General features: G+C 58.2%; 211 protein-coding genes (1 of these 211 cut by a window edge). 116 read left to right on the top strand and 95 right to left on the bottom strand.

Annotated features, from left to right (window positions below):
- From CPH57_RS03615 to CPH57_RS03630, 4 genes are all read right to left on the bottom strand, one after another.
- Positions 1-671, bottom strand: partial view of a MetQ/NlpA family ABC transporter substrate-binding protein gene (locus tag CPH57_RS03615; protein WP_096242044.1) — the 5' portion only. It extends 148 nt beyond the left edge of the window; 671 of the gene's 819 nt are visible here — the first part of the coding sequence; the start codon lies at positions 669-671; the stop codon falls past the left edge of the window.
- A 19-nt stretch (positions 672-690) separates the two neighbouring features.
- Entirely contained in the window at positions 691-1,359 is a 669-nt protein-coding gene (locus tag CPH57_RS03620) for a methionine ABC transporter permease (RefSeq protein ID WP_033637581.1), read from the bottom strand.
- Complete coding sequence (locus CPH57_RS03625) at positions 1,352-2,377, bottom strand: methionine ABC transporter ATP-binding protein (RefSeq protein WP_096242045.1); 1,026 nt, start codon at positions 2,375-2,377, stop codon at positions 1,352-1,354. Before CPH57_RS03625 ends, CPH57_RS03620 begins: the two co-directional genes overlap by 8 nt.
- Positions 2,378-2,643: 266 nt before the next feature.
- A complete protein-coding gene (locus CPH57_RS03630; protein WP_033642318.1) occupies positions 2,644-3,087 on the bottom strand; it encodes an acetyltransferase in 444 nt (147 codons plus the stop codon).
- 242 nt (positions 3,088-3,329) lie between these two features.
- Here CPH57_RS03630 and CPH57_RS03635 point away from each other — a divergent pair, with 242 nt between their 5' ends.
- From CPH57_RS03635 to CPH57_RS03645, 3 genes are all read left to right on the top strand, one after another.
- A complete protein-coding gene (locus tag CPH57_RS03635) occupies positions 3,330-4,202 on the top strand; it encodes an oxygenase MpaB family protein (protein ID WP_033642319.1) in 873 nt (290 codons plus the stop codon).
- Positions 4,203-4,365: 163 nt separating this feature from the next.
- On the top strand, positions 4,366-5,469 hold the full coding sequence (locus CPH57_RS03640) for a suppressor of fused domain protein (protein WP_096242046.1): 1,104 nt from the start codon (positions 4,366-4,368) through the stop codon (positions 5,467-5,469).
- 34 nt (positions 5,470-5,503) lie between these two features.
- Complete coding sequence (locus tag CPH57_RS03645; protein WP_033642321.1) at positions 5,504-6,031, top strand: cysteine hydrolase family protein; 528 nt, start codon at positions 5,504-5,506, stop codon at positions 6,029-6,031.
- Between the two features lie 32 nt (positions 6,032-6,063).
- On the opposite strand, the gene CPH57_RS03650 is transcribed toward CPH57_RS03645, so the two are convergent.
- Positions 6,064-6,966, bottom strand: a complete 903-nt coding sequence (locus tag CPH57_RS03650; RefSeq protein ID WP_096242047.1) for an NAD(P)-dependent oxidoreductase — start codon at positions 6,964-6,966, stop codon at positions 6,064-6,066.
- A gap of 290 nt (positions 6,967-7,256) precedes the next feature.
- Between CPH57_RS03650 and trpS the strand changes: the two genes are divergently transcribed.
- From trpS to urtE, 15 genes are all read left to right on the top strand, one after another.
- Positions 7,257-8,264: a tryptophan--tRNA ligase gene (gene trpS / locus CPH57_RS03655; protein WP_047572225.1), complete on the top strand. Its 1,008-nt coding sequence runs from the start codon at positions 7,257-7,259 to the stop codon at positions 8,262-8,264.
- Positions 8,265-8,381: 117 nt separating this feature from the next.
- Positions 8,382-9,215: a phosphonate ABC transporter ATP-binding protein gene (phnC, locus tag CPH57_RS03660; RefSeq protein WP_019454697.1), complete on the top strand. Its 834-nt coding sequence runs from the start codon at positions 8,382-8,384 to the stop codon at positions 9,213-9,215.
- Between the two features lie 41 nt (positions 9,216-9,256).
- Positions 9,257-10,189 carry a phosphonate ABC transporter substrate-binding protein gene (gene phnD, locus CPH57_RS03665; protein ID WP_004939482.1) on the top strand — a complete coding sequence of 311 codons (933 nt, stop codon included), beginning with the start codon at positions 9,257-9,259 and terminating at the stop codon, positions 10,187-10,189.
- Positions 10,190-10,267: 78 nt separating this feature from the next.
- Positions 10,268-11,131 (top strand): phosphonate ABC transporter, permease protein PhnE, encoded by an 864-nt coding sequence (gene phnE, locus CPH57_RS03670; RefSeq protein ID WP_096242048.1) that lies wholly within the window; start codon positions 10,268-10,270, stop codon positions 11,129-11,131.
- Positions 11,128-12,027 carry a phosphonate ABC transporter, permease protein PhnE gene (gene phnE, locus CPH57_RS03675; protein WP_033642327.1) on the top strand — a complete coding sequence of 300 codons (900 nt, stop codon included), beginning with the start codon at positions 11,128-11,130 and terminating at the stop codon, positions 12,025-12,027. Before phnE (CPH57_RS03670) ends, phnE (CPH57_RS03675) begins: the two co-directional genes overlap by 4 nt.
- Before the next feature lie 231 nt (positions 12,028-12,258).
- Positions 12,259-12,723, top strand: coding sequence for a DUF1456 family protein (locus CPH57_RS03680; protein ID WP_089196763.1), 465 nt, complete (start codon positions 12,259-12,261; stop codon positions 12,721-12,723).
- A gap of 192 nt (positions 12,724-12,915) precedes the next feature.
- The gene (locus CPH57_RS03685) at positions 12,916-16,059 is read left to right on the top strand and encodes a right-handed parallel beta-helix repeat-containing protein (protein ID WP_096242049.1); all 3,144 of its coding nucleotides are present in this window, start codon (positions 12,916-12,918) and stop codon (positions 16,057-16,059) included.
- A 253-nt stretch (positions 16,060-16,312) separates the two neighbouring features.
- The gene (gene atzF, locus CPH57_RS03690) at positions 16,313-18,142 is read left to right on the top strand and encodes an allophanate hydrolase (RefSeq protein ID WP_033642329.1); all 1,830 of its coding nucleotides are present in this window, start codon (positions 16,313-16,315) and stop codon (positions 18,140-18,142) included.
- Positions 18,143-18,144: 2 nt separating this feature from the next.
- A complete protein-coding gene (uca, locus tag CPH57_RS03695; RefSeq protein WP_060660843.1) occupies positions 18,145-21,765 on the top strand; it encodes an urea carboxylase in 3,621 nt (1,206 codons plus the stop codon).
- A gap of 14 nt (positions 21,766-21,779) precedes the next feature.
- Entirely contained in the window at positions 21,780-22,490 is a 711-nt protein-coding gene (locus CPH57_RS03700) for a GntR family transcriptional regulator (protein WP_033644224.1), read from the top strand.
- A gap of 35 nt (positions 22,491-22,525) precedes the next feature.
- Positions 22,526-23,794 carry an urea ABC transporter substrate-binding protein gene (gene urtA / locus CPH57_RS03705; RefSeq protein WP_096242050.1) on the top strand — a complete coding sequence of 423 codons (1,269 nt, stop codon included), beginning with the start codon at positions 22,526-22,528 and terminating at the stop codon, positions 23,792-23,794.
- 56 nt (positions 23,795-23,850) lie between these two features.
- The gene (gene urtB / locus CPH57_RS03710; RefSeq protein ID WP_046686645.1) at positions 23,851-25,431 is read left to right on the top strand and encodes an urea ABC transporter permease subunit UrtB; all 1,581 of its coding nucleotides are present in this window, start codon (positions 23,851-23,853) and stop codon (positions 25,429-25,431) included.
- A complete protein-coding gene (urtC, locus tag CPH57_RS03715) occupies positions 25,431-26,507 on the top strand; it encodes an urea ABC transporter permease subunit UrtC (RefSeq protein ID WP_033642333.1) in 1,077 nt (358 codons plus the stop codon). The genes urtB and urtC overlap by 1 nt, the downstream gene beginning before the upstream one ends.
- On the top strand, positions 26,504-27,310 hold the full coding sequence (gene urtD, locus CPH57_RS03720) for an urea ABC transporter ATP-binding protein UrtD (protein ID WP_015377102.1): 807 nt from the start codon (positions 26,504-26,506) through the stop codon (positions 27,308-27,310). Before urtC ends, urtD begins: the two co-directional genes overlap by 4 nt.
- A gap of 12 nt (positions 27,311-27,322) precedes the next feature.
- The gene (gene urtE / locus CPH57_RS03725; RefSeq protein WP_033642334.1) at positions 27,323-28,021 is read left to right on the top strand and encodes an urea ABC transporter ATP-binding subunit UrtE; all 699 of its coding nucleotides are present in this window, start codon (positions 27,323-27,325) and stop codon (positions 28,019-28,021) included.
- 7 nt (positions 28,022-28,028) lie between these two features.
- Here urtE and CPH57_RS03730 read toward each other — a convergent pair whose 3' ends face one another.
- Together CPH57_RS03730 and CPH57_RS03735 are read right to left on the bottom strand one after the other, a co-directional pair.
- Positions 28,029-28,286 (bottom strand): type II toxin-antitoxin system RelE/ParE family toxin, encoded by a 258-nt coding sequence (locus tag CPH57_RS03730; protein ID WP_231922819.1) that lies wholly within the window; start codon positions 28,284-28,286, stop codon positions 28,029-28,031.
- A gap of 26 nt (positions 28,287-28,312) precedes the next feature.
- Positions 28,313-28,576 carry a type II toxin-antitoxin system ParD family antitoxin gene (locus CPH57_RS03735; RefSeq protein WP_004939442.1) on the bottom strand — a complete coding sequence of 88 codons (264 nt, stop codon included), beginning with the start codon at positions 28,574-28,576 and terminating at the stop codon, positions 28,313-28,315.
- 134 nt (positions 28,577-28,710) lie between these two features.
- On the opposite strand from CPH57_RS03735, the gene CPH57_RS03740 reads away from it, so the two are divergent.
- Positions 28,711-29,223, top strand: coding sequence for a DUF2165 family protein (locus CPH57_RS03740; protein WP_033642336.1), 513 nt, complete (start codon positions 28,711-28,713; stop codon positions 29,221-29,223).
- A 22-nt stretch (positions 29,224-29,245) separates the two neighbouring features.
- Here the strand turns inward: CPH57_RS03740 and CPH57_RS03745 are convergent, their stop codons facing one another.
- The 5 genes from CPH57_RS03745 to CPH57_RS24650 all read right to left on the bottom strand — a co-directional run bounded on the left by CPH57_RS03745 (position 29,246) and on the right by CPH57_RS24650 (position 31,827).
- On the bottom strand, positions 29,246-29,758 hold the full coding sequence (locus CPH57_RS03745; protein ID WP_033642337.1) for a GNAT family N-acetyltransferase: 513 nt from the start codon (positions 29,756-29,758) through the stop codon (positions 29,246-29,248).
- A 24-nt stretch (positions 29,759-29,782) separates the two neighbouring features.
- Complete coding sequence (locus tag CPH57_RS03750; RefSeq protein WP_080273376.1) at positions 29,783-30,130, bottom strand: type II toxin-antitoxin system RelE/ParE family toxin; 348 nt, start codon at positions 30,128-30,130, stop codon at positions 29,783-29,785.
- On the bottom strand, positions 30,090-30,350 hold the full coding sequence (locus CPH57_RS03755; protein WP_016928576.1) for a type II toxin-antitoxin system Phd/YefM family antitoxin: 261 nt from the start codon (positions 30,348-30,350) through the stop codon (positions 30,090-30,092). Before CPH57_RS03755 ends, CPH57_RS03750 begins: the two co-directional genes overlap by 41 nt.
- 68 nt (positions 30,351-30,418) lie before the next feature.
- Positions 30,419-31,654: an FAD-dependent oxidoreductase gene (locus CPH57_RS03760; protein ID WP_096242051.1), complete on the bottom strand. Its 1,236-nt coding sequence runs from the start codon at positions 31,652-31,654 to the stop codon at positions 30,419-30,421.
- A 50-nt stretch (positions 31,655-31,704) separates the two neighbouring features.
- The gene (locus tag CPH57_RS24650; protein ID WP_221627851.1) at positions 31,705-31,827 is read right to left on the bottom strand and encodes a DUF4865 family protein; all 123 of its coding nucleotides are present in this window, start codon (positions 31,825-31,827) and stop codon (positions 31,705-31,707) included.
- 105 nt (positions 31,828-31,932) lie between these two features.
- Between CPH57_RS24650 and CPH57_RS03765 the strand changes: the two genes are divergently transcribed.
- Entirely contained in the window at positions 31,933-32,802 is an 870-nt protein-coding gene (locus tag CPH57_RS03765; RefSeq protein ID WP_025302028.1) for a LysR substrate-binding domain-containing protein, read from the top strand.
- On the opposite strand, the gene sseA is transcribed toward CPH57_RS03765, so the two are convergent.
- Positions 32,799-33,644 (bottom strand): 3-mercaptopyruvate sulfurtransferase, encoded by an 846-nt coding sequence (gene sseA / locus CPH57_RS03770; protein ID WP_096242052.1) that lies wholly within the window; start codon positions 33,642-33,644, stop codon positions 32,799-32,801. The genes CPH57_RS03765 and sseA overlap by 4 nt on opposite strands.
- A 106-nt stretch (positions 33,645-33,750) precedes the next feature.
- Here sseA and CPH57_RS03775 point away from each other — a divergent pair, with 106 nt between their 5' ends.
- Positions 33,751-34,173, top strand: coding sequence for an NUDIX hydrolase (locus tag CPH57_RS03775; RefSeq protein WP_096242053.1), 423 nt, complete (start codon positions 33,751-33,753; stop codon positions 34,171-34,173).
- A 10-nt stretch (positions 34,174-34,183) separates the two neighbouring features.
- On the opposite strand, the gene CPH57_RS03780 is transcribed toward CPH57_RS03775, so the two are convergent.
- The 3 genes from CPH57_RS03780 to CPH57_RS03790 all read right to left on the bottom strand — a co-directional run bounded on the left by CPH57_RS03780 (position 34,184) and on the right by CPH57_RS03790 (position 37,389).
- A complete protein-coding gene (locus tag CPH57_RS03780; RefSeq protein WP_046686650.1) occupies positions 34,184-34,849 on the bottom strand; it encodes an epimerase in 666 nt (221 codons plus the stop codon).
- On the bottom strand, positions 34,846-35,871 hold the full coding sequence (locus CPH57_RS03785) for an AraC family transcriptional regulator (protein WP_033642344.1): 1,026 nt from the start codon (positions 35,869-35,871) through the stop codon (positions 34,846-34,848). Before CPH57_RS03785 ends, CPH57_RS03780 begins: the two co-directional genes overlap by 4 nt.
- Positions 35,872-35,952: 81 nt before the next feature.
- Positions 35,953-37,389 (bottom strand): PLP-dependent aminotransferase family protein, encoded by a 1,437-nt coding sequence (locus tag CPH57_RS03790; RefSeq protein ID WP_033642345.1) that lies wholly within the window; start codon positions 37,387-37,389, stop codon positions 35,953-35,955.
- Between the two features lie 180 nt (positions 37,390-37,569).
- Here CPH57_RS03790 and CPH57_RS03795 point away from each other — a divergent pair, with 180 nt between their 5' ends.
- The 3 genes from CPH57_RS03795 to CPH57_RS03805 all read left to right on the top strand — a co-directional run bounded on the left by CPH57_RS03795 (position 37,570) and on the right by CPH57_RS03805 (position 39,744).
- Positions 37,570-37,752 carry a DUF1127 domain-containing protein gene (locus CPH57_RS03795; RefSeq protein ID WP_071845081.1) on the top strand — a complete coding sequence of 61 codons (183 nt, stop codon included), beginning with the start codon at positions 37,570-37,572 and terminating at the stop codon, positions 37,750-37,752.
- A 9-nt stretch (positions 37,753-37,761) separates the two neighbouring features.
- The gene (locus CPH57_RS03800) at positions 37,762-38,385 is read left to right on the top strand and encodes a glutathione S-transferase family protein (protein WP_047572213.1); all 624 of its coding nucleotides are present in this window, start codon (positions 37,762-37,764) and stop codon (positions 38,383-38,385) included.
- A gap of 228 nt (positions 38,386-38,613) precedes the next feature.
- Positions 38,614-39,744, top strand: coding sequence for a Gfo/Idh/MocA family protein (locus CPH57_RS03805; protein ID WP_042783948.1), 1,131 nt, complete (start codon positions 38,614-38,616; stop codon positions 39,742-39,744).
- 101 nt (positions 39,745-39,845) lie between these two features.
- Here the strand turns inward: CPH57_RS03805 and CPH57_RS03810 are convergent, their stop codons facing one another.
- The 3 genes from CPH57_RS03810 to CPH57_RS03820 are packed head-to-tail and all read right to left on the bottom strand — an operon-like array spanning position 39,846 to position 42,977.
- Positions 39,846-41,717 (bottom strand): amidohydrolase, encoded by a 1,872-nt coding sequence (locus CPH57_RS03810; protein ID WP_033652684.1) that lies wholly within the window; start codon positions 41,715-41,717, stop codon positions 39,846-39,848.
- Positions 41,718-41,738: 21 nt separating this feature from the next.
- Positions 41,739-42,284 (bottom strand): antibiotic biosynthesis monooxygenase, encoded by a 546-nt coding sequence (locus tag CPH57_RS03815; RefSeq protein WP_033652685.1) that lies wholly within the window; start codon positions 42,282-42,284, stop codon positions 41,739-41,741.
- A 48-nt stretch (positions 42,285-42,332) separates the two neighbouring features.
- Positions 42,333-42,977: a hydrolase gene (locus tag CPH57_RS03820; protein WP_046686653.1), complete on the bottom strand. Its 645-nt coding sequence runs from the start codon at positions 42,975-42,977 to the stop codon at positions 42,333-42,335.
- A 140-nt stretch (positions 42,978-43,117) separates the two neighbouring features.
- Between CPH57_RS03820 and CPH57_RS03825 the strand changes: the two genes are divergently transcribed.
- The 8 genes from CPH57_RS03825 to CPH57_RS03860 all read left to right on the top strand — a co-directional run bounded on the left by CPH57_RS03825 (position 43,118) and on the right by CPH57_RS03860 (position 51,102).
- The gene (locus CPH57_RS03825) at positions 43,118-44,029 is read left to right on the top strand and encodes a LysR substrate-binding domain-containing protein (RefSeq protein WP_033642350.1); all 912 of its coding nucleotides are present in this window, start codon (positions 43,118-43,120) and stop codon (positions 44,027-44,029) included.
- Between the two features lie 44 nt (positions 44,030-44,073).
- On the top strand, positions 44,074-44,448 hold the full coding sequence (locus tag CPH57_RS03830) for a cell envelope integrity protein TolA (RefSeq protein WP_096242054.1): 375 nt from the start codon (positions 44,074-44,076) through the stop codon (positions 44,446-44,448).
- Between the two features lie 938 nt (positions 44,449-45,386).
- Complete coding sequence (locus tag CPH57_RS03835; protein WP_096242055.1) at positions 45,387-46,445, top strand: fatty acid desaturase; 1,059 nt, start codon at positions 45,387-45,389, stop codon at positions 46,443-46,445.
- A gap of 13 nt (positions 46,446-46,458) precedes the next feature.
- The gene (locus CPH57_RS03840; RefSeq protein ID WP_060659776.1) at positions 46,459-47,388 is read left to right on the top strand and encodes an ABC transporter substrate-binding protein; all 930 of its coding nucleotides are present in this window, start codon (positions 46,459-46,461) and stop codon (positions 47,386-47,388) included.
- A 61-nt stretch (positions 47,389-47,449) separates the two neighbouring features.
- Positions 47,450-48,610 carry an ABC transporter permease gene (locus CPH57_RS03845; RefSeq protein WP_089196770.1) on the top strand — a complete coding sequence of 387 codons (1,161 nt, stop codon included), beginning with the start codon at positions 47,450-47,452 and terminating at the stop codon, positions 48,608-48,610.
- On the top strand, positions 48,607-49,542 hold the full coding sequence (locus tag CPH57_RS03850) for an ABC transporter ATP-binding protein (protein WP_096242056.1): 936 nt from the start codon (positions 48,607-48,609) through the stop codon (positions 49,540-49,542). Before CPH57_RS03845 ends, CPH57_RS03850 begins: the two co-directional genes overlap by 4 nt.
- Positions 49,539-50,312 carry an ABC transporter permease gene (locus CPH57_RS03855; protein ID WP_046896907.1) on the top strand — a complete coding sequence of 258 codons (774 nt, stop codon included), beginning with the start codon at positions 49,539-49,541 and terminating at the stop codon, positions 50,310-50,312. The genes CPH57_RS03850 and CPH57_RS03855 overlap by 4 nt, the downstream gene beginning before the upstream one ends.
- Before the next feature lie 28 nt (positions 50,313-50,340).
- Positions 50,341-51,102 carry a phosphate/phosphite/phosphonate ABC transporter substrate-binding protein gene (locus tag CPH57_RS03860; protein ID WP_080273377.1) on the top strand — a complete coding sequence of 254 codons (762 nt, stop codon included), beginning with the start codon at positions 50,341-50,343 and terminating at the stop codon, positions 51,100-51,102.
- A gap of 6 nt (positions 51,103-51,108) precedes the next feature.
- Here the strand turns inward: CPH57_RS03860 and CPH57_RS03865 are convergent, their stop codons facing one another.
- The 3 genes from CPH57_RS03865 to CPH57_RS03875 form a co-directional block, all read right to left on the bottom strand.
- Positions 51,109-51,828: an SDR family oxidoreductase gene (locus CPH57_RS03865; RefSeq protein WP_033650527.1), complete on the bottom strand. Its 720-nt coding sequence runs from the start codon at positions 51,826-51,828 to the stop codon at positions 51,109-51,111.
- Between the two features lie 106 nt (positions 51,829-51,934).
- Positions 51,935-52,312 (bottom strand): MarR family transcriptional regulator, encoded by a 378-nt coding sequence (locus CPH57_RS03870; RefSeq protein WP_033638702.1) that lies wholly within the window; start codon positions 52,310-52,312, stop codon positions 51,935-51,937.
- 37 nt (positions 52,313-52,349) lie between these two features.
- Positions 52,350-52,679: a DUF6516 family protein gene (locus tag CPH57_RS03875; RefSeq protein ID WP_046686656.1), complete on the bottom strand. Its 330-nt coding sequence runs from the start codon at positions 52,677-52,679 to the stop codon at positions 52,350-52,352.
- Positions 52,680-52,777: 98 nt separating this feature from the next.
- Between CPH57_RS03875 and CPH57_RS03880 the strand changes: the two genes are divergently transcribed.
- A complete protein-coding gene (locus tag CPH57_RS03880) occupies positions 52,778-53,689 on the top strand; it encodes a LysR family transcriptional regulator (protein WP_046686657.1) in 912 nt (303 codons plus the stop codon).
- Here the strand turns inward: CPH57_RS03880 and CPH57_RS24540 are convergent.
- The 4 genes from CPH57_RS24540 to CPH57_RS03895 all read right to left on the bottom strand — a co-directional run bounded on the left by CPH57_RS24540 (position 53,677) and on the right by CPH57_RS03895 (position 56,314).
- Positions 53,677-53,853: a hypothetical protein gene (locus CPH57_RS24540; protein ID WP_162997235.1), complete on the bottom strand. Its 177-nt coding sequence runs from the start codon at positions 53,851-53,853 to the stop codon at positions 53,677-53,679. The two genes, CPH57_RS03880 and CPH57_RS24540, sit on opposite strands and share 13 nt — an antisense overlap.
- Before the next feature lie 103 nt (positions 53,854-53,956).
- Positions 53,957-54,880 (bottom strand): drug/metabolite exporter YedA, encoded by a 924-nt coding sequence (yedA, locus tag CPH57_RS03885; protein ID WP_096242057.1) that lies wholly within the window; start codon positions 54,878-54,880, stop codon positions 53,957-53,959.
- 108 nt (positions 54,881-54,988) lie between these two features.
- Positions 54,989-55,483, bottom strand: coding sequence for a DUF2878 domain-containing protein (locus CPH57_RS03890; RefSeq protein ID WP_089194436.1), 495 nt, complete (start codon positions 55,481-55,483; stop codon positions 54,989-54,991).
- Between the two features lie 177 nt (positions 55,484-55,660).
- Positions 55,661-56,314, bottom strand: a complete 654-nt coding sequence (locus tag CPH57_RS03895; RefSeq protein ID WP_033642364.1) for a metalloregulator ArsR/SmtB family transcription factor — start codon at positions 56,312-56,314, stop codon at positions 55,661-55,663.
- A 103-nt stretch (positions 56,315-56,417) separates the two neighbouring features.
- Here CPH57_RS03895 and CPH57_RS03900 point away from each other — a divergent pair, with 103 nt between their 5' ends.
- The 3 genes from CPH57_RS03900 to CPH57_RS03910 all read left to right on the top strand — a co-directional run bounded on the left by CPH57_RS03900 (position 56,418) and on the right by CPH57_RS03910 (position 59,097).
- Entirely contained in the window at positions 56,418-57,872 is a 1,455-nt protein-coding gene (locus CPH57_RS03900; protein WP_096242058.1) for an MFS transporter, read from the top strand.
- Positions 57,873-58,006: 134 nt separating this feature from the next.
- Entirely contained in the window at positions 58,007-58,576 is a 570-nt protein-coding gene (locus CPH57_RS03905) for a helix-turn-helix domain-containing protein (protein WP_096242059.1), read from the top strand.
- Between the two features lie 2 nt (positions 58,577-58,578).
- A complete protein-coding gene (locus CPH57_RS03910) occupies positions 58,579-59,097 on the top strand; it encodes a GNAT family N-acetyltransferase (protein WP_033642367.1) in 519 nt (172 codons plus the stop codon).
- Between the two features lie 3 nt (positions 59,098-59,100).
- On the opposite strand, the gene CPH57_RS03915 is transcribed toward CPH57_RS03910, so the two are convergent.
- From CPH57_RS03915 to ompC, 3 genes are all read right to left on the bottom strand, one after another.
- Complete coding sequence (locus CPH57_RS03915) at positions 59,101-59,931, bottom strand: 5'-nucleotidase, lipoprotein e(P4) family (protein ID WP_096242060.1); 831 nt, start codon at positions 59,929-59,931, stop codon at positions 59,101-59,103.
- Between the two features lie 15 nt (positions 59,932-59,946).
- Positions 59,947-60,795, bottom strand: a complete 849-nt coding sequence (locus CPH57_RS03920; RefSeq protein WP_096242061.1) for a GNAT family N-acetyltransferase — start codon at positions 60,793-60,795, stop codon at positions 59,947-59,949.
- A gap of 179 nt (positions 60,796-60,974) precedes the next feature.
- On the bottom strand, positions 60,975-62,072 hold the full coding sequence (gene ompC / locus CPH57_RS03925; RefSeq protein ID WP_033650535.1) for a porin OmpC: 1,098 nt from the start codon (positions 62,070-62,072) through the stop codon (positions 60,975-60,977).
- Between the two features lie 240 nt (positions 62,073-62,312).
- Between ompC and CPH57_RS03930 the strand changes: the two genes are divergently transcribed.
- The 4 genes from CPH57_RS03930 (at position 62,313) to dinG (ending at position 66,072) form a co-directional block, all read left to right on the top strand.
- Positions 62,313-62,969: a glutathione S-transferase family protein gene (locus tag CPH57_RS03930; RefSeq protein ID WP_042783963.1), complete on the top strand. Its 657-nt coding sequence runs from the start codon at positions 62,313-62,315 to the stop codon at positions 62,967-62,969.
- 123 nt (positions 62,970-63,092) lie between these two features.
- Positions 63,093-63,425, top strand: coding sequence for a carboxymuconolactone decarboxylase family protein (locus CPH57_RS03935; protein ID WP_089194442.1), 333 nt, complete (start codon positions 63,093-63,095; stop codon positions 63,423-63,425).
- Complete coding sequence (locus tag CPH57_RS03940; protein WP_096242062.1) at positions 63,415-63,807, top strand: tautomerase family protein; 393 nt, start codon at positions 63,415-63,417, stop codon at positions 63,805-63,807. The genes CPH57_RS03935 and CPH57_RS03940 overlap by 11 nt, the downstream gene beginning before the upstream one ends.
- 66 nt (positions 63,808-63,873) lie before the next feature.
- On the top strand, positions 63,874-66,072 hold the full coding sequence (dinG, locus tag CPH57_RS03945; RefSeq protein WP_033642371.1) for an ATP-dependent DNA helicase DinG: 2,199 nt from the start codon (positions 63,874-63,876) through the stop codon (positions 66,070-66,072).
- Here the strand turns inward: dinG and CPH57_RS03950 are convergent, their stop codons facing one another.
- Positions 66,073-66,507 (bottom strand): Lrp/AsnC family transcriptional regulator, encoded by a 435-nt coding sequence (locus tag CPH57_RS03950; RefSeq protein WP_042783967.1) that lies wholly within the window; start codon positions 66,505-66,507, stop codon positions 66,073-66,075.
- Positions 66,508-66,643: 136 nt separating this feature from the next.
- On the opposite strand from CPH57_RS03950, the gene CPH57_RS03955 reads away from it, so the two are divergent.
- Positions 66,644-67,552 (top strand): DMT family transporter, encoded by a 909-nt coding sequence (locus CPH57_RS03955; RefSeq protein WP_089194443.1) that lies wholly within the window; start codon positions 66,644-66,646, stop codon positions 67,550-67,552.
- A gap of 3 nt (positions 67,553-67,555) precedes the next feature.
- On the opposite strand, the gene prpR is transcribed toward CPH57_RS03955, so the two are convergent.
- Positions 67,556-69,157, bottom strand: coding sequence for a propionate catabolism operon regulatory protein PrpR (gene prpR / locus CPH57_RS03960; RefSeq protein WP_096242063.1), 1,602 nt, complete (start codon positions 69,155-69,157; stop codon positions 67,556-67,558).
- 244 nt (positions 69,158-69,401) lie between these two features.
- On the opposite strand from prpR, the gene prpB reads away from it, so the two are divergent.
- The 4 genes from prpB (at position 69,402) to CPH57_RS03980 (ending at position 73,700) form a co-directional block, all read left to right on the top strand.
- Positions 69,402-70,292: a methylisocitrate lyase gene (prpB, locus tag CPH57_RS03965; RefSeq protein ID WP_043137053.1), complete on the top strand. Its 891-nt coding sequence runs from the start codon at positions 69,402-69,404 to the stop codon at positions 70,290-70,292.
- A 33-nt stretch (positions 70,293-70,325) separates the two neighbouring features.
- Positions 70,326-71,489 carry a 2-methylcitrate synthase gene (gene prpC, locus CPH57_RS03970; RefSeq protein WP_096242064.1) on the top strand — a complete coding sequence of 388 codons (1,164 nt, stop codon included), beginning with the start codon at positions 70,326-70,328 and terminating at the stop codon, positions 71,487-71,489.
- Between the two features lie 50 nt (positions 71,490-71,539).
- Positions 71,540-72,991: a bifunctional 2-methylcitrate dehydratase/aconitate hydratase gene (locus CPH57_RS03975; protein WP_096242821.1), complete on the top strand. Its 1,452-nt coding sequence runs from the start codon at positions 71,540-71,542 to the stop codon at positions 72,989-72,991.
- A 79-nt stretch (positions 72,992-73,070) separates the two neighbouring features.
- Positions 73,071-73,700 (top strand): LysE family translocator, encoded by a 630-nt coding sequence (locus CPH57_RS03980; RefSeq protein ID WP_047572190.1) that lies wholly within the window; start codon positions 73,071-73,073, stop codon positions 73,698-73,700.
- On the opposite strand, the gene CPH57_RS03985 is transcribed toward CPH57_RS03980, so the two are convergent.
- Positions 73,697-74,536 (bottom strand): helix-turn-helix transcriptional regulator, encoded by an 840-nt coding sequence (locus CPH57_RS03985; RefSeq protein ID WP_033650544.1) that lies wholly within the window; start codon positions 74,534-74,536, stop codon positions 73,697-73,699. The two genes, CPH57_RS03980 and CPH57_RS03985, sit on opposite strands and share 4 nt — an antisense overlap.
- Positions 74,537-74,635: 99 nt before the next feature.
- On the opposite strand from CPH57_RS03985, the gene CPH57_RS03990 reads away from it, so the two are divergent.
- The 4 genes from CPH57_RS03990 to CPH57_RS04005 are packed head-to-tail and all read left to right on the top strand — an operon-like array spanning position 74,636 to position 79,648.
- Positions 74,636-76,060 carry an MFS transporter gene (locus CPH57_RS03990; protein ID WP_096242065.1) on the top strand — a complete coding sequence of 475 codons (1,425 nt, stop codon included), beginning with the start codon at positions 74,636-74,638 and terminating at the stop codon, positions 76,058-76,060.
- A 57-nt stretch (positions 76,061-76,117) separates the two neighbouring features.
- Entirely contained in the window at positions 76,118-76,747 is a 630-nt protein-coding gene (locus CPH57_RS03995) for an FMN-binding negative transcriptional regulator (RefSeq protein WP_096242066.1), read from the top strand.
- 38 nt (positions 76,748-76,785) lie between these two features.
- Positions 76,786-77,745, top strand: a complete 960-nt coding sequence (gene ybiB / locus CPH57_RS04000) for a DNA-binding protein YbiB (protein WP_047572182.1) — start codon at positions 76,786-76,788, stop codon at positions 77,743-77,745.
- 46 nt (positions 77,746-77,791) lie between these two features.
- Entirely contained in the window at positions 77,792-79,648 is a 1,857-nt protein-coding gene (locus CPH57_RS04005) for a M3 family metallopeptidase (RefSeq protein ID WP_096242067.1), read from the top strand.
- 62 nt (positions 79,649-79,710) lie between these two features.
- Here the strand turns inward: CPH57_RS04005 and CPH57_RS04010 are convergent, their stop codons facing one another.
- From CPH57_RS04010 to CPH57_RS04020, 3 genes are all read right to left on the bottom strand, one after another.
- On the bottom strand, positions 79,711-80,346 hold the full coding sequence (locus CPH57_RS04010; RefSeq protein WP_004939270.1) for a carbonic anhydrase: 636 nt from the start codon (positions 80,344-80,346) through the stop codon (positions 79,711-79,713).
- Positions 80,347-80,622: 276 nt separating this feature from the next.
- Positions 80,623-80,883, bottom strand: coding sequence for a YdgH/BhsA/McbA-like domain containing protein (locus CPH57_RS04015; RefSeq protein ID WP_015377148.1), 261 nt, complete (start codon positions 80,881-80,883; stop codon positions 80,623-80,625).
- A 167-nt stretch (positions 80,884-81,050) separates the two neighbouring features.
- Positions 81,051-81,680 (bottom strand): flavin reductase family protein, encoded by a 630-nt coding sequence (locus CPH57_RS04020; protein ID WP_046686671.1) that lies wholly within the window; start codon positions 81,678-81,680, stop codon positions 81,051-81,053.
- 118 nt (positions 81,681-81,798) lie between these two features.
- On the opposite strand from CPH57_RS04020, the gene rlmF reads away from it, so the two are divergent.
- The 5 genes from rlmF (at position 81,799) to CPH57_RS04045 (ending at position 86,764) form a co-directional block, all read left to right on the top strand.
- The gene (gene rlmF / locus CPH57_RS04025; RefSeq protein ID WP_167325058.1) at positions 81,799-82,764 is read left to right on the top strand and encodes a 23S rRNA (adenine(1618)-N(6))-methyltransferase RlmF; all 966 of its coding nucleotides are present in this window, start codon (positions 81,799-81,801) and stop codon (positions 82,762-82,764) included.
- Positions 82,765-83,059: 295 nt separating this feature from the next.
- Positions 83,060-84,364 carry a PAS domain-containing methyl-accepting chemotaxis protein gene (locus tag CPH57_RS04030; protein ID WP_046686672.1) on the top strand — a complete coding sequence of 435 codons (1,305 nt, stop codon included), beginning with the start codon at positions 83,060-83,062 and terminating at the stop codon, positions 84,362-84,364.
- A 182-nt stretch (positions 84,365-84,546) separates the two neighbouring features.
- The gene (locus CPH57_RS04035) at positions 84,547-85,116 is read left to right on the top strand and encodes a TetR/AcrR family transcriptional regulator (protein WP_033642384.1); all 570 of its coding nucleotides are present in this window, start codon (positions 84,547-84,549) and stop codon (positions 85,114-85,116) included.
- Positions 85,117-85,127: 11 nt separating this feature from the next.
- A complete protein-coding gene (locus tag CPH57_RS04040) occupies positions 85,128-85,766 on the top strand; it encodes a GNAT family N-acetyltransferase (protein WP_089194449.1) in 639 nt (212 codons plus the stop codon).
- Entirely contained in the window at positions 85,754-86,764 is a 1,011-nt protein-coding gene (locus CPH57_RS04045) for a S9 family peptidase (protein WP_096242068.1), read from the top strand. The genes CPH57_RS04040 and CPH57_RS04045 overlap by 13 nt, the downstream gene beginning before the upstream one ends.
- 2 nt (positions 86,765-86,766) lie before the next feature.
- Here the strand turns inward: CPH57_RS04045 and ybiO are convergent, their stop codons facing one another.
- The 6 genes from ybiO to dps all read right to left on the bottom strand — a co-directional run bounded on the left by ybiO (position 86,767) and on the right by dps (position 92,618).
- Positions 86,767-88,986: a mechanosensitive channel protein gene (gene ybiO, locus CPH57_RS04050; RefSeq protein ID WP_096242069.1), complete on the bottom strand. Its 2,220-nt coding sequence runs from the start codon at positions 88,984-88,986 to the stop codon at positions 86,767-86,769.
- A 154-nt stretch (positions 88,987-89,140) separates the two neighbouring features.
- Positions 89,141-89,863, bottom strand: coding sequence for a glutamine ABC transporter ATP-binding protein GlnQ (gene glnQ / locus CPH57_RS04055; protein ID WP_004939230.1), 723 nt, complete (start codon positions 89,861-89,863; stop codon positions 89,141-89,143).
- Complete coding sequence (gene glnP / locus CPH57_RS04060; RefSeq protein ID WP_004939229.1) at positions 89,860-90,519, bottom strand: glutamine ABC transporter permease GlnP; 660 nt, start codon at positions 90,517-90,519, stop codon at positions 89,860-89,862. The genes glnQ and glnP overlap by 4 nt, the downstream gene beginning before the upstream one ends.
- Positions 90,520-90,622: 103 nt before the next feature.
- Positions 90,623-91,366 (bottom strand): glutamine ABC transporter substrate-binding protein GlnH, encoded by a 744-nt coding sequence (gene glnH / locus CPH57_RS04065; RefSeq protein WP_016928516.1) that lies wholly within the window; start codon positions 91,364-91,366, stop codon positions 90,623-90,625.
- 339 nt (positions 91,367-91,705) lie between these two features.
- A complete protein-coding gene (locus tag CPH57_RS04070) occupies positions 91,706-91,972 on the bottom strand; it encodes a DksA/TraR family C4-type zinc finger protein (RefSeq protein WP_033650555.1) in 267 nt (88 codons plus the stop codon).
- Positions 91,973-92,114: 142 nt separating this feature from the next.
- A complete protein-coding gene (gene dps / locus CPH57_RS04075) occupies positions 92,115-92,618 on the bottom strand; it encodes a DNA starvation/stationary phase protection protein Dps (RefSeq protein ID WP_016928514.1) in 504 nt (167 codons plus the stop codon).
- Between the two features lie 357 nt (positions 92,619-92,975).
- Here dps and CPH57_RS04080 point away from each other — a divergent pair, with 357 nt between their 5' ends.
- Positions 92,976-93,527, top strand: coding sequence for a shikimate kinase (locus tag CPH57_RS04080; protein WP_033642390.1), 552 nt, complete (start codon positions 92,976-92,978; stop codon positions 93,525-93,527).
- On the opposite strand, the gene nanQ is transcribed toward CPH57_RS04080, so the two are convergent.
- Positions 93,509-93,976 carry an N-acetylneuraminate anomerase gene (gene nanQ, locus CPH57_RS04085; protein WP_033642391.1) on the bottom strand — a complete coding sequence of 156 codons (468 nt, stop codon included), beginning with the start codon at positions 93,974-93,976 and terminating at the stop codon, positions 93,509-93,511. The genes CPH57_RS04080 and nanQ overlap by 19 nt on opposite strands.
- A gap of 132 nt (positions 93,977-94,108) precedes the next feature.
- On the bottom strand, positions 94,109-94,996 hold the full coding sequence (gene rhtA / locus CPH57_RS04090) for a threonine/homoserine exporter RhtA (RefSeq protein ID WP_033650558.1): 888 nt from the start codon (positions 94,994-94,996) through the stop codon (positions 94,109-94,111).
- Between the two features lie 400 nt (positions 94,997-95,396).
- On the opposite strand from rhtA, the gene ompX reads away from it, so the two are divergent.
- On the top strand, positions 95,397-95,915 hold the full coding sequence (ompX, locus tag CPH57_RS04095) for an outer membrane protein OmpX (RefSeq protein WP_019454480.1): 519 nt from the start codon (positions 95,397-95,399) through the stop codon (positions 95,913-95,915).
- 86 nt (positions 95,916-96,001) lie between these two features.
- On the opposite strand, the gene CPH57_RS04100 is transcribed toward ompX, so the two are convergent.
- Entirely contained in the window at positions 96,002-96,985 is a 984-nt protein-coding gene (locus CPH57_RS04100) for a nitrilase family protein (protein ID WP_033642393.1), read from the bottom strand.
- A gap of 91 nt (positions 96,986-97,076) precedes the next feature.
- Here CPH57_RS04100 and CPH57_RS04105 point away from each other — a divergent pair, with 91 nt between their 5' ends.
- Complete coding sequence (locus tag CPH57_RS04105; protein WP_047572167.1) at positions 97,077-97,949, top strand: LysR family transcriptional regulator; 873 nt, start codon at positions 97,077-97,079, stop codon at positions 97,947-97,949.
- A gap of 4 nt (positions 97,950-97,953) precedes the next feature.
- Here CPH57_RS04105 and CPH57_RS04110 read toward each other — a convergent pair whose 3' ends face one another.
- From CPH57_RS04110 to ltnD, 6 genes are all read right to left on the bottom strand, one after another.
- The gene (locus tag CPH57_RS04110) at positions 97,954-98,484 is read right to left on the bottom strand and encodes a GNAT family N-acetyltransferase (RefSeq protein ID WP_033642395.1); all 531 of its coding nucleotides are present in this window, start codon (positions 98,482-98,484) and stop codon (positions 97,954-97,956) included.
- Between the two features lie 63 nt (positions 98,485-98,547).
- Complete coding sequence (locus tag CPH57_RS04115) at positions 98,548-99,918, bottom strand: GntP family transporter (protein ID WP_033642396.1); 1,371 nt, start codon at positions 99,916-99,918, stop codon at positions 98,548-98,550.
- Between the two features lie 106 nt (positions 99,919-100,024).
- Positions 100,025-100,801, bottom strand: coding sequence for a 2-oxo-tetronate isomerase (otnI, locus tag CPH57_RS04120; RefSeq protein ID WP_069101075.1), 777 nt, complete (start codon positions 100,799-100,801; stop codon positions 100,025-100,027).
- 3 nt (positions 100,802-100,804) lie between these two features.
- On the bottom strand, positions 100,805-101,437 hold the full coding sequence (locus CPH57_RS04125) for an aldolase (RefSeq protein ID WP_089191378.1): 633 nt from the start codon (positions 101,435-101,437) through the stop codon (positions 100,805-100,807).
- A complete protein-coding gene (gene otnK / locus CPH57_RS04130) occupies positions 101,434-102,693 on the bottom strand; it encodes a 3-oxo-tetronate kinase (RefSeq protein ID WP_080273378.1) in 1,260 nt (419 codons plus the stop codon). Before otnK ends, CPH57_RS04125 begins: the two co-directional genes overlap by 4 nt.
- Entirely contained in the window at positions 102,693-103,607 is a 915-nt protein-coding gene (gene ltnD, locus CPH57_RS04135; protein ID WP_033642399.1) for an L-threonate dehydrogenase, read from the bottom strand. The genes otnK and ltnD overlap by 1 nt, the downstream gene beginning before the upstream one ends.
- A 283-nt stretch (positions 103,608-103,890) precedes the next feature.
- On the opposite strand from ltnD, the gene ygbI reads away from it, so the two are divergent.
- Complete coding sequence (ygbI, locus tag CPH57_RS04140; RefSeq protein ID WP_096242070.1) at positions 103,891-104,667, top strand: DNA-binding transcriptional repressor YgbI; 777 nt, start codon at positions 103,891-103,893, stop codon at positions 104,665-104,667.
- A gap of 13 nt (positions 104,668-104,680) precedes the next feature.
- Here the strand turns inward: ygbI and CPH57_RS24545 are convergent, their stop codons facing one another.
- From CPH57_RS24545 to CPH57_RS04160, 4 genes are all read right to left on the bottom strand, one after another.
- Entirely contained in the window at positions 104,681-104,875 is a 195-nt protein-coding gene (locus CPH57_RS24545) for a hypothetical protein (protein ID WP_154219752.1), read from the bottom strand.
- Between the two features lie 179 nt (positions 104,876-105,054).
- Positions 105,055-105,822, bottom strand: a complete 768-nt coding sequence (locus CPH57_RS04150) for a molybdopterin-dependent oxidoreductase (protein WP_033650565.1) — start codon at positions 105,820-105,822, stop codon at positions 105,055-105,057.
- Entirely contained in the window at positions 105,815-106,420 is a 606-nt protein-coding gene (locus CPH57_RS04155; protein WP_096242071.1) for a cytochrome b/b6 domain-containing protein, read from the bottom strand. Before CPH57_RS04155 ends, CPH57_RS04150 begins: the two co-directional genes overlap by 8 nt.
- Before the next feature lie 13 nt (positions 106,421-106,433).
- Complete coding sequence (locus CPH57_RS04160) at positions 106,434-107,060, bottom strand: hypothetical protein (RefSeq protein ID WP_046686683.1); 627 nt, start codon at positions 107,058-107,060, stop codon at positions 106,434-106,436.
- 140 nt (positions 107,061-107,200) lie between these two features.
- Here CPH57_RS04160 and CPH57_RS04165 point away from each other — a divergent pair, with 140 nt between their 5' ends.
- Both CPH57_RS04165 and CPH57_RS04170 read left to right on the top strand, forming a co-directional pair.
- Positions 107,201-107,872, top strand: coding sequence for a heavy metal response regulator transcription factor (locus tag CPH57_RS04165; RefSeq protein WP_047025026.1), 672 nt, complete (start codon positions 107,201-107,203; stop codon positions 107,870-107,872).
- A complete protein-coding gene (locus CPH57_RS04170) occupies positions 107,869-109,287 on the top strand; it encodes a heavy metal sensor histidine kinase (protein ID WP_096242072.1) in 1,419 nt (472 codons plus the stop codon). Before CPH57_RS04165 ends, CPH57_RS04170 begins: the two co-directional genes overlap by 4 nt.
- A 13-nt stretch (positions 109,288-109,300) precedes the next feature.
- On the opposite strand, the gene CPH57_RS04175 is transcribed toward CPH57_RS04170, so the two are convergent.
- Positions 109,301-110,767, bottom strand: a complete 1,467-nt coding sequence (locus CPH57_RS04175; protein WP_033650570.1) for an ATP-binding protein — start codon at positions 110,765-110,767, stop codon at positions 109,301-109,303.
- 3 nt (positions 110,768-110,770) lie between these two features.
- Positions 110,771-111,484: a response regulator transcription factor gene (locus CPH57_RS04180; RefSeq protein ID WP_016928494.1), complete on the bottom strand. Its 714-nt coding sequence runs from the start codon at positions 111,482-111,484 to the stop codon at positions 110,771-110,773.
- Between the two features lie 151 nt (positions 111,485-111,635).
- On the opposite strand from CPH57_RS04180, the gene CPH57_RS04185 reads away from it, so the two are divergent.
- From CPH57_RS04185 to CPH57_RS04200, 4 genes are all read left to right on the top strand, one after another.
- Positions 111,636-112,247, top strand: coding sequence for a cytochrome b/b6 domain-containing protein (locus CPH57_RS04185; protein WP_033650571.1), 612 nt, complete (start codon positions 111,636-111,638; stop codon positions 112,245-112,247).
- 10 nt (positions 112,248-112,257) lie between these two features.
- Entirely contained in the window at positions 112,258-113,034 is a 777-nt protein-coding gene (locus CPH57_RS04190; protein WP_046686687.1) for a molybdopterin-dependent oxidoreductase, read from the top strand.
- 59 nt (positions 113,035-113,093) lie between these two features.
- Positions 113,094-113,384 carry a pentapeptide MXKDX repeat protein gene (locus CPH57_RS04195; RefSeq protein ID WP_015377176.1) on the top strand — a complete coding sequence of 97 codons (291 nt, stop codon included), beginning with the start codon at positions 113,094-113,096 and terminating at the stop codon, positions 113,382-113,384.
- Between the two features lie 64 nt (positions 113,385-113,448).
- Complete coding sequence (locus CPH57_RS04200) at positions 113,449-113,919, top strand: YkgB family protein (RefSeq protein WP_004939115.1); 471 nt, start codon at positions 113,449-113,451, stop codon at positions 113,917-113,919.
- A gap of 44 nt (positions 113,920-113,963) precedes the next feature.
- Here the strand turns inward: CPH57_RS04200 and CPH57_RS04205 are convergent, their stop codons facing one another.
- Positions 113,964-116,003 carry a choline transporter gene (locus tag CPH57_RS04205; protein ID WP_004939112.1) on the bottom strand — a complete coding sequence of 680 codons (2,040 nt, stop codon included), beginning with the start codon at positions 116,001-116,003 and terminating at the stop codon, positions 113,964-113,966.
- 400 nt (positions 116,004-116,403) lie between these two features.
- On the opposite strand from CPH57_RS04205, the gene betI reads away from it, so the two are divergent.
- The 3 genes from betI to betA all read left to right on the top strand — a co-directional run bounded on the left by betI (position 116,404) and on the right by betA (position 120,299).
- On the top strand, positions 116,404-117,006 hold the full coding sequence (gene betI / locus CPH57_RS04210; protein ID WP_004939107.1) for a transcriptional regulator BetI: 603 nt from the start codon (positions 116,404-116,406) through the stop codon (positions 117,004-117,006).
- A 14-nt stretch (positions 117,007-117,020) separates the two neighbouring features.
- Entirely contained in the window at positions 117,021-118,493 is a 1,473-nt protein-coding gene (betB, locus tag CPH57_RS04215) for a betaine-aldehyde dehydrogenase (RefSeq protein WP_016928486.1), read from the top strand.
- Between the two features lie 138 nt (positions 118,494-118,631).
- Complete coding sequence (betA, locus tag CPH57_RS04220) at positions 118,632-120,299, top strand: choline dehydrogenase (RefSeq protein ID WP_096242073.1); 1,668 nt, start codon at positions 118,632-118,634, stop codon at positions 120,297-120,299.
- A gap of 109 nt (positions 120,300-120,408) precedes the next feature.
- Here the strand turns inward: betA and CPH57_RS04225 are convergent, their stop codons facing one another.
- The 3 genes from CPH57_RS04225 to CPH57_RS04235 form a co-directional block, all read right to left on the bottom strand.
- Positions 120,409-122,034, bottom strand: coding sequence for an FMN-binding glutamate synthase family protein (locus CPH57_RS04225; RefSeq protein ID WP_004939096.1), 1,626 nt, complete (start codon positions 122,032-122,034; stop codon positions 120,409-120,411).
- Positions 122,035-122,218: 184 nt separating this feature from the next.
- On the bottom strand, positions 122,219-122,809 hold the full coding sequence (locus CPH57_RS04230; protein ID WP_004939094.1) for a LuxR family transcriptional regulator: 591 nt from the start codon (positions 122,807-122,809) through the stop codon (positions 122,219-122,221).
- 21 nt (positions 122,810-122,830) lie between these two features.
- On the bottom strand, positions 122,831-123,547 hold the full coding sequence (locus CPH57_RS04235; RefSeq protein WP_016928483.1) for an EAL domain-containing protein: 717 nt from the start codon (positions 123,545-123,547) through the stop codon (positions 122,831-122,833).
- Between the two features lie 514 nt (positions 123,548-124,061).
- Between CPH57_RS04235 and CPH57_RS04240 the strand changes: the two genes are divergently transcribed.
- The 4 genes from CPH57_RS04240 (at position 124,062) to CPH57_RS04255 (ending at position 129,034) form a co-directional block, all read left to right on the top strand.
- Positions 124,062-124,589, top strand: coding sequence for a fimbrial protein (locus CPH57_RS04240; RefSeq protein WP_004939088.1), 528 nt, complete (start codon positions 124,062-124,064; stop codon positions 124,587-124,589).
- 66 nt (positions 124,590-124,655) lie between these two features.
- The gene (locus tag CPH57_RS04245; RefSeq protein WP_033642410.1) at positions 124,656-125,339 is read left to right on the top strand and encodes a molecular chaperone; all 684 of its coding nucleotides are present in this window, start codon (positions 124,656-124,658) and stop codon (positions 125,337-125,339) included.
- A 27-nt stretch (positions 125,340-125,366) separates the two neighbouring features.
- Entirely contained in the window at positions 125,367-127,982 is a 2,616-nt protein-coding gene (locus CPH57_RS04250; RefSeq protein ID WP_033642411.1) for a fimbria/pilus outer membrane usher protein, read from the top strand.
- Positions 127,983-127,993: 11 nt separating this feature from the next.
- A complete protein-coding gene (locus CPH57_RS04255) occupies positions 127,994-129,034 on the top strand; it encodes a fimbrial protein (protein ID WP_033642412.1) in 1,041 nt (346 codons plus the stop codon).
- A gap of 74 nt (positions 129,035-129,108) precedes the next feature.
- On the opposite strand, the gene CPH57_RS04260 is transcribed toward CPH57_RS04255, so the two are convergent.
- The 5 genes from CPH57_RS04260 to CPH57_RS04280 form a co-directional block, all read right to left on the bottom strand.
- A complete protein-coding gene (locus CPH57_RS04260) occupies positions 129,109-129,567 on the bottom strand; it encodes a helix-turn-helix domain-containing protein (RefSeq protein WP_033642413.1) in 459 nt (152 codons plus the stop codon).
- A 205-nt stretch (positions 129,568-129,772) separates the two neighbouring features.
- Positions 129,773-131,353, bottom strand: coding sequence for a malate:quinone oxidoreductase (locus CPH57_RS04265; protein WP_096242074.1), 1,581 nt, complete (start codon positions 131,351-131,353; stop codon positions 129,773-129,775).
- Positions 131,354-131,813: 460 nt separating this feature from the next.
- Positions 131,814-133,241 carry an alkaline phosphatase gene (phoA, locus tag CPH57_RS04270; protein WP_046686693.1) on the bottom strand — a complete coding sequence of 476 codons (1,428 nt, stop codon included), beginning with the start codon at positions 133,239-133,241 and terminating at the stop codon, positions 131,814-131,816.
- Positions 133,242-133,372: 131 nt separating this feature from the next.
- Positions 133,373-134,080, bottom strand: coding sequence for a glutathione S-transferase N-terminal domain-containing protein (locus tag CPH57_RS04275; protein WP_033642416.1), 708 nt, complete (start codon positions 134,078-134,080; stop codon positions 133,373-133,375).
- Positions 134,081-134,154: 74 nt separating this feature from the next.
- Positions 134,155-134,838 (bottom strand): helix-turn-helix transcriptional regulator, encoded by a 684-nt coding sequence (locus CPH57_RS04280; protein WP_096242075.1) that lies wholly within the window; start codon positions 134,836-134,838, stop codon positions 134,155-134,157.
- Positions 134,839-135,013: 175 nt separating this feature from the next.
- Here CPH57_RS04280 and CPH57_RS04285 point away from each other — a divergent pair, with 175 nt between their 5' ends.
- Positions 135,014-135,361: an antibiotic biosynthesis monooxygenase gene (locus tag CPH57_RS04285; protein ID WP_046686695.1), complete on the top strand. Its 348-nt coding sequence runs from the start codon at positions 135,014-135,016 to the stop codon at positions 135,359-135,361.
- A 33-nt stretch (positions 135,362-135,394) separates the two neighbouring features.
- On the opposite strand, the gene CPH57_RS04290 is transcribed toward CPH57_RS04285, so the two are convergent.
- A complete protein-coding gene (locus CPH57_RS04290; RefSeq protein WP_089194456.1) occupies positions 135,395-136,126 on the bottom strand; it encodes an isochorismatase family protein in 732 nt (243 codons plus the stop codon).
- 132 nt (positions 136,127-136,258) lie between these two features.
- Between CPH57_RS04290 and CPH57_RS04295 the strand changes: the two genes are divergently transcribed.
- Positions 136,259-137,155, top strand: coding sequence for a LysR family transcriptional regulator (locus CPH57_RS04295; protein WP_096242076.1), 897 nt, complete (start codon positions 136,259-136,261; stop codon positions 137,153-137,155).
- A gap of 169 nt (positions 137,156-137,324) precedes the next feature.
- The gene (locus CPH57_RS04300; protein WP_033650581.1) at positions 137,325-137,822 is read left to right on the top strand and encodes an ATP-binding protein; all 498 of its coding nucleotides are present in this window, start codon (positions 137,325-137,327) and stop codon (positions 137,820-137,822) included.
- 32 nt (positions 137,823-137,854) lie between these two features.
- On the opposite strand, the gene CPH57_RS04305 is transcribed toward CPH57_RS04300, so the two are convergent.
- From CPH57_RS04305 to CPH57_RS04320, 4 genes are all read right to left on the bottom strand, one after another.
- On the bottom strand, positions 137,855-138,361 hold the full coding sequence (locus CPH57_RS04305) for a GNAT family N-acetyltransferase (protein WP_089196790.1): 507 nt from the start codon (positions 138,359-138,361) through the stop codon (positions 137,855-137,857).
- Positions 138,362-138,423: 62 nt separating this feature from the next.
- Positions 138,424-138,681 carry a YjhX family toxin gene (locus CPH57_RS04310; RefSeq protein ID WP_004939031.1) on the bottom strand — a complete coding sequence of 86 codons (258 nt, stop codon included), beginning with the start codon at positions 138,679-138,681 and terminating at the stop codon, positions 138,424-138,426.
- A 233-nt stretch (positions 138,682-138,914) separates the two neighbouring features.
- The gene (gene cynS, locus CPH57_RS04315) at positions 138,915-139,385 is read right to left on the bottom strand and encodes a cyanase (RefSeq protein ID WP_033642424.1); all 471 of its coding nucleotides are present in this window, start codon (positions 139,383-139,385) and stop codon (positions 138,915-138,917) included.
- Positions 139,386-139,404: 19 nt separating this feature from the next.
- A complete protein-coding gene (locus CPH57_RS04320; protein WP_033642426.1) occupies positions 139,405-140,058 on the bottom strand; it encodes a carbonic anhydrase in 654 nt (217 codons plus the stop codon).
- Between the two features lie 111 nt (positions 140,059-140,169).
- On the opposite strand from CPH57_RS04320, the gene cynR reads away from it, so the two are divergent.
- Positions 140,170-141,120, top strand: coding sequence for a transcriptional regulator CynR (gene cynR, locus CPH57_RS04325; RefSeq protein WP_089196792.1), 951 nt, complete (start codon positions 140,170-140,172; stop codon positions 141,118-141,120).
- Here cynR and CPH57_RS04330 read toward each other — a convergent pair.
- On the bottom strand, positions 141,044-141,475 hold the full coding sequence (locus CPH57_RS04330) for a hypothetical protein (protein ID WP_019454439.1): 432 nt from the start codon (positions 141,473-141,475) through the stop codon (positions 141,044-141,046). The two genes, cynR and CPH57_RS04330, sit on opposite strands and share 77 nt — an antisense overlap.
- Positions 141,476-141,533: 58 nt before the next feature.
- Complete coding sequence (locus CPH57_RS04335) at positions 141,534-142,001, bottom strand: helix-turn-helix domain-containing protein (protein WP_033642428.1); 468 nt, start codon at positions 141,999-142,001, stop codon at positions 141,534-141,536.
- Positions 142,002-142,064: 63 nt separating this feature from the next.
- On the opposite strand from CPH57_RS04335, the gene CPH57_RS04340 reads away from it, so the two are divergent.
- Entirely contained in the window at positions 142,065-142,292 is a 228-nt protein-coding gene (locus tag CPH57_RS04340; protein ID WP_033650586.1) for a tautomerase family protein, read from the top strand.
- Positions 142,293-142,428: 136 nt separating this feature from the next.
- On the top strand, positions 142,429-144,021 hold the full coding sequence (locus CPH57_RS04345; RefSeq protein WP_033642430.1) for an ABC-F family ATPase: 1,593 nt from the start codon (positions 142,429-142,431) through the stop codon (positions 144,019-144,021).
- 51 nt (positions 144,022-144,072) lie between these two features.
- Here the strand turns inward: CPH57_RS04345 and moeB are convergent, their stop codons facing one another.
- Positions 144,073-144,828, bottom strand: coding sequence for a molybdopterin-synthase adenylyltransferase MoeB (moeB, locus tag CPH57_RS04350; RefSeq protein ID WP_096242077.1), 756 nt, complete (start codon positions 144,826-144,828; stop codon positions 144,073-144,075).
- Positions 144,829-144,830: 2 nt separating this feature from the next.
- Positions 144,831-146,069 carry a molybdopterin molybdotransferase MoeA gene (moeA, locus tag CPH57_RS04355; protein ID WP_096242078.1) on the bottom strand — a complete coding sequence of 413 codons (1,239 nt, stop codon included), beginning with the start codon at positions 146,067-146,069 and terminating at the stop codon, positions 144,831-144,833.
- 157 nt (positions 146,070-146,226) lie between these two features.
- On the opposite strand from moeA, the gene CPH57_RS04360 reads away from it, so the two are divergent.
- The 6 genes from CPH57_RS04360 (at position 146,227) to gsiD (ending at position 153,422) form a co-directional block, all read left to right on the top strand.
- Complete coding sequence (locus CPH57_RS04360) at positions 146,227-146,763, top strand: DUF924 family protein (RefSeq protein WP_033650589.1); 537 nt, start codon at positions 146,227-146,229, stop codon at positions 146,761-146,763.
- Between the two features lie 358 nt (positions 146,764-147,121).
- Entirely contained in the window at positions 147,122-148,078 is a 957-nt protein-coding gene (locus CPH57_RS04365) for an isoaspartyl peptidase/L-asparaginase family protein (protein WP_089196794.1), read from the top strand.
- 19 nt (positions 148,079-148,097) lie between these two features.
- Entirely contained in the window at positions 148,098-149,972 is a 1,875-nt protein-coding gene (locus CPH57_RS04370; RefSeq protein WP_096242079.1) for a dipeptide ABC transporter ATP-binding protein, read from the top strand.
- A 23-nt stretch (positions 149,973-149,995) separates the two neighbouring features.
- Positions 149,996-151,531 (top strand): glutathione ABC transporter substrate-binding protein GsiB, encoded by a 1,536-nt coding sequence (gene gsiB, locus CPH57_RS04375; RefSeq protein ID WP_096242080.1) that lies wholly within the window; start codon positions 149,996-149,998, stop codon positions 151,529-151,531.
- 52 nt (positions 151,532-151,583) lie between these two features.
- Positions 151,584-152,504 (top strand): glutathione ABC transporter permease GsiC, encoded by a 921-nt coding sequence (gsiC, locus tag CPH57_RS04380; RefSeq protein WP_019454429.1) that lies wholly within the window; start codon positions 151,584-151,586, stop codon positions 152,502-152,504.
- A 9-nt stretch (positions 152,505-152,513) separates the two neighbouring features.
- On the top strand, positions 152,514-153,422 hold the full coding sequence (gene gsiD, locus CPH57_RS04385; RefSeq protein ID WP_172428001.1) for a glutathione ABC transporter permease GsiD: 909 nt from the start codon (positions 152,514-152,516) through the stop codon (positions 153,420-153,422).
- Between the two features lie 142 nt (positions 153,423-153,564).
- Here gsiD and fghA read toward each other — a convergent pair whose 3' ends face one another.
- From fghA to CPH57_RS04400, 3 genes are read right to left on the bottom strand one after another with little or no spacing between them, the layout of a single operon-like run.
- Positions 153,565-154,407, bottom strand: coding sequence for an S-formylglutathione hydrolase (gene fghA / locus CPH57_RS04390; RefSeq protein WP_015377214.1), 843 nt, complete (start codon positions 154,405-154,407; stop codon positions 153,565-153,567).
- A 14-nt stretch (positions 154,408-154,421) separates the two neighbouring features.
- Complete coding sequence (locus CPH57_RS04395) at positions 154,422-155,546, bottom strand: S-(hydroxymethyl)glutathione dehydrogenase/class III alcohol dehydrogenase (RefSeq protein WP_160880177.1); 1,125 nt, start codon at positions 155,544-155,546, stop codon at positions 154,422-154,424.
- A 30-nt stretch (positions 155,547-155,576) separates the two neighbouring features.
- On the bottom strand, positions 155,577-156,497 hold the full coding sequence (locus tag CPH57_RS04400; protein WP_033654969.1) for a LysR family transcriptional regulator: 921 nt from the start codon (positions 156,495-156,497) through the stop codon (positions 155,577-155,579).
- A gap of 105 nt (positions 156,498-156,602) precedes the next feature.
- On the opposite strand from CPH57_RS04400, the gene CPH57_RS04405 reads away from it, so the two are divergent.
- The 7 genes from CPH57_RS04405 (at position 156,603) to mglC (ending at position 164,975) form a co-directional block, all read left to right on the top strand.
- Positions 156,603-157,760 (top strand): YbfB/YjiJ family MFS transporter, encoded by a 1,158-nt coding sequence (locus CPH57_RS04405; RefSeq protein ID WP_033650593.1) that lies wholly within the window; start codon positions 156,603-156,605, stop codon positions 157,758-157,760.
- Between the two features lie 244 nt (positions 157,761-158,004).
- Positions 158,005-158,670, top strand: coding sequence for a GTP cyclohydrolase I FolE (gene folE / locus CPH57_RS04410; protein ID WP_004938969.1), 666 nt, complete (start codon positions 158,005-158,007; stop codon positions 158,668-158,670).
- 79 nt (positions 158,671-158,749) lie between these two features.
- Positions 158,750-159,922, top strand: a complete 1,173-nt coding sequence (gene yeiB, locus CPH57_RS04415; RefSeq protein WP_096242081.1) for a DUF418 domain-containing protein YeiB — start codon at positions 158,750-158,752, stop codon at positions 159,920-159,922.
- Between the two features lie 127 nt (positions 159,923-160,049).
- A complete protein-coding gene (gene galS / locus CPH57_RS04420; protein WP_096242082.1) occupies positions 160,050-161,087 on the top strand; it encodes an HTH-type transcriptional regulator GalS in 1,038 nt (345 codons plus the stop codon).
- Between the two features lie 265 nt (positions 161,088-161,352).
- Positions 161,353-162,345: a galactose/glucose ABC transporter substrate-binding protein MglB gene (gene mglB, locus CPH57_RS04425; RefSeq protein ID WP_033650594.1), complete on the top strand. Its 993-nt coding sequence runs from the start codon at positions 161,353-161,355 to the stop codon at positions 162,343-162,345.
- Between the two features lie 99 nt (positions 162,346-162,444).
- Positions 162,445-163,953 carry a galactose/methyl galactoside ABC transporter ATP-binding protein MglA gene (gene mglA, locus CPH57_RS04430; protein WP_004938959.1) on the top strand — a complete coding sequence of 503 codons (1,509 nt, stop codon included), beginning with the start codon at positions 162,445-162,447 and terminating at the stop codon, positions 163,951-163,953.
- A gap of 11 nt (positions 163,954-163,964) precedes the next feature.
- Positions 163,965-164,975, top strand: coding sequence for a galactose/methyl galactoside ABC transporter permease MglC (gene mglC, locus CPH57_RS04435; RefSeq protein WP_033642445.1), 1,011 nt, complete (start codon positions 163,965-163,967; stop codon positions 164,973-164,975).
- Between the two features lie 919 nt (positions 164,976-165,894).
- Here mglC and sanA read toward each other — a convergent pair.
- The 8 genes from sanA to metG form a co-directional block, all read right to left on the bottom strand.
- A complete protein-coding gene (gene sanA, locus CPH57_RS04440; RefSeq protein WP_004938948.1) occupies positions 165,895-166,638 on the bottom strand; it encodes an outer membrane permeability protein SanA in 744 nt (247 codons plus the stop codon).
- A 169-nt stretch (positions 166,639-166,807) separates the two neighbouring features.
- Positions 166,808-168,505, bottom strand: a complete 1,698-nt coding sequence (locus tag CPH57_RS04445; protein WP_004938945.1) for an NAD-dependent malic enzyme — start codon at positions 168,503-168,505, stop codon at positions 166,808-166,810.
- 221 nt (positions 168,506-168,726) lie between these two features.
- The gene (gene cdd, locus CPH57_RS04450; protein ID WP_033642446.1) at positions 168,727-169,611 is read right to left on the bottom strand and encodes a cytidine deaminase; all 885 of its coding nucleotides are present in this window, start codon (positions 169,609-169,611) and stop codon (positions 168,727-168,729) included.
- Between the two features lie 137 nt (positions 169,612-169,748).
- Entirely contained in the window at positions 169,749-170,444 is a 696-nt protein-coding gene (locus CPH57_RS04455) for a CidB/LrgB family autolysis modulator (protein ID WP_033642447.1), read from the bottom strand.
- Positions 170,441-170,848 carry a CidA/LrgA family protein gene (locus CPH57_RS04460; RefSeq protein WP_033642448.1) on the bottom strand — a complete coding sequence of 136 codons (408 nt, stop codon included), beginning with the start codon at positions 170,846-170,848 and terminating at the stop codon, positions 170,441-170,443. The genes CPH57_RS04455 and CPH57_RS04460 overlap by 4 nt, the downstream gene beginning before the upstream one ends.
- 138 nt (positions 170,849-170,986) lie before the next feature.
- The gene (locus tag CPH57_RS04465) at positions 170,987-172,201 is read right to left on the bottom strand and encodes an MFS transporter (RefSeq protein WP_033642449.1); all 1,215 of its coding nucleotides are present in this window, start codon (positions 172,199-172,201) and stop codon (positions 170,987-170,989) included.
- Between the two features lie 131 nt (positions 172,202-172,332).
- The gene (locus tag CPH57_RS04470) at positions 172,333-173,400 is read right to left on the bottom strand and encodes a sugar ABC transporter substrate-binding protein (protein ID WP_096242083.1); all 1,068 of its coding nucleotides are present in this window, start codon (positions 173,398-173,400) and stop codon (positions 172,333-172,335) included.
- A gap of 224 nt (positions 173,401-173,624) precedes the next feature.
- Complete coding sequence (gene metG, locus CPH57_RS04475; protein ID WP_072628014.1) at positions 173,625-175,652, bottom strand: methionine--tRNA ligase; 2,028 nt, start codon at positions 175,650-175,652, stop codon at positions 173,625-173,627.
- Between the two features lie 159 nt (positions 175,653-175,811).
- Between metG and apbC the strand changes: the two genes are divergently transcribed.
- On the top strand, positions 175,812-176,924 hold the full coding sequence (gene apbC / locus CPH57_RS04480; RefSeq protein ID WP_069100909.1) for an iron-sulfur cluster carrier protein ApbC: 1,113 nt from the start codon (positions 175,812-175,814) through the stop codon (positions 176,922-176,924).
- 44 nt (positions 176,925-176,968) lie between these two features.
- On the opposite strand, the gene CPH57_RS04485 is transcribed toward apbC, so the two are convergent.
- The gene (locus CPH57_RS04485; RefSeq protein WP_033642453.1) at positions 176,969-177,598 is read right to left on the bottom strand and encodes a phosphatase PAP2 family protein; all 630 of its coding nucleotides are present in this window, start codon (positions 177,596-177,598) and stop codon (positions 176,969-176,971) included.
- 232 nt (positions 177,599-177,830) lie between these two features.
- Between CPH57_RS04485 and udk the strand changes: the two genes are divergently transcribed.
- From udk to asmA, 3 genes are all read left to right on the top strand, one after another.
- Positions 177,831-178,472 carry a uridine kinase gene (udk, locus tag CPH57_RS04490; protein WP_033642454.1) on the top strand — a complete coding sequence of 214 codons (642 nt, stop codon included), beginning with the start codon at positions 177,831-177,833 and terminating at the stop codon, positions 178,470-178,472.
- A gap of 125 nt (positions 178,473-178,597) precedes the next feature.
- Positions 178,598-179,179 (top strand): dCTP deaminase, encoded by a 582-nt coding sequence (gene dcd / locus CPH57_RS04495; RefSeq protein WP_019454407.1) that lies wholly within the window; start codon positions 178,598-178,600, stop codon positions 179,177-179,179.
- A gap of 44 nt (positions 179,180-179,223) precedes the next feature.
- Positions 179,224-181,056, top strand: a complete 1,833-nt coding sequence (gene asmA, locus CPH57_RS04500) for an outer membrane assembly protein AsmA (protein WP_046686709.1) — start codon at positions 179,224-179,226, stop codon at positions 181,054-181,056.
- 45 nt (positions 181,057-181,101) lie between these two features.
- Here the strand turns inward: asmA and CPH57_RS04505 are convergent, their stop codons facing one another.
- Positions 181,102-182,895, bottom strand: coding sequence for a hypothetical protein (locus CPH57_RS04505; RefSeq protein WP_071845079.1), 1,794 nt, complete (start codon positions 182,893-182,895; stop codon positions 181,102-181,104).
- A gap of 267 nt (positions 182,896-183,162) precedes the next feature.
- Between CPH57_RS04505 and dcuC the strand changes: the two genes are divergently transcribed.
- Positions 183,163-184,515, top strand: coding sequence for an anaerobic C4-dicarboxylate transporter DcuC (gene dcuC, locus CPH57_RS04510; protein WP_046686710.1), 1,353 nt, complete (start codon positions 183,163-183,165; stop codon positions 184,513-184,515).
- 31 nt (positions 184,516-184,546) lie between these two features.
- Here dcuC and CPH57_RS04515 read toward each other — a convergent pair whose 3' ends face one another.
- A complete protein-coding gene (locus CPH57_RS04515; RefSeq protein WP_046686711.1) occupies positions 184,547-186,130 on the bottom strand; it encodes a TerC family protein in 1,584 nt (527 codons plus the stop codon).
- 641 nt (positions 186,131-186,771) lie between these two features.
- Between CPH57_RS04515 and galU the strand changes: the two genes are divergently transcribed.
- The 21 genes from galU to rfbD all read left to right on the top strand — a co-directional run bounded on the left by galU (position 186,772) and on the right by rfbD (position 217,863).
- A complete protein-coding gene (gene galU / locus CPH57_RS04520) occupies positions 186,772-187,671 on the top strand; it encodes a UTP--glucose-1-phosphate uridylyltransferase GalU (RefSeq protein WP_046686712.1) in 900 nt (299 codons plus the stop codon).
- A 41-nt stretch (positions 187,672-187,712) separates the two neighbouring features.
- The gene (locus tag CPH57_RS04525) at positions 187,713-188,624 is read left to right on the top strand and encodes a sugar phosphate nucleotidyltransferase (RefSeq protein ID WP_046686713.1); all 912 of its coding nucleotides are present in this window, start codon (positions 187,713-187,715) and stop codon (positions 188,622-188,624) included.
- A gap of 267 nt (positions 188,625-188,891) precedes the next feature.
- Complete coding sequence (locus tag CPH57_RS04530) at positions 188,892-190,418, top strand: membrane protein (protein WP_046686714.1); 1,527 nt, start codon at positions 188,892-188,894, stop codon at positions 190,416-190,418.
- Between the two features lie 17 nt (positions 190,419-190,435).
- Positions 190,436-191,419 carry a polysaccharide pyruvyl transferase family protein gene (locus tag CPH57_RS04535; protein ID WP_046686715.1) on the top strand — a complete coding sequence of 328 codons (984 nt, stop codon included), beginning with the start codon at positions 190,436-190,438 and terminating at the stop codon, positions 191,417-191,419.
- 295 nt (positions 191,420-191,714) lie between these two features.
- Entirely contained in the window at positions 191,715-192,806 is a 1,092-nt protein-coding gene (locus tag CPH57_RS04540; protein WP_046686716.1) for a glycosyltransferase family 4 protein, read from the top strand.
- Positions 192,807-192,835: 29 nt separating this feature from the next.
- Positions 192,836-193,972, top strand: coding sequence for a polysaccharide export protein (locus tag CPH57_RS04545; protein ID WP_071845078.1), 1,137 nt, complete (start codon positions 192,836-192,838; stop codon positions 193,970-193,972).
- A 10-nt stretch (positions 193,973-193,982) separates the two neighbouring features.
- Positions 193,983-194,414, top strand: a complete 432-nt coding sequence (locus CPH57_RS04550; RefSeq protein WP_096242084.1) for a protein tyrosine phosphatase — start codon at positions 193,983-193,985, stop codon at positions 194,412-194,414.
- Positions 194,415-194,429: 15 nt separating this feature from the next.
- Positions 194,430-196,583, top strand: coding sequence for a tyrosine-protein kinase Wzc (gene wzc, locus CPH57_RS04555; RefSeq protein WP_046688446.1), 2,154 nt, complete (start codon positions 194,430-194,432; stop codon positions 196,581-196,583).
- A gap of 101 nt (positions 196,584-196,684) precedes the next feature.
- Positions 196,685-197,749, top strand: a complete 1,065-nt coding sequence (locus tag CPH57_RS04560; RefSeq protein WP_071845077.1) for a glycosyltransferase family 1 protein — start codon at positions 196,685-196,687, stop codon at positions 197,747-197,749.
- Between the two features lie 65 nt (positions 197,750-197,814).
- Positions 197,815-198,972, top strand: coding sequence for a glycosyltransferase family 4 protein (locus CPH57_RS04565; protein ID WP_046686719.1), 1,158 nt, complete (start codon positions 197,815-197,817; stop codon positions 198,970-198,972).
- Between the two features lie 111 nt (positions 198,973-199,083).
- Positions 199,084-200,517 (top strand): undecaprenyl-phosphate galactose phosphotransferase WbaP, encoded by a 1,434-nt coding sequence (gene wbaP, locus CPH57_RS04570; RefSeq protein ID WP_046686720.1) that lies wholly within the window; start codon positions 199,084-199,086, stop codon positions 200,515-200,517.
- A gap of 94 nt (positions 200,518-200,611) precedes the next feature.
- A complete protein-coding gene (locus tag CPH57_RS04575) occupies positions 200,612-201,778 on the top strand; it encodes a hypothetical protein (protein WP_046686721.1) in 1,167 nt (388 codons plus the stop codon).
- A gap of 1,793 nt (positions 201,779-203,571) precedes the next feature.
- A complete protein-coding gene (locus CPH57_RS04585; protein ID WP_096242086.1) occupies positions 203,572-206,586 on the top strand; it encodes a DUF4214 domain-containing protein in 3,015 nt (1,004 codons plus the stop codon).
- A gap of 380 nt (positions 206,587-206,966) precedes the next feature.
- Complete coding sequence (locus CPH57_RS04590; RefSeq protein WP_033642470.1) at positions 206,967-208,733, top strand: type I secretion system permease/ATPase; 1,767 nt, start codon at positions 206,967-206,969, stop codon at positions 208,731-208,733.
- A gap of 54 nt (positions 208,734-208,787) precedes the next feature.
- Positions 208,788-210,119, top strand: a complete 1,332-nt coding sequence (locus CPH57_RS04595) for an HlyD family type I secretion periplasmic adaptor subunit (RefSeq protein ID WP_033642471.1) — start codon at positions 208,788-208,790, stop codon at positions 210,117-210,119.
- A gap of 2 nt (positions 210,120-210,121) precedes the next feature.
- Positions 210,122-211,498, top strand: coding sequence for a TolC family outer membrane protein (locus tag CPH57_RS04600; RefSeq protein ID WP_046686724.1), 1,377 nt, complete (start codon positions 210,122-210,124; stop codon positions 211,496-211,498).
- Between the two features lie 274 nt (positions 211,499-211,772).
- Complete coding sequence (locus CPH57_RS04605) at positions 211,773-213,197, top strand: mannose-1-phosphate guanylyltransferase/mannose-6-phosphate isomerase (RefSeq protein ID WP_046686725.1); 1,425 nt, start codon at positions 211,773-211,775, stop codon at positions 213,195-213,197.
- A 14-nt stretch (positions 213,198-213,211) separates the two neighbouring features.
- Positions 213,212-214,585 carry a phosphomannomutase CpsG gene (gene cpsG, locus CPH57_RS04610; protein ID WP_046686726.1) on the top strand — a complete coding sequence of 458 codons (1,374 nt, stop codon included), beginning with the start codon at positions 213,212-213,214 and terminating at the stop codon, positions 214,583-214,585.
- A gap of 190 nt (positions 214,586-214,775) precedes the next feature.
- Positions 214,776-215,789, top strand: coding sequence for a UDP-glucose 4-epimerase GalE (galE, locus tag CPH57_RS04615; protein WP_033642475.1), 1,014 nt, complete (start codon positions 214,776-214,778; stop codon positions 215,787-215,789).
- A gap of 662 nt (positions 215,790-216,451) precedes the next feature.
- A complete protein-coding gene (gene rfbC, locus CPH57_RS04620; protein ID WP_033642476.1) occupies positions 216,452-216,985 on the top strand; it encodes a dTDP-4-dehydrorhamnose 3,5-epimerase in 534 nt (177 codons plus the stop codon).
- Entirely contained in the window at positions 216,985-217,863 is an 879-nt protein-coding gene (gene rfbD, locus CPH57_RS04625; protein WP_033642477.1) for a dTDP-4-dehydrorhamnose reductase, read from the top strand. Before rfbC ends, rfbD begins: the two co-directional genes overlap by 1 nt.
- Before the next feature lie 88 nt (positions 217,864-217,951).
- Here the strand turns inward: rfbD and CPH57_RS04630 are convergent, their stop codons facing one another.
- The 7 genes from CPH57_RS04630 to CPH57_RS04660 all read right to left on the bottom strand — a co-directional run bounded on the left by CPH57_RS04630 (position 217,952) and on the right by CPH57_RS04660 (position 226,972).
- On the bottom strand, positions 217,952-218,776 hold the full coding sequence (locus tag CPH57_RS04630) for a glycosyltransferase (RefSeq protein ID WP_046686728.1): 825 nt from the start codon (positions 218,774-218,776) through the stop codon (positions 217,952-217,954).
- The gene (locus tag CPH57_RS04635) at positions 218,757-219,842 is read right to left on the bottom strand and encodes a glycosyltransferase (RefSeq protein WP_096242087.1); all 1,086 of its coding nucleotides are present in this window, start codon (positions 219,840-219,842) and stop codon (positions 218,757-218,759) included. The genes CPH57_RS04630 and CPH57_RS04635 overlap by 20 nt, the downstream gene beginning before the upstream one ends.
- Positions 219,839-220,951: a non-hydrolyzing UDP-N-acetylglucosamine 2-epimerase gene (gene wecB, locus CPH57_RS04640; protein WP_046686730.1), complete on the bottom strand. Its 1,113-nt coding sequence runs from the start codon at positions 220,949-220,951 to the stop codon at positions 219,839-219,841. Before wecB ends, CPH57_RS04635 begins: the two co-directional genes overlap by 4 nt.
- A gap of 69 nt (positions 220,952-221,020) precedes the next feature.
- Positions 221,021-222,073 (bottom strand): glycosyltransferase family 4 protein, encoded by a 1,053-nt coding sequence (locus CPH57_RS04645; protein ID WP_033642480.1) that lies wholly within the window; start codon positions 222,071-222,073, stop codon positions 221,021-221,023.
- A complete protein-coding gene (locus tag CPH57_RS04650; protein WP_096242088.1) occupies positions 222,063-224,828 on the bottom strand; it encodes a glycosyltransferase in 2,766 nt (921 codons plus the stop codon). Before CPH57_RS04650 ends, CPH57_RS04645 begins: the two co-directional genes overlap by 11 nt.
- Complete coding sequence (locus CPH57_RS04655; protein ID WP_033642481.1) at positions 224,821-226,155, bottom strand: ABC transporter ATP-binding protein; 1,335 nt, start codon at positions 226,153-226,155, stop codon at positions 224,821-224,823. Before CPH57_RS04655 ends, CPH57_RS04650 begins: the two co-directional genes overlap by 8 nt.
- Entirely contained in the window at positions 226,145-226,972 is an 828-nt protein-coding gene (locus tag CPH57_RS04660) for an ABC transporter permease (protein WP_033642482.1), read from the bottom strand. Before CPH57_RS04660 ends, CPH57_RS04655 begins: the two co-directional genes overlap by 11 nt.
- Positions 226,973-227,699: the final 727 nt, after the last annotated feature.

Below are 227,699 nucleotides of genomic sequence, written 5' to 3' on the forward strand. Positions count from 1 at the left end.
TTTTCGCCGCTTTCGACCGCGATCGGATCTTTGGTCGGATTCAGCCCGGCGTCGATGGCGTAGTTGGCGTTGATCACCACGGCGTCACCTTCGTTGTTGTTGTACATTTGCGGCAGCAGCGCGCCCTCAACGTTGGCCTGGAACTTCAGGTGTTTCGGGTTTTCCACCACGTCGCTGATGCGCGCGTCCACCTTGCTCACCCCCGGCTTCAGCTTGATCACGCCTTCCCGTTCAAAGATTGACAGGATGCGGCCTTCTTCCGCCACCGCGTCGCGCATGATGATTTTGCCGTTTTCCGGCAGATCTTTCAGGCTCTTGTACTTCTTCGAGTAGATGCCGATAGGCTCAATATGGATCGCGCCGGCGCTGACGAAGTCGTAGCTCTTGTCGTCGGCGTGGTCTTTCAGCACCGAGTTCAGGTAAGGCACGTGCTGGAAGTAGTTGGCGTCGATGTCGTGGCTGGCCAGCGCGGTGTTCGGCAGGATGTAGTCCTGGAAGCGCTTGATCTGCAGATCGATGCCTTCCTTCGCCAGTATCGGTTTGGCCTGTTCGAGGATCTCGGCGTGCGGCACGTTGGAGGCGCCGACCACCAGCTTGGTCGCTGCCGTGGCGCCAAAAGAGGCGAGGGTGGCGACGGAGGCGAAAGCCAACATCAGTAGGTGCTTTTTCATCATCGTTTTCCTTGGTTAATTAACGTTTATCGAGCGTTCTTGTCAGGGTGTCGCCGATGAACTGAATGACGAAAACGATCAGCAGAATCGTCAGCGTCGCCACCAGCGTCACGTCACTGTGGTTGCGTTGGAACCCTTCCAGATAGGCCAGGTTGCCCAGGCCACCGGCGCCGATCACCCCGGCCATCGCGGTGTAGCTCACCAGCGCGATCAGGGTGACGGTGATGCCGGAAACCAGCGCCGGCGAGCTCTCCGGCAGCAATACGCGGAAAATCAGGGTGCGGTTTTTGGCGCCCATCGAGCGCGCCGCCTCGATCACCCCTTTGTCGACCTCGCGTAGCGCGATCTCCACCAGCCGGGCGTAGAACGGCGCCGCGCCGACGATCAGCGCCGGCAGGGCCGCGTCCGCGCCGAGAATGGTGCCGATCAGCGATTTGGTGAACGGGATCAGCAGCACGATCAGAATGATGAACGGAATGGAGCGGAAGACGTTGACCAACACGGAGATCAGCGAGTAGACCGCCCGGTTCTGCCACAGCTGGCCCTTCGAAGTTAAAAACAGCAGCACGCCGAGCACGATGCCCAGCACCAACGTGGCCAAACCGGCGATGCCGGTCATGTACAGCGTTTCCCAGGTGGCGTCCCACAGTTGATCCAGACGCAGGTGGGGGAACAGGGATTCAATCATGTTGGATAACCTCGACGGCGATGTCTCTTTCGTGCAGCAGGCTGAGCATGTCGGCGACTTGTTGTTCGTTGCCTTCGGCGTGGATGTACAGTTCGCCGAACGAACCGTTGAGGGTGTGGCTGATCTTGCCGTGCAGAATGTTGATGGTCAGGGCGTAGCGCCGGATCACTTCGGCGATCACCGCCTGATGGGTTTGCACGCCCACGAAGGTCAGCTTGAAAATCGCCCCCGGCAGATGGGCGGTGAGCAGCGGGTTGAAGCTCTCTTCGGTATCCGCATACTGCGACACCTGTTTGACGAACTGCCGGGTGATCGGCTGCTGTGGTCGAGTGAACACGTCGAGCACCGGGCCTTCTTCGACGATGCGGCCGTTTTCCATCACCGCCACGCGGTGGCAGATTTTGCGCACCACGTGCATCTCGTGGGTGATCAGCACGATGGTCAATTTCAGCTGGCGGTTGATGTCCAGCAGCAGGTCGAGAATGGCGTCGGTGGTTTGCGGATCGAGCGCCGAGGTGGCCTCGTCGCACAGCAGCACGCTCGGGTTATTGGCCAGCGCGCGGGCGATGCCGACGCGCTGTTTCTGGCCGCCGCTGAGTTGCGACGGATAGGCGTTTTCGCGCCCCTGCAGGCCGACCAGCGCGATCAGTTCCGCCACGCGCGGCGCAATCTGTGCCTTGGGCACGCCGGCAATCTGCATGGAAAAAGCGATGTTTTGGCTGACGGTGCGCGACCACAGCAGGTTGAAGTGCTGAAACACCATGCTGATTTTCAGGCGCGCCTGGCGCAGATGGCTGCCTTTGGCGCGGGCGATATCGAAGCCGCCTACGTCAATGCGGCCGCTGGTGGGCGTTTCCAGGCCGTTAAGCAGGCGGATGAGCGTGCTTTTGCCGGCGCCGCTGTAGCCGATGATGCCGTAAATTTGCCCGGCTTCTATCGCCAGGCTGACGTCGTCAACCGCCACGACGCGGCCCTGTGCGCTGTCAAAAGTTTTGCAAACGTTCGAAAGAACGATCATAGCGAAGCGGATCCTTATTGATACATCACAGCATTCCGTCCGGGGCGCGTCGCGCCGGACAAGGATCGTTCGGCTTTTCGGCGGGGCACAACCCGGCGGGAAGTGACGGACGGAACCTCTGTTGCGGGTGAATACCGGGCAATCCTACCGAGGGTTGATAGTGACAGGAAGAATGTAAAATCTATTACTTATTCTGATTTGATATATTAGGCGGCGGGCGAGAGAAGGGGGAGAAAACCGGCCGCAGGGCGGCCGGCGGGGGCGGACTAGCGTTTTTCCAGCTTCATGTGCAGCAGCGGGAACGGGTTGCCCTGGCCGTCGAGCGGTGAGCGGCCGGTGATGACAAAACCGTAGTGGCGGTAGAAGCCGCTGGCCTGCGGATTTTGCTCGTTCACGTCCAGCTGCAGCTCATCGTGCAGCGTTTCCGCGTGGGTCAGCAGCGCTTTGCCCACGCCTTTGCCGCGCTGATCGGCATCGATAAACAGCATCTCCACCTTGTTGCCGTTCAGACCGATAAAGCCGCAGGGATGCCCCGGCTGCTCTTCGGCCACCCAAACGTTGACCGCCGGCAGGTAGTCGTTCAGCACCAGCGGGAACAGTTGTGCGATGTTGTCTTCGGTTAAAAAGTGGTGAGTGGCGCGCACCGAACGCAGCCAGATATCTGCCAATTGCGCGTTGTCTTCCGCCGCGCGTGCTCTGATGGTAATCATCGAACTCTCTGCTATCTAAGTTGAAGGAAAAGAAACTAGATAGAGGTTTTGTGGGGTTAGTGCCGAATTAACGTGGGTTAACGCCCTGCAAAGCGCCTCTGCAGTGGATCGAATAGGCCCGCCTGGTTGCAAGCGGTATAACAACTGTAATTCAGTAAGTTAAAGCTTTCAACCGCCGCAGGGCGCAATGAGGCGCTCGCCGCGTGATACACTGGCCGCTGAATGAGCAAGAGGGCGGCAGGATGGAAGCGGTACGCGCAGCGATAGAAAAACAGGTGCTCAGCCTGACCGGGTTGGCGCTCGGCGGCGTCGATTTTGAGAATCCGCCCGGCGATCCGGGGCTGTTCGGCCCGCAGTCTGTCATCTGGCAGGTACACCGCGATTTCACCCCGATGCTGTGCGGCGGCGTCAGCGCCTTGCTGTTGCAAATGCTGCACCCGTTGGCGCTGGCCGGCGTATGGGAGCACTCCAACTTCCGCGACGATATGATTGGCCGCCTGCGCCGCACCAGCCAGTTCGTGTCGGTCACCACCTTCGGCCCGACCGCCGAGGCGGAGCGGCTGATCGCCAAAGTCAAAGCCATCCACCTGCGGGTGACCGGCGTCGGCAGCGACGGCACGCCCTATGCCGCCAGCGATCCGGCGCTGCTGACCTGGGTGCACGTGGCGGAGAGCAGCCGTTTTCTGGCCAGCCACCTGCGCTACCGCAACCCGCATCTTTCCCGCGATTTGCAGGATCAATACTATCGCGAAGCGGCGCGCGTGGCCGCCGCGCTGGGGGCGACCGCTATCCCTCAGTCCTGCGCGGAAGTAGACGACTATCTGCAGGCGATGCGGCCGCAGCTGGTCTGTGACGAACGCACCCAAGAGGTGGCGCGCATTCTGCTGAAGGCGCCGGCGCCGAGCGCGTTGGCGCGCCCGCTCGGCGGGGTGGTGATGCAGGCGGGCATCGATCTGTTGCCCGATTGGGCGCAGCGGCAGTTCGGCTTTCATCCGGGCGCGTTGCGGCGGCGGCTGGTGCGAACGGGGGCTGCAGGCCTCGGCAAAGTGCTGGGCGCGTCGATGCGCAACGGTTCCTATCAGCGCGCGGTGCGGCGCATCACTCAGGCGTCATGAGCCGCAGCCGCTATAATTAACCTTTGTTTATCTTCGTTTACGGCCGTTTTTGAGACTTTTACGGGTGATCCGGCCAGTAATGCGTTTTACACTTGAGGGCAAAGCCACATTCCATTTTTTGCGCGCAGCCGATTCTGCCGCGCCCTGACCCTATTGAGGTGATATGAACGAGTCATACGTACTTGCTGAAGTCAGCAATGAGAACCAGACGCTGGTCGCGGTGGTTCAGCAAGATCACCGGGCAGCCTATTTTTACATCTATCCCGCCGAAGCCTACAGCGATCGCTATCAGGTGCGCGCCTGCTGGCTGCGCAATCTGGCCGCCGCGCCGTTGCAGGAAGATCGCGCCGCGCTGGAGCAGGGGCAACCGCCGATGCTGGCGGCGGAATTTTGCCGCAACCTGGAAGGGGAAGCGCCGCTGAACCCGGAAGGGCTGATGGTGGTGTGGAGCGAAAGCGACGACGGCGCGGCCCTGTGGTATTACGGCCAACTGCTGGCGGTGATCCCCGGCTGGAGCCTGTATATCGACCATTCGGTGTGCTATTCGGCCAGCTGCATCAAGGAGAGCCCGTTGGCCTATCCGCTCGGTTCGGCCTCGACCAACACGCAATATGCGCAGGCGGAAAGCACCCGCCAGTTTTGGCGCAGCTGGCAGCGTGAAGAGGGCAATCCGTGGCCGAAGATGCAGCGCGATTTTCAGGCGCGCTATGAGCAGCATTTCGGCCCTTCGGTAAAATACTACGCCATCGATCAGGGCAAGTGGCCGCCGATGGCCATCACTCAGCACGAGCGCGACGGCATCTATTACTTCCTCACCATGGGCGTCAGCATTCGGCCGATGCCGTGGGTGGAGATCCTGTTCAACGATGAGGCTTCGCGCTATCGCCGCATGGAGATGGCGATCGCCATCGACAGCCAATACATGACCGAAGACAACGCGGTGCAGATGGCCAGCGCGCTGGCCGGTTTCGCTCACGCCCCTTGGGCGCGGCTGACCTGGATCGGCGAAGGGCATACGCTGGAGTCCGACGTGGCGCCGTTGGGCTATGAAGGCTATATTTTATCGTTGTCCTTCTACCCGCATCACGCGCACCTGACGTTGCCTCAGCAGTATGGCGACCCGGTGAACCTGTTCTGGGCCAGCCCGGTGTTTACCGCCGAGCGCCAGCTGGCGCACGCCACGCCGAACGGCGGGCACGATCTGGTGCACAGGCTGCGCGAGCAGGGCGTCGACCATATTTTCCGCCCGCGCCAGCCGGTGTGCTGACGCGACTTGTCTTGTCTTCTCTTCGGGAGCCGCCATGACCAGCGCGCTGTTGATTATCGATGTGCAGGAAGGGTTGTTTACGCCGCCGCCGGCGGATGCCGCGGGCACCGTTGCGCGCATCAACCAACTGAGCGAGCGCGCCCGCCAGGCGGGTGTGCCGGTGATCGTGATTCAGCACCATACGCCGGACGACGAACTGCCGCACGGCAGCGCCGCCTGGCAAGTGCTCGCGGCGCTGAAGGTGGCGCCGGGCGACCATCGGGTGGATAAAACCACGCCGGACTCGTTCCTGCGCACTTCGCTCGGCGCGTTACTGATCGCCAACGGCGTATCGCAGTTGGTGGTTTGCGGCTACTCCACGCCGTTTTGCATCGATACCACGGTGCGCAGCGCGGCGGCGCACGGTTATCCGGTGACGTTGGCGGCGGATGCGCATACCTGCCACGACAAATCCTATGCCGATGGTTTGCTGATCCGTACCCACCATAACGAGACGTTGTCGAATATCGACAGCTTCGGCGTGCCGATCCGCGCCGTGCCCGCGGCGGACATCGTGTTCTGAGTACGGAAAACGGGGGCCAACGCCCCCGTTCGTTATTTCAGGCCCGCTCGTCGCGCCGCTACCTTGGCCAGCGCCGCCCAGTCCAGATCCGCATCCCCCTGCGCCATCGCGTCGAGGAAATTGTCTTTCAGCACCCCGGCGAACGGCATCGGCGTATGGCTGTCGGCGCCGGCGGCCAGCGCCAGCCCGACGTCCTTCAGCCCCAGCGCCAAGCGGAATCCGGCGGGTGAATACTTCTCGGCGGCGATCAGCGCGCCATAGCCCTGATAGGCCGGGGCGGCGAAGACGGTACCGCTCAGCATCTGCAGGTAGTCGGCGCCGGAAACGCCGTAGTTGCGCACCAGCGCGCTGCCTTCCGCCATCGCTTCAATGGCGCTGCCTTCCGCCATCGCTTCAATGGCGCTGGCCAGGGTAAAGTTGGTGGCGATTTTGACCACGTTGGCCTGCGCCGGATCGGCGCCGAAGTGCCAGGTTTTCTGGCCGAGGGCATCGAACAGCGGCTGCGCTTGCTTCAGTAGCTCGCTATCGCCGGCCGCCAGAATATTCAGCTTGCCGGCGGCGGCCACGTCGACCCGTCCCAGCACCGGCGCGGCGAGATAGCCGATGCCGTGTTCCGCATGCAGTGCCGTCAAACGCTGGGCGAGTTCGACCGAGATGGTTGCCATGTTGATATGCAACGCGCCCGGTTTCATCCGTTGCAGCAACCCGCTGTCAACCACCACCTGTTGCGTGGCGGCATCGTCGGCCAGCATGGTGATCAGCACGTCGGCATCGGCCAGCTGCTCCGGCCGTTCGGCCTGCTGCGCGCCGGCACTCACCAGCGGCTGCGCCGCCTGCGGCGAACGGTTCCATACCGTCAACGCAAATCCCGCCTTCACCAGGTTAGCCGCCATGGCGCTGCCCATCCCACCCAGTCCGGCAAATCCGATCTTCATCATGCGCTCCTTTTTCAGGTTGAAGGTTTTACCCTAGCGCGCCAGGCCAGGAACGCAAATGCCGGAGTGTAACGCCGTCTTACGCGCCGGCGGCGGGCTATTGACGCGCTGCCGCTGCGGGTATACCTTGATGGCATGAATATATCGATGCACTCCACCCACAATCAGTCATGGTGGCGCCTCTTCTGAGGCGGCACGAGTATTCACATCTCTTTTTAATGCCGCCGGTTTGGCGGCATTATTTTTTGTGGCGTTGATCCGGCGGTCTACAGACCTTCAGGAGCACTGTCATGAGCTACACCATTCTTACCGGCGATCGCGCCACCGGCCCACTGCATTTAGGCCACTTCGTCGGCTCGCTGCGCCAGCGCGTCGAACTGCAGCACCAGCATAACCAAACGGTGATGGTGGCGGATCTGCAGGGCCTGACCGACAACGGCAACAACCCGCAAAAAATCAGCGCCAACGTGCTCAACGTCGTGGCCGACTATCTGGCGGTGGGCATCGATCCGCATAAGACCACGATCTGCCTGCAGTCGGCGCTGCCGGCGTTGGCCGAGCTGACGATGTACTACCTCAACCTGGTCAGCGTGGCGCGGCTGGAGCGCAACCCGACGGTGAAAAACGAAATCGCCGAGAAGGATTTCGCCCGCAGCCTGCCGGCCGGTTTTTTGATTTATCCGGTCAGCCAGGCGGCGGACATCACCGCCTTTGGCGCCACCCACGTGCCGGTCGGCGAGGATCAGCTGCCGATGCTGGAGCAAACCAATGAGATCGTGCGGCGTTTCAACCACATCGTCGGCCAACCGATATTAACGGAGTGCCAGCCGCTGTTGAGCAACGTCGGGCGTCTGCCGGGGCTGGACGGGCAGGGCAAGATGTCGAAATCGCGCGGCAACGCCATCCAGCTTGGCGCCGGCGCCGACGAGGTGCATAAGGCGGTGATGAGTATGTTCACCGACCCCGGCCATCTCAACGTCAGCGATCCCGGCCGGGTGGAGGGCAACATGGTGTTCACCTACCTGGACGCCTTCTGCGAAGACGCCGCGCTGGTGGCGGATCTGAAGGCGCACTATCGGCGCGGCGGGTTGGGGGACGTGAAAATCAAACGGCTGCTGGAGGATTGCCTGCAGAGCCTGCTTGAGCCGATCCGCACCCGCCGCGCCGAGTTCATCGCCGATAAAGGCGAGCTGACGCGCATCCTGCAGCACGGCACCCGCCGCGCGCATCAGGTCAGCCAGCAGACGCTGCAGCAGGTCAAGGCGGCGCTGGGGCTGGACTTCTTTAGCCTGGAATGATGCGTACGCCGGGGCGGCACGCGTCACGCCCCGGCCATAAAACCATCATCCCACTGTCATAAACTTATCCGTTAATAGGTGCCCATAATGATTAGCCACTGAAACCAGAGAAATCATATGGCTCAGGCACTGTTAAAATTGGCGCAGCACGACTTTCCAGGGCAGCACGCCGCCGCATCCCGCAAAGTGTTATCGGTCAAGGGGCTCGGCAAAGCTTACAAAGCGCAGCAGCGCGTGCTGGATGACATCAATTTCGATCTGCACGCCGGTGAATTCGTGGCGGTGATCGGCCGCTCCGGCGCAGGCAAGTCCACGCTGCTGCATACCCTCAACGGCACCATTCCTTCCAGCTGCGGCGAGATGCTGCACTTCGAAGACGATGGCGTGGCGCAGGATATCGCCCAGCTTGCCGGCCGCCAGATGCGCCAATGGCGCGCGCGCTGCGGCATGATCTTCCAGGACTTCTGCCTGGTGCCGCGGCTGGACGTGATGACCAACGTACTGCTGGGGCGCCTGAGCCACACCTCCACCCTGAAATCCTTCTTCAAACTGTTCGATGACGCCGACCGCGCTCGCGCCATCGAGCTGTTGCAGTGGCTCAACATGCTGCCGCACGCGCTGCAGCGCGCCGAGCACCTCTCCGGCGGCCAGATGCAGCGCGTCGCCATCTGCCGCGCGCTGATGCAAAACCCGCAAATCCTGCTGGCTGATGAGCCGGTGGCGTCGCTCGATCCGAAAAACACCCGCCGCATCATGGACGCGCTGCAGAAAATCAGCGAAGACGGCATCGCGGTGATGGTGAACCTGCACTCGGTCGAACTGGTGAAAGAGTATTGCTCGCGGGTGATCGGCATCGCCCACGGGAAGATCGTGTTTGACGGGCATCCTTCGCAACTGAACGAACGGATCCTGCACCAGCTGTATGGCGAGGAAGCCAATCAGATCCATTGAAGCACTTTTGACCTTTACCCTTTACACACAAGGCACACCTAATGAAAAAAGTATTGAGTCTGACCACCCTGATGGCCGGCGCGATGATGGTATTTAATGCTGCCGCAGCGGATGCGCCGAAAGAGCTGAACCTGGGCATTCTCGGCGGCCAGAACGCCACCCAGCAGATCGGCGATAACCAGTGCGTGAAGCAGTTCCTGGATAAAGAGTTGAACGTCGATACCAAGCTGCGCAACTCGTCCGACTATTCCGGCGTGATCCAGGGCCTGCTGGGCGGCAAGATTGACCTGGTGCTCAGCATGTCGCCGTCGTCGTTCGCTTCGGTTTACATCAAGGATCCGAAAGCGGTGGACATCGTCGGCATCGCGGTTGACGACGTCGACCAGTCGCGCGGCTACCACTCGGTGGTGGTGGTGAAGGCCGGCAGCCCGTACCAGAAACTGGAAGACCTGAAGGGCAAGGCCATCGGCTTCGCCGATCCGGATTCCACCTCCGGCTTCCTGATCCCGAACCAGGCGTTTAAAAAGCTGTTCGGCGGCACGGTCGACAACAAATACAACAACACCTTCTCCAGCGTCACCTTCTCCGGCGGCCACGAGCAGGACATCCTCGGCGTGCTGAACGGCCAGTTCGAAGGCGCGGTGACCTGGGCGTCGATGATCGGCGACTACAACACCGGCTACACCAGCGGCGCGTTCACCCGCATGATCCGCATGGATCATCCGGACCTGATGAAACAGATCCGCATCATCTGGCAGTCGCCGCTGATCCCGAACGGCCCGATCCTGGTGAGCAACTCGCTGCCGGCCGACTTCAAGGCCAAAGTGGTCACCGCCATCAAGAAGCTGGATAAAGACGATCACGCGTGCTTTATCAAAGCGATGGGCGGCAAACAGCACATCGGCGACACCACCCTGGCGGAATACCAGACCATCATCGATATGAAGCGCGAGCTGACCAAAGGCGACCGTTGATTCCCGGCTGCCTCGGCCGCCCGAATGAAGGGGTTCAGCATGCTGAACCCCTTGTTCCATAACGATGGAAGACCTGTTTTGAATACCGATTTCGCACACTATTACCAACGGATCCGCAGCAAGCAAAAGCGCGAAGCGCTGCTGTGGTCGCTCGGGCTGGTGGTGCTGTACCTGGGCGCCGGCAACCTCGCCGAGTTCAACCTGCACACCGTCTGGGTGTCTATTCCGCACTTCTTCGACTACCTGGCCGAAACCGTGCCGACGCTGCACTGGCACCTGCTGTTCGCCGATGGGCGTACCGAAGGCTCGCTGGCCTACTGGGGCTATCGCCTGAACATTCAGCTGCCGCTGATCTGGGAGACCCTGCAGCTGGCGCTGGCGGCGACCATTTTCTCGGTGCTGGTGGCGACCGTGCTGGCGTTTCTGGCGGCCAGCAACACCTATACCCCGGTCTCGGTGCGGCTGGCGATCCGCACGCTGGTGGCGTTTTTGCGCACCATGCCGGAGCTGGCGTGGGCGGTGATGTTCGTGATGGCGTTCGGCATCGGCGCCATTCCCGGCTTCCTGGCGCTGGCGCTGCACACCATCGGCAGCCTGACCAAGCTGTTCTACGAATCGATCGAAACCGCCTCCAACAAACCGGTGCGCGGGCTGGCGGCCTGCGGCGCCACGCCGCTGCAGCGCATGCGCTTCGGCCTGTGGCCGCAGGTGAAGCCGGTGTTTCTCTCCTACAGCTTCATGCGGCTGGAGATCAACTTCCGTCAGTCGACCATTTTGGGGCTGGTGGGGGCGGGCGGCATCGGCCAGGAGCTGATGACCAACATTAAACTCGACCGTTACGATCAGGTCAGCATGACGCTGCTGCTGATCATCGTGGTGGTTTCCGTGCTCGACTACGTGTCGGGCGAGCTGCGCAAGCGCGTGGTGGAGGGGGCAAAATGACAGCGGGCACTCCGGCATCGGCGGAAACGCTGCGCCAGTTGAAACAGCAGCATCCGGCGATCTTCGCGCAGCAGGGGCGCTACCTGCGCACCGTCGGCCTGATCGCCTTGGCGATCGTGCTGTACTACGTGTTCTTCTTCCTGGTCTTCGGCATTAGCTGGCCGCAGTTTATCAACGGCTGCCAGCAGCTGGGGCGCTATTTCCTGCGCATGTTCGTCTGGCATGACTTCGCCAACTGGCCGTTCATGTACTACTTCCAGCAGATCGGCATCACCATCGCCATCGTGTTCGCCGGCACCATCACCGCGTCGCTGATCGCGCTGCCGCTGTCGTTCTTCGCCGCGCGCAACGTGATGTCGACGCCGCTGCTGCGGCCAATTTCGGTGCTGGTGCGCCGCTTACTGGACGTGCTGCGCGGCATCGACATGGCGATCTGGGGGCTGATCTTCGTGCGCGCCGTCGGCATGGGGCCGCTCGCCGGGGTGTTGGCTATCGTGATGCAGGACGTCGGGCTGCTGGGTAAACTGTACGCCGAAGGCCATGAGGCGGTGGACAAGTCCCCCAGCCGCGGCCTGACGGCGGTGGGCGCCAACGGGTTGCAGAAGCACCGTTACGGCATTTTCACCCAGTCGTTCCCCACCTTCCTGGCGCTCAGCCTGTACCAGATCGAGTCCAACACCCGCTCAGCGGCGGTGCTGGGCTTCGTCGGCGCCGGCGGCATCGGCCTGGTGTATGCGGAGAATATGCGGCTGTGGAACTGGGACGTAGTGATGTTCATCACCCTGATCCTGGTGGTGGTGGTGATGATCATGGACAAGGTCTCGTCGATGCTGCGCAACAAGTACATCATCGGCGAAGATATCCCGCTGTATCAGCAAAAAAGCCAAATCGATTGAGAAACCCCTTGCCGATCCCTATACTGCCGCACATTCAAGGTGTGCGGCCATACCCGTCATACTTGGAGCTGCCTCTTTGTTGGCTGCATTTGCGCGCCCCGGTCACATAGTTAACTATGCTCCGGGGGCTTACAAATTTGCCGCCGCGATGCAACTCCAACTATTTTGGGTATGGGGCATTTTTTTACAATGCGCACGTCCCCGTTAGACAAGTAAAGGCAATGCAATCCCATGATGAACAACGACGTGCTGCGCAGCGTGCGCTATATGCTGAGCATTAACAACGCCAAAATGGTCGAGATTATCAAACTGGACGATTTCGAGATGGCGGTGTCGGCGATGGACGCTTACGTGATCAAAGAAGGCGAGCCGGGCTACGAGAAGTGCCCGGACGAAGTGATGGCGCACTTCCTCAACGGCCTGGTGTTCTTCAAGCGCGGCAAGGACGACAAGTTCCCGGCGCCGGCGGTTGAGCTGCCGATCACCAATAACCTGGTGCTGAAAAAGCTGCGCGTGGCGTTCGAGCTGAAAGACACCGACATGCACCAGATTTTCACCGCGGTGGACTTCCGCATCTCCAAGCCGGAGCTGAGCGCGCTGTTCCGCAAAGAGGGCACCAAGAACTACCGCCCGTGCGGCGATCAGATGCTGCGCTACTTCCTCAAAGGGTTGGCGCAGCGCGTTCGCGGCGAGTAACGCGCAGCGTTCACCGAACATCAGGCGCAATCGCAAGGTTGCGCCTTTTTTATTGTCTCCTCCCTCCTACCTTTGTTGTACTGGCCCTCAGCCACCCGCCATCGATGGAGGGCGTGCCGCCCATCCGGTTACTTTTTTAGGGGTCGTTCAATTCAATGTCGATTGAAACGTAAAATCCAGAGGAGTAATTCAATGGCTCAAATGTCAAAAGAAGATCCGCAGTTCAACGCAAAAAATGTCGCTGCTCAGGTCAATGACGGCGGCGAATTCGCTGAATATACCCCTGAGCAGTTCGGCGCCGTAGGCGATGGCCTGGCTGACGATCGAGATGCCGTTAGCGCCATGTTCGCTAAAGTGGCGATTGACGCCGCTAACTCGATGAAAAAACGCCAGGTCAGAATGGCGAATGTCTATCGGTTGACGTTGGGTTCGGCTTGGCAGTCTCTACAGATACCCAGCAACTGCCATATTTATGGCGGTGGTGAAATTCACCTGGATGACGATACGCCTCAAATCAACATTTTTAATACCGTGGAACAGTCGAATTTCATCGTGGAAGATCTGAGGATCACGAGAAAGGTGACTCAGAAAGATGCAGATCCTATTTGGTGGTATGCCACTCGCGCGTGTACCGGCATGGCTTTCACCCGTTGTGAAAACTTCACCGTGAGAAATTGCGTCATCAGCATGCATACCGATGCTTTGGGCCTTTCTGACTGTACGTCAGTTACCCTTGAGAACAATTTACTTAAAGATCTGGGTGAAGAACCTATCGCCGTTCGTGGCGGACGCCATATTACAATCCAGAATAACGAACTGACGAATCACCAAGGTGACGGGATCTTGCTGAAAACGGGCGTGAACCGAAATGCTTATGACATCTTGATTGTGAACAATCATATTCATGATGGACATAAACCCGCTAAACCTGCTGGGGCCGGGCATACGCAAAGAGGGGGCGGGGTGACATTGAATAATGAAGTGACCGGTACGCCTCATTCATTCACTAACCTGACCGTTGCCAATAACCATATTGTTAATACCAGCTATGGCATCTCGCTGGGTGGAATCAGTGACATTAATATCTCTAATAACTACATCAAAACGATCGAAAGGTTCGGCATTCAGATCGACTATTCCTTAGTGAATAACCCCACCAAAATCCCTACGAATAGTTCACGAATTATCGGGAATCACGTTGAAGATACCGTTGAGAATGGCATCGACTATCACGGCAATAACGATATTTCTGTCGCTGAGTCCGTTATCGCAGATAATTTTTTAAATTTCTGCGGCACCTCCAATTCCTCGGCCTTCAATGGCATTGCCGCAACGGAGGCGACCCTCTCAGGCAATATTATCAATAATTGCAAGGTTGCCCTGTTCACCAATAGCTGCGTGATGACCGGCAACAAGATAACCAACTCCGGATGGACCAGCAGCCAGGTATGGATCAAGCTGTACGGCGACCGTACGGTGTTTTCCGGCAATCGGGTCACGGACTCTGGGTTTGGTTATATCCGTTTCTTGAATGGGAAAAACGCCATTATTGAAGGGAATGTGATTAAACTTGCTTCTCCCGCTCGGGCGCTGGAGTTAGGCGGGGCATTTGACGAAACGACTCTCATTGGCAAGAACGTCTGGGATTGCGCTTTTAAACCGATTCTCTCTACGCTTGCAGGGGTAACGGGCAATCAACTCATTCAGTATTCCTTCCCGAATGAAGGCGTGCCCCACATTACCCCTCAGATGTTCGGCGCGAAGGGCGATTGGAATGATACAGCTGGCGTTGGTACGGATGATACGCAGGCGTTTAAACAGGCTATCGCTTATGCGATTAGCCAAGGCTGCAAGAAGCTCTATGTTCCTGCCGGCAACTATTACATTACAGATACCTTAAATTTAGGGGGAGAAAACTACACCGGAGATAAAGGCATTGCGATAGAGGGTGAAAATTGGATTAGTACGAAATTCTTCTTTAAGCCGACGTCTAATGATCATGCGTGTTTTGAGTCGAAAGGCGGTTCCGGGATCCATACCAACAGATATATCAGCGATGTGACGATTACGCCGGCCAAGGGCGCGTTATATACGGGCACCGGCTATCGGATCAATGGTTCCTGTTTCATGCGGCATGAAAGATTGCTGATTATGAAGTTTTTTGTGAACTTACATCTGTTGAACGGCTATGCCGGTGCGTTTACCGAGTTCGTCAGTTTTCACTCTTGCCGGTTCCACCGTGGCTTGTCGAACATCTTGATGGAAAGCAATGGCGGGGATAGCTCCTTCCACGGCGTGGGGTTCCATGAAATTCAATGTCAGATCAAGGTCTCCGGCAATCCGGGCGATGGTGGCACAAATACGGATGCCGGCGTGGGGCTGGAGTTGAGAGGAAACGCCAACAGCGTAACGTGGTACAACGGTTTCTGCTATATCCACCTGTTCGGCGGCGTCGGCGCTACGGCGATCAAACTCACCCGAACCAACACCGATAACATCCTGGGGCAGTTTACTTGCGAAGGTGAAACTATTCTTCAGAGTGATGGAAGCACCTTTGAATGTCGGGGCGGTTTCTATAACGTGGGTAATACCACTTACAATGTGGCTGCAGAACCGGTAAACGGCATCGCGGCGGCATTTGTGTTTGATAACATGCTGAGCAATACGACAAGATTCGCCAACGCGGCAATCGCCGATATGGCTCCTAGGCAACTTCCGTGGTCCTTGGCGGACAGGGCCAGCCATGGCGCTTATCCGGCCATTTTCCATGGTATCAAGGACGGCTCCGATAACCTGTTCTATGCCGCCAAAGGAGGGAGTACCAGCTACCATTACTTTGGCGGCATTTCTCCAGGCAATAACCTTCAGGGGTTTGAACCGGGCGTCAGGTTGGCTCAGGACGGGGCTTCTTTAATTAGTTTTTCACCTAAGTTTACGCTTGGCGCTAATAACAATACGACCAGCAGCGGCGTATCCATCTCCCCGGCGGATTTTTCGCCGCAGAAGGATATCGCGACCGCCTTAGGACAACCCTCATTTAAATGGAGCGGGTTGTACACCAAGCAGTTAACGGTTGCGGATAATGGCATCTATCCGGCCGGTAACGGCGCTTATCCTATTGGTGGGCCGAATAACCAATTCTCCTCCGGCCACATAAAAGTGTTGAATATTTATGATTCAGCGAACGTGAACGGAGATCCTGTAGGTGTCAGAGTTGCTGTCCCCGCTTCGGCCGTTGCGCCCGGTAAAATAGGCCAATGGTCGGCAGACTCCACGTTCTTTTATGTTTGCACGGCGGCCAATACCTGGAGAAGGGTAGCGCTCACCACATGGTAGGTACTGAGCTTGCGGCTGACGGCTGACCTATCCCCATCGGCCTGCGGGGCGGCGAGTGTCGTCGCCCCGGTTTTTCCTCTGCGTCATCCCGCCATTGCACTCTTTTTGTTCTCCCGCTGCGCGCCGCTGGTGCAGCCTGTTTGCCGCTGCTGTCATAAGTTTTAATTATAATTTATTGAAATCATGAGATTAAAAATTGGCACGCCGGTTGCTCTGTTGAATCCCATCTTGTGTACCAGATGGAATTCAGTCGATGAGCGAACCTGTTGTAGCGTGCGGTTTTACCCTCAGTGAATGGCAACACCATTACCAAACCCGCCCGGCGGGCGAACGCCTTGCCTGCGTCAGTGCGACGATCGAAACGCTGGTCGCCGGGCTGAACCCAGACGATAACGCCTGGCTGTATCTCGCCACGCCGGCGCAGCGCGAGCAGCAGTACCGGCAGCTGGCACAGAGGCTCGAGGCGGTCGCCGGCGATCTCAGCCGCCTGCCGCTGTTCGGCGTGCCCTTCGCCATCAAAGACAATATCGACGTTGGCGGCTGGCCGACCAGCGCCGCCTGCCCGGCGTTCACCTATCAGGCCGCGGCGGACGCCACCGTGGTCGCCCACCTGCGCGCCGCCGGGGCGATTGCCCTTGGTAAAACCAACCTCGACCAGTTCGCTACCGGGTTGGTAGGCACTCGCTCACCGTATGGCGCAGTGGTCAACAGCTTCGACAGCCGCTACGTCAGCGGCGGTTCCAGCTCCGGCTCCGCCTCGGTGGTGGCGCGCGGCCTAGTGCCGTTCGCGCTCGGCACCGACACCGCCGGTTCGGGGCGCGTGCCCGCCGGGTTCAACAACATCGTCGGGCTGAAGCCGACCAAGGGGCGGTTGTCCAACCGCGGCGTGGTGCCGGCCTGCCGGTTGAACGATACGGTGTCGGTCTTCGCGCTGACGGTGGCCGATGCCGCGCTGGTGGCGGAACTGGCGAGCGGCTTTGACGCGGCAGACCCGTATTCCCGCCCCGATCCGCATACCGCGCCGGCGGATATCCCCGCCGCGCCGCGTTTCGCCGTTCCCGCCCAGCTGGAGTTTTTCGGCGATGTTCAGGCCGAGCGGGCGTTTCACCGAGCGCTGGCGCAGCTGCAGGCGGGCGGCGCCACGCTGGAACCCCTCGATTTCGCGCCGTTTCGCACTCTGGCGGAACAGCTGTATTACGGCCCCTGGGTGGCGGAGCGCACGGTGGCCATTGAGCAGGTGCTGGAAGCGAGCCCGCAGGCCATCGATCCGGTGGTGCGCGGCATCGTCGGCAACGGCCTCGGCTACAGCGCCTGCGACGCCTACAAGGCGGAATACCTGCGCGCCGAGCTGGCGCGGCAAATCGCCCAGCGGCTGGCGCCGTTCGACGCGCTGGTGGTGCCGACCGCGCCCACTATCCGCACCCTGGCGGAGATGGCGCAGGAGCCGGTGCTGTTCAATTCGCAATTCGGCACTTACACCAATTTCACCAACCTGGCCGATCTGAGCGCGCTGGCGCTGCCGGGGCCGCTGCGCGAAGACGGTCTGCCGGCGGGCATCACCCTGATTGCGCCCGCCTGGCATGACCGGGCGCTGGCGGCGTTTGGCGTGCGCTGGCAACGGCAAAGCGCCTTGCCGCTCGGCGCTATCGGTCGGGCATTGCCGCCGCAGCCCACGCCGGCCCCGTCTTTGGGACACGTGCGTCTGGCGGTAGTGGGCGCTCACCTCAGTGGCATGCCGCTCAACGTCCAGCTGACGCAGCGCGACGCGGTGCAGGTGGAGCAAACCGCTACCGCCCCCTGCTATCGCCTGTATGCGCTGGCCGATACCGAGCCGCCGAAGCCGGGGCTGGCGCGCGCGGCGCAGGGGGCGGCGATCCGCGTTGAGCTGTGGGACATTCCGCTGGCCCGTTTCGGCGAGTTTGTGGCGGAAATCCCGGCGCCATTGGGCATCGGCACGCTGCTGCTGGCGGACGGCCGGCGGGTGAAGGGGTTTATCTGCGAAGCCTGGGCGCTGGAAGACGCGACGGATATCACTGAGTTTGGCGGCTGGCGCGACTATCTCGCCAGCGTTAAGGGGGCATGAACATGTTTACTACCGTACTGATCGCTAACCGCGGCGAAATCGCCTGCCGCGCCATTCGCACCCTGAAACGCCTGGGCGTAACCAGCGTGGCGGTCTATTCCGACGCCGACCGCAATGCGCCGCACGTCGCCGAGGCCGACAGGGCGGTGGCGCTCGGCGGCGACAAGGCCGCCGACAGCTACCTGCGCATCGACAAGATCCTCGCGGCGGCAGCGGCCACCGGCGCGCAGGCGATCTACCCCGGCTACGGCTTTTTGTCCGAGAGCGCCGAGTTTGCCGACGCCTGCGAAGCGGCGGGCATCGCCTTTATCGGCCCGACGGCGGCGCAGATGCGCGAGTTCGGCCTCAAGCACCGGGCGCGCGAGCTGGCGGCGTTGGCCGGGGTGCCGATGACGCCGGGCACCGGCTTGCTGGAGAGCGTTGAGCAGGCGGTCGCCGCCGCCGCGCGCATCGGCTACCCGGTGATGCTGAAAAGCACCGCCGGCGGCGGCGGCATCGGCCTGACGCGCTGTGACGACGAGGCGGCGCTGCGCGACGCGTACGACAGCGTCAAACGGCTGGGAGAGCAGTTCTTCCGCGACGCCGGCGCCTTTATCGAACGCTTCGTCGATCGGGCGCGCCACGTCGAGGTGCAGATTTTCGGCGACGGCCAGGGGCGGGTGGCGGCGCTCGGCGAACGCGACTGCTCGCTGCAGCGGCGCAACCAAAAGGTGGTGGAGGAAACCCCGGCGCCGCACCTGCCGGCGGCGACCCGCCAGGCGCTGCATCGGGCGGCGGTGGCGCTGGGCGAGTCGGTGAATTACCGCAGCGCCGGCACCGTGGAATTCATTTATGACGCCGCGCGCGACGAGTTTTACTTCCTGGAAGTGAACACCCGCTTACAGGTCGAGCACCCGATCACCGAGATGGTCACCGGCCTGGATCTGATCGCATGCATGCTGCAGGTGGCGGCGGGCGACGCGCTGGATTGGGCGGCGTTGCAGCGCGCGCCGCAGGGCGCGGCGATCGAAGTGCGCCTCTACGCCGAAGATCCGCTGAAAAACTTCCAGCCCAGCCCCGGCGTGCTGACCGAGGTGCATTTCCCTGACGACGTGCGGCTCGACGGGTGGGTGGCGACCGGCAGCGAAGTCTCGGCGTTTTACGACCCGATGATCGCCAAGCTGATCGTGCACGGCGCGGATCGGGCGCAGGCGCTGGAAAAATTGCGCGTGGCGCTGGCGGCGACCCGCTTGCACGGCATCGCCACCAACCTCGATTATCTGCGGCAGGTGATCGCCACGCCGCAATTTCAGCGCGGCGACGTTTGGACGCGTCTGCTGGACGATGTGCGTTTCCAGCCGCACTGCCTCGAAGTGCTGCAACCCGGTACCTACAGCAGCGTGCAGGATTATCCCGGCCGCCTCGGCTATTGGGACATCGGCGTGCCGCCGTCCGGCCCGATGGACGACTTCGCGTTCCGGCTGGCCAACCGCATCGTCGGCAACCACCCGGCGGCCGCCGGGCTCGAGTTTACCCTGCAGGGGCCGACGTTGCGCTTTCACTGCGACGCCACCATCGCGCTGACGGGTGCCAGCTGCCCGGCCGATTTGGACGGCGAAGCGGTCGCTTACTGGCGGCCGATCGCGGTGCGGGCCGGGCAGGTGCTGACGCTGGGGCGCGCCACGCACGGCTGCCGCACCTATCTGGCGGTACGCAACGGCTTTGACGTGCCGGTGTATCTCGGCAGCCGTTCCACCTTTGCGCTGGGCCAGTTCGGCGGGCATGCCGGGCGCACCCTGCGCGTGGCGGACATGCTGGCGATCGCTCAACCGGCGCTGACTGCTTGCACCACGCTGGCGCCGATCGCCGCGCCGCAGGCGATGGACGACAGCCTGATCCCGTACTACGGCGACCAGTGGCACATCGGCGTGCTGTACGGTCCGCACGGCGCGCCGGACTTTTTCACTGCCGAATCAATAGAGGCCTTCTTCGCCACCGACTGGCAGGTGCATTACAACTCCAACCGCCTCGGCGTGCGCCTGGCGGGGCCGAAGCCCGAATGGGCGCGGGAGGACGGCGGCGAAGCCGGTTTGCATCCTTCCAACGTGCACGACTGCGAGTACGCCGTCGGCGCCATCAACTTCACCGGCGACTTCCCGGTGATCCTGACCCGCGACGGGCCCAGCCTCGGCGGCTTCGTCTGCCCGGTGACCATCGCCAAGGCCGAACTGTGGAAAGTGGGGCAGGTGAAGCCGGGCGACCGCATCCGTTTCCATCCGATCGGCTTCCGGCAGGCGCAGTCGCTGGAGCAGGCGCAGCTCGGCAGCATCGAAGCGCTGGCGGCGGTGAAGGCCATCACCCTGCCGCCGCCGGATCTGGCCCCGGCGGAGACCGTTTCCGCCGCGGTGCTGGCGGCGCTGCCGGCGGCGGAAGGGCGCCCGGCGGTGGCGTATCGCCAGGCGGGGGACGGCTACATCCTGATGGAGTACGGCGACAATGTGCTCGATCTGGCGCTGCGGCTGCGCATTCATCTGCTGATGCAGTCGCTGCGTGAGGGGGCGATACCGGGCGTGGCGGAGCTGGCGCCGGGCGTGCGTTCGCTGCAGATCCGCTACGACAGCCGGCAGATTAGCCAGGCCGACCTGCTGCAGCGCCTGCTGGCGCGCGAACGGGCGCTGGGGGACGTCAGCCACCTGAAGGTGCCGACGCGCACCGTGTGGCTGCCGATGGCGTTTGAGGATTCGGCCACGCTGGGGGCGGTGGATCGCTATCAACAGACGGTGCGCGCCTCGGCGCCCTGGCTGCCGAACAACGTCGATTTCATTCAGCGCATCAATGGCCTGAGCCGACGCGAGCAGGTGCGCGACATTCTGTTCGACGCCAGCTACCTGATCCTCGGGCTGGGCGACGTCTACCTCGGCGCGCCCTGCGCGGTGCCGCTCGATCCGCGCCATCGCCTGCTGAGCTCCAAATACAACCCGGCGCGCACCCACACCGCCGAAGGGACGGTCGGCATCGGCGGCATGTACATGTGCATCTACGGCATGGACTCGCCGGGCGGTTACCAGCTGGTGGGGCGCACGCTGCCGATCTGGAACAAGTTTCTCAAAAACCCGCAGTTCACCGCCGGTGAGCCCTGGCTGCTGCGCTTCTTCGATCAGGTGCGCTTCTACCCGGTCAGCGAGCGAGAGCTGGACGAGCAGCGCGAAGCGTTCCGTGAAGGGCGCATGCAGGTGCGCATCGAAGAGAGCGAGTTCGACTTCGCCGCCTACACCCGTTTCCTGGCCGACAACGCCGAGGCGATCGCCGACTTCCAGCATCGCCAGCAGCAGGCGTTCAGCGCCGAAGTGGCGCGCTGGCGCAGCGATGACGACGAGGCCGAGGCGCAGCTGTTGCCGCCGGAGGAAGAAGACGCCATCGACGGCGATCTGGTCAGCGCCGATCTGAACGGCAGCGTGTGGAAGATCCTGGTGGAACCGGGGCAGGTGGTGGCGGCCGGGCAGCCGCTGATCGTGGTCGAGGCGATGAAAATGGAGCTGGCGGTCACCGCGCCGCGCGCCGGGATCGTTAAACGCATCAGCTGCCGGCAGGGGCGGCCGGTCGGGCCGGGCGACGCCCTGCTGTGGCTGGAAAAGGCGGTCTGAACGGAGGAGCGATGATGCAAATCACCAACGGAGAGCACAAGGCGCGCCCGGAAGGGTTGGCGGAGCGCATTTATCTGCAGCTCAAGGCCGACATCTTCGAGTTTCGCCTGCTGCCGGGCGATCGCTTCAGCGAAAGCGACGTGGCGCAGCGCATGGCGGCCAGCCGCACGCCGGTGCGTCAGGCGCTGTTTCGGCTGGAGCGCGAAGGCTATGTCGAGGTGTTGTTTCGCAGCGGTTGGCAGGTGCGGCCGTTCGACTTCGCCTACTTCGAAGAGCTGTACGACCTGCGCATCGTGCTGGAGCAAGAGGCGGTGAAACGGCTGTGCGAACGCCCGGCCGGGGAAACGCCGGACGCGCTGGCGGCGCTGAGCCGTTTTTGGACCGAAGCGCCGCGCCTGGCGGACGGCAAGGCGGTGTCGCAGCACGATGAGCAGTTTCATCAGGCGTTGGTGGCCGCGGCGGGCAACGGCGAAATGGCGCGCATTCACCGCGAACTGACCGAAAAGATCCGCATCATTCGCCGGCTGGATTTCACCCAGCAGGCGCGGGTGGACGCCACCTACCGCGAGCACGCCGCCATTTTGCAGGCGATCCTGCAGCGGCAAAGCGGGGCGGCGCAAACGCTGCTCGGCGAGCACATCGCCGTCAGCAAGGCAGAAGTGCGAAAAATAACGCTGCACATGTTGCACCAGGCGCGGGCTCAGCAGCCTGCGCGCTCGGCGTAACGATTTTGATTTCATACACATCAGGAGTTTGAACTATGCAACGTCGTCGTTTTATCAAAGCTTTTGCGCTGTCCGCCGCCGCTGTCGGCCTGGGCCTGGCCTGGAGCGCGCAGGCCGCCGACACCATCAAGGTCGGCATTCTGAGTTCGCTCTCCGGCACCATGGCGATTTCCGAGACGCCGCTGAAGGATGTGGCGCTGATGACCATCGACGAGATCAACGCCAAAGGTGGGGTGCTCGGCAAAAAGCTGGAGCCGGTGGTGGTGGATCCGGCCTCCAACTGGCCGCTGTTCGCCGAAAAGGCGCGCCAGCTGCTGAGCCAGGACAAGGTGGCGGCGGTGTTTGGCTGCTGGACTTCGGTGTCGCGCAAGTCGGTGCTGCCGGTGTTTGAGGAGCTGAACGGCCTGCTGTTCTATCCGGTGCAATACGAAGGCGAAGAGATGTCGCCGAACGTGTTCTACACCGGCGCGGCGCCGAACCAGCAGGCGATCCCGGCGGTGGAATACCTGCTGAGCGAGGACGGCGGCGGCGCCAAGCGCTTCTTCCTGTTGGGCACCGATTACGTCTATCCGCGCACCACCAACAAGATCCTGCGCGCCTTCCTGCACAGCAAAGGCGTGCAGGACAAGGATATCGAAGAGGTCTATACGCCGTTCGGCTACAGCGATTACCAGACCATCGTCGCCAACATCAAGAAGTTCGCCGCCGGCGGCAACACCGCGGTGATCTCCACCATCAACGGCGATTCCAACGTGCCGTTCTACAAAGAACTCGCCAACCAGGGCGTCAAGGCCACCGACGTGCCGGTGATCGCCTTCTCGGTCGGCGAGGAAGAGCTGCGCGGCATCGACACCAAGCCGCTGGTGGGCAACCTGGCGGCCTGGAACTACTTCGAATCGCTGGATAACCCGACCAACAAACAGTTTGTCAGCCAGTGGAAAGCCTACGCCAAGGCGCACAATCTGCCGAATTACGCCACTGCGGTCACCAACGATCCGATGGAGGCCACCTACGTCGGCCTCCACATGTGGGCGCAGGCAGTGGAAAAGGCCGGCACCACCGACGTCGATAAGGTGCGCGCGGCGATGGCCGGGCAAACCTTCGCCGTGCCGTCGGGCTTCACGCTGACTATGGACAAGACCAATCACCACCTGCACAAGCCGGTGATGATCGGCGAGATCGAGGGCAACGGCCAGTTCAACGTGGTGTGGCAGACCGAAGCGCCGGTGCGCGCGCAGCCGTGGAGTCCCTATATCGCCGGCAACGACAAAAAACCGGATTACCCGGTGAAAGGCGGCAAGTAACGTCACTCAGCGCCGGCGCGGCTCGACGCGCGCCGGCCCAACAGAAGAGGCAGCTGATGCAATCTCCGTTTTTATCCTCTCTGCGCGCCGGGCTGTGGCTGTTGTGCGCCTGGCCCCTGCTGGCGCAGGCCGGGCCGGCCGATGAGTTCGCGGCGGCCACTCGCGCGCAGCAGGCTAAACTGCTGCAGGCGTGGGCGGCCGAGCCGGACGCCGCGCGCCTGCCGTTGCTGCAGGGGCTGCAGCAGGAAACCGTGGTGATCGACGGGGCGAAACGCGCCTTTATCCGCCAGGGCGACCGCTATCTGCCGCTTGAAGGTGAGGCGGCCCCGGTTGGCGAGCCGAAGAAAGTGTGGCTGAACAACCGGCTGCGCATTCTGATCGCCAACGCGTTGTCGACGCAGCGGTTGGTCAGCGCGGACGCGGCGGTGCGGCTGCAGGCGGCGACCGCGCTGCAGCGCGAGGCGCAGGGCGAGCAGTTGCCGCTGTTGACCCGGCGGCTGGCGCAGGAGAAAGACCCGCAGGTACGCGACGCGCTGAGCATTGCGCTGGCGAACCTGCAATTGGCCGACGCCAGCCCGCAGGTGCGCTTCAATGCGGTGCGGCTGCTGGGGGAATCGGGCGAGCCGGAAACCCGCGCGCGGCTGCAAGCCTTGACCGATGCGGCCAATGAGCCGGACGCCGCGGTGCGCGCCGAGGCGCAGCGCAGCCTGCAGCGCGTGCAGCACCGCCTGATGATCGGCGATCTGCTCGGCCAGGCGTTCAGCGGCCTGTCGCTCGGTTCGATCCTGCTGCTGGCGGCGCTCGGCCTGGCGATCACCTACGGCCTGCTCGGCGTCATCAATATGGCGCACGGCGAAATGCTGATGCTCGGCGCCTATTCCGCCTATCTGGTGCAGGGGCTGTTTCAGCAGTTGGCGCCGCAGTGGCTGGCGCTCTACCCGCTGGCGGCGCTGCCGGTGGCGTTCGCCATCACCGCCGGGATCGGTATGCTGCTGGAGCGCACGGTGATCCGCCACCTGTACGGCCGGCCGCTGGAAACCCTGCTGGCCACCTGGGGCATCAGCCTGGTGCTGATCCAACTGGTGCGGGTGCTGTTCGGCGCGCAGAACGTCGAGGTCGCCAACCCGGCGTGGCTGTCGGGCGGCGTGCAGCTGTTGCCGAACCTGGTGTTGCCGTGGAACCGCATCGCGGTGATCGCGTTCGTGCTGCTGGTGCTGGCGTTGACCTGGCTGCTGCTGAACAAAACCCGGCTCGGCATGAACGTGCGCGCGGTGACGCAAAACCGCGCGATGGCGGCCTGCTGCGGCGTGCCCACCGGGCGGGTGGACATGCTGGCCTTCGGGTTGGGATCCGGCATCGCCGGGCTCGGCGGGGTGGCGCTGTCGCAGTTGGGCAACGTCGGGCCGGAGCTGGGGCAAGGTTACATCATCGATTCGTTCCTGGTGGTGGTGCTCGGCGGCGTCGGCCAACTGGCGGGGACGGTGGCGGCGGCCTTCGGCCTCGGCATCGTCAACAAGATCCTCGAGCCGCAGATCGGCGCCGTGTTGGGCAAGATCCTGATCCTGGTGCTGATCGTTCTGTTTATTCAAAAGCGTCCGCAGGGGCTGTTCGCCCTTAAGGGCAGGGTGATTGACTGATGAGCCAACCATTGACCGTAACCGGCGTGCAGAAAGCGCCCCGGCTGGCGTTGAGCATCGGCGGGCTGGCGTTGCTGGCGCTGCTGGTCATGCCGTTCATGACGTTGTTGCCGGCGGGTCATCCGCTGGCGGTGTCCACCTATACCCTGACGCTGGCGGGCAAGATCCTGTGCTACGCGGTGGTGGCGGTGGCGCTCGATCTGGTGTGGGGCTATGCCGGGCTGCTGTCGCTCGGCCACGGGCTGTTCTTCGCGCTCGGCGGCTACGCCATGGGCATGTACCTGATGCGGCAGGCGGCGGGCGACGGGCTGCCGGCGTTTATGGCGTTCCTCTCCTGGAACGAGCTGCCGTGGTTCTGGAGCGGCACCCAGCATTTCGCCTGGGCGCTGTGCCTGATCGTGCTGGTGCCGGGCCTGTTGGCTTTCCTGTTCGGCTACTTCGCCTTTCGCTCGAAAATCAAAGGGGTGTACTTCTCGATCATGACCCAGGCGCTGACCTATGCCGGCATGCTGCTGTTCTTTCGCAACGAGACCGGTTTCGGCGGCAATAACGGCTTTACCGGTTTCACCACGCTGCTCGGCTTTCCCATCACCGCCGCCGGCACGCGGGTGGCGCTGTTCCTGGCGACGGTGCTGCTGCTGGCCGCCAGCCTGGCCATCGGCTTTGCGCTGGCGCGCAGCAAGTTCGGCCGGGTACTGACCGCGGTGCGCGATGCGGAAAACCGCCTGACCTTCTGCGGCTACGATCCGAAGGGCTTCAAGCTGTTCGTCTGGACGCTGTCGGCGGTGCTGTGCGGGCTGGCCGGCGCGCTCTATGTGCCGCAGGTCGGCATCATCAACCCCGGCGAAATGTCGCCGACCAACTCGATCGAGGCCGCCATTTGGGTCGCCCTCGGCGGGCGCGGCACCCTGGTGGGGCCGCTGCTCGGCGCCGGCATCGTCAACGGCGCCAAGAGCTGGTTCACCATGGCCATTCCCGAATACTGGCAGTTTTTCCTCGGCCTGATGTTTATCGTCGTCACGTTGTTTCTGCCCAAAGGGGTGATTGGCCTGCTGCGTCGGAGGAAATCCTCATGAAGGCGATGCAAGTGACCGACGAACTGTTTACCCATCCGCTGCCGGCGGACAAATACCGGCAGCAAACCGATCCGGTGCTGCAGCTCGATAACGTCAACGTCAGCTTCGACGGTTTTCGCGCGCTGACCGATCTGTCGCTGCGCATTGGCGTCGGCGAACTGCGCTGCGTGATCGGCCCCAACGGCGCCGGCAAGACCACGCTGATGGATGTGATCACCGGCAAAACCCGGCCGGACAGCGGCAGGGTGTTTTACGACCAGACCGTCGATCTGACCCGGCTGGCGCCGATGCAGATCGCCCATGCCGGCATCGGCCGCAAGTTTCAAAAACCGACGGTGTTCGAGGCGCTGACGGTGTTCGAAAATCTGGAGATCGCCCAGAAAACCCGCAAGTCGGTATGGGCCTGCCTGCGCGCCCGTTTAAGCAGCGAACAGCGAGACCGCATCGACGAGATGCTGAAGACCCTGCGGCTGGGGCACGAGCGCCACCGGCCCGCCGGGCTGCTGTCCCACGGGCAGAAACAGTTTCTCGAGATCGGCATGCTGCTGGTGCAGGAACCGCACCTGCTGTTGCTCGACGAGCCGGCGGCCGGCATGACCGACGCTGAAACCGACTACACCGCCGAACTGTTCCGCGAGCTGGCGGGCAAGCATTCGCTGATGGTGGTGGAGCACGACATGGGGTTTGTGGAAACCATTGCCGATCGCGTGACGGTGCTGCATCAGGGACAGGTGCTGGCGGAAGGATCGCTGGCGCAGGTGCAGGCCGATGAACGGGTGATTGAGGTATATCTGGGGCGCTGAGGAGGCGTAATCATGCTGCAGGTAGAGGAATTGAATCAGTATTACGGCGGCAGCCACATTCTGCGCGGCCTGTCGTTCGAGGCGCGCATCGGCGAGGTGACCTGCCTGCTGGGGCGCAATGGCGTGGGCAAGACCACGCTGCTGAAATGCCTGATGGGGCTGATCCCGGCGCGCAGCGGCAGCGTCCGTTGGCGGGGCGAAACCATCACCGGTAAAAAGCCGCATCAGCGGGTGCAGGCGGGCATCGCCTATGTGCCGCAGGGGCGGGAGATTTTTCCGCGCCTGACGGTGGAGGAAAATCTGCTGATGGGGCTGGCGCGTTTTTCCGGCGCCGACGCGCGCGCGGTGCCGGATCCGATCTATGAACTGTTTCCGGTGCTGCGGCAAATGAAGGATCGGCGCGGCGGCGATCTTTCCGGCGGGCAGCAACAGCAGCTGGCGATCGGCCGGGCGCTGGCCTGCCGGCCGCAGCTGTTGATCCTCGACGAACCGACGGAAGGGATCCAACCTTCGGTGATCAAGGAGATCGGCGCGGTGATCAAACAGCTGGCGGCGCGGGGCGATATGGCGATCCTGCTGGTGGAGCAGTTCTATGACTTCGCCGCCGACCTGGCGGACAGCTATCTGGTGATGTCGCGCGGCAGCATCGTGCAGCGCGGCGCCGGCAGCGCTATGGAACAGGACGGCGTACGCGGGCTGGTGGCGATTTAACGTTGGGTCAGCTGAAAAAGGATTGGCTGAGCGGATCGCGGGAATGATGCAGCACTCTGATGATATTCACCTCCCGCCTGTGCTGTCGAGAATAAATCAGGTGGTTGGCGACGGGCAATACCCATAGGCCGGGGCCGATTGCATCGATGTTTTTGCCGAGTTGGTGGTGGCTAAGGTTATCGAAAGCCTGATGCAGGCGGCGCAGATAATCTTCGGCCACCTGCAAGCCAAAGTGCGCCAACCCGTAAAAATAGATCTCTTCCATATCGTCCAACGCTTTTGGACGAACGGTTACTCTCCTGCGCATCCTTTTGCTTTGCTCCGTATTCTTTCCATGAACACATCACGATCCCATTCGACGGCTTCGCCGCTGTTCTCTCCTTCGGCGATCAAGCGCCTAAGCTCTTCCAGTTTTGAGGCGGCGGTACGTTCGCGCAAAGTGCGCACGGATTCGCGGATGACTTCGCTGGGCGTTCGGTAATCGCCGCTGGCCACCAGGTCTTCGACGAAGCTACGCAGTTCGTCACCCAGATCTACCGTTAGTGTTCTGCCCATTGTTCCTCCTCACTTTCGGCTATGCTGCGTCATTGTAAGATTAGTTCTTACATTGTGCACGTCAAACTATCAGGATCTCAATAGCGGTCCCGTCATGAGGACGGGAGCCACCCGTTTATTCATTAAGGATAACCATGAACGAAATCACTGTGTCACGCCTCGGTTGCATCGTCCTGTCCCTGTTTCCGGCCCTGTGGGGGCTGTTCAGTCTGTTGAACAATACGGCGGATTTCGCCGGCACCGCGCGCAATGCGGTGGGGCCACTGCTCGCCATGCAGGATACTTATCAAACGCCGGGGCTGATGTGGCGCGCGATCAGCGCCGACTGGGCCTGCATGTTGGGGTTGGCGGTCATCACCGCGCTGGAAACGCTGGCCGGCCTATTCGCGGCGGCGGGCGTGGCGCTGATGATCGGGCGATTGAAAGGCCCTTACGCCGCCTTCGCCAAGGGCAAAGCCTGGGCGATGCTGGGGGCGCTTTGCGCGATAACGGTGTGGGGCGTCGGCTTTATGGTGGTCGCCGGCGACTGGTTTATGGCCTGGCAGGCCAAGAAGGATCCGCTGGCGGTGCAGCTGGGGGCGCTGATCTACCTGGCGCCCAATGCGTTTGCCTTGCTGTTCCTGATGCTGCAGCGGGAGCCGCGCTAAACGACGGCGGAGCGGGGCGCGGTTACAGCGCCTTGCTCATATACCAAATGCCTATCGAGCCCTGGGCGCTGGTGTAGCAGGTCTCGCCACAAATGCTCAATCCTTGACGCTGATAAAAACGTTGGGCGCGGGTGTTGCGTTGCAGCACTTCCAGCCACAGCGTTTTTTGCCGACGGTCGATAGCCCGCTGCTGCACCTGTTCGTACAGGCGCTGGCCATAGCCGTTGCCGGCATGGCCCGGCAGAAAATAGATTTTCTGCAGCTCTGCGCCGATGTGCTCGGTTGGTGCCAGCAGGCTGTCGAAGTTCACCCGCGCATAGCCGACGAGGGCGTCATCCTCATGGGCCAACAGCCAGCACACGTCGGGATCGCGCAGCGTCCGTTCCAGCGCGGAGACGGAAAAATCCTCCGCCAGAAAGGCCTCCAGCTCGTGCGGGTAGCGCCACAGCTCACCGAAGTGGGCGCGGTAGGTGCGGATGCCGATATCGCGCACTTGCGTTAAATCTTCCAGCAATGCCTGACGAACGGTGAACATCAGTGCCCCTTTGAGTAAGAAAAATTACAGCCGTTGTTCCAGATGGCGGTGAGGCACCATCGCCTGATGCAGAATGGCGAGAACGGTGATGCCGGCAGGGCGGTTGCGGTAGTAGATCCTATGGCTGGCGTAAGGAAAACTGCGTATCTCTTCGCCCAGATCGTGGAAGTGAGCTTTACCCGCTTCCGGCATATCTGCCAAATGATGCATGACCTCTCTCAACTGCTCAAGATAGCGGCGAGATTGCGCTTGGCCCCAGTGCTCGATGGTGAAATGACGAATAGCCAGCAGATCTTGTTGGGCCTGCGGGGTGAGGCGAAACGCGGGTATCTCAGTCTGTTTCATCGGTGAGCAGACGGTTGAAGAAGGCATCGCCGTCTACCGCCTTACCGGCGTCTTCCTCGGCGGTAGCCTGCGCGATTTTTTGCTGCAGTGCGCTTAATTTGAGATCTTCCAGCGCCTGGTAATCTTCTACAGACATGACGACGGCGACCGGTTTGCCGTTGCGATTGATTTGCACCGGTTCACGCTGCGCCTTGAGCAGCAAATCGCCGAATTGGGTTTTGGCCTCGTTCGCGGTGAGTGCGTACATTTAATCGCTCCAGTTAATTAAATCGTTCGATTTAACCATTATACGGCGCGATGAAAAAATCACCAATGCTATTCCGGCGGGCAGGTTTCGTTGGACAGATGCCGCGGTGTTTCACGGCGAAAACCCAGGCCGATGATGCGGCCGAACAGGCGCGGCAGCCAGCGGCTGTTGCCGACGCGGGCGATCAGGCGCGAGCCGCCCGCCGCGCGGCGTTCGCCCGGCTTGCGCTGGCTCATTTTGATCTGCAAAAACTGGATGGCGCGAGTGGGGAATTCGCGCCGGCGCTGCACGCTCAGCAGATGCTTCAGCTGCAGCCGATGCTGGCGCAGCGGCGGGATCAGGGCGTTGGCGGCGGCCACCGCGTCCTGAATCGCCAGGTTGACGCCCACGCCGCCGATCGGCGACATGGCGTGCGCGGCGTCGCCGATGCACAGCACTCCCGGTTTGGCCCAGCGATCCAGACGATCGATGCGAATGCTCAGCAGCTTCACCTGATCCCACTCGACGATCTCCTGCAGACGATCGTCCTGGAATGGCGCCACCTCGGCGAGGTGCAGCAAAAATTTCTCCAGGCCGCTACCGCGGATCGCGTCGAAGCTGCCTTTATCGATCGAGTAGCCGCACTGCCAGTAGTCGCCGCGATCGATCATGATGAAGTTCTGCTTCGGCCCGGTGTGGCCCATCGACCAGGCCGGATCGCCCGGCTGCTTGCTGAGCTTCATCCACACAACGTCGCGCGGCGCGCCGAAGGAACGGCTGCTGAGCGCCGCCTGCTCGCGCACCACCGAGTTGCGGCCGTCGGTGCCGATCACCAGCTGGCTGCGCACGCGGATCGGGCCTTCCGGCGTGTCGGCCAGCACGCCGCATACCTGGCCGCGGTCGTACAGCAGCTCATGAACCTGCGCCGAGGTCAGCAGCCTGAAGTTGGGGAAGGCGGCGGCCTGCTGGGCCAAAAAGTTGAGGAACTCCCACTGCGGCATAAAGGCGATAAATTTGCAGCGCGTCGGCAGGCGGGTGAAATCCGCCAGCTTGATGTCGCGCCCGGCGACTTCGGCGTGCAGGGACTCCGCACGCTGGTGCGGCAACGTCAGCAGTTCGTCGAGCAGGCCCAGTTGGTGCATGACTTCCAGCGTCGACGGGTGAATGGTGTCACCGCGAAAATCGCGCAGGAAGTCGGCGTGCTTCTCCAGCACCGTCACGTCGATCCCCGCCCGCGCCAGCAGATAGCCGAGCATCAGCCCGGCGGGGCCGCCCCCCACGATGCAGCAGGTGGTGGCGTAAGGTGTGATCGGTGATGACGGCATGGCGGTTGACCCCGGAGAGCGGCCGCATCCCGCGAGCCGCAAGTGAATGTTCAATATTGATAATGATTATCAATATCAAGTTTGGCTGTCAACCCGCAGCGCAGTGTGGTCAAAGGGGCGGACAGAGGATCGAAACCGACGGGCAGGGTGAAACGGTATTGCATCGCGAGCATAAGGATTCTCCGTAAAGACATTGACCCGGAGAGCGTGACACGCCATCTTTATCAGTAAAATCGGTATTATTTTGATTGATGGTTCAGAAAATCAGGATGGTCAGCATGGGACGAATAACGTTCGATCTCGAAGATTTGCGCAGCTTTGTCACCGGCGTCGAACTGGGCAGTTTCGCCAAGGCGGCTGAACGGCTGGGGCGTTCGACGTCGGCGGTCAGCGCCCACCTGAAAAAGCTGGAACAGCAGGTCGGCGCGCCGATCCTGCGCAAGGCCGGGCGCGGCATGGTGATGACCGAGGCGGGGGAAACCCTGCTTGGCTACGCGCGCCGTCTGCTGGAGCTCAATGATGAAGCCGCCGCCGCGGTGCGCGGGTTGGATCTGCAGGGCACGGTGCGGCTGGGGTTGCAGGAGGATTTTGGCGAGACGTTTCTGCCGCAGGTATTGGGCAGCTTCGCGCGCGCCAATCCGAAGGTGCGCATCGAGGCGCGCATCGCCCGCAATGCCGAGCTGATCGACTGGGTGCTGAAAGGCCAGCTGGATCTGTCGCTGGCGTGGGATGGCGGTCTGAGCACGCCGTTTCATCAGGCGCTGGGGCAGCGGCAGCTGCACTGGATAGCCTCGCCCGGCTTCGCGTTGGCGCCGTGGCGAGAAGGGGACGAGCCGTTGCCGTTGGTGATGTTCGACGCGCCCTGTCTGATGCGCAGCGCGGCGACGCAGGCGCTGGATCGCGCCGGCATTCCCTGGCGCATCGCCTTTACCAGCCGCAGCCTGAATGGCGTGTGGGCGGCGGTGAGCGCCGGGTTGGGCGTCACGGTGCGCACGGCGGCGGGGTTGCCGCCCGGCCTGTCACCGCTGGCCCCCGATCTGCTGCCCGCTCTCGGCCAACTCGGCGTAGTGCTGCACCGCGCCGAGGATCAGCCCTCGGCGGCCGTGCAGCGGCTGGCGCAGATTGTGGTCGAGCGGATCGAAACTTAATCTTGGGCGATCGGCTGCTTGCCGCTCAGCTGGCCCCATTCGCTCCAGGCGCCGTCATACAGTTTGACCTGCGGTGCGCCGAGCGACAGCAGGCCAAACGCCAGCACCGCCGCCGTCACGCCGGAGCCACAGCTGGTGATGATCGGGCCGTTAATGTCCACGCCCTTGTCGCTGAAGGTTTGGCGCAGCGCGTCCAGCGATTTGAAGCGGCCGTTTTCCAGCAGCTCGCCGTACGGAATGTTGATGCTGCCGGGAATATGACCGCGGTGCAGGCCGGGGCGCGGCTCCGGTGCTTCGGCATAAAAGCGCGGTGCGGCGCGCGCGTCGAGAATTTGCACCGGCGTGCCTAATGCTTGCTCCACTTGCCGCATATCCACCACCGCGTCGGCGTTGAACCGGGCGTTGAACGTCTGCGGTTCAGGCTGCGCCGGGCCGGTTGCCAGCGCTTGCCCCAGCGCGGTCCAGCCGTTCAGCCCTTCGTCCAGCACGTAAACGCGCTCGGCGCCGAAATTGCGGAAGGTCCACCAGCCGCGCGGTGCGGAGAACTGGTTGCCCTCATCGTAAATCACCAGGGTATCGCGCTCGCTGATGCCCAGCTTGCCCACCGCCGCGCCAAACTCCGCCGCCGTCGGCAGCATGTGCGGCAGCGCGGTGTTTTTGTCCGCCACCTCGTCGATATCGAAATAGACCGCGCCGGGGATATGGCCGCGTTCGAACTCGGCAAGCATGTCCTTTTTCGGCGTCAGCCCCACCGGCGACATCCGAACGTCGATCACCACCAGATTTTCATCGTTGATATGTTGCGCAAGCCATTGAGGGGTCACCAGAAACGGAGAGTTCATCGTTATTGTTCGCCTGTTGTGAAAACGGATTTTCACTATACACCAGGCCGCGCGGGGATGAAGTATGATGTTCAGTCAAAGGGGATGGGCGGGGAGCGGAGAAAACATGACGGACCAGGCGTTTGGCGGAGCCAAGATAGCGTTGCTGTGCGACGATCGCTTACTGGTTTACCTACGGGACGACAAACCGGGCATTCCGTGGCCCGGCCTGTGGGATCTGCCCGGCGGCGGGCGGGAAAACGGCGAAACGCCGCTGCAGTGCGTGCAGCGGGAAACGCAGGAAGAGTTTGGCGTGACGATCGCCGCACGTCAGGTTGTCTGGCGGCGGCGCTACGACGGCGTTCTGCCCGGCTCCCCGCCGACCTGGTTTATGGCCGGCGAGATAACGCCGGCGCAGATCGCCGCCATCCGCTTTGGCAATGAGGGCCAGCGTTGGCTGATGATGCCGGTAGCGCAGTTCATTGATCATCCGCAGGGCATCGAACATCTGCGCCGCCGGGTGGCGGAGTATTGGCGGCGGCGCGGTTGATGACGGTATTTCAGCGCGTCGCCAGTTGATTGATCTGCGGCGGCTCCAGGATGCGCAAGGCCGTTTCCCGGCGCGCCACCGCCAGCATCGCCAGCCCGATTCGTTCGGTGCTGCTCACCTGCGCGGGAAACAGTCGCAATGCGCCGAGCCACAGCGGCTTGAACAGCCGATAAATCAGATCGTATGTGCGGACTTTGGAGCGAATGCCGTGCAGCGGCACAATGGCGCCGGGGCGGAACATCACCGCGTGGAACGGCAGCGCCAGCAGCGCGTTTTCGGTGGCGCCCTTGACCCTGGCCCACATGCTGCGGCCGCGTTCGCTGCTGTCGGTGCCGACGCCGGAAACGTAGAGGAAGACCATCGTCGGATTCAGCCTCGCCAGCGGGCGGGCGGCGGCCAGCGTCAGATCGTAAGTCACCGCGCGATATTCGGCTTCGCTCAGGCCGGCGGACGAAATCCCCAGGCAGAAGAAACAGGCGTCATAGCCGGCGAGCTGCGGCTCCAGCGCCGACAGATCACGCAGATCGGGCAGGGAGAGCTGGCGCAGCTTGGCGTGGCTCTGCGCCACCGGACGACGGCCGATGCTGAGCACCTCGCTGACGCGCGGATCGCGCAGGCATTCCCGCAACGCGCCCTGGCCCACCATGCCGCTGGCGCCGAAGATAATCACTTTCATGCTCTGTTCTCCCACTGGCCGGCGGTGCGCTGCATGCGCCAGCGGCTGGGCGTCAGCGCTTCCCACTGAATAAAGGCGCGGCTGAACGAATTCAGCTCTTCGAATCCCAGCACAAAGGCGATTTCCCCTGGCTCAAGATCGGTCTCCGCCAACAAGCGGCAGGCGGTGCGGTGGCGGGTTTTGTCCAACAACTGCTGGTAGCTGTAGCCGTGCCGTTGCAGACGGCGCTGCAGCGTGCGTGGGCTGAGATAGAGCTCCGCGGCCACGCTGTTGACGCTGGGGCGCTGGCCGCGCATGCTGCGGCCGAGGATCGTCATCACCTGTGTGGGCAAGTCTTGCTCGGCGCGCGCTTCGGCCAACTCGGCCTCCAGCTCCGGCAGCAGCAGCGCCAGCATGTCCTGGTCGTGGGTGATAAGCGGCTGCTGCATCAGCGCACGGTCAAATACCAGCACGTCCAGCGGCGCGTCGAATCGCACCGGGCAGCCGAAGTGGCGCAGCAGCGGTGAGTGGGGATCGCGACGGCGGGTCACCTCAAGCGCCTTGGGCTGCAGCGGTAAACCGGTGCCACGGCGGCACAGGGTGGTGATAGAGGCGAACATGGTGTCTATCAGCAATTCCGGCGTATGGTCCTCGATCATCGTCCAACGCGTATGCAGCCGAACGCTGTCGCCATCTTCCTCCAGCATCAGTTCTTCCGGGCACACCAACCGTTTGTAGCGCGCGACTTTACGCAGGGCCTCGCCCATCGTGGCGGAGTGCAGTGCGGCGACCGACGCGATATCGTAATGCTCCGGCGCGACGTCGCCGCCCAGCCGCAGACCAAAGGCGGGATCGTCGCTCAGTTGGGCGAGGGCGCGCCAGACGGCGAAGAACTGGTGGGTGGTCAACCGCACTTTTACGCGCCGCTCGCTGAGCAGCCCGGCGGGCAAGCCGGCTAACTGACCGACCCGTTCGAGATCGACGCCTTGCGCCGCGAGGCGCACCGCCAACGCGTTGGAAACCGGAATTTGATCGCTGCTCATGGTTGTTGCCTGCCAGTGGTAAGAGAAGGCATTACTCTAAAACAGCCTGTCCGTGCGCCGATAATCCGATCGCGTCAAGATTTAATCCGATTGCGCCAAACTGTCGGTCGGCATCAGCGCCTGGATGGTGGCGCCGACCCGTTGTACCGCCTGTTCGATCTCCGTCGTCAGCGTCGGCGCATAGTTGATGCGCAGACAGTTGCGATACTTGCCGGCGGCGGAAAAAATGCTGCCGACGGCGATTTGCACGCCTTGCTGTTCAAGATGGCGGTTCAGCCGCAGGGTGTCGAACGCCTCGTCCAGTTCGATCCACAGCATAAAACCGCCGCGCGGCCGGCTGACGCGGGTGCCGGCCGGGAAGTATTTCAGGATCAGATCGGTCATGCGGTCGCGGTTTTGCTGGTAGCGGGCGCGCATGCGCCGCAGGTGCTTCAGATAGTGCCCGCCGCGGATGAAGTCGGCGATCGCCAGCTGCGGCTGCGTGGCGGTGGCGCCGGAGCCGATGAACTTCATGTGCAGCACCCGCTCCAGATAACGGCCGGGCGCGATCCAGCCCACGCGCAGCCCCGGCGCCAACGTTTTGGAAAACGAGCTGCACAGCAGCACGCGGCCATCTTCGTCGAACGATTTGATGGTGCGCGGCCGCGGGTAGTGATAGGCGATGTCGCCGTAAACGTCATCCTCGATGATCGCCGCGTCGTGGCGCTGCGCCAGCGTCAGCAGCCGCTGTTTATGGGCGTCGGGCATGATGTAGCCCAGTGGGTTGTTGCAGTTGGGCGTCAGCAGGACGGCCTTGACCGGCCACTGTTCCAGCGCCATCTCCAGTGCCGCCAGGCTCACGCCGGTCAGCGGATCGGTGGGGATTTCCAGCGCTTTGATGCCCAATCCCTTCAGCGTTTGCATGGTGCCGTGGAAACAGGGGGAATCGACCGCCACGATGTCGCCGGGTTGGCAAACGGCGCGCAGCCCGGCGGAGATCGCTTCCTGACAGCCGGTGGTGATCAGCAACTGATCGGCGCCGATTTGGCAGCCGGAATCCAGCAGCAGGCGAGCGACCTGTTCGCGCAGCGCGGTCACGCCCTGGATGCTGTCGTAATACAGGCTGCGCAAGTCGCCGTGACGGGCGGCGTTGCGCAGGGCGACGATCAGCGGTTTCATCGTCGGCTCGGCGATGTCCGGCATGCCGCGCCCCAGTTGGATCAGGCCCTCGCGCGGCCGGGTGCGCACCAGTTCCAGCACCTGTTCCCATTGCGAAATGTCCACCGGCCGCTGCGTCGGCGCCGTCATGGCGGGCAGCTCGGCCTGCGTGCGCTGCGCATGCACGAAGTAGCCCGATTTCGGTCGCGCTTCCACCAGGCGCCGTTCTTCCAGCAGGCGGTAGGCTTGTTGCACCGTGCTGATGCTGACGCCGTGTTCCAGGCTCAGCGCGCGCACCGAAGGCAAGCGGTGGCCGACCGGATACAGCCCTTGCTGAATGCGTTGGCTGAGAATGGCGGCCAGCGTGGCGTAGCGTGTCATACAGATATCCCTCATCAGGAAAAGCAACCGAAAAACCGGTACAGATGCCTCAAAAGTAAACCATTCAGCGCATTTTGGTATGCAGCTGTATGAAAAAAATAACGCTAACGTGCATCTGTATTGTTTTTTGCCCGGCGCGCATCATCACAACAAGGCGAAAACATCAGGGGGAATAATAAGATGGCTCTGTTTGATGGCATGACGACGTGGCGACGGGGAGGCTGGTCACGCTGGCGTTGGTATTTGTTGCGTCGCAGAACGCGCAGAGAGTTACTGCTGCTGAACGACAGGCAACTGGCGGATATCGGCCTGACGCGGGCGGATGCCTGGCGGGAAGGGTATAAACCGTTCTGGAGAGAATAAGGAAAGCGGATGCTGAAATTATTGGGCAAAGCCTCATCGATCAACGTGCGCAAGGTGCTGTGGACCAGCCATGAGCTGGGGCTGACGTTGGAACGGGAAGACTGGGGCAGCGGCTTTCGCTCCACGCAGGAACCCGAGTTTTTGGCGCTCAATCCCAACGGCCTGGTGCCGGTGCTGATCGACGGCGCACGGGTGCTGTGGGAATCGAACACCATTTGCCGCTATCTGGCGGGGCGGGAAGGGCGCCGCGATCTGCTGCCGCAGGAACCCGGCGCGCGCGCGGCGGTGGAGATGTGGATGGACTGGCAGGCCACCGATCTGAACGGCGCCTGGCGCTATGTGTTCATGTCGCGCGTGCGCGGGCATGCGGATTACCAGGATGCCGCCAGCCTGGCCGCCGCCGAGCGCGAGTGGAATCGGCTGATGGGCTTGCTGGATGCGCATTTGGCGCAGCACGGCCCTTACGCCGCCGGCGCTGCCTTCACGCTGGCGGACGTAGTGCTGGGGCTGTCGCTCAACCGCTGGCTGATGACGCCGTTCGAGCGGCCGGAGTATGCGGGGCTGGCGGCCTATCAGCAGCGCCTGCTGCAACGCCCTGGCTACGTTCAGCACGGTGCCAACGGTTTACCGTAATATGAAATAAATGGTTCATTTTACCTTATCCGGATACGGCAACGCCGCGTTCGGATTTTCCTTTTTGCATCATCCTATCAACGTTTCATGAACGACATCACGAATCCGAACTTTCTTTTTCCGTGCGCTTGTTATTGAAATTTATATTCCATATAAAACCGTTATCAGCTGGCGCGTTTCACTCAGGGCGCCGGGTTTCAGGCAAGATTTCGGTCACGGGAGAGGATGATGAAACAGGTACGCGTTGGATTAATCGGCACCGGCTATATCGGGCGTTGTCACGCTATCGCTTATGCGCAGGCCCCCACGGTCTTTCCCCTTAAAGGGGATCTGGTGCTGGAGATGTTGGCGGAGGTGACGCCCGAGCTGGCGGCGCAACGCGCGGCCGAGTTCGGCTTTGCGCGTTCGACCGGCGACTGGCGGCAGCTGGTGGCCGATCCGGCGATCGACGTGGTGGACATCTGCGCCCCCAACTTCTTGCACAAAGAGATGGCGCTGGCGGCGATCCGCCACGGCAAGCACGTGTATTCGGAAAAACCGCTGGCGCTGGATGCCGCCGACGCGGCGGAGATGGTGCAGGCCGCCCGCGCCAAGGGGGTGAAAACGCTGGTCGGTTTCAACTACATGAAAAACCCCACCAGCCAGCTGGCGCGCGAGATCATCGCCAACGGCGAAATCGGCGAGGTGGTGCATTTTTACGGCACCCACAATGAGGATTACCTGGCCGACCCGCGCACGCCGATCGACTGGCACTGCCGCCGCGCCAGCGCCGGGCTGGGCGCGTTGGGGGATCTGGCGGCGCACATCGTCAATATGGCGCACTACCTGGTGGGCGATATCGTGGCGGTCTCTGGCGATATGCAGACCGTGATCAAACAGCGGCCGGATCCGCAAGACCCGTCGCGTATGCATCCGGTGGAAAACGAAGATCAGGCCGGCGCGCTGCTGCGTTTCGCCGGCGGGGCGATGGGCACTATCGAAACGTCGCGCATCGCCTGCGGGCGCAAGATGGGGCTGACCTATGTGGTTACCGGCACCAAAGGCACGCTGAGTTATACCCAGGAACGGATGGCCGAACTGAAGCTGTATCGACACGATGAACCGGCGGAGCGGCAGGGGTTCAAGACGTTGCTGGTGGGGCCGAAGCACCCGGACTATGCGGCGTTTTGCATCAGCGCCGGGCACGGCATTGGTTTTAACGATCAGAAGACGGTAGAGATCCGCGATCTGGTCAACGGCATCGCCGCGGGCGATCGCATGTGGCCGGACTTTGAAGAGGGCTGGAAGGTGTCGTGCGTGCTGGACGCGATAGCCGCCTCCGCCGAGCAGCGGCGCTGGCTGGAGATCAACCGCGATTGAAAAGGAAATGGCGCTCTCCGCGGACAGCGCCATTAATTTATTATTTTGCCAGCTTAATAGCTTATTAAATTAATTTTATAATAAGTTATTGGCTTGATAACTTAGAACGAGAAACACGAACAGCCGAACGCGCCCCAGAAGGCATTCTCGTCCGACACCGGGATGCTGGAGCGGCGCGCGATGTCATGCTGGTGCGCGTGCACGCCGCACGGGCCGCAGCATTGGTGCGCCTGGCTCACTACCCCGACGCGGGCCGCCGCCGACGGCGGCGCGGAGCGGTAATGGCCCGGCACCTGGGTGACCGGCGACCACTCCGGCAGCACCGGCAGCGGCGGCGGCGCCAGCGGCGAGAAGCTGCCGGCGGCGTAGACCACCTTGCCGTCCACCACCGTCATTACCGACTCGATGCCTTTGATCTGCTCTTCCGGCACGCTGAAGTAGTCCTGCGACAGCACCGCCAAATCCGCCAGTTGGCCGACCTTGATCTGGCCTTTCTTGCCCTGTTCGGTGGAGAACCAGGCGCTGCCCTGGGTCCACAGCATCAGCGCCGTTTCGCGATCCAGCCGGGCGCTGTCGTCGTACATCGCCATGCCGCCGACGGTGCGGCCGGAGACCAGCCAGTACAGCGCCGTCCACGGGTTGTAGCTGGCGACGCGGGTGGCGTCGGTGCCCAGCCCGACCGGCAGCTCGGCCGCCAACATTTTCGCTACCGGCGGCGTATGTTTGGTGGCTTCGATGCCGTAGCGGTCGGCGAAATATTCCCCCTGGAACGCCATGCGGTGCTGGACCGCAATGCCGCCGCCCAGCGCCTTGACGCGCTCGATATTGCGTTCGGTAATGGTTTCGGCGTGGTCGAACAGCCAGTGCAGGCCGTTGAACGGAATATCGCGGTTCACCTTCTCGAACACGTCCAGCATGCGGCTGATGGATTCGTCATAGGTGGCGTGCAGGCGGAACGGCCAGCGGTGCTCGACCAGATGGCGCACCACCCGCTCCAGCTCGTCTTCGGTGCCCGGCGGCAGATCCGGGCGCGGCTGCAGGAAGTCTTCGAAGTCGGCGGCGGAAAACACCAGCATCTCGCCGGCGCCGTTGTGGCGATAGAAGTCGGTGCCCTGGCCCGGTTTGAGCATGTCGGTCCACAGCTCGAAGTCTTCCAGTTCCTGCTTCGGCCGCTGGGTGAACAGGTTATAGGCGATGCGGATGGTCAGCTGCTTTTTCTCGTGCAGCTCGGCGATCACCTGATAATCCTCCGGGTAGTTCTGGAAACCGCCGCCGGCGTCGATGGCGCTGGTGAGGCCGAGGCGGTTCAGCTCACGCATAAACTGGCGGGTGGAGTTGACCTGCTGTTCCAGCGGCAGCTTCGGCCCTTTCGCCAGCGTGGCGTACAGGATCATGGCGTTGGGTTTGGCGATCAGCATGCCGGTCGGGTTGCCGTTGGCGTCGCGCTGGATCTCGCCGCCCGGCGGGTTCGGCGTGTCTTTGGTGTAGCCGACTACCTTCAGCGCCGCGCGGTTGAGCAGCGCGCGATCGTATAAATGCAGAATAAATACCGGCGTGTCCGGCGCCGCCTGGTTGATTTCGTCCAGCGTCGGCATGCGGCGTTCGGCAAACTGGAACTCGGTCCAGCCGCCGACCACCCGCACCCATTGCGGGCTCGGCGTGCGCAGCGCCTGCTCTTTCAACATGCGCAGCGCGTCGGCCAGCGAAGGCACGCCTTCCCAGCGCAGCTCCAGGTTGTAGTTCAGGCCGCCGCGGATCAGGTGCAGGTGCGAGTCGTTCAGGCCCGGAATGGCGGTGTGGCCGTGCAGATCGATCACCTGGGTTTCCGGCCCGGCGTGTTGCATGACTTCGGCTTCGCTGCCGACCGCCAGAAACTTGCCGTCGCGAATGGCGACCGCCTGCGCAGTGAGGTTTTGGCGGTCAACGGTGTGAAATTTGCCGTTGGTGAGGATCAATGAAGCGTGGTGGTTCATAACATTCTCCCGGCGAACCGCCTAGCGGCGGATCAGCCATTGATGAAAAACGCGAGTCACGATGGGCATCCACAGGTACACCACCAGGGCGACCACGGTGGCGTCATTGAGAAAATGGCCGAGCAGCGTGCCGTTCAACTGCGGCAGCGCCAGCCCCCAAAACCAGGGCACCAGATTGGTGGAAGGGAAGATCACCAGCAGGGTGATGATGAACTGCTTCCACTGGGGCGGTTGGCGCACGCCGGGGTTGGGCGGGGTAAACCAGAACTCCGCGCCGGGGCGGATCTCGATATGGTCATTCTCCAGCAACAGCGGAGTGACTTCTTCGATGTATTGCTTGCGCAGCGGCGAGTTGAGCCAGCGGTAGAGATTATCGACATTGTCGAAGCGGACCAGCACCGTATAGGCCTGTTCGCTGTCGGATGGGCGGATGACGTTGACGCCCAGATGGCCGGTGAAGCCCGCGGCGTCCGGCATGATGCGGTTCAGCCAGGCCTCATAGGCCTGCTCGTTCCCCGGCGCCAAACGGTGGGTGATCACCAGCGTGACATGCTGCGGATGGGCCATAAAACCGACTCCTGAAAATACCCCGGCGCGGGGCCGGGGCAGGGGGAATTATTTCACCGTGCGGGCCGGTGCGTGGTGCACCATGGTGTAAGCGTAGTCGACGCCCATGCCGTACGCGCCGCTGTGTTCGCGCACCAGCGCCATCACCGCGTCGTAGGTGTCTTTGCGCGCCCAGTCGCGTTGGTACTCCAGCAGCACCTGCTGCCAGGTCACCGGTACGGCGCCGGCCTGCACCATGCGTTCGATCGAGCGCTCGTGCGCATCGACGGAGGTACCGCCGGAGGTGTCGGTCACCACATACACTTCATAGCCGGCCTCCAGCGCCATCAGCGCCGGGAAGGTCAGGCACACTTCGGTCCACAGCGCGGAGATCACCAGCTTTTTGCGGCCGGTGGCTTCCACGGCTTTGACGAAGGCCGCGTCTTCCCAGGAGTTCATCGAGGTGCGTTCAATCGGGGTGATTTCAGGGTGTACCGCCAGCAGTTCCGGCCAGATATAGCCGCTGAAGCTTTCGGTTTCGACCGAGGTGAAAAGGGTAGGGACGTTGAAAATCTTGCCTGCCTTCGCCAAACCAACAACGTTGTTTTTCAGTTGCTGACGATCAATATTAGCCACGCCGAAGGCCATTTGTGGTTGATGATCGATAAAAATCAGTGCGGAGTTGTCTTTATCAAGTAGTTGAAACTTGGACATAATTTACCTTCCCAGTGATATTTCGGTTGAACATCTGATGAGTGTAACGCCGATAAAACCCATGGTAGGCAGAGGGCGATTTCAAAGATACCGCAGAATTTTTGCCGACTTGTTGAGTTTTTTTATACACGGGAGAAAACATGAGATTAAACCTGGAAGCGCTGCTGATTTTGGATGCGCTGGACCGGCACGGATCTTTCGCCGCCGCGGCCGCCGCACTGTTTAAAACCCCTTCGGCACTGAGCTATATGGTGCAAAAGCTCGAGAACGATCTCGACATCACCCTGCTCGATCGCTCCGGCCATCGGGCGAAGTTCACCGATACCGGCAAGCTGATGCTGGAAAAAGGGCGGGTGCTGCTGCGCGCGGCGCAGGATCTGGAACAGCAGGCGCGCTATGTCGAAAACGGCTGGGAAAGCGAGATCACGCTCGGGATCGACGCTTCCTTCCCGTTTGCCCGTTTGTTGCCGCTGATAGAAGAGTTCTACCGGCAGCATCACCATACCCGGCTGCGCTTCAGTCACGAGGTGCTGGCCGGCTCCTGGGAGTCGCTGGTTTACGGCTGCGCCGACATTATCATCGGCGCCATCTGCGAGCCGCCGTCGCGGGTGGGCTATGCGTTCAGCCGCCTGGGGCAGCTGGATTACGTGTTCGCCGTCGCGCCGCAGCATCCGCTGGCCGCGCTGCCGGAACCGTTGCCGAAGGATGAGATCCGTCAGCACCGGGCGGTGGTGGTGCGCGATACCTCGCGCGTCAACGCGCCGCAGAGCCTGAACCTGCTGGAAGAGCAAGACACGCTGACGGTCTTCGGCTTCGACGCCAAGCTGCAGGCGCAGTTGGCCGGGCTGGGCTGCGGCTATCTGCCGCGCGCCTTGGCGGAACCTTACCTGAACAGCGGCGAACTGGTGGCGAAACGCGTCGAATCGGAACGTTGCAACGACATCGCCTACTTCGGCTGGCGGGAAAGCGCCAGCGGCCTGGCGGCCAAGTGGTGGCGCGAGCGGCTGCAGCGTTACGCGGATGACGGTGAGGCTTACCCAGCGGCGCAGTGAGGGCCGCGCGATAAGGATAAATCCCCCCAATAAGGACATCGGGAATGAAAAAGACATTAGGCCTGTTGGCGCTGTTGTTGTTGAGCGGCTGCGGCGCAGGGGCCGGTCATCAGACTGGCACCCCGTTGCCGGGGCCGCAGGCCGAGACGCAGACGGCGACGCCGCTCAGTTATCCGGCGCGGGTGCATAACGCGGTGAGCCGCGAGCTGCGTTTGCCGGAACGCGCGCGCGGCCAACGTTGCACCATCAGCATCCGTTTGCGGCCGAACGGCAAGCTGGCGAGCAGCAAGATCGTAAGAGGCGACGCGCCGCTGTGCGCAGCGGCGAACGCGGCGGTGCAGCGCACGCAGTTTCCGCCGATGGCCAACGCCACCGAGTACGCGCTGTTCAACGCCGTGGTGCTCGATTTCGTTCCCTGAAGGGAGGTGACCGACGGGCCGCCTGCGCGGCTAATGCTTGTCAGTTAGCGTTTTTTGAAGTACTTGTGACGTTTTCGGTCGATAAATGAGAGGTGCATCATGAGGCTCCTGCGCCTCGACCGAGCCAGGGGCCGAAGGCGCGGCCCCTGGCAACCCGCGCCTTTGCCCTGTCAGACGGTTGGCTTTGCCAACGTTACTCAGCCCATCCCTGGGCCTCGCCCCTTCGGGGCCGCTGCAAGCAGCGTTCAAATCTGCTCCAGGCAGATTTGTCCTCTCTCCGCCATAGCGCATTGAGGCCGGTTGCGACAGGCGTCCCTGCCTGTCTCACCTGGAACCGCCGTCCATGGCGGTTTCTCCTAATGCGCTATGCCTGCGTTCGGCGTCTTCAAGGGCGTCCAATACCGTGCTCATCTCCGATTTCTCTTCTCTGTCATAACCTCATAAGGGACAGGTTGCCCGGTAGCTGCCAGCTCGGGTGTTGACCTTAGGCGCGCATCACCGGCTGCCGAGCAAGACGGCATAGTCAGGGGCAACCGGCCAGGGAAGGCCGGTTGAGGCGAGACTAACAGGGACGTTTGTCGCAGCCGACCCGCCCGACAATGCAGACGCGGCGAGGGCATCCGCACAGCGGACAGACGGTGTTAAGCAAGGGCGCGGGTGGAGGGGCCGCGCCTTCGGCCCCTCCAATTGCCGTTCATATTGGCCACAAATAAATGCGGAACATTGACGGCAATTCAGGCTACACAAAACACACAAAGATGGGATAAAAAATGCCAGTCAGGTTTAACTGACTGATATCACCGCCTGCGCGGCCCGTTTTTTCGCTTTGACGCGTACGCAACCCGCTGAATTTTCACTTAGCTTTGCCATTTTCGTTATTTTGAACGTCACTGCGGCTCACGGATACTGGGGGAAAATCCCCAACCGCGAGCCGCAGCATGTCCCACGCCCACTATTTGCACCCCGAACAGCGCGAACGAATCAGGCAGCTTTATCGGCGCCGGCACTGGCGGCTGGAGCTGCCCACCTGGGGGATCATGGTGGCGGTGTACGGCGGCTGGTTCGGCGTGGCGCTGGGATGGCAAACGCTGGGCCCGTGGCTTGGCGCGCCGCTGTTGATCCTCCTGACCACCTGGTACCTGTCGTTGCAACACGAGCTGATCCACGGCCATCCGACGCGCTGGCCGCGCGTCAATCAGCTGTTCGGCCTGTTGCCGCTGGCGGTGTGGTATCCCTACGGGCTGTATCGCGATTCGCATCTGCGCCACCATCGCAATGAACACCTGACCGATCCGCACGAAGATCCCGAAAGCTACTACTTCAGCGCCGCGCAGTGGCGGCGTTATCCCCGCCTGTTGCCGCTGCTGGCCGCCGTGCGCAATACGCTGATCGGCCGGGTGCTCCTCGGCCCGGCGCTGGATATCGCCGCGACCCTGGCCGGGGCGATGAAAGCGCTCGCCGGAGGGGAGTGGCGCGCCTGGGCGAGGTGGTTGGTGCACCTGTCGCTGTTGGCGGTGCTGCTGCACTGGCTGCAGATGCAGGGTATCGGTACGGCGTTTTATCTGTTGGCCATCAGCTACCCGGCGCTGGCGCTGACCAAGGTAAGATCGTTTTTTGAGCATCGCGCCGTGGACGCACCGCAGGCACGTTCTATTATTAATGAGGCGGGCTGGCCGTGGCGGCTGTTGTTTCTCAATCTGAACTACCATTTAGTGCATCACGATCTGCCCGGCCTGCCCTGGTATGGTTTGCGCGAAGTCTATCTGGCGGAACGCGAAGCGTATCAGCGCCGCAGCCAGGGATTTGTCGCGCAAGGCTACGGCGAGTGGCTGCGCGATTACGCGCTGACGCCGATCGACGTCTGCGTGCATCCGCTGAGCGCCGGCGAACGGCGGGAGGAACGCGGTGCCCGGCCGAAGAAAAACTTTATTGCGCGCTGGAAGCGCGTTTCTCAGGATTTTCCAACCGAACTGGCCCATGAGCCGGAAAACATATAACCAGAGGAAAAGTATGGCAATCACCTTATCACGCGGACGTTCCTTTGCCATCGCGCTGGCTCTGCTGGCCACCGGCGGCCTGGCGCAGGCGGCCGACTCGGTACGCGTCGGCTCCAAGATCGATACCGAAGGTTCGCTGCTCGGCAACCTCATCGTGCAGGTGCTGGAAGCCAACGGCATCAAAACCACCAACAAACTGCAGCTCGGCACTACCAAGGTACTGCGCGGCGCCATTACCTCCGGTGAGATCGACATTTACCCGGAGTACACCGGCAACGGCGCGTTTTTCTTCTCCGATGAGAAAGATCCGGCATGGAAGAACGCCCAGGCTGGCTTCGAGAAGGTGAAGCAGCTCGACTACGACAAAAACAAAATCGTCTGGTTGGACGCGGCGCCAGCCAACAATACCTGGACTATCGCCATTCGGCAGGACGTGGCGGACGCCAACCATCTCAAAACGCTGGCGGATCTCGGCAAGTGGATCAACGGCGGGGGCAAGTTCAAGCTGGCGGCCTCGGCGGAGTTTATCGAGCGGCCGGATGCGCTGCCGGCGTTCCAGAACGCCTACGGTTTCAAGCTGAATCAGGATCAGCTGCTGTCATTGGCCGGCGGCGACACGGCGGTGACCATCAAGGCGGCGGCGGAGCAGACCTCCGGCGTCAACGCGGCGATGGCCTACGGCACCGATGGCCCGGTGGCGGCGCTGGGGTTGCAAACGCTGGCGGACCCGAAAGGCGTACAACCCATCTACGCGCCGGCGCCGATCGTGCGCGAAGCGGCGCTGAAAGCGCACGCCAATCTGCCTGAACTGCTGAAACCGGTGTTCGCCTCGCTGGACGGGCCGACGCTGCAAAAGCTCAACGCGCAGATCGCAGTGGAAGGCCAGGACGCCAAACAGGTGGCGGCCGCTTACCTGAAAGAGAAAGGATTTGTTAAGGGATAACGCCGAGGTGCCCCCTCTTGCTACGGGAGAGGGGGAAAACCGATGGCGCCGGAGAGTTTCTTTGACTATTGCCGTAAAACATCGCGTGTTGTTAACGCTGTTCGTGCTGTTGCTGCTGGCCGCCTTCGGCCTGCCGTTCCTCAGTTATGCCCCCAATCGTCTGCTGTCGGGTAAAAGCCTGTCCTTATTCTCCCTGCTGCACGGCCCGGCGCTGTGGCTATTGTTGCCGCTGGCGGCATTGGCGATCCTCAGCCTGTTGCCGCCGACGCGGGGGCGGGCGCTGCTGGCGGCGCTGGCCGCCTGCGGGGTGCTGACGCTGGCCTTCTGGATCAGCGGGCAGGCCGCCGGGCGCCTGGCGCAGGAGGGATCGCGCCTGGCGCGCACCTCCTGGGGCAGCGGATGTTGGCTGACGATGGCGCTGAGCCTGCTGATCGCGGCCGACGCCATGGCGCGCATCACCGCGTCGCACCTGTGGCGCATGCTGGGCAACGCGCTGGTGCTGGTGCCGCCGGCGCTGCTGCTGTTCGGGCATCAGCTCGATCAGCTGTCTCTGCTGAAGGAGTACCACAATCGCCAGGAGGTGTTTGACGCCGCACTGCTGCAGCACCTGACCATTCTGCTGGCGACGATGGCGCCGGCGCTGGCGATCGGCGTGCCGCTCGGGGTGCTGTGTTTTCGCTCCGAGCGCTGGCAGCGGCCGATCTTCTCCGCGCTGAACATTATCCAGACCGTGCCTTCCATCGCGCTGTTCGGCCTGCTGATCGCGCCGCTGGCGGGGCTGGCGGCGGCGGTGCCCTGGCTGGCGGAACACGGCGTCAGCGGCATCGGCATGGCGCCGGCGATCGTGGCGCTGGTGCTGTACGCGCTGTTGCCGCTGGTGCGCAGCGTGGTGGCGGGGCTGCAGAGCGTGCCGGCCGGGGTGATTGAATCCGCAACTGGCATGGGGCTGACGCGCGGGCAGATCTTCCTGCGCGTGCAACTGCCGTTGGCGTTGCCGCTGTTCCTGACCGGCGTGCGCATCCTGGCGGTGCAAACCGTCGGCATGGCGGTGGTGGCGGCGCTGATCGGCGCCGGCGGCTTTGGCGCCATCGTGTTTCAGGGGCTGCTCAGCAGCGCGCTGGATCTGGTTCTGCTGGGGGTGATCCCGGTGGTCATGATGGCGGTCATCGTCGATTCGCTGTTTAAATTTTGGGTTTCAATCCTGGACGTATCGCGCCGATGATTCACTTTGAGCAAGTCAGCAAAATTTTTCAGGGCAAGCCGGCGGTGGACGATCTCACGCTGCACATCGCCGAGGGCGAATTCACCGTGTTGATCGGCACCTCGGGTTCCGGCAAGTCCACGACGTTAAAAATGATCAACCGCCTGATCGAACACGATCGGGGCAAGATTCTCTTTGCCGGCGAAGAGATCCAGTCGTTTAAACCGCAGGATCTGCGGCGGCGCATGGGTTATGCGATCCAATCGATCGGCCTGTTTCCACATTGGACGGTGGAGGAGAACATCGCCACCGTGCCGCAGCTGCTGAAATGGCCGCGCGCGCGCATTCGCGATCGGGTTACCGAGTTGCTGGAGCTGCTGCACCTGGAACCGGAGCTGTTTCGTCGCCGCTACCCGCACCAGCTTTCCGGCGGGCAGCAGCAGCGGGTCGGAGTGGCGCGCGCGCTCGCCGCCGATCCCGAGGTGTTGTTGATGGACGAACCGTTCGGCGCGTTGGATCCGGTCACCCGCGCGGCGCTGCAGGCGGAGATCGCCCGCATTCATCAGATCTCGGGCCGCACCATTGTGCTGGTGACGCACGACATCGACGAGGCGTTGAGCCTGGCGGATCGCCTGGTGCTGCTCGATCAGGGGCGGGTGGTACAACAGGGCACCCCGCTGACGCTGTTGACCGCCCCGGCCAACGACTTCGTACGTGACTTCTTCGGGCGCAGCGATCGCGGCATCAAGCTGCTGTCGCTGGGGACGGTGGCGGAGCGGGTGCGGCCCGGTGTCGCCGGGGGCGAACCGATCGCCGCCGCCATGAGCCTGCGCGAGGCGCTGTCGGTGTTTGTGGCGCGCGGCAGCGACTGCCTGCCGGTGGTGGATGAACGGGGCGAAGCGTTGGGGGTTCTGCACTTCCACGATCTGATCACCGGGCAGGCGCTGTCATGAGCGGGCGTCTCTGGCGCCTGCTGCGCGATCCGCTGCCCTGGACGCTGGCGCTGCTGTTGGCGCTGGTGTTTGGCATGGATCATCTGCGCGGTCTGTTTGCCGCCTGGTTCCCCGATCTGGACCGGCCCATTTATCAGCAGGACAGCTTTATCGCGCTGGTGGGGGCGCACCTGTCGCTGGTGGCGATCTCCAGCCTGATTGCGGTGGCTCTCGGCGTGGCGGCGGGCGTCGCCGTGACCCGACGCGGCGGCCGGGAGTTTCGTTCGCTGCTGGAAACGGTGGTGGCGGTGGGGCAGACCTTCCCGCCGGTGGCGGTGTTGGCGGTGGCGGTGCCGGTGATGGGCTTCAGCGAGCAGCCGGCGATCATCGCGCTGGTGCTGTACGGCTTGCTACCGATCCTGCAGGGCACGCTGGCGGGCATCGAATCGGTGCCGCCCGCCACGCGCGAGATCGCCCGCGGCGTGGGGATGAGCGCCTGGCAAATACTGTGGCGGGTTGAACTGCCGCTGGCGGCGCCGGTGATTGTCGCCGGGATCCGCACGTCGGTGATCATCAACATCGGCACGGCGGCCATCGCTTCCACCGTCGGTACCAAAACGCTCGGTTCGCCGATCATCATCGGCCTAACCGGGTTTAACACCGCCTATGTGATCCAGGGCGCGGCGGTTGTGGCGTTGTTGGCTATTATCACCGATATGCTGTTCGAACGTTGGGTGCGTTATCTCACCGCCTGGCGTCAGCAGACGCTGGCGGCCACTCCGGCGGGGTAAGGGGGAAATGATGCAGGTGTCTCTACCGATGTACGGCGTTGGCCGGGAGCAGGCCGACGCTTTCTGGCAGGTCTTGCGCGGCAAGCTGCTGCGGCTGGGGCTGCCGGCGGCGCCGGAACGGCTCAGTTGGCCGGACGATTTGGCGCAGCATTGGCGGCGCGAGGATCTCTTGCTCAGCCAAACCTGTGGTTATCCGTTGGTCAGCAGCCTGCCGCAGGTGCAGCTGATCGGAACCTATCATTATCGGGTGGAAGGGTGCGACGGGCCTAATTACCGCAGCTGGCTGGTGGTGCGCGCGGGCGACTCCGGCGAACGGCTGGCGGATTTTCGCGGCCGGACGGTGGCGTATAACAGCACCGATTCCCAGTCCGGCTACAACGGCTTGCGCGCGCTAATCGCGCCGCTGGCGCAGGACGGGAAATTCTTCGGTGCGGCTATCGCCTCCGGGGCGCATTATCAGTCGCTGAAACTGATCCGCAGCGGGCAGGCGGATATCGCCGCCATCGATTCCATCAGCATGGAACTGCTGCGCCGCGCGCAGCCGCAGGCGCTGGAGGGGCTGAAAATCATTGGCCGCACGGCGGCGGTGCCGGGTTTGCCGCTGATCACCGCAGCCGGCACGCCGCCGGAACAGGTGGACATCCTGCGCGCCGGCGCCCGAGCGATGCTGGATGAGGCGGTCAGCGACCGCCTGCTGATCGGCGATTTCAGCCTGGTGCCGCGCTCGGCTTACCAGATTATCACCGTGCTGGAGCAGCAGGCAGCCGCACAGGGCGTAACGGCGCTCTAGCCGTCGTTACAGCAGGCCGCCGCCGTCGATATCGATCACGCTGCCGGTGACGAAACCGTTCTCCATCGCCAGCAGGTAACCCGCCGCGACGTCGGCCGCCTGGCCGATCCGGCCGACAGGCAGACTGACGCTCACGCGCTCGAACAGCGCCTGACGCTGCGCGGCGCCCATGCCGCCGTAGGCTTCGGTGGCGGTGATGCCGGGGCTGACCACGTTCACCCGCCGCGGCGCCAGTTCCTTCGCCAGCTGTTTACCGACCGCTTCCAGCGCGGCGTTGATGCCGGTTTTGATCAACTGACCGCCGAGGTATTTGCGCGACAGCTGGCCGGAGGTCAGGGTGATGGAGCCCTGCGGCGCCAGCGTCGGTAGCGCGGCCTGCACCGCGCGCAAGCTGCCCCAGAATTTGACGTTGAAGTCGGCCTGCGCCTGCTCAAAAGCAGTCTCCGCCAGCGGTTTCGCCTGCACCAGCGGCCCGGCGGTGATCACCAGATGGTCGAAAGCGCCGACGGCGGCAAACAGCGCATGCAGCGACGCTTCATCGGTCAGATCGGCCTGCATCAGATGCAGCGCGTCGTTTTTCTCCCCGGCGTGGGGAAGGCGGCGCGAAGCCAGCACCACTTCAGCGCCGCGCGCCGCCGCCGCGTAGGCCACCGCGGCGCCAATGCCGCTGGTGCCGCCCAGGATCACCAGTTTTTGTCGTTTCAGGGGGGAGTCAGGAATCGTCATGTTAAGGCCTCTTTTTAGGTAAGTTTCAACGGGATCTATCTTTCCTGATTGAAAATCACCTAACAATCGGCCTTGCTGACAAACTCTTATTAATATTTTTTAAAGATCATGCGGCGCTAAAGCGGGCGTTTAGCTTCTGATCCACGATGATTTCGAAATCGGTAAACAGCGCTCGGGGTTTCACTGAACGCCCCTGTTTTTCCAGTGCCACCAGGCCGTGCCCGCTCAGCGTTTTCAGCGTGGTGGACAGATTGCTGACCTGGCGTCCCGACAGTTCGGCCAACTGGCTGATGGTCTCGGGGCGGGCAGTGTCGATCAGACGCAGCAGGGCAATATTCTCGTTGCTGAGCACCTGGGCCAGCGCAATCATTGACGTAAACCACACTTTGGGCTCACGTTCCTGTGGCTGATATTCCCCTTTTGCGATCGCCAGTGTGCGCTTGCGAATCAGTTCTTCAGGCATCACGCCAATCAGTGCTTTCATCATCAACCTCGGTTTTCTCTCTTGCGTATGACTTCGTCTATCCGGGTAAAAAATCTTCCACCAACTGATAGGCGGAATGAAACTCGTAGGGTGAGCCTTTGTCCGTCGGGGAGTCATGTTGGTGATCGTAAACGACGCGGCCCGAAAATTTACCTTTGCGGGGTGTTTTAATGGTATGCGCGTTGTCTATGCCAAAAACCCGGGTATTGTGGTTATCATGCAAGGTCAAATTGTAACGGATGCCGTGAGGGATAAAGGCCGTTTGGGTCACCGTCCAAGCCTCGATTTTCCACCAATAGCCATCCTCACGATTGACCCGCGTGCCATGCAGGCTAAGGATGTAGTCCAGTCCGTTGTGTTCATCCATTGATCAAAGCTCCATTTATTATGATCTAATCATAACAATTGGGCGTTTTATCGTCAATCCGATACGCCGTGAATCCGGCTCTCTAAGAAGGGAAATACATGACCTCATTTGTCGATCTCGAGGTGTTTGTCCGCACGGTGGACGGCGGTAGTTTTTCCGCCGCGGCGCGCGCGCTGGATATGACGCCGGCGGCGGCCAGCATTGCGGTGAAAAGGCTGGAGCAGCAGTTGGGCGCGCGGCTGCTGGTGCGCTCCACCCGCAGCCTGAGGTTAACGGAGGAGGGGGCTCGCTATCTCGACAGCGCGCGCCTGGCGCTGGGCGCGTTAGCCGAAGGAGAGCAGGCGATCCGCGAGAAGCATCAGGGGCTGTCCGGGGTGCTGCAGATTTCCGCGCCGTCGGATTTTGGCCGCAATTTGCTGCTCGGCTGGCTGGATGAGTTCCGCCTGCAGCATCCGCATATCCAGCTGCAGCTTCTGATCAACGATCGGCAGGCCGACCTGTTCCGCGAACCGGTGGACGTGGCATTGCGCTTCGGGCCGCTGGCCGACTCTTCGCTGGTGGCGCTGCCGATCTTGCCGCAGCATCGGCGGTTGATCTGCGCCAGCCCGGATTACCTGCGGCGTCACGGCGCGCCGCAAACGCCGGCCGATCTGGTTCGGCACAGCATTCTGGTGTATCAGCCCAGCGGCAAACGGCAGGTGGAATGGCGGCTGTGGCGCGGTGAGGAGGGGGTCGAAGTGCCGCTGAACGGCAGCTATTTTACCGATGACGGCGAGGTGGCGCGGCGCTGGGCGCTGGCGGGGCACGGCGTGGTGCGCAAGTCGGCGATCGACGTGGCGGCCGACATTCACGCCGGGCGGCTGGTGCAACTGTTGCCGGAATGGCGCAGCGACGCGGTGCCGATCAATCTGGTCTGCCCGCATCGTTCGCAGGTGTCGGAACGCGTCAGGCAGCTGCAGCGCTTTTTACAGCAGCGCTGCCAGCGTTGGATGGACGATCACTTGGCCTGAAGGGTTTCGGTTTGCGCCGGCGTGGCGGCGGTATCCCCGGAAGGCGCGCTTTCTTCGTGCGGGGTGGTGGAACGGGTGTAGATGTTCAGCCCGGCGAGGAATACGCCGCCCAGAGAACCGAAGGCGCACAGGGCGATGACGATGACGAACGCTTTTTTCAGCATAGGAATAATTTCGCAGGTTGCTTGGAACAGCGGGAATTATAGCCCCTTCGCCGGGTGAAACAAGAATCGTTTTTAACGGCGGCCCGCAGACCGCCCTTTGTGATCACCGCCGTTCGCAGTCGATGGCCTGTACGTTGGCCGGGCGGGCGAACAGGTATTTTCCCAGCGTCACCAGCACCACCGCCGCCACGATGATCACCAGCGCCAGCCACTCGCGCGGCGCCAGCGATTCGCCGGCAAAACCGATGCCGAGCAGCACCGCCACCACCGGGTTGACGTAGGCGTAGCTGGTGGCGACCGCCGGGCGCACGTTCTTCAACAAGAACATATAGGCGCTGATCGCCAGCATCGAACCAAAGACGATCAGATAGCCCAGCGTCAGAAAGCCGCCGGTGCTCGGCATCTGAACGAGGCGCTCGCCGCTCAGCTGGCTGGCTGCCAATAACACCACGCCGGCGACCAGCATCTCCGCCGCGCCGGCCATCGGCCCGGCCGGCAGCGAGATGCGCGATCCCAACACCGATCCGAAGGCCCAGCTGGCCGACGCCAGCAAAATCAGCAGCGCGCCGGTCGGATTGCCCACCAGGTTGTTGCCGGTATTAAGCAGCACGATGCCCACCAACCCGAGCGCGATGCCGGCCCATTCCAGCTTGGTGTTGCGCATGCCCCACAGCAGGCTGAAGCAGAGGGTGAACAGCGGCACCGTCGCTACCATCACCGCCGCGATGCCGGACGGCACGTGTTGGTGTTCCGCCACCGTCACCAGGCCGTTGCCCACCGCCAGCAGCAGAATGCCGATGGCGCCGGCGGCCAGCCATTGCTTCGGCGTCGGCAGCGCGTGGCCGCGCCAGGCCAGGAAACTGAACAGTACGATGCCGGCTATCAGAAAGCGAATCCCGGCCATCATCAGCGGCGGCCACTGTTCGACGCCCAGACGAATGACGAAATAGGTGGAACCCCAAACGATATATAACGTGAACAACGCCCCGATCAACGGCAGGACGCTACGGCTTTGTTGGCTAAGCATAGGATTGTATTTTGCGGGAATGATTATTATTAGAACGCTCAGTAAACCCGATCGGGCAACCGATAAGCAATGGCCTGCGGCATTATTTTTCCGGCGGCCGAAAGCCGTTCAATGGCCTTGCTGTTTCCACTGCCGCCAACTGACGGCCGGCAGATAAATCGACCAGCCGATGGCCAGCAGCAGCAGCATGAACTCCGGCGGCACGCCGGGCAGCAGGGCGTCCAGTTTCCAGGACACGGCGTAGGCGAAGGGGCCGAGGGCGGCGCCCAATACCGCCAGCGGCCAGGGCGCCGCTCTGACCACGTCCAACAGCCAATACCACCAGCAGCCGAAGCCGATCCATAGCGCGATGGTCCAGAGCGGCAGGCCGTGTTGCCCGCTGTAATGCAGCACGCCGCTGTAGCTCCACAGACCATCCATGCCGATGCCGCCCAAGGCGGCCAGGGCGGCGCCCTTGCGGCGGGCGGCGGGGGTAAAGATCAGCGCCAGCGCCGCACCGGCCAGCAGTATGCCGTTGAGCCGATCGCGAGTCAGCAGCGCCAGCAGCCAGCAGACGCCCAGCCCCAGCGTCGCCAGCCAGAATCCGGCATGCGGCTTCTTCATCGTTCAACTCCCGTGGGGTTACTCTGCCGCCGTGCGCAGCGCGCCGACGGAGGTGTCAGAACGGGCGCGGGGCCCGTTGTTTGCCTGAATATTCGATAATTCAACCTTAGAAGGGAAGGTGCGGGGTGCACAAGCAGAATAATCTGTACCGGTTGAAAACGCGGGCAAAAACCGGTGTTACAAGAGAGAAATCCGGTAGGCGCAGCGGCGAGAGCCGGCCAGAATGTGTTCGGCGCGCTCCACCTGCGCCTGCAGCACTTCGGTGAAGATGCTCAGCTCAGCGCGGCAGAAGCCCTGGCAGACGGTGGCGGCGGCGCAGATCGGGCAGTGGTTTTCCACCAGCAGATAGGCGCCGTCTTCCTCCTGACGCCATTCGGCCATATACCCTTCGCGGCAGCGGATCTCGGTGAGACGCGCCACGCGTTCGCGCAGATCGGTGGCGCCGATCATCGCCTGCTTGTAGTTGATGCGGTTTTCCTGCTCACGGGTCTCGATCAGCAGGTCGATCGCCTGTTCACCCAGCTTGTCACGCACGGTGCGCAGCAGCTGCACCGTCAGATCCGCATGGGTGTCCGGAAAGCGTGCGTTACCGGCGGCAGTCAAATGCCACAGCTGCACCGGGCGGCCCACGCCGCGCGTTTCCGCGATCGCTTCGACCAGCCCCTCTTTCGCCAGCTTGACGAACTGCTGGCGGGCCGCTTCACCGGTGGTGCCGAGCACTTTTCCTGCGTCTGAGGCTTGCTGCGGGCCGCGGGTCTTCAATAGCGTCAGCAAACGGTCACTGACCGATTGTGCGGTGCTGCCGCCATTTTCCAAGTTTATTCTTGACATATTTCTCCGCCTCGCCCTAACTTATTCCAAGATAACTCTTGTTAAATTTAACGCAATCTCATGACCAACTCAATGCCATTCCTCTGAAAACAGGACAACAACCGTGATAACCCATGACGATAGCCGCTGGAGCGACCTTTTCTCCGGCAAAAATGCGGCCAGTGCGATCGCGCTCTCGCTTGGCGTGGCGCTGCATGCCATCAATATTCTGGTCGCCACCACCATTCTGCCCTCGGTGGTGCAGGATATCGGCGGTCTGGATCTCTATGCCTGGAACACCACGCTGTTCGTGGTGGCGTCGATCCTCGGCTCCGCGCTGTCGGCCCGCTTGCTCAGCGGCTACGGCGCGCGCAACGCCTATCTGGTCGCTTCGCTGTTTTTCATCGCCGGAGCGGGGCTGTGCGCGCTGGCGCCGAGCATGCCGGTGATGCTGATCGGCCGCACGGTGCAGGGATTCGGCGGCGGGCTGATCTTTGCGCTCTCCTACGCGATGATCAATCTGGTGTTCGAGCAGCGATTGTGGCCGCGCGCCATGGCGCTTATCTCGGCGATGTGGGGCATCGCCACGCTGGTCGGCCCGGCGGTAGGCGGCATTTTCGCCGAGTTGCACGCCTGGCGTTGGGCCTTCGGCATTCTGCTGCCGATCATGGCGCTGTACGCCGCGTTTACCTTCCTGATCCTGCCCAAGGGCCAGGCGCAGCAGGCGGCCGCGCCGCTGCCGACCGCGCAGCTGCTGTTGCTGACCGTGGCGGTGCTGGTGGTGTCCGCCGGCAGCCTGGCGCACAGCGTCTGGATCAACCTGGCGGGCATCGCGCTTTCGCTGGCGCTGATGGCCTGGCTGATGAAGCGCGAGGCGCGCTCGCGCGCGCGCCTGTTGCCGCACGGTGCGCTGCGGCGCGGCTCATCGTTGGCGGCGCTCTATATTACGGTGTCGTTGCTGGTGATCGGCATGACCAGCGAAATCTTCGTGCCCTATTTCCTGCAGTTGCTGCACGGCCAGTCGCCGCTGATCTCCGGCTATATCGCCGCGACCATGGCCGCCGGCTGGACGTTGTCCGAAATCCTCAGCTCCGGCTGGCGCGGGGCGGGCATTCGCCGGGCGATCGTCAGCGGGCCGCTGTTCGTGCTGGTGGGCCTGCTGGCGCTGGCGATCCTGATGCCGACGCCCTCCGACGGTCACTGGCAGGCGCTGACCCCGATCGTCATCGCGTTGTCGCTGGTGGGATTCGGCATCGGCTTCGGCTGGCCGCATCTGCTGACGCGCATTTTGCAGGTGGCGCCTGAAGCGGACAAAGACATCGCCGGCGCCTCGATCACCACGGTGCAGCTGTTCGCCACCGCATTCGGCGCGGCGCTGGCGGGGATGATCGCCAACCTGGCGGGGCTGAACGATCCGGGCGGCGCGGCGGGCGCGGCATCGGCGGCGCGTTGGCTGTTCCTGGCGTTCGCGCTGGCGCCGCTGCTGGCGGTATTCAGCGCCTGGCGCTGCGCCGCGATCGCGCCGCCGGCCGCCGAGACGGGCAATTTTGTACCCAACCCGTCCTCGCGCGAGTGCTAGAACGCTTCTCCTCATTCGGCGATGTTTGCGGTGATCCTGGCGTTATTCCTGCGCGACATTGTTAAAATTCGCTTGCTATATCTCTAATTTGAGATTATTTCTCTTATATGGGATTTTCAAACGGAGTGTGAACGATGGATAACGGTCTGGACAATGCCGACCTGAGGTTGGCGCAGCGGCTTGCGGATTTGCGCCAGCAACGGGCGTGGTCGCTGGAGGAGCTGGCGCAGCGCACTGGCCTTAGCCGGGCGACGCTCTCGCGGGTGGAGCGCGCCGAGACCAGCCCGACGGCGTCGTTGCTGAACCGGCTGTGCGCCGCCTATGGGTTGACCATGTCGCGCCTGCTGAGCGAGATCGAAGACGAGCCGCCGGAGCTGTTGCGGCCGCAGCAGCAACCGGTGTGGGTCGATCGCGCCAGCGGTTTTCACCGTCGCTCCGTTTCTCCCCCCGCTGCGTTGTATAAGGCTGAATTTATCGAAGCCCGGCTTGATGCCGGCGCGCAGATCGATTACGACCTGCCGTCGATTCCGGCGCTGGAGCACCATCTCTGGCTGCTGTCCGGGCAGCTGGAGTTGACGCTGGAAGGGCGCGTTTTCCGGTTATCATCCGGCGACTGCCTGCGCTACCGCCTGTTCGGCGCCTCCCGTTTCCATGTCCCCGGCGATGAGCCGGCCCATTACACCCTCTTTATTTGCAGGCCATAGCCATGATTGAATTGCAACAGTGGGACGCCGGCGCGGCGCAAAGCGCCATTGCCGAATTGGCCGAAATGCTGCACGCCAGCGTGGCGCACGGCGCCAGCATCGGTTTTGTCATGCCCTTTACGCTGACGCAGGCGCAGGCGTTTTGGCAGGGGTTGCTGCCGGCCATCGCGCGGGGAGAGCGTGCGATGCTGGTGGCGCTCGCGAACGGCCGGCCGGTCGGCACCGTGCAGCTGCTGTTGGCGATGCCGGACAACGGCCGCCACCGGGCGGAAGTGGTCAAGCTGATGGTGCACCCGCAGGCGCGGCGGCAGGGCGTCGCCCGGCTGTTGATGCAGGAAGTGCAGGCGCTGGCGGCGCGTCATCGCCGCAGCCTGTTGGTGCTGGATACCCTGAGCGGCAGCGCGGCGCAGGGGCTGTACCGTCAATTGGGGTTCGAGGCGGCGGGCGACATCCCGCAATACGCCCGCGCCAGCGACGGCGGGGCGTTGGAGGCCACCTGCTATATGTACAAACTGCTGTGAGGGTTAGCGCCCGCGCCAGGCTTTGATCGCCTGCTGGCGCACCTGCAGCTTCTGTTGCGGCGTCAGCTTGTTGTAGTCGCGAGCCAGGCCGCTTTCCCAGTCGCCGTACAGCGGGTTGGGCAGCACGATGAATTCGGTGCCGAACTTGCCCTGATTCTCGCTGACGAACGCCCGGCGCTGCGCATTGTCCTGGTGGTAAGTCGCGGCGCCGAAGTCGTTCAGGTTGTCGCCTGCGTACACCACGATGTCATAGCCGGCTTGTTTGATGGCGTCGAAGCGCGCCTGCTTATTGGAGGTATCGGTGCTGAGCAGCACGGTTTTTTCCGACATGCCGGTGAAACCGAGCTTCTGCATGTTGGCCACCGTGGCGGCGTAGTCGCTCTGTTTACGGTTCGACACGTAGAACATGGTCCCCTGATGGGCGTTAACATAGCGGGCGAACGCCACTGCGCCCGGCACCGCGGCGGCCTGTTCGGCCTGCGTCCATTTGGCCCAGGTGGCGCCGTCGTACGGTCGGCCCTGCTGCGCCTGCCAGCCGGAGTAGGCGCTGTTATCCAGCATGGTTTCATCCAGATCGACCACCACCGCCTTTTTACGGCCTGGCGCGGCCCTGGCCTGATCGAAGGCGCGTTGCGCGCTGTTGAACGCCTGATGTGCCAGCGCCTGGTATTCGCCGGACTGTTGGAACCAGTTGACCGCCAGCACCGATTGATCCGCCAACCGCTGCTGGGCCTGCGCGTCGGCGTGCGGCGGCTGCGCGCAACCGGTCAAGGCCAGCAGCGCGACGCCCATCGCCGCGCCGAGGGTGAGTGTGCGTACCTGTTTTCCTGCCATTGTTATCTCTCTTTTTTATTGTGGACTGTCCAGCAGCATATCCATCTCGAACTGACGCAGGGGATCCTGCCGCCAGCCAAGATGCGTAAAGAAGGGGGCGGCCACCTCGGGCACAAAAACGTTGGCGGTCAGCGGCAAAGGGGCGAACTGCGCTTGCAGAGCGGCCAGCAAGGCGCGGGCATGCCCCTGGCCGCGATGCTGCGGCGGCACGTAGATCAGGCGCAGCCAGCAGTGCTCGGTACCGGGCATCACCACGGCGTAGGCCTGACGATTGAGCGTATAGGCTCGCGGTGTGCCCGGCAGTTTGAACAACGACTCGGGGGCGATCAGCCAGGGCAGGTCGGTGGCGCCTTCCGCCGTCAGGCGATGGCTGACGGTCAGCGGATCGACCGCCTGCAGCACCGCCTTGCCTGGCGGCACGGCCGCCGGCGCCTGATGGCCGGTCAGGGTGCGCACGATGCGCAGCCCGGCGCGGTGGTACAGCGCCAGCGCGGCGTCGTTGCCTTCGATCACTTCCAGCGACAGCCGATGATCGCCGCGCTGACGGGCATCCGCTACTACCCGCTGCATCAGCGCCTTACCCAGCCCCTGGCCGCGCATCTCGGGGCGTACGGAAAAGGCCGCGATCCGGCTGTGCCGGCCGCGGCGGGCGATCAGCGCCACCGCCACCGGTTCATTGCGATGGGTGACGATCAGGCTGTCGTTCAGGCTGAGATCTTCGGCGCCGAAGCGGGCGGCGAAGGTCGGCCCGTCGAGGACGAAACGCACGATGTAGTTTTCAAAACAGTGGTTGAGGATGTTCGCCAGTTCGTCGCTGCTGTAGCGCACGGCGTTGTGATAGTTAAACCGACCGTCGTTATGCATGGCTGATTCCGCTCGGGGGAAAGCTATACATGTAGACCCGTTTGTTTGGCAAGGCAAGCGGGGGCATTCGCCGGCGGGGAAAATAAAAACAAAAAAGCCGGACGCAGCCGCCCGGCGAAATAAAACTCTGGGTATCAAGTGACGCTAAAGTTTGCAGTGGTGGTTATTCATTCATCACATCAGAACTGGTAGGTCAGGGCGACGGCAATCACGTTGTCGTCTTTCAGACCCAGCTTATTATTGCTGTCTAGCTGGTTGATTTTATAATCCACATAGGTCGACATGTTCTTGTTGAAATAGTAATACGCGCCGACGTCGATATATTTCACCAGGTCGGCATCGCCGATGCCTTCAATATCTTTGCCCTTCTGCTGAACGTAGCCCAGCGATGGACGCAGACCGAAGTCGAACTGATATTGCGCAACCAGTTCCAGGCCTTCGGCTTTATTGGCGAAGCCGCTGACGGAAGTGGAGCGGTTATTGATGGTGGCGGTGCCGGAAATTGGCGCGATGTTGCGGCTTTCCGAGTAGGTCGCGGCCAGGTAGACATCGTTGTTGTCATACTTCAGACCGGCGGCCCAGATATCGGCCTTGTCGCCTTTACCGAAGGTGCCCGCTTTCTGACTGGCGGTGCGGTTGGAAGAGGCATAGGCGGCGCCCACGCTCAGGCCATCGATGATTTCATAGCTGGAGGAAAGACCCCAGCCGTCGCCGTTAGCCTTGCTGGCGGAGCGGCCGTCGTTTTCGTTCTTGCCCTGATACTGGACGGCGAATTTCAGGCCGTCGACCAGACCGAAGAAGTTGTTATTGCGGTAGGTGGCGACGCCGTTGGTGCGGCCGTTCATGAAGTTGTCGGTTTTGACGTACGCGTCGTCGCCGAATTCAGGCAGCATATCCGTCCAGGCGCCGACGTCGTAAATAATGCCGTAGTTGCGACCGTAGTCGAAAGAACCAAGGTCTTTATATTTCAGACCGGCGAAGCCCAGACGCGTTTTAGTGTCTTTGGTGCCGTCGGATTCAGAATGGTTAGCGGCGATCTGATATTCCCACTGGCCGTAACCGGTCAGCATGTCATTAATCTGGGTGGCGCCTTTAAAGCCGATACGGACGTAGGTTTTATCGCCATCGTTGCCGGCATCATCGGAGAAATAATGCAGGGCTTTCACACGACCGTAAAAATCGAGTTTGTTGCCGTCTTTATTGTAGATTTCTGCTGCCTGTGCCGCTTGCGCAAGTAAAAGTGCCGGAATAATAACGGCCAGAAGATTACGTTTCATGGGTTACCCTGCTTTATTCGATTAAAAGACGCTATCATCAGTTGCATTGCTGCTTTACTGTGCCGTCCGGTTGTTGGCGGCGGAGAATTTTTACCGTAGTAATGTGATCTATTTATGACAAAAAATTCATTTTCATGTCGAACGATTAAAAAAGTCGCGCAAAGGGTGAATTTTTTCTGCAACCGACGGTCGGCGGCTGGTCTACAGTTACCGATAGCCTGATCGGTTTCCGGAGGAATCATGCACGATACTTATACATTGTTCGGTACGCAGGGGTGTGGCTCGACCATCGTGGCCGCCGCGTTGGTGCTGACCGCGTTCCCCTGGGGCTACGAGGAAGTGGATTACACCCAGGAGGGCCCGGAGCGGGATCGCCTGTTGGCGTTGAACCCGCTCGGTCAGGTCCCCACTCTGGTGCTGCCTGATGACGAAGTGATGACGGAGAGCGCGGCGATTATCCTGCTGCTGCACGATCGCGCACCGCATGCCGAATTGGCGCCGCCCGGCGGCTCGCCGCTGTTGCCGCGCTTTTTGCGCTGGCTGTTGTTCATCAACGCGGAGATTTATCCCACTTTCACCTATGCCGATCATCCGCAGCGCTGGCAGCCGAAAACGGAAGGGGCGGAACAGCTGAAAAACGCAGTGATGAGCTATCGCGAGCGTTTATTGCGGCAGTTGAACGCCGCCGCCGGCGCCGCCGGACCGTGGTTTCTCGGCAAGAGCTTCAGCGCGCTGGATCTGTACGTGGCGGTGATGTGCAACTGGCGGCCGGGGCGCGCGTGGTTCCGGCAACACTGCCCGCGGCTTTACGCCATCGCCGAACGGGTGGAGCAGCGGCCGGAGCTGAATGCGCTGCTGAGCGCCCATTTCGACGGCGTTGCGCCGCTGGAATCGTAATATCTCCCCGCCGTCGGCGGGGAACCCTCCCGTTTTTCTGAACCGAGACTGCCGAAAATCCCGATTTTCACTCGCCTCGCTGGCGGGTAGCGTAAGGCTATCCGCAACTGACAGGAGAGTGTGATGCAATCAGAATCCCGGGCCGGACAACAGGCGTTCGGCGATATCGCCCCCAAGCTGGCGCAGCTCAGCGACAGCGTCTTGTTTGACGATGTCTGGCAGCGGCCAGAGCTGAGCCCGCGCGAGCGCAGCTTGATCACCGTCGCCGCGCTGGTGGCGCTCAACCGCCTGGAGCAACTGCCGTTTCATCTGCAGCTGGCGCAGCGCAACGGCGTCGATCGCCCGCAATTGGCGGAGCTCATCACCCACCTGGCGTTTTACGCCGGCTGGCCCGCGGCGGCGTCGGCCGTGGCGCGCTTGCGCGAGCTGGAACCGGAGGCGCCCCATGCCGTTTAGCCGCATCGCCCTGCACCAGGGCAAATCCGCCGACTACCTGCAAACCTTGTCCGACAGCCTGCATCAGGCGCTGGTGGAGGCCTTCGAGGTGCCGCCGACGGACAGGTTTCAGGCGATCGATCAATACCGCCCCGGCGAGCTTATCTACGATCGCGACTATCTCGGCGGGCCGCGCAGCGCGGATTTCGTGCTGTTTTACATCACCGCCGGGCGGCCGCGCGACAGCGACACCAAGCGGCGTTTCTACCGACGGCTGGCGGCGCTGCTGGCGGAAAAGCTGCGGCTGAACCCCGAGGATGTGATGGTGGTGATCGCCACCACCCAGTTGGACGAGTGGTCGTTCGGCGGCGGGCGCGCCTCAATGATCGATCCGCAGGCGTAACTCGGGCTGACGTCGCCGGCGGTCTGTGGGACAATAGCGCCATCATTTCGTTTAGATAAGAGTTGAATGGCGCTCTCCTCCGCAGTTAAAGATCAGATTGGCCAGTGGTACAAAGCCCTGCAGCAGCAAATACCGGATTTTATTTCCCGCGCGCCCCAGCGCCAGATGATCGCCGAAGTGGCGAAGACGCTGGCCGGCGACTACCCGCGCCATCTGGCGATCGAGGCGCCGACCGGCGTCGGCAAAACGCTGTCTTACCTGATCCCGGGCATCGCCGTCGGGCGGGCGGAGAGCAAGCCGCTGGTGGTGAGCACCGCCAACGTGGCGCTGCAGGACCAGATCTACAGCAAAGATTTGCCGCTGCTGAAGAAGATTATCCCCGATCTGAAATTTACCGGCGCCTTTGGCCGCGGGCGTTACGTCTGCCCGCGCAATCTGGCGGCGATGAGCACCGACGTTAGCCAACAGGGCGATCTGACGCTGTTTCTCGACGACGAGCTGGCGCCGTCCAGCGGTGAAGAGCAGGCGCTGTGTCAGAAGCTGACCAAGGCGCTGGCCCGCTTTGAGTGGGACGGGCTGCGCGATCACTATCAGCAGAGCATCGACGATCCGCTGTGGGCCAAGCTGAGCACCGACAAGGCCAACTGCCTGGGGCGCAACTGTCACTACATTCGCGAATGCCCGTTCTATATCGCCCGCAAAGAGATCGAGAGCGCCGACGTGGTGGTGGCCAACCACGCGCTGGTGATGGCGGCGCTGGAGACGGAATCGGTGCTGCCGAACCCGAAAGAGCTGCTGCTGGTGCTGGACGAAGGCCACCATTTGCCGGAGGTGGCGCGCGACGCGCTGGAGATCGACGGGGAAATCACCGCGCTGTCGACCAACCTGCAGTTGGACATGATCGTGCGCCAGGTCGAACAGTGCATGACGCAGTACCGGCCGAAGAATCCGCCGGGGCTGGCCAACAGCGAACGGCTGAAAAACCATTGCGAGGAGCTGCGCGAGCTGGTGCAGATCTTCGAGCATCAGGTCAGCGCCTATCTGCCCGGCGACAGCGTGGCGGCCGAGCACCGTTTTGAAATGGGCGAGCTGCCCGCGGAGATGGTGGAGAGCTGCGCGCGGCTGTTCAAACTGACCGATGCGCTGCGCGGGCTGGCGGAGTTCGTGCTTAACGATCTTACCGAACAGACCGGCAAGCACGACATCATGCGTCTGCACCGCTCGATCATTCAGATGAGCCGCACGCTGGGCTATCTGGAGGCGATGAGCAAGCTGTGGCGGCTGGCGGCGCTCGACAAGTCGTCCAACGCGCCGATCTCCAAATGGGTCACGCGCGAACTGCGCGATAACGTCACCCATCTGTATTTGCACTGCGTCGGCATTCGCGTCAGCGATCAGCTGGAAAAGCTGCTGTGGCGCAAGGTGCCGCACGTGGTGGTCACCTCGGCCACGCTGCGTTCACTGAACAGCTTCGCGCGTTTGCAAGAGATGAGCGGGTTGAGCGAGAAGGCCGGCGATCGCTTCGAAACGCTCTCATCGCCGTTCAATCATGTCGAACAGGGCAAGATTGTCATTCCGCAGATGCGCTACGAACCGGCGCTCGCCAATGAGGCGGAGCACCTTGAGGAAATGGCGCGGTTTTTCCGCGCCGAGCAGGCGAGCGGCAAGCACAAAGGCATGCTGATCCTGTTCAGCAGCCACCGGGCGATGCAGACTTTCCTCAGCTACGTGACCGATCTGCGGCTGATGCTGCTGGTGCAGGGCGACCAGCCGCGCTACCGGCTGGTGGAAGAGCACCGCAAGCGGGTGGAGAAGGGCGTCGCCAGCGTGCTGGTGGGGCTGCAATCGTTCGCCGAAGGGCTGGATCTGAAAGGCGAACTGCTGACCCAGGTGCATATTCACAAAATCGCGTTCCCGCCGATCGACAGCCCGGTGATCATCACCGAAGGCGAGTGGCTGAAATCGCTGAAGCGTTATCCGTTCGAAGTGCAGAGCCTGCCGAGCGCCTCGTTCAACCTGATCCAGCAGGTCGGCCGCCTGATCCGCAGCAACCAATGTTACGGCGAGATCGTGATCTACGATCGCCGGTTGCTGACCAAAAATTACGGTTCGCGGCTGTTGGCGTCGTTGCCGGTGTTCCCGATTGAGCAGCGCGCGGTGCCGGAGGCCGACAAGGCGCATCTGGCGGCGCTGAAATCCGCCGCCGACGCGGCTAAAAAAGAGAAGAAGCGCGGCAACCCGTTCGCCCGCAAACGGCGGCGTTGATCAGAGCAGCGGCGGCAGGCGGCGCTTGACCGGCGTGGTTTTCACGATCGAGGTGTTGCTCTGCGCATGCTCGGCCAGCCGATCGAGGGTGTGGTCGAGCTGTTCCATCGAGTGCGCCACCAGCCGCACGATAAAGCAGTCTTCGCCGGTCACCTTATCGCATTCGACCACTTCCGGGATCGCCTGAATCAGCTGTTCGACCTTCTTCAGCATGCCCGGCAGCGGCTTGATGCGCACCAGCGACTGAAAGGCGTAACCCACCGCCTGCAGATTGACGTTCAGGGTATAGCCCTGGATCACGCCGCTTTCCTCCAGCCGCCGCAATCTTTCCGACGTGCTCGGCGACGACAGGCCCACCTGCGCGCTCAGCGTCTTCAACGATGCGCGCGCATCTTCCGCCAGAATGGTCAGGATTTGGCGATCGATATCATCCATAACGCCTCCGTTAGGTGTTTCCTTGATTGTAGCTGCGAGAAAAAGGCAGTTAAGCACATCTGCCTTTTTTATGCTATGGAAAGCCGCCCTGCGAAGCCGCAAGCTATGTCTCTGGGCAAGCTTTGAGGAACGCAGAATGAATGCAGAGATAAAACGCGGCTCGCTGGAGATGGCGGCGGCGATGCTGATTTCCGGCTCCATCGGCTGGTTTGTGCTGATGTCCGGCCAGCCGGTTATCAACGTGGTGTTTTGGCGCTGCGCGGTGGGGGCGCTGGTGCTGCTGGCAGTGTGCGGCGCGCTGGGCCAGCTGCGCCGCGATGCGCTGACGCGCGCCACGCTGCTGCTGGCGATCGCCGGCGGCGTCGCGCTGGTGATCAACTGGCTGCTGCTGTTCGCCGCCTATTCCTATGCCTCTATCTCCATCGCCACCGCGGTGTACAACACCCAGCCGTTTATGCTGGTGGGGCTGGGGGCGCTGTTTCTGGGGGAACGGCTGACCGCCCGCAAGTTGCTGTGGTTGGGGCTGGCGTTCGGCGGCATGATGCTGGTGGTGCTGGCTCAGCCGCGGCAGGCGGGGGAGCAGAGCCATTATCTGGCGGGCATCGCGCTGGCGCTCGGCGCGGCGTTTTTCTACGCCCTGATGGCGCTGGCGGCCAAGCGGCTGAAGGGCACGCCGCCCCATCTTATTGCGCTGATCCAGGTAACGGTGGGGGCGGTGATGCTGCTGCCGCTGGTGGATTTTCATGCGTCGGCCAGCGTTGGCCAGTGGGGGATGCTGGCGACGCTCGGCGTGTTGCATACCGGCCTGATGTACGTGCTGATGTACGGCGCGTTGCAGAAGCTGCCGACCCACCTGATCGGCTCGCTGTCGTTCATCTACCCGATCGCCGCCATGCTGGTGGATCGCCTGGCGTTTGGCCACCGGCTGTCGGCATGGCAACTGCTGGGGACGGCGATCATCCTGCTGGCGGCGGCGGGCATGAACCTGTTGGGCGAGCGGCGAGCGCGACTGCTGCCGGCCTCGGACGGCCGGCGCGCCGGCTGATGCTCAGTTCGGTTTTTTCAGCCGACGCCATAAAGTGGTGCGGCTGATCCCGAGCAACCGGGCGGCGGCGGCGTGGTCGCCTCCACACCGCGCCAGGGCTTCGCGGGCGGAGACGGGCGCCGCCTGCGTCTCGGGCGGCGAGACCGCCGCCAGCTCCGGCAGCAGCCACTGCAGGGTCTCGCCGCTCGGTGCGACGCCGGTGCTCAGCATCAGCGCCACCCGCTCCATCATGTTGCGCAGCTCGCGCAGGTTGCCGGGCCAGGCGTAATGACCCAGCGCGGCGTAACACCCGGCCAGGGTGGCGCGCAGCGGCTCCGTCAGCGGCACGTCGAGCGCCGCCAGCGACTGTTTCAGAAAGTGTTCCGCCAGCATTGCGATATCGTCGCCGCGCGCCCGCAGTGGCGGCAGTTGCAGCCGCAGGGCGCTCAGGCGGTAAAACAGATCGGCGCGAAAATCGCCCTGTTGAATCGCCTGCTCCAGGCGGGTGTGGGTGGCGCTGATGACGCGAAAGTCGACCTTTACCGGCTGTTGCCCACCGACCCGGGTGATGGTTTTTTCTTCCAGCGCCCGCAGCAGCCGGGTTTGCAGGTGCAGCGGCATTTCGCCGATCTCATCCAGAAACAGGGTGCCGCCGTTGGCGGTTTCCAGCAGCCCGCGTCGGCCGCCGCGCCGTGAACCGGTGAAGGCGCCTTCTTCATAGCCGAACAGCTCCGCCTCCAGCAGCGATTCGGCGATGGCGCCGCAGTTGATGGCGACGAACGGCGGTGTCGCGCCCCTGGACGGCGCGCCGCGCCGGGAAAAGTATTCGCGGTGGATCGCCTGCGCCGCCAGCTCTTTGCCGGTGCCGGTTTCGCCTTCGATCAACACCGCCGCCGGCGAGCGGGCGTACAGCATGATGGTGCGCCGGGTCTGTTCCATCTGCGGGGAATTGCCCTGCAAATCGCCCAGCCCATAGCGCGGCTGCAGGGTATCGCGCGCGGCGTAGTCGCCGCCGCGTTTGGCGCCGCCCAGCATCAGGCGCGTCACGTCCAGCGCATCGCTGAAGGCGGCGCGCAGGGTGGCGGCGGAATAGAGAAAAATGGCGGTGAGCCCGGCTTCTTCCGCCAGATCGCTGATGAGGCCGGCGCCGACCACGGCCTGAATACCGGCGGCTTTCAGCTCGGCGATCTGGCCGCGCGCGTCCTCTTCGGTGACGTAACTGCGCTGCTCCAGCGGCAGATCGAAGGTTTGCTGGAACTCCATCAGCGCGGGCAGGGGCGTTTTATAGGTGATGACACCGATCCGATCGGCGGTTCTGCGCGCCTTGCTCAGCGCCTGCAGCAGGTCGAAGCCGCCAGGCTTGACCAAAATGACCGGCACCGACAGGCGGCTTTTCAGGTAGGCGCCGTTGGAGCCGGCGGCGATGATGGCGTCGCAAGGCTCGCTAGCCAGGCGAGAGCGGATATGCTGCACCGCCTCCTCGAAGCCGAGACGGATCGGGGTGATGGTCGCCAGGTGGTCGAACTCGAGGCTGATATCCCGGAACAGATCGAACAGGCGGGTGATGGAGACGGTCCAGATCACCGGTTTGTCCGGCGTGCGGGGCGGCGTGATGTGATCGCTCATGGTGGGTTACCGAATGAAAGTGGCTGCATTAGGTGTAGCCTTGTTTCAGTCATGTTTCAAATATGCCGACTGAAACCGAGATTGAAACGTTAACTGAAACGTTTTTTATCGCTTGGTCTGCCCAATGGCGATGCGAATTTTATAACTCACTTATTTTTATCGCTTTTAATTTTTTCCTCGCCAAAGTGCAACCTGGCCCGCCTCTTGCTCTGTCTGTTCCATCTAGCTAATCGGAGAGAACGTCATGACGCTGCGCTCACCCGGGCTCGCCTTTCGTCAGGCCCTGAGTAAAGAAAAACCCCTGCAAATCGCCGGCGCGATCAACGCCAACCATGCCCTGCTGGCCCAGCGGGCGGGGTTCCAGGCCATCTATCTTTCCGGCGGCGGCGTGGCGGCCGGTTCGCTGGGGCTGCCGGACCTGGGTATTTCGACGCTGGACGATGTGTTGACCGATATTCGCCGCATCACCGATGTCTGCCCGCTGCCGCTGCTGGTGGATGTCGACAGCGGTTTCGGCGCATCGGCGTTCAACGTCGCCCGCACGGTGCGCTCGGTGAGCAAGGCCGGGGCGGCGGCGCTGCATATCGAAGATCAAGTCGGCGCCAAGCGCTGCGGCCATCGGCCCAATAAGGCCATCGTCTCCACCGAAGAGATGGTGGATCGCATCAAGGCGGCGGTAGATGCGCGCAGCGATCCGGACTTCGTGATCATGGCGCGCACCGATGCGCTGGCGGTGGAGGGGCTGGAGGCGGCCATCGAGCGCGCTCAGGCTTACGTGGCGGCCGGGGCCGACATGCTGTTCCCGGAAGCGATCACCGAGCTGGGCATGTACCGCCGCTTCGCCGAAGCGACGCAGGTGCCGATCCTCGCCAACATCACCGAATTCGGCGCGACGCCGCTGTTCACTACCGAGGAGCTGCGCAGCGCCCGGGTGGATATGGCGCTGTATCCGCTGTCGGCCTTCCGGGCGATGAATCGGGCGGCGGAGCGGGTGTACCGCGCCCTGCGCGAAGAGGGCACGCAGAAAAACGTCATCGACACCATGCAGACCCGCAACGAGCTGTATGAAAGCATCAACTACTATTTGTTCGAAGAGAAACTCGACGCTCTGTTCGCTCGCCAACGCGACGAATAAGCGCCATTCACGCAGAAGCCAAATGAGGACAGTATGAGCCAAGCGATCCCCCCGCAAAGCCCGACTGGCGTTAAGCCGAAAAAATCCGTGGCGTTATCCGGCGTGCCCGCCGGGAATACCGCGCTGTGTTCCGTAGGGCGCAGCGGCAACGATCTGCACTACCGCGGTTACGACATTCTCGACCTCGCGCGCCACTGCGAGTTTGAAGAAGTCGCCCATCTGCTGATCCACGGCAAGTTGCCCAACCGCGACGAACTACATGCCTACAAGCAGCGGCTCAAGGCGCTGCGCGGCCTGCCCGCCAGCGTGCGCACGGTGCTGGAGGCGCTGCCGGCGGCATCTCACCCGATGGACGTGATGCGCACCGGCGTTTCGGCCCTCGGCTGCACGCTGCCGGAAAAAGAGCAGCACGGCGCGGCCGGCGCGCGCGACATCGCCGACCGCCTGCTGGCGTCGTTGGGATCGATGCTGCTCTACTGGTATCACTACAGCCACAACGGCGAGCGCATTCAGCCGGAGACCGACGACGATTCCATCGGCGGCCACTTTCTGCACCTGCTGCACGGCGAGGCGCCTTCCGCCAGCTGGGAGCAGGCGATGCACGCGTCATTGATCCTGTACGCCGAGCATGAGTTCAACGCCTCGACCTTCGCCGGCCGGGTGATCGCCGGCACCGGATCCGATGTCTATTCGGCGATCGTCGGCGCCATTGGCGCGCTGCGCGGGCCGAAGCACGGCGGCGCCAACGAGGTATCGCTGGAGATCCAGCAACGCTATGAAACGCCGGACGAAGCGGAAGCCGACATTCGCCGCCGCATCGATAACAAAGAGGTGGTGATCGGCTTCGGGCACCCGGTGTACACCGTCTCCGATCCGCGCCATCAGGTGATCAAAGAGATCGCGCTACGCCTGTCGCAGGACGCGGGCGCGATGAAGCTGTATGACATCGCCGACCGGTTGGAAAGCGTGATGCGCGACACCAAAAACATGTTCCCCAACCTCGACTGGTTCTCGGCGGTGTCTTACCACCAGCTGGGGGTGCCCACCGAAATGTTCACGCCGCTGTTCGTCATGGCGCGCGTCAGCGGCTGGTCGGCGCACATCATCGAGCAACGGCAGGACAACAAAATCATTCGCCCGTCCGCCAACTATACCGGGCCGGAAGCGCGGGCGTTCGTGCCGCTGGATCAGCGCTGAGCGCCGATCGTTATCGTGTCGTTTTCACTCTGGAGCCTTTGGGAATCATGATGCTTGAGTCTGCCAACACCGGCCGTCCGCCGTTCGATCGCGAAATGGTCGATATCGTCGATTATGTAATGAAAGAGGCCGTCGATACCCCGGCGGCGTACCGCACCGCCCATTATTGCCTGCTCGATACCCTCGGCTGCGGGCTGGAGGCGCTGAGCTACCCCGCCTGCAAGAAACTGATGGGCCCGGTGGTGCCGGGTGCCGAGGTGCTGAACGGCAGCCGGGTGCCCGGCACCCGTTTCCAGCTGGATCCGGTGCAGGCGGCGTTCAATATCGGCGCCATGATCCGCTGGCTCGACTTCAACGACACCTGGCTGGCGGCGGAGTGGGGCCACCCGTCGGACAACCTGGGCGGGATCCTGGCGGTGGCCGACTGGCTCTCGCGCCAGGCGGTGGCGGCGGGCAAAGCGCCACTGACCATGCGGCAGGTGCTGATCGCCATGATCAAGGCGCATGAGATCCAAGGCTGCCTGGCGCTGGAAAACGCCTTTAACCGGGTAGGGTTGGATCACGTGCTGCTGGTGAAGGTGGCGTCCACCGCGGTGGTGGCGCAGCTGCTCGGCCTGAGCCGCGAGGCGATCCTGAACGCGGTGTCGCTGGCGTGGGTGGACGGGCAGTCGCTGCGCACCTACCGCCACGCGCCGAACGCCGGCACCCGCAAATCCTGGGCGGCGGGGGATGCGACCGCCCGCGCGGTGCGGCTGGCGCTGATGGCCGCCACCGGTGAGATGGGCTATCCCTCGGCGCTCACGGCGCCGACCTGGGGATTCTACGACGTCTCGTTCAACGGCAAACCTTTCCGCTTCCAGCGGCCGTACGGCGCGTATGTGATGGAGAACGTGCTGTTTAAAATTTCGTTCCCGGCGGAGTTCCATGCCCAGACCGCCGTGGAGGCGGCCATGACGCTGCACCGCCAGATGCAGGCCGCCGGCAAAACCGCCGCCGACATCGCCGCAGTGAGCATCCGCACCCACGAGGCCTGCCTGCGCATTATCGACAAGCAGGGGCCGCTGGATAATCCGGCGGATCGCGATCACTGCATTCAGTATATGGTGGCGATCCCGCTGCTGTTCGGCCGGCTGACGGCGGCGGATTACGAAGACCGGGTGGCCGAAGATCCGCGCATCGACGCATTGCGTAGCAAGATACATTGCCATGAAGATCCCGCCTTCACGCGCGATTATCACGATCCGGAAAAACGCTCGATAGCCAATGCGCTGACGGTGGAGTTCGCCGACGGCAGCCGTCTGGATGAGGTGGCCGTGGAGTACCCCATCGGCCATGCGCGGCGGCGCGAAGAGGGCATCCCGCTGCTGATCGAGAAGTTCAAAACCAACCTGGCGCGCCAGTTCCCGGCCCTGCAGCAGCAGCGCATTCTTGAGGTGTCGCTGGACCGGCAGCGGCTGGCGCAGATGCCGGTCAACGAGTATCTCGATTTGTGGGTGATCTGATGTGAGCGGCGCTGACAAGCCACGTCGGCGTCGCTATGATGGATGCTCCATCCCCGTCCGTCTTCTTATCAGGTGATTCATGATTGATGCTGCAACGCTGTTGTTGTTTTCCGGTGCCTGCGTGGCGCTGGCGCTGACCCCCGGCCCGGATATGCTGCTGATCGCTTCGCGCAGCGTCAGCCAGGGGCGGCGGGCCGGTTTCGCTTCGCTGGCGGGCATTCAACTCGGCACTTACTGCCACGCGCTGGCGGCGGCGCTGGGGTTGTCGCAACTGTTCGTCGCGGTGCCGCTGGCTTACGACGCGGTGAGAATGTTGGGCGCGGCTTATCTGCTTTATCTGGCCTGGAAAACGCTGCGATCCGGCAGCAGTCTGCAGGCTTCCGCCGGGTTGCAGGCGGTGCCGACGGCGCGCATTTTCCGACAGGGGCTGCTGACCAACATCCTCAACCCGAAGATGGCGCTGTTCGTGTTGGCGCTGTTCCCGCAGTTTATCGATCCGCGCGCCGGCTCGGTGGTGGTGCAGATGCTGGCGCTGGCGACGGTGCTGAATCTGGTCGGCTTGCTGATTAACGGCGGGGTGATCCTGGCGGTCAGCGGCATGAAAAGCCGTTTCGCCAGTCGCCGCTTCAGCGCCCGCTGGCCGAACTACCTGCTGAGCGGCGTGTTCGCCGGGCTGGCCTGCAAACTCATTTTCGACAGCCGTCGTTAATCCTCGCGCAGCAGCGCTTCAAACGCCGCGCTGGCCGGTTCGTCCGGCAGCGCGCTGTACATCACCAGCCGCAGATGGTTCTCTTCGTCGACGATGAAAGAGGCATGGTCAAAGGTGACCGGGCCGATCTCCGGGACGACGAAGCTGCGCCGCCCCTGACAGCGTCCGTGAATGTCATGCTGCCGCCAGAGCCGGCGGAACGGCGGCGACACCCGCTCCAGCGCCTGCACCCGTTGGCGCATTACCTCATCCTCCGGCGCGCGGGCGTAGTCGCGGCGGAAGCTGGCCAGGATTTGCGGCGCCTGCGCCTGCCACTCCAGCAGGCGCTCATTGAGCTGCGGATCGGCAAACAGCATCCACAACATGTTGCGCTCTTGCGCCGGGCGATCGCCGATGGCGAACAGCCGCTGTGCCGCCGGATTCCAGGCGATGATGTCCCAACTCAGGTTCATGACGTAGGCCGGCCGCAGCGCCAAATCGTCCAGCAGACGCCGCACCAACGGCGAAACCTGGCACCACTGATGCCCAACCGGCACCGGCGGGCGCTGATGCGCCAATAAGAACAGGTGGTAGCGGCCGGCGGCGTCGAGCTGCAGCACCCGCGCCAGATTTTCCAAAAACGTCACCGACGCATTGATTTCCCTGCCTTGCTCCAGCCAGGTGTACCAGGTGAGGCCGACGCCGGCCAGCGCCGCCACCTCCTCGCGCCGCAATCCCGGCGTGCGGCGGCGGCTGCCGCTCGGCAAGCCGACCGCCTCTGGCGACAGCTGTTCTCGCTTTTGCCGCAGAAAATCCCCCAGTTCGTGGCGGGTGCGTTCGAGGGTGCGTGGGGGCATGTCGGCCGTCCTGTTGCTGTTAGTAATAGTATAAATGGCTATATAGTAACAGTTTAAACCCTGTTCCATACTGCGGCCATCATAATCTCTGGAGGTGGTATGGAACATTCATTATCTGGTGAGCGGCGAGGGCTGCCCGGCCTGCCGGTGCTGCTGTTGGGCGGTTTCGTCACGGTGTTCGATCTGTTCGTGGTCAACGTGGCGGCGCCGGTGATCCAGCGGCAGTTCGCCGCCGATTTCGCCGGGGTCGGTTTGATCGTCGCCGGTTACGAGCTGGCGTTTGGGGTGCTGTTGATCGCCGGTGGGCGTCTGGGCGATCGCTTCGGGCGTCGGCGCTTGTTCAGCCTCGGCATGCTGGGATTCACGCTGAGTTCTCTGCTGTGCGGGTTGGCGGGATCGCTCAGCCTGTTGATCGCCGCGCGTATTCTGCAGGGGGCGACGGCGGCGCTGTTGTTCCCGCAAATTTACGCCTTGATGCGGGTGCTGTACGCGCCGCAACAGCGGCGGCGCGCTTTCGCCTGGCTGGGCATGACGCTGGGATTGGCGGCGATCTTCGGCCAGATCCTCGGCGGATTTATCATCGAGGCCAACCTGTTCGGCAGCGGCTGGCGCATGATCTTTTTGATCAATTTGCCGATCGGCGCACTGGCGCTGTGGGCGGTGCGGTGCATTCCCGAATCGCGGGTGGCGCAGGCGCAGCGGCTGGACGGCGTTGGCCTGTGGCTGGCGGCGACCGGCCTGTCGCTGTTGCTACTGCCGCTGCTGGAGGGACCGGCGCGCGGCTGGCCGTGGTGGATAGCGCCGATGTTGGCGTTGGCGATGCTGACGCTGTGGGGCTTCCTGCGTTGGGAGCGGCGTCTGGCGCAGCGCGGTGACGATGCGGTGCTCGATCCGGCGCTGTTCCGCCAGGCGGGTTTCGCGCCGGGTATGGCGGTGGTGCTGGCGATTTATGCCACCGCTTCCTCGTTTTTCTTGTGTTTCGCGCTGCTGCTGCAGGCGGGGGCGGGGCTGACGCCTTTTCAGGCGGGCAGCCTGTTCGCCCCGGCCAGCGCGGCCTTTATGTTGGCGTCGATGCTGGCGCCCCGGCTGGCGCAGCGGTGGGGCAACGGCGTGCTGAGCGTGGGCGTGGCGATTTACGCCGCCGGGTTGGCGCTATTGATGGCGCAGGCGCTGTGGGGTGAGGCGCTGGCGCATCCGCTGCGGTTGCTGCCGGGGTTGGTGGTGCTGGGGTTCGGTCAGGCGCTGAGCATGACGCCGCTGCTGAATCTGGTGCTGGGTTTGGCGCAGGAGCGGCAGGCGGGGATGGCGGCGGGTCTGGTCGCCACCGTGCAGCAGGTGGGAGGCGCGTTGGGCATCGTGGTCAGCGGCGTCGGTTTTGTGCCTCTGTTGGCGAGCGGCGGCGCGGCGGAGCGCTATGCCCAAGCCTTTGCCGGCGCCATGGTATTTAATCTGTTGGCGATGGGCGTGGCCCTGCTGTTGTTAAAGCGGATCACTCGAAATAGCCAGAAAGCGAATCTTAAGTAGGCCGCCGGCGGGTGCTTTACTGTTGTCATCATGAGAGAGCGATAAGGAGCCGCACTGATGTTTCAACCCGCCGCATTTCGCGAAGACGATCTGGATGCCCAACTGGCGTTGATCCGCGCCCACCCGCTGGGGCTGTTGGTCAGCCACGGCGAGCACGGATTGACGGCCGACCCGCTGCCGTTTGTGGCTGATGTCGAGCAGGGGCAGCTGCGGCTGCGGGCGCACCTGTCGCGCGCCAACGCGCACTGGCGGCGGTTGCGGCACGCGGCGGAATGCCTGGTAATTTTTCAGGGCGTGGAAGGTTATGTGTCGCCCGGCTGGTACCCGAGCAAGCGCCAGACCGGCAAGGTGGTGCCGACCTGGAATTACAGCATGGTGCAGCTGTATGGCGTACCGACGGTGATGGACGATCCGGCCTGGCTGCGCCGCCAACTGATCGATCTGACCGCGCAGCAGGAAGGGCGCCGCCCGGCGCCCTGGCGGCTCGATGATGCGCCGGCCAACTACATCGCCGCGCAGCTTAAAGGCATCGTCGGTATCGAGATCGCCGTCACCCGGCGCGAAGGCAAATGGAAGATGAGCCAAAACCGCAGCGCCGACGATGCCGGCGGGGTGATCGCCGGGCTGCGCGAGGGCGATGACGCGCAGCGGCGGCTGGCTGAGGAGGTTGAGCGGCGGCGCGGATAGGGTATGCTAACCGAAGAGTGAGCTGAGGGAACCTTCGGATGGATTACACCAAAATTATCAAAGAAATAGGCCGCGGCAAAAATCATGCGCGCGATCTGGATCGGCAGACCGCCTTTGAGCTGTATCAGGCGATGCTGGCTGGAGAGGTCCCCGAGCTGGAGCTGGGCGGCATTCTGATCGCGCTGCGCATCAAGGGCGAAGCCGAAGAGGAGATGCTGGGGTTCTACCAGGCGATGCAGCAGCAGGTATTGTCGCTGCAGGCGCCGCAAGGGCGCCCTCTGCCGGTAGTGCTGCCGAGCTACAACGGCGCGCGCAAGCAGGCCAACCTGACGCCGCTGCTGGCGCTGCTGCTGGCGAAAGTGGGCCTGCCGGTGGTGGTGCACGGCGTCCTGGACGACAGCACCCGCGTGACCAGCGCCGAGATTTTCCGCGCTCTGGGGCTGCCGTGGTCGGAACAGGCCGCTCACGCCCAGCGGCGTCTCGATAACGGCGAGGCGGTATTCATGCCGGTTTCCACGCTGTCGGCGCCGTTGGCGCGGCAGCTCGGATTGCGTTGGCGCATGGGGGTGCGCAACAGCGCCCATACGCTGGCCAAGCTGGCGACGCCGTTTGGCGAACAGGATGCGTTGCGCCTCGCCAGCGTCTCACATCCGGAGTATGTTGGCCGGGTGGCGTCGTTTTTCCGCCAGATCGGCGCCCGCGGGTTGCTGATGCACGGCACGGAAGGCGAGGCCTACGCCAACCCGCTGCGCTGCCCGCAAATTCACCACATCGTCGGCGGCGAACAGCAGGTGCTGCTGGAGCGCACCTTGCCGGATGAAACACCGGCATTGCCGGCGGCGAAAGACGCTGAAACCACCGCGCGCTGGACTGAACGCTGTCTGGCGGGCGAGGTGGCGATCCCGCAGGCCATCCAGCGGCAGGTCGCCTGTTGCCTGGTGGCCGCCGGCGAGAGCGAGACGCTGGAGCAGGGGCTGCAGCGTCTGCGTCAGGCCTAAGCGCGGCTATACTGGGATATTTCCTCATCGGCTGAGAAGGACGGTTATGCAACAGGCTCTCGATTACTTCAATCAATTGAACCAGGATTACCTCGACGTTCACCGCGCCAAAGAAGAGCTGTTCTGGCAAAACTACATGGGCACCGGCGATGAAGACGTCTCGGCGCGCTTTTCCGCCGCGGAAAGCGCCTATAAGCGCTTCGTCGCCGAACCGCGCCGGCTGGCCGAGATCCGCAGCCTGCTGGCCGGATTGGAAGCGCTGCCGCAGGAGGCGCAGCGCGATGCGCTGATCCACGGCCTGCAAGGTTGGCTGCGTTTCTTCGACTGCAACGCCATCGAAGATCCGCAGGCGCAGGCGCTGTTGGATCAGATCATTCACGCCGAGTCCGATCTTTACTCGCGCCGCAAGGGCTATCAGGTCACGCACCTGAACGCCGACGGGCGGCGGGTGGCGGCCTCGCTCGGCGAGCTGTTGACCAACCAGGCGACCAACCCGAACGAAGACTACCGCCGCAGCTCGCAGCAGGCGCTGCGCGATCTGGAGCAATGGCTGCTGCATAACGGCCTGCCGGAGCTGATTGGCCTGCGCAACCGCTTTGCGCGCCAGATGGGTTATCGCAACTATTTCGACTACAAGGTGAACAAAACCGAGCGCATGACGCCGGAGCAGCTGTTCGCCATTCTGGATCGCTTCGAGCGGGAAACCCGCGCGGCCAACGCGCGCAGCCTGCGGCAGCTGGCGGCCGACAAGGGCGACCAGGCGCTGGAGCCGTGGAACGTACGCTTCGCCAGCGCCGGCGACGTCACCCGTCAACTGGATCCTTACTTCCCGTTTTCTCGTTCGCTGGAACGCTGGGTCGACAGCTTCAAACGTCTGCACATCGGTTTTGGCGGCGCCGAGATGAATCTCGATCTGCTGGTGCGCAAAGGCAAGTATGAGAACGGCTTTATGCACGGCCCGGTGCCGCCGTTTGTACGTCAGGGGGAATGGGTGCCGGCGCGCATCAACTTCACCAGCCTGGCGCAGCCGGGGCAGGTGGGCAGCGGGGCTTATGGGCTCAACACGCTGTTCCACGAGGGCGGCCATGCGGCGCACTTCGCCAACATTCGCCAGAATGCGCCGTGCTTCTCGCAGGAGTTCCCGCCGACCTCGATGGCCTATGCCGAAACCCAGTCGATGTTCTGCGACAGCCTGCTGGACGACGCCGACTGGCTGAAACGCTATGCGAAAAACGCCGCCGGCGAAGCGGTGCCCGATGCGCTGATCGAAGCCGGCATCGCGGCGCGCCAGCCGATGCGCGCGTTCAACGAGCGCCACATCCTGCTGGTGCCGTACTTCGAGTGGGCGCTGTACCAGTGGGATGACGAGCAACGCACGCCGGAAGCCATCACCGCACTGGCGCGCGAGGTCGAGCAAAAGATCCTCGGCATCAGCGGCAGCCCGCGCCCGACGCTGGCGATCCCGCACCTGCTGTCGCTGGAGTCCGCCTGTTCCTATCAGGGTTATCTGCTGGCGATGATGGCGGTGGAGCAAACCCGTCACTTCTTCCTGCAGCGCGACGGTTACCTGACGGACAACCCGGCCATCGGCCCGGATCTGGCGCAACACTACTGGTTGCCGGGCAACAGCGTCAGCCATGACGACACGCTGCGCAGCCTGACCGGCGAAGGGTTTAATCCGGACTATCTGGCGCAGGCCTGCAACCAGACGGTGGCGCAGGCGTGGCACGAGGCGCAGCAGACGATGGCCGCCGCGGCCAAGCGCCCGCAGCCGCCGGCAGATTTCGATTTGCAGGCGCACATCCGGGTGGTGGATGGCGAGACGGTATTGGCGGACAACGCTGAGGGTGACGACCGGATGTGCCGCGACTTCGCTGCGGCGATAGAGGCGCGCTTGGCTTAAGGCGGATAATAAAATCCACGCCGCGGCGTGGATTTTATTTAATGGCTAAACCGGACGCTATTTTATTCGAAATAGACGTCGGGATTATCGGCCAAAGACACGAAGCTCTTGGTGTTTCTATCCAGCGTGCGAATTTCACCGCTTTCGATGTCGTACACCCAGCCGTGCAGGCGCAGCCCGCTGTTGCGCAGACCCACCGCCACAGAAGGGTGGGTTTTGATATTATTTAGCTGAGCAATAACGTTCTCTTCGACCATAGCGTTAACTTTGTCTGTTTCGCTATTCCACGTTTTCTTCTCGACCACCGCTTTGGCCGCATCCGCGTAGTGCAGCCAGTGAGCTACCGCAGGCATGGGGTCGAGGCACTGGCAGGACGCGATAGCCTTCATGGCGCCACAGTTCGAGTGGCCACAAATCACGATATCGGTAACCCCCAACGCCACCACTGCATACTCGATGGTGGCAGAGACGCCGCCCGGCTCCGGGCCGAAGGAAGGGACGATGTTGCCGGCGTTACGGATAACGAAAAGCTGCCCAGGTTCTTGCTGTGTGACCAGCTCGGGCACTAAACGGCTGTCAGAGCATGAGATAAACAGCGCTTTGGGATTTTGGCTGGAGGCAAGGCTGCGGAACAGTTCCTTGCGCTGCGGGAAAATCTCTTTCTGGAAACTGAGGAAACCTTCAATGATATGTTGCATACAACGCTCTCTGCATCTGTAGTCTGCGTAACATGATAATCATCCTCTCCCGTTAGTCCAGCTATGGGCAGGTAAAAAAATGTGTGTGCAAACCCCATTGAATACAGGGTTTCTGCCTGTTGGCGACAGAATTTTCCGGCTCGTTTACGCGTGGGGTGCTGACAAAGCGGACGGCAAAAAACTCACTGTCTTACCCATTCAGCGCTAATGCACTTGAACATAAAAAAAGCCCGCCGGGGTGATAGCCGGCGGGCTTTTTGACGTCTGGGGCGGCGATTATTTGTAGATAACCGCGGTGGCGTGCATCAGGTTATTGCCGCTGGTGGAGGTGATGGTAAAAGCCTTGGCGCCCGCCGCATCGGCTTTGGCGGCCAACTGGGATTTCAGGCTGCTCAAGTCGGTCGCGCCGCTGGCGACGATCACGCCGGCTTTTTCGAATTGGGCGGCATCCTGCGCGCTGACGTGTTCAGCGGCGAAAGTGGTGAAAGAAACGGTAGCCAGGGCGATAGCGGCAGCAAAAGTTTTGATGGTTTTCATGTTCGTCATTCCTGTCAAAGTCAATTAGGGAGAAAGGGGTTTGCCTTTCGATGGGAGGATTATTGCGCAGTGACAGGCGGGATGAAATCGGAGAGTGTTGATGGTTTTATTCAATTTTTTTGATTATTAATTCCCCCGTTTATCTTCTGCCTAAACGGGGGAAACGATCAGCGTGTCGGGCGCGTCAGATCGAAACGGTGCTGTTCGGAAATGCCGTAGTAGGCGGTCGGGCCGCCGGCGCGCAGGATCGGTTCGGCGGCGGCGGTCTGGTAGACGCCGTGTTCATCCAGCAGCGCCGGATCGAGATGCACCGCCACCACCTCGCCCAAGACCAGCCAGGTCTCCACCTGTTCCCCGGCGGCGGTTTGCAGTTGGATGCATTGGGTCAACCGGCATTCGAAGTTCACCGGGCTTTCGGCCACGCGCTCGGCTTTGACCCGGCGCCCGGGCAGCGGCGTAACGCCGGCGAAGGCGAATTCGTCCTCACCGCGCGGCAGGGTGATGGAACTGTTGTTCATCGCTTCCGCCAGCGGGCGCGTCGCCAGGTTCCAAACGAACTCACCGGTTTCCACGATATTCGCCACGCTGTCTTTCCAGCCGGTGCTGGCGAAACCGATGATCGGCGGGCGATAGTTGAAGCAGTTGAAAAAGCTGTAGGGGGCGAGATTACGCAAGCCGGCGGCGCTGCGGGAAGAGATCCAGCCGATGGGGCGCGGGCCGACGATGGCGTTCAGCGGATCGTGCGGCAGGCCGTGGCCGGCGGCGGGTTCATAATAATAGCGAGATTCACGGCTCATGGGGGCCCCTGTGGCAATCGATGAAGCTTTCATTGTGCCGGGTTTCCCGCCGCTGCGCCATTCCGGGCCGGATGTGTTATCTTACGCGCCGGAAATACCTTCAAGAGAGCCCGTCACGGTGGAAAAAAAGAAAACCTTCCCGCAGCAGAAAAGCGGCCTGCATCCGCGCAACCGTCATCGTTCGCGCTACGACTTCCCGGCGCTGATCGCCAGCTGCCCGGCGCTGGCACCGTTCGTAAAACCGAACGCCTGGGGCGATGTTTCGGTGGACTTCGCCGATCCGGCGGCGGTGAAAATGCTCAACCGTGCGTTGCTGCAACACTTTTACGGCATCGAACACTGGGATATTCCGGCTGATTACCTGTGCCCGCCGATCCCCGGCCGCGCCGACTATCTGCACCACCTGGCGGATCTGCTGGCGACCAGCAACGGCGGCGAGATCCCGCGCGGCAAGGGCGTGGCGATCCTCGACGTCGGCGTCGGCGCCAACTGCATTTACCCGATCGTCGGCCTGCGCGAATACGGCTGGCGTTTCACCGGCTCCGAAATCGATCCGGTGTCGCTGAACGCCGCCAAAATGATCGTCGAGATGAACCCGACGCTGCGCAACAGCGTGCGTCTGCGGTTGCAAAAACAGCCTGAGCTGATTTTTAGCGGCATCATCGGCGCGGCCGAGAAATTCGACGCCACCCTGTGCAACCCGCCGTTCCACGCGTCCGAGCAGGAAGCGCGTGCCAGCACCCGCCGCAAGCTGCATAAATTGGGCAAAGGGGAAGTGGCCGACAAGCCGGTGCAAAACTTCGGCGGCAAGAACAACGAGCTGTGGTGCGAAGGCGGCGAAGAAGCCTTTGTGCGCAAGATGGTGGAAGAGAGCGTCAGCAAGGCCAATAACTGCCTGTGGTTCACCTCGCTTATCTCGAAAAACACCACGTTGCCGGCCATCTACCATGCGCTGAAAGTGGCGGGGGCGGCCGAGGTGCGCACCATCGAGATGGCGCAAGGGCAGAAGATCAGCCGCTTCGTCGCCTGGACCTTCCATGACGCCGAGCAACAGGCCGCCTGGGCAGCCGAACGCTGGCGTTAATCTTCCCGGCGCCGGTTATCCTGCCGGCGCCGACAAAAATCCGCATTTTACCTTTCAATTTTCATCACTTACGTTATTCTCAATACAGTTATTCATAATAAAAATCTTAGGTTGTTGGTTTATTTAAATTCGAATAATTACTTTACTGAATAAATAAATTTAATCCGGTTAAGAGCAATAACCAGAAGGATCGGCGCTGCCCGCTCCTTCCGCGATGGCACGTCTGCGTGTGGGCGCGGCATGTGGCCAGACAAAATAAGAAAAGCGCGATCATCTGCCACAAGGACTACACCCTATGCTGTTACGATTCAGTCAGTTAACTACCCACAAAGGCGCCGAGCTGAGCGCGATAGAACACGCCGTTCCCATGATTGTATTCTCGCCCGACGGTACGGTATTGCGCGCCAACGATCTCTTTCTCAGCACGCTCGGATTTCAACGCGATGATGTGATAGGCCGGCATCATCGTATTTTCTGCGATCCGAACTATGTCGCCAGCCCGTTATATCGCGAACATTGGGAGACGCTGAATAAAGGGCAACCCATCACGGACACGATAAAGCGCATCGCGAAAAACGGCGAGGCGGTGTGGCTGCAGGGCACCTATGCGCCGGTGCTGAATAAACAGGGTAAGGTGGTGGAAATCGTCAAGATCGCCAGCGAAGTGACCGAGCGAGTGACCCAGGCGCAGGAACACCGCAGCCTGCTGGCGGCGCTGAATCGCTCGATGGCGATGATTTCTTTCACGCCGCAGGGCGACATTGTCAGCGCCAACGACAATATGCTGGCGCTGATGGGCTATCGGCTGGAAGAAGCGTGCGGGCAGTCGCATGCGGTGCTGTGCCCACCGGCGTTCGCCGCTTCCGACGACTATCGGCGGCATTGGCAGCGCCTGGCGCGCGGCGAGTTCATCACCGGGCGTTTTGAGCGCGTCAACCGGCGCGGCGAACGGGTCTGGCTGGAGGCCAGCTATAACCCGATCCTCGACAACGACGGCCAGGTGGTGAAAGTGGTGAAGATCGCCCAGGACATCACCCGGCTGATGCAACAGCAGCAGCATGAAGAAGAGATGGTGCGCAACGCGCATCATCTGTCGCTCGATACCGACCGGCAGGCGGCGCAGGGCGCGGTCATCGTGCAGCAGGCGGTGAAGGGCATGCAGCAGGTCGAAGCGGCGGCGCGCGAAACGTCGGACGTGGTCACCGAGCTTGGCAAGTGCTCTCAGCAGATCGGCACCATCGTCGAAGCCATTCGTAAAATTGCCTCGCAAACCAATCTGCTGGCGATTAACGCCTCCATCGAAGCCGCCCACGCCGGTGAGCACGGGCGCGGTTTTGCGGTGGTGGCCAACGAGGTGCGCACGCTGGCGGAACAGTCGCGCAAGGCGGCGACCGAGATCGAACGCATGACCAAGTCTATCCAGCAAGGCGTGGCGGCGGCGATCGCCGGCATGGCGACCTGCGTGGAACAGGCCGGCGGCGGTGTGGCATTGACCCATGACGCCGGAGAAGTGATCAATCAGGTCAACATCGGCATGCATGACGTCGTGAAACTGATGCAGGCGTTTACGTCGGTGAAGCAGGGCGACGCGCTGCACTGAGTTTGCCGGGCGCCGCCCCTGAAAGCGGGGCGGCGTTTGTCTCTTCCCACCGATCTCTGCGCCGTTGAGCCGCGGTTCAATTTTACCGGCCTATGCTATCCTTAAATGTGAACGAACGTTCGTTCATTTATTTGTGTCAATTTACGGCGCCCAGCGCCCCTTCACCGTTTCGGGAGCTGCCGATGGGAAACCGAGAAAAGATTGTCGACGCTGCGCTGCACAGCTTTACCCATAAGGGATTTCACCAGACCAGCATGCGGGATATCGCCCAGGCGGCGGGCGTCAGCGTGGGCAACCTCTATAACCATTTTTCCGGCAAGGAGGCGCTGATCGGCGAGATCGCGCTGCTGGAAAACGGCGTATTCGCCGAGTTCGCCGCCGCATTGCGGGCCGAGAAAAAGCGGCCGAAACAGGCGCTGTCGGCCTTTTTCACCGCCTATCACGCTTTTGTCGCCGAACCGGACAATGTGCAACTGTCGGCGGAGATTGTGGCTGAAGTGGCGCGTAACCCGGCATTGGCCGAGCCGTTCAGCGCCAACCAGCGGCAGTTGATTGAGGCGCTGGCGACGACGATCGCCGAGGCTCAGCAAATCGGCGAGATCGCGCCGGCGATAGCGCCCTTGCCGCTCGCGCAGCTGGTGCTGGACGTGATCGAAAGCCAGGCCTGGCGGCAGGCGATCTTCGCGTCGCCTTCGCCGGAGGCGATCACGCCGGTGCGGCTGTTGGAACAGCTGCTCTACCGCCAACCCTAGTCGAGGTTGATATGTTGCACATTGAGCCTTATCGCAACGCTGACCGCCTGCAAACGGCGGCGTTGATCTACGCCGCGTTCTGCGACAAATTCCAGCGCGCGCGCCGTCTGAGCGCCCGCCTTCAGTGGCGTCTGTTCTATCGGCTGTGGCGTTGGCGGCAAAGCGGCAGCCGGGAGCGCAGCTTCGTGGTGAAACAGGATGAACAGGTGGTGGCGGTCTTTGCCCTGAATGCCATCGATGGCGAGAACCGCGCTGGGCCACGTCCGCGCGCCTTGCCGATTTGGCGGCTGTGTCGCCGCTATGGCTGGCTGAACGTTTGGCGTATGTATCTGCAAATTGCGGTGTTGCAGCACACCCCGGCGGCCGATGAGCTGTATCTTTCCTACCTGGCGGTGGCCGAGAGTCAGCGCGGCAAAGGGGTGGGCAGGCGACTGCTGCAGTGGATGAACGACTACGCCGCCGAACAAGGCGCAGGCCGGCGCCTGAGCCTGCACGTCAGCCGGCGCAACGTCGATGCGCAGCGTCTGTATCAGCGCTGCGGTTTTCAGGTGCGGCGCGAAGAACATTACGCCTCGCTGGGCTTGCTGTTCGGCCAGGCCGATTGGGTGTTGATGGAGAAACGCAGCGGGGAGGCGACGTGCGCAGAATAGGGCTGTGTCTCGTGGCGCTGCTCTTGCCGGTGCTCGGCTGGGTGATTTACGTCAACGACTTTCGCTTTGTCACCGAACCGGTCGTGGTGACCGCCGGTGGCAATCGGCTGACCGGCACGCTGGTGCTGCCGGAGCATGCGCCGGTGAAGCCCGGCGTCGTGGTGTTCGTGCACGGCGATGGACCGGCCAACGCCAGCCGCGACGAAGGCTATTACGGCATTTGGGAGACGATGGCGCAGCAGGGCTATGCGGTTTTATCCTTCGATAAGCCGGGCGTGGGCGGCTCCGGCGGCAACTGGCTGCATCAGACCATGGCGGATCGCGCGCGGGAAACCGCCGATATCATCGACTGGGCCCGGCGGGACGGGCGCTTCGATGCGCGCTGCGTGGGGCTGTGGGGCACCAGCCAGGCGGGGTGGGTGATGCCGGAGGTGGCGCGTTTGCGCCCCGACATCGCGTTTACGCTGGCGGTGGCGCCGGCGATCAACTGGCTGCGGCAGGGGCGCTACAACACCCGGGCGGCGATGGCGGCGGCAGGGGACGATGAAGCGTCGATCGCCGCGCGCGAGGCGCACTGGCGCCACATCCAAACATTGCTCGAACAGCCGGACGGTTACGAACAGTACCGCCGTGAGTCTGGCGCCGCCGCTGCATTGAGCGCCGACCGCTGGCGCTTTATTCGCGCCAACATGGCCAGCGACGCGACGGCGGGATTGCGGCATTTCGCCACGCCGGTGCACCTGATCCTGGGCGGGCGCGACGTCAACGTGGACGCGGACGAAACCGAGCGCGTGTATCGGCAAACGATCCCGGCCTCGCTGCTGACGGTGAGGCGCATCGACGAGGCCGATCATGTGATGGTCAAGCCGCTGTTCGCGCGCCATCCGTGGCTGATCAACGTGGTGGGCCTGTTTGCCCCGCGCTCGGTGCAATACGACGCCTACCGGCAGGACGTGGCGGCCTTCTTGGCCGCTCAGCCCTGCGGGCGCGGGCGCTAACCTCAGATCGCCGCGGGCGGCGCCTGCTCGTCATGCGGCTGCGGCGCGCGGGAAATCTGCATCGCCTGCTGCGGCATGCCGATGCCGGCCCGATCGAAATGGATTTTCACCAGCCGGTCGAGGGCGTATTGCACCACCCACTGTTTCAGCGCCTGCGTGCGCACCGTCACGCGGGTGGTGAACGAGCGATCGCCCAGCGCCACCACGCCGTTGAAGACCGGCTCGCCAATCAGGAAATGCTTCACCTGTTCATCCTGCTTCAGCGCCTCGATGGCCTGATGCAGCACCTCATTGACCCGATCGATGTCCTCGTCGCGGCTGACGGTGTAATTGGCGCGGTATACCCCGAACTCACGCGCATAGTTGGCCAACGTGGTGATCGAAGAGTACGGCACGATGTGATAGACGCCGTAGTCGTCGCGCAGGCCGATCGAGCGGATGGTCATGCGCTCCACGGTGCCGGTGATGCCGCTGACAGTGACGTATTCGCCGGTGTTCATGCCGTTTTCAAACTGGATGAACACGCCGGTGATCACGTCTTTCACCAGCGTCTGGGCGCCGAAGCTGATGGCCAGCCCCAGCGCGCCGGCGCCCGCCAGCAGCGGCGCGATGTTCAGTCCGACCTGCGACAGCACGATCATCACGGTGATGGTGCTGATAACGATAGCCAACACGTTGCGAAACAGCGTCAGCAGCGTGCGTTCGCGCGCGCTCGGCCGCACGCCGTTGCTCAGCTCCAGCGCCAGGCGGTGCTCGATGATGCTGGCCATCAGCGTCCAGCTAAACACGGCGATCAACAGGATCAGCAGAATATGCACCAGCCCGCCGAGCGTCCGCTGGCCATTTTCGCTGCCCGCCCATTGATACAGGTTGATCAGATGCCACGCATCAAGCAGAAACAGCGTCACTGCCAGCACCACCATCACCCGCAGTATCTTCAACCCGTTGGGGATGTAAGAGTTGATGCGCCGCTCGAGCATCGGATAGCGTAAATTGACGTCGCTCGGCAGCGAAATGCGGCGGAAAATCCAGCGGGTCAGCATGCCGGACAGCAGGGCGCCGACGCCGACCACCAGCAGGCTTTTTACCGTGGCGCTCATCATAAAGCGCAGGCTGTTGCCGATGTCGAACTGGGACAGCACGAACAGCACCAGAAAATAGGCGATCGCCAGCAGGTGCCAGACATGCCCCAGCCCGCGCAGGATCACGCTGAAAAACGCCATCGACCGTTCGGCCAGCAGGTTGATCTGTTGCTGTATCGGTTTGCGGTTGTGCAGGATCAGCCAAATGGCGTATAGCGTCAGCGCCAGCATCACCACCAGATTGACGGCGGCGGCGGCCGAATAGCTGATCTGCACCGCCACCACCGGCACCACCACCATCAGGCCATAGCCGATCAGGCCGCTGAGCCAGGCGAGGCGGGTGTTCCAATAGCGCGCGCTCCGATCGCTGAAGGGGAACGGGCGCAGATAGTCGAAGCTGGGGGCGAAAATCAGCCGCAGCACCGCTTTGAAGAATTCAATTACCGCGAAGGCGCTGAGAAACAGGGTCTGCAGCCGCAGGATGGTGGCGCTGTCGGCGTGGACGTGGCGGGCAAACAGGTTGCCTGCCGCCAGCGCCAGCAGCAGCACCAGCAGATCGATGGCGAAAGCGCCGAGAATGGCGGCGGGGCGCTTATACCACGGGCCGCGCTGCAGCCTGGCGTTGTGCCCCCAACTGCCCATGCGCTTGTACAGCGGCGCGATCAGCCGGCGGATCAGGTGGAACAGCGCAAAGGTGACCGCCACCGTCAGCAGAAAGTAGCCCAGCGCGCGGAAAAAGCCGGCGGGATTGAAAACGCGCTTCGGGCCGGAATCGATCAGCTTTTGCAGCGCGCCGAGCTTCTGGTTAAAGGTGCCGATGCCTTCCTGCGCCAGCGAGTTCAGGCTGTCGCTCAGCGTAACGGGCGTCGATTCCTCCGGCGTTGTCGGCGCGGCGGCCGCAGCGTCGCCGGCGGTCTGTTTCAGGTGGTCGATGAGTTCCGCGCGCGCTTGGTCGTCTTGCAGCAGATCGGCCAGCGCGGCGTAGGCGGCTTTCTGCTGCTCGCTCTTGTCGGCGGGCGCAGGCGGCGCATTTTGCGCCAGCGCCGGTGGTGCGAAGACGCTCAGGGTCAACAGCAGCAGCAGGAAAAGCAGGTGTTCTCGCAGATGAGAACCTCGTCGGGAGTCTGCGTTTGGCGGCATGGTTCCTCTCTTTGGCGTTCTGTGATCGGCGGATGTCAGAGCAATACGATGAAAAACAATCAATATAGTAGGAAAGGAAACGCGATGGGGCGTGGGAGAGCGTGCGGAATGAAAGCGGCGGGCGCGTGGCGCGCCCGCCGTTAAACCGCCAGGATCAGGAAACGTGCTGCAGGAATTCCTGCAGACGCGGGCTCGGCGGATGGTTGATCAGATCGTGCGGGTTGCCGTCTTCGGCAATCCGGCCCTTGTCGATAAAGATCAGGCGCGACGCCACTTTTTCGGCAAAGCCGACTTCGTGGGTGACGATAACCATCGTCATGCCTTCCTCGGCCAGGTCTTGCATCACCTTAAGCACTTCGTGGCGCAGCTCCGGATCGAGCGCGGAGGTCGGCTCGTCGAACAGCATCATTTTCGGCTTCACCGCCAGCGCGCGCGCGATCGCCACGCGCTGCTGCTGGCCGCCCGACAGTTCGGACGGGTAGTGGTGGGCGCGCTCCGCCAGACCGACCTTGGCCAGCAGCTCGCGCGCCAGCTTTTCCGCATCGGACTTCTTCGCGCCGCGCACGCGGATCGGGCCGAAGGCGACGTTTTCCAGCGCCGTCAGGTGCGGGAACAGGTAGAACTGCTGGAATACCATGCCGGCTTCCTGGCGGATCAACCGATCGTCTACTTTCGGATCGTTGGCTTTCAGGCCATCGACGATCAGATCGCCGCTGGTCACCTCTTCCAGCTTGTTGATGCAGCGCAGCAGGGTGGATTTGCCGGAGCCGGACGGCCCGATGATCACCACCACTTCGCCTTTGTCGATCTTCAAATCGATGTTGTGCAGCACCTGGGTTTGGCCAAAATGCTTGGAGACGTTTTTAAATTCAATCACAGGATTTTCATCCTTCTTTCCAGACGACGCAGCACGAAGCTCAGCACCAGAGTAATAATCAGGTAGATAACCGCCACGGCGCTCCAGATTTCCAGCGCGCGGAAGTTACCGGCAATAATTTCCTGACCCTGACGGGTCAGCTCCGCCACTCCGATCACGATGAACAGCGAGGTATCTTTGATGCTGATGATCCACTGGTTGCCCAGCGGCGGCAGCATGCGGCGCAGCGCCAGCGGCATAATGACGTAGCGGATGGTTTCGCGGCGCGACAGGCCGAGCGCCAGCCCAGCTTCGCGGAAACCGTTATGGATAGACAGCACCGCGCCGCGGGTGATTTCCGCGATGTAGGCGCCGGAGTTGATCATGATGGTCACCACCGCCGCGGTGAACGGATCGATGCGCAAATCGGTGAACGCCATCGGCAGGGCGAAGTAGATGAACATCACCTGCACCACGATCGGCGTGCCGCGGATCACTTCGATAAACACCAACGCGATGTGGTTGGCGATCCATCCGCCGTAGGTGCGGGCAAAGCCGGCGACGAGGCCGATGATCAGGCCGCCAATCAGACCGAGGACCGAAATCCACAGGGTCATTTTGGCGCCCTCTAACAAGATAGGAATGGCGGGCCAGATGGCGCTCCAGTCGAACTGCATGATATTTCTCCCGGTGATCCCAAACGTGGGTATCAGATACAACGAAGCGCAGGGGGTTAAGCGACCCCCTGTGCTTAAGTTAATAGCGTGCCAAGTTCACCGCTTACTTAGGTTCGGTACCGAACCACTTCTTGTAGATTTCGTTATAGGTGCCGTTCTCGCGCAGGGTTTTCAGCGCGCCGTTCACCTTCTCGCGCAGCGCATCGCTGCCTTTAGGGAAGGCGATGCCATACTGCTGCGCTTCCAGCGAATCGCCGACGGTTTTGAACTTGCCGGCGCCGGCCGTCTTGATGAAGTATAAGATGTTTGGCGTGTCGTGCAGCACCGCATCGGCGCGCTTGGTGCCCAGTTCCATATAGGCGTTGTCAATGTTCGGGAACTGACGCAGATCCTTGGTTTTGATGTGCTGCTTGGCGTAATCCACCGAGCCGGTGCCGCTCTTCACCGCCACCACTTTACCGTTCAGATCGTCGATGCCTTTCACGCTGTTGTTGTCGGCATTGACCATGACCAGCAGGCCGCTTTTGTAGTAACCGTCTGAGAAGTCGATGGCTTTCTTGCGCTCATCGGTGATGGTGATGCCGGCCAGCGCCAGATCGACGTTTTTGGTCTGCAGCGCCGGAATGATGCCGCCGAAGTCCATCGGTTTCAGGGTGTAGTCCAGCTTCAGCTCTTTGGCGACGGCGGCCCACAGGTCGATGTCGAAGCCGACGTATTTGTCGCCTTGCTTGAACTCAAAAGGAACGAAAGCGGTGTCGGTGGCGACCACCAGTTTGTCTGCTGCGTGGGAACTTACGGCAAAGGCCAGGGAGAGTGCGGCCAGGGAGACTTTAAAAATCGACTTCATGAGAGGAATTCCTGTACAGGTTGCGGATTACCCATTTTTTATATTGCAGTTGGTGCCATGAAAAAATCGTGCCATGTTTTCAACTAATATAAAAACAAAGAGTTACTGCGTGATGTTGTGCCGTGACGGCGAATAGTTATGGTTATGCACCACAATGAGGCACCGAAATGGTGCGTAAGAATTATCTTGGTGCACGGGGCTATCATTAACCAAATTTTGGCTGTGAAACAACCGTTCTTTAACGTTTTTGCTTCAATATTGATAACTAACTCTAACTTTCATGATCCATTGACGGTGCAAGCGTGACTGCGAGAGGGGGAAAAAGGGGAGCAGATAATGCTAGCGCAACTGGCTGTCTTTGCTGCCGCGCCGGTTGTACAGGCTGCTGGCCGCGTGTTTTTTGTCTTGTTCGGCCTGGCAGGCGACACAAAAACGCACCCCCTTCAGCGCCTTGCGGCGCGCCTCGGGGATCGGTTCTCCGCATTCCTGGCAATAGCGTTCGCTCTCGCCATGCCCGAGTGCATCACGCGCGCGCTGCACCGCATCGTCGACGGTAGAATCAATTTGATCTTGTACGGCGCCGTCCGCCGCCCAGCCGCTGGCCATCATGACCTCCTGACAAGGGAAACCTACCGTTTAATATGGGCCGTTTTTTGCACAATTCAACGGCCGCGCAAAAGAAAACAGGCCGGGCGAAGCCCAGCCTGTTCTGCCCGGCACGACGGGCGGTCTGCAACGCGCTGCGGCGTTATTCGATGTTGGATTCGATGAACCACAGGAACTTGTCCAGATCGCGCGAGGCGGCGGTGAACATGTCGGCGGTGTCTTCGTCTTCCACTTCGGTAATGGCCTTACGGATGTCATTCGCCACCGCGCCGTAGCGATCGGCCAGCGCTTTCAGGTGTTCTTGCACGCTGTGGATATTGGTCGGATAGCTTTTCAGCGGCGTGCGATCGTTCACCACCTGTACGGTGCCCAGCGCCACGCCGCCCAGCTGCACCACGCGCTCGGCGAAGGTGTCCTGGTGCTCGATGATGGCGGTGCGGAAGCCGTCCAGCATTTCATGAACCGCGATAAAGTTCGCGCCACGCATGTTCCAGTGCGCCTGTTTGGTGATCAACGAAAGATCGATGAATTGCACGACCTGATGGTTCAGCGCCTTGATGGCGGCCAGTTTGATTTTTTCGTCCAGATCGTTACGGGTATACAGCAGATCAGAAGATTTCGTTTTCACCAGTTTAGCGGTACTCATATCAGATATCCTCTTGATTAGTCGTTGTCCTATTTCGTTACGGGATTAATTATAGCAGGGCTGTTTATTTTTGCCGGACGAAAATGGCTATTGCACAAATAGGGTTAGCCTACGAATAATGGGTCTTGTTGAATTTTTACTTAATACAACACCATGAAAAATATAATTATTTATCATTCTCTGATTTATTGTTTATGGCTGTGAAAATTTACCCTGGTTATTTTATTTTTTCGCCTGCGGGCTTCGGCTAAATATCCGCTTTGTTATCGTGGTGTTAATTTCTCATCCATTCATATTGATAGCGGTAATTGGTGCCGCTACAGTAGGGCAATTATCCTCTCTCTTTATAGGCGAATAATGAAAATTAACGTCGTCGGCACCAGCGGCAGCGGTAAAAGCACCCTGGCGCGTCAACTGGCGGAACGGCTTGGCGTGCCCTATATCGAGATGGACAGGCTGTATTGGCGGCCCGAATGGCAGGGAACGCCCGATGACGCGTTCCTGGCGCGGCTTGAACAGATGCTGGCCGAAGCGGGGGATGGCTGGGTGCTGGACGGCAATTACAGCCGCACGCAGCCGATCAAGTGGCGCGAGGTCGATTATATTCTGTGGCTGGACTACGGTTTCGGCCGCACGCTGTGGCAGGCCGTGCGCCGCGCGTGCCGACGCGCGGCCGGCAAAAGCGAGCTGTGGCCGGGCACCGGCAATCGGGAAAGCTTCCGCCGTTCTTTCTTCAGCCGCGAGTCGATCGTGCTCTGGACGATCCGCACTTACTCGAAGAACCGGCGAAAATACCTGGCGGAGATGGCTCGTCCCGACGCCGGACGCCGTTTCGTGCGCCTGCGTTCTCCCCGCCAGGCCGCCGATTTTCTACGGGCGCTGCCGCAGGTTCACAGCAGCAGACGGTGATGGATCCTCACCACCGCTTTCTTGATTTGCTGTGGCCGCTGCCACACGCAGCCGGTCTTGTGCGGCTCCATCTGGAAAAAGAGGGCGAACATGCCGTGCGTCATGTGCAGTGTTTGCGGGTGGCGTTTGATGTCCAGCAGCAGCAGATCGCTATTTTCCGCGTGGGGTTGTTCGCGATGTCCGTTGCCCGCCAGACCGTATTCGATGCGCTCTTCACCGCTGATCAGCAGATGCAGCGCAATGTATTCCTGATGCATTTCGGCGCGCTTTTCCGCCGCCGGCGCGGTGGTCAGCGTCATCACGTCCATAAAGATGTTGTCGCCGTCGATCGGGTGATGCCCCAGCGCCAGTTCTGGCAGGTCGCATCGGCGCAATTCGGTCAGGGTTGAAACCAGCGCCGGCGCGAGTCCGCGGCCGAAGCGTGGGTTGAACAGGCTGTTGTGAATCACTGTTATTCTCCATGTGAGCGAAAGTCCAAAGAGCCTGCGATACAGGCTAAGGGGAAGTATGCCGACTTGTCACGAGGAAAACAGTTAACCCGCCTGCATTCCGACGTTGCGGTCTGCAGGCGAGTCGGGTCATCAGGAAAGGCTTTCGAGGCGAGGTTTGGGGCGAATGGTGAGGGCGGAGCCCATGGAGGCGGCGATGATCGCCGCCAGCGCCAGCCATTGCACGCCGCTCAGGTGTTCGCCGAGGAACAGCATGCCGGATAACGCCGCCATCGCCGGTTCCAGGCTCATCAAGGTGCCGAAGGTGCGCGCCGGAATTTTGGGCAGCGCGATGATCTCCAGCGAATAAGGCAGCGCGGTGGAGAGGATCGCCACCGCCAGCGCTATCGGCAGAATCTCAACGTTGAACAGCACGCTGCCGGTTTGCCAGGCGCCGATCGGGCAGAACACCAACGCGGCGATCAGCGAGCCGAGCGCCACCGTGCCGGGGCCGTGATCGCCGCCGGCCTTCTGGCCGAAGATGATATAGACCGCCCAGCAGGCGCCGGCGCCGAGCGCGCAGGCGGCACCGAACGGGTCGATTCCGCCTACGCCGTGGCCAAGTGGCAGCAGGAACCACAGCCCGGCGATCGCCAACGCCACCCAAAGGAAGTCAATCGGCCGCCGCGACGAGAACATGGCCACCGCCAACGGGCCGGTAAACTCCAGCGCCACGGCGATGCCGAGCGGCACGGTGCGCAACGACAGGTAGAACAGGTAGTTCATCGCGCCGAGCGACAGGCCGTAAATCAACAGCGGCAAGCGGCTGCCGGCGGCGATGCGCATGCGCCACGGGCGGAAGATGATGAACAGAATCAGGGTGCCAATGAAAAGACGCAGCGTCGTGATGCCTTCCGCACCCACGATCGGGAACAGGCTTTTGGCCAACGAAGCGCCGCTCTGGATCGACACCATGGCGATGATTAACAGACAAATGGGCAGCAGCGCGGAGGGCGCTCTGCCGGCAGTAGATAACGACATCCTTAACGGGCCTTTTATGCGCCGTTCCTCAGCCTTGAGAAAACGGTCGAAACGGGGATGCGAGCAGTGTAAATGAAATGGCGAAAATCTGTCTGAGAAAAGCGCGCATCGCGGTGAAATCCGCCGATCCTCGGATGAGATGTGGCGGATTTGGTCAAAAAGTGCGCTTTTTCTTAAGAATTATCTGGATATTAAATAGGTGATTTTTGTCACAGAAAGTCGTAGAATACGGCCGAAAATAGAGCGAAAAGAAGAAGATACACTGTTCTTGAAATCTTCTGTTACACGATATAAAGCATTAGACACTCATTTCAAGGCAGAGTTTCACGCTAATTTTTGTTATATTTTCAAAGCATGAACAAATGGATGTACTTAATAATAAAACGCGTTTGAGGTGGTTATGAAAAAAATTGCATGTCTTTCCGCAGTAGCAGCTTGCGTATTAGCAGTTAGCGCAGGTACCGCATTCGCTGGTCAGAGCACCGTATCCGCTGGCTATGCGCAGGGTGATTTCCAAGGCGTTGCTAACAAAGCCGACGGTTTCAACCTGAAATACCGTTACGAGTTCGACAACAACCCACTGGGCGTAATCGGTTCCTTTACCCACCTGGAAAAGGACGGTTCTCAGGACGGTTTCTATAACAAAGCTCAGTACAACTCTATCTCTGCCGGTCCAGCATACCGCATCAATGACTGGGCGAGCATCTACGGTCTGGTTGGCCTGGGTTACGGTAAATTCACTACCAACGCTCAGAACGGCACTTCTCGTCACGACACCGCTGACTACGGTTTCACCTACGGCGCCGGTCTGCAGTTCAACCCAATCGAGAACGTTGCCCTGGATGTCGGTTACGAGCAGAACCGCATTCGCAGCGTTGACGTTGGCACCTGGAACGTTGGCGTAGGCTACCGCTTCTAAGTGTGTTCGTGCCTGCGGGCATGAACCTGCGGCCTTGTTTGCCGCACCCATAAAAAATCCGCCTCCGGGCGGATTTTTTTTATCTGTCATTCACCGCCGCGCCCCGTCGGCTGCGTCGAAAAGCGCGCGCTGCGGGCATCGCGCTCGTAGCCTTGCGGCTCGGTCAACAACCCGTACAGCTCGGGGCGCCGCCCGTAGATCCAGCGGCGACCGGTGCTGAGCGGGATTAGCGTCAGATCGAGCTCGGCGCTGACCATCCGGTCTTCCGCCGCCCAGGTCTCCGCCACGATCCGGCCGTAAGGATCGAGGATCATCGCGTTGCCGGTGCGTATTTCATCGTCATCTCGGCCCACGCCGTTGCTGAACAGCAAGAACAGCCCGTTGTCGTGAGCGCGCGACGGCAGCCAGCGCATCAGCCAGCCGCGGCCGTGTTCGCCGCGAAAGGCGGCTTCTATCGCCTGCGGATCTTCCACGCGCCGCTGCCACAGCGCCTGCGGGATCGGCTTCATGCCGTGCGGGCTGCGCGAATGGGTGCCGCCGGTCTGGTGCGGGGCGATCAGCACCTCCGCGCCCAGCAGCGCCGTTGCGCGCACATTCTCCACCAGATTATTGTCCCAGCAGATCAATACGCCCACGCGTACGCCCCAGGGGGTATCGAACACCGTATAGCGGTCGCCGCTGGCGATAGCCGGGTGCTCGAAGGCGTGCAGTTTGCGGTGCACATGCAGTTCGCCGTCCGGCAGACAAACGGCATAGGCGTTGTAACACCGGCCGTCATCGCCCAGCTCGATCAGCCCGACGCCAATCGCCATGTTGTAACGCTCAGCCAGCGGGCGAATGCGCGCCAGCGAAGGGCTGCTCACGATCGGCTCCGCCAGCGCCCGCACTTCGGCGTCGGACAGATGGCGCACGTGCCAATAGCCGGTGACGCACATTTCCGGGAATGCCAGCAGTTGTATCTGTTGTTCGGCCGCTTCCGCGATAAAGCGTTCCATGGTCGACAGGTTGTAATTCTTGTCATTGGCATGATGCTGGAATTGCACCGTGGCGGCGCGTAATGAGGTGGTCATGGGATCTCTCCGGTTGGGGTCTGCATTGATTACAGCAGGCGAATTGATTACTGTATAATCAATTAAATTCCTTATTTGATAACCTAATGGAATGGATATAAAACAACTGCGCGCCCTGGTGGCGCTGGCGGAGCAGGGCAACTATCGGCAGGCGGCGAGCCTGCTGTGCATCAGCCAACCGGCGCTGAGCAAGCAAATTCAGGCGCTGGAAGCCCAGCTTGACGTTCGGCTGTTCGAGCGCGGCCGACAAGGGGCGGTGCTCACTGCCGGCGGGCGGCGGCTTTACCCGGAGGCGCAGGCGCTAGTGGAGCAGTATCAGCAGTTTCAGCGGCGCGCGCGGCGGGTGGCGCTCGGGGAAGCGGGGCGGCTGGCGCTGGGGTTTGGCCTGTCCAGTTTTCATCTGGCGCCGCAGCTGGTGGCCGCCTTTCGCCAACGGTTTCCCGAGGTGGCGATTGGCCTCGAAGATCTGCCGTCGGAGCGGCAGTATCAGCTGTTGCTGCAGGGAGAGTTGCAGGCGGGGTTCGTGCGCTTGCCGGTCAATACGCCGCTGTGCGGCGTCGCGTTGTTGAGTGATCGGTTGGTGCTGGCCGCGCCGGGCGCGCTGGCGCTGCGCGCCGACGAGCTGATGACGCGTTTCAATCAGCTGCCGCTGTTGCAATTGACCCCTAAACGCGGGCGCGGGCTGAGCGATCAGTCGCTGCGGTTTATCGCCGCTCACCGCCTGACGCCGAACGTGGTGCAGCAGGCCGGCGACATCCAGACGCTGTTGGCGTTGGTCGCCGCCGGCGTCGGCGTCGCGCTGCTGCCGCACAGCATCACACATATCGCGCCGGCCGGCATCGACATTTTACCGCTGAGCGGCGAGGAGACGGAGTGGCAGGTCGGTATCGCCTGGGATCCGCAGCGCACCGACGCGCTGCGGGACAACTTCATTCAGACGGCGTTGGCGGTGCAACGCGCTTAGGCATTCAAAGCAGGCAGTGCATCACCACGATCGGGTTTTGATGGTACTCGCTGCGGTGGCTTTCGCTGAAGCCGACCTTTTTCGCCAACGCCAGCGAAGCCTGGTTTTCAGGCGAGATGATGCAGACGGTTTTTTCCCCCGGCAGGTGCGTTTTCCCCCAGGCCAGCGCCGCCCGCAGCGCCTCGGTGGCATAGCCTTTGCCGTGCGCTGAACTCACCAGCGTCCAGCCCATCTCCGGCGCATCGAGCGCCGGGGTGATGTCGCGCAGGAAGTTAGAGAAGCCGATGCTGCCGAGGTACTCGCCGCTCTGCTTGTCACGCACCGCCCAATACCCGTATCCCAACAGCGCCCAGTGGCCAACGTAGCGCATCAGGCGCCCCCAGGAGTCTTCCCGGTCGCGTGGGGTGCCGCCGATATAGCGCACCACCAGCGGGTCGGCCCACAGCGCGGCCAGCGAGTCGAAGTCGTCCAGCGTGTGCGCGTCCAGCCGCAGGCGTTCGGTGATAAGCGTGGGCGCGGTGTTGATTACGGTCATGTTGCTGCTCCTGCACAGGATGAAAGGCGATGAAAAACAACGGCGTTCAGTATGCCAGAGAAATCACGCCGCCAGCCACAACAGCCAGGTGAACAGGAAGCCGCTCAGGCCGAGCAGGGTGGTCAACACCGTCCAGGTCTTCAGGCCATCGGCCACCGACAGCCCCAGATAGCGCGTGACGATCCAAAAACCGGAGTCGTTGACGTGCGAAAGCCCGAGCCCGCCGAAACAGGTCGCCAGGGTTACCAGCACCAGCTGCAGCTGATTCAAGCCGCTGACCGCTTCCGACAACAGGCCGCCGGTGGTCAGGATCGCCACGGTGGCGGAACCCTGCGAGGCGCGCAGCGCCAGCGAAATGATAAACGCGGCGGGCACCAGCGGCAGGCCGATGGCCGTCAGCACTTCCGCCAGCGCCTTGCCGACGCCGGACTCCACCAGCACCTTGCCGAACACGCCGCCCGCGCCGGTTACCAGGATCACCACCGCGGCGGTCGGCAGCGCGGCCCCCATCACGTCGCCGGCGTGTTGCAGGCTCCAGCCGCGGCGCAGCGCCAGGAAATAGAAGGCCAACAGCAGGGCGATCATCAGCGCCACCGCCGGCGAGCCCAGCAGCGACAGCGCGTCGCGCAGCGCCGAGCCGGCCGGCAGCAGGGTGGCGGAGACGGTGCCGAGCATGATGATGGCGATCGGGATGACGATCAGCGCCGCCACCAGGCCGGCGCCGGGCGGGTTGATGCGATCGCTGAGCGGCGCGTGATCTTCCGGACGCGGCTCCGGCGCCGCCAGCTGCAGCTGTTCCAGCACCTCTATCGATAACGGATAGGTTTTGCGGTTGAGGTAGTTGGCGGCGAAATAGCCGATAACGCCGACCGGAATACAGATCGCGAGGCCGATAATGGTTAGCCAGCCGATGTCGGCGTTGAGCAAGCCGGCGGCGGCGACCGGGCCGGGGTGCGGCGGCAGCGCGACGTGTACCGTCAACATCACGCCGGCCATCGGCAGGCCGAACTTGAGCGGCGACACTTTGGCGACCTTGGCGAAGCCATAGATAATCGGCGCCAGAATGATAAAGCCGACGTCGAAGAACACCGGAATGCCGAGAATAAACGCGGCGAGGGTCAGCGCCGCGACGGTATGTTTCGGCCCCAGACCCTGGCTGAAACGCTGCGCCAGCGACTCGGCGCCGCCCGATTGTTCGATCATGCGGCCGAGCATCGCCCCCAGACCAATGATGATGGTCACCGAGCCGAGCACGCCGCCCATTCCGGCGGTCATCACTTTCATCACTTCGCCGGTCGGAATGCCGCTGGCCAGCGCCACCAGCAAACTGACCACCAACAGCGCGACAAAGGGTTGCACCTTCGCCTTAATCACCATCAATAACAGCAGCACCACGCCGAGTACGGCAATCAGCAACAGCAGAGAGGTAGACATGAAAAAAGCCTTTCGTTGGGTAAGCGTTGGGCACCGCGATCGCCGCGTGGCGATACGGGTGCGTTTCATTGTTATAAAATCGATTTCCTGGTGTCGGCGTGCGGCTTTAGCGGTAAGGCTTCAGCCAGCCGAGCCCGGCGGCGGTGTCGCCGCGCGGGCGGTATTCGCAACCGATCCAGCCCTGATAGCCGAGCGCATCCAGCTTGTCGAACAGCCACGGGTAATTCAGTTCGCCCTCGTCCGGCTCATGGCGATCCGGCACCGAGGCTATCTGGATATGCGCGTAGCGCCCGGCCAGCGTCTCCAGCAGCCCGCTGATATTGCCGTCCACCAACTGCGCGTGGAAAAAATCGAACTGGATGAACACGTTCGGTCTTTCGATCGCCGCCACCGCTTCCGCCGCCTGATGCTGACTGGCGAACAGGTAGTCGGGCTTGACCGGCGGGCTGAGCGCCTCGATCAGCACCTTGACGCCGTGCGGCGCAAAAGCGTCGGCGGCATAGCGCGCATTAGCGATAAAGGTGTCGAGATAACGCCGCCGATCCGCGCTCGCGGGCACCACGCCGGCCATCAGGTGCACGCAGGGGCAGGAAAGGGCGATGGCGTAGGCCAGCGCGCGATCGATATCGGCGCGCGCATCCCGTTCGCGGCCCGGCAGCGCCGCCAGCCCCCATTCGCCGGCGGCGGCATCGCCGGGCGCGGTGTTGAACAGCACCTGTTGCAGGCCGTGTTCGCGCAGTTTCTCTGCCAACAGATCGGCGGGATGCTCGTAAGGGAACAGGAATTCCACCGCGCTGAAGCCCTGTGCGGCAGCGGCGGCAAAGCGATCGAGGAACGGCACCTCGGTAAACATCATCGACAAATTGGCGGCAAATTTAGGCATGGTTCAGCTCCGTAATTCGGCAATTTCATCAGCGGTCAAATAGCGGATCGGACGATCGCCGAGGGTGAAGATCAGCCGCGCCGCATCTTCCATCTCTTCGGTATTGTCCGCCGCCGCTCGCAGGTCTTTACCCGTCACCACCGGCCCGTGGTTGGCCAGCAAAAAGGCGCGGTGGGTCGGCGCCAGGCGGGCCAGATCCTGCGCCAGCCTTTCGTCGCCGGGCCGGTAGTAAGGCACCACCGGCACCTTGCCGACGCGCATCACCACATAGGGGGTGAACGGTTTGATGGCGTTGTCGGCGTCCAGCCCCTGCAGGCAAGAGAGCGCCGTGAGGTAGGTGCAATGCAAGTGCACGACCGCTTTGCATTCCGGGTTGTTCAGATAGAGCGCCCGATGAAAGCTGATCTCTTTCGACGGTTTGTCGCCGGAGAGCCAGTCGCCGTTCAGGCTCACTTTAGACAGGCGATCGGCCTGCAACTCACCGAGACAGGAGCCGGTCGGCGTCGCCAGCAGCGCGCCGTCCGGCAGCAACAGCGAGAGGTTGCCGGCGGAGCCGGTGGCGTAGCCGCGTTGGAAAAACGAGGCACCCAGGCGCACCATCTCTTCACGCGCCTGCTGTTCAATCGTCATGCTCATACCGGGAACTCCGTTTGCGCGCGCGCGAAGAAGGCTTCATCGCCAAAATTACCCGATTTCAGCGCCAGGGAAATGGCCCGATCGCTGGCGCGCACCCAGGGAACGCCGGGGGAAATGCTGGGGCCGATATGGAAGCCGCGAATGCCCAGCGCCTGCGTCACCACGCCGGAGGTTTCGCCGCCGGCGACGATAAAGCGGCTGAATCCCAACTGGCGCAGTTGCACCACCAGCTCGGCGAACAAGGCCTCCACCGCCTCGCTGGCGGCGGCGCCATGCCGTTGTTGCGTTTGCTGCAGCGACTCCGGCGATGCAGTGGCGTAGATCAGCGGGGCAAGCGTTTCTCCGGCATGGCGCTGCGCCCAGTGCGCCAACTCGACGGCGTAGGCGGCGCGCGTCTGGGGATCGAAGCAACGGTCGATATCGATGGCCTGCGCCGCCGCGCGTTCGCGATAGTGCGCCACCTGCCGGTTAGTCATGACGGAGCAGGAGCCAGACAGCACCGCCGCCTTTTCCCCCTGCGGCGCGCCGGCCGCCTCTGCCGAACGTTCGCCGTTCTGCGCCCATTGCCGCGCCAAACCGATCGCCAGGCCCGAACCGCCGGTCACCAGCTTCATCGTTTTCAACGCTTCGCCCTGGGTAAGCAGATGCCGTTCGTTGAGCGTGTCCAGCACCGCGTAGCGCACGCCTTCCTGCGCCAATTGCTGCAGCTTCTCGCTGACTGCCTCGGTGCCGCGATCCATTTCCGCCGCCATCACCAGCCCACAGCGTCCGGCGGCCTGGGATTCCATCAGGCGAAGCAGGTTGCTGTCGGTCATCGGCGTGACTGGGTGATGACGCATGCCGGACTCAGACAGCAGCTGTTCCCCGACGAACAGGTAGCCCTGATAGACCGTGCGGCCGTTTACCGGCAGCGCCGGGGAAACAACCGTGAAATTTTCCCCCAGCGCGGCGAGCAGGGCGTCGGTCACCGGGCCGATATTGCCCTGTGCGGTGCTGTCGAAGGTGGAGCAGTATTTGAAGTAGAACTGGCGGCAGCCCTGTTTTTGCAGCCAGGCCAGCGCTTGCAATGCCTGTTCGATCGCCTGCTCTGCCGGGCAGGAGCGCGATTTCAGGCTGATGACGACCGCCTGAGCGTCGACCGGCGTTTCGTCCTGCGGCACGCCGTTCAACTGCACCGTCGGCAGGCCGTTTTGCACCAGAAAGCTGGCGATGTCGGTCGCGCCGGTAAAATCATCCGCGATTACGCCGAGCTGCATCAGAGCGTCTCCTTTTTCTGCGGCAGATCGATGCCGGCAAAGATTTTGATTACCGCGCTGTCATCTTCTTTACCGTAGCCGGCGTTGCTGGCGGCGGTAAACATGGTGAAGGCGGTGGAGGCCAGCGGCAGCGGGAAATGCAGCGCCTTGGCGGTATCCGCCACCAGCCCCAGATCCTTGACGAAGATATCCACCGCCGATTTGGGCGTATAGTCGCCGTCGACCACGTGGCGCATGCGATTTTCGAACATCCAGGAGTTGCCGGCGGCGTGGGTGACGACGTCATACATGACGTCCAGCGGGATGTTGGCGCGAGCGGCCAGCGCCATGGCTTCCGCCCCGGCGGCGATGTGCACCCCGGCCAACAGCTGGTGGATGATTTTTACCGTCGCGCCCAGGCCGATGGTTTCGCCGATGCGGTAAACCTTGCCGGCGATGGCGTCCAGCACGGGTTGCAGGCGCGCGAAGGTGGCGTCGGCGCCAGCGGCCATCACCGTCATTTGGCCTTCTTCCGCCTTGGCCGCCCCGCCGGAAACCGGCGCGTCCAGCATCGCCAGGCCGTAGTCCAGCAGCCGTTGCTCGATCTGTTTGGCGTCATCGGCGGAAATGGTCGAAGACACCATCACCGCCGTGCCCGGCTTGAGCTGCGGCGCCAGGCCTTGCTCGCCGAACAGGATTTGCTTCACCTGCGCGGCGTTTACCACCAGCAGCAACACGGCGTCCAGCTCGGCGGCGAAGTCGCGCGCGCTGGGGGCCGTTTGTTTCGCGCCGGCCTGTTGCAGCGCCGCCAGCGCCTGCGGATTGAGATCGGCGCCGTAGGTGGTCAATCCGGCGCGGAGGCATGAACGCGCGGCGCCCATGCCCATCGCCCCCAGCCCGATGACGCAAACGGCATAATTCCCTGGGTGTGTCATACTGCACTCCTGTTAATTTTAGTGATAATTTGTTTTGTTGTGTTAAATGTAAGCGCTTGTCGGTCGATTATCCGCGATCGTTATCACAATAATTAACAATGCGTGAAACGGATTTTTCGTGCGATTTCTGGCCTAAATCAACATTACTATTATGTTTTTAAATAAGTTTATGTTTGGCTGGCCTAACTGCGCTGGCCGTCACGCTGCGAGAAATAAGGGCTATCGGCGAACGAAAATTGACGTAAAATCACAATTATTATCACCGCAGCAACGAGAGGGAACCGTGATACCTGTAGAACGCCATCAACAAATTCTTGCGCTGGTATCCGAACGCGGCGTCGTCAGTATCGCCGAGCTGACCGAACGGCTGGGGGTGTCGCATATGACGATCCGCCGTGACGTGCAAAAGCTGGAAGAGCAGGGGGCGGTGCAGTCGGTCTCGGGCGGTGTGCAGGCGCCGGAACGGGTGGCGAGCGAACCTTCTCACCAGGCCAAAGAGGGGATGTTCGGCCGGCAGAAAATCGCCATCGGTCGGCTGGCGGCGCGGCAAATTCCCGCCAATAGCTGTATCTATCTGGATGCTGGCACCACCACGCTGGCGCTGGCGAAACAGATCGGAGAACGTGATGATTTGACGGTGGTGACCAACGACTTTGTCATCGCCGGGTTTCTGATAGAGCATAGCCAGTGCCGAATCATCCACACCGGCGGCACCGTGTGCCGGGAAAACCGCTCCTGCGTCGGCGAGGCGGCGGCGCAGGCGCTGCGCGGTCTGTTTATCGATCTGGCGTTCATCTCCGCCTCTTCGTGGAGCATGCGCGGCCTGTCGACGCCGAACGAAGATAAGGTGATGGTGAAGAAGGCCATCGTCGAGGCCAGCCGCCGCCGCATTCTGCTCAGCGATACGTCCAAATACGGCAAAGTCGCCACCTATCTGGCGCTGCCGATCGCCGCCTTTGACGCCATCATTACCGATGAGGGGTTGCCCGCCGCCGCGCGGGAGGCCATTGAGCAAGCGGGGATTGCATTGCTGACGGCGGAAAAAGAAGAAGAAGAATAAGAACGAACCGGAATCAGGATGAAAGTTCGGTATCGATGCTACGTGCGGGCGGTTCACTGGCTTCAACGCCGCCGCGTTCACGCCATTCGCGGCGCCTTTGTTCAGCCCATTCTTCGTGGAAGGCTTGCATCTCTTTTTGGTGACGTTCCTTCATGCTCATAGGGATTGGGTGGGATTCTGCCGTTAACAGGCGGGATTTCGATGACATATAATCCGTCCTCAATAAGCGCTTGGTTGTACAAATAATGTACGCGATGCGCATGTTTTTTCAAGAGCGAGTCATAAATTCTGGCTAATGCCGGCCTGAGCGGTACGCTGAAAACCAATAATCGCGACGGAGAAGATCCTCCAGCAGTCGATGAGGCTTATGCGCAGCGCCGCGCAAAACTAAATGCCGCTGAACCAGTTGTAGCCCTGATCCTCCCAATAGCCGCCCGGATTGACGTCGCTGACGAAGATCGCGGCGATATGTTTGGCGTTTTTGAACCCCAGCTTGGTCGGCACGCGCAGCCGCAGCGGGTAGCCATAGTCCGCCGGCAGCGCCTTGCCGCCGAAATCCAACGCCAGGATGGTCTGCGGGTGCAGCGCGGTGGCCATGTCGAGGCTGGCGTAGTAGCGATCGGCGCATTTGAAGCCGACGTAACCGGCATTCAGATCCGCGCCGACGTGCTGCAGAAAGGTGCGCAGCGGCACGCCGCCCCATTGACCAATGGCGCTCCAGCCCTCAATGCAGATCAGACGCGTGATCTGACTTTGCTGCGGCAGCCGCTGCAGCTGTTCCAGCGTCCAGGGCGCTTTTTTCTCCACTTTCCCCGCGACCTCAAGCCGGTAGCCGGCGAGATCGATCTCGGGGACGTTGTATTCCGGGTAAAATGCGTTAAAGGGGAAAGGGTGAGTGATCTGGTCCGGCCGGTAAGTTTGCGCCAACCGCTGGCCGCTGAACAGCCAGGCCTGCACCCGGTCGTTCCAGCGCGACATAGCCCACAGCACCTTATCCACCCGATCGCCGTCTTGCAGATTACACCCGGTGAGCATGGCGATGCCGCCCAGCGTCAGCCCGGAGCGCAACATCAGCCGGCGTTGCAGATTGACCAGCTGCTTTTTTTGGTCCGGTTCCAGCGTCGGCGCGGTTGCCCGCTGTTTTTTCTCATTCATGTTTGCCACCCGTTATCATCGCCCACAGGGTTTTGGGCACGACAACCACCATAAAGACGTGGATCACCACAAACAGGCCGATGCCGGCCATGGCGAAGAAATGCACGTAGCGCGCGAAGTCGAAGCCGCCAAACAGCGCGACCAATCCCTGCAGCTGAACCGGTTTCCAAATCGCCAGGCCAGACAGCACCAGTAATAGGCCGAGCGCCAGTACGCCGAGGTACATCAGTTTCTGAATGGCGTTGTAGCGGCCATGCCGGTGGCGCAGGCGCAGCGTCATCGCCAGCCAGATATCCTGCCGCAGCGCGTCGGCGCGAAGCGGCAACAGATCGTGGCGAAAATGGCCGCTGAACAGGCTCCACAGCAGATAGCAGACGGCGTTGAGCGCCAATAGCCACATCACCGCCAAATGCCAACCAATCGCGCCGCCCAGCCAACCGCCGAGCGTCATCTGCGGCGGAAAGCGGAAATCGAACAGCGGCGAGGCGTTGTAGATTTCCCAACCGCTCATGAACATGCACACCATGGCGAACAGGTTGATCCAATGAGTGATTCGAACCGGCCAGCGATGCACCGGCGGCGACGCGTTGGTCTTCATGGCATTCCTCCGGTTACATCGGCGGCACGGTGCCGTCTTTGCCGGCGGAAATGCGGGTGGCGATGCGTTCGCCCTTATCGTTGACGGCGGAGAACAGCACAATGTGCACGCCCGGTTTCAGCAGGCTCAGATCGCCCGGATCCAGCGTCACGATCGGCACGTCTTCCGGCACGACGACGGTTTTCTGCTGGTTACCGTAAGTGACGGTCAGGGTGCGGCCGTTGGATTTCACCAGTTTACCGACGGTGCCGTTAGTCATGGTATCCACTTTGCCGTCGGCGGATTCCCAGGCCGAATGCCCTTCGCCGGTGCCGCGCAGGCTGGCGGCGAACACGTGCACTTCCAGTGCCTTGAGCGTGCCGTCCGGCTGCGGCACGGCGGCGGTGCCGATAAAGCTGTCCGGTTTGATATCGTCCAGCGTGGCTTTGGAAACGCTGAGCACTTTAGTTTGATCGTTCAGCTTGACGCTGAGTGTCTCGCCCTTGCGGTCGGTCAGCTGCAGATTGCCGTCGGCAACTTGCGTGATGGTGCCGCGCAGCGGCGCAATCACCTTGCCCGGCGTTTGGGCGGCGGCGGCCAATCCGCTGGAAAGCAGTAACGTGGACAACAGTAAACCGGCTATACGATGACGGGTAATCATAACGTTCTCCTGAAATGAGTTTGCCGGTTAAGCATGGTTGACCTACTGGGTCAGCGCCATGGCCGTTTGATGACATTAATGTCATCAAGTTTGTCCGCCGAAGCTGCTAGTATTTTTGCAGACGTAACGAGGTGGCGAGCATGCGAATACTGGTAGTTGAAGACGATATCGGCACAGGGGATTACCTGAAGAAAGGGCTGGGGGAAGCGGGCTACAGCGTCGATTTGGCGCGCAACGGCACCGACGGGCTGTTTCGCGCGTTGGAGCAGGACTACGATGCGATCGTGCTCGATGTCATGCTGCCGGGGCTGGATGGCTGGCAGATCATCGAGGTATTGCGCAAGAAAAGCGACGTGCCGATCCTGTTTCTCACCGCCCGCGATGGCGTGCAGGATCGCATCCACGGTCTGGAGCTGGGCGCGGACGACTATCTTATCAAACCGTTTTCCTTTACCGAGCTGGTGCTGCGTTTGCGCACCTTGCTGCGCCGCGGGCCGGCGCGCGAAGCTGATCATTACGCCATCGCCGATCTGCAGTTGGACGTATTGCGCCGCCGGGCGGTGCGCCAGGATCAGGTGATCCCGTTGACCAATAAAGAATTCATGCTGCTGCATCTGCTGGTGCGGCGCGAAGGCGAAGTGCTGTCGCGCACGCAGATCGCCTCTCAGGTGTGGGACATGAATTTCGACAGCGACACCAATGTGGTTGACGTGGCCATCAAACGCCTGCGCGCCAAAATCGACCGGCCGTTCGACGTCAAGCTGATCCACAGCGTGCGCGGCATCGGCTATGTTTGCGAGCCGCGCTCGTGAACGCCCGCGCTTCACGTCGGCCGGTGTCGCTGACGCTGCGTACCGCCATGCTGTTCGCGCTGGTGGCCGCCTGCGTGGTGAGCGGGGCGGGCTGGTATCTGTTCGGCGCCATGCGTCAGGAAATGACGCTCCGCAGCGATCTGCAGGTGACCGGGCGCATCGAGTATTTCCGCCATTTACTGGGGCAGCGCTTTCCTTTGGCACGCCTGACCGCCAATAACGGCCTGTTCGAAAATATGCTGGGCAATGAACAGGACGTGCTGATTTTCCAAATCCCGGGGCAAAAACCACTCATCAATGTGAATCCGGCCAGGGTGGCCCTGCCGCCGATGGCGCCGACACCGCCCGAACAGGCGCAGACGCTGGCCGCCGTGCGCGGCGGGGAAACGGCCCAGGGGGTGCCGCTGCGCGCGGCATCGGCGATGGTGCGTCTGGAAGACGGCAGTTTGCTGCAGATCTCCGCCGCGCACGTGATGGTCAACGAGCAGAAGATGCTGGCGCGTTACCTGTGGCGCATTGTCGCGGCGGTCATTGTGGCTTTCCTGCTGATTGCGCTGCTGGGCTATGGGGTCATGCGCCGGGGATTGAAGCCGCTATGGCGCATGGCGGCGCAGGCGTCGCAGATCGCGCCCAATACATTGTCCACTCGCCTCAGCGAACAGGGGGCGCCGAAGGAGTTGCAGCAGCTGACCCGGTCGTTCAATGCGATGCTCGATCGGTTGAATGAAGGTTATCAGCGGCTGACGCAGTTTTCCGCCGATCTGGCCCATGAGATCCGCACGCCGGTGGGCGCGTTGATGGGCCAGTGTCAGGTGGCGCTGTATCAACCCCGCAGCGTGGAGGAGTACGAAACCCTATTGTCGAACAATATGGATGAGCTGGAGCGTATTTCGCGCATGGTGGAAAACATCCTGTTTCTGGCGCGCGCCGGTGAGGCGCAGTCCGCGCTGAACTACAGTCGTCTGGAGGTGGCGACCGAGCTGCGGCGGGTGGCGGATTACTTCGAAGGGCTGGCGGAAGAACGCGGCATCGTGCTGAGCTGTGAAGGGGAAGGAGAGCTGAAGGCGGACGCGATGTTGTTCCAGCGGGCGCTGAGCAACCTGGTGGCCAACGCGGTGCGCTATGCCGATGAAAACAGCCTGATCGTGTTGCGGGCTGAACGGCGTGCCGATGCCTGGTGGGTGCAGGTCATCAATCAGGGGCCGCCGATCGCGCCGGCGCATCTGGAAAAGCTGTTCGATCGTTTCTACCGCGCCGATCCCGCGCGCAGCGCCGGCAGCCACGCCAGCGGCCTCGGGCTGTCCATCGTGCGCGCCATCATGACGCTGCACGGCGGTGAGGTGCGCGCCGAATGTATCGAGCGCGCGCCTGTCGCCAGCCTCATTTTCAGCCTGCGGTTCCCGTTAGCGCAATAACCGATATGCCGGATTAACGCGGCGGAATGGCAAAGCGGAAGCAGGCGCCGCTTTGTGGTTGTTCTATCAGCTGAATGTCGCTGTCGTGCAGTTGCAGAATGCGCCGCACGATCATTAACCCCAGCCCGCCGGCGGGGCGTCGGGCGCCGCTCAGGACAGACGGCCGCACGAACAGATCGGCGCGCAGCGTCTGCGGAATGCCGGGGCCGCTGTCGCTGACCTGCACCATCACCTGGTCTTCCTGCCGCCACAGCCGCACGCCGATGTCGCCGCCGGGCGGCGTATGGCGAATGGCGTTGTCCAACAGGTTGGTCAGCACCCGCTCAATCATGCTGAGATCGGCGAACACCGGCGGCACGCCGGGGGCGATGTCGGCGTGCAGCCGCTGGTTGCGCGCCTCCGCCGCCAGCTCGAACTTCTGGAACACGTCCTGCAACAGCTCGCTGAGGGAGAAGGGCTCTTTCTGCGGCTTCACCACGCCATACTCTAATCGAGCCAGCTCGAACAGCTCCTGCGCCAGCTTGCCCACCTTGCGGCTTTGCGCCAGCGCGATCTCCAGATAGCGCCGCCGATCGGCGTCGCTCAGGGTGGCGGCCTTGACCGACAGCGTTTCCAGATAACCGTGCAGCGAGGTGAGCGGGGTGCGCAGATCGTGCGAGACGTTGGCGATGAATTCGCGCCGCAGCCGATCCTGCTGCGCCAGCGTTTGCCACTGTTCGGCGAGGCGCTGCGCCATGCGGTGGAAGGCCTGTTGCAGCTGGCTGACCTCGTCGCGCCCGGCCGGCACCGCCGGTAGCGCCGCGTAGGCCTGCACGGCCTCAATGCCGCCGCTGTCCAGCGCATTGACCTGACGGGTCAGGCGCCGGATGGGGCGAGTGACCCAGTAGAACGCGAAACCGCCGGCCAGCAGGCTGAACAGCACCATCACCCCGGAGGTCCACAGCGCCATCCTGGCCGCCGAGTTGAACTGGGCGTTGCTGGCCAGCGCCGTGTACTCTTCACCGAGCAAGACCACATACAGATAGCCCTCGACCCTGCCGTCGACCTTCAGCGGCGCAACGCTGAACACCTTGCGCCCGTCCGCGCTGCGCGGATCGTCGCCGTACACCGGCATCTGCGCGCCATCGAGCAGCGCCTGCAGCGGCGCCAGCGCGACCCGCTGCCGCTTCAGATGCCCGGCCGGCGCGGCGTTGCCGATGATTGCGCCCTGTTTGTCGAGCAGATAAACCTCAACGCTGGGGTTCACTGCCATCAGCTGATCGAACAGGGTATGCACCGCCTGTGGATCCGGCCCGTTCACCCCCAGCAGCGGATTGCTGTCGGCGATATGCTGCGCCAGGTTGCCGGACAGGCGCTGGATCACCGCCTGGCTGTACTGGGTATTGCTGCGCACCTGCATCCAGCCGGAAAAGGCGCAGCCGATGACGATCAGCAGCGCGAAGATAATCGTGAGGCGTTGCGCTAACGTAAGGTTTTTCATGGCTCACTCTTGCGGCGCGGCCGCGAATTTATAGCCCATGCCCCACACCGTGAGGATGCGCTCGGGTTCTGCCGGGTTGCGCTCGATCTTGATGCGCAGCCGGTTGATATGGGTGTTGACGGTGTGCTCATACCCCTCGTGCTGATAGCCCCAGACCTGATTCAACAGGCTGAGGCGCGAGAACACCTGGCCCGGGTGGCGGGCGAAAAAATACAGCAGGTCGAATTCGCGCGGCGTCAGCTCGATCGGCTGTTGGTGCAGGCGCACTTCGCGGGCGATGGGATCGATGGTCAGATCGTTGAAGCTGAGCGCGCCGGCGTCCATGCGCAGGTTGCGGCTCATCGCTTCCTGGCGGCGAAACAGCGCCTTGACCCGCGCCACCAGCTCCAGCATGGAAAAGGGTTTGGCCAGATAGTCGTCGGCGCCCAGCTCCAGCCCCAGCACGCGGTGCACCTCGCTGGAGCGCGCGCTGGTGATGATGATCGGCGTGTAGCGCGTCATGGTGCGCGCCCGGCGGCAAATCTCCAATCCGTCTACGCCCGGCAGCATCAGATCGAGGATCAAGGCGTCCCAGCCGCCCTGTTCCAGCATCGCCATGCCCTGATTGCCGTCGGCGGCGTGGCTGATGGCGTAACCCTCGTCACGCAGATGCAGCTGCAGCAGCTCGGCGATGTCGCCGTCGTCCTCGACGATCAAAATTCGTTTTGGCTTGTCCATTCTCATTACCGCTGATTAGCCCGATTCTCTCTGAAGTCTACACAACCGCCACCGGCGGAGTTATCACATTTTATTTAACTTTGCGTGAGGTCTTGGGGAACAAATCCGGGGAATACTCGGTGCATCGCATCGTTAGCTGGCAGGAATCGTTATGAGCCTCACTCTCACCCCGGAACAACGACAGACCGTACATCCGCTGTGGCTGCGGTTAACGCATTGGCTGAATGCGCTGGCGATGCTGATCATGGTGACCAGCGGTTGGCGCATCTACAACGCTTCGCCGCTGTTCAACTTCAGCTTTTTCAACGAGCTGACGCTCGGCGGCTGGCTGGGCGGCGCGCTGCAGTGGCACTTCGCCGGCATGTGGCTGTTTGGCGTCAACGGGCTGTGTTACCTGCTGCTGAACCTCGCCAGCGGGCGCTTCAAACGCAAATATTGGCCGCTCAGCCCGAAGCAGTTTCTCGCCGATGTCGGCGCGGCGCTGCGCGGCAGGCTGCAGCACGCCGACCTGCGCCACTACAACATGGTGCAGCGCGTGGCCTATCTGTCGGTGATGCTCCTCGGCGTGCTGAGCGCGCTGTCCGGGCTAGTGCTGTGGAAATCGGTGCAGTTTCCGCTGCTGCGCACGCTGCTCGGCGGCTATGAGGCGGCGCGCTATATCCACTTTTTCGCCATGTCGGCGCTGGTGGCCTTCGTCGCGATCCATTTGGTGATGGTGGCGCTGGTGCCCCGCACGCTGCTGGCCATGCTGCGCGGACGTTAAGGAGTTCACGATGAAAAAGGATAAACAGATCATGACGATCGTTGAAGGGCAGGCGATCGTCAAAGAAGCGCAGCGCTTGTTGACCGCGTCGTCCCGCCGCCGCTTTCTGCGCAACGGCCTGACGCTGGGCGGTATCGCTATGCTTACCGGCTGCGATCTCAGCGGCAACGCCAACGTCGAGCAGGCGCTGAGCCGTATTTCGCGCCTCAACGATCGGGTGCAGGGCTGGCTGTTCAACGGCGATCGCCTGGCGCCGGTCTACCCGGAGTCGATGATCACCCGGCCATTCCCGTTCAACGCCTTTTACGCCGAGGAGGACGCGCCCGACATCAACGGCGACGACTATCGGCTGGAAGTGGCGGGGTTGGTGCAGGACAAGCGCGCCTGGAGCCTGCCGCAGCTGCATCGGATGGCGCAGGTTAGCCAGGTGACGCGTCATATTTGCGTCGAGGGTTGGAGCGCCATCGGCAAGTGGGGCGGCGTGCCGTTCGCCAACTTTCTTAAGGTAATCGGCGCGGATCTGAGCGCCCGCTACGTCAGCTTTAAATGCGCCGACGACTATTACACCAGTATCGACATGGCCACCGCGCTGCATCCGCAGACGATTATCGCGCTGACCTACGATGGCCAGACCTTGCCGCGCAAGTACGGCTATCCGATGAAGCTGCGCATGCCGACCAAGCTGGGCTACAAGAATCCGAAGCACATTCAGGTGATCGAGGTCACCAACCGCTTCCCGGGCGGTTACTGGGAAGACCAGGGTTACAACTGGTTTGGCGGCAGCTGAGGCGGCCGCCGGCCATTCTCCGGCACTCCGGTGCCTTTGACATGACGGAAGGAAATACCATGAAAAAGTTATTCGCAATGATGATGTGCAGCGCGCTGATGCTGGGCGTGGCCGGCGCCAACGCCGCGGACGGCATGAGTAAAGACGCGATGAAAAAGGACGGCATGAGCCAGATGTCGCACGACGGCATGGCGAAAGATGGGATGAAGAAAGAGTGCATGGGCAAGGACTGCATGAAGAAAGACAAAATGGGCAAAGACGCCATGAAAAAGGATGGCATGGCGAAAGACAGTATGGCCAAAGACGGCATGAAGAAAGACGAGATGAAAAAGGATGCGATGGGGCACTAAGCCGCCTCACCCCGCGGCCGCAAGCGGCAAACCGTGGCGGCTGCGGGCAACATAAGGAGAGAGGATGATGTTGGCGACATGGCTGCGGCGCTTTCGGCGCTCGAACGGGGACGTTATCTTTATGCGCGCGGCGCTGGTGGTGATCTTCGCCGCCTTCGGCTACGCCAAATGGTTTGATTATGAGGCGCAGGGGCTGGTGCCGCTGATCGGCAACAGCCCGCTGCTGAGCTGGATGCATCAGGCGTTCGGCATTCGCGGCGCCAGTTATGCATTGGGCGTCGCCGAATGGAGCTTCGGTTTACTGCTGCTGGCGGGATTCTGGTCGCGGCGTCTGGGTTTGCTGGGGGCGATCGGATCGACGGTGACCTACCTGACCACGCTGACGCTGATCTTTTCCACGCCGGGCGCCTGGGAGCCCTCCGCCGGCGGTTTTCCCGCCATGGCCGGGGCCACCAGCTTTTTAATCAAGGATCTGGTGTTGCTGGCCGGCTCCCTGGTGCTGCTGAAGGCCGATTTGCCGGCCGAGCAGGCATAAAAAAGGGCGTAGCCTGGCTACGCCCTCTGGATATTTCTCGGCCGTCACATATCCGGGAAGGTCAGGGTGCCCCCCGGCGCTTCGCGATGAATGTGCAGGAAGTTCAGGTGCTTCTCGTACTGGTCGAGAATATCGCCAATCACCTGTTCCTTGCTGTAGTCCATCAGGTCGTTGCCCTGGGTGCCTTCCATCAGGAAGGTTTCCAGCCGGTAGTAGTGCGACTTGCCGGAGCGGGCACGGTAGGTGAAGCCCGGCACCGAGTAGCGCATCGGCCAGATCTGATAGATAAAGTTCTGTTCCTCGCCCAGGTGCACCAGCAGCTCCAGGTGGTTCAGGCGTTCGTCTTCGGTCGGCGGCACTTCGCTGAACTCCACTTTCGCGCCGCGCAACTCCAGCTCGCGCGCCACGTCCTGCATCGCCGGACGGCAAACCTTATCCAACATTTTCTGCGTGTACTGCGTGCCCGGGTAGTTCATCACCCGCGACAGACGCTGTTTCCAGTTGAGCACGTCGTGGCTGGAGACCGGCACCGGCGCCAGGGTGCTGAGCGCGCTGGCCTTGCGGTAGTCCTCCACCCGCAGCGATTTGTACAGCCCGGCCATCACGAAGAAGATCACGAAGCTGAACGGCAGGCCCATGATCACCGTGGTTTTCTGCAGCGCCGGCACGCCGTCGGTCATCAGCATGCCGATGGTCAGCAGGCCGATGGCCACCGACCAGAAAATCCGTAGCCAGTTCGGCGCATCATTATTGATGTCGGCCAGGCGCGAGGTGAAGTTACCCAGCACCAGCGAGCCGGAGTCCGCCGAGGTGACGTAGAACAACAAGCCGGTGATGGTGGCCACCGAGGCGCTGAAGGTGAAGCCGGGGTATTGCGCCAGTAGGCTGTAGAAGCCGCGCTCCGGGAACTGCATCACTTCCTGAGCAAACTCGGCGTTGCCGTGGATGATCTGGTACAGCGCGCTGTTGCCGAAGATAGACAGCCACAGCAGGGTAAACACGAACGGTATGATCAGCGTGCCGACCACGAACTGGCGAATGGTGCGCCCGCGCGAGATGCGCGCCAGGAACAGGCCGACGAACGGCGACCACGCCACCCACCAGGCCCAGAAGAACAGCGTCCAGTTGTTCATCCACTCCACCGGCCGATCGAAGGCGAAGCTGTTGAGCGTCATGCCCATAAAGCGGTTGACGTAATCGCCGACGTTAAGCACCAGCGCGTTGAGCAGGAACTCGGTGTCGCCGAAGAACAGCACGAACAGGATCAGGCCCAGTGCCAGCAGCACGTTCAGCTCGGACAGGATGCGGATGCCCTTGTTGACGCCGGAAGTCACCGAGATGGTGGCCATGATCACCGACAGCAGGATCAGCGAGCCCTGCACCGTCAGGTTTTCCGGGATCTCGAACAGCACCTTGAGGCCGTAGTTGAGCTGCACCACGCCAATGCCCAGCGTGGTGGCGATGCCGAAGATGGTGCCGAGCACCGCGGCGATGTCCACGCTGTGGCCGATCGGGCCGTTGATGCGTTTACCGAAGATCGGGTACAGCGCCGAGCGGATGGTCAGCGGCAGATTGTAGCGATAGCTGAAGTAGCCGAGGGCGATGCCCATCAGCGCATACATCGACCAGCCGGTCAGGCCGTAGTGGAACAGCGTCCAGACCATCGCCTGGCGGGCGGCCTCCAGCGTTTGCGCGTCGCCTTCCGGCGGCATCATGTACTGGGTCACCGGCTCGGCGACCGAGAAGAACATCAAATCGATGCCGATGCCGGCGGCGAACAGCATCGCCGCCCAACTCATCAGGCTGAACTCCGGTTTGGACTGTTCCGGCCCGAGCTTGATGGAACCGAAGCGCGAGGCGGCGATAAACACCACGAACACGATGTACAGCGTCGCCGCCAGCAGGTAGTACCAACCGAAGGTGGTCGACACCCAATTCAGCGTGCGGGTGATCCACTGCCCGGAGAAGTCGGTGAAAAAGATGGTCATCAGCGAGAAGGCCAGGATCAGCCCCGCCGAGGTGAAGAAAACCACAGGGTTGAGGCGGTCCTGCTGCGGTTTGGAGGAGGTTTCGCGTGTTGTCATCGTCATCCTCTGAACTGAGTAAAATCGTGCCGCTCCGCATTCTGGGGCGCGTTGGCGCATCCGGAAAGCGGGCGAATGAAGGCGGCGGCCATCCCCATGGGAATGGCCTGAACGATGCCGCTTTCGCCTGCTTATGAAGCACCGGAGCGCTTCGCGGCGGGAACCGCTTACAGCCACTGATTTTGGTCAGATTCGTTAATTACCTCACAAAAATCAGCCAGTTCCACAACCAGAAAATACATTTTTTTAACCAGGCGGCAATAAAATATATGCAATTTTTATTGAACGTTCAATCAAAAAAAAGTTTAATAGTCCTCATGATGACCTGAATCACGGGCGAAACGGCAGTGAAATTTGCCCGCTGAGATAAGGCCGAAGTCGGTTTTGTGAGAGTCGAAATATGCCAAAGGTAGGAATGCAGCCAATCAGAAGGCAGCAGTTGATTGATGCCACGCTCGCCGCGGTAAACGAAGTGGGAATGCATGACGCCACCATCGCGCAGATCGCGCGGCGGGCCGGCGTTTCCAACGGCATCATCAGCCATTATTTCAAGGACAAGAACGGCCTGCTGGAAGCCACGATGCGCTATCTGATCAGCCATCTGGGCGAGGCGGTGAAGTTGCGCTTGCAGGCGCTCACCGATAACAGCCCGGCGGCGCGGCTGCAGGCGATCGTCGCCGGCAACTTCGACGACAGCCAGATCAACAGCGCGGCGATGAAGACCTGGCTGGCCTTTTGGGCCAGCAGCCTGCACCAGCCGCAGCTCAACCGGCTGCAACAGGTGAACGGCCGCCGGCTTTATTCCAACCTGTGCGCCGAGTTTCGCCGCGTCATGCCGCAGCCGCAGGCGCGGTTGGCGGCCAAGGGGCTGGCGGCGCTGATCGATGGGCTGTGGCTGCGCAGCGCGCTGCGCGGTTCGGCGTTCAATCAGGCGCAGGCGCTGGCGCTCACGACCGAATACATCACGTTCCAACTCCGGGGGCAAACGCCGCCCGGAGGCTAACTCAAGGAGATCCTATGTCCCGTTTTGGCTTGCAGAAGCTCTATATTCATGGCGCCTATGTAGACAGCACCGCTGGAAAAACCTTCAACGCCATTAACCCGGCGAACGGCGAAGTGCTGGCTGAAGTCCAGTCCGCCGGCGCTGAAGACGTCGATCGTGCGGTGGCCAGCGCGGCCAGCGGGCAGAAGGTGTGGGCGGCGATGACGGCGATGGCGCGTTCGCGCATCCTGCGTCGCGCGGTGGATATTCTGCGCGAGCGCAACGATGAGCTGGCGGCGCTGGAAACGCTGGATACCGGTAAAGCGATGTCGGAAACCACCGCGGTGGACATCGTCACCGGCGCCGACGTGCTGGAGTACTACGCCGGCCTGATCCCGGCCATTGAAGGCGAGCAGATCCCGCTGCGCGATACCTCGTTCGTCTACACCCGCCGCGAGCCGCTGGGCGTGGTGGCCGGCATCGGCGCCTGGAACTACCCGATTCAAATCGCGCTGTGGAAGTCCGCGCCGGCGCTGGCGGCGGGCAACGCGATGATCTTCAAGCCGAGTGAAGTCACGTCATTGACGGCGTTGAAGCTGGCGGAAATCTACACCGAAGCCGGCCTGCCGGACGGCGTGTTCAACGTGGTGACCGGCAGCGGGGCGGAAGTGGGGCAGTATCTGACCGACCATCCGGGCATCGCCAAAGTCTCTTTCACCGGCGGGGTGAAAACCGGCAAGAAGGTGATGGCCAACGCATCGGGATCGACGCTGAAAGAAGTCACCATGGAACTGGGCGGCAAATCGCCGCTGATTATCTTCGACGACGCCGATCTGGATCGCGCCGCCGATATCGCCATGATGGCCAACTTCTACAGCTCCGGCCAGGTGTGCACCAACGGCACCCGCGTCTTCGTGCCGGCGGCGCTGCAGGCGCAGTTTGAGGCGAAGATCCTCGAACGCGTGAAGCGCATTCGCCTCGGCGATCCGACCGATCCGCAGACCAACTTCGGGCCGCTGGTCAGCTTCGCGCACATGGAGTCGGTGCTGCGCTTTATCGAGAGCGGCAAGAACAGCGGCGCGCGTCTGCTGTGCGGCGGCGAACGCGTCACCCACGGCGAATTCGGCAAGGGCGCTTATGTGGCGCCGACGGTGTTCAGCGACTGCCGCGACGATATGGAAATCGTGCGCGAGGAGATCTTCGGGCCGGTGATGAGCATCCTCAGCTACCAGAGCGAAGAGGAAGTGGTGCGCCGCGCCAACGACACCACCTTCGGCCTGGCCGCGGGTGTGGTGACCCACGATCTGGCCCGCGCGCACCGCGTGATCCACCAGTTGGAAGCCGGCATTTGCTGGATCAACACCTGGGGCGAGTCGGCGGCGGAAATGCCGGTCGGCGGCTACAAGCAGTCCGGCGTCGGCCGTGAAAACGGCCTGACCACGCTGGAGCACTACACCCAGATCAAATCGGTGCAGGTCGAGCTGGGCGAATACGCCTCGGTATTCTGATCTTCCTCGTCGTCTTTCGAGCCGCAGCCGCGTTGGCTGCGGCCGACAATCTCTAGAGCGCCCAAATACACAGCCTGTTGCCGAGCCGCGCTTCGCGTCTTTGCCTGACCAGGCCTCTATAAAGTAAGGAGATAATGAATGGAATTTGACTACATCATTATCGGTGCCGGTTCAGCCGGCAACGTGTTAGCCACCCGATTGACCGAGGACGCCGACGTCAGCGTCCTGCTGCTGGAAGCCGGCGGCCCGGATTACCGGATGGATTTCCGTACCCAGATGCCGGCCGCGCTGGCGTTTCCGCTGCAGGGCCGCCGCTATAACTGGGCGTATGAAACCGATCCTGAGCCGCACATGAACAACCGCCGGATGGAATGCGGCCGCGGCAAAGGGCTGGGCGGTTCATCCCTGATCAACGGCATGTGTTACATTCGCGGCAACGCGATGGACTTCGACAACTGGGCCAAGGCGCCGGGTCTGGAAGACTGGACCTATCTGGACTGCCTGCCGTATTTCCGCAAGGCGGAAACGCGCGATATCGGCCCGAACGATTACCACGGCGGCGATGGCCCGGTGAGCGTCACCACGCCGAAGGCCGGTAACAACGAACTGTTCCACGCCATGGTGGAAGCCGGCGTGCAGGCGGGCTATCCGCGCACCGACGATCTGAACGGCTATCAGCAGGAAGGGTTCGGCCCGATGGACCGCACCGTGACGCCGAAAGGGCGCCGCGCCAGCACCGCCCGCGGTTATCTGGATCAGGCCCGTTCACGGCCGAACCTGAAGATCGTCACCCATGCGCTGACCGACCACATCGTGTTCGATGGCAAGCGCGCAGTGGGCGTTAACTATCTGCAGGGCGACAGCAATCAGCTGACCCATGCCAAAGCGCGCCGCGAAGTGCTGCTGTGCGCCGGCGCCATCGCCTCGCCGCAAATTCTGCAGCGTTCGGGCGTCGGCCCGGCGGCGCTGCTGAAAAGTCTGGACATCAACGTGGTGCACGATCTGCCGGGCGTCGGAGAGAACCTGCAGGACCACCTGGAGATGTATCTGCAGTACGCCTGTAAGAAACCGGTGTCGCTGTACCCGGCGTTGCAATGGTTCAATCAGCCGAAAATCGGCGCGGAATGGCTGTTCAACGGCACCGGCGTCGGCGCCAGCAACCAGTTCGAGGCCGGCGGTTTCATCCGCAGCCGTGCAGAGTTTGCCTGGCCGAACATTCAGTATCACTTCCTGCCGGTGGCGATTAACTATAACGGCAGCAACGCGGTGAAAGAGCATGGCTTCCAGGCCCACGTCGGTTCGATGCGTTCGCCGAGCCGCGGCCGGGTGCAGGTGAAGTCGAAGGATCCGCGCCAGCACCCGAGCATTCTGTTCAACTACATGTCGACCGAACAGGATTGGCAGGAGTTCCGCGATGCTATCCGCATCACGCGCGAAATCATGGCGCAGCCTGCCCTGGACGAATACCGTGGCCGCGAGATCAGCCCAGGGCCGGAGGTGCAGACCGACGAGCAGCTGGACGCCTTCGTGCGCGAGCACGCCGAAACCGCCTTCCACCCGTCCTGCTCGTGCAAGATGGGCGAAGACGAGATGGCGGTGGTCGACGGCCAGGGCCGGGTGCACGGCATGGAAGGATTGCGGGTGGTGGATGCGTCGATTATGCCGCTGATCATTACCGGCAACCTGAACGCCACCACCATCATGATCGCCGAAAAGATCGCCGACCGCATTCGCCAGCGCACGCCGTTGCCGCGCAGCACCGCCGACTACTACGTCGCCGGCGATGCGCCGGTGCGCAAGCAGTAACCGACACGCCCTCTCGCCGTTGAGGGGGAGGGCCGCCGTAGCAAGCAACCCCTCTCCATATGCTCTTCCCCAAGGCGAGGGGGCAACTCTCTTTTTATTCCTTATCCCATCATGCCGCCGGCAGCGAGATTGCCTGATCGAAACTGTTGGGCGTCGCCATGCGCCACATGCGGGCGTAGAACTCGCTTTTGATCTCCGGCTGCAGCAGCGCGCCCGGCTCCAGGTAGTAATAGATATCGGCGTACACCTTGATCTCGGTCGGCGTGATGCGGCGCAGCATATGGTGTGAGGTCAGCTGCTCCGGGCGGCTGACGCCGGCCGCCGCCAGCATGTCCGCCAGCGCTTTCACCGTATTTTGATGGAAGTGATAGACGCGCTCCGCCTTGTTCGGCACCACCAACGCCTTCTGACGCAGCGGATCTTGCGTCGCGACGCCGGTCGGGCAGTGGTTGGTGTGGCAGCTTTGCGACTGGATGCAGCCGACGGCGAACATAAAGCCGCGCGCCGAATTCACCCAGTCGGCGCCGAGCACCAGCACGCTGGCGATGTCAAAGGCGCTGATGATCTTGCCGCTGGCGCCAATCTTGATTTGGTCGCGCAGGCCGCAGCCCACCAGCGTGTTATGCACGAACAGCAGCCCTTCGCGCAGCGGCATGCCCATATAGTTGGAGAGTTCGAGCGGGGCGGCGCCGGTGCCGCCTTCCTTGCCGTCCACCACGATGAAGTCCGGCAGAATGCGGGTGTGCAGCATCGCCTTGACGATGGCGACGAACTCCCACGGGTGGCCGATGCACAGCTTGAAACCGACCGGTTTGCCGCCTGACAGCTCGCGCAGCTGCTGGATGAACTGCATCATTTCCAGTGGGGTGGTGAAGGCGCTGTGCGAGGCCGGCGAGATGCAATCGACGCCTTCCGGCACGCCGCGGGTGGCGGCGATTTCCGCATCCACTTTTTTCGCCGGCAGAATGCCGCCGTGGCCCGGTTTGGCGCCCTGGCTGAGCTTGATTTCAATCATTTTCACCTGCGGGCTTTGCGCCTGTTCGGCAAAGCGGCGCGGATCGAAATGGCCGTCGGCGGTGCGGCAGCCGAAATAGCCGCTGCCCAGCTCCCACACCAGATCGCCGTTGTTTTCGCGGTGATAGCGGCTGATGCTGCCCTCACCGGTGTCGTGGTAGAAATTGCCTTTGGCTGCGCCGAGGTTGAGTGCGCGAATGGCGTTGGCGGAGAGCGCGCCGAAGCTCATCGCTGAAATGTTGAAGATTGACGCGGAGTAGGGCTGGCGGCAGTCGGCGCCGCCGATGGTGATGCGAAAACTGGTGGGATCGGCGGCTTCCACCGGCCGCATGGAGTGGCCGATGCATTCATAACCGGTTTGGTACACGTCCAGCAGGGTGCCGAACGGCTTGTCGCCCATCTCGTTTTTCGCCCGGCGATACACCAGCGTGCGCTGGGTGCGGGAGAACGGGATCTCTTCATTATCCTGCTCGAGGAAATACTGGCGCAGTTCCGGGCGGATGAACTCGAAGAAGAAGCGCAGGCGGCCGATGATCGGGTAGTTGCGGCAAATGGCGTGGCGCTGCTGCGTGAGATCGTAGATACCCAGCACCATCAGGCAACCGCAGGCCAGGGCCGGCAGCCAGAACCACGGATGGTTGTGCATCATGATCAAGAAAACCAGGGTGAGCAAGATGCTCAGCACAAAGCAGGTATAGCGGCTGAATAAGGACGACTTCATAACATCTCCTGATGTTTATTTTTAATCCACACGACATGACTCACGGATAATCCGTGTGCAAATCGTAGCCAACAGGAGAGGATGTTGTGTGTCTGTTGCTGCTTTGTCGCCGGTTGTTACATTAATTTGACTCGGCGAGGGGGCGGGTTGCCGCGCGGCGTACCGCGCAACAAACCAGGGCGTGTTATTTGCCGGCGACGAAGATGGTGCTCATGCTGCGCAGCCGCAGCTTTTTCATCGCGCTGTATTTCTGCGAGAAGATAGTTTTCGGGTGCGTGCCGCGTTTTTCCGCGATATGCAGCAGGCTGTCGCCGCGCAGCAGATTGAAGATCACGTCGCTTTCCGCAGGGCTGAGCTCGCGGGTTTTCTGCACCCGGATACCGCCCGGCTCTTTGCTTTCCAGCAGCCGCTGGATTTTTTCCTGCAGCGAATAAAGCGGAATGCGGGTGGAGACCAACTCGACGGAAATCCCCAGGATCGACAGCAGTTTCACTACGCGCTCGTCGTCATAGAACACCAACAGGCGCGTTTTGCTGTTGTACTGCTGGTGCAGGGACACCAGGCTTTCGATCACGTTGACGCTCTGCTCCAGGTTTTGCGAGGTGAAAATCAGTGCGATATCGTGCTTGGTGATCTTTTCCGCTTTGGCGCCGCCGTGCATGAAATCGGAAAACAGGCGGATATCGTACGCGCCGTAGTGTTTCTTCAACAGCACCGACAGGCCAACATAGCTGTACTTACACTCACTAATCACAAGAACGTTGTTTTTAGACATAGGGCAAACACCAATACCGAGTTAAAAGTATTCAGCTGTAAGAAGCGAGTTCAAATCCTTGATGCTGGATTCCTTCCACAGCTTTCCCTGCAGTGCGTAATATGGCATTTCATCCAGCCATTTCTTGTGTTCGGGAGTTTCAACTCCTTCGATAATTACCTTGTAATGATTAAGGTAAAAGAAGCGCAGTAACGCGCGCATCAAGCCCTCGCCGCCGGACTTTTTCATAAAGTCCCAAAGCAGAAAACGATCGAGCTTAACGAAGCGGAACTGGCTGTTGTACAACGCGGAAAAACCCGCATAGCCAGAACCAAAATCATCGAGCCAAAATGAATAACTATTCAATGACGGATCGCCGTGCACGCGATCTTTCACCAGCCGGGTTGAATTCTCGCTGATCTCAAAATGAATACAGCGCAGGGCATTAATTCTTTCGGCAAAGTGAGTATTCGCCAGCGATTGCAGGGAATAATCGTCAACATTCAAAGTGGCTATCACTTGGTTTTCATGAAACCAGTGTTTGTATTTATCGATCAGATTTATCTGATCCATCAAAATCTCAATCCGGGTAGCGCTGTCGGCATGGCGAAAGAACTGTTCAGGAGAAAAATGGGCATATTCGCTATTAAACGTAAAGCGAGACAGGCATTCAACGGCCAGCAATTGTCCCGATTTCGCGAACATTGGCTGGAAAACATAATTAATGCCGTTATTTTTCTCTCTGAAAGAACCGCTCATTTCCCAATCCTTGGATTGATATTTAACTTGTTGATTTTAAATGATTAAAAAGAAAGTTACTCCGTATTTTTTGGTAAATTTCTTATTTAAAGCGTCAGGATGGCCGAAACGTGTCGACAGACCATTTAACGCGGAATTCGTGCCAAAGTCCAAACGTCGCAATCTGTTACTAAATGTAAATATTCGGGATAATATTCTGATTTTCAGGCCTTAACGCAAAATGTTGAACTCTGCAGCTTTCCCAAACACAGATTATTCCTATTCATATGAATCGTCAACATCGATCGATAGGTATCCGCCGATAGTTTATTCCTATCAAGAGGGGGCTTATGAATGTTTTAAACGATTTAACATTAAGAATATGCTTAGTCTATATTTCGTCCGGCAATGAGTTCATCGAGGCAACGCTCCTTTTCAGCAAGGGAGTGCTATCGCTGAGTGTATGCTCAGTGGCGGCAATATATATATAAGCCCGCCACTGAATCGATTATTTTATTGTTCTATGGAGCTGGAAATGAAAAAAGTATTATTGCCTTTGGCTGCCCTGGTATTGTCTGCAACTGCTTCCAACGCAATGGCAGCAAACGGCAACGTTAAATTCACCGGTGAAATTGTACAGTCCACCTGTAAAGTTGTTGATAAAGACCAGAATAAAGAAGTTTACCTGGGTAAATATCCTACCACCGCTTTCCCAACTGCCGGTTCTACCAGCGGTGCTAAAGCTTTCGATATTAGCCTGGAGAAATGTGAAGCGGGTAACTACACCCTGCGTTTCGACGGTAACACTCCAGCTGGCCACCCAGAGCTGTTGGCTGTAACTGGCGGCGCAACTGGCGTTGGCGTTGAAATTCTGGATAACAACGGTTCTACTCTGCCAATCTCTCAGGAAGTGGCTACCCCAGCTACCGTAACTGTTGCTGCTGATGGCGATAACCCAGGCGCTGCGACTTTCAACCTGCGCGCTCGTTACAAATCCTTCCAGGATCTGGTAACTGCCGGTCAGGCAAACTCTAACGCTACCTTCACCATCGAATACAAATAATTCGCTGGCAGGATAGATAGAGTTATTGGCCAAGGATGGCTAAATTTTGAGAGTTGAGACATTCCGATGAAAAAAATTCTGACTGGTATTTTATTCGCATTCTCTGTTAATGCCTTTGCCGGCATTCAGGTTGATGCGACGCGTGTCATCTATAACAGTGCAAGTAAATCCGCATCGCTCTCAATCAGCAATGACAGCGACGATACCTACATGGTGCAAACCTGGCTGGATACTGGCGACGCAAGCCAGATGCCTAAGAATTTGCCGATCGTGGTGACACCACCCATTTTGAAGCTGGCTGCCAAGAAAGACGCCATTTTGCGTTTTATTTATTCCGGCAGCGGTTTGCCGCAGGACAGAGAATCTCTGCTCTGGGTTAACGTACAGGAAATTCCGCCAACGCCTAAGCAAGATAACGTGCTGCAGGTGGCGATCCGTACCCGTATCAAGCTGTTCTACCGCCCGGATTCGTTGAAAACCAACCTGCAGCAGCAGGCAGAAGCGCTGAAATGGACGCGCCAGGGCGGCAACTTGGTCGTGACCAACGATGGCCCGCTGTTCGTCACGCTGGGCGTATTGAACCTCAAGAGCGGCGGTAAAAGCTGGAAAGTGAACGCCGACATGGTCAAGCCACACGACAGTCTGCGTATTTCCCTGCCTCAGGGGGCGCAATCAGCCAGCAATATGTCGTTTACCTATATCAACGACTATGGCGGTCACACCGAGATTAAAAACGTCGCACTGAATTGATTTGAAGCACTTCAAGGAATGAAAGAAATGGCACACAAAAGAATAACAACCCTCGCGCCAAAACGTTTGGTGAAGCTGATTAATGGTGTAATTTATTTTTCTGCTGTGCCTTTTTCATTCTCACATATGGCCATGGCGGAGGAGCAGTTCAACACTTCCTTCATCCATGGCGATGACAATATCGCCCAGGTGGCGTCGTTGGCCAGCGGGGATGATATTCTGCCGGGTAAATATCCGTTTGATATCTATCTCAACGGGCAGCGTATCGATCACCGTGAAATCGAGTTCAAGAAAGAATCCAAGGACTCTCCTGTCGCCCCGTGCCTGACGGCGGCGGACTATCAGGATTACGGCGTAAAGCTGCCTGGCGATCTGACCACCGCAGGTGCCGAGCAATGCTACGCATTGCCGCAGCAGATCTCCGGCGCCAAGCTGAACTATGACGCCGCCGTACAGCGTATGGATCTGGAAGTGCCGCAGGTGTTTCTGATCCCGCGTCCGCAAGGCGCCATTTCACCGAAAGTTTACGATCGTGGCATCAATGCCGGCTTTGTAAACTATAACTTTAGCGGTACCCATAACCGCTACGGTAATAATCAGAACGACAAGACTTCCGACTATTACTTTTTGAGTCTCAACAACGGCCTCAATATCGGCGATTGGCGCCTGCGCAACAACTCGACGTTGAACCAACAGTCGGGCGCCGGTACGCATTGGAAGAACATTTCCAGCTGGGCGGAAACGGACATCGTTTCTCTGCGCAGCCGTCTGGTGATCGGCCAGACCAACACCAATAACAATGTTTTCGACAGCATTCAGTTCCGCGGTGTGCAGATGTCCAGCGCCGACGACATGCTGCCGGAAAGCCAGCGCGGCTATGCGCCGGTGGTGCGCGGTGTGGCGACGACCAACGCGCGCGTTGAAGTGCGTCAGAACGGCTATACCATTTACAGTACCAACGTGCCGCCAGGGCCGTTTGCGCTGACGGACATTTTCCCAAGCACCTTGAGCGGTAACCTGGATGTGACGGTCATCGAAGCCAACGGTTCGAGAACCTCATTCGTCGTGCCATTCTCCTCGGTGCCGAACATGCTGCGCGAAGGGATTTGGAACTATCAGCTGACCGCCGGTAAATACCACGACGGCACCAGCCGCTATCAGCCCAAGTTTGTACAAGGTACCTTGTCGCACGGCATGTCGTATGACATCACGCCTTACGGCGGCGTGCTGGTGGCGGAAAACTACCGTTCAGCGGTTGTGGGCCTGGGTAAAAACCTGGGGAACTGGGGGGCCGTTTCCTTTGATATGTCCTATTCCGACACCAACCTGGTGAACGGCGATGACAAGCAAGGGGAAAGTTTCCGTTTCCTGTATTCCAAGTCGCTCAACGATTGGGGGACGGAATTCCGCATTGCCGGTTACCGTTACTCGACCTCCGGCTATTATGATTTCTCCGATGCGGTTGCCGAGCGCGAACGCTATGAGAACGGCTATTACCGTAACGATTACTACGATCAAAACGATCGCAACCTGGGCGTGCCGGACTGGGCGGAATCTCGCCGTCGCAGCTATTATACCAGCCGGTTCAACAACAAACGCCAGCGCGTTGAGCTGTCTGTCAACCAGCGCATCGCCGGTAATTCGACGCTGTACGCCAACCTCAGCAACCAGTCTTACTGGGGCGGATCCGGCGAAGACCGCACCGTTCAGACCGGTTTCAACAGCAGCTATAAAAATATCAGCTATGGCGTCTTCTATCAGGACAGCCGCAGCAACTACGGCTATAAAGATCGCAGCGTCAACCTGACCGTATCGATTCCGTTCAGCTTCTTCAGCAAGGATTCGTCGGATATGACCGCCAGCTTCAACGCCGGCCACAGCAAGCAGAGCGGCAATACCTACAGCGCCGGCCTGAGCGGTACCGCGCTGGATGACAACCGCTTGAACTATGCGGTGCAAAGCGGCCATGATCGTTATTCGGGCCAAACCAGCTCGGCCAACGTCGGTTACCAGGGCAGCATGGGGAACATCAATGCCGGTTACAGCTACAGCAAAGATTATCAACAATCTTCGTTGGGCGTGGCGGGCGGTATCGTCGCACACTCCGGCGGCGTGACGCTGACCCAGCCGCTGCAGAATACGTTTGTGCTGGTGGAAGCGAAAGACGCCAAGGGCGTTCGTATCGAAAACCAACCGGGTGTGGCCATTGATCGCTTCGGTTACGCGGTGATGACCTCGGCGTCGCCATACCGCCATAACCGCGTGGCGCTGCGCACCGAAGATATCGGCAACGGCCTGGATATCCCGATGGCGGCGAGAGACGTGGTGCCGACTTACGGCGCAATCACCCGCGTGAAGTTTGAAACGCACACGGGCCAAAGCCTGTTGGTGCACAGCAAGATGGCCGACGGCAGCGTACCGCCGATTGGCGCCAACGTCTTCAGTGCGGACGGCAAGAACAACGGTACTGTCGGTACCAACGGCGATATTTATATTTCAGGGGCTTCCGCAGGGGATCGCCTGCTGGTGAAATGGGGCAACGACGCGGGCGAAAGCTGCTCACTGGTGGTGCCGGAATTGAAAGCGGCGACCGAACAGCTGATGGGTTATCAGGAACTTTCGCTGACCTGCGGAAAACCGTAAAAGGAAAGGATATGTCTTCTTTGTTAAAGCACAAGAATCTCGGGTTGGCGGCTGGGCTGCTGGTCACGCTGGGCGCGTTTTCTCAGAGCAGCTATGCGCTGTCTTGTAAGCAGAACGGCAGCATTCGCCAGGATATCGTGCTGGATAAAGCCATCAAGGTGTCGACCGCCAACACCGCGCCGGGCGCGTTGCTGTGGCGTTCGCAGACTTTTACTTCGACCTTCCAATGTACGGATGACTGGAACAACCCGAAAGGGGAGAACGCCTACCTGTACTGGGATCCGCAGTCCCGGATGAGTCAGATCCATAATTCGATCGAAGTGGGTGTCACTTATCAGGGGATTGATGTCAAACCGACTAAAGGCGCACGTCAGGACGTCGGTCCCGGCACGGAATGTCGCCGTTCGGGCAGCCGTTGTTTGTCTCCGGCCAGATCGCTGACGGTAACCGTGTCTTACGCCATCTACATTAAAGCAACCGGCAAGGCGCCGCCGGCCGGCGGCAAGATCAACGACAACAACTCGTACTCGGTATTTCAGGTTGATGGCGTCGGCGGCTTGAACGGCACGCCGAACAGTAACTTTAACGCCTACATTTCCGGGCTGGGCAACATTCAGTTTATTTCCTGCAACCCAAAAATTACTGTGGTGGCCAACAACGGTTCGACGGTGAATTTCGGTACTATCCCGCGTCAGAATGCGGTGGTGGGTAAAATCGAGAAACAGGTACCGTTCTCGGTGGCCGCCAATATGTCCGATCCGACGACCGGACAGGACTGCCAGGGGGAGACGCTGCAGGCCAGCTTCAGCACCACCTATCCACTGCAGGATAACAGCGTGATCCTGCCGACCAGCGACAGCGGTTTCGGGATTTTGATCTCGCAGGCGGCGACGCCGAATACGCCGATCATGATGAACAGTCCGGTCGATCTGGGCCTGGTCAACGGCACCATCGTTGAAAAGAACTTTATGGCCAGCCTGAAATGGTTGAGCACCAACCCGAAAGTGGGGCCGTTCAGCGCATCGGCGAATATTGACGTCACCTTCAAATAATTCGGTGTCTCGTCAATAAAGAAAGGGTTCAGTTCTCGCGAACTGAACCCTTTTTTGTGCCTTTACCATGAGGATTAACGCAGCCCCATCCAGCTGGTGCATACGCCTTCCGGCAGTTTGCCAGCAAACCAGTGCGGTAAGGCGGGGGCGTCGCGGTGTTGCTCAGTCTGCGTCTGCGCCGGCTGCGCCGGCCACTCCGCGACGTCCCAGCGGGTGGTGCGGCGATACACCGCCGGGGTCTTGCCGAACTGTTTCTTGAAGGCGCGCGAGAACGACGGCTGAGAATCGAAGTGGTATTGCAGGGCGATATCCAGGATCGGTCGTGGGGTGGAGCGCAGTGCCTGCGCCGCCTGCGACAGGCGCCGCTCGCGGATATAGCTGCCGAGCGCGTGGCCGGTGGTGCTGCGGAACATGCGCTGCAGGTGCCATTTGGAGTAGCCTGACTTGGCGGCGACGTTATCCAGCAGCAGCGGTTGGTCCAGATGAGTTTCAATCCAGTCTAGTAAATCGTGAATGATATTGACGCGATCCATGGTTTTAGTTCTCCCGCAAAAACGACATTCAGGTCACAGTGACTTAGCTTAATTATCCAAGAATATACTTTGATAATAGGCGTGACTACGCCGTTACGCAAGGGTAAACCGGGGGTAAATAGGTGGCCAAAAATGCTCTTTGAGCGGCAGGGGTATAGAAAAAAGGCCGCATAAAGCGGCCTTGTCAGCAGGAAACCACGGGGAATCAGTTAGTTTCCGGTTTCACTTCAATGTAGTTCAGACCCAGCACGCTGCTGGTGTAACCGCGGATCTTGTTGGTCATCTCGATATCGCCGTTCAGCTTGTGGCCGTAAGACGGGATGATCTCTTTCAGCTTGCTCTGCCATTCCGGCGTCGCCACTTTGTCTTTGAACACGGTTTCCATCAGATGCAGCATGATCGGCGCAGCGGTAGAAGCGCCCGGCGAAGCACCCAGCAGAGCGGCGATGCTGCCGTCTTCAGAACTGACGACTTCGGTGCCGAACTGCAGCACGCCGCCTTTATCCGCATCTTTCTTGATGATCTGTACGCGTTGGCCCGCGGTCCACAGCTTCCAGTCTTCCTGCTTGGCGTCCGGGAAGTACTCTTTCAGCGCGGCGAAGCGGTCGTCGTCGTTCATCATCAGCTGGCCGACCAGGTATTTCACCAGATCGAAGTTATCCAGACCGACGTGGGTCATCGGCATCAGGTTCGAGGTGCTCAGCGAGTGCATCAGATCGAACAGCGAACCGTTCTTCAGGAACTTGCTGGAGAAGGTGGCGAACGGCCCGAACAACAGCACGCGCTTGCCGTCCAGCATGCGGGTATCCAGGTGAGGCACGGACATCGGCGGTGAACCTACGCTGGCCAGGCCATACACTTTGGCCAGGTGCTGGTTGGCGATCGCCGGGTTGGTGGTGACCAGGAACTGGCCGCCGACCGGGAAGCCGCCGTAGCCGTCGGCTTCTGGGATGCCGGACTTCTGCAGCAGGGTCAGGGACGCGCCGCCTGCGCCGATGAACACGAACTTGGCGTTAACGGTGGTTTCTTTGCCGTCGCGGTTCAGATCGGCAACGGTCACGCTCCAGGTCTGGTCGGCGTTGCGCTTGATGTCGCGCACTTCGTGGCTCAGGTTCAGCTTGAACTTGTCGCTGGCGCTCAGCGCGTCAACCAGCTGGTGGGTGATCACGCCGAAGTTGACGTCGGTACCCAGCGGCATGCGGGTCGCGGCGATTTTCTGCGCCGGATCGCGGCCGTTCATCACCAGTGGCGCCCACTGCTTGATCTGCGCAGGATCTTCGGAGTATTCCATGCCGCGGAACAGGGTGCTGTGCTGCAGCGCCGCATAGCGTTTACGCAGGAAGTTGACGTTGTCGTCGCCCCACACGAAGCTCATGTGCGGCACGCTGTTAATGAAAGATTTCGGATCTTTCAGGACATTGTTTTTCACCTGATAAGACCAGAACTGGCGAGAGATTTCGAAAGACTCGTTGACCTTCACCGCCTTGCTGATGTCGATGGTGCCATCGGCTTTTTCCGGCGTGTAGTTCATTTCGCTGAAGGCGGAGTGCCCGGTACCGGCGTTGTTCCAGCCGTTGGAACTCTCTTCCGCTACGCCGTTCATGCGCTCGTACATGTCGATGGTCCAGGTCGGCTCCAGCTCATGCAGATAGGTACCCAAGGTGGCGCTCATGATGCCGCCGCCGATCAGAACCACGTCGACGGTTTTATTCTTCTCTTCAGCCGCCGCCTGTTGCGTAACGCCAAACAGGCTGAGACTGAAAATCAGGACGAGTAATTTTCTCATTGAATTAAATCTCTTGTGTGTAAATTCTACTCATTGCAGGTGAAAGAATTTAGCGGGAGTTACCCTGGAAATAATGAAGCCGACCGCCCGGCGAAAGCCGATAGGCAGCAATAATGCCTTTTTGTTAATAGGGTATTTAACGAAAAGTGAACTATTGCAGGCCGTCCGGATGCAAATTGATCGGTTCACGTTACTGGCGGGGTATTATTGTTTGCGAGAATGTTAAAAACTACTTTTGTAACTAAAAAAAATGAATATAAGCAAAAAACGGCCGGTTGCTGTCGCAGGAATAAACAGAGAGGGAAGAAAGGCCGTATAACCGCGTTATTTTCATGGGTTAATTGCCGCGTAATTAGACGTTATTTCGTTATCACACAATAATTGCGGTTAAATTGCAAATACCTAGCGGTAACCAATAATAAATGGCCGCCGTGGCGGGCGGCCATCGTTCAGGGGGCGGTTACTTGATACCCATCGCATCGCGCATGGTGAAGAACAGATCGGTCTGATCGGTCAGGCCCACTACGTTGGCGGCGTGCGGGCCGTAGGCCGCGACGCGCAGCTGGGTGCCGGTGTGTCCCTGAGATTCCTCTTCAGAGTTGCCGTAGCTGAGGGTCATCGGCGCGCCGTCCTTGGTGGTCAGCTTTTGGGTCAGGCCCGGCGCTTTGGCGTCGGCGGAGACGATCTGGCTGGCGTGCGCGTGGTCGGCGGTGACGATCACCAGCGTGTTGCCGTCGGCGCGGGCGAAGGCCAGCGCTTTTTGTACCGCTTCGTCCAGATCGACGGTTTCGCCAATCTGCCCGCACGGGTTGGCGGCGTGATCCTGTTTATCGATCGACGCGCCCTCTACCTGCAGGAAGAAGCCGTTCGGGTTGTCTTTCAACAGCGCGATCGCTTTTTCGGTCATCGCCGCCAGCGTTGGCGTGGCGGCGGTGCGCGCCGGGTTGTTTTCGCAGGTCACTGCCGGTTTGTCGAGGTTGCCATGGTAGCTGGCTTTCGGCCCCAGCCAACGCACCGGCATATTGCCGTCGGCGAACAGCCCCAGCAGCGGTTTTTGCTGGTTGGCGAGGGTAACGGCCTGCAGTTCGTCGGCGTTGCTTACCCACTGATAACCCTGCGCCGCCGCCTGGTCCTTCAGCGATTTTCCTTGCCATTCGCCGCTTTTTGCCAGCTGGTTGAACGATTTCGCGCCGCCGCCCAGCGTGACGTCGGCGCGGGTTTTCAGCAGTTGTTCGGTGATGGAGCCACGGCCGCCATTTTCCAGCGCGTTAGCGGCGCATTTCTCGCTGGTTTCCTCCGGCCCATAGCACTTGCGTGAGATGACGTGCGAGACCAGCGCCGCCGGCGTGGCGTCTTGCAACTCGGCGGTGGAGACGTTGCCGGTGGCCTTGCCGGCCGCCTTGGCGATCTCCAGCAGCGTCGGTTGATCCTTGCCGTTCACGTCCACGCCGAGCGCGCCGTTATAGGTTTTCACCCCGGTGGCCCAGGCGGTGGCGGAGGCGGCGGAGTCGGTCACGTAGTCCGGCTTGTGGGTTTTCCTGTCCAGCGAGTAATGGGTGTATTGTCCGGTCAGCGGCAGGGCGTCGATGCCCTTGAAGTAACCGCCTGCGCCTTCGGCGTAGTTGCGCGCGGCGGTGATCTCGGAATCCCCCATGCCGTCGCCGATCAGCAGGATCACGTTTTTCGCCGTTTTGTCCGACAGCGATGCCTTCAGCGCGGTGGTCTGATCGCCGGCCAGACGGCGGGCGCCGCCCGGTTCGACGAGGTTGCCGCGCGCGGCGCGATCGGTCAGGCCATCGGCATTGGCCGAGGTTTCCGCCGCGATGGCGGAGGAACAGAGCAGGGCGGACAGTACGGCGCCGGCGATCAGGGATACAGCAGGTTGCATGGGGTAAGCTCCTTGTCGTAATACAACAATGTAAATAACATCAAATTGTTACGAAAGGAGAGTAGAGCAGAGGGATGACAATTTTATGACAGCGGAAGGCGGGACGGCCCGGCGGCCATCCCGTTTGACGATCAGGCCGCGCGCGCCGGGATAGCGAGCCCACGCTGCACCGCCGGGCGCGCCAGACCGCGCTCCAGCCACTGCGCGACGCGAGGGAAACTGTCGAACTCCACCAGTTCGCGCGCCTCATAGAAGCCGATCAGGTTGCGCACCCAACCCAGCAGCGAGATATCGGCGATGGTGTACTCCGCGCCCATGATCCAGTCGCGGCCTTCAAGTCGCGTTTCCAGCACGCCGAGCAGGCGTTTCGATTCGTTTTTGTAGCGCTCCAGCGGCCGCTTGTCTTCATATTCGCGCCCGGCGAATTTATGGAAGAAACCGAGCTGGCCGAACATCGGGCCGACGGCGGCCATCTGGAAGAACACCCATTGAATGGTTTCGTAACGCTGCGCCGGGTCCTGCGGCAGGAAACGGCCGCTCTTTTCCGCCAGGTAGAGCAGAATGGCGCCGGATTCGAACAGCGGCAGCGGCCGGCCGCCGGGGCCATCGGGATCGATGATCGCCGGGATCTTGCCGTTCGGGTTCAGCGCCAGGAATTCCGGCGTCCAGGTTTCGTTGTTGCCGATGTCGATCAGGTGCGCTTCATAAGGCAGGCCGATCTCCTCCAGCATGATGGAGACTTTGACGCCGTTCGGCGTCGGCAGAGAGTAGAGCTGCAGCCGTTCTGGATGCTGAGCCGGCCAGCGTTTGACGATCGGGAATTGGGTGGAATCGAGCATGGAAACTCCTCGGGTTGGCGGGGTCGCTTAAGCGTACCCCTAGAGTATTGCAGTAAAACTACCCTGTCGCCGGGTTACACCGTGAGGTCAAAATGTGCGGCCAGCGCTTTTTTACCGGCGGGGGTCAGCTGCAGCTCGCGGCTGTCGAGCCGGCGAAGGATCCAGCCGCGTTGGATAAAGGCGGCTAACAGCGCGGCGCCCAGCGCGCCGCCGAGGTGAGATCGGCGTTCGCTCCAATCCAGGCAGCCGCAGGCGAAGCGGCGGCGGGTGGGCGCGGGGGAGCAATCGACGCCCAGCCGCGCCAGCGCGGCCTGACCGATGTAGCTTAACCGGTAGTCTGCCTCGCCGGTCAGCCAGTTCAGCGCATGCAGCCGATCGTGCAGCTTCACCGCCACCTCGCCCGCCATATGGTCGTAGCAGGTGCGAGCATATTGCAGCGAGGTGGGCGTGCGGCTTTTCACCGACGGGCGCGGCACGCCCGCCAGCGCCATCAGGCCTTCCAGCGCTGCGGCCACCGGTTGCCCGGCCAGTCGGAAATAGCGATAGCGCCCCTGTTTGACACAGGCAATCAACTGCTGCTCCAGCAGCTTCGCCAGATGTGCGCTGGCGGTAGACGGAGCGACCTCGACCGCCGCGCTGAGCTCGGTGGCGGTGTAGGCGCGCCCGTCCATCAACAGGCACAGCATGCGCGCCCGGGTGCGGTCGGCGATGGCGGCGCTCAGCGCCGCTAAACGATCTTCTATCTCGATGTTATACATACTTCGAGGTTAGACGAAGTATGGCTGTGCGTCCATTGCTAGCCTGTGGTCATCGCACTTTGGTGCTGTGCGGCCGTATTCGCTGGATATTGATGAGCGGGCGTTGAAACCGGTGCAGTGGCGCCATTCTTACCCTGCGCGCGTACCGTAATTTTACCGTTGAGAGGAGAAGATAATGATCGCCGTGATTTTTGAACTGCAGGCCGCCGATGGGCAGCGCGATACCTACCTGGAGTTGGCGGCGGCGCTGAAGCCGCTGCTGGCGCAGATCGACGGATTCATTTCCATCGAGCGCTTTCAAAGCCTGGCCGATCCTGCGCGCCTGCTGTCGCTCTCCTTCTGGCGCGACGAAGCGGCGGTGCAGCAGTGGCGCAATCTCGAACAGCACCGGGCGGCGCAGGCGCGCGGCCGTGGCGAGGTGTTGGCGCAGTATCGGCTGCGGGTGGCGGAAGTGGTGCGGGACTACGGGCTGGAGAGCCGCGACCAGGCGCCACAGGATAGCCGTTGTTATCACCGTACCTGAGAAAAAGCCTGCCGCCGGCGGGCTTTCACCCGCTTATTTCGCCTCGCTGCCCACCTTCATCGCCCCGGCGTAACGGGCGCCCATCCCCCAGGCGGCGCCGTGGTCGCGGGCGATCTGCAATACGCCTCCCGCCGTGGCTTTGCGGCTCCAGTCCTGCTGCCATTCCAGCATCAACGCCACCCAGTTGATGGGCGTGGCGCCCGCCTGTATCAGGCGCTGCATGGCGTTGTTTTGGCTGTCTGGCGTAATGTCGCCGGTGACGTCCGACAGGATATAAACCTCATACCCCTCGCCCAGAGCGGACAGTGCCGGCAGCATCACGCAGCTGGCGGTCCACAATCCGCCGATGATGATTTTCTTGCGGCCGGATTGTTTAATCAGATCCACTACGCGCCGATCCTGCCAGACGTTGATGGCGGTGCGATCGTACACCTGCAGATCCGGACGTGCCTGCGTCACCTGCTGGAATACCGGCCCGGCGAAGCTTTTGGCGTTGGCCGAGGCCAGAATGGTCGGCACGTTGAACACCTTGGCGGCCTTGGCGATGCCGGCGGCGTTATTCACCAGGTTGGTTTGGTCGATAGAGGAAATGGTCATGCCGAACATGTCCTGTAGATCGACCAGCAGCAGCAGACTGTTCTCGGCCGTCAGCGGCTGCACATAACCCGCCTGGCGGCTGTCGGCGGCGGGGGATTGCGCCAACGCGGCGACGGGGGCGGCGGCGGCGCTCAGGCCGAGCATCAGGGCGAACAGGGTCTTTTTCATTATTAACTCCATGATTATCAGTAGATTAAATTCACTTCCCACTCAGGGAAGCGGTTGAATAAAGTCTACTGAGGTTGTTGAGGTTAATAATCTATGTTTTATTGAATTTATAATTAACCAATAGGACATAATGTGGACGTGCTACTGACGATGCGCGCCTTTCGCCGCGTGGTTGAGCGCAACAGTTTCTATAAGGCGGCGGAGGATCTGGCGATCACGCCGGCGGCGTTGAGCAAGCAGATTAAGCAGTTGGAGAACCGGTTGGGGACATTGTTGCTGGTGCGCACCACCCGCAGCATGAGCCTGACCGAAGCCGGGCAGCTCTATTACCAGGAAGCCTGTCGGTTGCTTGGCGAGTTTGACGCGCTGGAGCAGACGGTTGCAGCCAGTGCGCAGCAGGTCTCCGGCACGCTGCGGGTCAATGCGCCGCTCTCGTTCGGCCTGACGGTGCTGTCGCCGCTGCTGCCGCCGTTTATGCAACGCTACCCGCAGCTGCAGGTGGAACTGACGCTGGACGACAGGGTATTGGATGTGGTGGCGGCCGGGTTCGATATTTCCTTGCGCATTCGCCGCCGACTGCCGGATTCTTCCCTCAGCGCCCGAGCGTTAGGTGACGTGCACCAGCGAATTTGCGCCGCGCCCGGCTATTTGGCGCAGCACGGCGTGCCGCAAACGCCCAAGGAATTGCAGCGACACAGCTGTCTGGCCTATTCCCTGGCGGAAAAACCGGGGCAGTGGCAGTTCACCGCCGGCGAGGAGAGCCTGAGAGTGACGTTCACTCCCCGGCTGATCGCCAACAACAGCCTGATGCTGCGGGATATGCTGGTGGCGGGACTGGGCATCGGTTCGCTGCCGTCGTTTGTGGCGGATCCCGAGATCGCTGCCGGCAGACTGGTGCGGCTGTTCCCTGAACAGATTGCCGACGTGCATCAGGTCTTCGCGGTTTACCCGACGCGCCGGCATGTGCAGCAGAAAGTGAGTTTATTCACCGAGTTTGTGCGAGAACAGGGATTGATGACGGCGAATTGACAACGCTGCACGGGTTGTCATATTCATTAGCTATGAAAAAATCCTACCGCCCATTCGCGAAAATTATTATCACCCTTCTCCAGAGGGTGGGATAGCGCGTGTGTCGCCAATAAAAACCCGCCGGCAGGCGGGTTTTTTTATCCCCTTCCGGCAACGACCGGAGAACGTCATGAAAACCTACCCTGCAGTTTTACACCTGATGTGCGGCAAGGCCGGCGCAGGCAAATCGACGTTGGCGCAGCGTTTGGCCCAGCAGCCGCAAACGCTGTTGCTGAGTGAAGATGCGTGGCTGGCGACGCTGTATGAACAGGAGATGGCCAGCCTGCAAGACTACGCGCGCTGTTCCGATCGGTTGCGGCGGGCGCTGGGCGGGCACCTCGTTCAGCTGCTGCGCGGCGGTTGGTCCGTGGCGCTCGATTTCCCGATGAATACGCCGGACAGGCGGCGCTGGGCCAAAGCCTTGGCGGAGGAGGCCGGCGTCGTGCACTGCCTGCACTTTCTCGACGTCAGCCATGCGCAGTGCCTGAACCGGATAACGCTGAGAAATGCGCGCGGCGAGCACCCGTTTACACTGAGTGAGGCGGAGTTTGAGCATCTGGCGCAGTATTTTGTTCCCCCGGCGGAAGAGGAAGGGATGACCGTCTTGCGTTATGGCGAACGGGACTGAAAACCGGCGCCATGACGGCGCCGGCAACAGGGTTAGGCTTCGGCGTTAAACGCGTTGTGGAAGGTGACCTCCGCGCACGGCAGCGCGCCCTGGAAGGCGACGGCGCGGAAGTAGTCTTGCGGCACGCCCGGCAGGGTCAGCGCGCACTGCGCCTGGAAGCCGAAGCGGCCGTAATAGTTCGGATCGCCCAGCACCACGCAGCCTGCGGCGCCGCGTTCCTGCAGCTCGGCCAGCAACTGGCGGATCAGCCGGCTGCCGATCCCCAGGTTCTGACAGGCCGGCAGCACCGACACCGGCGCCAGCCCGTACCACCCGGCGGCGCCGTTGCTGAGTGCGATCGGCGAGACGGACGCGTGCCCGATCGGTGTGCCATTTTGCTCGGCGACCAGCGACAGGGTGAGAGCGCCTGCCGCACGCAGCGCATTGACGATAAACTGCTCGGTGTGGCTGCTGTGCTCGGCATGCAAGAATGCGGCGGCGGTGAGGGTGGCGATGGCGCCGACGTCGGCCGGCGTTTCGTGGCGTAACGTGATGTTCATGGTTGTATCCTGATTAAATAAGGCTGTGCCGACCGGGCTGCCTGCCCGGCCGGTATCGATGATTAACGGTTATCCAGCTGCGCCCGCACGGCCTTGAGCCCGGCGAAGGTGACGCGATAAGGGCGCCCCTGGCGAGAGAGGATCAGGCGTTTGGTTTTGAGCTTGGTGAAAACGGCCAGCGAGCAGTCGGCCAGGCCGAGCCCTTCGCGGGTATAGCATTCAACGTGGGTGACGCGACCGGCGTCGTTGCGGGTGAAGGCGATATAGCCGCCTTTGGCCAACACGTGCAGCACGCGTTGTTCCGCTTTGGAAATGTTCATGTTGGGAGATCCTGTAATAACCCCAGATACGCGCATCCCCGCGCAAACGCGCGTCGGATACGTCAGAGTCCCTCGCCATGCGGCAAGGAAGCGACTATCGGGTGGTTACAATCTCCAACATACAGGCCTCGGGCAGTGAAAAACGCCAGGGCGGCGTTTCAGCGCAGTTAATGTAGCCAATGGCCGGTTGGCTGTCAATTTGCCGGCGACGCGGGCCGCCGGCGCAAGGCCAATCAGAAAGGCTTGGTCGGCAGGTATTTGCCGTCCAGGGTGATCACCGCGCGTTCGCCGCCCTCCGGATCGGGCACCTTCTTGATATCCAGCTTGAAGTTGATGGCGCTGATAATGCCGTCGCCAAACTGCTCGTGCACCAGCGCTTTCAGCGTGGAGCCGTAGACCTGCAGCATTTCATAGAAACGATAAATGGTCGGGTCGGTCGGCACGCCGCCGGGAATGCTGCCGCGCAGCGGGATGGTTTGCAGCAGCTGCACCGCTTCTTCATCCAGCCCCAGCTTGGCCGCCACCGTGCGCGCCGCCGGTTCCGGCAGCGCATGCTGCCCCAGCAGGGCGGCGGTGACGAACGCCAGACTGAGACCGGTGCCCTCGGCCAGCGCTTCGAACGTCAGGTTATGGCGGATCTTGGCGGCCATGATGGTGTCGGTGAGCGCTTCGCGCGGGGCGGCGTTGTGCAGAGAGTGTGTCATGTTGGCTCCTTTTGTGGGCTTAAAAACGGGCGATCGCCGGCGTGGCGGTCACCTCGGGATGGGTGGCGAGCGGCACGAAGCGGCGGGTTTCACCGTCCAGCGCCTCGATAGCGCCGCTGGCGATGTCATAGACCCAGCCGTGCAACGCCAGGCGGCCCTGATCCAGCGCCAGCGCGACGGAAGGATGCGTTTTGATGTTGTTGAGCTGGGCGATGACGTTCTCGCGCACCATCGACGCGACCCGCGCTTCGTCGCAGGCGTGCGGATAAGCCTGATTGACCGCCTTGGCGGAATCGGCGTAACGCAGCCAGCCGGCGACCGTCGGCAGGTGATCCAGACACTGGCAGGTGGCGATGGCGGTCATTGCGCCGCAGTCGGAATGGCCGCAGATCACGATATCTTCCACGCCCAGCGCGGCGACGGCGTACTCGACCGAGGCGGTCACCCCACCGGGTTCGGGGCCGAAAGACGGCACGATGTTACCGGCGTTGCGGATAACGAACAGATCGCCCGGCTCGCGCTGGGTGACCAGCTCCGGCACCAGGCGGCTGTCGGAACACGAGATAAACAGCGTGCGCGGGTTTTGGCGGGTCGCCAGCCGCTGAAACAGCGCCGTGCGTTCAACAAAGGCTTCGCGCTGAAACTTCAGGAAGCCTTCAATCACCTCTTTCATTGTCTTTCTCCCTGGGGGGTAAGCGATGACGGCATGATGAACGCTTCTGGCTATAGGGTCTAAGACCCATTTATAATGCCAGCTATAGGTTTTACTAATAGCTGGGGCGCTATGCTGCTGCGACATATCCGATATTTTCTGGCCGTTGCCGAACAGGGCAATTTCACCCGCGCCGCCGAAGCGCTGCACGTCTCGCAACCGACGCTCTCCCAACAGATCAAACAGTTGGAGGATGCGCTGGGAGCGCCGCTGTTCGATCGCAGCGGCAGAAGGGTGCAGCTGACCGACGCCGGTGAGGCCTGGATGCGCTATGCGCGCCTGGCGCTGCAGGATCTGGACGCCGGCGCGCGGGCGATCCATGACGTGGCGACGCTGGCGCGCGGCCATTTGCGGCTGGCGATGACCCCGACGTTCACTGCCTATCTGGTGGGGCCGACGATCGATGCGTTCTATCGCCGCTACCCGGGGATTACGCTGAGCATTGAGGAGATGGCGCAAGAGCGGATCGAGGCGCTGCTGGCGCAGGATCGGCTGGATCTGGGGATTGCCTTTGAGATGGCGCAGTCGGCTGACGTGGAAGCGATGCCGTTGTTCAGCGAGACGCTGGAGCTGATGGTCGGCGCCGATCATCCCCTGGCGGCGCGGCGTCGGCCGCTGACGCTGGCGGAGTGGCGACATCTGCCGCTGGCCTTGCTGAGCGGCGACTTCGCCACGCGTCAGTTTATCGATCGCTACTGCACGCAGTTGGGGTTTCGGCCGCAGGTGGCGGTAGAGGCCAATGCGCTGGGCGCCATCGTCGAGATCGTGCGGCGCGGGCAGCTCGCCACGCTGTTGCCGGCCGCGATTGCGCGCGAGAACCGGCAGTTGAAAAAGGTGGCGCTGGCCAACGCCATGCCGGCCCGTCAGGCGGTATTGCTGCAGCGCCAAGGCGCTTACCGCAGCGCCGCCGCGCAGGCGTTTATCGCCGTCTTGCAGCAACAGGGCGTTACGCCAACGCACTCCAGCGCTGCGTCATCCCCAGCAGATGCACCAGCCCGAAGCCGAGGCAAATCAGCGAGCTGACGACGATGAAGCGTTGGCTGCGTCCGGTATCGCGCAGGGCGAAAGGGCCGGCGACACCGCGCAGCAGGTAGATAAAGGTGATGATAAACAGCGCGGGCCGCAGCAGCGGCAGCGGCGCGATCAGGCCCGCGCCGGACAGCGCATACAGCGCCCAAATAAACAGCACCAGCGCGATACCAGCGGTGACGACGGCCGGGAACTTTTTACCCGCTTCCGCCGCCTTAATGAAGCGATCGCCAGCGCCGCACAGTCGATAGCCGCGCGGCCCGGCGGCGATCACCCAAATATGCAGCAGGGCGGCGATGGCGCTCAGCGCGGCGCCGATCAGCAGCGCGGTGTTATAGAGGTGTGGCATGGTTCAGCATCCTTGTCCTAAATCAGTCTGGTATCAAGCGTAGACCAGAATGGGTAAGTCAGGCCGGGGGGAGCTCAACGGCCGACATTTGCAGCGCGTCTTCAGGCACTACGTGCGCCTGCGCATCGATAAATGCCAGCTGCACCGGCAGCCCGCTGCGTTTATCCACCAGTTGAACGTGGGGGCTGTCATGCAGAATATGCCGGTGGCCCCACGCCATCAGCGCAACCAGGATGGGCCCCAGGCTGCGCCCCTTGTCCGTCAAGACATATTCATGTCGTTCACGCTCGCCCGGCTCCCGGTAAGCGCGTTTGGCCAACAGTTCTTGTTCTACCATGGCATTCAGACGGTTGCTCAACGCCTGGCGTGAAGCGCCGATATTCTCGCGCAGCTCTTCAAAACGGCGGACGCCGTAGAATGACTCGCGCAGGATCAGTAACGTCCAGCGATCGCCAAGCAGATCCGCGGCCTGCGCCAGCCCGCACAGGGCAAGAGAAACGGTAGGGAGATCGGGAGATTTTGACATGGGCATTTTCCTTCGCTAATCTAAGTCTTGTTTTTAGACTTATCTATATTCAAGGAGAGTATAATGCCATTTGTTAATGTGCAAACGGTGAAAGGCATGCTGGATGAACGGCAAAAAAGCGAATTGCTGTCCCGCATTACCGAACTGTTGGTGGAGATAGAAGGGCGAGGCGATCCGGCGTTCAGGCAGTCGGTTTGGGTCCGAATCGATGAACATGCGCCCGAACAATGGAGCCTGGGCGGCGTGCAGCCGACGGCGGCGATGATTGCCGCGAAGTTCCCGCCGCGTTAATTCAGCTATGCCGCCTGCGAAAAGGATCGGATGCCGCAGGCGCTCAAAATGTCACCGAAACTTCCCGCGATCTCTGCACCCCGTTGTGGCATAATGCGCGCCAAATCACATTCCCTATGTATAAAGAGCGAGCGCTGTGTTAAGCACTAACAACATCACCATGCAGTTCGGCAGTAAGCCGTTGTTTGAAAACATCTCTGTCAAATTCGGCGGCGGCAACCGTTACGGCCTGATCGGCGCCAACGGCTGCGGCAAGTCCACCTTTATGAAAATCCTCGGCGGCGATCTGGCGCCGAGCGGCGGCAACGTGTTCCTCGATCCGAACGAGCGCCTGGGTAAACTGCGTCAGGATCAGTTCGCCTTTGAGCAGTACAGCGTGCTGGATACCGTGATCATGGGCCACACCGAACTGTGGGCGGTGAAGGAAGAGCGCGACCGCATCTACGCATTGGCGGAGATGAGCGAAGAAGACGGCTATAAAGTGGCCGATCTGGAAGTGGCCTACGGCGAAATGGACGGCTACAGCGCCGAAGCGCGCGCCGGCGAACTGCTGCTTGGCGTGGGTATTCCGGTTGAGCAGCACTATGGCCCGATGAGCGAAATCGCGCCGGGCTGGAAGCTGCGCGTGTTGCTGGCGCAGGCGCTGTTCTCCGATCCGGAAATCCTGCTGCTCGACGAACCGACCAACAACCTGGACATCGACACCATTCGCTGGCTGGAAAACGTGCTCAACGAGCGCAACAGCACCATGATCATCATCTCGCACGACCGTCACTTCCTGAACATGGTCTGCACCCACATGGCGGATCTGGACTACGGCGAACTGCGCGTTTACCCGGGCAACTACGACGAATACATGACCGCCGCCACCCAGGCGCGCGAGCGTCTGCTGGCGGACAACGCCAAGAAGAAGGCGCAGATCAATGAGCTGCAATCGTTCGTCAGCCGCTTCAGCGCCAACGCCTCCAAATCCAAGCAGGCCACCTCGCGCGCTCGCCAGATCGACAAGATCCAGCTGGAAGAGGTGAAAGCCTCCAGCCGCCAGAACCCGTTCATCCGCTTCGAGCAGGACAAGAAGCTGTTCCGTAATGCGCTGGAAGTGGAAGCGCTCACCAAGGGCTTCGATGAAGGCCCGTTGTTCAGCAAGCTGAACCTGATGGTGGAAGTGGGCGAGAAGGTCGCGGTGCTGGGCGCCAACGGCATCGGTAAAACCACCCTGCTGAAAACGCTGGTGGGCGACGCACAGCCGGACAGCGGCACCGTGAAATGGTCGGAAAACGCCCGTATCGGTTACTACGCGCAGGATCACGAATACGAGTTCGACGACACCCTGACCGTGTTCGACTGGATGAGCCAGTGGAAGCAGGAAAAAGACGACGAGCAGGCGGTGCGCAGTGTGCTGGGCCGTCTGCTGTTCAGCCAGGACGACATCAAGAAGAAAGTGAAGGTGCTGTCCGGTGGTGAGAAGGGTCGCATGCTGTTCGGCAAGCTGATGATGCAGCGCCCAAATATTCTGGTGATGGACGAACCGACCAACCACCTGGATATGGAATCCATCGAATCGCTGAACATGGCGCTGGAGATGTACGAAGGCACGCTGATCTTCGTCTCCCACGACCGTGAATTCGTCAGTTCGCTGGCGACCCGGATTCTGGAAATCACCCCGAACAAGGTGATCGACTTTACCGGCAACTACGAAGACTATCTGCGCAGCCAGGGCATCGTATAACCCTCGCGGCAACGCATCAGGGCGGGAATTACCCCGCCCTTTTTTTATCCGTCATTCCCCGCCGCACACCTCGCAGTGCGGATCCTTCGGCAGTTTCATCTCGCGGAACTGCATGCTCATCGCATCGAACATCAACAGCTTGCCGCGCAGCGGTTGACCGTACTCGGCCAGCAGCTTAATGGCTTCCATCGCCTGCAGGGTGCCGATAGTGCCGACCAGCGGCGCCATCACGCCCGCTTCGACGCAGGTGAGGGCGCTGTCGCCGAACAGCCGGCTCAGGCAGCGGTAGCAGGGCTCGCCCGGCTGATAGGTGAACACGCTGAGCTGGCCTTCCATGCGGATCGCCGCGCCGGAAACCAGCGGCCTCTGCTGCGCGTGGCACAGGCGGTTCAGCGCGTCGCGTGCCGCCACGTTATCGGTGCAGTCCAGCACCAGATCGCAGGCGGCGATCTCTGCCGCAACCGCATCGTCTTCCAGACGACCGTCGATGGCGTCGATGCGGATATGCGGATTGATGGCGCTCAGTTCCTGCCTGGCGGAGGCGACTTTGCTCTGGCCGATGCGATCGTCGCGGTGCAGGATCTGGCGCTGCAGATTGGAGAGCGAGACGGTGTCGAAATCCACCAGCACCAGATGGCCGACCCCGGCTGCCGCCAGATAAGGCGCGGCGGCGCAGCCCAGCCCGCCCAGCCCGGCGATCAGCACGCGGGCGGCCTTCAGCTTCTCCTGGCCGTCGAAGTCAAAGCCGCGCAGCACGATCTGGCGGTTGTAGCGCAGCGCTTCGGCGTCGGTCAATTCCGGCAACATGTTCAGCTCCTCAGCAGGGCGTTGAAAGGCTCAATCTCCACCGTTTCACCCGCCGCCACCGAACCGCGTTCGCGCTCCAGCACGATGAAACAGTTACCCTGGCTGTAGGAGCTGAAGACGTGCGAGCCCTGGTGGCCGGTGGTGCTCACCTCCAGTTCGCCCGCGGCGTTGCTGCTGAACACGCCGCGCTGAAAATCGAGGCGGCCCGGCGATTTCTTCAGCGGCGTCAGCGCCCGCGCGCGCAGGCGCGGCGGCAGGCGCCAGTCGCTGTGGCCGGCCAGCTTCGCCAGCAGCGGTTGCACTAGTTGGTAGAAGGTCAGGGCGGCGGAAACCGGGTTGCCCGGCAGGCCGCAGAACCAGGCGTGGCCCAGTTTGCCGAAGGCGAACGGTTTGCCGGGTTTGATCGCCAGCTTCCAGAAGCTGACCTGGCCCAGCTCGTCGAGCATCTGTTTGGTGTAGTCGGCTTCGCCGACCGAGACGCCGCCGCTGCTGATCACTACGTCGGCCTGGCTGTCCGCTTGTTCGAAGGCGGCGCGCAGCGCATCGCGATCGTCGCGGATAATGCCGAGATCGAGCACGTCGCAGCCCAGCTGCTCCAGCATCAGGCGCACCGCGAAGCGGTTGGTGTCATAGATCTGGCCCGCCTGCAGCGGCTGGCCGACCGGCTGCAGTTCGTCGCCGGTGGAGAACACCGCCACCTTCAGCTTACGCATCACCTGCACTTCGGCGACCCCGAGCGAGGCCAGCAGCGGCAGCTGCGCGGCGCCCAGCTTCACGCCGGCCGGCAACACGCTGGCGCCTTGGCGAATGTCTTCACCCGCCAAACGGATATTCTGGCCGGCTTCTACCGGGGCGGTAAAACGCACGCCCTGGTCGCTCACTTCGGCCTGCTCTTGCATGATCACCGCGTCCGCCCTGGCCGGGATCGGCGCGCCGGTCATGATGCGCACGCAGCTGTTGGCCGGCCATTCACCGTCGAACGGCGCGCCGGCGAAGGCTTTCCCGGCGACCGGCAGCGGCGCATTGGCCGCCAGATCGGCGAGGCGCACCGCATAGCCGTCCATCGCCGAGTTGGCGAACGGCGGCACGTCGAGGGGCGAGACCACCGGCGCGGCGGTGATGCGGCCGGCGGCGGCGGTCAGCGCGACGGATTCGGTCTGTTGCAGCGGGGCGATCTGCCCGAGCATTTTTTCCAGCGCTTGCTCCAGGGAGATGAGATCGGAAGTATGGCAATGATCCATAAGGGGAACTCCGTAATCAGGGTGCGCATTGATAGCGACAAGGTGCGGGTATTATGGCAGAGAACGCCGGGGGGGAGAACGGGTTATGCCCGCCATCTTTCGCACTGCGGCGCTGGGGCGATCGGGTATAAACTGCGTAAAACAGAGGAGAATCATGATGCATAAACAGGTTATCGAGTTCTGGTTCGACGAGATCGAACCGGTGATGTGGTTCAAAAAGGACGATGATTTCGATCGTCTGCTGCACAGCCGCTTCGGCGAAATCTGGCGGGCGGCGGCGGCGGGAGAGCTGGCTCACTGGCGCGACACCATCGAAGGGCGGCTGGCGGAGGTGATCGTGCTCGATCAGTTCAGCCGCAACCTGTTCCGCGGCACGCCGCAGTCGTTCGCCTGCGACGGCATGGCGTTGATTCTGGCGCAGGAGGCGATCCGCAGCGGCGAGTGCGAACGGCTGAGCCGCGAGCAGCGCGGCTTCCTTTATCTGCCGTTCATGCATTCGGAATCGCCGCTGATTCACCAACAGGCGCTGGTGTTGTATACCGAGCTCAATAACGGCGATCAGCTGGAATTCGAACTGCGTCATAAGGCGATCATCGATCGTTTCGGCCGTTACCCGCATCGCAATGCGATATTGGGGCGCATCAGCACGCCGGAAGAAGAGGCCTTTTTACAGCAACCCGGTTCCGGTTTTTAATCGCGGAGTATCTTCGCCCGGCCGGGAAAAAAACGGCAGGCCGGGCGTCGAAATAATGATTATTCAGCGTGAACGTTTATTTCATGACCCCATGCCGCTATTTCCTCTCGCGAAATTACCAATAATCCCAGCCGCACTCTCAGCGGTTTGCTGCTTTTTATAACCTGCTGTTTTTATTCCAATAAGCTATTTCAAGGTGCGAAACGGTCTAAGCGGACTACGCTAAAAGTGGGGCGTGGACGTTATGCTGTACTTCCACAGTCGGGCTAAATAGCATCGAAAAAAGACTGAATAATAATGATACCGCGCTCAGCTTATTCGCTGTGCTACGGCGGGATTAACACAGGGTGTCAGGCAAATGAGCAAACCAGTGATTGCCATTCATGGCGGCGCGGGCGCAATTACCCGGGCGGCGCTGAGTGCGGAAAAGGAACGGCAGTACATTCAGGCGCTGTCCGAGATCGTGGCCGCCGGTCAGGCGATATTGGCACAGGGTGGCAGCGCGCTGGACGCGGTGACCGAAGCGGTGCGGCTGCTCGAAGAGTGCCCGCTGTTCAACGCCGGCAAAGGCTCGGTGTTTACCCATCAGGGCACCCACGAACTGGACGCCTGTGTGATGGACGGCCGCACCTGTGATGCCGGCGCCGTCGCCGGCGTCAGCCGTGTCCGCAACCCGGTGCTGGCGGCGCGCGCGGTGCTGGAAAACAGCGAACACGTGCTGTTTGCCGCCGAAGGCGCCGAGAAGTTTGCCGCCGCCCACGGCCTGGAAATGGTCGCCCCCGACTTCTTCTTTACTCAGGAACGTTTTGATCAGCTGCACCGCGCCCAGGCGGAGCAGGGGCGGGTATTGCTCGATCACGACGGCGCGGTGCAGGCCGGCGAGCCGCTCGATCCCGATCGCAAATTCGGCACCGTCGGCGCGGTGGCGCTGGATGCGCTGGGCAACCTCGCCGCCGCCACTTCCACCGGCGGCATGACCAACAAGCAGGCCGGGCGGGTGGGCGACACGCCGATCATCGGCGCCGGTTGCTATGCCAACAACGCCACCGTGGCGGTCTCCAGCACCGGCACCGGCGAAATCTTCATGCGCGGCGTGGCGGCCTATGACGTCTCCGCCTTGATCGAATACGGCGGGCTCAGCCTGCAAGAGGCCAGCGATCGGGTGGTGATGGAGAAGCTGCCGGCGCTGGGCGGCAGCGGCGGCATGATCGCCGTCGATCGCCACGGCAATATCGCGCTGCCGTTCAACAGCGAGGGTATGTACCGCGGTTTTGGCTATGTCGGCGATGCGCCGTCCGTCGGGATTTATCGCTAAGCGTTCACCGGGAGGGTGTATGACCGACGTTTCATTCCGGCCCGCCGGCGACGGGCTGTCATTGCCGCCGCAGCGGGTGCTGACGGTGCGCGATCTGAGCATCAGCTTTCCTCAAGCGGACGGCGCCGTAGACGCGGTGCGCAACCTGTCGTTCGATCTCGATCGCGGCGAGACGCTGGCGATCGTCGGCGAGTCCGGCTCCGGCAAATCGGTCACTTCGCTGGGGCTGATGCGGCTGGTGGAGCAGGGCGGCGGGCGTATCGTCAGCGGCGCTATGACGCTGCGCCGGCGCGACGGCGCGCTGCTCGATTTGGCGCGCGCCTCGCAGCACACGCTGCGCACGGTTCGCGGCGCCGACATGGCGATGATCTTCCAGGAGCCGATGACCTCGCTCAATCCGGTATTTCCGGTCGGCGAGCAGATCGCCGAATCGCTGCGTTTGCATCAGGACATGGACCACCGCAGCGCGCGCCAGGAGGCGCTGCGCATGCTCGATCTGGTGCGTATTCCGGAGGCTAAAGAGGTATTGGGGCGCTACCCGCATCAGCTTTCCGGCGGTATGCGCCAGCGGGTGATGATCGCCATGGCGCTCTCCTGCAAGCCGGCGCTGTTGATTGCCGATGAGCCCACCACCGCCCTCGACGTCACCATTCAGGCGCAGATCCTGCAGCTGATCCGCGTGCTGCAACAGGAGATGCAGATGGGGGTGATCTTCATCACTCACGACATGGGCGTGGTGGCGGAGATCGCCGATCGGGTGTTGGTGATGCGCCGCGGTGAGCAGGTGGAACAAAATCGGGTGCGCGAGCTGTTTGCCGCGCCGCAACATGCCTATACCCGGGCGCTGCTGGCGGCAGTGCCGAAGCTGGGGGCGATGGCCGATCGGCCGCTGCCGGCGAAGTTTCCGCTGCCGGATGGCGAGGGCGATGAAGCGCCGCAGGATACTGTGCCGCCAGACGCTGCGCCGATCCTGCGGGTAGAGCATCTGGTCACGCGTTTTGATCTGCGCGGCGGGTTGTTCAATCGGGTCACTCGCCGGGTGCACGCGGTAGAAAACGTCAGTTTCGATCTTTACCCCGGCGAGACGCTGGGGCTGGTGGGCGAGTCCGGCTGCGGCAAGTCCACCACCGGGCGCTCTTTGCTGAAGCTGGTGGACAGCCAGAGCGGCACCATCACCTTCGCCGGGCGGCGAATCGATCGGTTGAAGGGGCCGGCGCTGCAGCACCTGCGGCGCGATATTCAGTTCATCTTTCAAGATCCTTACGCCTCGCTCGATCCGCGCCTGACGGTCGGTTTCTCCATCATGGAGCCGCTGTTGGTGCACAACGTGATGCGCGGCCGTGAGGCGGAAAGGCGGGTGGCCTGGCTACTGGAACGCGTCGGTCTGCAGCCGGAGCATGCGCGCCGCTATCCGCACGAATTTTCCGGCGGCCAACGCCAGCGCATCTGCATCGCGCGCGCGCTGGCGCTGAACCCGAAAGTGGTGATCGCCGACGAGGCGGTCTCGGCGCTGGACGTATCGATTCAGGCGCAGATCGTCAATCTGCTGCTCGATCTGCAGCGCGAGTTCGGCATCGCTTTTCTGTTTATTTCACACGACATGGCGGTGGTGGAGCGCATCAGCCACCGGGTAGCGGTGATGTACCTCGGGCAAATTGTCGAGATCGGCCCGCGGCAGGCGGTGTTCGACAACCCGCAGCACCCCTATACCCGCAAGCTGATGGCGGCGGTGCCGGTGGCCGATCCCGCTCACGCCCACAAACGGCAGCCGCTGCCGGCTGATGAGATCCCCAGCCCAGTGCGCGCGCTGGGCGATGAACCCGTTACCGCACCGCTGGTGCAGGTTGGCGCCGGGCACTTTGTCGCCCGCCACCCGATCGCCGGTGCTTTTTAAAGACCTCAGGAGAGACAAGCGACATGAAGCACACATTCAAACGCAATGCGCTGTTGGCCGCCGTACTGCTGGCGGCGGGAACTAGCCCTGTCTGGGCAGCGAAGGACGCGGTGATCGCCGTGGCTTCCAACTTCACCACCCTCGATCCTTACGACGCCAACGACACGCTGTCGCAGGCGGTGGCCAAGTCTTTCTATCAGGGGCTGTTCGGCTTCGACAAGGACATGAAGCTGGTGAACGTGCTGGCGGAAAGCTATGAGGTCAGCAAAGACGGCCTGACCTATACCGTCAAACTGCGCCAGGGCATTAAATTCCACGACGGCACCGCGTTCAACGCCGAAGCGGTGAAGGCCAACCTCGATCGCGCCAGCAACCCGGACAGCCACCTCAAGCGCTACAACCTGTTCAAGATGATCGACAAAACCGAAGCGGTGGACGCCAATACGGTGAAGATCGTGCTGAAGGCGCCGTTCTCGGCGTTCGTCAACAATCTGGCGCACCCGGCGGCGGCGATCATCTCGCCGGCGGCGCTGAAGCAATACGGCAAAGAGATCGGTTTCCACCCGGTGGGCACCGGGCCGTATCAGTTCGTGACCTGGAACCAGACCGACTTCGTCAAGGTGAAGAAGTTCGACGGCTACTGGCAGCCGGGGCTGCCGAAGCTCGACAGCATCACCTGGCGCCCGGTGGTGGATAACAACACCCGCGCGGCGATGCTGCAGACTGGCGAGGCGACCTTCGCCTTCCCGATCCCTTACGAGCAGGCCAAGGTGCTGGAAGGCAACGCCAAGCTGGACGTGGTGGCCGCGCCGTCCATTCTGCAGCGTTACATCAGCATGAACGTCACCCAAAAGCCGTTCGACAACCCGAAGGTGCGCCAGGCGCTGAACTACGCCATCAATAAGGACGCGCTGATCAAGGTGGCGTTCGCCGGTTACGCGGTGCCGGCGGAAGGCCCGGTGCCGCCGGCCATCGACTTCGCCGCCCGCTATAAACCGTGGCCGTACGATCCGGCCAAGGCGCGCGAGCTGCTGAAAGAGGCCGGCTACCCGAACGGCTTCACCACCACGCTGTGGTCGTCCCACAACCACAGCACCGCGCAGAAAGTGCTGCAGTTCACCCAACAGCAACTGGCGCAGGTGGGGGTGAAAGTGACGGTGACGGCGATGGATGCCGGGCAGCGCGCGGCGCAGGTGGAGAGCGTCGGGGTGAAAGACACCGGCGTGCGGATGTTCTACACCGGCTGGTCGGCCTCGACCGGGGAAGCGGACTGGGCGCTGTCGCCGCTGTTCTCTACCCAGGCGGCGCCGCCGAAGCAGTTCAACACTGCGTTCTACAGCAACCCGCAGGTGGACAAGGATCTGACCGACGCGCTGGCGACCACCGATCGCGCCGAGAAGCAGAAATTGTATCAGGACGCGCAGGATCGCATCTGGGCCGACGCGCCCTGGATCTTCCTGGCGACCGAACGTCTGTTGTCGGCCAACAGCAAACAGCTGAGCGGCTTCTACGTGATGCCGGATACCTCGTTCAACTTTGATAACGCCGATCTGAAATAAGGCGCCCATCCCCGCCTGCGGCCAGACGGCGGCGGGCGGGGGAAGGAATGAGATGCTCAATTATTTTCTGAAACGACTGCTGGGCCTGATCCCGACGCTGTTGATTGTGGCGGTGCTGGTGTTCCTGTTCGTCCACCTGCTGCCGGGCGATCCGGCGCGGCTGGCGGCGGGGCCGGAGGCCGACGAGGCGGTGGTGCAGCTGGTGCGCAAGGATCTGGGGCTGGATAAGCCGCTGCCGCAGCAGTTTGCGCACTTCTTCGTCAACGCGCTGCGGGGCGACTTCGGCATCTCTATGGTGTCCAAACGCCCGGTGAGCGAAGAGATCGCCTCGCGTTTTATGCCGACCTTCTGGCTGACCGTCGCCAGCATGCTGTGGGCGGTGGCGTTCGGTTTGGCGATCGGGGTAGTGTCGGCGGTGTGGCGTAACCGTTGGCCGGATCGTCTCGGCATGACCCTGGCGGTGTCGGGGATCTCGTTCCCGGCCTTTGCGCTCGGCATGCTGTTGATGCAGGTGTTCTCGGTCGAGCTGGGGTGGCTGCCGACGGTGGGCGCCGACAGCTGGCGGCACTACATTCTGCCTTCGGTAACCCTGGGGGCGGCGGTGGCGGCGGTGATGGCGCGCTTCACCCGCGCTTCGTTCGTCGAGGTGTTGCAGGAGGACTACATGCGCACCGCGCGCGCCAAGGGCGTGCGGGAAAGCGTGGTGGTGATGAAGCACGGCCTGCGCAACGCGATGATCCCGGTGGTGACCATGATGGGGCTGCAGTTCGGTTTCCTGCTCGGCGGTTCGATCGTGGTGGAGAAGGTGTTCAACTGGCCGGGGCTGGGGCGCTTGCTAGTGGACTCGGTGGAGATGCGCGATTACCCGGTGATCCAGGCCGAGGTGCTGTTGTTCTCGCTGGAGTTCATCCTGATCAACCTGCTGGTGGATATGCTGTACGCGGCGATCAACCCGGCGATTCGTTACCAATGAGGACGCGGCATGATTAAGCATTGGCGGCGCAGCGCCGCATTGAAGGCGATGCCGCTTATCGACCCTAACGCGGTACGCACGCCGTGGGGCGAATTTTGGCGGCGTTTTCGCCGCCAGCGGGCGGCGCTGGTCGCCGGCCTGTTGGTGCTGCTGCTGATTGCGGCGGCGCTGCTGGCGCCTTATCTGGCGCCGTTCGATGCGGAAAATTACTTCGATTACGACCGGCTGAATGAGGGGCCTTCGCTGATGCATTGGCTGGGCGTAGATTCCCTCGGGCGCGATATCTTCAGCCGCATCCTGATGGGCACGCGTATTTCGCTGGCGGCCGGGGTGTTCTCGGTGCTGGCGGGCGGGGCGATCGGCACCCTGCTGGGGCTGCTGGCCGGTTACTATGAGGGCTGGTGGGATCGCCTCACCATGCGCGTCTGCGACGTGCTGTTCGCGTTTCCCGGCATTCTGCTGGCGATCGGCGTGGTGGCGATCATGGGCAGCGGCATGGCCAACGTGATCGTCGCGGTGGCGATCTTCAGCATTCCGGCCTTCGCCCGCCTGGTGCGCGGCAATACGCTGGTGCTGAAGCACCTGACCTATATCGAATCGGCGCGCAGCATCGGCGCCTCGGACTGGACCATCATCCTGCGGCACATTCTGCCGGGCACCCTGTCTTCGATCGTGGTCTATTTCACCCTGCGCATCGGCACCTCGATCATCACCGCCGCCAGCCTGTCGTTTCTGGGCCTGGGCGCCCAGCCGCCGACGCCGGAGTGGGGGGCGATGCTCAACGAGGCGCGCGCCGATATGGTGATCGCGCCGCACGTGGCGATCTTCCCCAGCCTGGCGATATTCATCACCGTGCTGGCCTTCAACCTGTTGGGCGACGGATTGCGCGACGCATTGGATCCGAAATTGAAGGAGTGATGGTTTAACGTATGGCGCATATTTGAACGGGCTCAAATGACGTCTCAGTGCCATTATCCGTTCAATAAGCTGTATTGTTAGCACGAAGATGATTGCTGGTTTTTGAAGAAATACGGGCGGTTAAACCGCCCGGATTTTTTTATCAGCGGAACAGGTGCTCGGCGTGGAAACGCAGGTGATCTTCCACGAAGGTGGCGATGGTGAAGTAGCTGTGATCGTACCCCGGCTGAATGCGCAGCGTCAGCGGCCAGTCGCGCTGGCGCGCCAGTTCGGCCAGCCGCGCCGGCTGCAGCTGATCGGCCAGGAACTGGTCGTCATCGCCCTGATCGATAAGGACCGGCATTTTTTCCGCGCCGCTGGCCAGCAGATGGCAGCTGTCGTACTGCAGCCACTGGCTCTCGTCGCTGCCCAGATAGGCGGTGAACGCCTTGCGGCCCCACGGCACCTGGCACGGGTTGACGATCGGCGCGAAGGCTGATACCGAGCGGAAGCGCTGCGGATTGCGAAACGCCATCATCAGCGCGCCGTGGCCGCCCATCGAGTGGCCGAAGATCGACTGACGATCGCTGACGCTGAAGTGCTGTTCGATCAGCGCCGGCAGTTCGGCGCTGATGTAGTCGTACATGCGGAAGTGACGATCCCACGGCGCCTGGGTGGCGTTCAGGTAGAACCCGGCACCCTGGCCCAGATCGTAGCCTTCGTCGTTCGGCACCTCGTCGCCGCGCGGGCTGGTATCCGGCATCACCAGCACCAGGCCCAGCTCGGCGGCGATGCGCTGCGCGCCGGCTTTCAACGTGAAGTTCTCGTCGTTGCAGGTCAGCCCCGACAGCCAGTACAACACCGGCGGCGGGTTGTCATCGCGCGGCGGCGGCAGGTAGATGCTGAATGTCATGTTGCAATTCAGGCTCTGCGCCGCGTGGCGGTAACGCTGTTGCCAGCCGCCGAACATGCGGTGCTCTTCGAGAAGTTCCAATGACAACGTCATCTCTGCCTCCTGGCTTATTTGTCGAAGTGGATGACGGAACGGATCGATTTGCCTTCGTGCATCAAATCGAACGCTTCGTTGATCTGCTCCAGCCCCATGGTGTGGGTGATAAAGTCGTTCAGCGCGAATTCGCCGTCCAGATAGCGCTCGACGATGCCCGGCAGCTGCGAACGGCCCTTGACGCCGCCGAATGCCGAACCGCGCCAGACGCGGCCGGTGACCAGCTGGAACGGCCGGGTCGAGATCTCTTCGCCGGCGCCCGCGACGCCGATGATCACCGATTCCCCCCAGCCCTTGTGGCAGCACTCCAGCGCGGAACGCATCACGTTGACGTTGCCGATGCACTCGAAGGAAAAGTCGACGCCGCCGTCGGTCAGCTCGACGATCACCTCCTGAATCGGTTTGTCATAGTCTTTCGGGTTGATCAGATCGGTAGCGCCCAGCTTGCGCGCCAGATCGAACTTGCTGGTGTTGATGTCGATGCCGATGATGCGGCCCGCGCCGGCCATCTGCGCGCCGATGATCGCCGACAGGCCGATGCCGCCCAGGCCGAAGATCGCCACGGTGTCGCCCGGTTGCACTTTGGCGGTGTTCATCACCGCGCCCATGCCGGTAGTGACGCCGCAGCCCAGCAGGCACACTTCCTCCAGCGGCGCTTCCTTGTTGATTTTCGCCAGTGAAATTTCCGGCACCACGGTGTATTCGGAGAAGGTGGAGGTGCCCATGTAGTGGAAGATCGGCTTGCCGTCCTTGAAAAAGCGGGTGGTGCCGTCCGGCATCAGGCCTTTGCCCTGAGTGGAGCGGATCGCCTGGCACAGGTTGGTCTTGCCGGATTTACAGAATTTGCACTCGCCGCACTCCGGGGTGTAGAGCGGGATCACGTGATCGCCGACCGCCACGCTGGTGACGCCTTCACCGACCGCTTCCACCACGCCGCCGCCCTCGTGGCCGAGGATCGCCGGGAACACGCCTTCCGGATCTTTGCCGGACAGGGTGTAGGCGTCGGTGTGACAAACGCCGGTGGCGACGATCCGCACCAGCACTTCGCCTTTTTGCGGTGGCATCAGCTCGACTTCTTCGATCTTCAGCGGCTGGTTCGGGCCCCAGGCAACGGCGGCGCGGGTTTTGATCATCTCCATCATAGTCTCCTCAGTGGTTTTCTTTTTAAATCAGGCGATATCGACAACGTCTGATAAATCGTTGGGGGTGCTTTCATCAACAGCGGCGGTTTCCGTCTGTTCAATAATCAATTCTTTCAGCGCGCGCACGTTCGGCCCGAACGCGTCGCGGCGCCACAGCAGCCAGGTGGCGGTGTCGGCCACGTCCGGCGGCAGGGGGTGAACCCGAACCCGCTCATGGCCCGGCAGCAGGCTGAGCACCGAATGCGGGATCATCGCCAGCCCGGCGCCGCTGGCGACGCAGGCCAGCATGGCGTGATAGGACTGGATCTCCATGATCTGCCCCGGCCGCGCGCCTTCGCGCTTGAACCAGGCCTCCAGCCGCAGGCGGTAGGAACAGCTGGCGCGAAAGGCGAACAGCGTTTCGCCGTTGGCGTCTTTGGCGCTGTGGATCGGCGCGTGATCGAGACAGGAGATCACCACCATATGTTCAGGATAGGCGATGCAGCCGTTTAGCTCGTCATAGGGCACCGGGCCGTCGACCAGCGCTGCCGCCAGCGTGCCGGCGCGCACCCGATCGGCGATTTCGCCGGAGGTGCCGGTAGTCAGCGACAGAGACACCTGCGAGAAACGCTGGTGGTAAGCTGCCAGCAGCGAGGGCAGGCGGGTGGCGGCGGTGCTCTCCATCGAGCCGAGAGCAAAGTTGCCCGCCGGTTCGCCGGCATGGGTGATGCTCATCGCCTCGTCGCTCAGCGCCAGGATGCGATTGGCGTAGCACAGAAAGTTATGGCCCATCGGCGACAGGCGCAGGCGCTGTTTTTCGCGGATAAACAGATCGGCGCCCAGCTCCTGCTCGAGCTGGCGCAGCCGGGTGGTCAGATTCGACGGCACGCGGTGCAGCTGCTCGGCGGCGCGGGCGACCGAGCCGGTTTCCGCTACGCAGCAGAACATGCGAAGCTGAGTCAGATCCATAATATTCTCGTTTCGTGATGAACTTGATAACTATTATTCAGTTTTTGTGAGTTTAATACTGCGGCATGATACTGGCAACTTTCTTTTAACCTTTTGGATACCGGTATGGCTTTACGTATTGCCTTGAGCGGGTTTGCCGCGCTGATCGTGGCGATGGGCATTGGCCGCTTCGCTTTCACCCCTCAGGTGCCACTGATGATCGCTGACCACCAGTTCAGCCTGACCGGCGCTGGGCTGGTGGCGGCGATCAACTATTTGGGATACCTGTGCGGCGCCTACGACGCGATGCGCGCCACGCGCCACGTCGAGCGGCGCCTGTGGCTGGGCGTATGGGGTGCGATGGCGCTGACGCTGCTGTCGGCGTTGGCGCAGGATGAATGGACCCACGGCGCGCTGCGCTTCGTCATCGGCTGGGCCAGCGGCTGGGCGATGGTGCTGGTGGCGGCCTGGACCAACGAGCGGTTGGCGCACTACGGCCGGCCGGCGCTGAGCGCGGCGGTGTTCGCCGGGCCGGGCGCCGGCATCTTCCTCAGCGGCATGCTGGCGGTGGGCATCAACGCGCTGGGGCTGACGGCGGCGCAGGCCTGGCTGGTGTATGGCGGGCTGGCGCTGGTGCTGGTCGGGGGGATTAGCGCCTTTCTGCCGCGCAGCGGCGAGCTGCATCGCCCGGACGTGGCCCCGGAGCCGCTGCTGCTGACGCCGGCGCTCAAGCGTCTGGTGTGGAGCTACAGCCTGGCCGGCTTCGGCTATATCCTGCCGGCGACCTTCTTGTCGCAGATGGCGGCGGCGCGTTTTCCCGACAGCCTGTTCGCACAGTTCGTCTGGCCGGTGTTCGGCGGCGCGGCGGTGCTGGGGATCGTTATCGGCATTGTGACCCGCCATCGGCTGACTACCCAAACCCGGTTGGCGATCACGCTGTGGGTACAGGCGCTCGGCGTACTGAGCGCCGAAGTGGTGCCGGGCGTGGCCGGCCTGGCGCTCGGGGCGTTGCTGACCGGCGGCGGTTTCCTCTGCGTGGTGCAGCTTGCCCTGCAGCACGGCCGTGAACTGGCGCCGCGCCATGCGCGCTACATGGCCGGATTGCTGACCACCGGTTATGCGATCGGCCAGCTGGTTGGACCGATGCTGTCGGCGCTGTCGACCGCCTTGACCCATCGGTTGGAACCGGCGCTGTATGTGGCGGTGATAGCGCTGTTGGTGGCCGGAGGGCTGGCGGTGAATACCCCGGCGCGGCGGTTGGCGCAAAAAACGGCGACTCGGTGATTAAAATCCATACAAAAAGCGTGGAGACCCGCAGCCGGCCTGATTGTGCTAAATGCGAAGATTTCACCTCTGGATGAAGCACTATCACTGGATAATCGCCGCGCTCTCATCTACAGTGGGGGCAAAATCTTGACCGGGTTCACGTTATCCACCACGAAAACTCTGCCGTCACGAGAGCAAGCAATTCGCCGGCCGCACGCCCTATCAGGCCGCCGGCGGGTTCCGTCCGCAGGAGAACAAATACATGACATCATTAAGTAAAGAAGCCGCGCTGGTGCATGCGGCACTGGAAGAGCGTGGTCTGGAGACACCGCTGCGCGGGGAAGTGCTGGATCGCGAAACGCGCAAGCGTCGCATCAAAGAGCACATGACCGAAATCATGCAGCTGCTGAATCTCGATCTGTCTGACGACAGCCTGGCGGAAACGCCGCATCGCATCGCCAAAATGTATGTCGACGAGATCTTCTCCGGTCTGGACTACGCCAACTTCCCGAAAATCACCGTCATCGAGAACAAAATGAAGGTGGATGAGATGGTGACGGTGCGCGATATCACGCTGACCAGCACCTGTGAACACCACTTCGTCACCATCGACGGCAAGGCCACCGTGGCCTATATCCCGAAAGACTCGGTGATCGGTCTGTCGAAGATCAACCGCATTGTGCAGTTCTTCTCCCAGCGTCCGCAGGTGCAAGAGCGCCTGACCCAGCAGATCCTGGTTGCGCTGCAGACCCTGCTCGGCACCAATAACGTGGCGGTATCGATCGATGCAGTCCATTATTGTGTCAAAGCGCGCGGCATTCGCGACGCGACCAGCGCCACCACCACCACCTCGTTGGGGGGGCTGTTCAAGTCCAGCCAAAATACCCGCCAGGAGTTCCTGCGCGCGGTGCGCCATCACCAGGGGTGATGGCGTTGCGGGGCGACTCGCAAAACGACAACAGGCGCCTGCGGGCGCCTTTTTCATGAGCGGAAGACAGCGATAAAAAATGAACAGTCATCCTCTGCCGCGTATCGCTACGCTGGACTGCGTGCGCGGCATCGCCATCCTCGGCATCTTATTGCTGAACATCAGCGCCTTCGGCTTGCCGAAGGCCGCCTACCTCAATCCGGCCTATCTGGGGATGCCGTCATCGCGCGACGCCTGGACCTGGGCGCTGCTGGATCTTTTCGCCCAGGCCAAGTTCCTGGCGATGTTCGCGCTGCTGTTCGGCGCCGGGCTGCAAATGCTGCTGCGGCGCGGCAAAAGCTGGATCCGCGCGCGGCTGTCATGGCTGGTGCTGTTCGGCCTCGCGCACGCCATCTTCCTGTGGGACGGCGACATTCTGCTGGCTTACGGGCTAATCGGCTTAGTGTGCTGGCGCATGATCCGCGAAGCCAAAGACACATTCCAGCTGCTGAAAACCGGCGTGGTGCTCTACCTGATCGGCGTGGCGGTGCTGCTGCTGCTCGGTTTTGTCTCGCACGGTGAACCGGGCAGCTTCTGGCAGCCGGGCGTGGCGGAATTGCAGTACGAGAAGTTCTGGAAGCTGCAGGGCGGTTTCGAAGCCTGGCGCAGCCGCGCCGATCTGCTCTCGTCCAGCCTGCTGGCCATCGGCGCGCAGTATGGCTGGGAGCTGGCGGGGCTGATGCTGTTCGGCGCCGGGCTAATGCGCAGCGGCTGGCTGCGCGGCAGCTATTCCTCCGGCTATTACCTGCGGCAGGCGGCGTGGCTGTTGCCGCTGTCCGTGCTGATCCAACTGCTGGCGGTGGCGCTGCAATGGCAGGTGCATTGGGAGTATCGCTGGAGCGGTTTCCTGCTGCAGGTGCCGCGCGAGCTGGGCGCGCCGCTGCAGGCGCTGGGTTACCTGGCGCTGTGTTACGGTTTCTGGCCCGCGCTGTCGCGTCTGCGCATCGCCCACTGGCTGAGCCAGGTGGGGCGCATGGCGCTGAGCAACTACCTGTTGCAAACGCTGATCTGCACTACGCTGTTTTATCGCTTTGGCCTCTATGAGCAGTTCGACCGGCTGCAGCTGTTGGCGTTTGTGCCGCTGGTCTGGTGGGTCAACCTGGTCTTTTCCGCACTGTGGCTGCGTTACTTCGAACAGGGGCCGATGGAATGGCTGTGGCGCAAATTGACGCAGATGGCCGCCGGTGAAACGGAATCCAAAGCGCTGAAGTGAGCGCCCATCGGCAGGTTAAAAAAATGTATGTAAACGTTTTCTTTCCTGTGACGTAATTCACGCAGCGCTGCGGGTCAATCGGGGTAGGATAGCGCCACCGGCCACTACCCCGATTTCAGGATCCCGCATGCCTCCAGTTCATCCGATCACTATTCGCGACGTGGCGAAACGCGCCGGCGTCTCCGTGGCGACCGTGTCTCGCGTGCTCAATCACAGCGCGCTGACCAGCAAAGAGACGCGCGAACAGGTGCTGCAGGCGGTGGCGGAACTGGGCTACCGCCCCAACGCCAATGCACAGGCGCTGGCGACCCAAAGCAGCGATACGCTGGGCGTGGTGGTGATGGACGTGTCCGATCCGTTCTTCGGCGCGCTGGTGAAAGCGGTAGACACGGTGGCGCAGAAACACCACAAGTATCTGCTGATCGGCAACAGTTATCATCAGGCGGACAAAGAGCGCCATGCGATCGAAGTGCTGATCCGTCAGCGCTGTAACGCCCTGATTGTTCACGCCAAAGCCTTGAGCGACGCCGAACTGATCGGCTTTCTGGAGCAGGTGCCGGGCATGGTGCTGATCAATCGGATTATCCCCGGCTATGAGCCGCGCTGCGTTGGGCTGGACAATGTCTGCGGCGCTGACATGGCGATGCGTCTTCTGCTCTCGCAGGGCCATCGGCGCATCGGTTATCTGGGCTCCAATCACCCGATCGAAGACGGGCCGCTGCGTCAGCAAGGCTATGCGCAGGCGATGGCCGCCGCCGGGCTGGCGAAGCCCGACAGCTGGCGCGCGTACGGTTCGCCGGATCTGCAGGGCGGCGAGGCGGCGATGGTCGAGCTGCTGGGGCGCAACTTACAGCTGAGCGCGGTGTTTGCCTACAACGACGCCATGGCCGCCGGCGCCATGGCGGTGCTGAAAGAAAACGGTATCACGGTGCCGCAGCATTTTTCGCTGATCGGCTTCGACGACATTCCCATCGCGCGCTACACCAGCCCCAAACTCACCACGGTGCGTTACCCGATCGTTTCGATGGCCACGTTGGCGACCGAGCTGGCATTACAGGGCGCAGCAGGCCTGGCGGAGCCGCAGGCGAGCCATCTGTTCATGCCGACGCTGGTGCGGCGCCATTCTGTCGCCCCCTGGCAAAGTGAGGCGACGGTCACTCTCTGACGATTTAATCTTGTGTAACCGTTTTCAATCTGTGAGAAAATTCACAGAATATTAACATCACGCCGTCTATGCTCTAGGCGTTTTCAGGCGCAAAGGCCCTTGCCGCTGTAACCGTTTATCTCGCGCTGACACAGCATTTCTCGGAAATAACAAGATCCACGGACGACAGGTGTTGAGTGGAAATCGCCTGGCCTGGGGTGCGCGCACTGCCGGTGACCATTGGCTCAAAGACGAGTAATACCCTACACAGAACCGGAGATTGACAATGAATAAGAAGGTTTTCACCCTGGCCGCCATGGCCGCTGCCATGATGTTTGGCGCCGCAGCCCATGCTGATACCCGTATTGGCGTCACGATTTACAAATACGACGACAACTTCATGTCGGTGGTGCGCAAAGCGATCGAGAAAGACGCCAAGGCTTCACCGGACGTTACCCTGTTGATGAATGACTCGCAGAACGATCAGTCCAAACAGAACGATCAGATCGACGTGCTGCTGGCCAAGGGCGTGAAAGCGCTGGCGATCAACCTGGTCGACCCGGCCGCGGCGCCGGTGGTTATCGATAAGGCGCGCGCAAACGATATCCCGGTGGTGTTCTACAACAAAGAACCTTCCCGCAAAGCGCTGGACAGCTATGACAAGGCGTATTACGTCGGCACCGATTCCAAAGAGTCCGGCGTGATCCAGGGCGAACTGATCGCCAAACACTGGAAAGCCAATCCGGCCTGGGATCTGAACAAAGACGGCCAGATCCAATTCGTGCTGCTGAAGGGCGAGCCGGGCCACCCGGATGCCGAAGCGCGCACCACCTACGTGGTGAAAACGCTGAACGAGAAAGGCATCAAGACCCAACAGCTGCAGTTGGATACCGCGATGTGGGATACCGCGCAGGCGAAAGACAAGATGGACGCCTGGCTCTCCGGCCCGAACGCCAACAAGATCGAAGTGGTGATCGCCAACAACGACGCCATGGCGATGGGCGCGGTGGAAGCGCTGAAAGCGCACAACAAGACCAGTATTCCGGTGTTCGGCGTGGATGCGCTGCCTGAAGCGCTGGCGCTGGTGAAATCCGGTGCGATGGCGGGCACGGTGCTGAATGACGCCGACAATCAGGCGAAGGCCACCTTCGAGCTGGCGAAAAACCTGGCGGCGGGCAAACCGGCCACCGAAGGCACCCAATATAAAATCGAAAATAAAGTCGTGCGTATCCCTTACGTCGGCGTAGATAAAGACAACCTGTCTCAGTTCATTAAATAAGAATTGAGATCCCGCTAAGACCCCGCCTGCGGCGCCAACACCAGGGATACCGCCGGCGGGGATGTTTACGACTGCAAGATCGTTAAGCCAGGTGTATTTATGGCCGATAGCTCACGCGAATTTTTGCTGGAAATGACGGATATTTGTAAGTCATTTCCCGGCGTCAAAGCCTTGGACAATGTCAATTTACGCGTCCGTCCGCACTCCATTCACGCCCTGATGGGAGAGAACGGCGCGGGGAAATCGACGTTGTTGAAATGCCTGTTCGGCATTTACAAAAAAGACAGCGGCAGCATTGTATTTCAGGGCCGGGAAATCGACTTCAAGAGCTCGAAGGAAGCGCTGGAGCACGGCGTTTCCATGGTGCATCAGGAGCTGAACCTGGTGCTGCAGCGCACCGTGATGGACAACATGTGGCTGGGACGCTACCCGACCAAAGGCCTGTTCGTCGATCAGGACAAGATGTTCAAAGACACTCAGGCGATCTTCGACGAGCTGGATATCGACATCAACCCGCGCGAAAAGGTGGGCAACCTGTCGGTGTCGCAGATGCAGATGATCGAGATCGCCAAAGCGTTTTCCTATGACGCCAAGATCGTCATCATGGACGAACCGACCTCTTCGTTGACGGAGAAAGAGGTCAATCACCTGTTCACCATCATCCGCAAGCTGAAAGAGCGCGGCTGCGGCATCGTCTATATCTCGCACAAGATGGAAGAGATCTTCCAGCTGTGTGACGAGATAACGGTGCTGCGCGACGGCCAGTGGATCGCCACCCAGCCGCTGGAAGGGCTGGATATGGACAAGATCATCGCCATGATGGTCGGCCGCTCGCTGAGCCAGCGTTTCCCCGACAGGCAGAACACGCCGGGTGAGGTGATCCTCGAGGTGAAGAACCTGACGTCGCTGCGGCAGCCTTCGATCCGCGATGTGTCCTTCGATCTGCACCAGGGCGAGATCCTCGGCATCGCCGGGCTGGTGGGCGCCAAACGCACCGACATCGTCGAGACGCTGTTCGGCATTCGCGAAAAGGTGGCGGGCACCATCAAGCTGCACGGCAAGGCGATCGACAACCACAGCGCCAACGAAGCGATCAACCACGGTTTTGCGCTGGTGACCGAAGAACGCCGTTCCACCGGGATTTACGCCTACCTCGACGTGGGTTTCAACTCGCTGATCTCCAACATCCGCAATTATAAAAACAAGCTCGGTCTGCTGGACAACGCGCGGATGAAGAGCGACACCCAGTGGGTGATCGACGCCATGCGGGTGAAAACGCCGGGGCATCACACCCATATCGGCTCGCTGTCCGGCGGCAATCAGCAAAAGGTGATCATCGGCCGCTGGCTGCTGACGCAGCCGGAGATCCTGATGCTGGATGAACCGACGCGCGGCATCGACGTGGGCGCCAAGTTCGAGATCTATCAGCTGATGACCGAGCTGGCGAAGAAGGGCAAGGGGATCATTATCGTCTCGTCCGAAATGCCGGAGCTTTTGGGGATCACCGACCGCATTTTGGTGATGAGCAACGGCCAGGTTGCGGGCATCGTTAATACCAAGCAGACCTCGCAGAATGAAATCTTACGTCTCGCCTCCCTGCACCTTTAAGGATTCGAATTATGAACGCGCTAAATAAAAAAACCTTATTTACCTATTTCAAGGAAGGCGGCATTTACGTGGTGTTGCTGGTGCTGTTGGCCATCATCATCATTCAGGACCCCACCTTCCTCAGCCTGATGAACCTGAGCAATATCCTGACGCAGTCTTCGGTGCGCATCATCATCGCGCTGGGCGTGGCGGGGCTGATCGTTACCCAGGGCACCGACCTGTCCGCCGGGCGGCAGGTGGGGCTGGCGGCGGTGGTGGCGGCCACGCTGCTGCAGTCGATGGATAACGTCAACAAAGTGTTCCCGCACATGGAAACCTGGTCGATTCCCGTGGTCATCCTGCTGGTGTGTGCGGTCGGCGCGGTGATCGGCCTGGTTAACGGCCTGATTATCGCCTACCTCAACGTGACGCCGTTCATCACCACGTTGGGCACCATGATCATCGTCTACGGCATCAACTCGCTGTATTACGATTCGGTCGGTGCGTCGCCGGTCGCCGGCTTCGATCCGAAGTTCTCCACCTTTGCCCAAGGCTTCTTGCGCTTCGGCGACTTCAAGCTGTCGTACATCACCTTCTATGCGCTGATTGCCATCATATTTGTCTGGATCCTGTGGACCAAGACCCGCTTCGGCAAGAACATCTTCGCCATCGGCGGCAACCCGGAAGCGGCCAAAGTGTCCGGCGTCAACGTGCCGCTGAACCTGATCATGATCTATGCGCTGTCCGGCGTGTTCTATGCCTTCGGCGGCTTGCTGGAAGCGGGGCGCATCGGCAGCGCCACCAACAACCTCGGTTTTATGTATGAGCTGGACGCCATCGCCGCCTGCGTGGTGGGGGGCGTCTCGTTTGCCGGCGGGGTGGGGACGGTGTGGGGCGTGGTGACCGGGGTGATCATCTTTACCGTCATCAACTACGGCCTGACCTATATCGGCATCAACCCGTACTGGCAGTACATCATCAAGGGCAGCATCATCATCTTCGCTGTGGCGCTGGACTCGTTGAAATACGCCAAGAAGAAGTAGATTTACCGCAGCACAGACGACAAGGCCGGCCTATTGCCTAATGCTGGTCAGTTAGCGTTTTTTTGAAGTACTCGAGTCGTTTTCGGTCGATAAATGAGAGGTGCATCATGAGGCTCCAGCACCTCGACCGAGCCAGGGGCCGAAGGCGCGGCCCCTGGCAACCCGCGCCTTTGCCCTATCAGACGGTTGGCTTTGCCAACGTTACTCAGCCCATCCCTGGGCCTCGCCCCTTCGGGGCCGCTGCAAGCAGCGTTCAAATCTGCTCCAGGCAGATTTGTCCTCTCTCCGCCATACCGCATTGAGGCCGGTTGCGACAGGCGTCCCTGCCTGTCTCACCTGAAACCGCCGTCCATGGCGGTTTCTCCTAATGCGCTATGCCTGCGTTCGGCGTCTTCAAGGGCGTCCAATACCGTGCTCATCTCCGATTTCGCTTCTCTGTCATAACCTCATAAGGGACAGGTTGCCCGGTAGCTGCCAGCTCGGGTGTTGACCTTAGGCGCGCATCACCGGCTGCCGAGCAAGACAGCGTTGTCAGGGGCAACCGGCCAGGGAAGGCCGGTTGAGGCGAGACTAACAGGGACGTTTGTCGCAGCCGACCCGCCCGACAATGCAGACGCGGCGAGGACAAATCTGCCGGGAGCAGATTTGAACGCTGCTTGCAGCGGCCCCGAAGGGGCGAGGCCCAGGGTGGGCCGAGTAATTTCCGCACAGCGGACAGACGGTGTTAAGCAAGGGCGCGGGTGGAGGGGCCGCGCCTTCGGCCCCTCCAATTGCCGTTCATTGTAGTAACAGAGAAATTCGGGGGATTTACGGCAATTCATCCTGCACGTCACGTAAAGAGACTGGATAAAAAATACCAGTCAGGCTTAAGTGACCGGCATTAGGCCTATTTTTCCGGCTTTTTTGGGCGTTTGCCGCGTCAAGGCTGTTTGGCTTTCTGCTTCTCTTCTTTCAGCTTGTGCTCCAGCTCCACCAACTGTTCCGGCGAGACGGCGGGATAACCCTGGGCGTCTTCCGGCACGGTGTGCATGGCGGAGATCGGGATCAGCGGGCCGAGGAAGCGCGGCTCGCGCTTGAGGATGTACAGATCGGTCAGCGCGCCCAGACGGGCGAAGATCTCGCGGGCGCGCACCGTCATCATGTCCTTTGGCGACGGCACCGCGTAACACTGCGCCTGAATGCCCATGTGCAGGGCGATAAACAGCGCGCGCTCGCAGTGGAAGCGCTGGGTGATGATGATGAAATCGTTGGTGTCGAACACCTTGCGGGTGCGCACGATGGAATCCAGGGTGCGGAAGCCGGCGTAATCCAGCACGATATCGCTCGGCGCCACGCCGGCGGCGATCAGATCGCGGCGCATGGTCATCGGTTCGTTATAGCTTTGCTGGGCATTGTCGCCGCTCAGCAGCAGGTATTTTACCTTGCCGCTGTTATAGGCGTTGATCGCTCCCTGAATGCGGTAACGGTAATACTGGTTGATCACGCCGGTGCGATAATACTTGGCGGTGCCGAGCACTACGCCGACCTGGCGATGCGGCAATTCCTGCAGTTCGTCGTAGACGTAAGGCGCGGTTTTCCAGCTGATCCAGCGATCGAGCGCAATAGCCGAGCCCATCAACACCGCAATGATGATGAACAGGCTGATTATCAGGCGTTTCCACATGTTGTTGCCTTACGCGCGCCGGGCTGAAAAAGATGGATCAAGGCTACTTTACCTGACCGACCGACGCAAGACGCGAACCGCCTGAAGCACGCGCGTCGCCGCATTTTTCGGCGGTTTTGCCGCACAAAAAAGCCCGGCGGAGCCGGGCTGGGTCATTTCAGCGCGTCAATCAGAACGAGGTGCGCTTATAGCTGCGGTACTGCGGCCGCCAGAAGTTGTGCTCGATGGCTTTCGACAGTGCGTCTTCGGAGGTGACGATCGCCACACCCTGCAGCTGCGCCGCTTTGCCCACTTCCATGGCGATGCACTTGGATACGCCCTGAATATCGTCGATATTCGGCAGCAGCGCGCCGTGGCCGTCGGTCGCCAGCGGCGAACAATCCGCCAGCGCGCGGCTGGCGGCCATCAGCATGGCGTCGGTGACGCGGGTGGCGCCGGAGGCCAGCACGCCCAAACCGATGCCCGGGAAGATGTAGGAGTTGTTGCACTGGGCGATCGGGTACAGCTGCTCTTTGTAGCTTACCGGCGCAAACGGGCTGCCGGTCGCGACCAGGGCGGCGCCGTCGGTCCAGTTGATGATGTCTTCCGGACGGGCTTCCACGCGCGAGGTTGGGTTGGACAGCGGCATCACGATAGGGCGTTCGCAGTGCTTGTGCATCTCGCGGATCAGCTCTTCGGTAAACAGCCCCGGCTGGCCGGAAACGCCGATCAGAATGGTCGGCTTGGCGTTGCGCACCACGTCCAGCAGCGAGATGGCGTCGCTGGCGGTTTCCCAACCGGCCAGGTTGTCGCTCTTCTGCACCAGCTTGCTCTGGAAGTCGAGCAGGTTCGGCAGTTTGTCGGTCAGCAGGCCGAAACGGTCAACCATGAATACGCGGGCGCGCGCTTCGTCTTCGCTCAACCCCTCGGACTTCATCTGCGCGATGATCTGCTCGGCGATGCCACAGCCGGCGGAACCGGCGCCGAGGAAGGTGACGGTCTGATCGCGCAGCTGGCTGCCGGCGGCGCGGCTGGCGGCGATCAGGCTGCCGAGGGTGACCGCGGCGGTGCCCTGGATGTCGTCGTTAAAGCAGCAGATCTCGTCGCGGTAGCGGTTCAGCAGCGGGGTGGCGTTGTTCTGCGCGAAGTCTTCGAACTGCAGCAGCACGTTCGGCCAGCGGCGTTTGACCGCCTGAATAAACTCTTCGACGAAGGCGTGGTATTCCTCGCCGGAGATGCGCGGATGGCGCCAGCCCATGTACAGCGGATCGTTGAGGCGCTGCGGGTTGTTGGTGCCGACGTCCAACACTACCGGCAGGGTATAGGCCGGGCTGATGCCGCCGCAGGCGGTATACAGCGACAGCTTGCCGATGGGAATGCCCATGCCGCCGATGCCCTGGTCGCCCAGGCCGAGAATGCGTTCGCCGTCGGTCACCACGATCACCTTGACGTTCTGCTTGGTGGCGTTTTGCAGCATGTCATCGATGCGATCGCGGTTCGGGTAGGAGATGAACAGCCCGCGCGCGCGGCGGTAGATATCGGAGAAGTGCTCACAGGCCTCGCCGACGGTCGGGGTGTAGATGATTGGCATCATCTCGCTCAGGTGCGAGTCCAGCAGGCGATAGAACAGGGTTTCGTTGGTGTCCTGGATGTTGCGCAGGTAGATGTGCTTATCGTTATCGTTCTTGAAATCCTGATACTGACGGTAGGCGCGTTCCACCTGTTCTTCGATGGTCTCCACCGCTTCCGGCAGCAGGCCGTGCAGGTTGAAGTGGCTACGTTCTTCCTCGGTGAAAGCGCTGCCTTTGTTCAGCAGCGGAAATTCCAGCAGAATCGGGCCGGCGTAAGGGATGTAGAGCGGGCGTTTGCTTTCGTATTCTAGTTCCATCAGTTTTACTCTTCACGTATCAGATAACTGTATTGCCGACGATCCTAAAAGATAAAGAGAAGATGTACAGCATTTGTTGCCCGATGATGAACCAGGTTGGCGTAATTATCGACAATCAAATGATTTTTTAACTAAAGAAAGTGTCTCTGGCGGCGTCGGGGCATTGTATTTGGCGGGCGGTGCTGTTAACGGCGGAACCGGATGGCCCCGCCGTCGTGCGCTTAGAAGGCGGCGCGGCTGACGTTTTGGCAACCCAGCGCCGCCAGGGTGACGCGGGTGGCGTCCCATTGGCTGATGCTCGCGTCCTGCGGCTCGGCCAGGACGGCGCGACGGATAGCTCGGCAGTCGCCGCCGGAGAGGTTCAGCAGGATCAGCGCGGCCTGCAGCGGCGGCAGGCTCGGGTTAAAAGCGGCGTTTTCCGCATAGCGGCCGGCGTAGATATTGCCGTCTGCCGTTTCCAGCGCCACGCCGCTGTGGGCGTTGCTGTACGGCGCGTGGCTCCGGTTGGCCGCCGCCAGCGCCGCTTGCGTCAGCGCATCGTTCAGCGGCAGTTGATGCCCGTGATTGACCTCGTCCATCAGCAGTGAAGCGACATCCAGATCTTTCGGGCCGAAGGCGTCCGGCAGATAGTCCGCCAGCGTGGCCGGCGCGCGGCCAGGTAAACGGATTTGCAGCGCGCCGCCGCTGTTCAGCTCATTCATAAACTGGCGGCAGTGGCCGCACGGCGTATAGTTGACGGTGATCGAGGCCAGCGCTTTTTCGCCGCGCAGCCAGGCGTGAGTCACTGCGCTTTGTTCCGCATGTACGGATTGCTGCAGCGGCGCGCCGCTGAATTCCATATTGGCGCCGAAATAGAGATTGCCGCTTTGCCCGCGCGCGATGGCGCCGACGTGGAAATGCGATATCGGGGTTAACGAGCAGGCCGCCGCCAGCGGCAGCAGCGCGAATGCCAGCGCGTCATCGTCCAACCCGCAACCTGAGCGGATCGCCGCCGCTTGCTCGGCCGTGAACATCGCCGGAAAGTCGGACGCGTCCAGATAGGGCTGCAGGGCGGATTGCAGTGTCGCGGGCAGTGCGCTGAAAGCGGTGTGAAAACGCGGATGCATGGAAGGTCTCTCTACAGGTTAACGGGATCACATTCTAGGCAGGCCAGAGACATTAAAGTGTGATCAATATCTCTTAAATGATGAAATCAATGTAATAAAAGGCGTAAATGCGAGATGTATCGCAAGTTTCATCCTGATCAACCGAACAGATGCAACAGCACCGGAAACACAAACGGCGCCAGCAGCGAGGTGATGATGCCGCAGATCACCAGCGCCAGCGAGCCGAAGGCGCCCTCCTGATAGTCCATCTCCGCGCAGCGCGCGGTGCCCAGCGCGTGGGAAGCCGTGCCCATCGCCAGGCCACGCGCCGAGGGGGTCGTGATTTTCAACAGGTTGAACAGCGTGTGGCCGAACACGGCGCCGAGGATGCCGACGAAAATAACGCAAACCGCGCTGATCGCCGGAATGCCGCCGAGCGAGTCCGCGACGGCCATCGCGATCGGTGTAGTGACCGATTTCGGCAAGATAGAGGCGGCGATTTCCGGCGTGGCGCCCAACCACAGGGCGATGGCGCCGCCGCTGATCATGGCGGTCAGGCTGCCGATGAAGCACACCGTGATAATTGACTTCCAGCGTGCGCGGATTTGGTGCAACTGCTCATACAGCGGGAAGGCCAGCGCGACGACCGCCGGCTGCAGCAGATCGTTGAGGATCCTGCTGCCCTGGAAGTAGCGCTCATAGGAAATGCCGCTGAGCAGCAGCAGCGGGATGATCACCGCCATGGACACTAGCAGCGGATTGAGCAGCGGCATGTTCAACTTGCGCGCCAGCCAGCGCGCGGCGAAATAGACCGCCAGCGTCAGCGGCAGCGACCACCAGATTTCGTGGATCATGAGTTGCCCTCCGTGTCGTCGGGCTTGCCGGCAATGCGGCGCTCGCGGTGAAAATAGTGTGAGGTATAGCCGACCACCACCAGCACCATCAGCGTGCTGATCAGGCAAGAAATGACCAGCGGGCCCAGATGCGCGACGATCTGGTCGTAATATTTCATCACGCCGACGCCGATCGGCACGAACAGCAGCACCATGTAGCGGATCAGCAAATGACAGCCGGGTTTAACCCATTTGGCCGGCAGGATCTGGGTGGAGAGCAGCGCGAACAGCAAGAGCATGCCGATGATGCTGCCGGGAATGGCGAACGGCAGCAGCGCCGCCACTGCGTTGCCGACGAACAGACACAGGTAGATGAGGAGCAGGGCCCTGAGGTATTTCCAGCACAGTGTGAGCACGTTGGCCATTGTCTTTTCCCGTTTAACTGACGCATTCATCATACAATTAAACTGTGAGCCACGCCACAGATCGCACTATGAATTCTCGCTATGCCTGCCATGCGCGATCGGCGGGTTGACATCCTGCTTTGAGAGTTGCAGGCAGGGTCAGCGCGCGTCTTCGGCCGTTGCCGCAGAACGTTCAGCCAAACGATGGCCGAGGAAGAAAAACAGCAGGCTGAGCAGCGCGGCGACGATCAGCATCACGAACATCAGCGGCGGCGCGGCGTAGCTGAGCATGACCCCGCACAGCACCGGGTTGATGGCGCCGCCCAATGCGCTGAGGTTCTGTACGCCATAGTAGCTGCCTTTCAGGTGCGGCGGCGCGATAAAGTCGATGAACATGTATTCCACCGGGATAACGATGATCTCGCCTAAGGTAAACACCGCCATCGCCGCCAGCCATAGCCAGACCGCCTGGCCGGCCACCATAAAACCGAGCAGCCCGACGATGAAAAACAGCGTGCCCAGCGCCAACCAGCGCAGCATATTCTCCTGGCGCATGCCGCGGCTGAGCAGGTATTGCAGGGCGATGACGATACCGGCGTTGACGATCATCACCAACCCGATGATTTTGTAGGCGAACTCGGCGCTGGAGACGGTGATCAGGTACTGCGACAGATAGCCCGTGAACTGACCGAACACCACCGCGCCCAGCGTGCTGCCGAGGGTGAAGTAGATCAGCCGTCGATCGCTTCGCAAGATGGCCAGCGTTTGACGGAAGTTGGCCAGCGCGGCCGGTGCGGCGGCGCTGGGTGCCGGGCGCTGTTCACCACCGCGCAAGCGCAGGCTCAGCGCCGTCACCGTCGCCAGCGCCAGGCCGCCTGACAGGTAGAACGGCAGCAGCGAACTCAGCCCGGCCACCAGAACGCCGAGCGCAGAGCCGATCGCCCAGCCGACGTTGACCAGCGTGTAGTTGATTGAGAAAGCCTTGATGCGCTGCTCGACCGGCAGCCAATCGGCGAAACAGGCCTTAATGGTGATGCTCAGCACCGAATAACAGGTATGCAGGATCGCCAGCACCACGATCACGCCGCCGGGACGCGGGATCCAGGGAATGGCGAAGAAACTCAGCGCGAACAATAAAATCGACAGCAGGATCAGGCGGTTTTTGCTGAATTTGTCCACCAGATAGCCGCCGTACAGGCTGGCGATGATGCCGAGGGTGAGGCTGACGCCCAGGATCACGCCCACGCTTTTCGGCAACAGCTGGAAGTGCTCGGTGAGGTAGATGGTGATGAACGGCAGCGTGACGCCGCGGCCGATGGTCAACACCAGCGAACTGGCCAGCAGTACGTTGATCAGCGAGGGGAATCCCTTCATTTGAAACCTGTTTATGCATACAGTTATTGGGCGATGCAGATAACATAGCGCATTTTGGCGGGGACGGAAGGGGGCTGCCGATATTTATCTGAAAAACAGAGGCTGCGTCGGCAGCCTCGTGAAAAACAGCATTATTTACCGTGTTCGGCCTGCAGCGTGGCGAACCACGGCTGAACGAAATCGCTGCTGCTGCCCCAGCCGGGGATGATCTTCGCCAGGCCGGCGACGTTGACCGGCCCCGGCTGCGCCAGCAGCAGCGCCTGCGGAATGACCACCGCTTTGAACTGATAGTTGTCCGGCGTGCTTTCCCCGGCGATCTTGTTGGCCACCAGGCGCAGGTTGACCGCGCCGATCAGCTTCGGATCCACCGCCACGCTGACCTGCCACGGGCTGCCGGCCTCGCGCATCAGCTGTAAATCCTGATTGGAGATATCGATGCTGTACAGCTTGATTTCGGTGCGGCCGTTCTCTTTCAACGCCTTGTAAGCCCCTTGGGTAAAGGCGTCCCAGGTGCCCCAGATGGCGTCGATCTTGCCTTTCGGGTATTTCGCCAGCACCGCGCCCACCTTGTTGGCGGTATCGCCCTGCACGTCGGATGAGACCGCGCCGATCGATTCCAGCTCATGAATGCCCGGATGCTGTTTCAGCAACTGCTGATAAGCGGCCTGACGGCGCTCCATCGGCGGGAAGCCGGCCACCCACAGCTTGACAATATTGGCCTGGCCGTTGAAATCCTTCACCAGTTGGCCGAAGGAGGCATTGGCCAGTGAAGCGTCGTCCTGCTGCGAGACGGTGACGCCGGGAACGCTGCCGCTGACGTCGGTATCGAAAGCCGCGACGGCGATGCCGGCCGCCGCGATGCGCTTGACCAGGTCGGTGGAATAGGGGGCTCGCCCCTGCGAGAGAATGATGCCGTCATATTTCTGGCTGATAGCCTGATTGACGAAGTCCTGGAAGCGCGCGTCGTCGCCATTGCTGAGGAAGGTATCCACCTTAAAGCCCAGCTTGCGCCCTTCCTGAATGGCGCCCGCCAAAAATTGCGTGGTGTTGTCGTCGGATCCGAGGTTGCGGATCACCGCGATGCGCACCGGCCCCTGATGCTGAGCGATGGCGGCGGGTACGGTGGCGTTTTCCGCCGCCTGCAGCGGCAGGGCGGACAACAGACTGAGGGCGAGCAGCGAAGTCTTGAGGTTTTTCATTATTATAGGCTCCAAAAAAGCAGGGAAACGATCCCGGTGAAGGTCTGTTATAGCAGTCTTTCTGTCTGGACGTCTATTTTGGGTTTCGGAGCATCATAGCCGGATGCGGCGGGCAGGGGAATCAGGGCGGTTATGACTTTTTCTTCATGCTTATAACGTGGGGGTTGGGGCAATAAAAAAGGGCCGAGCAAGCTCGACCCTCCCTACGCCGCGCATCTGTGCGATTACTTGACCTGCATGCCAGGCTGCGCGCCGCTGTCCGGGCTCAGCAGGAAGATCTCTTTCCCGCCAGGGCCTGCCGCCATCACCATGCCTTCTGACACGCCGAAGCGCATTTTACGCGGCGCCAGGTTGGCGACCATGATGGTCAGACGGCCTTCCAGCGCTTTCGGGTCCGGGTAAGCGGAGCGAATGCCGGAGAAGATTTGGCGCGATTCGCCGCCCAGATCCAGCTGCAGCTTCAGCAGCTTGTCGGAGCCCTCGACAAAGTCGGCGCTCTTGATCAGGGCGATACGCATGTCGACCTTGGCGAAGTCGTCGAAGGTGATGGTTTCCTGGATCGGATCGTCAGCCAGCGGGCCGGTCACCGGCTTGGCGGCGGCCATGTCTTCTTTCGAGGCGCTGACCATCTCGTTGACCTTGTCCAGATCGATGCGGTTGAACAGCGCTTTGAACGCGTTCACCTGATGGCCCAGCAGCGGCTGCGGGATCGCGTCCCAGCTCAGCTCGGCGTTGAGGAACGCTTCGGCGCGTTCGGTCAGCGAAGGCAGCACCGGCTTAAGGTAAGTCATCAGCACGCGGAACAGGTTGATGCCCATCGAGCAGATGGCCTGCAGATCGGCGTCGCGGCCTTCTTCCTTCGCCACCACCCACGGCGCCTGCTCATCCACATAGCGGTTGGCCAGATCGGCCAGCGCCATGATTTCGCGGATGGCGCGGCTGAACTCGCGGGCGGCGTAGGCTTCGGCGATGCTCTGGGCCGCGTCGACGAAGGTCTGGTACAGCGCCGGATCGGCCAGGGTGTCGGCCAGCTTGCCGCCGAAGCGCTTGTTGATAAAGCCGGCGTTGCGCGAAGCCAGGTTCACCACCTTGTTGACGATGTCGGCGTTGACGCGCTGCACGAAGTCTTCCAGATTGAGATCGATGTCGTCAATGCGGGAAGAGAGCTTGGCGGCGTAGTAATAGCGCAGGCAATCGGCGTCCAGGTGCTGCAGGTAGGTGCCGGCCTTGATGAAGGTGCCGCGCGACTTGGACATCTTGGCGCCGTTCACCGTCACGTAACCGTGCACGAACAGGTTGGTCGGTTTGCGGAAGTTGCTGCCTTCCAGCATCGCCGGCCAGAACAGGCTGTGGAAGTAGACGATGTCCTTGCCGATAAAGTGGTACAGCTCGGTGGTGGAGTCTTTGCGCCAGAACTCGTCGAAGTCCAGATCGCCGCGCTTGTCGCACAGGTTCTTGAAGGAGCCCATGTAGCCGATCGGCGCGTCCAGCCAGACGTAGAAGTATTTGCCCGGCGCATCCGGGATTTCGAAGCCGAAGTAAGGCGCATCGCGGGAGATGTCCCACTGCTGCAGGCCGGATTCGAACCACTCCTGCATCTTGTTCGCCACCTGCTCCTGCAGCGCGCCGGAGCGCGTCCACGCCTGCAGCATTTCGCTGAAGGCCGGCAGGTCGAAGAAGAAGTGCTCGGAGTCGCGCATCACCGGCGTCGCGCCGGAAACCACGGACTTCGGATCGATCAGTTCCGTCGGGCTGTAGGTGGCGCCACACACTTCGCAGTTGTCGCCGTACTGGTCTGGCGATTTGCATTTCGGGCAGGTGCCTTTCACGAAACGGTCCGGCAGGAACATGCCTTTCTCCGGATCGTACAGCTGAGAAATGGTGCGGTTCTTGATAAACCCGTTTTCTTTCAAGCGGCTGTAAATCAGGGTGGACAGCTCACGGTTTTCATCGCTATGGGTCGAATGATAGTTGTCATAGCTGATGCCAAAGCCGGCGAAATCCTGTTGGTGCTCCTGGCTCATCTCCGCGATCATTTCTTCCGGTTTAACGCCCAGTTGCTGCGCTTTCAGCATGATCGGCGTGCCGTGCGCGTCGTCCGCGCAGATGAAATGCACTTCGTGGCCGCGCATTCGTTGGTAACGCACCCAGATATCCGCCTGGATGTGCTCGAGCATGTGGCCGAGATGGATGGAACCATTTGCGTACGGTAGCGCGCACGTCACCAATAATTTTTTCGCGACTTGAGCCATAGTGAGAACTTGCTTTCTGTAATGAATAAAAGGGCCTTCGATGTTAACCGATCGCGCCCTTCGCTGCTAGGGCGGTTTCTTACAGGTTATACGCGCCAGCCGCCGCGCAGTTCTGGTATGCTTAGCCGGAAGCTACCCATTCAAAATCAAGGAGCCGGGATGAACGCAAAATCCCCTGAGCAGACCAACCCCGAAGTTCTGCGCGCCCTGGTGACCGGTGTACTGGCCGCCTTTGAACACCCGACGTTGAAAAACAACCTGACCGCATTGAAGGCTATCCATCACTGCGCGTTGCTGGACGATGTACTGCATATCGAACTGACGATGCCCTTTGCCTGGCAGAGCGGCTTTGAAGCGCTGCAGGCGAGCGTCGGCCCTGAACTGCTGCGCGTGACCGGCGCCGGCGCCATCGATTGGAAGCTGAAACACGATATCACGACGCTGAAGCGCGCCAACGCGCAGGCCGGGATCAAAGGCGTGCGCAACATCATCGCCGTCAGCTCCGGCAAAGGCGGAGTGGGGAAATCCAGCACCGCCGTCAACCTGGCGCTGGCGCTGGCCGCCGAAGGGGCCAAGGTCGGCATTCTGGACGCCGACATTTACGGCCCGTCGATCCCCAACATGCTGGGCACCGAACACGAGCGGCCGACCTCGCCGGACGGTCAGCATATGGCGCCGATCATGGCGCACGGGCTGGCGACCAACTCCATCGGTTATCTGGTGACCGACGACAACGCCATGGTGTGGCGCGGCCCCATGGCCAGCAAGGCGCTGATGCAGTTGCTGCAGGATACGCTGTGGCCGGATCTGGATTACCTGGTGCTGGACATGCCGCCGGGCACCGGTGACATCCAACTGACGCTGTCGCAGAACATTCCGGTGACCGGCGCGCTGGTGGTCACCACGCCGCAGGATATCGCCTTGCTGGATGCCGCCAAAGGCATCGTAATGTTCGAGAAAGTGCATGTGCCGGTATTGGGCATTGTCGAGAACATGAGCGTGCATATCTGCAGCAACTGCGGCCACCATGAGCCGATCTTCGGTACCGGCGGCGCCGAGAAGCTGGTGCAGAAATATAACAGCCGTCTGCTGGGGCAGATGCCGCTGCATATCTCGCTGCGTGAAGATCTGGATCGCGGTACGCCGACGGTGATCAGCCGCCCGGAGAGCGAATTCGCCGAGAGGTATCGCCAGCTCGCCGGCCGCGTGGCCGCGCAGATGTATTGGCAGGGTGAAGCGATCCCGACGGAGATTGCGTTCCGCGCGCTGTAATCTGTTTGCGGCAGTGAAAGAACCCGGCTTAACGCCGGGTTTTTTTATGGGGTACGGGTAGGCTTGTGCAGGTCGGCACGGATATAAGGGCGTTCGATCTGCGCCAGCGTTTTGGCGATATGTTCCAGCAATCCCTGGGTGGGGGCCGGCTGCCGCTGCCCCATCAGCGCCAACGGCAAGGCCAGCGCAATGGCCAAATGCGACCAGGCAAGCTGTGGTCGCGCTTTCCCTCGCTGCAGCCATAAAAACAGCGCACTGGCCAGGTAGCCTAAAATCAGCCCGCTGATGACCTCGGATACCGAATGCACGCGGATTTCCAGGCGCGACACGCCGATGGTGAAAGGCAATATCCACCCGGTCAACAACGCGATGCTGCGCACCGGATGGGAAAATCGACCGGTTAAAGCCCAAAGCAGCGGCGGCCAGATGCTCGCGGCGAGGGCCGAATGGCCGCTGAATCCAGTGAAGTCATAACTTGCGCTACCAATGCCCCAGCCCATAAAGGCCAACTTGGACAGGCAGACCAGCCCGCCGGTGAAACCGAAGATCAGCGCCCATTGCCAGCCTGCCGCGCGAGTGGCGGGAAACACGATCAGCAACAAAAACAGAATCAGCGCGCAGGGCAGCAGCAGCATACTGTCGCCGAAAAAAGTCAAAAAATACCAATCCAGCACATCACTCTCCGATGAAAGACTACGGGGTCCCTAAGTCAGCGCAGGAGTGTAACCTGTTGCGGGGCATTGCCCTAGCCGTGAGATTCTTAAAATGTCATATCGCCGGTACGGCGCGATAGCCTGAATTCGCCCGCCGTCGCGCAATATACAGTGGCGCAAACCCCGACGACTCCCTATAATTGTCGCGTTTTAGTTCCCTCCCTTCACATTACGAAATCAGGTCTTTAATTTTATGACTGACAATCCGCATCAGTGCGTCATTATTGGTATAGCTGGCGCATCTGCCTCCGGAAAAAGCCTTATTGCCAGCACGTTGTACCGCGAACTCCGCGAGCAGGTCGGCGATGAGCACATCGGCGTTATTCCAGAAGACAGTTACTATAAAGACCAGAGTCACCTGACCATGGAAGAACGGGTCAAAACCAACTATGACCACCCGAGCGCCATGGATCACAACCTGCTGTTCCAGCATTTGCAGATGCTGAAGGCCGGCAAAGCGATCGAACTGCCGCTGTACAGCTACACCGAGCACACGCGCAAGAAAGAAACCGTCCACCTGAAACCTAAAAAAGTCATTATTCTGGAAGGGATCTTGCTGCTGACGGATATCCGCTTGCGCCAGGAGATGAATTTCTCGATCTTCGTCGACACGCCGCTGGATATCTGCCTGATGCGCCGCATGAAGCGCGATGTCAACGAGCGCGGCCGCTCGATGGATTCGGTGATGGCGCAATACCAGAAGACCGTGCGCCCGATGTTCCTGCAGTTTATCGAACCTTCCAAACAATACGCCGATATCATCGTCCCGCGCGGCGGCAAAAACCGCATCGCGATCGATATTCTGAAAGCCAAAATCAGCCAATTCTTTGAATAATGCCGTTTAATGGCCGGGAATGTGTATTTCCGGCCGGTGGCCAACTATTTGCACCCCGGCGTAGACCTTTCGCCCGTTGTGTGGCAATTTTTGTTTAGTTACGCGTTTTGATGGAGAAGAGAGACATGAGACTGTGCGACCGCGATATAGAAGCCTGGCTGGATAGCGAGAAACTGGTGATTTCCCCGCGTCCGCCGCTCGAACGCATCAACGGGGCCACAGTAGATGTCCGTTTGGGCAACCAGTTCCGCGTGTTCAGCGGCCATACCGCGCCTTTTATCGATCTGAGCGGGCCGAAAGACGAAGTCAGCGCTGCGTTGGATCGCGTGATGAGCGACGAGATTGTCCTGCCGGAAGGCGAGGCGTTTTTCCTTCATCCCGGCGAGCTGGCCCTGGCGGTGACGTTCGAATCCGTGACGCTGCCGGACGATCTGGTGGGTTGGCTCGATGGCCGTTCTTCTCTGGCGCGCCTCGGGTTGATGGTGCACGTCACTGCGCACCGTATCGATCCGGGCTGGCACGGACGCATCGTGCTGGAATTTTACAACTCCGGCAAGCTGCCGCTGGCGCTGCGGCCGGGCATGCTGATCGGGGCCTTGAGCTTTGAACCGTTGTCCGGCCCGGCGGCCCGGCCATACAACAGCCGGCAGGACGCAAAATATCGCGATCAGCAGGGCGCAGTAGCCAGTCGAATCGACAAGGACTAACGGCGCGGGATGCACCGTCGGTGTGGCGCTGACAAGAGGGTGGCATGAGAAGATTACTGACGACATTGGCGATTTTACTGGTGGTTGTGGTGGCGGGGATGTCCGCGCTGGTACTGCTGGTCAATCCGAATGATTTTCGCGGTTACATGGTCAAAAAGGTCGAGCAGAAGAGCGGCTATCAGCTGACGCTCGAAGGCGACCTGCGCTGGCATATCTGGCCGCAGCTCAGCATTTTGGCCGGGCGCATGACGCTGACCGCGCCGGGCGCGAAAGCGCCGGTAGTGAGCGCGGAAAATATGCGCCTCGATGTCAAACTGTTGCCTCTGCTGTCGCATCAGCTGTTTGTGAAACAGGTGATGCTGAAAAACGCCGTCATTCTCCTCACGCCCGATAGCGAAGAGCATTCGCAGATGGATGCCCCGATCGCGCCGGCCGGCACTGGCACAGACGCGGCAGATGCGGCCTGGAAGTTCGATATCGATAATCTGCGGGTCGTGGACAGTCTGCTGATTTGGCAGCGCGCCGACAATGAGCAAATTAATGTCCGGGATATCAATCTCACCCTGCAACAAACGCAGACGCGACAGGCGCAGCTGGAACTTTCCAGCCGGGTCAATCGCGATCAGCGCGACCTGACCTTCAGCATGGCGGCCGATGTCGACTTGCAGCAGTTCCCTCGCCAGATTGGCGCCAAAGTCACCCAGTTCAATTATCAACTGGCGGGTGCGGATATTCCGAACGGCGGTATTCAGGGAGAGGGCAATGCGCAGGTGGTCTATCAGCAGACGCCGGCGCAGATTGCCGTCAGCCAGCTGAGCGTCAGTGCCAATAACAGCCAATTGACCGGCGATATCAGCGCCACGCTGGGGGCGGTGCCCGGCTATGTGGTGAACCTCAATTCGGCTAACCTCGATCTCGATGCGCTCTCCGGCTGGCAATCCAGCACCAATACCGCCGAACAACCCGCTGTGACTTCCGCGCCGGTGATCGCCAGCCAGGTTGACGATCGGCAGCAGAATTTAGAGGCGCTGCGCGATTTCAATGCGCAGTTGAATCTGCAGGCCGCGCAGTTGACCTATCGCGGTATGAACGTCACTCAGTTGGCCGTCGTGGCGGACAACCAACGCGGACTGCTGACGCTGCATAAACTCGCCGGACAATTGGCCGGCGGTGATTTCTCCTTGCCGGGCTCGCTGGACGCGCGCGGCAATAAACCGGTGATCAGCGTGCAGCCGGCGCTGAACCAGGTTGAACTGGGCACGGTGCTCAAAGCCTTCGACATGCCGCAGATGTTGACCGGCAAATTCAGCATGAAAGGGGATTTGACCGGCGATCGCCTCTCTTCACAGTCATTTGAGCGCCGCTGGCGCGGTACGGCGCAGCTGGCGATGCAGGATGCGCAACTGCATGGCCTGAACATTCAGCAGCTGATCCAGCAGGCTGTGGCGCGCAACGATAACAGCGTGCGCGGGCAAGACAGCTATCAGCGTTATACCGAGGTCAAAAACGTCTCGGCGCAGGCCAGTCTGAATCAGGGCACGATCAAGCTCAGCGGTCTGACGGCGGATTCTCCTTTGCTGGCGCTGACCGGCGCCGGCAGCATCGATATGCCGGGCAAACAGTGCGATATGGCGCTTAACGTGCGCGTCACCGGCGGATGGCAAGGGCGCGGCGAGCTGATCGAGCAACTGCAAAAAACGCCGATCCCGCTGCGGGTCTATGGGCCGTGGCAACAGCTCAACTATCAACTGCAGGTCGATCAGGTGTTGCGTAAAACGCTGCAGGATCGGGCTAAAGATGCGCTGAACAAATGGGCTGAAAAGAACAAGGATTCGCGCGAAGGTCAGGATCTGAAAAAGCTGCTCGACAAGCTTTGAATAACATCAAGGGGGCTTTGCCCCCTTGATCTAACATGAGTGGAATTAATCGGCGATTTTTCCGTAACCTTTCCATACACCTGGAGAGCCTGATTCTACGCATCTCCAACCATCCCAGCTACCAGCTATGGGGAGATTATTTATGACTCTATCTCCTTGATTGTAACTACCAGATGTAGGCACCGCATTACTGTAAATTGTTCGCACATTGCTTGGGATTGAAATTTTCTGTTCTGCTCCTATTGACTCTTTCCCTACAACATTGTTTGCGTAATATACGCCATTAATGCAGTTAAAAATCACACTTCCTAGTACAGTACTATTTATAAATGAATGAGATAAATTTCTGTTATTGAGTTTATCATTGAAATAAACGTCTTTAGATGCGATAACACCATCAAAATGAACCCCAAGAGATGGATTGACCGAGCCATTTACTGACAATTGACCTATCGCGCCACCAAACCATCTTATAGAGCCCGCAGTTTTATTTAATATGACATCAGCTGCGTAGACGTTTGAAAACTGGTGATTTCCACCGTAGGCTGAAATTAATATATTTCCTGTGCGGCAATTGGATAAAGAAATAGCACCTCTTTTCCCCTCCGCTATGGTCTTAATATCACCACCTAATGCACGCCCTCCGCTTATCGTGGTTGCGCCATATCCTTTAATTAATACTGCATTTCTGAAACGAGAACCTGCGTGCTCGATTATTTGTACATCAGCACTATCAACCTCTAAAAAGTCTCTTTTCCCCCATTGATTTGGGTTTCTAACCTCAGCATGTGTTTGGGTGAACATGAGGCCAATTCCACTTTTAATGCGAACATAAGGACTACACTTATTATTTTCTATTTGACAATTATTAAATCTTATCATGTTGCATGCATCATTTTTTATTGTGCTCGTTAATAATAATGCAGGATGTGTTGTTTGCGAATTATCGCTAGCATCACCGTTAGAATAACCTCCATCTTGAATATTAGTTGCTTCAAAAACAGAGTCTTGTACTTTATCCAACCAAAGATTGCAACCATGAAAAGAGTAGATCTGTAGATTATTGGTATAAATATATCCGACATTATTAATACGTAGGGCGCTCAACGTATAGTTATTACCATCGAACGAAATATTTTCTATTCTTAATCCCCAGCTGAATATTTTTTCATGATTATATTCTAAAAGTATCGTGTCCGGATTTTTAGGGTCTTCGCTTGGCGATATTATACAGTTTCTTGTATTGCTCCCTCTCAGAACTCCTGCCCAATTACCAGGTATCCGCAATATTCCTGGCTTGAGGTAAGTGACGCCGCTCGGAAAAACTAATTCAACTCGGTAGTTATTTACCATTGACTCTTGGAGAATATTTGAGTTGTCCTCGCCGTACTGAGCTGAACCGACCCTGACACCTAGCCATTCAATTGGCCAAATATTTGTCGATACGGAGTCAACTCGTATCCAACACCAGCTTTCATCAACCCTAACAACAATGCCATTTTTTTCTTTTAGGTCTTTTGATCGAGCAGAATAAAACTCCCCCCCTCCTGTCGATTTAATGTCATTAGTTGAGTAAAAGCTAACCACATCAATTTTTTGCCCAGGAAATTGAGGGGTTATTTTTCTTAATGTATCAATGTCGGGGCAGCGGCCTATATACTTGGCACCATCGTAGCCGGATAGTTTTGATGAGAGGACAGATAAACTGTTACTTGAAGATAGATCTTGTTCTGTGCTGCTGGATATAATACTTCTGACATTATCTTCAGCATAAGATTTTCCTACTAAAATACCTGAAGTGCTTGCTATAATAGTTTTTACCAAATCTCTTCTGTTCATATGTCCACCCATAAAAAACACTGTCAGATGACGGTCATCTGCGATAGTAGCATCTGATAAAAGCTTGTAAATCACAAGTTGTTAAATGTTTTTTCAAGGTGTTACTGAATTGTTTTTATAAAAAGAGATGGCGTTATTATTAGATTATTCTTGTTGTTCAAGGTGTAATCAATTAATTGAGAGATTTCCTATTTTGTTTGATTTGTATCACGATTAAGGCGTTCAGTTTCCATAGTCTATATTGGTCTATTCTCTCCGGGGTTACTTATGATTGAGCTCGCTATTGGGATTACCGTTGCTGCCTGTGTGGGCCGTTACATTATCAAGGGATATTCCGCTACCGGCGTCTTGTTGGTGGGAGGGCTGCTGCTGCTCGGCATCAGCGCCCTGATGGGGAAAACGCTGTTGCCGTCCGGCGCCGCCTCAACCGGCTGGCGCGCGACCGACATGATCGAATACGTCAAGATTTTGCTGATGAGCCGCGGCGGCGATCTCGGCATGATGATCATGATGCTGTGCGGCTTTGCCGCCTACATGACGCATATCGGCGCCAACGACGTGGTCGTCAAGCTGGCTTCGCGTCCGCTGCAGATGATCAATTCGCCTTATCTGCTGATGGTGGCGGCGTATTTTGTCGCTTGCCTGATGTCGCTGGCGGTCTCTTCCGCCACTGGCCTCGGCGTGCTGCTGATGGCGACGCTGTTCCCGTTGATGGTGAACGTGGGCATCAGCCGCGGCGCGGCGGCTGCCATTTGCGCTTCGCCGGCGGCGATTATTCTGGCACCGACCTCCGGCGACGTGGTGCTGGCGGCCAAAGCGGCGGAGATGCCGCTGGTGGACTTCGCGTTCAAAACCACGCTGCCTATCTCGATTGCCGCCATTGTCTGCATGGCTGTGGCGCATTTTTTCTGGCAGCGTTATCTCGACAGAAAGAGCAATGAACAGCATCACATCATGGACGTCAGCGAAATCAAAACCCATGCGCCGGGATTTTACGCGATATTGCCGTTTACACCGATCCTCGGCGTGCTGATTTTCGACGGCAAATGGGGACCGGAGCTGCACATCATTACCGTGTTGGTGGGTTGCATACTGTTGGCGGCATTGATTGAGTTCGTGCGCAGTTTCAGCGCGAAACAGGTATTCAGCGGCCTGGAAGTGGCTTATCGCGGCATGGCGGACGCATTCTCCAGCGTGGTCATGCTGTTGGTGGCCGCCGGGGTCTTCGCGCAAGGGTTGAGCACCGTCGGCTTTATCAGCGGGTTGATCGGGCTGGCGCAGTCGTTCGGCACCGGCGGTTTGATCATGATGTTGGTGCTGGTGGTGATCACCATGCTGGCGGCCATGACCACCGGCTCCGGCAATGCGCCGTTCTATGCGTTTGTCGAACTGATCCCGAAACTGGCGGCGCAAATGGGCGTTAACCCGGCTTATCTGGTGATCCCGATGCTGCAGGCGTCTAACCTCGGCCGCACGCTGTCGCCGGTCTCCGGCGTGGTGGTGGCGGTCTCCGGCATGGCGAAAATCTCACCGTTCGACGTGGTGAAGCGCACTTCGGTGCCGGTGATTGTCGGGCTGGTGGTGGTGATCGTGGCGACGGAGTTGCTGGTTCCCCAGTAAAACCAAGGCCGGGCAATACCCGGCCTCAATGTTAAACCTCGTAGTCCTCCGGTGGGGGAGGCGGGGTGATTTTCACTTTCAGGATACGGTGGCTGTTGACCTCCAACGGCTCGAACAGGTAGTCACCGATCGTGATTTGTTCGCCTTCTTGCGGCACGCGCTGGCTGTGTTCCATCAGCAGCCCCGCCAGCGTGTGGTATTCGCGCTTTTCTTCCAGCGGCATCGGCAGGTACAACACCAGATCTTCCAGCGGCATATAGCCGTTGGCGATCCAGCTGCCGTCCTCGTTTTGCTGAATGTCGTGGCGTGCATCCACCTCTTCGCCGGCCTCCGGCAAGTTGCCGGCGATGGTTTCCATCACGTCCGTCAGGGTGACGATGCCTTCGACGGAACCGAACTCATCGACCACAAAGGCAAAGTGCGTCTGTGCCTGGCGGAATTGCTCAAGGGCGCTCAACAGCGTGAGCTGTTCCGGGAAGATCAACGGTTGGCGTATCAGCGCGCGCAGATCCAGCGGCGCCTGCGCCAGCTGCTGTTTGAGGACGTCGATAGTGTGAATAACGCCCAACGGCTCATCGCTGGCGCTGCTTTCTACCACCACGATGCGCGTGTGTTGATTGCGCTCCAGCAATTGCGTCAGCTTCTCCTGCGGATCGTTCAGCTCAAGGTATTCGACGTCGTGACGCGAGGTCATGATGCTGCTGACCGTGCGCTGCGCCATACCCAGCACGCGTTCGATCATGCGCCGCTCTTGCTGATTGAAGATCTCGCCGTTTTCGCTGTCGCTGTCGGCCAGCAGATTGGCGGAATGACTGTCGACCTCGGCTTCTTCATGTTTGCCGCTCAGCATGCGTAGCACCGCCTCGGCGGTACGCTCGCGCAGCGGCCGCACCTTCGACAGGAAACGACGGCGGTTGAATTGCGCCAGTTGGTTCAATGCTTCGATCATCACCGAGAAGCCGATCGCCGCGTAGAGATAGCCTTTCGGAATGTGGTAGCCGAAGCCCTCCGCCACCAGGCTGAAACCGATCATCAGCAGGAAGCTCAGGCACAGAATGACGATAGTCGGGTGAGCGTTGACGAAGCGCGTCAGCGGTTTGCTGGCTAGCAGCATCAGGCCGATGGCGATACAGACCGCGATCATCATCACCGCCAGGTGGTCGACCATGCCGACCGCGGTGATCACCGAGTCGAGCGAGAAGACGGCATCCAGCACCACGATCTGCGCCACCACCGGCCAGAAGCGCGCGCCTTTGCGTGTGCCATGCTGTTCTTCATCCTTGCCCTCCAGCCGCTCGTTCAGCTCCATGGTGGCTTTGAACAGCAGGAATATCCCGCCGACCAGCATGATCAGATCGCGGCCGCTGAAGGGGTGTTCTGCGACGATGAACATCGGTTTGGTCAGCGTCGCCAGCCACGAGATGGAGGCGAGCAACGCCAGACGCATCACCAGCGCCAGCAACAGACCGACGACACGAGCCTTATCTCTTTGTTGTTTTGGTAGTTTATCCGCCAGAATGGCGATGAAGACAAGGTTGTCTATACCCAGAACGATTTCCAGCACGACCAATGTGGCCAGGCCGGCCCAAATTGTTGGATCAGCGATCCATTCCATACGCCCAATTTCACCTGTAAGTTCTACGGCTTATGCCGCACGGGAATGATGGGCGCTGAGGCGGTAAAATTCAACTCTAATCCGGGGAGATGGATGAAAACAGGTTATTTCGGTAGAAAAAAACCAATAATTCAAAGCTCATTCAGGTGTACTTGGCATCATGGAGAAACGCTGTATGAGAATGCTAACTAAGCTGTTCATAAAAGACACACGCTTTAAATATCAATGATATCAACGTATTGAAATAGGATTCTTATGCTATTATTTGCACGGCTCCAGCGAGTTAGTAGTCTTATTCTGAAAACACCTAGCCACGGGTATCTAAGGCTTGTATCAGCAAGTCAATAGTATAAGAATCTTAGCCATATAAGCGAAGATAACTCGCGTTTTTTGGTTATAAGGGCATAGATTCTCGTTGTTCTTCAAGCTGCGAAATACCAACGTGTGATGCGCGCTCTTTGTCATGTACAGAAGTGTGCTTAGCGTTCATTGGATTGTGTACAGGAATTTTCATAACAGCGTTTTGGCAGCTATAAGCCAAGGGCGGTAGCGTGTCTGATCGAATTGTTTGCGCTGCCATATTTTGCCTAAAATTCGTTGTTTATACTATATAAATCAGTTAATTGCTTGTGGAAGTGGAAATGCAGAAAAGACTGAAAGCTGTGATCCCAGTGGCGGGTTTAGGAACTCGGATGTTGCCGGCCACCAAGGCGATCCCTAAAGAAATGTTGCCGGTGGTCGATAAGCCACTTATCCAATACATTGTCAGCGAGTGTGTTGCCGCTGGTATCAAAGACATCGTATTGGTCACTCATTCGTCCAAGAATGCGATTGAAAACCATTTTGACACTTCTTTCGAATTGGAAGCCGTGCTGGAAGCGCGTGTAAAACGCCAGCTACTGGACGAAGTGCAAAACATTTGTCCGCCGGATGTGACTGTGATGCAGGTGCGCCAGGGGCAAGCGAAAGGGCTCGGGCATGCGGTATTGTGCGCGAAACCCATGGTAGGGGATTCCCCTTTTGTCGTCTTGTTGCCGGATGTGTTGCTGGATGACGCCACCGCGGATCTGCGTAAAGAAAACCTGGCTAAAATGATCCAGCGTTTTGAGGCGACAGGGTGCAGCCAAATCATGGTTGAACCGGTGCCAGAGCAGGATGTGTCAAAATATGGCGTAGTGGATTGTGCGGGAGTAGCACTGGCTGCAGGCGAAAGTGCGCCGATGTCGGCAGTGGTTGAAAAACCCTCGCGTGAGGAAGCGCCTTCTAACTTGGCGGTTGTGGGGCGCTACGTGCTTTCCGCCGCTATTTGGCCGCTGCTCGAGAAGACGCCGCCTGGCGCCGGCGATGAGATCCAATTGACCGATGCTATCGCCATGCTGATGGATGAGCAAATAGTGGAAGCCTTCCATATGAGCGGTAAATCACACGACTGCGGCGATAAACTCGGTTATATGAAGGCCTTTGTGCAATACGGTCTGCGCCATGCCACAGAAGGTGAAGATTTCTCGCGATGGTTGAAGCAGGCCTTGAATAACAACTAACATTGTGGCTGAGTACGTTCACAAGATTGAAGAGGACGAGCATGACGAAGTTGAAAGCTGTCATTCCTGTCGCTGGCCTTGGCATGCATATGCTACCGGCGACCAAAGCGATTCCTAAAGAGATGTTGCCGATCGTCGATAAGCCTTTGATTCAATATATTGTTAATGAGTGCGTAGCGGCAGGCATCAAAGAGATCATTCTGGTTACGCATTCATCTAAAAATGCAATAGAAAACCATTTCGATACGTCCTTTGAATTGGAAGCGATGCTCGAGGCACGCGTTAAGCGCCAGTTGTTGGATGAAGTCCAATCGATAACGCCGAAAGGCGTAACGTTGATGCATATTCGGCAAGGGCAACCTAAAGGGCTGGGTCATGCAGTGCTTTGTGCTAAACCACTGATCGGAGACTCTCCTTTCGTGGTGCTGTTGCCAGATGTGTTGCTTGACGATGCTAAAGCTGATCTTAGAAAAGATAACCTGCCGCACCTCATTTCTCGTTTCGAAGAGACGGGATTGAGCCAGGTGCTGATACAGCCTGTGGATGAGCGCATTTTGCGCAATTACTCCGTTGTGGAGTGCCAGAACAATGCGTTGCGGCAAGGTGAGTCTTCACCCATTACCGCGATTATCGAAAAACCGGACAGCGGTGTTCAACTAAAATCCAACTATTCAGCTGTTGGGCGCTATGTACTGTCAGACGCTATCTGGCCCATTCTGGAAAAAACCGAGCCGGGCGCCTGGGGGCGTATTCAGCTGACGGACGCTATAGCCGAATTACTGAAGTATCAGACGGTCGAGGCCACTGGATTGGTTGGCGAGTCGTTTAACTGCGGTGAGAAGCTTGGTTATCTACAGGCATTCGTGACTTATGGGATACGCCATCCAATACAGGGTGGCGCATTTCGAGAATGGCTTAAACAATTTGATTTTGGATCGCTGCCAGCTAAGTAACTACAGCCGTATAGAAATTATTTAAAAAAGTCGAGCAATCGGGAGTTTGCTCGTCTTTCTTTTTGCTACGTAAAAGTCCTTGATGTTAACAAGAGAAAATTAGTTTATTGTTTATGATAATCTAATTCGGTTAAACGAAGCCTCAATGTAATGTATCTAGAACCGCAATTCATTATGCTCTTTACATCATAAGGATAGGGGGCTGAAAGGGGAGGTGAGTTATGGGCGCTCGACGTCAGTTTTATTTTACTGAGAAGAGAACTCTAAGTGGTCAATAAAAAATTAATGGCGAAAAATACTTTCATGCTGTATGGTCGCATGTTGTTAATCATGTTTGCGACGCTATATACATCACGAATGGTTCTGGAAGCCTTGGGTGTTTATGATTTCGGTTTGTATAGTTTGGTCGGTAGTATAATCATACTGTTCTCGTTCATTCAGAATGTTTCGGCGTTGGCTACACAGCGTTTTCTATCTGTTGGCTTGGGAAAGATGGATTTTTCCTGGACGAGTAAAGTATTTAACGTCAGTATAATTGTTCATTTGATTATATGTGCCCTGATAATTATCATTGCAGAGACAGTCGGACTTTGGTTTTTGCTGCATAAGTTAAAAGTGCCAGAGGCAAGGCTCGATGATATATTTTGGGTCTATCAAATATCAATTCTTTCTTTGCTCTTCCAAATAATGCAAACGCCATTTATAGCATCAATGATTGCATGTGAAAAAATGGATTTATTCGCCAAGATCGGTATATTTGATGCCTTCCAGCGATGGTTTATGGTGTTTATTTTCTCGGTCTCGGTGACTGAAAATAAAATTATCTGGTATGCGATATTCTTGCTAATAGGCTATTTTCTTGTCTTTTCAGTTTATCTTAAGTTTTGTACTTCTCGGTTAAGTATTTGTAAAATAAATCTTCGCCAGAAGGATAGCGCGGGTTTGCTGAAGGAAATTTTCTTCTTCTCAAGCTGGTCGATGCTGGGATCACTAAGCGTGGTTGGGTTGTCTCAGGGGATAGCGTTGCTAACCTATTATTTTGTAGGCGTCGTAGCGAACGGTGCTGTCTGGTTAGCAGAACAAGTATTAATTGCCTTTAATAGAATTATCGGTACCTTGCAGACAGCATTTAACCCTCAAATAATAAAGCAGTATACGATTGGTAACCATCGTGAAGTAGAGTCTCTATTATCGCTATCTTGCAAACTAACTGCGTTTGTTGTCATGGTTTCTGCAATACCGGTTTTTATTGATGCGAAAATTATTGCCGGAATTTGGCTAAATACGCCTCCCGAGTATTTGGTCGGTCTTATAAAGATAGTAGCTATATATGTCCTGATAGATTCGATGTCGGGTCCTTATGTGACTGCAATCTATGCAGTGGGAAAGCTAAGGAACTATCAAATTATAGTTTCTTCAATCATGCTACTTTCTTTAGTACTGACACTAATTCTTTACTCTGCCGGCTACTCTATTTATATCGCAGTATCAGCACGAATATTTTGCACTTTAGGTTTATTGATTTTCAGAGTCATTTATGTAAGCAAGGTCATAGGGGTGAGCGTCAATCGTTTCTTATTATATGACTTCCCTCGATTGGTATTTGTAGCTCTGGTTTGTATCTTTTTTAGTCATTATTGTAGTTATTATATAGTAGGTGGTTTCTTCGGTGTCGTAAGTCTGGTGTTAATTAACCTCTTTGCCGTCTTGTTCATGTTCTCTATAATTATTGTGAGCAAAAAAGAGAGGGTAAATATTATCATGATGATTAAAAATCGGTTTAAACGGGTTTAATATATTAAGGTTGAATAATGAATAATGAATATGGCGTATTAACTTACGAAAGTGAAGTATATGTTAAGCGTAATTGGATTAACCTTGGGGACTATGTCCAAAGTACAGCTGCTAAACAATTCTTCCCGCATGTGGATAATTTCATCCCTCGTGACCATATGAATTCATATGCAGGCAATAAAACAAAAATGATTATGAATGCCTGGTATATGGATTTACCTGAAAATTTCCCACCATCAGATGATGTCAGTCCGTTATATGTATCGATACATATTAACTCGACTGTCGCAGAAAAAATGTTGACTCCGGCAGCGATCGAGCATTTTAAAAAGTACTCTCCCATCGGTTGTCGCGATTTTTATACACGTGACTTGTTACAAAAAAAAGGGGTTGATGCGTATTACTCGGGGTGTATGACATTAACCCTGGGAGAGACTTACAAGCGAAATAATGTTACTGATGATATCTACTTCATCGACGTAATGTATGACTCAAAGACGCTGCCTGAACTAATCCGTCAGCCTCTCCGCTTTGGTAAACGAATTCTAAATGGGCGTGCTTTTGAATTCACTCACCGTAAAAAAATACTAAATCAGTATTTCGATGCAGAATTATTAGAGCAAGCCAAGTTTGAAACACAAATTATACCGTATATTGATGCGAAGGAAGGGTTCAAGTTAGCCGATGATTTCCTACAACGCTTGGCTAATGCAAGACTGGTAGTGACGTCGAGAATTCACACAGCATTACCGTGCTTAGCTATGGGAACTCCGGTTATCTTCGTTAATGGCGGCTTCAAGAATAAGGTCGACAATTGTCGATTTGATGGTCTGTTTGACTTCTTCAATAGAATTGATGTTGATGATAAAGCTGAGTCGACTACAAACTTTGAGTATTCTGGTGAAAAAATAGGGCTTAGAACTGTTATCAAAAACAAAGACATTCACCTTCAATATGCAAATGAATTGATAGCAAAATGCAAAGATTTTGCACGGAGCTAATTTTTTGATGCTACACCGTAGCATGCTATTTAGCTTAATGCCTCGAAAATAAATCCTCGTCATTATATGGATATTGTCATAGCAAATTTTGTTTTATTTATAAAGCTTCAGCGCAAGTGTTCACCATATTCTAGTTGGATGATTTTTTCTTGGCCGCTATAGACATAGACATTTTTTAATATACTAATAAGGACTGCTTTGACTTTTAGCTATTAAAACAAAGTAGTCATTATTTTTATGAATACTGCCTATAAATAAAAACCAAATTGTAGTATAGGTACGGGTAGCCCTGCGTATGAATGATATGATAGAAAGTGATATTAAACTCTTTTCCTCAGCGCTTGAAGATTGTCCAGTATGTTTCATTTTTCCCTCCAAAATAGTGGGTGGACATGAGATTATGGCGATAGAACTTATCAAGTTACTGAGACAGCAAAAAGAATTTAAAGAAAGAAGTTTTCTGGCGTATGTTCCTAGCGATAATATAAAAATAAAAAAAACACTGTTAGAAAATGAAATTGCGTACGAATCATTTAAAGCTAATTTATTCAAACCCGAGTTTCTCCATGCTCTTTTTAATCCGGTATACGTACTGCGCTGCATAAGGTTGCTGCGTTCAACCCCAAAGGGAAGTAAAATCATTGTTGTTCAAGGTGATATTCTCCAGGGGGTGGGCTACTTTGTTGCGGGGAAATTGCTTAATAAAACTGTCAGTAGTTATATACCTTACGCTCATTCTTTCAAGAGAATGGCGGCAAAAGCTGCATGGTTAAAAGACAGTTTTTCAACCATAGCTTATAGGCTATGCAATAATTATATAACGATATCGAAGGTTTTTGAAAAAGAAATAATAAATAGAAATAGAAAAGCAAAAGTCCTTATTGTTCATAATTTCGTTGAAAAAACCTCAGCATCTTTCACAGTGCGGGAATTTTGTGTCACTGATGTCGTTAATATTTTCATCATTGGCCGTGTGCAATTTCATCAAAAAGGACATAATGTATTAGTAGAGGCCCTTTCAGGGATTGGCGAATATCAAATTGCATTGCATGTAGTGGGTGATGGTCCTGATCTAAACAATTTAAAAAACATGCAGGGAAAATTACCAGATAATATATCGATGGTGTTTCATGGCTGGGCAACCAACTCTTGGGATGTCGCAGAAAAGAACAAGATTGATTTTCTAGTAATACCATCGCTGTTCGAAGGCGTGCCGCTTGTTATGCTGGAAGCTTTGGAAAGAAATGTGCCAATCATTGCTGCTGCTAGGGATGGTATGTTAGATTACTTACCTACGGACAGCCTATATGATGTCAGTGGTGATTCTGTGATGTCTCTTCGGAGTAAAATAATCGCTCACATTCGCCAGCGAACGCCAAAAATTTAACTTAAATATTCAGATGGTAGTGATCAATAATGATAAATCCAAAAGTTAAAGCTTTAGCAATCATTGTATATGGAGCTATGCTAACGGGATGTGCAATTGCTCCCGGTCAGCACCTAACAACTGATAGCAAAAATGTTGTAAAACAAGAAGATAGCGACTTTCAGATTGATGAGCTAGTCAACATTTACCCTTTGACCCCCTCACTTATCGCCAAACTTAGACCGGTAAAAGTTGTTGCTCAGCCTAACGTGCTATTAGAGCAAGCAACGAAGAATTATGAGTACAGAATTGGTGTTGGTGATGTTTTAAACATCACAGTGTGGGATCATCCAGAACTAACTACGCCTGCAGGTCAGTATCGCAGTGCGAGTGATACCGGTAACTGGGTACAATCCGATGGGACTATTTTCTACCCTTACATTGGAAAGGTAAAAGTTTCAGGGAAAACAGCCAGCCAGGTAAGAAGTGAAATCTCTAGTCGTCTGACTCAATATATTGAAAGTCCTCAAGTAGATGTGAATATAGCTGCCTTTAGATCTCAGAAAGCTTACATTACTGGTGAGGTTGAGAAGTCAGGTCAACAGCCAATTACCAATATTCCATTGACAGTATTAGATGCCATTAATGCTGCAGGCGGACTCAGTGCTAATGCCGATTGGCGAAATGTAGTTTTGACGCACAATGGTAAAGAGCAAATAATATCGCTTCAAAAGTTGATGCAGAATGGTGATTTAACTCAAAATCAGTTGCTCTATCCTGGTGACATTATTTATGTACCACGTAACGATGATTTAAAAGTTTTTGTTATGGGTGAAGTTAAATCCCCGGCGACATTAAAAATGGATCGCAGTGGTATGACCTTAACAGAAGCATTAGGTAACTCTGCCGGCTTGGATCAAAACACTGCTGATGCAACAGGTGTGTTTGTTATTCGACCATTGCGTGGAACGCAAGGCAAAAAGATTGCGGATATATATCAACTTAATATGGCTGATGCTACTGCTATGGTTATGGGTACTGAATTCCATTTGCAGCCTTATGATGTTGTTTATGTTACAGCTGCACCTGTCGTTCGTTGGAACCGCGTAATAGTACAGCTTGCGCCTACAATCTCTAGCTTCAATAATCTAACCGAAGCTAGCTTACGTATCCGAAACTGGCCGTAGGAATTGAGACATGTTTGATTCAATTTTAATTGTTTGTGTCGGAAACATATGTCGTTCGCCTATCGGTGAGCGTTTATTAAAGGAGTTGCTTCCTCATAAAGAAATTAGCTCAGCAGGCATTTCTGCTTTGGTGGGCAATTCTGCTGATGCCAAAGCCATCAACGTTGCTAATGAGCATGGGTTAAGTCTGGATGGGCATATTGCACGCCAATTAACCGCCGAAATGTGCAGGAAGAGCTCCCTTATTCTTGTTATGGAACGTAAGCATATTGATGCGGTGTGTCAATTCGCACCTGAGGCACGTGGCAAAACGATGCTTTATGGCCATTGGAACGATAGAAAAGAAGTAGTCGACCCTTATCGTAAGAGCGACGAAGTCTTTGAGTTTGTCTATAAGCTGTTAGCTGAGTCAGCTCAGAAATGGGTTAAAGCACTAAATTGATGAATAGAGATGATAATGACTGAAAATAAAAGAGCTGGCACTACTGGCAATGGTCAGGATGACATCGATCTCGGCAGGTTATTTGGAATACTGATTGATCATCGTTGGTTGATTATTGGTATAACCCTTTTATTCTCTGTTGTGAGCATGGTATATGTCATATTCGCAACTCCCGTCTATCAATCAGATGCTTTAATTCAGGTTGAAAACAAGGCAGGGAATGCAATACTTAGCGATCTTTCACAAATGATCTCTAACAATGACTCCAGTACATCATCGACCGAAATAGAATTGATCCAGTCCAGGATGGTAGTAGGGAAAACTGTCGATGATCTTGGTCTCGATACTATAGTTTCCGTCAAAAGATTCCCTATTCTTGGTCGTGTCTGGGAGCAGCTAATCTCAGAGAAAGAGCCAAAAATTGCACTCTCGCGCCTTAATGTACGTGAAGATCTGATTGGTTCCCAGATGGAACTTAAGGTTGTCGATAAAAATAATTATATTCTGTTAGCTGATGATAAGGAAATTCTTAAAGGGCAAGTTGGTACACTATCAACATCGGATTTTGCAAGTTTACTTGTAACAGATATTGATGCGGATCCGGAAACGAGCTTTTTTGTTGAAAAAGTGCACAAAATTAATGCGATAAATACAGTTTTAAAAGCTTTGACTGTTGTGGATAAAGGAAAGGATACCGGTGTTCTTAATCTCAGTTATTTGAGTACTGATCCTGTTCAAGGCAAAAAAGTGTTGCAAAGCATTAGTAATAATTATTTATTGCAAAATGTTGAAAGAAAGTCGGAAGAGGCCGCAAAAAGTCTGGCATTCTTAAAAGAGCAATTACCGATCGTACGAGAGTCACTAGATACGGCTGAAAATAAGCTGAATCTTTTCAGACAACAAAACTCTTCTGTCGACCTCTCTCTTGAAGCGAAATCCATGCTGGATACTATTGTATCCACAGAGTCACAACTCAATGAGTTAACGTTCAAAGAGGCCGAGATATCCAAGCTTTACACTAAAGAACACCCTGCCTATCGGGCATTGTTAGAAAAGCGTAAAACATTGGAGACAGAGCGAGGTAACTTAAATAAGAAAATTAATGGCATGCCGAAGACTCAACAAGAGATTATTCGGTTAACACGTGATGTTGATGCAGGTAAAGAAATTTACATGCAGTTATTAAATAAACAGCAAGAGTTAAGCATTACCAAAGCGAGCACAGTTGGTAATGTCCGTGTGGTTGATCCGGCCATCACTCAGATCAAACCTGTACAACCACGCACGTTGTTAATTATTATCATTGCAACAATTTTAGGCCTGCTGATATCCGTAAGTATTGTTTTGCTAAAAACAATGTTGCATAAGGGCATTGAAAGCCCAGAGCAGCTTGAACAGGAAGGAATAAACGTATATGCGAGCATTCCATTTTCTGAGTGGCAACAAAAGAAAGATAGAGAGACGTTTGTTCACTATAAAAAACGTTATCAACCAGGCAAAGGTAATCTTCTTTCTACAGAAAACCCTGCAGACCTAGCTATTGAAGCTATTCGAAGTCTTCGTACTAGTTTGCATTTCGCAATGCTTGAGGCAAAAAACAATGTTTTAATGATATCTGGTGCTAGTCCTAATATTGGTAAAACTTTTGTTAGCATTAACTTAGCTGCTGTTATTGCTCAAACCGGGCAAAGGGTTCTTATTATAGATGCCGATATGCGAAAAGGTTATTCGCATAGTTTGCTGGGTTTTGAAGGAACAAATGGCTTATCAGATATTTTAGCTGGAAAAATAGCAATAGAGAACTCGATAAAGAAAACTGATATAGAAGGTATGGACTTCATTTCTCGTGGTCAGGTTCCACCTAACCCTGCTGAATTACTGATGACCTCACGTTTTGGAGACCTTGTTGATTGGGCTACTAAAAATTACGATCTCGTGCTTATTGATACGCCACCGATTTTAGCTGTTACTGATGCAGCTATCATAGGTCACCATGTTGGAACATCTTTAATGGTTGCTAGGTTTGCGATGAATACAGTGAAAGAGATCGAAGTAAGTATGAGGCGTTTTGAGCAAAATGGCATCGAAGTTAAAGGTATTATCTTGAATGCTGTTGAGCGGCGGGCTACTAACTATTATGATTATTATCAATATGAGTATAAAAGCTAGGATTTAGTTTTTAACACTAGGGTAAGACTTCTCTCTTACCCTAGTTTTTTAGCGTGCTTAGTTTAAAAGTTAATAGTCAAAAATAAGGTATTTACCTGGTTATGATATATGTCAACGCGAGATTTTTAACCCAAAATCTGACTGGAGTACAGCGATTTGCAGAGCAAATTAGTCTTGAGTTTAAAAAAATAAGAAGCGATGTTGTATTCCTGGCACCTCCGGATATTTTGAGAGACGAGATAGCATCTAAGCTTGATGTAATTAAAATCGGAGAAAGGGGAGGTCACTTTTGGGAACAAATAACCCTTCCTAATTACCTTAAGAAGAATGGAGGAGGACTCCTGATTAATCTTGGCAATACTGGCCCAGTTTTTTATAGAAATCAGGTCGTAACGCACCATGATGTTACATATAAAAAATTCCCTCAAAGCTATTCATGGAAGTTTCGCTCAATTTATAACACTTTTATTCCTTTGATGCTGAAGAATAGCCGTGCATTAATAACGGTTAGTGAGTTTTCTAAGGATGAAATTGATAGTGTTTACCATTATGGCAAAGATAGAATAAATGTCATCTATAATGCATCAAGTGATGTTTTCAAAAAAAAAGCAATAACCTCTAACTCTCAGGAGGCAAATAAATATTTTTTGGCTGTTTCTTCTCCTAGTTTCCATAAGAATTTTCATGGTTTAATAAAAGCTTTTTCAAAAGCAGAAAAATTTGATGGCTACTCTTTAAAAATAATCGGTGAGAAGAGTCAGAATCTTGGCGGCATAGATTTGGATGAGTTGATCAAAAATTGCAAAAATAAAATTGAATTTCTCGGTCGAGTTTCAGATGATGAACTCGTTGAACTTTATTCAAACGCATACTCATTCATATTTCCATCCCTATATGAGGGATTCGGTATTCCTCCTTTGGAGGCGCAAGCATGTGATTGCCCTGTTCTGTCATCTAACGCAGCTTCAATGCCAGAAGTCTTGTCGGATAGTGCAATCTTCTTCAATCCAGAAGATGAATCTGAAATTGTCAATGCAATGTATATGATAAGAGATAACCCAACGCTTCGTGTTCAGTTAATCGAAAAAGGTCGCGAAAATGTTAAAAGATTTTCTTGGGTGAACTCAGCACAACAATTGAATACTCTTGTTGATTGCTTAAATTAGAAACTGATCCGCTTAATATCACATCAGTTCATCTGAGAATAAATGTTATGGCTCAAGGAATTTCTATGTTTCAAGAGAAAATCAACGTCGGAATTATTGCTGATTGGCTAGTCACGTATGCCGGTGCAGAGAAGGTTATTAAAGAGTTTTTTGAAATTTATCCAGAAGCTGACTTATATTCTGTTGTTGATTTCTTATCGGATGAGTCACGTATTAATTTCAAAGGAAAGAAAGCTAAAACTACTTTTATACAAACCTTGCCAAAGGCGAAGAGAGCATACCAAAAATATCTTCCATTAATGCCTTTTGCCATAGAGCAACTAGATGTTTCTAGTCACAATGTTATTCTTTCTAGTTCACATGCTGTGTCAAAAGGAGTTCTCACCGGACCTGACCAATTGCATATTAGTTATGTTCATTCACCAATTCGCTATGCGTGGGATTTACAGCACCAGTATTTGAAAGAGTCTGGTTTAGATCGCGGATTGAAAGGAATGCTTGCGAAATGGTTGCTACATAAAATTAGGATTTGGGACTGTCGAACTACTAATGGCGTTGACCATTTTGTGGCAAACTCTCAATTTATTGCTCGTAGAATAAAAAAAGTTTATGGACGCGATGCTGATGTTATTTATCCGCCTGTGGATGTCGAGAGTTTCAACTTCTGCTCGGAAAAAGAAGATTATTATGTCACCGCATCACGCCTTGTACCTTATAAAAGAGTCGATCTTATTGTTGATGCATTCAGTGCCATGCCAGATAAAAAATTGGTTGTGATTGGTGATGGCAGTGAGATGAAAAAGATAAAGTCGAAAGCAGCCGGGAATGTTGAAATTTTAGGTTATCAACCCAATGATGTAATGCAAAAATACATGGAAAAAGCTCGTGCATTTATTTTTGCAGCGGAAGAAGATTTCGGTATTACTCCAGTGGAAGCCCAGGCTTGTGGAACTCCTGTAATCGCTTACGGAAAAGGGGGATCTCTCGAAACGGTAAGGCCGTTTGGAGTTACACAACCAACGGGTATTCTGTTTGATCAGCAAACGCCTCAGTCTGTGATAGCTGCTGTTCAGCATTTTGAAAAAATAAAAGATGACTTTGTCGCTGAAGATTGTCGAAATCATGCGATGAAATTTTCATGTGAACGTTTCAAGAAAGAAATGGGTGAATATATCACATCCAAGTGGGAACAATTTGAAGAGAGTAAGAAAATAGCATACTAAGTTATTATCGTAGGTTCTCGAATAGAATGCTTCAGCTGAGATAAGTGTAGCATTTTATTTTATTCGGGTTTTTATAAAACGATTAAGGCTATTCAGAAATGGGTAAAACTGATGAAAAGAAATAATATGTTTTGGGGGGGGGCTATCCCAAAAATATTTCTTGCTGCGGCTGATTTATTATTTTTCAATTTAGCAATTGTTTTTGCTTATTGTATTGTATATTCTGTTTTTGATAACGTGTCTGCTTTTATTCCCGCAAACGAAATTAATATGAGGTTTTTATCTCATTTTTTCCTGTCTGTCATTTGCATTGGATGGTTTTGGACCCGACTTAGACACTATTCTTACCGGAAGCCTTTTTGGTTTGAATTGAAAGAAATTATTAGAACATTAATTATTTTCGCGGTTCTAGATCTGGCATTAGTTGCATTCTCAAAATGGAACTTTTCTCGGTTATTATGGTTGGTTACCTGGGCGGTGATCCTTGTCGCTGTTCCGTTAGGTCGTAGCTTAGCCAAACACATTCTTAATAAACTCAATTTGTGGAAAAAGAATACGATTATCATCGGATCTGGCCGCAACGCATTTGAGGCATATGCTGCTCTACAAAGTGAAGAAGTCTTAGGATTCAACGTTTCCGCGTTTGTGTGCACAGATTCACCATGTGAAAGAGAATACAATGGTATTTCTGTAATTAATAGTGAAAAGGAATTATGGGAAATTGCAGACATAGAAAATACTCAATTCATTGTGGCTCTTGAATTTGAGCAACATAGCTTGCGTGATTGGTGGCTAAAAAATTTAGCAAAGCATAATTGTCGTTCAGTATCTGTCATTCCTACTCTGCGAGGAGTACCTCTTTACGGTACGGATATGTCATTTATTTTCAGTCATGAGGTAATGATTCTGAGGGTCAGCAATAATTTAGCAAAACGCTCATCGCGTTTTCTTAAACGTATCTTTGACATTTTCGGTTCATTTGCAATAATGCTCGTTTTGTCACCAGTGTTGCTTTTCTTAGCTTATACGGTATCACGTGATGGTGGAAAGCCAATCTATGGGCATGAAAGAATCGGCCGTGACGGAAGAAAATTCAAGTGTTTAAAATTCCGTTCAATGGTTGTAAATTCGCAAGAAGTTTTGGCTGAATTACTTGCTAATGATCCTGTAGCGCGTGAAGAATGGGATAAAGATTTCAAATTAAAAAATGATCCGCGTATTACTAAGATAGGTTCTTTCATACGGAAAACTAGTCTTGATGAACTTCCACAACTTTGGAATGTTTTTATTGGCGAAATGAGTTTGGTTGGACCGCGGCCTATAGTTGAGGCTGAGCTTGAGCGTTATGCAGGTGATGTTGACTACTATTTGATGGCAAAACCTGGCATGACGGGACTATGGCAAGTTAGTGGTCGTAATGATATTGATTATGATACCCGAGTCTATTTTGATGCATGGTACGTTAAGAATTGGGCGCTATGGAACGACATCGCCATACTTTTTAAAACTATTAATGTCGTGCTTAAAAAAGATGGCGCTTATTAAGTGATTTAAGTTTATATGCACTTGCGTCCATCCGTTAAGTGCATATTTTTATAATGATTTTAGCCTGTCATAAGTTTCTAAGAAAGGAAATATGATGACAATAGTGTCAGAGAATATGCTTCTTGAGAACAGTAAGTGTAGTGAGTCTTTTTATCTAAAAGCCTTAAGGTGGTTAATAGCACTGTTTATAATTGCAAGTCCTTTAAGTCCTTTCGTTGCCAATACGACGATTTACTTGTGGATTCCGCTAGTGTTTTTTGATTATCAATATATTAGGTCTTTTAGGGCGGTTTCTAAGGCCGTTTTGCTTTGTATCTTTATTTGGTTAAGTATGTGTTTTTTATTCTTTAGATATGATTTAGCACTTAAGTCTTTTGTGCTTATCTTAGGGGTATCCTATCTCGTCAAAGTGGGAACACCTATTACCAATAAAGTCTATTGTTGCATGCTCGTATCGATTGTATGGTGTATAATACAATTCATTGCGTATCAGATTAATCCCTCTTATTCTGCGGCGATTGGTCCAGGCTCCATATCGAAGTTTTTCTGGGGCGAGTTCGCAACGATGACTTTTACGAATCAATATACACTCTTCCTCTTTCCCCGCATGTCAGGTTTATCGCGAGAGGCCGGTTTTTTTGCTTCTCTGCTAATTATTTCTTTCATGATACGCTCAAGAGATCATAAGCTTAATTTCATCGAGAAATCACTTTTTCTTCTTGGTTATCTTTTCAGTCTCTCGAAATCATCGATTACGCTCGTTCTTTTCTTTATTCTTCACCCTATGAGAAAATTGTTGAGAAAGGTTCCGGTTATTGTAACCTTTATCGGGTTCATTGTTATTTTTGTATCATTGGCACAATTTTTAAATATTGGGGCTCCGAGCTACTTTACCATTAATGACTCCATTGCTCACCGTTTGTCGGCATCATATCTTATGCTCCATATGAATATTGGTAATCTTCTCTATGGATGCAACACTGAGTACAACTGTATCGTAGATTATCAACCCTTGATTGGTTATCTCACTGAACAAGGCCTAATTCCTGCTGTAGGGCTATCCGGATTAATTATGGATATGGGACTGTTAGGATTTGTTGGAGTGATATTTGCGTTTTTGATACTTAAACTGGATAGTTATGATGTTGCTATCGTGGCTATATTCACAGCAACGGTTTCTTTCTTTACTGTCGATAGTTTTATAATACTGACTTATTTCTATATTATTACCAATCACAAAACAAAAAAAATTGCGGGATGATGCGGAAGTGCTGATTTTTATTTATTGAACGATTTCTTATTCACGATACAATATTTTTACACCCTCCTAAAAATCTGGAGGAGGGGCTCTCATTTTAATAGTAATATTCTTCTTAATTCAATCCTGCCTTATCAATCTTCATGAAGTAGTTAACTTCAATGATGATTTTCACACAGGAGGACTCATTCTAAGATGAGTCCTCTCTTGATCTAACAATAATCCTCATGATTATTGCACCTTCTATATTATCTTTTTAATTTATTGCTCATAAACAGAACTTCTTCGATATTATTATTGCTTTTTTAAAATACAGAAAGTATTTAGTTGAAGCGCTACCTTTTATATCTGACTAGCTACGCTGCGTTAATATCCTCGTTTTCATGTTATACTCAGTGTAAAGAGTCAATGGATATTAAGGGCTTTGCTTCATCTGCTATTGTTAAATTCTTCTATAAGTAGGTTCTTGTGTTTCACTCTCCCTTCGTAGTCTGCGTAGTCTTCGTAGTCTTCGTAGTCTTCGTAGTCTTCGTAGTCTTCGTAGTCTTCGTAGTCTTCGTAGTCTTCGTAGTCTTCGTAGTCTTCGTAGTCTTCGTAGTCTTCGTAGTCTTCATTAGGCCAATTTTTTATCCTAGGTTCCATTTCGCTAAATTATTCTTGAAGTTGCATGTAAATCTAGCTGTTGGCAAGTTTGAGAGCTTGCATTATACTTGCCTCATTTTATCTTGGTGTCTTAACTGTATGGATCGCTAGGCATTCACAATTATAATTCCGTGTTAAATCAATGGCTGTGACGCCGTAAAGAAAATTACCTGACACAAAGCCCATATCCTGCATTGATTAATATGACTCTTTGCCGATCTTTGTAAACATTGAGTTGCCATAACGTAGGGCGGTGGGCTTGTATCTTAGATGTAATCCGTATAGGCAATAAATATTTGGTTAATCAATTAATTTTTACAATGTAGCTAACTGTTTGAACAGCCGTATTAAAAACGGACTTCTATAAATTCTCGTATGTGCCACAAGTACTCTTTGGTATTGCTCTGATTCTGCTTTTTATAAAAAACCAGTATGTGCATACTGAGCTAGCTCGAGTCCCAGTAAAGCTGATCTTCTGGCATTTCTGAGCCGTTACTATATATGCTTATCCTGAGTTGAATATGGTGCCAGTTTGGCTGTTGCTGGCTTTCATTATTTAGTTTTGAATAATGTTGTAGTTATGCCATCCCAAAACCTCTCCAATTCTTATTCGTGATCTCAATTCACTCATCTTTCAGCAGATTTCCCCAACGATAGCCTGTTTCACCTATACCAAAGTAAAATCAGCCATTCCTACTGAATGGGTGGGTCTTTATGGTCTGTAAGCCTATTTGGATGTAGAAAAATAAAGTATTCTTTCTTTTAACCGGCGAGATATAGTGGGTGTGGATAATGTTGTCAACTATATTTCAGTGCTTTTCTATCGATGAATTAAATTATTATTAATAGGATTATTTAGAATGTGGATTTAATTTTACACTTTAATGATTATTTCAGACAAGAGCGCGCTGATAGTTGGACTCTTCTAAACAACTATGTGACTTTAAGTTTTTTTATCTGTTTTGATATCTTCTTTATCGTATGTGACTGTCTTTTAATTAGTGGGCTAGTAGTTTGGCTTATTTTTTTGTTTTGTAGGAAAATTATTATTTTCTATTCTTGACAGTAAAAAAAAGCTGTACTTAACTTAAATTGCTAGTCGTGGTTATCTTTTGCTTTTTTATCGTCCATCATATTGAATGATTGGGGGTTTTATGGCTTCTTTAGCAGTTCAAACGAACGTTGTCGCGATGTACTACGCTATACTGGGTCAAAAGGCTAACCAGGTTTTTTTTGACCTCCAGGCTCAAAATATCCAGTATGGCCTGCAAACAACGAGTGATTTTGTTAACACTGTACTGACATCAACCGATGGACAAGCGCTCTATGCTGGAAAATCGGACTCCGATATTTTAACTACCATATATACTAAGGTTTATGGTGTTGCACCTTCTAGCACCGTGCTCTCGGGGTATTTAACTAACGGCAACACTTTGGCACAAAACATTGCATCACTTACTATTAACCTGGTTACTTATAACGGTTTTGACAGTACTTTATTATCTCAGCAGCAAAGTTTTCAACAAATTTTGAATACGGCCCTCTATGCGGGGGACGGTGCTGCGACAGGATTGGGAGGGACTACAGTTAAGGGAATTGCTTATATTATGGGCACTTACCCAACTGATGCTATCTTGCAATCCATTGGTACCGGCATTAATGGTGGTACTGCTACAGAAATAGATGCAGCAACTGCTTTACTACAACTTCGTCCAGGATTGGTCACTGCAACCGCGACTAACTTTGTCAAAAGTATTTTTAAAGCTGGTTACTTGCGGGATCCGACGACCACTGAGCTCAATGGATATCTTAATGAGCTGTCATCTGGAGCCAGTCGAGCTCAAGTGATCGTCCATGTATATGATACATTGAAAACTATCACATCAGGCTCCGATTTAGCAGCTAAACAAAAACTAGTGCTTAGTTCTCCAAGTTATAATGATGGTTACTTGCCTTCAAACATGGTTAATAAAGAGCAACTTGCATCTCTTTACTTATCTGTTTTTGACCGTCAAATTGATGCTTTAGGGTTGAGTAGCTATACGCGACAACTCGAGCGTGGCGCAAAAAATTATGACGGGATCATTAAAGAGTTTCTAGTTTCTCGCGAGTTTGGTATTCATTTCCCGAAAGGCATTACTTTAAGCGATTTTATTCAGCTTGTTTATACTGATGTTCATGGTGTTGCTGGCACCGCTGCCCAGCTCGCGCCGTATATTGCGTTGGGTACGGATAAAACCGCTATCACATTAGCCATCATCAATGATCTGCGGAGTTCAACGGCAACTGATGCGACAGTCGTGACTCAGCAGCACGCATTTGAGTTTGATATCGGTACCAGTCTGCTGTACAAAACGGCAGCTTCGCTGACCGCAACGGCTGCGGGCGGTAACGCTACGGGAACAGTAAATACCGGGGCTTCACACCAAATTAGCAACGCCGAAACAGCTGTACTGACGAATGTCCAATTGAACGCCAATGCCGCCAGCCTGGTCAACCTGAAGTTCGCCGATCACTTGGCCAACCTGACCATCAACGGCACCAGCGCGGCAACGGTTAACCTGTCTGACAACGGTGTCAACCCAGGGGTTGCTGTCACCGTCAACAACGGCAACGTGATCCTGAATGCCAGCTCCGGCGCAGACAACGTGGTCGTTACTTCGACGGCAAACATCGCGACCGGCACGGCGAAGTTTAACCTCGGCGCCGGTAACGACAGCCTGCACTGGGCGGGCAACGGTGTTTCCGGTGGGGCGAACACTGTCGCGAACACGGTTAAGGCTGATGGCGGCGCAGGTACCGACTCCATCTCCGCCAACTTCATCACCAAAACCGTAGTGACTAACCAGAACGCCCTGGGCGTTCGCACCAGCACAGTGAGCAGCAACGCCAACAACTTCTCGAACTTTGAGCAGATTGATCTGACCGGCTATATCGGTAAGTCTGTCGGTACGCTGATTACGACACCGCTGATTGGTTCACCGACCACCACCAGCGTCACTACGCCAACCAACACCTTCGACTTTGGCCTGACCAACGGCACGTCTACGGTAGAAGGCACTACGGGCGGCACAGTCACCCAGAACGCAGCGGCGACCAACCTGGGGACGCAAGGCTTCGTGATCTCCGGCCTGGCTAACGTCAACGTCATCAACGCTGCCGGCGGTAACGCCGCACAGCTGGAAGTGAAAGGTGACGCGACCTCCGCCAGTACGCTGAACTTTACCTTCGTCCAAAACGCCACCGACCACTTCAACATCAACTTTGATGCGGTGAGTTCTGCCAACGTGAATGCCGGCGCCATCAGCCTGAACAGCAGCAGCAGCCTGATTGGTGGTACTGCATTGAGTACGGTGAACGTGGCTTCGGGCGGGACCGGTAGTTTTGACAATATCTTGTCGTTGGCCGGCACCAATGCGCAGGTTCAGACCATCAACGTGACCGGTGATCACGCGCTGGATCTGACGCTGGGCAGCGGTTTTAGCAACGTGCGTGATATCAATGCATCCACTAACACCGCTGGTCTGAATCTCGACTCCAGCCATGGCGGCACCGGTGACGGCATTATCATTCAACTGCTGAACATTCTGCCGCTGAGCGTCGTCACTACCAACCTGCTTGCGCCTGTGCTGACGGCGTTGGGTCTGAACGGTTATCAACTGACCGTAGAAGGCTCAAGCGCTGCCGACACTTTGGGCGTGATTGGCAACACCACGCTGACCGGCGGTGCGGGTGCGAACATCTACGACATCAAAGCGAGTAATACGCAGGCCGGTGTGACCATCAAAGACTTTAGCAGCCTCAAAGACAAGATTGTCGATGTTAACCATGGCGGCCTGACTATCTCCAATGACGCCAGCGGCACGGCGGTCGCGGACTACGGCACGCGCTCAGCAGATACGCTGGATGCGCTGTTGGGGACCCTGGTGGGCGGTTTGACCAATGGCGTTATCGGCCTTCTGGGCGGTATTCTCGGTCTGGATGGCAACAACTCGCTGACGTCGAAAGTGGGTGTGGCATCCGTTGTATTCAGCGGTGGCGGCAATACCGCCAGCTCCTATGTGATTATCGACAACAATGATAACCACGCGCTGGATCTTAACGATACCGTCGTATACCTGACTGGCCAGAACCACCAGCAATTGGTGGATACTCTGCACTACGCCTAAGGGTAAAGCTGCAAGAACAAATAATTCCACATGGAACTATTTGGGGTTAAATAATGCGGGGGCGTAATCCCCCGCATGTTTAATTTTGTGAGCGGCGTCATTCTCTCTAAGTTATTCCATTTCGTTATCTTCCCTTCTTGCTTTTATTTTCTCATATCGCATTGTTTTATTTGGCTTTTGTCAGGCGCGTTGATCGGCTTTTTTTTTATGGCCCACCTTGCCGGTTTTCACTTTCTCTACCTATAGTTAACGAAAGTATCTGCAGTCTCGGGCATTTCTTTGAGGTGAGCCTTCTCGGGATAATTCTTTTTTTAGGAATTTCTTTAGGGAGGGGGTCAATGCGGATTGGACTGACAGTGCACATGATGTAAGGGCAGAACGTGAATCAATTTATCCCGCGCAACGAAATTGCGGATGTTATACGTACACGCAGCAAAGTCTTCTGGACCGTTGGTATATTTACTGCGTTTATTAACCTGTTAATGCTGGTTCCTTCCATTTATATGCTCCAGGTTTACGACCGGGTGCTGCCTTCGCGCAATGAAATCACGCTGTTAATGCTGACGCTGATCATGCTGGGCATGTTCGGCATGATGTCGCTGTTGGAATACGTGCGCAGCATGGTGGTGATCCGCATCGGCAGCCAGCTGGATATGCGTCTCAACACGCGAGTCTATACCGCGGCCTACGAAGCGAATCTGAAAAACGGTTCGTCTGACGCCGGTCAGATGCTGAGCGATTTGACCAATCTGCGCCAATTCCTCACCGGTAGCGCGCTGTTCGCCTTCTTTGATGCGCCGTGGTTTCCGATCTATCTGTTGGTGATATTCCTCTTTAACCCTTGGTTGGGCCTTTTCGCCCTGGTCGGTGCGCTGTTGCTGATCGCATTGGCGGTAATCAATGAAGTGGTTTCGAAAAAGCCGCTGGGAGAAGCCAGCAAGCTGTCGATCATGTCAGGTAATTTGGCCAGCACCAATCTGCGAAATGCCGAAGTGATCGAGGCTTTGGGGATGTTGCCTAACCTGAAACGCCGGTGGTTCGGTCTGCACCAGCGGTTCTTGAACAGCCAACGCATCGCCAGCGAACGCGCATCGCGGGTCACGTCAATCACCAAGTTCGTGCGTATGTCGCTGCAGTCCTTAGTGTTGGGCCTGGGGGGATGGTTGGCGATTGATGGGCACATCACGCCCGGCATGATGATCGCCGGTTCTATATTGATGGGGCGAACGTTGGCGCCGATCGAGCAGGTCATTAACGTTTGGAAAAGCTATAGCGCGGCCAAACTTTCTTATGGCCGCTTGGTCAAGCTGCTGGAAACGCATCCGCAGCGTGGTACCGGCATGTCGCTGCCGCGTCCGGAAGGTGTGCTCTCCGTAGAAGGCGTGACCGCCACGCCTCCGGGATCGAAAGGGGATGCGGTGCTGCATAACGTAAGTTTTGCCATTCAACCCGGCGATGTGCTGGGGATTATCGGTCCGAGTGCGTCGGGCAAATCAACATTGGCGCGCTTACTGGTCGGTATTTGGCCTGTGAGCGAAGGGATAGTGCGGTTGGATAATGCCGACATCTACCAGTGGAACAAAGACGAACTGGGGCCCTATATCGGCTATCTGCCGCAGGACATCGAGTTGTTCGCCGGCACTATCGCCGAGAACATCGCTCGCTTTAACGACATCGATTCAGAGAAAGTGATTGAGGCTGCCAAGCTGGCTGGTGTGCATGAACTGATCCTGCGTTTCCCTAACGGTTACGATTCGGTGATCGGCAACGGTGGTGCAGGGTTGTCCGGCGGGCAGAAGCAACGTATCGGCCTGGCGCGGGCATTGTATGGCGATCCCGCGTTGGTGGTGTTGGATGAGCCTAACTCCAACCTGGATGATGCCGGCGAGAAAGCGTTGAACCAGGCCATCATGTTCCTTAAACAGCGTAATAAGACGGTGGTCCTGATCACTCACCGCACCAATCTGCTGTCGATGACCAGCAAGCTGTTGCTGTTGGTTAACGGGAACGTCAATGCATTCGGCCCAACGCAGCAGGTGCTGCAGGCGTTGGCGAATGCGCAAAAAGCGCAGGTGCCTCCGCAGGCGGTGCGTGCGGTGAACTCCGAGCCGGATGAAGGCGAAATCCCTAAAACTCAAATTAATTAAGCCGTGAACTTGCCCGGCGGCGCTTTTGCGTCGCCGACAGTCAAAGGAGTTGGTATGTCTACGCATATTGGCGAGCCGCAAGACTCGTATACTGAAGAGATCCCACAAGATGAACGGCGGTTTACCCGTATGGGGTGGCTGGTGGTCGGGATCGGTCTGTTCGGGTTTTTAGCCTGGGCGGCCTTTGCGCCGTTGGATAAAGGGGTGGCGTCGCCGGGATCGGTAACCGTTTCCGGCAACCGCAAAACGGTGCAGGCCCCGGCCAGCGGCATCATTAAGAATATTGCGGTCAGAGATGGCGACAAAGTGAAAGCCGGTGAGGTGCTGGTGCAGCTCAGCCAGGTGCAGGCTCAAGCTCAGGTTGATTCGCTGCGGGATCAGTACTACACCACGCTGGCGACAGAAGGGCGCTTGCTGGCAGAACGCGATGGGTTGAGCATAGTGACTTTCTCACCCATTTTGGACGCGGTGAAAGATAAACCTCGCGTGGCAGAAATCATTGCATTGCAAACGCAGCTGTTCGCCTCCCGCCGCCAAGCGCTGCAAAGTGAAATCGACGGCTATAAGCAGTCAATGGACGGAATCCGTTTCCAATTAAAAGGACTGCAGGATTCGCGCGGTAACAAACAGATCCAGCTTTCCAGCCTGCGTGAGCAGATGAACAGCATGAAGCAGTTGGCGGCGGACGGTTACCTACCGCGTAACCGTTACCTGGAAGTGCAGCGCCAGTTTGCCGAGGTAAATAGCAGCATTGATGAAACGGTGGGGCGGATTGGCCAATTGCAAAAGCAGTTGCTGGAATCACAGCAACGCATCGATCAGCGTTTCGCCGACTACCAGCGCGAAGTCAGAACGCAGCTGGCGCAAACTCAAATGGACGCCAGCGAATTCCGCAACAAGCTGCAAATGGCCGATTTCGATCTGGGCAACACCGCCATCACCTCACCGGTGGACGGCACCGTGGTTGGATTGAATATCTTCACTCAGGGGGGCGTCGTGGGAGCGGGTGACCACCTGATGGACGTTGTGCCCAGCCAGGCGACTTTGGTGGTGGATTCTCGCCTCAAAGTCGACCTGATCGATAAGGTGTACAACGGGTTGCCGGTGGATCTGATGTTTACCGCCTTCAACCAAAACAAAACCCCGAAAATTCCGGGAACCGTCACCTTGGTTTCCGCCGACCGCCTGGTCGACAAAGCCAATGGCGAACCTTACTACCAGATGCAGGTCACGGTCTCGCCGGAGGGCATGAAAATGCTCAGTGGCGAGGACATCAAGCCGGGGATGCCGGTGGAGGTGTTCGTGAAAACGGGGTCGCGCTCGCTGTTGAGCTATCTGTTTAAACCTATTTTGGATCGCGCTCATACTTCATTAACCGAGGAATAATTTTGATTCATTCAAAACGACAGGCTGCCGGTCTGGTTATCGGCACCCTTTTGTTTGCGATGTCTGCGCCGGTTTATTCGATAGGGATTTTAGACGCATATTCGCTGGCATTAGAAAAGGACCCGACCTTTCGGGCGGCTATAAAAGAGAAAGAAGCGGGAGATGAAAACGAAAATATCGGCAGGGCAGGGCTGCTGCCGAAGGTATCGCTGAACTACCAGAATTCGCCGCGCAACTGGCAAACTCAGAAGTACCCGCAAAGCGACTTTTTCGGCAATGTTTCGGAGGTTACCCGGCGGCAGCAATATCGCAGCTATTCCAGTTCGATCACGCTGACGCAGCCGCTGTTCGATTATGAAGCTTACGCCAGGTACAAAGCCGGCGTGGCGCAGACCATGATGTCGGACGAGCGCTATCGCGGTAAGTTGCTGGATTTGGCGGTGAGGGTGATTAACGCCTATGTCGAAGTGGCTTATTCCAAGGATCAAATCGCGTTGGCCGAAGCGCAAAAGGCGGCTTACAAGGAACAGCTGACTTTGAACGATCGCCTGATGAGCGCCGGTGAAGGTACCATTACCGACGTATCCGAAACTCAGGCGCGCTATAGCCTGGCTGAAGCACAGGTGATAGAAGCGCGCGATGCACTGGATGCCGCACAGCGTGAATTGGAAGTAATTATCGGCATGCCGCTGAACCAACTGGATGAATTGCAGGTCTTGCGGCCGGGTAAATTCAAAGTGGCGCCGTTAATCCCGTCCAAGTTCGAAGAGTGGCAAAAGATCGCGTTGGAGAACAACCCTGTATTGGCCGCCTCGCGTCATGGCGTGGATGCTGCTAAGTATGATGTCGAAAGGAACCGGGCTGGCTTTATGCCACAGGTTCAGCTGTATGCTTCGCATTCGGAAAACGACTCCAGCAGCGACAACACGGTTAACCAGAAATACCGTACTGACAGCATTGGCGTGCAGGTCAGCATGCCTATTTATTCCGGTGGCGGTGTTTCGGCATCGACCCGCCAGGCAGCGGCGCGTTACGGGCAAGCGATGTATGAAATGGATGCGCAAACGGGCACCACGCTCAACGATCTGCGCAAACAGTACAATTTGTGTATTAGCAGCAGCGCTAAAGTGGCGGCCTATGAACTGGCGGTTCAATCGGCGACGACCCAGGTGACGGCGACCCGGCAAAGCGTGCTGGCTGGGCAACGTGTCAACGTCGATGTGCTCAATGCCGAACAGCAGCTCTATAGCGCACAGCGCGATTTGGCCTCTGCTAAATACACTTATATCAAATCCTGGATCACCCTATTGAGTGACTCCGGCACGTTAGACGAGAAAGATGTACTGCGCGTGGCGCAGTATTTTACCCGCAGTCGATAACAACATATTCACTATGAGCATTAATCTGAAAGAGCAGCACTATGCTGCTCTTTTTTGCGTTAATACGTTATGTTATCGGCTGGTGGTTCCTTCGATATTTATGCTTGCCTGACTAATTTCTATACATAACTTTCTGTTAAGGAACGGTAGGTTAGAGGGATACATGCTTTTCGCAAAGTGTAACAATTGGTTAATAATTGTACGGTATTTAGTATGATGCTGCTGATACGTGGCGTCGTCCTTATAAGAATGATGACTGAGTAAAGGGTAGATAATGTCCAAACTAATTCCTGTGGTTATGGCCGGCGGTACTGGGAGTCGCCTGTGGCCGATGTCGCGAGAATCGTTTCCTAAACAGTTCTTATCTATTGATGACAGCGGCGTGAGCTTGCTGCAACAGACGTTACAGCGCTTGTCGGGTCTGACCGGTATCGAAGTTGCCGCTCCTTTGGTCATCTGTAACGAGGAACATCGCTTTTTGGTTGCAGAGCAATTACGAGGGATTGGGCAATTAGCGACCAATATTATTTTGGAGCCCGTAGGGCGCAATACAGCACCCGCCGTGGCGCTGGCTGCTCATCTTGCTGCTGAAAAAGACGAGGGCAGCATGCTTTTGGTGCTGGCTGCAGACCATCTGATCACGAAAGTAGAGAATTTCCATGCGGCGATCCAGACGGCAATGTCTTTTGCCGACAACAATCAACTGGTCACGTTTGGCATCATTCCAGAGCATCCGGAAACCGGATACGGTTACATAAAACGCGGCAGTCACCTATCCAATGATTGCTTTAAGGTTGATTCATTCGTGGAAAAACCACGTTTAGAGAAAGCGATCGAATACCTTGCCAGTGGTGATTACAGCTGGAACAGCGGTATGTTCATGTTTAAGACGGCCAAGTTCTTGCAGGAATTGCAGCAGTTCAGTCCCGACATCTTCAGCACAACCCAGCAGTCTGTATCTAAAAGTCAACGCGACATGAATTTTATCCGGGTTGAACAAGATATCTTCAAACATTGCCCAAGTGATTCCATCGATTATGCGGTGATGGAAAAGACACATGATGCTGTTGTGATCCCTATTGATGCGGGATGGAGCGACGTCGGCTCTTGGTCCTCATTGTGGGAAGTGTCAGAAAAAGACCCGTTGGGCAATGTCAACGTGGGTGAGGTTATCTCGATCGACTCCAGTGACAACTACATTTCGTCTGAATCTGCGTTGGTCGCGACCATTGGATTGGAAAACCTTATCGTGGTTAATACCAATGATGCGCTGCTGATTGCTCACAAAGACAAAGTGCAGGATGTTAAGAAAGTGGTCGATGAGCTTAAAAAGCGCAATCTCCATCATTTTCGCCAGCACTCCACCGCCTACCGTCCTTGGGGCAAGATTTGTGACATTGACAGCGGTACGCACTTCCAGGTGAAGAAAATCATTGTACGGCCGGGGGAAGGACTTTCCGTGCAGAGACATCTCCATCGTGCTGAACATTGGGTAGTTGTGAGTGGGACAGCGAAAGTTAGCGTTGATGATAAAACGTTCTTCTTGTCGGAAAACCAGTCCACCTTTATCCCCGCGGGTAGTGTTCATACGTTGGAGAATCCGGGAAAAATCGATTTGGAAATGATCGAAGTCAGGTCGGGACACTATCTGGAAGAAGATGATATTGAACGTTTGCAAGATCGCTATGGCAGAGTTTAAGAAAGGGTTTGGCAATGCAAAAGTTAACGTGTTTTAAAGCTTATGACATTCGGGGAAAACTGGGTGAGGAGCTGAATGAGGACATCGCGTATCGTATTGGACGCGCCTACGGCGAGTTTTTGAAGCCCAGAAATATCGTGTTGGGAAGCGATGTGCGGTTAACCAGTGAAAGCCTGAAGCTGGCGTTGGCGAAAGGCTTGCAGGATGCGGGTACCGATGTTATCGACATCGGCTTAACCGGCACCGAAGAAATCTATTTTGCCACGACTTATTTGAAAACGGATGGTGGCGTGGAAGTGACCGCCAGCCATAACCCTATTGATTACAACGGCATGAAGTTGGTGCGTGAAGGATCCCGCCCAATTAGCGGCGATACCGGATTACGAGCGATCCAAGAACTGGCGGAGAAAAATCAGTTTCAGGCGCCGGCTGCAACGCGCGGTAGCTATGTTCGCCAGGACGTATTAGGGGCTTATGTAGAGCACATTCTGTCCTACGTCGACGTGAACAACTTCAAGCCATTGAAGCTAGTGATCAACTCGGGCAACGGTGCGGCAGGGCATGTGATCGATGCTATTGAGGCGCAATTGAAGGCGCGGGGTGTGCCGCTGGAGTTTATCAAGGTGCATCACCAGCCGGACGGCTCTTTCCCTAACGGTATTCCCAACCCATTGCTGCCTGAGTGTCGTGCGGATACCGCCGATGCGGTGCGTGAGCATGGCGCTGATATGGGCATTGCGTTCGACGGCGATTTCGATCGCTGCTTCCTGTTCGATGAAAAAGGCGATTTCATTGAGGGCTATTATATCGTCGGCTTGCTGGCGGAGGCCTTCTTGCAGAAACAGCCGGGCGCGAAGATCATCCACGATCCACGCCTGAGTTGGAACACCGTCGATGTGGTCACCGATGCCGGGGGCGTACCTGTGATGTCGAAAACCGGCCATGCTTTCATTAAAGAACGCATGCGTGCGGAAGACGCCATTTATGGTGGAGAGATGAGCGCTCACCACTATTTCCGTGATTTTGCTTATTGTGACAGTGGCATGATCCCATGGCTGCTGGTCGCTGAGCTGGTCAGTGTGAAGGGACAAACGCTGGGACAACTGGTACAGGATCGCATTGCCGCCTACCCGTCTTCCGGTGAGATCAATATCAAGCTGGCTCAGCCTGCCATGTCCATTGAAAGCGTTAAACAACACTATTTACCGCATGCCGATGAGGTGGACTACACCGATGGCATCAGCATGGCGTTCGCAGGCTGGCGTTTCAATCTGCGTTCTTCTAATACGGAACCGGTGGTGCGTCTTAATGTCGAATCGCGTGCCGATGTTGCGCTGATGCAAGAGAAAACTGACGAAATTTTGGCGCTGCTGGCCGCAGGAGCGTAATGTTTGTTTTGAAGGGTTGTGATAAGTCAGTGACGAGAGCGGTTTTACCGCTCTCGCTTCATGCCGTATTCAGAGAGCGGTATGATGTCTTTAGGGGAGGCGATGCAAGCCTGTTTAGGCGGCTTGGTAAGAGGCTTTCTTACAGAACGAAGAGATATTTTTCGGTACATCCGGAGTATAAGGGGTTGGAATGACAATTTTAGTCACCGGCGGCACGGGTTACATTGGTTCTCACACCGTTTTATCTCTGTTGGAACGAGGCGAAGATGTGGTGGTGTTGGACAATCTGTCGAACTCGTCTGCGGAATCGTTGCACCGTGTGGAAAAGCTGACGGGGAAAGCGGCGGTGTTCTATCAAGGCGATGTCCAGGATGAGGAATGCCTGCATCGGATCTTTGAAGCGCACCCGATTACGGCCGTCATTCACTTCGCTGGTCTTAAGGCGGTAGGGGAATCTACGCGTAAGCCGCTGGAATACTACCAGAATAACGTCACCGGAACACTGGTGTTGCTGGACGCTATGCGCCGTGCCCGCGTTCATGCGTTTATCTTCAGTTCGTCCGCCACCGTTTATGGTGCCAACTCGCCGGTGCCCTACGTCGAGACTACGCCAATCGGTGGCACGACCAGCCCTTATGGCACGTCTAAGCTGATGGTGGAGCAGATTCTGCAGGATTTTGCTAAGGCTGAGCCGCAATTTTCGATTATTGCTTTACGCTACTTTAACCCGGTTGGAGCCCATGAATCGGGCTTGATCGGCGAAGATCCGAACGGTATTCCCAATAACCTGCTGCCTTACATCTCGCAGGTAGCGATCGGTAAGTTAGATAAACTGGGGATTTTCGGTGGGGATTATCCGACGAAAGACGGTACGGGTGAGCGTGACTACATTCATGTCATGGATCTGGCCGAAGGCCATCTGAAAGCGATGGATCATCTGCCGAAGATCAATGGGTTTAAGGCCTACAACCTGGGGGCTGGCGTGGGGCATTCTGTACTGGCGATGGTTCAGGCGTTTGAGAAAGCGTCAGGCGTAACGATCCCCTATCAAATTTTGCCACGTCGCGAAGGCGATCTACCCGCGTTTTGGGCGAATGCCGATCTGGCTTACCAAGAGTTGGGGTGGAAAGTTAACCGGGGTCTCGATGACATGATGCGTGACACCTGGAATTGGCAGAAGAAAAACCCGCAGGGCTACCGTTAAGCATATCTGTTACCGGCGCTCAGAGAGGTGTTAGGCCAGCTGCAAGACAATCGAAAGCCAAGAGTGTGAGACTACCTATCGACGAGGGCTGATCACCCTCGTTTTTATGGGCTTTATCTGATAATAATCAGTACTTCCTTATGAAAAATCCGCGCTATCAGATTATACTGGTGCCATTGAAGATACTTTGTTGGGACGATATGTCGTTATGGCATAAAACCGCAGGGTATTGATGGTCACGGTATCTGGTGTGTGAATATGAGATGTTCCCTCCTGGAAATGCCTTGTTGAAGATCTGTTGAGAGAGACAAGAGCAGCGAGTATGTTAGCCTATCAGGCTTGTGAAGCGATAAACTCCACCATTTCTCTTACTTTGCATCAGTAAGGTACACTGAAGTTTTGCGCTAATGGTAGTGAGTATCAAGCCGTTGAGAGGAAGACGCTGTGGTTGGTCACGGATTTTATCAATCGTTTACCTCAAAATGATGCTTCCTGGCTCCCTTGTTTGCCTCTGTTCTCATGTTGTTAACAGGTGGCGATAAGGAGGATTAGGCTTTGTTTACGTTTTTCGCCATCGCGCCAATAAAGCTAAGATGTTGTAAGTGACTGTATTTTGCGAGAATTTTTGAGCACAAATTCTCGCGTCTTATGAGGTACGCAGAATGCAGGTTATCGATACTAAAATCGATGGAGTCAAAGTCATTCAACCAACGGTATTTAGTGATACTCGCGGTTTTTTTATGGAAACGTTCGAGAAGCGTCGCTTTCAAGACATGCTGGATATTGATTTGGACTTCGTCCAAGACAATTATTCACGCTCTTCTCGGGGGGTTTTGCGCGGACTGCACTATCAAGATATCAAGCCGCAAGGCAAGTTGGTTCGTGTGGTGCGAGGCGAAGTTTATGATGTTGCTGTAGATATTCGCCCAGACTCACCCACATTTGGCAAGTGGGAAGGCATTGTGCTATCGGAAGAGAACAAAACTCAGCTTTGGATCCCGCCAGGTTTGGCCCACGGTTTTGTCGTGCTCTCTGAGATCGCGGATTTTGAATATAAGTGCACGGATTACTATTCGCCAGAACATGAAAGGTGCCTGATGTGGAATGATCCCGATGTCGGCGTGGCCTGGCCTGTTCGGCACCCTGTTTTGTCGGAAAAGGACAAGAACGGCAAATTTCTCAGAGAACTGATTTAATGAGAGTTCTTTTAACCGGGGCTAAAGGGCAGGTCGGGCGCTGTTTTATCGATCGGGTACCCGCCGATTGGGTTATTTTAGCGGCCGACCGCAATACGATGGACATTTCCAAATTGGAGCAGGTTAAGGCCGTCGTCCAGGAGTTTAAACCGACGGCGATCATAAATGCTGCAGCCTATACTGCCGTTGATAAAGCGGAACAAGATTGCGAGGCTGCGTTGTTAGCCAACGTTGTGGGCCCAGCCAATTTGGCCTTGGTTGCAAAGGCAATGGATTGCCGACTGCTTCATATTTCTACAGATTATGTTTTTGATGGCCTGGGCAAGCTTCCCTACAATGAGTTGGCTGGTACCCGCCCACTGTGCATTTACGGGAAAACCAAGCGTGATGGCGAATTGGCCATCGTATCAGAAATGCAAGATGCGATAATTCTTCGCACTTCTTGGGTTTTCAGTGAATATGGCGAAAATTTCGTTAAAACCATGCTGAGGCTTGCTCGGCAACGTGAATCTCTTGATATCGTAGCCGATCAACGCGGTTGCCCGACATATGCGGGGGACATCGCAGACGCGATGATAAAAATGTTGCTTTGTGAGGTTCAGGGAGGGATTTATCACTTCTGCGGGGATGAAGAGGTCTGCTGGAGTGAGTTTGCGGAGCACATATTTAAAGTTGCTGCGGAGATGGGGGCGATTTCTCGCATGCCAAAGGTCAGTAAAATAACATCAGAACAATATGTGACTTTGGCTAAACGTCCTAAATATTCAACCTTGAGTTGCAATAAAATCAATGAGATAGGTATTCCTGCTTCCAATTGGCAGTCAGCCCTGGAATACGTGATTTCTCGATTGAGAAAAATGGGTTACTTACAAGAGTAATGTCGGCACCGTGTGGGTGAGCATGATGTATTTTGTTATTTTCATGCTCACCCGACAGTAATTGGCGCATAGCTTATTCGCTATGGAGTTACCAAATTTTCCAGCCGTGAATATTAAAGAAAGTAATCATTGAGCGTGAAAATAGCTTAATATGCGCCCAGCCTTTTCGCGCCGCATGGCCACCGTAATGCACGACTTTGACATCAGGGACATAGGCTATTCTGGTAATTTTTGCCGTACGGATGCTGAGATCGAAATCTTCGAAATAAAGAAAGAATTTAGGATTGAATCCGGATAATTCTTTCAGTACGCTGTAGCGGAAAAACATAAAGCAGCCACTCACGATAGGCGGATCGAAATAAACATCGTGAGGCGTTAGCGTATCAGCCATTTCATAGCGTCGAAGATAACTTTTGAAAAAACGCTTTCCTTTAACCGAGGCAAAGAAACGCAATAAATATACAAATACAGAAGGGTATCGCTTACACAAATATTGTGTTTCCCCGCTCCCCCAGGTTGCATACGGCGTAATTAAGCCACATTCAGGGTGAGCATCCATGAAGGAGAATGCATTCTCTAATGCATTTTTATCCATCTCTAAATCGGGGTTTAAAATAAGGGTGTATTTTGACTTAATAGCTAAGCTTAAATTATGTGACACTCCAAAGCCAGGATTGTCTGGTCGTGATATGTAATTTCCGGGAATAACGTCAAGGAACTCTTTAATTAGCGAAGTGACTGCAGGATCAGTAGTTGGCGAGTTATCAACAACCAATAAATAACAGTCGCGTGCTTTAAAAACGTTTGTCTCAACAAGTGCGGCAAGGGTTTTTCTTAAATCTACAAGATTCGGTTTGAAAATTACTAATGAGATTGTAAGAAATTTTTCATCTTCAATAGCCGGTAAAGACATGAGAGAATCGTCCACTCCATCTTGGGATGTCGTTTGGTTTTTTAGGTGAAGGAAAAACTAGCGTGTTGTCAGGTATAGTAATGCCTAGCGTTGTGTCAGAATTGTAGGCTTCTTCTTTGTGATGCCATAGCATCTCGCCAAATGGAGTCGATAGGATGGCTTTTCCTGCCAACCTGTATTCGTAGAACTTAACAGGATCGACATATTTAGTAATGTCGTTCTGCAAAAATGGAATAATCACATAATCAAATGTGGATATCTTTTTCATTACCTGGGGGTGTGGGATAGGGGGTTCCAGGATGATATTTTGAGGTAAGCTTTCCGGAATTCCGGTTTTTCTTGGCCCTACGAGGTTTATGATTGCTTCCGGATTTTTAGTGGCCAACTCGAACACCCACTTCCAGTCAAACCAGCTTGCGATTGTGCCGATATAGCCAAATGTGATTTTTTCATGCGATGTTTTCGGGATATGAATTTTCTGCATGTCATCTGAACACGCATTCAACACCAACTCAGTTTTGCTGGGGGCGATAGACGAAAATTTCTCAATTAAGGCATGACTTGAACAGAATATGCGGTCAACTTGTTGGGCGATTTCTTTTTCAAGATTAGCCGTGTTTTTCTTTGATAGGCCAGAATAAAACGAAGGGAAATCATCCATGGCGTCATACCACACTTGCCGCCATTTAAATTGCTTGATAAGCATGTTGGCCAGCAGACAGGGTTTGCCGATAACCAGAATGGTATCTTCAGATATAAAATTCTTTATATCGTCAATGATTTTCTTTATTTTCCCTTGGTTGAGCAGCTTAAACAACGCAGGTATCGGCTCCACGGGGGCTACAAAACCCAACCGAGCCAGTAGCAGACCCTCTATCAAATCCAATCCTGCAGGTTCAGGGGCATGGCGGCCGGGGGTCAGATCGGCGAGGGTGGGAAAACGACTAGGATAAGGCTCAATCCACAAAAGTTCCTGGGTGGCATGGGTCAGCGCATATTTGGCGAAAAAATGAGGGCGCTGACTTATGCTCAACCAGGGAACAGCTGAAAGATAGACGATTTTCATTGGCATTGTTCAGTAAAGAAATTGCGGACGATACGGACGATACGCTGGCTGGACTCACCATCACCGTAAGGAGAGCTTCCTTTTGCCATTTTTTGATAGGCCTGAGGGCTATCAAGCAGCAAAGACGCTTCTCTTACGATGTCCGCTTGTTCCGTTCCGATTAATTTCACCACGCCTTCCGAGACGGCTTCTGGGCGCTCGGTATCGCGACGTAAGACCAAGACGGGTTTGCCCAAGGCCGGAGCTTCTTCTTGCACGCCGCCAGAGTCGGAAAGAATCAGGTAGGCATTCTTCATGGCGGCAACGAAAGGACCATAGTCAAATGGGCTGACCAGCTTAATTCTTTCGTGTTCTTTTAACAGACGATCCGTGACTTCGCGCACGTTTGGGTTGGGATGAACGGGGAAAAGAATATAGATATCACTATACTTTTCGATAAGTTCAAGAGCTGCGTTGCAGATATTGACAATAGGTTGGCCGAAGTTCTCTCTGCGATGAGAAGTGATAAGAAGCATCCGGGCGTCTTGGGGAATATCGACGCCGATATCAAACGTCTTTTGTGCGGTCGTCAGCAAGGCATCAATCACGGTGTTTCCCGTAACGTGAATATGCTCTGCAGGAATGCCTTCGCGCAAGAGGTTGCTTTTAGATACTTCAGTCGGAGCAAAATGCAAGCGTGCTAAATGTCCGGCAAGAATACGGTTTGCTTCTTCAGGAAAAGGTGAATAGAGGTCGTGTGTACGCAGCCCCGCCTCGAGATGAGCGAAAGGCACTTTCTTGTAGAAACAGGCCAGTGACGTCACGAAGACGGTCGTCGTATCGCCTTGTGCGATAACCAAATCCGGTGCTGCCTCTTCGAGAGTTCGGTCGATGCTGGTCATCAGGCGCGCGGTCAACTCTGGCAATGTTTGCCCAGGTGTCATGACATTAAGATCATAATCGGCTTCAATTTCGAAAAGTTGGAAAGCCTGATCCAACAGGTCTCGGTGTTGGGCCGTCGCCAATACGCAAACGTCGAATTCACCGGAGGCATGAAGTGCCTTGATCACCGGCGCCATTTTTATCGCTTCCGGACGAGTACCCACAACGCACATAATTTTCTTTAACATGGTTGTCTCAATAATTAATATCCCCATACTGACGATAAAAATCGGTATGGGGAGGTGGTAATCGAATAGCTATTCGGTTCTGCGTAGCAATTCGTCCCAATCGTTCATAAAGGCATGGGCGGAAAATTTTTCTTTCAGAGCGGCAAGTGATGCTTTAGATTGCGCATAATTGTCAGATATAGAGGCTATTTTTTCTGACAATTGGCGAGCATCATGCAACGAGTAAGTAAACTCATTTTCACGCGTGGCAACTAAATAGTTATGTGCTTCGATATTGGACAAAACAACGGGGACGTCTGCACAAATCGCTTCTGAAGCCGATAAGCCAAATGATTCTCCGGTTGATGGCGACACAAAAATCCCGTTGGCTTGAGAGATCGCCAACAGCAGCTTGTCCACATTCAAGAATGGCACTGGCGGCAAGCATACGGTGTCGCCCACTAGATTTCTGCTCTCCAGCTCGGCGTTGGTGTTGATTTCAGAAGACTGCGGGCCGCACAGAACTAGCATGTATTTTTCCGCGTGTCGTTCTTTTAAAATAACGAATGCGTCCAGTAATTCAGTCAGGTTCTTTAGCTTGTCCATCCGTCCCAGGAAGAGAATAGGTCTTCTCGACCATGTTGGCAGAGAGGGAATCGCATGCGGTTCTTGAGAGACATGATCCCAAGGAACGAAATTACGCAGCAATAACAATGGACAGGCACTTTTGTGCAATTCAGGCTCTAGCTGCTTCATAAAGAACGCGGATGGGCACAATATTGCCGAACAACTGTCCGGAATTTTATTCAAGTAAGCTCTGTTTTCTTTATAGGCTGTATGGCATTCCGCAAAGTATTTCAATTTGTGCGTATGGCAAAATGTCAGAGCCGCAGGGAAATCAATGCAAAAAATGAGGCTGTAATTTTGTGTTAATAAATAATCGAAGTTGATGATTTTGACATCGACATTTTTACAGTCCGAGAGTGCGGCGGTGATCGCCTTCGCCGCACCGGAATCATGAGTAAAAAGAAGGTCAATCTGATAGGTGCCTATATCGTTTAATAAACGGGCACGGGTGAGCATGACTTTCTCAACACCGCCATGCGTCGCCCAAGGATAGATAAATGCTATTTTACGAAGCATATAACTCCCTAATTCCTTTTCTTTTCAGGGTGTTCAACTCCATTTCTTCGAATCGGGCTGCCCAAGTGGTTTCTTGCAAGAAGGTTTCCAACTCGTCAGAGTGGCGCTCGCTATTGATTGTTTTCTCAAACAGATCGACAACGTCGCTGCCGTCAGAGAAATAGGTCATCGGATAGCGTTTAATATGCTCAATGCCGGTCACTAGAGTTGGTAAGCCAAAATAGAGGTACTCATAAATTTTGATCGGATCTACCGCTTGAGCCAGCTCGCCACTTTTGAATGGAATGAGGCCGATCGACCATTCTTTGACATATTGATGAAGGTCTTTTGGCATTACTTTGCCCACCAGTGTGATGTTAGCAATATTTTTCGCTTTATTGACCACCCACTCAGGCTCACCGTAACCAATGATCTCGAAGTGATATTGTGGGAATTTTTCAGCTAATTTAAATACGATATCCCAGTCGAACCACGAGTCCGTTAGATGGCCGAAATAGCCCACTTTGTTGCCGTTGTCTTTCGCTATATTACGTGTATCGCCCAAGACCTTCTCGGAATAGCCATTACCGACTACTTCAATATCACTGCGAAGATAAGCAAATTTGTCACGCAGTGATGGAGCAACGCCACAGACGTAATCGCTTTGTAGAATGAGGGTTTCTTCAATCTCTTTCTGGTACCAAGGAGCTTGTCCGACCTTATGGAAGCATTCCCATTCATCCATAATGTCATAGATGATGTTGCAGCCTTGCGCTCTAAACTCATAGAGCGGAGTGAGGAAGACTTTCGCCGGCATCGTGATGACAAAGAACGCGGTTTTGTCATGCAGATGACACTGACGGGTGTATTTCACAAAATCATACAGCGGAACCTGATAGACATTGTTCCAGACTTGCGAACAACCTTTCGACAACGTTTCCTGTGGCGTCCATTGCCAGGCGATAAAGATAACCTGATAGCCTTTTTCCGAGAAATATTTTGCCGCGTTGATTGGCCGTTGGTTCACCAGCTCATCGAATTCGAAGCTGCATGGAATGAAGACGACTTTCTCTGATTGGTTTACCGCTGCGACCCAGTCTGGAATGTCTTCAGGTGTAGAGGTATCCGTCATCGCGCTATTGCAAGCGTGCTCGAAGTGTTTTTGAACGTAACGGTGCCGCTGGGTCTGTAGTTTTAGCCTGACAGACTCGGGCAGTCTCCAATAAAGAGTTTTGGCCAGTTCATAGCGTTTGTCCGCTCTGGTCAGTGATTGAACGGCAACCTGAACCAAATATCGAAGTTTTTGCCCTGCACTCGGTGCAACCGCGTGAGGCAAAGTTCTGAAATAGTCTTCTTGTTTTGCCGCTACCGATGTCAGGAGTTGTACTAACGATTTAACGTCATTCTGCAAAGAGAGATTCTGTTCTTCCAACGCAGCTAACTTGGCGATGACATCATTCCCTGAACTTGCTGCATTAGCATTAACAGGGGTGTCCAGGGGAGCCTGGCTCGCTTTATCTTCCATTTTGACGGTCTCTTTCACGCTATCATCATGAGCGTTGATCTTGATACTGTTGGCGATCAGTTGGTTTGCTAGCGTTTTAAATATAGCGACAGTAAAGGCATTCGCGATCAAAAAACTTTCGTTTTCCTGTGATGATGGTGCCTTACACAGCTGCTGGTAGAGTTGCAGCGAATCACCGTTGTCGTATCGCTCTTTGTCCGGGAGAACCATATTCTCGAGGATTTGGCTCCAACGGCCATCGCTCTGGTATTCAATAAGCAAGTCTGGGGGCAGGGGACGAGCGGCGGCAAATTGCTCTTGAAGCACATCTTCTTCGGCATTGGCCAGATTTCTGCCTGAGAAATTACAGTAAGCGGCATGTTTAAAGGTTTCATCGTCCAGAATGCCTTTAATGCCGTCGTAGCCAACCAGACACACCGGAAGCTGGCTAATGCCGGCTTCCAGTACTCCGCGGCCCATGCCGGCAAACCCCGCGTATTGCGGCATGACGGAAGGGATGTCACTGACAACGCCTTTGAAACCAACCCATTCGTTGAAGTTATTATCGCTAACGTAGGTTTTTATAGTGTCTTCATCACTACCGGTACCGTAAATATCAATACCATGAATCATTTGGCAGCGGCTGGCGAAGTCAATGAACTTCATAATCCCTGCGGATTTATCCTCATCCAGCCTGCTGGCGATAAGCCATCTTTTCTCAACAGTCTCATCCGTGATAGCGGGATGCGTTTGGGCGGTGTCTATCAGGTTAGGAACGATCATCACCGAGGGGTGGTCTATGATCTCCGCCAATTGATCCGCCGTTTCCTGCGAAACGCAAAATATGGTATGTAGCGTTTTGAGAAAATAAATGGCCAACGTCTGATTATAAATATTCCGAGTAAAATGCTGCAGCGACAGAGGGCCGTGCAATGTTAATAGCGACGGTATTTTTTCGCAGTCTGCGGCGATAACGGCAGGGAAAATGCAGTCAAAAGGATGCACATGAATGACATCGATGCCTTTTTCTTTGATAACCTGTCGTATCAGGTCTACGCCTTGAACGAGTTGTTCGATAGAGCCGTTGCTTAAATGAATATTTTCATGGCACGAGCTCAGCCCGTCAGGGAGTAATGACGGGTCTGCGACAACGGCGTACATAAGATGAACCTGGTAACCGTGGGCGACCAGATCCTTTACCTGAGTGTTGATATAGGTTTCCAACCCACCGATTGAGTAATACTGAGTTATGATAAGTATTGATTTATTCATGCTCTCCTGACCACTTTTCGAGTGATAAAGAAACAGGCAATGCGGCAATACCTGACATTGTCGTGCGAGGCTCTATAACCTTAAGGACGATCACGTCGGTTTTCTTATCAAGATAGGACATATCGGCGTGGCTGATGGCGTTGGCGATAGCGAGTGAAATAAAATAGCTGCCTTCGCACAGTGCCAGGTCAAGTTCAAACGTTGCCCTAAGAACATCTCCGCCTTTGGCGTTATGCATATTCTTCTTATGGTATAAGGTGCTGGTGCCAAATACCGTAATACCTTCAACGGTCTTAATGACCAAGCCGGCTTGCAGCTCTTCTATCGGCCCAAATACGCTGATATCGAAGCTGATGATGGCTTTTTCACCTACGCGGAATAGATCGCAAGGCTGATCGTGGGCATCTTTGATGATCCAACTTTCAATGAGGGCACCGCTGGTCAGTTCGCTTTCAGCTTGTATCTCGGCTTGTTCCGCGATGGAGGCCTCATGGGCGGCGACGCCGTCCTGGCTTTCTTTCTGGGGCGCGTTGATGGACTGATTGGTGTTTTTAGCAATGTTGTTCAGATAGCGCAGGTAAGTTTTTTCATCTGAGTACAGCAGGGCATGGTATTGGTCGATGATTTCTTTGGCACTGCCAATGGCTTCTACCCGGCCTTTTCGCAACAAAATGGCTCGCTGGCAAAACTTCTCCACGGTCGACGTGGAATGCGTCACCAGGATGATTGAACACCCTTGCGCGCGCAGCGATTCGATATAATCGAAGCATTTGCGTTGGAATTTCTCATCACCGACCGACAGCGCTTCGTCTACGATGAGCACTTCGGGCTTAATGCAAGCCTGAACGGCGAAGGCCAAACGCACATACATCCCGCTGGAGTAGGTTTTGACCGGCTGATCGATATGTTCGCCTATGTCGGCAAAGGCTTCGATCTCAGGGAATTTCTGTTCCATTTCACTGTGCGTCATACCAAGAATGATGCCGCTCAGATAAACGTTTTCACGGCCGGTAAACTCAGGATTGAAGCCAGCGCCGAGTTCCAGCAGCGCAGCCAGTTTGCCATTGACCTCAACGCTGCCCGAGGTGGCTGTCAAGGTGCCGGCAATAATTTGCAGCAGGGTACTTTTGCCTTCGCCATTACGGCCCAAAATGCCAAGCGTTTCACCGCGCTTAACGTCAAAAGAAACGCCGTTTAGCGCCCAGAACTCTTTGAAGAATGTACGGCGGCCTAAAGAAAGCATTTGGTACAAACGATGCTTAGGATTTGCATACATTTCAAAGCGTTTCGAAATATTTTTGACTGAAATTGCGAATTCAGATGACATCAGCAAACCCTTTACGCGTGAACATAAACCAACCATAACCTAACAGCATGATGACGAAAGAGATGAGGGTGTAAATGCCCCAGCTCCCCCAGGCGATATTTTTGCCCAGCATCATGCAATCCCTCGCTTGCTCAATGACATAAGTCAATGGACTGAGTTGCATGAAGATGTGATATGCGTCAGGCAACATGGAGATCGGATAGAAGATCGGCGAAAGATACATCAGAATCATGGTAAGCACGCCAATAACCTGAGCGATATCTTTCAAGTAAACGCCAAGCGAAGAAAGGAACCAGGATACGCCCAGAACCATCATAAGGAACGGTGCGATGATGACGGGTAGCCATAGAATGTGCCACGTAGGGATCCCTACGATAGCGACATAGAACAGCAACCAAACGACGAAGTTAATCACCATTTGGAATAAAGCTGTGCAGAGTGAAACAATGGGGAGTGTTTCAACCGGGAAGACAACCTTTTTAACGTAGTTGACGTTACTGACGATCAAATAGGGAGCGCGGTTAATGCATTCAGAAAAAAGCCCGAAGAAAATCAAACCGATGAATAATGCTAACGCAAATTCTCCTTTGGAATCGACTCCAGCACTCCAGCGAATTTTGAATACAACGCTGAAAACGAAGGTATAAATCACCATCATCAATACTGGGTTAATAAACGACCAAAGAAGCCCGATAAATGACCCTTTGTATTTACTGCCGATTTCCCGTTTAGAAAGTGAAATAACAAGATTCTTATTGGTGGCAAGTGTATGAAGACACCGATAAAAAGTCTTAACAAGAATAGAGAAAATATTCATTTAACACCTAGGCTATTGATTAACTTTTTTGACGTCATGGTTTAACTTTCTTCGCAATATAATCATGTAGAACGGATGCGTTATTGATATGACGGAGGGTGTGAAAATAGCTATAGGGCTAAACACACGTTTCCGTAAGCACTCCATGGAAAATACGCCAACATTTTCTCTCGGAGATTTTCACATCGTAAACAGAATCTGTTTCATTCCCGCGCAACCTGCATGGTATTACCGCGGGCTATTGTCCAGCGTGTTTCTATCTTACTGTAATGCCGGGGAACACATTAGTGATATATAAGGTTTTCTTCTGTTTTTCGATGCGTTCACTTCGGCAAAAAAACACCGCATTTCTCGATGAAACAGAAGTGAACACTGAATTCCCTGCATACAGATTGCCTGATTTTTAGGCTGGACATTGCTCTGCATAAGCGTTTTCAGCCTAAAAAAGCACGCTACCGCCCTTGGTAAGCGAGAACCAATAGAGGGTGGGGTTGTCAGTTTTCATTTATATGCTGAAACTATTTTCAGCAAAAATAGGCTAGAAAACCTTTATTATCCTACCACCAAATCACTTGTAATGCCTCTGGATTTTCAGGGTTTCAGTCTGTTCCTAGTAACCAGTGGTGACATATTCAAATGAGATATGTGCAATTGCTAGGAATTGTAGGATTACAGGCCAAAATGCAAGCGTGGCGCGTCATTGGATGGTTTCTTTCGAGGGTGTGGA

It is taken from the genome of Serratia sp. JKS000199 (assembly GCF_900215455.1).
In the GTDB taxonomy this organism is placed as follows: domain Bacteria; phylum Pseudomonadota; class Gammaproteobacteria; order Enterobacterales; family Enterobacteriaceae; genus Serratia; species Serratia ureilytica.

What these genes read in the sequence shown, in the direction of transcription:
- ompC (WP_033650535.1), bottom strand. Translation starts at nt 62,072, where the DNA reads ATGAAACGTAATCTTCTGGCCGTTATTATTCCGGCACTTTTACTTGCG.
- CPH57_RS04280 (WP_096242075.1), bottom strand. Translation starts at nt 134,838, where the DNA reads ATGTATAACATCGAGATAGAAGATCGTTTAGCGGCGCTGAGCGCCGCC.
- CPH57_RS04660 (WP_033642482.1), bottom strand. Translation starts at nt 226,972, where the DNA reads ATGAATATTTTCTCTATTCTTGTTAAGACTTTTTATCGGTGTCTTCAT.
- dps (WP_016928514.1), bottom strand. Translation starts at nt 92,618, where the DNA reads ATGAGTACCGCTAAACTGGTGAAAACGAAATCTTCTGATCTGCTGTAT.
- asmA (WP_046686709.1), top strand. Translation starts at nt 179,224, where the DNA reads ATGAGAAGATTACTGACGACATTGGCGATTTTACTGGTGGTTGTGGTG.
- CPH57_RS03640 (WP_096242046.1), top strand. Translation starts at nt 4,366, where the DNA reads ATGAACGAGTCATACGTACTTGCTGAAGTCAGCAATGAGAACCAGACG.
- CPH57_RS04165 (WP_047025026.1), top strand. Translation starts at nt 107,201, where the DNA reads ATGCGAATACTGGTAGTTGAAGACGATATCGGCACAGGGGATTACCTG.
- CPH57_RS04445 (WP_004938945.1), bottom strand. Translation starts at nt 168,505, where the DNA reads ATGGAACTAGAATACGAAAGCAAACGCCCGCTCTACATCCCTTACGCC.
- CPH57_RS04250 (WP_033642411.1), top strand. Translation starts at nt 125,367, where the DNA reads ATGGCACACAAAAGAATAACAACCCTCGCGCCAAAACGTTTGGTGAAG.
- cynR (WP_089196792.1), top strand. Translation starts at nt 140,170, where the DNA reads ATGCTGCTGCGACATATCCGATATTTTCTGGCCGTTGCCGAACAGGGC.
- rfbD (WP_033642477.1), top strand. Translation starts at nt 216,985, where the DNA reads ATGAGAGTTCTTTTAACCGGGGCTAAAGGGCAGGTCGGGCGCTGTTTT.
- moeB (WP_096242077.1), bottom strand. Translation starts at nt 144,828, where the DNA reads ATGTTGCCGGAATTGACCGACGCCGAAGCGCTGCGCTACAACCGCCAG.
- CPH57_RS04115 (WP_033642396.1), bottom strand. Translation starts at nt 99,918, where the DNA reads ATGTCTACCTCTCTGCTGTTGCTGATTGCCGTACTCGGCGTGGTGCTG.
- CPH57_RS04155 (WP_096242071.1), bottom strand. Translation starts at nt 106,420, where the DNA reads ATGAAGACCAACGCGTCGCCGCCGGTGCATCGCTGGCCGGTTCGAATC.
- CPH57_RS04340 (WP_033650586.1), top strand. Translation starts at nt 142,065, where the DNA reads ATGCCATTTGTTAATGTGCAAACGGTGAAAGGCATGCTGGATGAACGG.
- CPH57_RS03840 (WP_060659776.1), top strand. Translation starts at nt 46,459, where the DNA reads ATGGCAATCACCTTATCACGCGGACGTTCCTTTGCCATCGCGCTGGCT.
- CPH57_RS04255 (WP_033642412.1), top strand. Translation starts at nt 127,994, where the DNA reads ATGTCTTCTTTGTTAAAGCACAAGAATCTCGGGTTGGCGGCTGGGCTG.
- CPH57_RS04040 (WP_089194449.1), top strand. Translation starts at nt 85,128, where the DNA reads ATGTTGCACATTGAGCCTTATCGCAACGCTGACCGCCTGCAAACGGCG.
- CPH57_RS04300 (WP_033650581.1), top strand. Translation starts at nt 137,325, where the DNA reads ATGAAAACCTACCCTGCAGTTTTACACCTGATGTGCGGCAAGGCCGGC.
- metG (WP_072628014.1), bottom strand. Translation starts at nt 175,652, where the DNA reads ATGGCTCAAGTCGCGAAAAAATTATTGGTGACGTGCGCGCTACCGTAC.
- dinG (WP_033642371.1), top strand. Translation starts at nt 63,874, where the DNA reads ATGGCGCTCTCCTCCGCAGTTAAAGATCAGATTGGCCAGTGGTACAAA.
- CPH57_RS04595 (WP_033642471.1), top strand. Translation starts at nt 208,788, where the DNA reads ATGTCTACGCATATTGGCGAGCCGCAAGACTCGTATACTGAAGAGATC.
- CPH57_RS04105 (WP_047572167.1), top strand. Translation starts at nt 97,077, where the DNA reads ATGGATATAAAACAACTGCGCGCCCTGGTGGCGCTGGCGGAGCAGGGC.
- CPH57_RS04265 (WP_096242074.1), bottom strand. Translation starts at nt 131,353, where the DNA reads ATGAGAAAATTACTCGTCCTGATTTTCAGTCTCAGCCTGTTTGGCGTT.
- CPH57_RS04020 (WP_046686671.1), bottom strand. Translation starts at nt 81,680, where the DNA reads ATGAGCCGTGAATCTCGCTATTATTATGAACCCGCCGCCGGCCACGGC.
- CPH57_RS03620 (WP_033637581.1), bottom strand. Translation starts at nt 1,359, where the DNA reads ATGATTGAATCCCTGTTCCCCCACCTGCGTCTGGATCAACTGTGGGAC.
- CPH57_RS03940 (WP_096242062.1), top strand. Translation starts at nt 63,415, where the DNA reads ATGCCGTTTAGCCGCATCGCCCTGCACCAGGGCAAATCCGCCGACTAC.
- CPH57_RS04125 (WP_089191378.1), bottom strand. Translation starts at nt 101,437, where the DNA reads ATGAGCATGACGATTGAACAGCAGGCGCGTGAAGAGATGGTGCGCCTG.
- CPH57_RS04245 (WP_033642410.1), top strand. Translation starts at nt 124,656, where the DNA reads ATGAAAAAAATTCTGACTGGTATTTTATTCGCATTCTCTGTTAATGCC.
- dcd (WP_019454407.1), top strand. Translation starts at nt 178,598, where the DNA reads ATGAGACTGTGCGACCGCGATATAGAAGCCTGGCTGGATAGCGAGAAA.
- CPH57_RS03875 (WP_046686656.1), bottom strand. Translation starts at nt 52,679, where the DNA reads ATGGATGAACACAACGGACTGGACTACATCCTTAGCCTGCATGGCACG.
- urtB (WP_046686645.1), top strand. Translation starts at nt 23,851, where the DNA reads ATGCAATCTCCGTTTTTATCCTCTCTGCGCGCCGGGCTGTGGCTGTTG.
- CPH57_RS04100 (WP_033642393.1), bottom strand. Translation starts at nt 96,985, where the DNA reads ATGACCACCTCATTACGCGCCGCCACGGTGCAATTCCAGCATCATGCC.
- phnC (WP_019454697.1), top strand. Translation starts at nt 8,382, where the DNA reads ATGGCTCAGGCACTGTTAAAATTGGCGCAGCACGACTTTCCAGGGCAG.
- CPH57_RS04235 (WP_016928483.1), bottom strand. Translation starts at nt 123,547, where the DNA reads ATGAGCGGTTCTTTCAGAGAGAAAAATAACGGCATTAATTATGTTTTC.
- CPH57_RS03795 (WP_071845081.1), top strand. Translation starts at nt 37,570, where the DNA reads ATGGCTCTGTTTGATGGCATGACGACGTGGCGACGGGGAGGCTGGTCA.
- glnH (WP_016928516.1), bottom strand. Translation starts at nt 91,366, where the DNA reads ATGAAGTCGATTTTTAAAGTCTCCCTGGCCGCACTCTCCCTGGCCTTT.
- udk (WP_033642454.1), top strand. Translation starts at nt 177,831, where the DNA reads ATGACTGACAATCCGCATCAGTGCGTCATTATTGGTATAGCTGGCGCA.
- CPH57_RS04540 (WP_046686716.1), top strand. Translation starts at nt 191,715, where the DNA reads ATGAATGATATGATAGAAAGTGATATTAAACTCTTTTCCTCAGCGCTT.
- CPH57_RS03820 (WP_046686653.1), bottom strand. Translation starts at nt 42,977, where the DNA reads ATGTCCAAGTTTCAACTACTTGATAAAGACAACTCCGCACTGATTTTT.
- CPH57_RS03850 (WP_096242056.1), top strand. Translation starts at nt 48,607, where the DNA reads ATGATTCACTTTGAGCAAGTCAGCAAAATTTTTCAGGGCAAGCCGGCG.
- CPH57_RS03650 (WP_096242047.1), bottom strand. Translation starts at nt 6,966, where the DNA reads ATGAAGATCGGATTTGCCGGACTGGGTGGGATGGGCAGCGCCATGGCG.
- CPH57_RS04225 (WP_004939096.1), bottom strand. Translation starts at nt 122,034, where the DNA reads ATGAAGTCGTCCTTATTCAGCCGCTATACCTGCTTTGTGCTGAGCATC.
- CPH57_RS03635 (WP_033642319.1), top strand. Translation starts at nt 3,330, where the DNA reads ATGGAAGCGGTACGCGCAGCGATAGAAAAACAGGTGCTCAGCCTGACC.
- CPH57_RS04240 (WP_004939088.1), top strand. Translation starts at nt 124,062, where the DNA reads ATGAAAAAAGTATTATTGCCTTTGGCTGCCCTGGTATTGTCTGCAACT.
- CPH57_RS04305 (WP_089196790.1), bottom strand. Translation starts at nt 138,361, where the DNA reads ATGAACATCACGTTACGCCACGAAACGCCGGCCGACGTCGGCGCCATC.
- mglA (WP_004938959.1), top strand. Translation starts at nt 162,445, where the DNA reads ATGGCCGATAGCTCACGCGAATTTTTGCTGGAAATGACGGATATTTGT.
- CPH57_RS04070 (WP_033650555.1), bottom strand. Translation starts at nt 91,972, where the DNA reads ATGGCCAGCGGCTGGGCGGCGGACGGCGCCGTACAAGATCAAATTGAT.
- CPH57_RS03740 (WP_033642336.1), top strand. Translation starts at nt 28,711, where the DNA reads ATGAACGAAATCACTGTGTCACGCCTCGGTTGCATCGTCCTGTCCCTG.
- CPH57_RS04630 (WP_046686728.1), bottom strand. Translation starts at nt 218,776, where the DNA reads ATGTCTTTACCGGCTATTGAAGATGAAAAATTTCTTACAATCTCATTA.
- dcuC (WP_046686710.1), top strand. Translation starts at nt 183,163, where the DNA reads ATGATTGAGCTCGCTATTGGGATTACCGTTGCTGCCTGTGTGGGCCGT.
- CPH57_RS03750 (WP_080273376.1), bottom strand. Translation starts at nt 30,130, where the DNA reads ATGCCTTCTTCAACCGTCTGCTCACCGATGAAACAGACTGAGATACCC.
- CPH57_RS04605 (WP_046686725.1), top strand. Translation starts at nt 211,773, where the DNA reads ATGTCCAAACTAATTCCTGTGGTTATGGCCGGCGGTACTGGGAGTCGC.
- CPH57_RS03990 (WP_096242065.1), top strand. Translation starts at nt 74,636, where the DNA reads ATGGAACATTCATTATCTGGTGAGCGGCGAGGGCTGCCCGGCCTGCCG.
- CPH57_RS03775 (WP_096242053.1), top strand. Translation starts at nt 33,751, where the DNA reads ATGACGGACCAGGCGTTTGGCGGAGCCAAGATAGCGTTGCTGTGCGAC.
- gsiB (WP_096242080.1), top strand. Translation starts at nt 149,996, where the DNA reads ATGAAGCACACATTCAAACGCAATGCGCTGTTGGCCGCCGTACTGCTG.
- CPH57_RS03765 (WP_025302028.1), top strand. Translation starts at nt 31,933, where the DNA reads ATGGGACGAATAACGTTCGATCTCGAAGATTTGCGCAGCTTTGTCACC.
- betA (WP_096242073.1), top strand. Translation starts at nt 118,632, where the DNA reads ATGGAATTTGACTACATCATTATCGGTGCCGGTTCAGCCGGCAACGTG.
- CPH57_RS03980 (WP_047572190.1), top strand. Translation starts at nt 73,071, where the DNA reads ATGATTGATGCTGCAACGCTGTTGTTGTTTTCCGGTGCCTGCGTGGCG.
- cpsG (WP_046686726.1), top strand. Translation starts at nt 213,212, where the DNA reads ATGCAAAAGTTAACGTGTTTTAAAGCTTATGACATTCGGGGAAAACTG.
- moeA (WP_096242078.1), bottom strand. Translation starts at nt 146,069, where the DNA reads ATGGATCATTGCCATACTTCCGATCTCATCTCCCTGGAGCAAGCGCTG.
- CPH57_RS04275 (WP_033642416.1), bottom strand. Translation starts at nt 134,080, where the DNA reads ATGCTCGATTCCACCCAATTCCCGATCGTCAAACGCTGGCCGGCTCAG.
- otnI (WP_069101075.1), bottom strand. Translation starts at nt 100,801, where the DNA reads ATGCCTAAATTTGCCGCCAATTTGTCGATGATGTTTACCGAGGTGCCG.
- betI (WP_004939107.1), top strand. Translation starts at nt 116,404, where the DNA reads ATGCCAAAGGTAGGAATGCAGCCAATCAGAAGGCAGCAGTTGATTGAT.
- CPH57_RS04470 (WP_096242083.1), bottom strand. Translation starts at nt 173,400, where the DNA reads ATGAAAAACCTCAAGACTTCGCTGCTCGCCCTCAGTCTGTTGTCCGCC.
- CPH57_RS04400 (WP_033654969.1), bottom strand. Translation starts at nt 156,497, where the DNA reads ATGGATCTGACTCAGCTTCGCATGTTCTGCTGCGTAGCGGAAACCGGC.
- CPH57_RS04550 (WP_096242084.1), top strand. Translation starts at nt 193,983, where the DNA reads ATGTTTGATTCAATTTTAATTGTTTGTGTCGGAAACATATGTCGTTCG.
- CPH57_RS04515 (WP_046686711.1), bottom strand. Translation starts at nt 186,130, where the DNA reads ATGGAATGGATCGCTGATCCAACAATTTGGGCCGGCCTGGCCACATTG.
- cynS (WP_033642424.1), bottom strand. Translation starts at nt 139,385, where the DNA reads ATGACACACTCTCTGCACAACGCCGCCCCGCGCGAAGCGCTCACCGAC.
- CPH57_RS04370 (WP_096242079.1), top strand. Translation starts at nt 148,098, where the DNA reads ATGACCGACGTTTCATTCCGGCCCGCCGGCGACGGGCTGTCATTGCCG.
- CPH57_RS03995 (WP_096242066.1), top strand. Translation starts at nt 76,118, where the DNA reads ATGTTTCAACCCGCCGCATTTCGCGAAGACGATCTGGATGCCCAACTG.
- apbC (WP_069100909.1), top strand. Translation starts at nt 175,812, where the DNA reads ATGAACGCAAAATCCCCTGAGCAGACCAACCCCGAAGTTCTGCGCGCC.
- uca (WP_060660843.1), top strand. Translation starts at nt 18,145, where the DNA reads ATGTTTACTACCGTACTGATCGCTAACCGCGGCGAAATCGCCTGCCGC.
- CPH57_RS03920 (WP_096242061.1), bottom strand. Translation starts at nt 60,795, where the DNA reads ATGCATAACGACGGTCGGTTTAACTATCACAACGCCGTGCGCTACAGC.
- CPH57_RS03815 (WP_033652685.1), bottom strand. Translation starts at nt 42,284, where the DNA reads ATGGCCCATCCGCAGCATGTCACGCTGGTGATCACCCACCGTTTGGCG.
- CPH57_RS04395 (WP_160880177.1), bottom strand. Translation starts at nt 155,546, where the DNA reads ATGGAGATGATCAAAACCCGCGCCGCCGTTGCCTGGGGCCCGAACCAG.
- CPH57_RS03860 (WP_080273377.1), top strand. Translation starts at nt 50,341, where the DNA reads ATGTACGGCGTTGGCCGGGAGCAGGCCGACGCTTTCTGGCAGGTCTTG.
- glnP (WP_004939229.1), bottom strand. Translation starts at nt 90,519, where the DNA reads ATGCAGTTCGACTGGAGCGCCATCTGGCCCGCCATTCCTATCTTGTTA.
- rhtA (WP_033650558.1), bottom strand. Translation starts at nt 94,996, where the DNA reads ATGTCGTTATCTACTGCCGGCAGAGCGCCCTCCGCGCTGCTGCCCATT.
- CPH57_RS04200 (WP_004939115.1), top strand. Translation starts at nt 113,449, where the DNA reads ATGATGTTGGCGACATGGCTGCGGCGCTTTCGGCGCTCGAACGGGGAC.
- CPH57_RS03735 (WP_004939442.1), bottom strand. Translation starts at nt 28,576, where the DNA reads ATGGGCAGAACACTAACGGTAGATCTGGGTGACGAACTGCGTAGCTTC.
- folE (WP_004938969.1), top strand. Translation starts at nt 158,005, where the DNA reads ATGACATCATTAAGTAAAGAAGCCGCGCTGGTGCATGCGGCACTGGAA.
- CPH57_RS03630 (WP_033642318.1), bottom strand. Translation starts at nt 3,087, where the DNA reads ATGATTACCATCAGAGCACGCGCGGCGGAAGACAACGCGCAATTGGCA.
- CPH57_RS03935 (WP_089194442.1), top strand. Translation starts at nt 63,093, where the DNA reads ATGCAATCAGAATCCCGGGCCGGACAACAGGCGTTCGGCGATATCGCC.
- CPH57_RS03805 (WP_042783948.1), top strand. Translation starts at nt 38,614, where the DNA reads ATGAAACAGGTACGCGTTGGATTAATCGGCACCGGCTATATCGGGCGT.
- galU (WP_046686712.1), top strand. Translation starts at nt 186,772, where the DNA reads ATGCAGAAAAGACTGAAAGCTGTGATCCCAGTGGCGGGTTTAGGAACT.
- cdd (WP_033642446.1), bottom strand. Translation starts at nt 169,611, where the DNA reads ATGCATCCGCGTTTTCACACCGCTTTCAGCGCACTGCCCGCGACACTG.
- mglB (WP_033650594.1), top strand. Translation starts at nt 161,353, where the DNA reads ATGAATAAGAAGGTTTTCACCCTGGCCGCCATGGCCGCTGCCATGATG.
- CPH57_RS04535 (WP_046686715.1), top strand. Translation starts at nt 190,436, where the DNA reads ATGAATAATGAATATGGCGTATTAACTTACGAAAGTGAAGTATATGTT.
- CPH57_RS03955 (WP_089194443.1), top strand. Translation starts at nt 66,644, where the DNA reads ATGAATGCAGAGATAAAACGCGGCTCGCTGGAGATGGCGGCGGCGATG.
- CPH57_RS03825 (WP_033642350.1), top strand. Translation starts at nt 43,118, where the DNA reads ATGAGATTAAACCTGGAAGCGCTGCTGATTTTGGATGCGCTGGACCGG.
- urtE (WP_033642334.1), top strand. Translation starts at nt 27,323, where the DNA reads ATGCTGCAGGTAGAGGAATTGAATCAGTATTACGGCGGCAGCCACATT.
- CPH57_RS04465 (WP_033642449.1), bottom strand. Translation starts at nt 172,201, where the DNA reads ATGAAGGGATTCCCCTCGCTGATCAACGTACTGCTGGCCAGTTCGCTG.
- ybiB (WP_047572182.1), top strand. Translation starts at nt 76,786, where the DNA reads ATGGATTACACCAAAATTATCAAAGAAATAGGCCGCGGCAAAAATCAT.
- sseA (WP_096242052.1), bottom strand. Translation starts at nt 33,644, where the DNA reads ATGAACTCTCCGTTTCTGGTGACCCCTCAATGGCTTGCGCAACATATC.
- ompX (WP_019454480.1), top strand. Translation starts at nt 95,397, where the DNA reads ATGAAAAAAATTGCATGTCTTTCCGCAGTAGCAGCTTGCGTATTAGCA.
- CPH57_RS04150 (WP_033650565.1), bottom strand. Translation starts at nt 105,822, where the DNA reads ATGAATGAGAAAAAACAGCGGGCAACCGCGCCGACGCTGGAACCGGAC.
- CPH57_RS03905 (WP_096242059.1), top strand. Translation starts at nt 58,007, where the DNA reads ATGGATAACGGTCTGGACAATGCCGACCTGAGGTTGGCGCAGCGGCTT.
- CPH57_RS03755 (WP_016928576.1), bottom strand. Translation starts at nt 30,350, where the DNA reads ATGTACGCACTCACCGCGAACGAGGCCAAAACCCAATTCGGCGATTTG.
- CPH57_RS04160 (WP_046686683.1), bottom strand. Translation starts at nt 107,060, where the DNA reads ATGATTACCCGTCATCGTATAGCCGGTTTACTGTTGTCCACGTTACTG.
- CPH57_RS03830 (WP_096242054.1), top strand. Translation starts at nt 44,074, where the DNA reads ATGAAAAAGACATTAGGCCTGTTGGCGCTGTTGTTGTTGAGCGGCTGC.
- CPH57_RS04310 (WP_004939031.1), bottom strand. Translation starts at nt 138,681, where the DNA reads ATGAACATTTCCAAAGCGGAACAACGCGTGCTGCACGTGTTGGCCAAA.
- CPH57_RS04460 (WP_033642448.1), bottom strand. Translation starts at nt 170,848, where the DNA reads ATGGCCAACGTGCTCACACTGTGCTGGAAATACCTCAGGGCCCTGCTC.
- CPH57_RS03915 (WP_096242060.1), bottom strand. Translation starts at nt 59,931, where the DNA reads ATGGCAGGAAAACAGGTACGCACACTCACCCTCGGCGCGGCGATGGGC.
- CPH57_RS04565 (WP_046686719.1), top strand. Translation starts at nt 197,815, where the DNA reads ATGTTTCAAGAGAAAATCAACGTCGGAATTATTGCTGATTGGCTAGTC.
- CPH57_RS04545 (WP_071845078.1), top strand. Translation starts at nt 192,836, where the DNA reads ATGATAAATCCAAAAGTTAAAGCTTTAGCAATCATTGTATATGGAGCT.
- otnK (WP_080273378.1), bottom strand. Translation starts at nt 102,693, where the DNA reads ATGCAGCTCGGCGTAATCGCGGATGATTTTACCGGCGCGACCGACATC.
- CPH57_RS24545 (WP_154219752.1), bottom strand. Translation starts at nt 104,875, where the DNA reads ATGTCATCGAAATCCCGCCTGTTAACGGCAGAATCCCACCCAATCCCT.
- ltnD (WP_033642399.1), bottom strand. Translation starts at nt 103,607, where the DNA reads ATGACACACCCAGGGAATTATGCCGTTTGCGTCATCGGGCTGGGGGCG.
- CPH57_RS03780 (WP_046686650.1), bottom strand. Translation starts at nt 34,849, where the DNA reads ATGAAAGTGATTATCTTCGGCGCCAGCGGCATGGTGGGCCAGGGCGCG.
- CPH57_RS04575 (WP_046686721.1), top strand. Translation starts at nt 200,612, where the DNA reads ATGACAATAGTGTCAGAGAATATGCTTCTTGAGAACAGTAAGTGTAGT.
- CPH57_RS24650 (WP_221627851.1), bottom strand. Translation starts at nt 31,827, where the DNA reads ATGCTCGCGATGCAATACCGTTTCACCCTGCCCGTCGGTTTCGATCCT.
- urtC (WP_033642333.1), top strand. Translation starts at nt 25,431, where the DNA reads ATGAGCCAACCATTGACCGTAACCGGCGTGCAGAAAGCGCCCCGGCTG.
- gsiD (WP_172428001.1), top strand. Translation starts at nt 152,514, where the DNA reads ATGATTAAGCATTGGCGGCGCAGCGCCGCATTGAAGGCGATGCCGCTT.
- CPH57_RS03800 (WP_047572213.1), top strand. Translation starts at nt 37,762, where the DNA reads ATGCTGAAATTATTGGGCAAAGCCTCATCGATCAACGTGCGCAAGGTG.
- prpC (WP_096242064.1), top strand. Translation starts at nt 70,326, where the DNA reads ATGAGCCAAGCGATCCCCCCGCAAAGCCCGACTGGCGTTAAGCCGAAA.
- CPH57_RS04505 (WP_071845079.1), bottom strand. Translation starts at nt 182,895, where the DNA reads ATGAACAGAAGAGATTTGGTAAAAACTATTATAGCAAGCACTTCAGGT.
- CPH57_RS04585 (WP_096242086.1), top strand. Translation starts at nt 203,572, where the DNA reads ATGGCTTCTTTAGCAGTTCAAACGAACGTTGTCGCGATGTACTACGCT.
- CPH57_RS03865 (WP_033650527.1), bottom strand. Translation starts at nt 51,828, where the DNA reads ATGACGATTCCTGACTCCCCCCTGAAACGACAAAAACTGGTGATCCTG.
- wecB (WP_046686730.1), bottom strand. Translation starts at nt 220,951, where the DNA reads ATGTTAAAGAAAATTATGTGCGTTGTGGGTACTCGTCCGGAAGCGATA.
- fghA (WP_015377214.1), bottom strand. Translation starts at nt 154,407, where the DNA reads ATGACGTTGTCATTGGAACTTCTCGAAGAGCACCGCATGTTCGGCGGC.
- rfbC (WP_033642476.1), top strand. Translation starts at nt 216,452, where the DNA reads ATGCAGGTTATCGATACTAAAATCGATGGAGTCAAAGTCATTCAACCA.
- CPH57_RS03745 (WP_033642337.1), bottom strand. Translation starts at nt 29,758, where the DNA reads ATGTTCACCGTTCGTCAGGCATTGCTGGAAGATTTAACGCAAGTGCGC.
- CPH57_RS04650 (WP_096242088.1), bottom strand. Translation starts at nt 224,828, where the DNA reads ATGAATAAATCAATACTTATCATAACTCAGTATTACTCAATCGGTGGG.
- wbaP (WP_046686720.1), top strand. Translation starts at nt 199,084, where the DNA reads ATGAAAAGAAATAATATGTTTTGGGGGGGGGCTATCCCAAAAATATTT.
- CPH57_RS04260 (WP_033642413.1), bottom strand. Translation starts at nt 129,567, where the DNA reads ATGGATCGCGTCAATATCATTCACGATTTACTAGACTGGATTGAAACT.
- urtD (WP_015377102.1), top strand. Translation starts at nt 26,504, where the DNA reads ATGAAGGCGATGCAAGTGACCGACGAACTGTTTACCCATCCGCTGCCG.
- CPH57_RS04405 (WP_033650593.1), top strand. Translation starts at nt 156,603, where the DNA reads ATGGCTTTACGTATTGCCTTGAGCGGGTTTGCCGCGCTGATCGTGGCG.
- CPH57_RS04330 (WP_019454439.1), bottom strand. Translation starts at nt 141,475, where the DNA reads ATGCCACACCTCTATAACACCGCGCTGCTGATCGGCGCCGCGCTGAGC.
- wzc (WP_046688446.1), top strand. Translation starts at nt 194,430, where the DNA reads ATGACTGAAAATAAAAGAGCTGGCACTACTGGCAATGGTCAGGATGAC.
- phnD (WP_004939482.1), top strand. Translation starts at nt 9,257, where the DNA reads ATGAAAAAAGTATTGAGTCTGACCACCCTGATGGCCGGCGCGATGATG.
- CPH57_RS04195 (WP_015377176.1), top strand. Translation starts at nt 113,094, where the DNA reads ATGAAAAAGTTATTCGCAATGATGATGTGCAGCGCGCTGATGCTGGGC.
- CPH57_RS04360 (WP_033650589.1), top strand. Translation starts at nt 146,227, where the DNA reads ATGCATAAACAGGTTATCGAGTTCTGGTTCGACGAGATCGAACCGGTG.
- CPH57_RS04655 (WP_033642481.1), bottom strand. Translation starts at nt 226,155, where the DNA reads ATGTCATCTGAATTCGCAATTTCAGTCAAAAATATTTCGAAACGCTTT.
- sanA (WP_004938948.1), bottom strand. Translation starts at nt 166,638, where the DNA reads ATGTGGAAACGCCTGATAATCAGCCTGTTCATCATCATTGCGGTGTTG.
- CPH57_RS04455 (WP_033642447.1), bottom strand. Translation starts at nt 170,444, where the DNA reads ATGATCCACGAAATCTGGTGGTCGCTGCCGCTGACGCTGGCGGTCTAT.
- CPH57_RS04175 (WP_033650570.1), bottom strand. Translation starts at nt 110,767, where the DNA reads ATGAAAAACCTTACGTTAGCGCAACGCCTCACGATTATCTTCGCGCTG.
- CPH57_RS04010 (WP_004939270.1), bottom strand. Translation starts at nt 80,346, where the DNA reads ATGCAACATATCATTGAAGGTTTCCTCAGTTTCCAGAAAGAGATTTTC.
- galS (WP_096242082.1), top strand. Translation starts at nt 160,050, where the DNA reads ATGCCTCCAGTTCATCCGATCACTATTCGCGACGTGGCGAAACGCGCC.
- phnE (WP_033642327.1), top strand. Translation starts at nt 11,128, where the DNA reads ATGACAGCGGGCACTCCGGCATCGGCGGAAACGCTGCGCCAGTTGAAA.
- CPH57_RS03910 (WP_033642367.1), top strand. Translation starts at nt 58,579, where the DNA reads ATGATTGAATTGCAACAGTGGGACGCCGGCGCGGCGCAAAGCGCCATT.
- ybiO (WP_096242069.1), bottom strand. Translation starts at nt 88,986, where the DNA reads ATGCCGCCAAACGCAGACTCCCGACGAGGTTCTCATCTGCGAGAACAC.
- CPH57_RS04635 (WP_096242087.1), bottom strand. Translation starts at nt 219,842, where the DNA reads ATGAAAATCGTCTATCTTTCAGCTGTTCCCTGGTTGAGCATAAGTCAG.
- CPH57_RS24540 (WP_162997235.1), bottom strand. Translation starts at nt 53,853, where the DNA reads ATGCTGAAAAAAGCGTTCGTCATCGTCATCGCCCTGTGCGCCTTCGGT.
- galE (WP_033642475.1), top strand. Translation starts at nt 214,776, where the DNA reads ATGACAATTTTAGTCACCGGCGGCACGGGTTACATTGGTTCTCACACC.
- CPH57_RS03625 (WP_096242045.1), bottom strand. Translation starts at nt 2,377, where the DNA reads ATGATCGTTCTTTCGAACGTTTGCAAAACTTTTGACAGCGCACAGGGC.
- CPH57_RS03685 (WP_096242049.1), top strand. Translation starts at nt 12,916, where the DNA reads ATGGCTCAAATGTCAAAAGAAGATCCGCAGTTCAACGCAAAAAATGTC.
- trpS (WP_047572225.1), top strand. Translation starts at nt 7,257, where the DNA reads ATGAGCTACACCATTCTTACCGGCGATCGCGCCACCGGCCCACTGCAT.
- CPH57_RS03930 (WP_042783963.1), top strand. Translation starts at nt 62,313, where the DNA reads ATGCACGATACTTATACATTGTTCGGTACGCAGGGGTGTGGCTCGACC.
- CPH57_RS03950 (WP_042783967.1), bottom strand. Translation starts at nt 66,507, where the DNA reads ATGGATGATATCGATCGCCAAATCCTGACCATTCTGGCGGAAGATGCG.
- yedA (WP_096242057.1), bottom strand. Translation starts at nt 54,880, where the DNA reads ATGCTTAGCCAACAAAGCCGTAGCGTCCTGCCGTTGATCGGGGCGTTG.
- CPH57_RS03785 (WP_033642344.1), bottom strand. Translation starts at nt 35,871, where the DNA reads ATGAGCAGCGATCAAATTCCGGTTTCCAACGCGTTGGCGGTGCGCCTC.
- prpR (WP_096242063.1), bottom strand. Translation starts at nt 69,157, where the DNA reads ATGAGCGATCACATCACGCCGCCCCGCACGCCGGACAAACCGGTGATC.
- CPH57_RS03810 (WP_033652684.1), bottom strand. Translation starts at nt 41,717, where the DNA reads ATGAACCACCACGCTTCATTGATCCTCACCAACGGCAAATTTCACACC.
- CPH57_RS03760 (WP_096242051.1), bottom strand. Translation starts at nt 31,654, where the DNA reads ATGCCGTCATCACCGATCACACCTTACGCCACCACCTGCTGCATCGTG.
- urtA (WP_096242050.1), top strand. Translation starts at nt 22,526, where the DNA reads ATGCAACGTCGTCGTTTTATCAAAGCTTTTGCGCTGTCCGCCGCCGCT.
- prpB (WP_043137053.1), top strand. Translation starts at nt 69,402, where the DNA reads ATGACGCTGCGCTCACCCGGGCTCGCCTTTCGTCAGGCCCTGAGTAAA.
- CPH57_RS04560 (WP_071845077.1), top strand. Translation starts at nt 196,685, where the DNA reads ATGATATATGTCAACGCGAGATTTTTAACCCAAAATCTGACTGGAGTA.
- CPH57_RS04525 (WP_046686713.1), top strand. Translation starts at nt 187,713, where the DNA reads ATGACGAAGTTGAAAGCTGTCATTCCTGTCGCTGGCCTTGGCATGCAT.
- phoA (WP_046686693.1), bottom strand. Translation starts at nt 133,241, where the DNA reads ATGCAACCTGCTGTATCCCTGATCGCCGGCGCCGTACTGTCCGCCCTG.
- CPH57_RS03895 (WP_033642364.1), bottom strand. Translation starts at nt 56,314, where the DNA reads ATGTCAAGAATAAACTTGGAAAATGGCGGCAGCACCGCACAATCGGTC.
- gsiC (WP_019454429.1), top strand. Translation starts at nt 151,584, where the DNA reads ATGCTCAATTATTTTCTGAAACGACTGCTGGGCCTGATCCCGACGCTG.
- CPH57_RS04030 (WP_046686672.1), top strand. Translation starts at nt 83,060, where the DNA reads ATGCTGTTACGATTCAGTCAGTTAACTACCCACAAAGGCGCCGAGCTG.
- CPH57_RS04110 (WP_033642395.1), bottom strand. Translation starts at nt 98,484, where the DNA reads ATGACCGTAATCAACACCGCGCCCACGCTTATCACCGAACGCCTGCGG.
- CPH57_RS04290 (WP_089194456.1), bottom strand. Translation starts at nt 136,126, where the DNA reads ATGAAAAAGACCCTGTTCGCCCTGATGCTCGGCCTGAGCGCCGCCGCC.
- CPH57_RS04205 (WP_004939112.1), bottom strand. Translation starts at nt 116,003, where the DNA reads ATGACAACACGCGAAACCTCCTCCAAACCGCAGCAGGACCGCCTCAAC.
- CPH57_RS04185 (WP_033650571.1), top strand. Translation starts at nt 111,636, where the DNA reads ATGAGCCTCACTCTCACCCCGGAACAACGACAGACCGTACATCCGCTG.
- CPH57_RS04230 (WP_004939094.1), bottom strand. Translation starts at nt 122,809, where the DNA reads ATGTCTAAAAACAACGTTCTTGTGATTAGTGAGTGTAAGTACAGCTAT.
- atzF (WP_033642329.1), top strand. Translation starts at nt 16,313, where the DNA reads ATGAGCGAACCTGTTGTAGCGTGCGGTTTTACCCTCAGTGAATGGCAA.
- CPH57_RS04335 (WP_033642428.1), bottom strand. Translation starts at nt 142,001, where the DNA reads ATGTCAAAATCTCCCGATCTCCCTACCGTTTCTCTTGCCCTGTGCGGG.
- CPH57_RS04005 (WP_096242067.1), top strand. Translation starts at nt 77,792, where the DNA reads ATGCAACAGGCTCTCGATTACTTCAATCAATTGAACCAGGATTACCTC.
- CPH57_RS03855 (WP_046896907.1), top strand. Translation starts at nt 49,539, where the DNA reads ATGAGCGGGCGTCTCTGGCGCCTGCTGCGCGATCCGCTGCCCTGGACG.
- CPH57_RS04365 (WP_089196794.1), top strand. Translation starts at nt 147,122, where the DNA reads ATGAGCAAACCAGTGATTGCCATTCATGGCGGCGCGGGCGCAATTACC.
- CPH57_RS03835 (WP_096242055.1), top strand. Translation starts at nt 45,387, where the DNA reads ATGTCCCACGCCCACTATTTGCACCCCGAACAGCGCGAACGAATCAGG.
- mglC (WP_033642445.1), top strand. Translation starts at nt 163,965, where the DNA reads ATGAACGCGCTAAATAAAAAAACCTTATTTACCTATTTCAAGGAAGGC.
- CPH57_RS03870 (WP_033638702.1), bottom strand. Translation starts at nt 52,312, where the DNA reads ATGAAAGCACTGATTGGCGTGATGCCTGAAGAACTGATTCGCAAGCGC.
- CPH57_RS03880 (WP_046686657.1), top strand. Translation starts at nt 52,778, where the DNA reads ATGACCTCATTTGTCGATCTCGAGGTGTTTGTCCGCACGGTGGACGGC.
- CPH57_RS03985 (WP_033650544.1), bottom strand. Translation starts at nt 74,536, where the DNA reads ATGCCCCCACGCACCCTCGAACGCACCCGCCACGAACTGGGGGATTTT.
- CPH57_RS03680 (WP_089196763.1), top strand. Translation starts at nt 12,259, where the DNA reads ATGATGAACAACGACGTGCTGCGCAGCGTGCGCTATATGCTGAGCATT.
- betB (WP_016928486.1), top strand. Translation starts at nt 117,021, where the DNA reads ATGTCCCGTTTTGGCTTGCAGAAGCTCTATATTCATGGCGCCTATGTA.
- CPH57_RS03700 (WP_033644224.1), top strand. Translation starts at nt 21,780, where the DNA reads ATGCAAATCACCAACGGAGAGCACAAGGCGCGCCCGGAAGGGTTGGCG.
- CPH57_RS03890 (WP_089194436.1), bottom strand. Translation starts at nt 55,483, where the DNA reads ATGAAGAAGCCGCATGCCGGATTCTGGCTGGCGACGCTGGGGCTGGGC.
- CPH57_RS03730 (WP_231922819.1), bottom strand. Translation starts at nt 28,286, where the DNA reads ATGGAAGAGATCTATTTTTACGGGTTGGCGCACTTTGGCTTGCAGGTG.
- CPH57_RS03645 (WP_033642321.1), top strand. Translation starts at nt 5,504, where the DNA reads ATGACCAGCGCGCTGTTGATTATCGATGTGCAGGAAGGGTTGTTTACG.
- CPH57_RS04035 (WP_033642384.1), top strand. Translation starts at nt 84,547, where the DNA reads ATGGGAAACCGAGAAAAGATTGTCGACGCTGCGCTGCACAGCTTTACC.
- CPH57_RS04180 (WP_016928494.1), bottom strand. Translation starts at nt 111,484, where the DNA reads ATGGACAAGCCAAAACGAATTTTGATCGTCGAGGACGACGGCGACATC.
- yeiB (WP_096242081.1), top strand. Translation starts at nt 158,750, where the DNA reads ATGAACAGTCATCCTCTGCCGCGTATCGCTACGCTGGACTGCGTGCGC.
- CPH57_RS04320 (WP_033642426.1), bottom strand. Translation starts at nt 140,058, where the DNA reads ATGAAAGAGGTGATTGAAGGCTTCCTGAAGTTTCAGCGCGAAGCCTTT.
- CPH57_RS04285 (WP_046686695.1), top strand. Translation starts at nt 135,014, where the DNA reads ATGATCGCCGTGATTTTTGAACTGCAGGCCGCCGATGGGCAGCGCGAT.
- CPH57_RS03975 (WP_096242821.1), top strand. Translation starts at nt 71,540, where the DNA reads ATGCTTGAGTCTGCCAACACCGGCCGTCCGCCGTTCGATCGCGAAATG.
- CPH57_RS04645 (WP_033642480.1), bottom strand. Translation starts at nt 222,073, where the DNA reads ATGCTTCGTAAAATAGCATTTATCTATCCTTGGGCGACGCATGGCGGT.
- CPH57_RS04015 (WP_015377148.1), bottom strand. Translation starts at nt 80,883, where the DNA reads ATGAAAACCATCAAAACTTTTGCTGCCGCTATCGCCCTGGCTACCGTT.
- CPH57_RS03790 (WP_033642345.1), bottom strand. Translation starts at nt 37,389, where the DNA reads ATGACACGCTACGCCACGCTGGCCGCCATTCTCAGCCAACGCATTCAG.
- CPH57_RS04190 (WP_046686687.1), top strand. Translation starts at nt 112,258, where the DNA reads ATGAAAAAGGATAAACAGATCATGACGATCGTTGAAGGGCAGGCGATC.
- CPH57_RS04080 (WP_033642390.1), top strand. Translation starts at nt 92,976, where the DNA reads ATGAAAATTAACGTCGTCGGCACCAGCGGCAGCGGTAAAAGCACCCTG.